The sequence below is a fragment of the Martelella lutilitoris genome, from assembly GCF_005924265.1.
Lineage (GTDB): Bacteria > Pseudomonadota > Alphaproteobacteria > Rhizobiales > Rhizobiaceae > Martelella > Martelella lutilitoris.
Map to the genome: position 1 here is coordinate 1 of NZ_VCLB01000010.1, position 227,887 is coordinate 227,887.

Consider the following 227,887-nt stretch of genomic DNA (forward strand, 5'->3'; position numbering starts at 1 on the left):
CCGCAGGTTCAAATCCTGCCCCCGCAACCAACTTTACTTGCGAAAGCCCCGCCACACCGGCGGGGTTTTTGCTTTGCACCGAAAGCGTAAGGATTCCAGCGAGATCGCCGCGCACGTCGATCCCCATCTCGCCGTCCGCCGGCGTCAGTGCGATGTCCTCCACCAGCGTCCTGATGATATCCGCCGCCTCGACGCGCTTTTCCTCGTCCTCGCCCTGCAGTGCGTCGTAGAGGCTCTGGACGCGCGAGCGGTAGCGCTGCGCCATCGAGGGATGCAGAAGCGGCGGAGGTTCGTCAGCCTCTCCGAGGAAGGCTTCGACTTCCTTTTCCGCTGCTCCAGGCCAACCGTCTTCGTATTGATCCTGTCGGCCACGCCCCCTTTGAGGATCAGGTCGAGCAGGGTTTCCAACTCCTGATCAATCTTCTTTATGTCGGCCTCTGCCGCCGCCACGTTGGCGCGACCCTCCATGCGCAAGCGATTGACCTCCTGCGTGAAGACCTCGCAGAACCTCGCGAATAGCGCAGGGTCGACAAGCCGGCTTGCATCATCAGCGATAATGGGACGGCGTTCACCAGCCGGGCCATTTTGCAGTGGGCCGACAAGCCCTCCATCCCGTGACACTATATCGACCCGGGAAAGCCACAGCAGAACGCCTTTATCGAAAGCTTTTATGGCAGCTTGCGCGATGAGCTGTTGAATGAAGAGGTGTTCGATACGCTGGAAAAAGCCCGGCGAAAACTGGCCCTGTGGCAATACGACTACAACAATGTCAGGCCGCACTCATCGCTGGGCAACAAAACGCCGAACGAAATGCGCAGAGAAATGGAAGAGCTTGATGCGGACGTCACCCAGCCACTTGCTCAGGAAAACCACCAAACTACCAATCACTAACCCGCGGACTCTCGAATTAAACGAGGGACGCAAGAGGGGCAGGTCAGTCCGGAAAAGACGCTTGCCGAAATCGGGCCCCGCGGCGATATTCCCGTAAGCTCCGTGAAAAGCCTGCCGCGAATGGGTCTCGTCTGAAGACGGGCGCGGAGGACCTCTATCGATCTTGCCCGCCGCCCGAAACTTCGGACGGCCCCGCCATCCTGTTCCAGCGCTGGTTCATGATGCGGTCGAGCCAGCCGAGACCGGCAAGCGCCAGTCCAAGCCCAATGAGGGAGACGACCCGCAACAGCCCCTCCAGGCCGGAAATATCCACAAGGAAGACCTTCGCGATCGTCAGCCCGGTCGCGGCCATCGCAACCTTGCGCAATGCGTTTGAACGCCGGGAGAAGCTCACAGCAAGCAGGGTTGCACAGACGATTAGCAGCGCGATCGTGTAGCTATAAAGTTCCGGCTGGGTGACGCCGGGCGCTGAAAGATCGGGCCCGTGCCAGAACCGGCGGATTTCGCAAGCGACATAAAAGCCGGCCAGCAGGCTTGCGACGCCGACAAACCCAATCCGCAGCCACCGCTTCAGAGTGCCGATCTTTAACGCGCCGATTGCCAGAACCGCAGCGAGCGGCAGATAGCTGAGCGCAAGGCTATCGAAAATCGGCGGACCCCATACCAGGTTGTTGCGATAAAGCACCGGGTTGGAGATCGTCAGCGGCACGGCAATCAGTATGGCGGCGATGAAGCCGAAAAGCACGGTCAGCGCCAACCTGAACAGCCGCAGCCATCTGCCGGTGATGGGTAGCCGGTTGATCTGGGCCAGCATGGCGACGGCCATGACGGCGGCCAGAAGCCCCGGCTCATCCGGCACCAACCGCTGCAGCACGGCGCAGGCGAAGACGGCGGCGACCGTCCATGTGGTGGTCCCGATGGCCACCTGAACTGACTGACGCGCGCGCGAGACCGTCAGGTGCCATCCGGCATAAAGCAGCACCAGCGTGCCGCCATAGGCTTCAAGCAGCGCCAGCCACGCGGTGTTGCCACGCACCGCCCAGAAAAAGCCGGGATTGGCCACCAGCCGAAAGGCGATGATCGCGAGCGCCACCTTGGTGAAGATGCCGATCAGCGCGAGGTCGAACCGCCGATCGATTGCGATCGTGAGCACGACGACGACGCCGAGCGCCAGTGTGAGCGCCACCTCCGTGAGCACCACGAACAGCGCCAGTGCGAGCATCGAGAGCGCGGCGATGGCGAAAAGGGCTGCGCGCATCTGGCGCCGGTTGCGATCCTCGGCGCGCAAGGTCCGCTCCGTCAGCAGCGCCATGACGACCGATATCGCCAGAAGATGGATGCTCCAGAGATAATCCCCGAAGGCCGCAGCCGGCGACCACAGAAATTCGAAGATGAAAGCGGCCGCCGGGGCAAATGTCGCCGCGCCGAGCGCGAATCCGAAGGCCGCGCGGTCGTCATCCTTGCAGCGGTTCATCCGCCAGAAGGCCATCAGAGATGCCACTGTCGACAGGATCAGCGTCAGGGTGACGAAAGAGAAAGAGCCGGCTGTCGCATCTGCCGGAGGTTGCAGCGCGGCAAGGAAGGTCTCGAACAGCGGGCCGCGCTCGACGACCTGCAGGACGGGCACGGTCAGAAACGCAGCGGCCGGCAGGAAAGGCATGTCCTTCAGCGCTTCCGCACGCCGCATCCATAAAAGCGTCGCCGCGAGGACGAGGGCGATGAGCAGAAAGGCAATATTGGCCTCTGCGGCGGATGGCGCATCGAGGGACAGGAGAAGGCCTGCGACGCTGACGAAGACCGTCATGGCGGCGGCGGCCCGTGCGGGAAAATCGGCGCGCGGCTTGAGACCGGCAATCGTTGCCAGAACCGTCTGGCCCGCATGTGATGGCGTAAAGCTCTGCACTGGCAGGATCACGGCGGCCAGCCAGGAGAGCGCAAGAAAAGCCGTATAGTGGATCAGGCCGCCGGTCGCGAGGTAAAGCCCGGTCGCTGCCGTTGCCGTTGCGATCAGAACGAGTGCGGAGACCCACGCCCAGCGTTTCACGCTGTCGACGGCAAGGCCTGCAATGGCGATGAAGGCGAAATAATAAAAGAACAGCCAGCCGCCGTCGGACTCGCCGCCGACGAGGAAAGGTGCTGCGGTGGCGCCGATAATTCCGACGGCGCTCAGAACCGAGCCGTAAAGCCAGCCGAGCGCGACTGCGAGAATGCTGACGAGAACCAGCCCGGCAAGCGTCGCCTCGGCGGAAACCAATCCATAGAGAAGACGGGCGGCCAGCACGGCGGCAAACAGCGTCACCACCCCCGCGCCCGCAAAGACGGAGGGCAGGTAGCGCGTCGATGGCGTCTGCTCATCGCCAAAGCGGCGGCGGAGCCCTTCGCCGGCACCCACAAGCACCACGCCCAGCAGGAGCGCCCCGACAACCCGCCAGACCGGCGTCAGAAGACCGTTCTCAACACCATACTGCACCATGAAGATACCGCCGAGCGCCAGCGAAAGCGCCGCGAGCGCGATTGTCCAGTTCTGGCGCAGCCATTCACCGAACCGCTGCAGCATTTCTCCGGTAAAGACGAAGGCCCGCGGCGGGCCGCTAGGCGCGGGGGACGCCTTACCGGCGTCAGCCGATCCTTTGTGCTTCGGGGGCGGAGCCGCCGCCTTTTTGCCCGGTCCCGGTACGGCTTCTTCCGGTTCTGCCGTCGCTCTTTCCGGCTCACCGGTTGGGGCGGCAATGCTGGGCTCCTGCCGGTGTTCCAACTGTTCCAGCCGGCTCCGAAGGGCCCGGTGCATGTCCTCTAGCCTCTTCATCCGCTTCCGCATCCCGGCGTTGGACGCGATCAGCGCCAGAACAAGGATGAGAACCAGAAACTCGAAGAACGATGTCATATCAAGGCTTTCCACTTTCACGACGCAATACGGGAGGTCTAGCGCGTCGGCCCGAAAATCGGAATCGATTTTCGGGCCGACGCGTCGATTCAATAGGTTAGAGCGTTCTTTCGTACATCGCCGCTGCATCATGCCTGAGCAGCCGGAGTCAATCGTCTGACTAAAATCTCGGCCGCTCACGGTTGCGCATCGGGGCCTGGCAAACTAATCGGGTGCTCTCAAACAGAAAAAGACTGACAGGCAAAAGGACGCACTTCATGGAAAACGAGAAAAAGCGCAGGCACACCTTCGGACGAACCCTGCTCTGGTCGGTCGCTGGGATTGCCGTGATTGCGGCGGCGGGCGTGTTCGGCGGCAAGGTCGTCCTGGAGAAGACGGTCAGGACCAGTCTCGAAAAGAGCGGAACGCAGGCGGCCTCGATCAATATCGACTTCACGGGGCATGTCCATCTGAACGACGTGACCGTTCCCCTGGAAGAGGGCCAGAGCCTGCGTCTCGCCTCCATGGAGACACGGCCGGAATTCCTGTTTCTCTCCGGCATGATAGACGCAAGGGACATTACCTTTGACGCCGGTCCGATGCATGTATCTGTCCCGAGCATTCTGGTTGAGGATGCCGGCATCAACCGCGCCTTTCTCGCCGCGGCGTCCGGTGAGGCCGATCTGACGCCGGCCGAGCGCGTTCGGCGCTTTTCGGCAGGCCGCGTGACGATGCCGACCATCAATGTCACGCAGAGCCAGTCGGGTGTCGACCAGACCACGACCTATTCGGATGTCGTGCTTGAGGACATCGTCGACGGGCATGTCGGAAGCTATTCCGCAAGCGGCATGACCAGCGACACGGAACTCGCTGCCATTCCGAACGAAGACGGGGATGCGGGGCGGGGAACCGTCAAGCTTTCGGTCGGCGCGATCGAGGGGCAGGACATCGACGGCCCGTTCCTGACGCGGATCTACACCGAAGCGAAGCCGGCCGATGGCGCAAACCCGGCGCAGCAGGTCTACGGTCCGGTCACGGCGAAGGATTTCGTCATGGAGACCGCAGATGGCCGCGTGACCTATGCGGAGATGAAGAGCGATGGCTTTTCCATGCGTCTCGCCGAGGAACCGTTCCTGACCACGCTGGAAAATCTGGAGGCGTTGTCGGCCAATGCGGCGCTGTCGCCGGACGACGAAGAGCGGCTGGGCCTTGAGGCCTTTCTGCTCCTCGAAACGATCGCCAAAGGCGATCTTCAGATTTCCGGCATCGGCCTGACATCGGATGCCGAGCCGGATATGACCTTTGCGATCGGCAGCCTGGCGGTTACCTTCGACGATCTGGTTCTCGGGTTTTCGATGGACGGTCTTGATGTGCGCGGCGGAGACAACGCGTTGGCCGTGAAAAGCGCCTCGTGGACGGACTTCTCGCTAGCCCCCACGCTCGCCGGGATCCGCGAATACCTGAAATCCGGCCCCGGCGAACCGGAAATGGCGTGGAAGACCGCCTTCCTGCCCGCCTTCGGCACCCTGCAGGTGACGGACTATGCGGTCAATCTGAAGCCGGGAACGGACAACGGTTTTGATGTCGAGGAACCGGTCAATGTGGCGGTCAAGGATTTCAGCCTCGCACTCAAAGACCCTGTCAACGGCATTCCGAGCGAAGTGCGCATGATGATCAACGAGCTCAAGCTGAATCTGGCGGAGAACGACGACAATGAGGCGCTCGCCCTGCTGAGGCAACTCGGCTATGAGGAGGTGACTATCTCCGAAAACTTCGCGCTTCGCTGGGACAAGACGAACAATGAGCTGATCGTCGAGGACATCAGCCTCAGCGGGGAAGACATGGGAAGCATCTCGCTTTCCGGCGTGGTCGGCGGTTTCGGGGAAGCGTTCTTCTCCGGCGACACGTCACTGATGCAGGCCGCGCTTTTCGGACTGACGGGCCGTGAGCTGACGCTGAAGCTTGAAAATGAGGGCCTTTTTGCCCGGGGTCTGAAGCTCTACGCCGATCGGAACGGGATGAGCGAGGAACAGGCTGCGCTCACCCTGTCAATGTTGCCCTCGATTGCCGCGCAGACCGTCGGCGAGGGCGATCCCGGCGTTCAGGCCCTGATCGACGCGGTTTCGGCCTTCATCGCCGACCCGAATACGCTGGAAATCGCCATTGCGGCGAAATCCGACCAGGGCATCGGCGCGCCGGCCTTCATGGCCGCGACAATGGATCCGGCAAGCCTTCTGCAACAGGTGGATATCACGGCGCAGGCAGACTGAGCCTTGTGTGGGCAGTCCCCTCTGGGGGCTGTCCAAAAGGCGGCGTTGGGCGCATCGAACGCGGCCTTCGGCACCGGTCCGATGACGCTTGGCCAGCGCCCGCAATCTTCAGGGCTTTTGGCATTATTCCTTGAAATAGCCGCTGTTGTTACGGGCGATGACGGGAAGGTCACGCAGGACGTCCCGCAAATGCGCGCGCATCTCCATTTCCGCCCGTTCGGGATTATGGGCGGAAATGGCTTCGACAATGGCAAAGTGCTGCGCCGGTATGCCCTTGGACGGTTCCTTGCTCAAGGCGAGGAAACGGACGCGGTCGAGTTGCGCCTTCTGAGTTTCGATAACATTCCAGGCAAAGGGCAGTTGTGCACCTTGCGCCAGTGTTTTGTGAAACAGATCGTCCAGCTCCATGAAATCTGAGGCGGCGCGTGCCCGCTCGTCGTCTTGATGTTCGAGTTGGCGATAGAGCGCGTCGATCTGCGGCTTGGTCATCAGCCGCGCGGCCGCGCGCGCGACGTCAGCCTCTATGGCTTCGCGAATGGCCTGAATTTGAAGCACCTTCGAAATTGAAATCTGCGGAACGCTGCTGCCGCTCTTGGGACGGATGTCGAGCATGCCCTGCTCGGCAAGCAGGATGAAGGTCTCGCGCACGGGCTGACGGGATACGTTCAGCGCTTCGGCGACGCCTGCTTCAGAAACCCGGCGCCCGGGGACAAGAAAGTTGCGGATAATGGCGTTGCGCAGCTTTCTATGCACCTGCGGGGCAATGGCCTTGGAAAAATCGACCGGCCCCAGAAAATCAAGACTCGCTTCCGTCATTCTCATCTCCAGCCGCCGTACGACAAAAGGTCGCGGCAATTGTCAACCATACCATTTCTGATTTGAGAAATACCATACCAAAATGTCGATAATGGCTGAAAATCAGCGCAATAATCGCGCATATCCTTCCATACTGCATCAATAATCACGAATGCGTTGCCAATCTTTTCGTTGGGATGAGGGGGCATTCGGCAGAGACTCTCGCGCTTCTCGTGCGGCGGCGCAATGGATCAGGGCAATCGGATCGAACGAAAGTCCTCCAAAATACCATTGATTTTTATGACTTTATTGACATTGCCAATACGCCGGCGCCCGGATACGACCTTTGAGGCTTTTAACATAAGCAGAAGAAAATTCTCGCCCCGGGTAAAAAACGTACTGATAGGCTTTCCCGTGCGGCAGCAGATGTGTTGACACATCATAATGGTATGGTAGTTTCGCCGTGCCGATTGGCTTTGACGTTCTATTCCATTCCGGGAGGTTTGACATGAATTGCCTTACAAGACGTTTCGCTGCGCTGACACTGACAGCAGCGGCCATCTCGCTAACGGGCGGCGCCCAAGCGCAGGAAATCACGGTTCAGGCGCTGGATCAGTATCTCCAGCCCGTTATCGACGCTTTCGAAGCGGAAAATCCGGGAACCAAGGTTAATCTTGAAGTGGTCAGCTATCAGTCGATCGCCGAGAGCCTGCCTGTGCAGCTTGCGTCGGGTGGAGGGCCCGACATTTCGGTGGTAACGGACCTCGGTGGCCTGTCCAAATATTACCTCGATCTCACGCCCTATGTGGACCAGGCCTATTTTGAAGAGCAATTTGGTATGGTACTTGATTGGATGCGCGGCAAAGGCGCCGACCCGAACGGCATCTATGGCCTGCCGGATTCGATCACCGTCACCGGCGGCTTCGTCAACAAGACGCTGTTCGAACAGGCCGGTATCGACCTGCCCGCCGATGATGCGACATGGACGGAGTGGGGCGCGGCCGCCCACGCGGTCGCCGAAGCGACCAATACCGACTTCCCCTTCGAGATGGACCGTTCCGGCCACCGCTTCGCGGCCATGGCCATTTCCTATGGCGCCGAGCTTGTCGACGACGAGGGCATGCCGGTGATCGACGAAGGGCTGCGCAACGCCATCGAGCAGTTTGTCGAATGGCACCGGGACGGCACGATGCCGCTCGACCTCTGGGGTGCGGTCGGCGGTGCGACCATGCGCGACAACTTCACCGATTTCGTCAACGCGACCACGGTTCTCTATTACGGCGGCTCCTGGCAGCTTCGCCGCCTGGATGAAGAGGTCGGCGATTTCTTCGACTGGAAGGTTATCGATTCGCCCTGCGGCGTTGCCGCATGCTCGGCCATGCCCGGCGGCGGCGCGCTGGCCGGCTTCAAGCATACGGACGAGCCTGAGCTGGTCGGCAAGTTCCTGAATTTCGCCGCACGCGACGAGAACCTGCGGACGATGATCTCGTCGGCCGTCAATATTCCGACGGCGCAGTCGATGATCGAATCCGGTATCGAATATCGCGGCGTCTCCGACAAGGTGCAGAGCGCGCTCGATACATTCATCAACCAAATTCCGAAAATGGCGCCGGCGGCCTACCGCTTCCAGGGCTGGCCGTTCCAGCGGGCGATGATGAATTCGCTGACCACGCGCATCAGCCAGGTCATTAACAACGAGATGGATATCGACACGGCGCTCGAGCGCGTCGACCAGGATGTCCGGCTGGCGATCTCCGCGGCTCAGAACTGATACCCATCACGGTCCAGAGGCTGTGGCGGCCGTGCGCCGCCGCAGCCGAAGACGACAACTCCTGAAGGTGACATCGTGGCGAGTGGTACGATCTCAACCATGCTGGGAACGGTGGCTTCGCTGCCGGCCCGTGCAGTCAACCCCTTGTGGAAGTGGCTTCAAAAGACGATCGGCGTCAGACGGCTTCCATGGGCGTTTCTGGCGCCGAATATGGCCAGCGTCCTGTTCTTTTCCCTGCTTCCGGTCTTCATCAATATCTATTATTCGGTAACCGGCAGCGACAATCTGTTTCTGGATGAGCGCCCGTTTGTCGGCGCCTCGAACTATTCCACGCTGCTGGCCTGCCAGAATTATCTCGATCCCGCCACCTGCTCGCGCGATCTGTTCTGGCGCGCGCTCGGCAATCTCATCATGTTCGTTCCGCTACAGGTGATGTTCATGATGGGCGTGGCGCTGATCACGGCGGTTGCGCTCAACGGCAAGATCAGGGCGCGCGGCTTTTTCCGCGGCGTGTTCTTCTTTCCGGTCATGCTGTCGCCGGTGGTGGTGGCGCTCACCTGGCAGTGGATCCTGCAGCGAAACGGTATCCTGAACGGCATTCTCGGGGTCTTCGGCCTGGAGCGCTTCACCTGGCTTGCCGATCCGCACTGGGCGTTTTTCTGGACGATCTTTGTCACCGTCTGGGCGCATTCCGGCTTCTTCATGATCATCCTGCTCGCCGGCCTGCAGTCTATCCCGCAGGACGTCTACGAGGCGGCCAAAATGGACAGGGCATCGCCCTGGCGGGTTTTCACCCGTATCACCGTTCCCATGCTCAGGCCGGTGTTGCTGGTGGTCTTCATTCTCGCCGTCATCCGCTCGGTCCAGACCTTCGATGAGATTTACGTTCTGACCGGCGGCGGCCCCGGCTCGGCCACCATGCTTCTGGTTCAGTATATCTATGAAACGGGCTTTGCCGCGCAGCCGCGCAATTACGGCCTTGCCGCCGCCGCTTCTCTGCTTCTCGGCGCAGCGCTCCTCGTCTTCACGCTCGTTCAGATGAAGCTTTCGGGAGACAGGAAATGACCATGCACGCTTCTTCGCAACCCCGGCGCGGTATCATTCCGTTTCTGACGCGCAAACAGGGGGGCATCAAGGCCACCTGGGGCGACTATGTCACCTATGGCTATCTTCTGCTCGGCGTCGTGGTCATGCTGCTGCCCGTGCTCTGGGTGCTGATCTCGTCGTTCAAGGCGCCGGCCAACCTGTCCGAATATCCGCCGACGGTTCTGCCGCAGACGATCCAGGCAATGCAGGTCAAAGGCTATGACGAGCCCTTGCCGCTGTTCGAGGTCACCCAGGAAGACGGGTCGGTCAAGCAGATGGCGCAGATCCGCCGTCTCGGCATCAAGGCCCAGATGGTGGATCCGGAAAATCCGGAAGCCGGTCGGGTGACCGTCGATGTCAATGACGCGGCGCCGGTCCGACAGTTTCACCTGGCCTTCGAGAACTACCGCGAACTGCTGGAAACCTCCGGCGGCAATATCTGGCTGAACATCTACAACTCTGCCTTCATCACCGTGGTTGCCACGATCATCACCCTGGTGATGAACTCCATGGCCGCCTTCGCGCTGTCGAAGTACAAGTTCACCGGCTCGACCGTGGCGCTTGTCGCCATCATCGCGACGCTGATGGTGCCGCCGACCGTCATTCTCGTTCCGACCTATCTGATCGTCTCCGAACTCGGGCTGGTCAACAATCTGTGGGGCGTCATCCTGCCGACGGTGGCCACGCCGACAGGCGTGTTCCTGCTGCGCCAGTATATGCTCACCATTCCCGACGAGCTTCTCGAGGCGGCGCGCATGGACCACGCGTCCGAATGGCAGATCTACTGGCGGATCGTGTTGCCGCTCTCGACACCGGCACTGGCCGTCGTGGCCGTGTTCTCGGTGATGAGCCGCTGGAACGACTTCCTGCTGCCCCTGATCGTGCTCAACCGTCCCGAAGTTCACACATTGCAGCTCGCCCTTGCGGGTTTCCAGACCGAAAATGGCATTGTCTGGCACCTGCTGCTGGCAATGACGACCCTGACCGCGCTTCCGCTGGCCTGCGCCTTCCTGTTCCTGCAGCGCTATATCACCGCCGGCATCGCGTCCTCGGGCGTCAAGTAAAAGGCTACCACCGATGGCTAATCTCAAACTCAAGAACCTCAACAAGACCTTCGGCGCCGTCAAGGTCATTCCGAATGTCGATCTCGAGATCGAGGACGGCGAGTTCGTCGTCTTCGTCGGCCCTTCGGGCTGCGGAAAATCGACACTTCTGCGCATGATCGCCGGCCTTGAAACCGCGACCTCCGGCGACATTCTGATCGATGAAAAAAGCGTCGTGCGCACGCCGGCGGCCGATCGCGGCGTTTCCATGGTGTTCCAGTCCTATGCGCTCTATCCGCACATGACGGTGCGGCAGAACCTCAGCTTCGGGCTCGAAAATATCGGCATGCCGAAAGCGGAAATCGAACAGCGTATCCAGTCGGCGTCGAAGCTGCTGCAGATCGACGAGCTTTTGAACCGGCGGCCCACACAGCTTTCCGGCGGGCAGCGGCAGCGCGTGGCCATCGGCCGCTCGATCGTGCGCGAGCCGAAAATCTTCCTGTTCGACGAACCGCTGTCGAACCTCGACGCCGAACTGCGCGTCGTCATGCGTTTCGAGATCAATGCGCTCCACGAGCGGCTTGGCAACACCATGATCTACGTGACCCACGACCAGATCGAAGCCATGACCATGGCCGACAAGATCGTGGTTCTGCGCAAGGGCAATATCGAGCAGGTCGGGGCCCCGCTGGACCTCTACAATCACCCGAACAACAAGTTCGTGGCCGGTTTCATCGGCTCGCCGCGGATGAATTTCCTCGAGGGCCGCATCGTTCACGTCGGCGACGGCGAACTCACCTTCGGGTCCTCGAAACTCGGCAACATCACCTTTGCGGCCTCGCAATTGCCGGTCAGCGAAGGCCAGGACGTCAGTTTCGGTATTCGTCCTGAAGATCTGGAGGTCGTCGGTGACGACAGCACCGGCTGGCGGTTCGCCGTCTCCATTGCCGAACAGCACGGCCGCGATACTTACCTTCATGGTAAGCTGGAAGACGGCACTGAGATCCTGGTGCACAAGCCCGGCCAGTTCGTAACGCGGCGCGGTGACGTGCTCGTCGTCCGGCCGCGCGAGGGCGCATGGCACCTCTTCGATAAAAACGAGCAGGCGATCCGATGACAGACAGCATGATCACCAATCCCATTCTGCCCGGGTTCAATCCGGACCCTTCGATCTGCCGTGTCGGCGATGACTACTATATCGCCACCTCGACCTTCGAATGGTATCCCGGCGTGCAGATCCACCATTCACGCGACCTGGCCAACTGGACGCTTGTCAGCCGCCCGCTGGCGCGCGCCGATCTGCTCGACATGCGCGGCAACCCCGACAGCTGCGGCATCTGGGCGCCATGTCTGACCCATGCCGATGGCCTGTTCTGGCTGATCTACACGGATGTCAAACGGCTTTCCGGCAGCTTCAAGGATGCGCCGAACTATCTGACGACCGCGCCCTCGATCACCGGCCCGTGGTCGCAGCGCGTCTATCTGAATTCCAGCGGCTTCGATCCATCGCTGTTTCACGCGCCGGACGGCAGGAAATATCTCGTCAACATGCTGTGGGACCATCGCCAGACCGGTCATGGCGACCAGTTTGCCGGCATCGTCCTGCAGGAATACAGCACCGCCGAGAAAAAGCTGGTCGGTCCGGTTCACAACATCTTCAAGGGCACCGACCGGAAGCTCACCGAAGCGCCGCATCTCTATTTCCGCGACGGCTGGTATTACCTGATGACGGCCGAAGGCGGAACCGGCTACGACCACGCCGTGACGCTGGCCCGCTCCCGCGATCTGCTCGGCCCTTACGAAGTGCATCCGAACAAGCATGTGCTGACCACGGCCTTTGCGCCGGACGCGCCTTTGCAGCGCTGCGGCCATGCCGATATCGTCGAGACGGCCGCAGGCGAGACCTATATGGTTCACCTCTGCTCCCGTCCGATTACCGTCGACAGTGCGGCGGGTCGCGCCGAGGCACGACGCGACCTGCCGGGGTCCAATGCAATCGAACGGCGTTCGCCGCTTGGTCGCGAGACCGCGATCCAGAAGGTGGAATGGCGGGACGACGGGTGGCTTTATCTTTCGGAAGGCGGTCTGCATCCGACCTCCATTCACACGCCGCGGCCTCAGGGCATTATGACGGCCGCGCCCGTGCAGGAAGCGGTGCGCACGACCTTCGCTCCCGGCCCCCTGCCACCGGCGTTCCAGTGGCTGCGCAGCCCCGAGCCGGAGCGGCTGTTCTCGCTCGACGCCAATCCGGGTCACCTTCGCATCTACGGTCGCCAGTCGCCCGGCACCATGTTCGAGCAGGCGCTTCTCGCACGGCGTCAGACGGCCCATCGCTATCGCGCCGCCACGCGCATCGATTATGAGCCGCGCGACTTCCAGAGTTTTGCCGGGCTGATGTGCTGGTACAATCAGTGCCAGTATCATTTCCTCAGCATTACCCGTGAAGACGACGGCAGCCGGGCGCTCCGGATCATGTCCGCGCTCGGCGACTTTCCCTTCGGCAAGGCCGTCTTCTCCGGTGAGCCCGTGCGGCTGCCGGAAGGACCGGTCGAGCTGCAGGCCACGGTCGATATGACGGATCTGCAGTTTAGCTGGCGGGTTCCCGATGGCGACTGGCAGGCGGTCGGTCCCGTACTGGATGCGACCATCCTGTCGGATGAGGCCGGTGTCGGCGAGGGCAACAACTTCACCGGCGCTTTCGTCGGCATGGCCGCCTACGACATCAGCGGCCAGGGCCATGCCGCCGATTTTGAATGGTTTGACTACGAAATGCCGGGCTAGGCGCTCCTCCCTGACGCCTTCCTGAAAACCGCAGACAGACCCGACTTTGGCGCCAAGCGCCGAAGACGGGCGAGGCTTGCTCCCTGAAATACGGATGACGCTGAAAGCGGCCCATCACCGGCCCGCGTCACCCGGTCCCGACGGTAATAAATCGATGAACATCCTGCTATCGCATCTGCTCACGCTGGAAGCGGCCAAATCCGGCCAAAACTGCGCCGCATCGGCTGTCGACGAAGATGGTTATGATCTCTGGCTGCGCTACCGCCCGCTCGCTGAGCCCCGCCGGAGTGCGGTGGAAAAGGCCGTCCGTGCCTTCGTTCTCGGCGCTGCAAGTCCGACGATGACGGCTGCCCGGGAAGAACTGGAGCGCGCCTTCTTCGCGATGCTGGTCAAATGCGTTCCGGTTCTCGACGACGGCGCGATCTGCGACGGCGCCGTCCTTGCCGGAACGCCTGAAAACCTGCCCTTGATCTCCGCTCTGGACCTGCCGCTTTCTGATCTTGGCAAGGAAGGCTATTGCGTTTCCAGCCTGACCCATGACGGCAAGCGCGTCACGGCCATCGCCGCCAACACCGATATTGGCGTGCTCTATGGCTGCTTCGCCTTCCTGCGTCACATCCAGACGGGCGGCGATCCGGCAAAGGTCGACCTTGCCGCCGCGCCGAAACTCGACCTCAGGCTTCTCAATCACTGGGACAATCTCGATGGCTCGGTCGAGCGCGGCTATGCCGGCTATTCCATCTGGGACTGGTGGACGCTGCCCGATTACGTCAACAAGCGCTATATCGATTATGCCCGCGTCAACGCCTCTATCGGCCTCAACGGCACGGTGCTGAACAATGTGAATGCCGCACCGGACATTTTAAGCGACTTCTATCTCGAGAAGGCCGCGAAGCTTGCGGATGTGTTCCGGCCTTACGGGCTGAAGGTGTTCCTTTCGGTCAATTTCGCCTCCCCTTCGGCCCTGGGCGAACTGGCAACATCGGACCCCGCCGATCCCGCCGTTAAGCAATGGTGGAAGGACAAGACGCGCGACGTCTATCGCTGGATACCCGATTTCGGCGGCTTTCTGGTCAAGGCCAATTCGGAAGGCCAGCCCGGTCCCGGCGATTATGGCCGCAGCCATGCCGAAGGCGCCAACATGCTGGCGGATGCGCTTGCGCCGCATGGCGGCATCCTGATCTGGCGTTCTTTCGTCTATGCGTCGGATCCCGGCACGGACCGCGCCACCGAAGCGCTGAGCGAGTTCAAGCCGCTTGACGGCACATTCCGCAACAATGTCCTGCTGCAGGTCAAGAACGGGCCGATCGACTTTCAGCCACGGGAGCCGGTCTCGCCCTCCTTCGGTCAGATCACCGAAACGCCGCTGGTCATGGAATTCCAGATCACCAAGGAATATCTCGGCCAGACCGCGCATCTGGCCTATCTGGGGCCGGCCTTCGAGGAGGTGCTGAAATTCGACACCCATGCGCGCGGACCGGGTTCAACCGTCAGCAGAATTCTCAAGGGCGAGATCTTCCCGCAAAAGGTAACGGGGATTGCCGCGGTGGCCAATATCGGAACCGACCGCGACTGGACCGGCGGCACGTTCAACCAGGCCAACTGGTACGTCTTCGGACGCATGGCATGGGACCCCGACGAAACGGCCGCCGCCATTGCCGAGGACTGGGTGAAGATGACCTTTACCGACGAGGCGGGTTTCGTCCGCACCGTCGTCGACATGATGATCGGCTCTCACGAGACGCTGGTGAACTACATGATGCCCTATGGCCTGCACCATCAGGTGGCAACCAGCCACCATTACGGCCCGGGACCGTGGGTGAGCGAGCTGGACCGGCCGGAGTGGAACCCGACCTATTATAACCGCGCGGATGAAAATGGCATCGGCTTCAACCGGCTTGCGAACGGAAGCAACGCCGTTGCCCAGTACAGCCCCGAGGTTGCGGCCAAGTTTGCCGACCCGCATGCCTTCGGAGAGCGCTATCTGCTCTGGTTCCACCATGTCCCGTGGGACTTTCCGCTCACCTGCGGAAAGACGCTTTGGGAAGGTCTTGCAGCGCGCTACGACAAGGGCGTGGAAGGCGTTGCCCAGATGATCGCTTCCTGGGAAAGCCTGCGCCCGCAGGTGGACAGCCAGCGTTTCGAGCAGGTGCGCGCCTTTCTAAAGATCCAGCATCGCGAGGCGCAATGGTGGCGGGACGCCTGCCTCGCCTATTTTTCCGCCACGTCCGGTCGTCCCCTGCCGGAGGGCCATGCCGAGCCGGCGCATACGCTCGAATATTATCGCAGTATTCACTTCCGCTTTGCGCCGGGTGATCCGGCATAAGCGCGAAGCGGACGGAAACCTGTATTTTTCCCACGCGAAGACACCGGTGACGCCCTGTCACCGGTGTCTTTTCGTGTTTAGGCCGTTTGTCCGGCAACAGTCCGGAATATCGTCAGCGGGATCGAAGCTGTCGTCCCTTGCCGTTGGGATGAAATAGACAAGACGTTAAATGTGCTTCGTTTGTGGACCTTTCTCGGATACATGACCTGCAAACCGGATACTCGTGCTCGCGTTGTGACCGCTACCGCACTGGAGGCATCGCTTTACCGGTCGTGCTTCCGCTGGACTGACTGAACGACATGGATTGACGATGATGTTTCGCGCCTTTTGCCTTGCCGCCCTCGCCATGCTCTGCATCGGCTTTTGCCCGCCTGATACGACGGCCGCGCCATACCATGCCGGCCTTGTGCGGATCGCGGTCGAAGACCATGCCGGAAAAGCACATGCTGTCATCTGGTATCCGACCGAAGCTCTTGAGGCCTCGTGGCAGGCCGGGCCGTTCGAGATCAATGCCAGCCAGGGCGTGGCGGTGGCGACGGGGCGGTTTCCCGTCCTGCTCCTGTCGCATGGTCATCTCGGCGGGCCGCTCAGCCATCGCGATTTCGCCGCCAATCTTGCCCGGCATGGCTATATCGTGGTTGCGCCGACGCATCTGGGCGATGCTGAAGGCCACCCGATTGCAAGCCAGGACCAGAGACTGGCACGCCGGCCGCAACAGGCCATCGCGGCGCTGGATGCGGTTTTCGAGGATGACCGCTTCGCCTCCCATGCCGACCGCGCTCGTATCGGCGCGATTGGCTATTCCGCCGGGGGCTATACCGCCCTCATTCTGGCGGGGGGGAAAGCCGATTTCGCGCTTGCTTCGGCCTATTGTCAGGCGCATGGCCGCAGTGACATCGGCTCCTGCGGACCGGAGCAAGGTGCCTGGACCGGGATATCGAGCACACTTGCCGACTGGGTGCCGCCGTCCAATCCCTATCCCATAAAGGCGCTCGTGCTGCTCGATCCGCTCGCGACGATGTTCGACGCCGCAGGTCTCGCCGCCGTCAAAATCCCTTTGCTGCTCGTTCGCCCGGAAGATGACGCCGACATGAAGGCCGGTGCCAACGCGCTGGCGCTTGCCGCCAATCTGCCTCGTCCGCTGCAAGCCGTCGTCGTGCCGGGACGCCATTTCGTTTTCATCGATCCATGCCCTGAACAAATCGCGACCGAAGCCAGCCTGATTTGCGGCGACGACCCCGGTGTCGACCGGGCGTCCGTCCATCGTGAACTGGAGAGCGAGATCACGGACTTCCTGAAGCAGAATTTGTGACGGACTGACAGCAAAACGGGTGAAACAAGCGTTTTTGACGATGTCCCCGGCACCAAAACCACGCACCGGCGCGGAATCCTGTCCTCTTTTACAACAGATCTCTTCACCTGCCGGGCGTGCCGGCGCTATACCGGGCCCATGCAAAGCAACCGTTATCATCATCTTGAGTGGCTCCATGGCATCGATTTTTTCGAGGCCGCCTTCAGCACGCAGACCTTTACCCGGCACGCGCATGAGGGCTTTGCGATCGGCGCGATTGCAGAGGGCGCGGGCGGCTATCACTGCCGCGGCGAAAGCATGGTGCTGCCGGCCGGCTCGCTCTCGCTGATGAACCCGGAAGAGCCGCATACGGGCCACGCCGCCGCAGAACGCGTGCGCTACAACATGCTCTACGCGTCCGAGACGGCGGTGCGCGCGGTTCTGGGCGTGCGCAGCCTTCGCGGCTTTGCCGAGGTCGCGCCGCGCGATCGCGGGTTCCGGCTGTCGCAGGCTTTGGCCCGGCTTGCCGCTTGCCTCAACAGTGCCCCAACGGCCGATCATCGACTGGCGGTGGAGGAAGCGGTCCATGCGGTTCTGGCCGAAGCCTTCGCGCATTACGGTCGTGCGGACCTGCGCCGGGCGGGAAACGAGCCCGCCGCGATCCGCGCGATGCTCGGCTTGATCGCGGAGGGCGTCGCCGCCGGTGAACCGCTGAACCTCACCGACATGGCGGCCGCGGTCGGCCTGAACCCGTCCTATCTGATCCGCAGCACCGTCCGCGCCACCGGTCTGACGCCGCACGGCCATGTGTTGCGGGCCCGCCTGGGCCATGCCCGCCGCCTGCTGCTCGACGGCGCGCCCGCGGTCGAGGCGGCGATTGGCGCGGGGTTTTGCGACCAGGCGCATCTGATCCGCCAATTCCGCCGCCATTACGGCGTGACGCCCGGCGCGCTCATCCGGCATTGAAAGTCAATATTATCCAAGACCGGGCAGCTTTCGGCATGACATGGCGTGGCGCGAAAGGAGACCGCCATGTCACTCAAACCCGTGATCATTCTGGATGAAGCGCTGCCGACCGGCCTCAAGGCGAATTTCTCGGCCGTTATGGCCATGAGCCTCGGGAAACTGCGTCCCGATCTCGTCGGCGCGGATACGCCCACCGGGGACGAGGTTTCGCTTGCCGGAATCACAACCGTCGCCTTGCCGGTTCTTGGCGCGCCGGGGGAGGACCTGCCGGTTCTGTTTGAAAAGGCGGCCGATCTGCCGATACGGCTGGCCTATATGCGGGCTGCGTTCGAGGCGCGCGATTATGACGACTATACCGCCCGGATCGCTGCCGAACCGCTGGCCGGACACGCCCCGCAGGCGCTCCTGATCGCCGGATCGCGCAAGGCCGTGGACCGGATCTGCGGCCGCCTGCCGCTGCTGCGCTGAGGCGACTGCCGGAACGCGGCGCTTCTGGCGGCGCGTCTGCGGTCTGCGAAAACGGACGATCTTTGAGAAAATGCGATCTCCGAGCCGCGTTTTGCCACAAACCGGGCCTACCGGCCCTGAGCCGCATTCCTCGCGCCGTTCGAAATCAAATCAAGGAAAACCGCATGCGATCCAGTGTTCTGCCCACCCTCTTTTTGTCCCTCCTTCTTCCCGTCGGTGCACATGCTTCCTGCATCACCCCGGATGGCGCCGGCTTTGATCTGCAGGGCGACGAGGCGACGAGCCGGGAGCACGGGCTGACCTGGAAAAGATGCGCGATCGGCATGCAGTGGGACGCCGGCGTGCAGTCCTGTTCCGGCGCGGCGCGCGATCTCGGGCTGAACGAGGCGATTGATTTCGCGAAGACGCAAGGCGACGGCTGGCGCGTTCCGACCGGGCAGGAACTGGAAACCCTTATCCTCGACACCTGCGAAGGTCCGAAGATCGACGGGGTTGCCTTTCCCAATATCGCCGCCACCGACTTCGGCGACGGCGCGTTGTTTTGGACATCCACGGAAGCGATGCCCGACATGTTCTATTTCTTCGACTTCACCAACGGCTTTTTCGACATGCACAGCCAGGGTTTTCACCTGTCGGTCTTGCTGGTGAAAGACAGTGCGCGGCGATGACGATCGGAGACAAGCCCGGGCCGCGAAGCGTCCGGACTTGTCACGAGACCTATCGTCTGTCCCAGCCTCGACCCTTACCCGAAGCGCCGCGAGATCCAGTCGAATGCGGCGGCCTGCCAGAGTGCGGCGGCACCCACCTGGCAATGCTCTCCGCCGCCCGATTCCTCGCTGAAGACGACGCTTTCGACTGACCGGGCGTTGACGAGGCTCTTTTCGAAATCGTCAACCTGCGAGACGGGAACGAAGTGGTCGATGGCACCGGCGAGGATCAGGACATCGCCCTTGATCTGCTGCGCGACACCTTCAAGCGTGAAGGGATGGGTGGCGTCGATGAAAGCCTCCGGGCTTTCCTTGCCGAACACCCATTGCCCGTTTTCCAGTGCCCAGGCCACGCCCGGCAGTTTCGAATAGACCGGATGATGGATCATCGGCCGGAATTTCTCGACGACCGCGCCGAAATCATACATCACATCGAAGGCAATCACGCCGTCAATCCGGTCGTCGAATGCCGCCGCCCGTGGCGCAAGATAGCCGCCGAGGCTGATGCCCGTCAGGATGACCCGGTCGAACTCCGGATGCTTCGCCAGAATGTCGTGGAGGATCGCACTGGTTGGCTTTTCCCATTCGTGGGTGAAATACATCTGCTGCTCGCGCACCGGACCCGCCTGTCCGGGACCTTCATAAAGAAGCGTGCTGTAGCCCCGTTCATTGGCCGCCTTGCCCATCATGAAATAAAGCTCTTCGAGCGTGCCGTCGAAACCGCCGACGATCACGATCAAGGGGCGTTTTTCGCCGCCTTCGACCGGGAAAAAGATGCTTTTGAGCGCACCGTTTTCATAAGGCGTCTCATAGCGCTGATAGGCGATGGAATGGTCGGCAAGCCCGTGATCGAAACTTTCGATCTGGGCTTTCCAGGCAATGGCGCGCCGCGGATCGTCGCCGGGGAGAAAGAACTCCGACGTCCGCCAGTAGGTGTGCGCGCGAAAGCGGGCAAGGCCGCGGCTCATGCGGTCGCTGCAATCGTTTGCCAGCGTCTCGTTGACGCGCGCGATGCGCGAGAACGCGTCATACCATGCATCGGCGTCGCCTGCGGGTACGGTCGATATCGCCTGCAGCACTTCGGCGATATCGGCGCCGCCGGCGCCGGCGTCGCTCAGCACACGCAAGGCCTGGAAGTGATAGGTCTGGTCTTCGAAAAGATGACGAATGCCGACGGGCCCTGAAGACGTTTTGTTGAAATCTGACATTGTCATGCCTCCTGATCGGTTTGAACGATCTCCGGTATCGCGCAGGTCAGAGGATATTTTTTGATATTTCCCGCCAATTTTTTGATATTTTCCGCCACTTCGCGTAATCTGGCACCCCCGTCCCGTTGAAGGCTGCCGCCATGCGCACATTCGAGGCCAAGACATCCATCGATCTGTTCGACCTGCTGATCGACCTTGCCCGGCAGCATGACCTGATATCGAAGCCGGAGACCGCAGGATTTCGAAAGGCTTCGGCTGTGTTGAAGCATGGACAGTCCGCCGGTTCTCACATGGGGGAAGAGGCTGTTCTTGAACTCGGCATGCTTCTGGTCGATCGCTGGGGCGGGCCCGAGGTGGGCGCGGTTCTGGCGCTGCAGACGGACCTCACCCGGCTCGGCATTCTCGGCGAACTGATCCTGCAAAGCGAGACGCCGCATGCCGTTTTCTATCAGATAGCCCGCTTCAATCGCCTCTTGAATCAGCGTTCTGCCTTTGAACTCACCAGTACACCCCATCAACTGACGATGACGCACACGCACGCCAGGATCGAACCGCAGTTCGTGGCGGCCGCGCAATTCGGCACGATCTGGGCCCTGGCCAATGTGGCGCTCATTCCCGAACATGTTTTCGGGGTGACGGTGTCCCCGGTCTCGGCACATTTCGATTTTGCAGCGCCTTCCAACCTTGAGCCGCTTCATCGGGTGTTCGGTTCTCGCCTGCTTTTCGAACAGCCCAAAGCCGCGGTGACGTTTGACCGCGCACGCCTCAAGGATGTGCGCAAGGACACCTCGCTTCCCGTCTGGAAGGCGCTGGAAGACGCCGCCGAAAGGGGGCTGGATGACGTTCCGGCTCTGGACGGTGTCGCAGGCCGTGTGCGTCATCATCTCGGTGAGCATATGGCGGGTTCGATTTCATCGGAGAGCAGTGTGGCGTCTTTTCTGGGCATGTCGGTGCGCACCCTGCAGAGACGGCTTTCAGGCGAGGGAACGTCCTTCAGGCAGGAAGTCGATGCGGTGCGCGCCGAAACCGCGCGCCGGCTTCTCGGCGATCGCAGGATTTCGCTTTCGGAAATCGCCTTTCGGCTCGGCTACGGCGAACTTTCGGCCTTCAACCACGCGGCGCTACGCTGGTTTGGAACCTCTCCGGGGGCCTTGCGGCGCAAAAAGAACGCGGTTCCGGAAAGCGAGACGTGAGCCTTCGCGGCTTTTCGGGGCGGGGACGCCATCCGGCACCCCCGCCCCGAACTGTTTTAACCACGGGACGCGGTCGATAAATCAGCGATTGCCGTCAAGATTGCGCACCTCGCCGCCCGTCGCCTTCAGACGCGTCATATAGTCTTGCGCGTTCAGAAGCTGCGAGGGGAAATAAAGCCCGGCGGAAACCGGTTCGCCGGTCAGTCCGGTCAGCCGTTCGAGAAGCATGGCGACGCCCATGCCGGTGAGCGGCATCTGGCCACCGGGATGCACCACCGCCTGGGTGGATTTCAGCGGCGCGCCATCGCGGGATTTTCCGGTCAGTTCGACGATGATTTCCGTGGACAGCGGTTCGCCGCGCCGCCGAGAGGACGATTCGCCGATACCCAGACGAAACGTGACATTTGGGGCCCGCGTCGCCTCGGCGAGGATGAGGACATCATTGGGCGAAAGCAGCTCGCCGGGCATTGCCGTGCCGTCAACCGCGGTCACCTCGGTCTGCACCTCTTCCCCGCTGCGCCAGACCTGAGCGCCGTTTTCAATCGACAGGGCGGCGGGCATCATCTTGGTCAGGCGCTCCATATCGGCATATGTTGCCGGACCGCCGATGTCGTTCTCGTCGATGATCGCGCTGATGCGCACATCGTCGATCGTGGCGAAGGCCTTTGCCGCCTCCAGGGCCGGGATCGTCGTGGCCCCTACGAGCCATTCGGCGCCGAGCACCACCGGCGCGGCGGATGCATTCAGCATATAGGCCGCGACTTCCGGCGCGACTTCGTGAATACCGGACGAAATGCTGAGATAGGGAACCCCCCGCGATTGTGCGAAGCGCAGGCTGCCAAGGCTATCCTCCTTGAAGAACAGCGCCAGCGCAGAGATTGGCTGATCCCCCAGACCGAGATCCGGTTTCGCCAGGTCGACGGCGACGCCGCGGGCATTGCCGATTTCTGCCGCCGCTTCCTCGGCGCGGGCAAGGTTGCGTCCGCCGATCAGCAGCGGGACGTCCGGGAAGTGCTTGCGCAGATGCTGCGCGGTCTGGCGGCCGACAAAGCCGGCGCCGCCAACGAGAAGAATGGGGTCGTGTCGCATGGGATCTCCTGTGTATCGTGCTACGATATTTTGCTATATCCCGGCATCGGCCCCGCCGACATTCGGTCGCGTCGAGCGGGGATGGCCTTTATCGGGATCGCGTGTTACAATCAGTAATATACTATTAGTAAGTTACTAAAGGTAATATAAGCGGAATCTTGCTGCTTTCAACCTCACGGGCGTGACATGTCGAAAAAAATGCCGAAAGCGGAGCGGCGCGCGCAATTGCTGGAGACGGCGCGCGAAATGGTGCGCGAAAGCGGCACGGATGCCCTGTCGCTTGGAAGCCTTGCCGAGCGGGCGGGCGTCAGCAAGCCGATCACCTACAACCATTTCGGTACGCGTTCGGGCCTGATGATCGCCCTTTATCGGGAGATCAACGAGCAGCAGGTCCGCGCAACGCAGGAAGCGCTGGCCAATGCGCCGGCGGAACTTGCAGAGGTCGCTCGGCTGCTGGCTGAGGCCTATATGGATTGCCACGAAAGCGTCGGCCCCGAGTTCCATGCGATTGGGAGTGCGCTAAAGGGCGATCCTGAAATGGAGGCCTATGAGCGCGAGATGCTGGATGAGCATATCGCCCATTATGCCAATGTTCTGAAGCCGTTTTCCAACCTGTCCGGACCTGCGCTTCAGCGCCGCGCAATCGCGATCCTCGGCGCGGCCAACGCGCTTTCAGACGCGATGACCCGCGGCCGAATCAGCAAGACCGATGCCGTCGCCGATCTCGCGACGCTGATCGTGACCGCGATTGGCCGGGACTGATTCCGCTTCGATCCGGCGATGGCAAGGTTGTTCGGCGCACGGCTATCAACCCGTTCCATCGTCGCGCGACCATGCGGTGTCGTCGGCGTTGACCTTTTCCATATCGCTGCAGAGCCAGGCCATGCGGTCGAGAAACCAGAGTTTGAGCAGCATGGTCAGCGCCATGCCGGCCGGCGATGCCACGGTCGAGCCAGTGCAGCATGACCCGGCGGACATAGTCCTCGACCTCAGGATTTTCGCCGTTGAGCGCCACGAGACCATGGTGCCCCTCGAAGGTGGCAAGTTCGCCCTCCGGGGTGTAGCGAAACCATGACGCTCTCGGTGATGATCCGCCGTGCTCCAGCGCGTCGCGGACAAAGGGGTGGCTGCGCCCGACAAGATTGAACACGCCGTCGAGAACGACCCGCAGCCCGCGTGCCTGCGCCTCAGCCACCAGCCTGTCGAAATCGCCGTCATCGCCAAGGCGCGGGTCGTTACGGAAATGGTCGGTGGTGACGCGCTCGCTGATAAGTGAGGATTCCAGCTCAGCCATGGCGCCAATGATGGTGAACATCGCGCGTCCCATCGGACTTGCGGCGTCGATCTGGTCTTGAGCCTTCTGCGAGAGGTCCGTGTGCAATTTCGTGATTAACTGATCGAAATGTGGTTGCGCCGCGTGCGCAAGACGCAGGCCGCCGCCAGGGAAAAATTCAAGATTCTCCGGGACCAGCACAGAGACATCGAGGAGAAACTGGTCGCCGTCTTGGGGCAGGTACTGGAAACCGCAAAAAACGGCGAAAGCGACACCGATGCCGGGCCACGCATCCGCGTCCTGCTGGGCGAGCAGGGCGGCGGCGAGGCGCTGTCGGAACCATGCGAAACCGTCAGCGCCTGGCACAACAACCGTTTGCCGTTGCCGTGGCCGAATCACGCCAAAACCCGCCCCCTTCTGCTCCGGTTGCTCGAACTGATGCAGATCCACGCCCGCATGCGCGAGCGCCCTCTGCTCGATATTCTCAGGGACGGGCATCCTGGACCAGCTTCAGCGCTGGAAGCCGTCCGCGCGCAATCGCTGATGGAGCCCATGCGCCGCTGCGTGAAAGCAATCTGCCGGGTGCTCAACACATCCGCTACGGTGCTTATGGCGGCATCGCCTGTCACCATATCGCCTGCAATTATATTGCGCTGTTCATCACCTTCATTCCCTGCGGCGTCTGGGAAGCCGTCCATATCCTCGACGGTCTCATAAAGAACCGTTTCACGATCCAGCCGGTCACGCTCAATGCCGATTGTAGTTCTCGCTCGGCCTTTCAAGCGCGGCCAGCGCGTCGTAACGGGCAACAAGATCGTCAAGCCCGGCCTTTTCGTCCTCGGTCAGATCAACCCGTTTCGGGTAGCGCCGCCCGAACCTGTCAAAGACCGACCAGTCAACATCAATGGCGGTCTCTACCCATCTCCAGCATCCGCAAGAATCGACGCGGCAAGCGCCCTGATCCGTCGCTGCTGAAGGTCTTGCTAACGGTCAAAGGTCTGCCTCAAGCCTGTTCAGCGCGACCGTGATGATTCTCTCCGACATTTCTGTTTCCCGTTTTCCCTTGTTCCCCACGAAACGGTCCTGCTCTTGCCCGTTCGGGAAGGAGCCCTGTTCCTGCTCCCGAGCTCGTGCGGAACAGCGGGAGGTTGGGGGAAAGGCAGAAATTGGGAGGGGTATCGCCCACGCCGGAGGCGCCGGCGAGAATCCGCGCGAGCGCGGTTGCTCGCCAGGCTCTGCACAAGGGAGCGCAGCGAGCGCGGAAGGATAGGGAGACCCGATTTTTTCCTTGAGGGGGAGGGGGCAGCGCCACCCTGATCCCCCGTTTTTTCAGGCAAAAACCTGGGGCCGTGTCAGACGCAAAGCGGATGCTCGCCTTCGTCGCGTCTCATTCACGACGCGACTTGAAAAGGTTGGCGGCTGCAGCTTAAACTATTGATTTCACGTATTATTTTTTGTCTAAGCTCATCTCTTTAACGCATAGCCCGAGCCACACCCACCATGACCGACGATACGTTCCTGCCGTTTGGTTTTCCAGCTGTTTGCGCCAAGAAGACCACAGCCGCGTTCGATGGCGATCGCATCACATCGGACGGCGGCCGCATGCTTCTGGCCGCCGTTGAGCGGCGCCTACATGTAACGAGCTGCAAACATCCGCGATTTCCGGACCGCATTCAATTCAAGCGCGAAGGGAAGTTTCTCGGTTGACCGTCCCGTCCGGCCCCGACAGGACATCGGAACCGGGCGATCGGACCGGATGGCGAGATGTCGTCCGCCTCAAAACTTCACCTTGAGGCCGAGATTGCCGCCATAGCTGTAGGAGCCGGTGGAAAAGCCGGTTGTGGCGGTGATCTCGGCGAAGGCGGCGTATTGCAGCTTGCCGGCCTGCCAGTCGATCGCCCCGCCGATGGCGACCTCGCCCGCCCAGTCATCCGGCTCGGAGGAGAAGGCATAGATGTCGGAGACGGTCGCCGTGGTCTTGCCGAGGAATTCATGGCCGATATTGGCCGCGCCATAGAGCCGCGCCATAGAGCCGCGCCTTGCGGGAAACCCCGGCCGCATCCTGCCAGGCGGCGGTCTTTTCCAGCTTCGCGCCCAGCCGGGCAAACAGAGACTGCCCGTCATCGAAATCGACCTTGTCGGAATAGGCGCCGGTAAAGCCGTCAATGTGCACGGATGTGAAGGCAAGCTGGGCCTGCGGCGTCAGCGACAGACCGTCGGAGAGCGCGAAGGCCTGGCCGATCTCGGCGGAAAAGGCATAGGCGAAGGCATCGCTGTCCTCGGGGGCAAGCGGCAGGTCTTCCGCCTTCAACTCGCTCGAATACCAGGTGGCAAGCGCCTGGCCGTCGGCATAAAAGCCGTTTTCGCCGAACCATGTGAGCGTCGCCCCGAGGCCCCAGCCATCGGGATGGATCTTGCTGGCGCCATAGGGCGAGGAAATCTTCGCCTCGCCATTGCGGTAGTGCCCGGTGAGCCCGCCGATAAGCGCACCCTCGGCGCTGTCGAGCAACAGGCCGTCGAGGCCGGCCTCGAACTGAACGGCGGAGAGGTCGTAATCATAGCCGGTTGTGGCGCTTTTCGGGTCGAAATGGCTGAAATCGCCGGCCGTGCGGCCCCAAAGGGCAGCCGGCGCCGGCCCCGCCGTCAGCGCCGCCCCGCCGTCATAGCGCGCGCCCGCGCGCCGATCGAGCGAGGAGGGCCGGCTCATCTGAAGCAGCACGGAAGGATAGGCCTCGTAGAGCGGCACATAGGGCTGGAAGGTGGTGCCGGCGGCCGCCAGACGGACGGTATCCGTGGTAATCTCGCCGTTCTCCTCCAACAGGTCGGCAAAACTCTCCGGCGGCGCGCTGGCGAGATAGACGCCCGCCTGCTGGCCATAGCTCGTGGCGGTTTCCGTAAAATAGAGGTTGTAGGCGAAGGCGCCAGCCGTAACAGGCCCGTCCTTAAGATAGAAGACATTGTTGGACAGCGGTGTGCCGTAATTGGTCATGATCAGGTTTACAGCACCCGGTTTCGCACCGCTCGAAAGGAGGTTAATTCCGATCGCGCTTCGGGTTCCGAGCAGGATATCTCCATTCAGAGGAGTGAGCTCGATCTGGTCGGCGGCAAGCTGTCCGAGATCCGCCTCCAAGAGGATGGATGAGCCAGGCCCGCCGAAATAGGTGCCGTCAAGGACCAGTCCTGTGGATACGCTGCCGTCGAGCATGGAGATCGTACCATTGCTGTTGATGGCGCTGTTGATCATGGTGAACCCGCTCTTAAGGACAAGCTGGCTGGTCGGGTCGATGAAAATTGTATCGGCAATGATGGCCGGAAAGGTCGGCGACGTTACTATCAGCGTACTTTTGGACGCGATTGTGAGCGTTCCAGCGCTACCGAGATCGAGCGTGCCGGCTGAGATCGTCACCGTCGCCACATCGAGGTCGAAAAGCTCCCAGCCGACGAAACGGGAGGCATCCAAGCCCGATACGACGGTTTGATACGGATAGTTTACAGTATTTTTGAAGTAAAGTCTGTCGCCGTTGGGGCCATTGTCGCCGCCGTCGAATGTGGCGGTGGCGATGAGGCTGGTGCCGCCGTCATTATACTGGAACTGGACGGTGTCATCGCCAAACTGACCAAGGAATGCCCCTTCGAAACGGCCGCCTTCAAGTGAGAGAAGGTCGGTCGCCGAAGGCGATGATGCCGGTGCCGGGCCCCGGGACGGATCATAGTCGCCGAAGATCGTGCCCGAATAAAGGGAACCGTCCGAGAGAGAGACCTTGGAAGCACCATTTCCGAGCATGGCATCTCCGAAAACGGTTCCATGGTTCTCGATGAGAGCGAAGGAGGCCGTGTCGAAGGGAGGGCCGTCTACGTCGTTGAAATAGAAATACTCTGCATCCTGCGCATTGACAGTCGTCGTGGAGTCCACAATGACCCACGAAGTTGCGGACTGAGCCTCGCTGTTGGTGAAACGGACTGCGCTGAACGTGCCGGGCGACATTGTAAGGGTCAGGCCACCCAGCAAGACTTGTGTGTTCTTGTTCGCGGGTGTGGTGACGGCGCTTGCACCGGCTTCAGTGATATTCAGCGTGTTTCCAAGCCAGGTCGTGTAAAGGTATGCGTCAGCGGAGCCGGGGTAGGAAATCAGAATAGGGCTGTTTAGCGTATTTCCGGAAAATACCAGATTAGATTGTATGAAACCGCTTTGATCTCCATTCAAAACGACGGAAATAGGTCCTTTAATGATTTTATATTTGTTCGCTGCAATGGTTACATTGTTACTGGACGCCGTGATGCTGATGCCTTTGTCAACCACGGTATCGGGGTTCGTGAAATTCAGCGTGAGCGGCTCCGTGGCAGTGTAGGCGATACCGTTAGGGTAAATTGCGTCATTGCAATTGACGGCTCCGTTGCTGTCGGTTGGTCCGCACGTACCGTTGTCGGTGGCGTGGGCCGTGGTGCAGGTGGCGGCAAGGGCCCATAGCGCCAGAGCAATGCCTGACGCCGAGGAGCGCCATCGCTCCCGCTCCCTGTGCATCGCTTTTGCAAATGCATATGTTTTTCCAGTCTGCACATCACTCTCCCTGATCGCTAATAGTTGCGACGCAGCCAAGACCGGCTAAACAAAAATCGCAATCTTACATTGTTTTTATTTAGTTGTCTCTCTATGGGTGTTTCCGTTGTGCAACACATCAACGTTTTGGCAGCCGTCTGAAGGCCCCCACCTACCCCCCCCCCGAAACTCCCCGTCGCCGTTGGCACATGCACGAAGTTGCGGTCGAAATAGAGGAGGGCGTGGCCGTCGGCGCGGATGCCGACGCGATCGTGCTCTCGATCGCCGATGGCGGGTTGCGCTCCGCCCATGATGCCTTCGCCGTGATGCCGGAGCGGGCCGTATTCGTTGCGGGCGATGCAAGGCAGCTCGCCTTCGCGCATCTGGCATCGCTCTGCCGGATCATTCTGGAGGAATACCGGGTGGGCGACCGGGAGAGCATTTCGGTGATGACGGGGCTGGCGCATGCCATTCTCGCCCATGTGCGCAGGCTTGAGCGCGCCCTTCCGGCACGCGTTTCTCCTGCTGCCGCGCTCGGTCTGGCGCTGCGCCGCGAGATCGAGGCGCATTTTCGCGAGAACCGTCCGGTCGACCGCTATGTGGCGTCACTGGCGACGACCCGGCATCTCCTCGACAAGGCGGCGCATGACACATTCGGCACGTCGGTGAAGACGCTGATCCTTGAACGACGCCTGACCGAGGCCAAGCGGCTTCTGTTGTTTACCATCCGCCCCGTGGAGGATATCGCCCGCGAGATCGGCTTTGACGATCCGGCCTATTTTTCGCGCTTTTTCCGACGGATGGCGGGAGAGGCGCCGGCAGCCTGGCGTCAGCGTCAGCTTGCCGCGCGGCAGAACGGTCACGGCTGACGGGTGATTTCGCCGGCTGCTGCCGGAGCCCACCTTTTTTGTGCAACTGCGATGCGCCTGTCAGGCGGCTGGAGGAGAGCCATGCGCTGAGGCATAACGCGTCAATCAAGCTTTGGCGGCGCCGCCTGAAGAGCGGCGGGCCGTTCTCGTTTCACGTCCTGGTTCTCAAAGCGCGTCGAGCGCCGCCGTCAGCCGATCCACTTCGTCGAGCGTGTTGTAATGCACCATGGACACGCGCAGCATGCCGCCGTCTTCGGTCTGGTCGAGATATTCGGCGAGGCGCCGGGAGTGAAAGTCACCGTGACGGATGGCGATGCGGTGTTTGTCGATCACGTTGCACACCTCCGCCGAATTCCGGTTGTCGAGACGGAAGGCAATCGTCGGCACCCGGTTCGGGTTAAGTCCGGATGGATCGCCGATGATCTCGCAGTCATTGCGGGCCCTAAGATAGGACAGGAGCCGCTCGGAAAGCGCTATTTCCTGGGCGGTGATCGCCCTGTACCCCGCTTCGATCTTCGCGCGCGCCGTGCCGGTTTCGCCGGCCTGCTCGCCGAGTTCGCAGAGATAGTCGACAATGCCGCACGTGGCATAGGCGAGTTCGTAATTCGGGTTGCCGGGTTCGAGTTTTCCGGGGATTTTGTCCTTGCCGTAGAAATAGTGGTAGAGCGTGTCGAGTTCGGTAAGAAGCGCATATTTGCCGTACATCAGCGCGTAATGCGGGCCGAACACCTTGTAGAGGCTGAAGACGTAGAAATCGGCGTCAAAGGCCTGCACGTCGACGGCGCGGTGGGGCGCATAGGCCACCGCATCGACACAGATTAGAGCGCCGCGTTCGTGCACGAAATCGGCGATTGCGCGCACGTCATTCACCGATCCCAGAATATTGGAGACATGGTTGAAACAGACGAGCTTTGTCCGCTCGTTCATCAGCGGCGCGAGGTCATCCAGTTTCAGCGTCATCGTCAGTTTGTCGAGCGGCCAGAACCTGACCACGACGCCCATCGCCTGGAGACGGTCCCAGGGGCCGATATTCGACTCGTGATCGGCGACGGTGACGATGATTTCGTCGCCCGGTGCGAACTGGCTCTGCATGGCGCGCGCAAGGTTTTGAAGCAGCACGGTCGATGACGGGCCGAAGACGATCTCTTCGGGACGGGCGGCGTTGACGAGGTGCGAAGCGGCGGTGCGCGCCTCGTAAAGGGCTGCTGCGGCCTTTTGCGAAACATCATACGATCCGCCGATCTGCACGTTCTTCTCATAGAGGAATTCGTTGATGCGCTCGACCGCGCCCTTCAGGATCTGCGATCCGCCGGCATTGTCGAAGAAGGCCCAATCCTGCTTCAGGCCCGGAAACTGGCTGCGGACGAAATCAAGGTCGAGAGTGGATGATCCGGACACGGGTGTTACCTCTTGTTGTTGTCTAGTGATTGAGCACGGCGCGGAGAAAATCGCGGGTGCGCGCCTCTTGCGGCGTATCGAAGATTTCCGTCGGCGCGCCCGCCTCGACGACGCGCCCGCCGTCCATGAAGATGACCCGATCGGCGACCTGCCGGGCAAAGCCCATTTCGTGGGTGACGATAATCATGGTGACGCCGGTGCCGGCAAGATCGCGCATCACGTCGAGAACCTCGCCGACCATTTCCGGATCAAGCGCGGAGGTCGGTTCGTCAAACAGCATCACGCGCGGCTCCATCGCCAGCGCCCGGGCGATGGCCACGCGTTGCTGCTGGCCGCCGGAAAGCTGTGCGGGGTATTTTTCCGCCTGCTCGCTGATGCCGACGCGCTTCAGCAGGGCAAGCGCGTGTCTGCGGGCCTTGTCCGCCGATGTGCCGCGCACGCGCATCGGCGCGAGCATCACATTGCGCACCACGCTCATATGCGGGAACAGGTTGAAATTCTGGAACACCATGCCGACCTCGGCGCGCACCTGCGCCAGTTCCGGACCGCGCCTGACGGGGAGGCCGTCGATCTCGATGCTGCTTTCTTCCGAAAAGCCCTCGAGCCGGTTGATGCAGCGGATCAGCGTCGACTTGCCGGAGCCCGAAGGGCCGACGACGCAGACCACCTCGCCCTCGGCAATGTCGAGATCGATGCCGTGCAGAACGGTGAAGTCGCCATAGGCCTTCTTCAGGTTGCGGATGGAAATCTGCGTGCGCGCTTTCTCGGCCATCAGCGCCTCCCTTTGCTGAAATGCTGCTCAAGCCGCGTGACGATGGCCACCATCGGCCAGAGAAGAATGATGTAGATCAGCGCCGCGCCGATCAAAGGCGTCGGATTGGCGGCAAGCGCCTGCGCCTGGGTCGCCTGTTTGAGAAGATCCGGCATGGCGACGACCGAGGCAAGGGCCGTATCCTTCAGCACGTTGATGCAATTGTTGGTGAGCGGCGGAATGACGATGCGGATCGCCTGCGGCAGTACGACATCGACCATGGTGTGGCGTTCGGAAAGCCCCAAGGCGGCGGATGCCTCGAACTGGCCGCGCGGAATGGCCTCGATGCCGGCGCGAAAGATTTCGGCAGTATAGGCGGCGGAGACCAGAGACAGGGCGGTGACCGCGGAGAGGAAAGCCGACAGCCGGATGCCGACGAAGGGCAGTGCGTAATAGACGACGATCAGCAGCACCAGCAGCGGGATTGATCGGAAGATGTCGATATAGAAGCGGATGAGAATGCCAAGAATGCGGGGCGCATAAAGCCGCGTGACCGCGAGCAGAAGACCGCCGGCAAGCCCGACGAGAATGCTGAGGATGCCGATCTCCAGCGTCACAAGCAGGCCGCGCATCAGCTGCGGCAGGCTGTCGACGAAGACATCGACATTCAGGAATGTATTGATCAGATCCATGGCGGGAGAAGGCTCCGGGTTGGGCCGGCCACTTGTGGCAGTGGCCGGCCCGAGTACGGAAAAAAGGCGCTTACTTCGCCATCGGCATGTCGAGGACCTCAACCGTGGAGGTGCCGGCCTCGGGCGCGGCGCCGAACCAGCTCTCGTAGATTGCGGCCAGCGTGCCGTCTTCCTTCAGCGCGGTGATCACGCCGTTAACCTCTTCGGCAAGCGGGGCGTCCTTGGCGAACATGATCGAGTATTTCTCGCCGGTGGGGATGCGTTCGACCACCTTCAGCTCCGGCTTGTCCTTGACGTAGTAGAGCACGGCGGGAATGTCGGAGATATAGCCGTCGATGCGGCCTGCCGTCATGTCGAGCATGGCCGGCGCCAGGCCTTCATAGCGGCGAATGTCGGAAAAGCCGTATTCGTCCTTGTGGGCTTCGGCCCACATGTCGCCGGTCGAGCCGGTGTCGACGCCAACAACCTTGCCGTCCATGTCGGCAAGGCCGGACACGCCGGAAGAGGCGCTGGTCGAGAGCGACTGGTCGCTGTCGTAATAGGGCTGGGCGAACGAGACCGATTCGAGGCGCTTTTCGGTAATCGTGATCGAGGAGACGGCCATGTCGATGCGGCCCGACTGGACGGCCGGGAACAAGCCGTTGAACGGCGTGTTGACGAATTCGACGGTCTTGCCCATGCGATCCGCGATCTCTTCGACGAGGTCGACCTCGAAGCCGACGGTCTTGCCGCCGGCATCCTCGAATTCCCACGGAACATTGCCGATATTGGCGCCGACGGTCCAGTCGGCGGCGTTTGCGCCGGCGGCGGCCAGTGCCGCGACGGCGGAAAGAAGCGTGATTTTCAGAGTGCGTTTCATTGTGGTTCCCCTTGTGCTTTGGTTTGGTCTTCGCCTAAATTGGCCAAACTGGTTAAACCGGTCTGACCAGTTAGACCAATCATGCACGGCTTTTTCCGCTTTGCAAGACGGGGCCCGAAAAAATAGACTGGCCGGATCAATCGGGGAGGCGGGGACCGCATGCTCAACAAGACACTTCTGCCGCAATCGGTCGCGCGCCAGTTACAGACCATGATCCAGTCGGGCGAACTGAAGGACGGCGAGAAGATCCCGTCCCAGCGCGAACTCTCGCTGAAATTCGGCGTCAGCCGGCCTTCGTTGAGAGAAGCGCTGCTGACGCTCGAGACGCTGGGGCTGGTCAAAACCGAACCCGGCCGGGGGACATTCGTGACCAAGAGCGGGAGCCCGCAGGCGCGCGATACCGGCAATTGGCGCTATGCCGACAGCTATTCCGTATTTGACGTGTTCCAGACCCGGGTGATGCTGGAAGGCGAGATCGCAAGGCTTTCGGCGGGAAGGCTCACCCACTACCAGTTCGACCTGATGGAGCAGGCAACGGCGGCGATGGAGGAGAGCTGGGCGCGCCAGGATCTGATCGCCAATGTCGAGGCCGATCTGGCGTTCCACGGCATCATCGTCTCGGCCTGTTCCAACGCCATGCTGCGCGACCTCTATGAAGCCGTGCGCGACAAGCTGACGGAGACCCAGCGCCAGCCGATCCCGCGTACGGATCCGGAACGGATGAAGGCCTCCGTCGGCGAGCACCGAACCATCGTCGCCGCCCTTCGTGCGGGCGACAGCGAGGCCGCAGGCGCGGCCATGCAGGCCCATATCCGTAACACGGCCCAATGCGCGGGCCTTGCCCCCTGAGACGGTGAGGAGTGTCGGCCGCCCCCAAGCAAGGAAAAAAGGGACTCAATCGTCCTGCGCGCGCCCCTTGAAGGACTTTGCGAGCAGGAACATCTCGACCGATTCCGAGCGGGAGGCCGCCGGCTTGACGTGGACCACCTGCCTGAAATTTTGCTTCAGCATCGTCAGGAGGTCGTGTTCCGCGCCGCCCTGAAAGGTCTTGGCGAGAAAATGTCCGCCCTCGGCCAGCGTCTCGATGGCGAAATGGGCCGCCACCTCGCACAGATACATGGTGCGCAGATGGTCGGTGCGCTTGTGGCCCGTGGTCGGCGCGGCCATGTCGGAGATCACCAGGTCCGGCGGGCCGTCGAGCGCCTCGCGCAGAAGCCGCGGCGCCTCGTCGTCGAGAAAGTCCATCTCGAAGAACCTGACGCCGGGAACCGGCGCCATTTCGAGGAAATCGATCGCGGCGACGCGGACGTCGGTATCCGTCGAGCCGGTCACCTTGGCGGCGATCTGCGACCAGCTTCCGGGAGCGGCACCCAGATCGATGATCCGGCGCGCGCCCTTGAGAAACTGGTGCTTCTCGTCGATCTCGAGCAGCTTGTAGGCGGCCCGCGCCCTGAAGCCTTCGGTCTTCGCGCGCTGCACATAGGGATCGTTGATGTGCCGTTCGATCCAGCGCCGCGATGAAGCCTTCAGCTTGGTCTTCTTGACCTTCTGGCCGATCTTGCGGCCCGTGCGGACCGGTTTTTGCGTTTGCTTGGCCATGGTCAATCCCTGTTGTCGTGGCGGGGCGGACGGTTGAAGCCGCCCCGGCGCCTTTTCGAGCGCCAAACGCCGTCGCGCATCATCATGTCGGTCAGAATGCCCTCGCGCAGGCCCCGGTCGGCAACCCGCATGCGCTGCGCCGGCCAGCGACGGCGGATCGCCTCCAGAATGGCGCAGCCCGCGAGCACAAGATCGGCCCGGTCCGGCCCGATGCAGGGATTGGCCGCCCGCCCGGCGAAATCCCAGGAGAGCAGCTTGTCCTGCATGGCCGAAACCTCGTCATTGGACAGCCAGATGCCGTCAACCTTGCGCCGGTCATAGCGCGGCAGATCAAGGTGGACGCCGGCGAGCGTCGTCACGGTCCCTGAGGTGCCGATCAGATGGAACCCATCATCATCCGCGCCGCCTTCGACCTCCGGACAGTGGAAATCGCCGAGCAGCGCGGTGACTTCAGCCACCATGTCCTCGAAGATCGCCGGCGTGACGTTATGCCCGCCATAGCGTTCCGAAAGGGTGACGACGCCGACAGGCAGTGACGTCCAGTGCGATATATGGTTGGCGATGCGCTGCGAACGGTTCTCGCCGAGCCGGATGACGGCGATTTCCGAAGAGCCGCCGCCGATATCGAAGAGCACTGCCGAGCGCGTCTCCCGGCCGATCAGCGAGGCGCAGCTGGAAACGGCAAGGCGCGCCTCGGTCTCGCGGTTGATGATCTCGAGCTCGAGCCCTGTTTCATGCCGCACCCGCTTGAGGAAGGCGTCGCCATTGTCCGCCGCGCGGCAGGCCTCGGTCGCAATCAGCCGCATGCGGCGCACCGACCGGCCCTTCAGCTTGGCCGCGCAGAGCGACAGCGCCTCGACCGCGCGGTCCATGGCCTCGGGTGAAAGACTGCCCGTTGCCGCCAGCCCCTCGCCAAGCCTGACGATGCGCGAAAAGCCGTCAACGACGCGAAACTGGTGGTGACGCGTCGGCTGGGCGATCAAAAGCCGGCAATTATTGGTGCCGAGGTCGAGCGCGGCATAAAGCGTGTTGCCGGCATGGTGCTGTCCGCTGCCGGACCTTGTTCCGCGCTCCGCCGGACGTGCATTGTGCTGCGAAGCGGGTTGAGCTGCTGAACCATTGTGCGCCGCCGGTTTGCCGACCGTGCCTTGCGAGGCGGCGACCGCCTGCTGCGTCCCGCCTTCCGGCGCTTCAGCGGGCTGGGTTGCGGCGTGCTGGTGCTTGCATCCGTCAGAGCCGAGGGGCCCGCGCGTATGGGCCTTGCGCCGGCGTCTGCGCTTCTTGTGGCCTGCGCCGGCGGCCTTTTGGCTTGCGTCCGCGGCATCGCCTTTCCGGCGGGAATCAGGCGCAGCGGTTTCGGCGCTCTGCCGGGCATCGCCGGCGACAGAAACGTCATCACCCCCGCCGCGTCGTTTGCCGCGACGGCGCTTGCGTTTTCGGGGGGCGGCTTCAGCCTGGGGCTGGGCCGGCTCTGTCGGCGCTTTGGCGCCGCTCTTCAGTGCGGGCACACCGGCGGCGGCATTGCTGCTGCCTTTCCGGGATCGGCGACGGCGGGCTCGCTTGCCCTCGCCGCCTTTTGTCAAGCGCGCCCCGCCATCAGACAGCCTGTCGCTGTTTTGGGGGTCTTCCACTTTTTCAGTTCCATCGCGCCGCGCAAGCCGTCGCCGCAGGGGCCGCTCGCAACATGGCGCTCAATCGATTTTCAGTTGCCGCCATCATAGCAGCGGGGACAGGTAAGGCCAATGCCTTTTCTTTTGCCAATCGAGGCGCTTCCGGAAAACGCCCTTCCGGCGGATGTCGAAACCGCGTCAGCCAATGTCACGCGCAGGGGGCGTCGGCACAAGAAAACAGCGGAATTTTTCCGCAGACCCCCTTGGCAAGCCGGGACAATTCTGTTTATAAGCGCCCCACACCGACGGCGCTCTTCGCCGCCTGTTGGGGAATAGGTTAACGGTAGACCCACGGACTCTGACTCCGTTAGTCCTGGTTCGAATCCAGGTTCCCCAGCCAAATCAATCTTCAAGCTATTGCAATAAAAGGCAGTTTAATCTGTTTCTCCGCGGTTCCACGCCGCAGTGTCACCCATGACTGTGGCGCAAACGGGCATCAGGCTGCTTCAGATGAGGCGCCGTTTACACTGGGCGCCGCCGTGTTGCTCTGCCTGCTCCGCCCCCGGAAAAATCCAACGTCCGGCGGTCCAACACGTGGGCGCACTGCAGTCGTTCCACCTGACTGTGAAACGCCTTAATCCGGCAGCACCTTGAAACCTCCGGACGGCGCGGTGGTTTTTCGTTCGATCAGTTCAACGCCCAGCGTAATGCGGCGGGCAGAATTGAAGCGGGCCAGTGACTGTTCGAGGAGCAGGTCTATCGCCAGCCGGCCCATCTCGGCGCGATCCATATGCATTGTGGTCAGCGGCGGCGAGGCATGCGCGGCGAGCGAAAGATCGTCAAAGCCGATGATGGACAGATCATCCGGTACGCAAAGCCCCAGCGAGGCTGCGGCCTGCATCACGCCCAAGGCAACCAGATCGCTGGCGCAGAAGATTGCGGTTGGCCTTGGTGTGCGTTCACGGAGGATCTCTGTGATCTTGTCGCGGCAGGAAAGCGTCAGGAGATCGGGATCACCGACGTCGATCACATGATGATCCATCGAGAAGGCGATGCCCGCCTCTTCCATGGCGTCGCGAAAGCCGAGCATGCGGCGTTTCAGCGATTCCCGGTAGAGATGGGTCACATGGACGATCTCACGATGGCCGAGCTCCAGCAGATGCTGGGTGGCCGCCCAGCCACCGAAATTATAGTCCGGCGAGACGCTGGAAAGCTGCATCTTGCGATCCATGCCATTGACCAGCACCGCCGGGCGACCGGTGGAGCGCACGGCATCGATGACCGGAGCCTCGTCGAGCCCGACGAGGATTGCGGCATCGGCGCGGATGTTGCGCAGGGTGTCGTAGTCGGCACTCGTCGGATCGTTCGATGTGACCAGTGCCAGATTGATGTCGATGCCTTCTTCGCGGGCGCTTTTCAGCAGGCTGTCGATGATCTGACCGTAGAACACGTCATTGGTGACGTATTTGTCCAGGGTGACAACGAGCGCGGAGGATATCCGTGTGGCAATGGTGGCGCGGCCGCTACGACCGCGATAGCCGATTTCCTCGGCGATGCGCGTCACCAGGGCGCGATTGGCGGCGCTGACACCTTCGCGGTTGTTGAACACCTTGGAGACGGCTGCAACGGATAGTCCCGCTGCATCTGCAACATCCTTCAGCGTTGGGGCGGGCAATTGCTTCGTCATGATCGGTCCGGCGCATGGTCTCTCTCAGTCGCCTTATACGAAACTTCGCGAAACTTTCCTATTGCTGTCACGCCCACACGGTTCTTTTACCAGAAAAACTGGGTATGCCCCACGGAGCGCATCAGTGCTTCCATGAAGTAATAGTCACCATAAGGCAGCATCGTGTCGCAGCGACCGGCGGGAACATGCGCGGCGCCGTGAGCAAGAAGCCCCTGGGCGCCTTCGCTCTTCGTCAGGTCACAGGTCGAAAGCAACCCGTCGATCAGGCGATCGGCAAAAGCGCGCCATCGCTGGGCTTCCTCCGCGGGGATATCCTGATCTGCCAGCAGGTAAAGCCCCGCTGCCATGACTGCACCTGCCGAGGAATCGATGTAAGGCGTTTCGGTGTCTGGCAGGTTGAAATCCCAGACCGGAACGGCAGCGGACCCGACCAGCGCCTCGGCTTTTGCTGAGAGCCTGCGGGCGACCTCGAGATGAGCGGGGTCTTCGGTTGCGGCATAGCACTGTGCAAATCCATGCATCAGCCAGGCCTGTCCACGGGCCCAGCAGGATGAATTGGCATATCCTTGGTGGGTTTCACCGCGAATGGGTTCGCCGGTTGAAGGGTCGAATACGAAGGTGTGGAAACTCGTGTCATCATCCCGGACAAGGCAGGATGCGGCAGTGGCAGCATGGATCTGCGCGACATCGCGGTAGTCTTCAATGGCCGTCTCGCGATGTGCCCAAAAAAGAAGCGCCAGGTTCTGCATCGTATCGGCAATCATCCGGCCATTGGCGAAGGCGGCCTTCTCCCGGTCATGCGTGCCCTGTGCGCTCCAGGCCTGGATATAGCCGCCTTCGGGTCTGAACCGCGCCAGCAGGGCGTCGGCGGCTGCAAGGCCCATCGAACGAGCCGATTTGTCCCCCGTCAGGAGCCATTCGGCAACGGAAGAAAGCGAGAACTGAAAACCCAGATCATGGTCCCGAAGCCTGCGATCGCGGAGAACCTGTTCAAACTCAGGCCTTCTTGCCTTGGCTGCATTCTTGAAGGCGCTGCTGCCGGTCATCTGATAGGCAAGCCAGAGCTGCCCTGTCTGGAAACCCATCACCCAGTCTGGGCCGTTGCAGTAGATCCAACGGTTGGCGGCGTTGCCGATCTTGGGGTTGCGCAGCCCGACGGTCGGCATCTGCCGATCGAGGCGCTCGATGCAGCGTATCAAGGCTGCCTGATGCGCTTCGTTCGTAGGCACATCGGATTCCTTTGCGAAATACGAGTCCGCAACACGGTTCATGGGAAGGCTCCTGTCGAAATTTGTTTCTTTAATTTCGTAAACTTTCGTATTTTCGTCAATAGAGAAAATTTATGTTGACCTTTCGTGCTCCTTGGCGTTACCAGTGTGCTCGTTGGCGCTGTTCACGATCGTCAGTGCAGCGTGAGCGCGGAGGACGAAATGCGTTTTCAATTGATTCTGGAGTGAGGCCGATAGGTTCCCTCAAGCGGGAGCGAAAAACCCACCCGAATGGGTGGTCTGGTCAGGAGGTCCCCGGTCTTTGCAATGACGATCAGCTCAGGGAAGGAAAAAATGAAGATTTCTCGCAAAATTCTGGGGCTGGCCTGCGTTCTCGCGGCTATGGCGACAAACGCCGAGGCCAAGACCTACAAACTTGCACACAATGTTCAGCCCGACAGCACGGCGGGGCATATGCTCTCCGAATTTGTCGAGCGGGTCGAGGAAGGAACCGACGGCCGGGTCAAGATCAAGATCTTTGCCAATGGCGTTCTCGGCGACCAGCTCGACTATTTTTCACAGATTCAGAAGGGCGTTATCGATCTCGGCCTGGTGAACAGCGCAGCGCTCGAAAATGTCATTCCGGCCTATGGGGTCGTCAATCTTCCCTATATCTTCCGGACGTCGGAGGAGTATGGCGCGGTCATGGCAGATCCTGGCGTGCGCGCAGCGCTTTTCGATGAGGCCGGAAAGCATAATTTTGTGCCGCTCGGCTTTCTGTCATCGGGTTTCCGGTCGATCTACACGACCTCACCGGTTGCAAATATCGACGACCTTCATGGCAAGAAGCTCCGTACGATGAGCTCCGAGACCTACATCGAAATGCTGGATCGCTTCGGCGCAGTTCCTACGCCGCTCTCCTTCGGTGAGCTTTATTCCGGTCTGCAGCAGGGGGTTGTCGACGGTGCGGAAGGCGGGCTTGCGGGTCTGTGGTCGGCGAAGTTCGGCGAAGTCGCAAAATATGCGCTCGAAACCGATCAGACGCGCCTTACCGACTTTGTCGTCGCAAGCCAGAAGTTTCAGGATAGCCTGTCTCCCGAAGACCTCGAAGTGGTGAATTCCGTCTTCGCCGACATTTCGGCTCGCTCCATTGAGATCGCGGACCGCAGCGAGGCGGAGGACTTGCAGAAGGCTGTCGATCAGCTTGGCGTCGAGGTCATCCAGATCGACAAGGAGCCGCTGATGAAATCGGTCGAGCCGATGTATACGGAAGCGGCCAAGGATCCCGGCAAGGCTGCCTTGCTGGAAGCCATCTTCGCGATCGAAGGACGGCAACTCGACTAGGCAATTGCGGGCGGCTCCACCGGAGCCGCCCGTTGACAATTTTTCAGGGTGCCGACCGGGCGCAATCTGCTGAGCCGCCCCATCCGGGACGAGATCCATGACCAAGCAATCAGAACCTATATTTGATGAGATCCTGCGCGAAGAGGGCCTGTTCTCGCGCGCCTATAATTGGCTGACACACGCACTCGGCATCGTTCTCGCCCTGCTTTTGGCAATGATGTCCGTGCTGATTTCCTATCAGGTGATCTCCCGTTACTTTTTCAATGCTCCGAGCAGCCTGACGGTGGAGCTGTTGCGTTACTCGCTGATATGGCTCGGTATTCTTGGCTCAGCATACTGCTTCATGCTGAACAAGCATCTCAATCTGCCGCTTTTGATCGATGCCCTGAACCCACGCTGGGCGGGCAGGCTCAATGCCTTTAATGCAGCGCTGACATTCCTGTTCGGAGCGCTTCTGGCATGGGGCGGCTATCACGCGATGATCGGCAATGCGCTGACCCTCACGCCAATGCTTCATGTCGCAGTGGGGACACTGCAAAGCGTGCTGCTGTTCGCCGGTCTGCTCATTTGTCTCTCACAGATTGTTGTGCTGGCAATGCTGGTCCGCTCAGGTCGGGCGCGGATAATCGATGTTGTTTCGGTCATGGCCCTGATCTTGGCCTTCATCCTGGTTGCAAGCCTTTTTCGGGGAACCGAAACCTATGTGAGCTGGGTCGATAATCATCTCGAACTGTTCTCGATCGTCATTTTGTTCGGCACGCTGTTTGCGCTTCTGGTTCTGGGCACATCGATCGCCGTCGGCCTGGCCTTTTCAGGGATCCTCACGCTCAGCTTGCAGGTCGACACCGCGCAACTTTTTTCGACCATGGGCGAGAAACTGTTCAATGGGCTCGACAGTTTCGGATTTCTGGCGCTCCCCTTCTTCGTGTTGGCCGGAAATATCATGAACCAGGCCGGCATCGCCCGCCGTCTCATCGATTTCGCCATGCTGCTTGGCCGGCGCATTCCCGGCAGCCTGTGGCAGACCAATGCGCTGGCCAACATGTTGTTCGGCTCGCTCTCCGGCTCAGGCATTGCCGCTGCGACCGCGATTGGCGGAATCGTGACGCCGATCGCACGCGAGGAAAAATACGATATGCCGATCACCACGGCGGTGAATGCGGCATCAGCCCCGTGCGGCATGCTGATCCCGCCATCGGGCGCGCTGATCGTCTATTCGCTGATCACCGGCGGCAGCGCTTCCATCGTTGCCCTGTTTCTGGCGGGCTATGTGCCTGGCATCATCATGGGCGCCGCGGTTATGACAGTGGCCTATATCTACGCCAAGAAGCGCAAATATGCGACCGACAAGAGCCCCTACCGCATGAGCGAGGTGACCCGCAATTTCCTCAGGGCCGCACCGAGCCTCATGCTTGTGGTCGTGGTTATCGGCGGCATCGTCATGGGCGTCTTCACCGCCACGGAAGGCTCTGGCATTGCGGTTCTCTACAGCTTCATCCTGGCGCTGTTCTATCGCAGCCTGACGCCGAAAACCCTGCTCAAGGTTCTGATCGAAACGGCCGCCGCGACCGGTATCATTCTGTTCCTGATCGCCTGCTCGAACCTGATGAGCTGGAGCATGACCTTTGCCTCGATCCCCGACACGATCGGCGAGATGCTGACCAGTCTCAGCGACAACAAATACATCATCCTGCTTCTGATCAATGTCGCGCTTCTGATTGTCGGCGTGTTCATGGACATGGCGCCGGCGCAACTGATCTTTACGCCGATCTTCTATCCCGTCGTGACAGCAATGGGCGTCGATCCCGTCCATTTCGGCGTGCTGATGGTCTACAACCTTTCGATGGGCGTGGTCACGCCGCCGGTCGGAACCGTATTGTTTGTCTCCTGCAGCGTATCGGGCGAGAAGATCACCAAGGTCATCGGGCCGCTTCTGCCGATCTTTGCGGTTCAAATCCTTGGTCTCCTGCTGATCACCTTTGTGCCGGCGCTGTCGCTGACCTTGCCGCGCCTCTTCGGTGTGTGATCCGTCAGCTCTCTTTTGCACAAGGGCTTTTCCGACAATGCGATGGCCTCTCGCTCGGGATTTCCAGCGCTGCCGAATCTCTCGTCAACCTGAGCGTCTCAAATCGAAGCCGTCCGGGTCTCGTAGGCTGTCAACAGTTCGGCAACCAGAGGGTTTGGAAAGCGGCGATGCAGGGTTATGGCGAAGAATTCTTCCCTGAGATCCTCCAGCCTGCCAAGCTCGATGAGGCGGCCCGAGGCGAGTTCGTCTCTGACGACGATCGGCGGGATGACCGCAAGGCCTGCATCGGCGCGCGCCAGCAGGCGGAGCATCGCCATGTCATCCGCCTCGGCTGCAATCCGCGTGGAAATGCCGAGTTGCACCACCATCGCATCGAAGGAGGCCCGGAGCGCTGATTCCGGTGTCGGCAGGATCAGGGGATAGGCGGACAGGAGCGCGCGCAGCGGCCGCCCGGCGAGTTCACGCGCGCTCGCAGACCCGATCAGGCTGACCGGTTGCTCCGACAATGCGTGCACCAGATAGGGGCTCGATGCATCGCGCGCCGGCACGAGATTTGTCAGAACCACATCGACCGAAAGCGCTTCGAGAGCTCTCAGCAGCTCGGGCTGGGCGCCGGAGCGCAGCACCACTTCGACATCGGAGCGCCCGATCAGGGGCTCGATGAACCCGATCTGGAAATTGCGGGAAAGCGTCGCCAGCGCGCCAACGCGCAAGGCGCGGCGCACCTTGCCTGCATTCTTCAGCGTTGCCGTCAAATCTTCCGCTGCCTTGAAGATCGCCTCGGCATGATCGAGCGCGATCCGCCCGGCCTCGGTCAGCACCAGCCCACGGCCCCGCCGCTCGAACAGGTCATGCCCGAGAGACGCTTCGAGCGCCCTGATCTGCGACGAGAGCGCCGATTGAGAGAGGTTCAGGGCGCGGGCGGCTCCCGTCAGGGTGCCGTCCCGTGCAACGGCCCGGAACAGGCGAAGATGGTGAAGGTTCAACAGTTCATTCTTCCATAAAACAGAACGGTTTTGAATAATATATGTAATTTTTTCAATGAAAGCGAGCCGCTATATCGGCGGCAGGTTCCATCATCCGTGAGGTCTCCATGCCGCATCTTGTTCCTTTGCCGATGCTCATCCCTGTCCTGCTGCTCGCGGCCGCCGCCGTCTCGATCGCGCGCCCGGGCCGTCGCCCGGGCAAATATCCTGTCATCGCAGAGGTCAGCGCGTTTGTCGCCATCCCGTTGGCCCTGGCGGGTCTGATGCAGCTCCTGGTTTCCGGGCCATCGACGGAAAGCCTCTTCGCAGGTCCTTTCATGCTTGCCCTCCGGCTTGATGCCGTAAGCGTGACGATGACCCTGCTCGTAGCGTTCATCGGCTGGGTGGTCATGCGCTATGCCCGCTCCTATCTCGACGGCGAAGCGCGGGAAGGCAGGTTTCACGGGCTGATGCTGGCCGCTCTGGCCGTGGTCCAGATTGTCGTCCAGTCGGGAAGCCTGCCGGTGCTTTTCCTCGGTTTCGTCGCGATCGGCATCTGCCTGCGTCAACTCCTTCTGTTCTATCCGGAGCGTGCGGCGGCAAGGCGGGCCGCAACGAAGTTCGCGCTGGTCTGGCATGCCGGCGACAGCGCCCTTTTCCTCGCCACGGCTCTGTTCTTCATCAGCACCGGAACGGTCGAGCTCGGTGCGTTGTTTGAGGCCGTCGGGCCGCAACTGTCATTCGTCGGGCATCTGGCGATCGGTCTCCTGGTGCTGGCGGCAGCCCTGAAGGCCGCGACCTTCCCGTTGCATGGCTGGCTCACGGAGGTGATGGAGGCGCCGACGCCGGTCTCGGCATTGCTTCACGCCGGCATCATCAATGCGGGCGGGTTCCTGCTGATCCGTACGGCCGATCTTGTACAGTCGAGCCCCGGCGCGATGGGCGCGCTCGTTGCCCTTGGCGGGCTGACCGCGCTCTTCGGAGCGGTGGTGATGCTCACGCAAAGCGCGGTGAAGACGGCGCTTGCCTGGTCCACGATCGCGCAGATGGGCTTCATGCTGCTGCAATGCGGCCTCGGCCTTTGGCCGCTTGCGCTTCTCCATATCGTTGCCCATTCGCTTTACAAGGCGCATGCGTTTCTGTCGTCGGGCGGCGCGGTTACGGCCGTTGCCAACCTGCGGCGTCCCGGCCCGATTGCCATTCCGAGCGTGGCCAATGTCCTGCGCTCCTTCGCCGTCGCACTTGTTCTTTACGCGGTCGTGTCCGTTGTCTTCTCGCTGGTGGCCGGCCCGAAGTCGCCGCAGGCGCTCGCCATCGGCGCGATGCTGATCTTCGGTGTCGCCTATCTGGTTGCGCAGGGACTGGCCGATGCCGCACCGGTCGAACTCACCTGGCGCACGTCGCTGTCGTCGCTTCTTGTCGCGCTTGCCTATTTCACCTTCCAGCAGGTGGCAAAGCTGATGTGGGGTTCCGCCCTGCCGCACCCCCCTGCCGCCGGGCCGCTTGAATGGGCGCTGATCGTGCTGGCCGTCGCCTCCTTCGGACTCGTCGCCTTTGCGCAGGCGGTGTTCCCGCTCTGGGCGCATCACCCGTCAACGGCGGGGCTCAGGGTCCATATCGCCAACGGTCTTTATCTCAACGCGCTGCTCGACCGCGCCATCGGCGGGTACCGGCTTGCAAAGTTCAAATGAGGAGAGGATTTGAGATGTTCATCGATCAGGGACAATCCACCGCGCTTGAGGCGTCCGTTATCCGCAAGGCCTGCGCGCAGGCGGTGAGGGCCATTCCGCCGGCCTTTCCGCTCGATGCCACGGTCGCCGTCAACCCTTTCCTAGGTCAGACGGGCCAGGATTTCACGTCGGCTTCCGCGCATCTTTCAAGGTGCGCGGGCGTGAGCCTTGTTCAACCGCGGCATCATTTCCAGGAGGCCATCACCGACGGGCGTATTGCCGATGCAGACCTTCTCGCCGCTCTGGAAGCGAGCGGGGCCGCGGAGAAGCCCGAGAGCCTCGCCGCGCTGAAGGACATGGCGATGGATGAGCTGCCCTTGCCGGAGCCCGTTCCGACGGTCGCGGAGATCGCAGCCGACCTTTCCGGCATCGATTGGCCGTCGATCATCGAAAAGACCGTCGGACTGTGGGCCGCCGGTCATTTCGATCGCGGGCAGGCGTTGTGGTCGCCGGCGCCGGATCAGCCAGCGTTTGCTGCCTGGCGGTCCTGGGCAAGCCGCGACCTGACGCCGGAAATCGCGGGATTGTCCGGCTTCTGCTCGCATGTCTCCGAAGCGCCGGACAGCGCTGAAAGAGCGATCCGCAGGGCGAGCGAGCGGCTGAATATCACCGCGCATGCGGCTGAAACCGTGTTCCACAGACTTCTCATCGATCTCGGCGGCTGGGCGCAGCATGCCCGCTGGCTGCTCTGGCGTGCCGAACAGGATGGGAACTCAGACGGAACCCTTGAAGACTTGCTCGCAATCAGGTTGGTCTGGGAGGAGGCGCTGATGCGCCGATATCCGGGCGTGGCGGATCAGTGGCAGACGGTGCTTTCGCTCCATGCCGTGCGGCTTGCCCCAGCCCGCAAACATGTGGTCGACGAGATTTTGCAGGATGCTTCGGAGCGGGCTTACCTGCGTGCTCTCTCCCAAAGACTTTTCGTCTCGAAACCGGAAGTTCAAAGCCGGCCGGTCCTGCAGGCCGCGTTCTGCATCGACGTGCGCTCGGAAGTGTTCCGGCGCGCGCTGGAAAATCAGGACCCCGGCATCGAAACGCTCGGCTTTGCGGGCTTTTTCGGCCTGCCGGTTTCGCATCGGGAACACGGTTCGGATATCGAGGAAAGCCATCTGCCGGTCTTGCTGAAACCCACTCTCGGCTCCACTGGTCACGGCACCGCCAAAAGCGAAAAGACGGCCCGCATCAAGGCGCGGTCGATCCGGGCGCTCGGGCGTTTCCGGCAGGCGGCTGTTTCGTCCTTTGCCTATGTGGAGGCGGCAGGCCTTCTTTATGCGGGCAAACTGATGAAGGACACGCTCGGCCTTGGCGGCACGCGATGTCATTCGGCGCCGAGGCTCGATCCTGCGCTTGGCGCGGATGCAAAGGCCGCGACAGCGGCCGCGGTCCTGAAAGCCATGAGCCTGACGAGCGGCCATGCCAAAACGATCCTGCTGGTCGGCCACGGCGCCCATGTCACCAATAATCCGCATCAAAGCGCCTATCACTGTGGGGCCTGCGGAGGCTATTCGGGGGAGGTCTCGGCACGGCTGCTCGCAAGCCTGCTCAACGATGCAGAGACCCGCGCCGGTCTGCCCGGTCACGGCATCCATCTTCCGGACGACACCCTTTTTGTCGCCGCCCTGCACGATACGACGACGGATGAGGTCACGGTGTTTGACGGGGATTTTCAGTGTGACAAGGACCAGATGGAGCACCTGAGGACCTGGCTGACGCGTGCGGGTGCGGAAGCACGCGCCGAACGGGCCATTCGCCTCACGGGCGCCAGCGCGCAGTCGATATCGAAGCGGGCGACCAACTGGTCGGAGATCCGGCCCGAATGGGGGCTTGCCGGATGCGCGACATTCATCGCAGCCCCGCGCAAGATGACGGCCGGAGCAAGTCTCAACGGCCGGGCCTTCCTACACAGCTATGACTGGCGTGCGGATGACGGCTTCAAGACGCTCGAGCTGATCCTGACCGCCCCCGTTGTCGTCGCAAGCTGGATCAGCCTGCAATATTACGGCTCGACCGTTGCGCCGGATATTTTCGGCGGCGGCAACAAGCTTATCCATAACGTGGTTGGCGGCATTGGCGTCGTGGAGGGCAATGGCGGAAGGCTGCGCCCTGGTTTGCCTTGGCAGGTGATCAATGACGGTGAAAATCTGGCGCATACACCGCTCAGGCTTTCGGTGCTGATCGAAGCGCCCGAAGAGCCGATCACCCACATCCTCAACGCCCACCCCGAGGTACGTGAATTGTTCGAAAATCGCTGGCTGCATCTGTTTGCCCTGAAGGACGGCCGGATTGCAAAGCGGTATTGCGCGGATGGCGTATGGAAAGACGAACGGTACTCTGACCTGGCGGCATGACACGTGCAGCCAGAATCATCAACGCGCCGGCTGAAACAGGGTTTCGATCCTGTTTCAGCCGTTCTCCTCGCGTTCGTTCTCGGCCTGCTCGGCTGCCCAGGCGCTGGCGGCTTCCACGGCGACCGGCGTTGCCGTCGGCATCACGCCGAGATAGCTTTCGGTGTCGCTAACGGGAATGCCGGGCCGCTGGGTCATCCGGTAGAGCGCATAGAGCGCGATCACGGCGAATGTCGCGCCGAGAACCAGCCAGAAGGTGAAAGGTCCGGCCCACTCCATCGCCCAGCCTGTGACAAGCGGACCCGCGATCGCGCCGAGCCCGAATGTAAAGACCAGCCCGCCCGATGCCGCCGGCATGTCTTCTGGCGGCAGGAAATCATTGGTGTAGGCCAGAAAAAGCGCATAAAGCGGTGTGGTCATGCCGCCGGCGATGAAGGCCGCGGCCATCAGCGGCCACAATCCGCCCCCGGCCAAGAAGCCGCAAAGGCATGATACCGCGCCGACCAGCGAGGCTGCGAAGATCAGCTTGCGCCGGTCCATGCGATCCGAAATCCAGCCGATCGGATATTGGAAGGCGAGCGCGCCGGCAAACAGCATCGCCACGAGCAGCGCGATCTGATCCGCCGTCATGCCGATCAGCGCGCCGAAGACCGCGCCCATGCCCGACTGCGTCGCATAGACGCTTCCAAGAAAGAAGATGCCGACCGTGCCCAGCGGTGACTGGCGATAGAGTTCGCGCAACGGCATCGGCCGCGTGACCTCGGTCCTGGGCGCCTGGCCAACGGTCAACAGAACCGGCGCGAACGAAATCGAGACGAGGATCGATGCGCCGATGAACAGCACCGAGGTCTGTGCATCGCCAAGCGTCAGAAGACCTTGCGCGCCGATGATGCCGAGTGTCTGCGCGATCATGTAGGCGGACAGAACCTTGCCGCGCGTCTCGTTGGTCGAGGCATCATTGAGCCAGCTTTCGGCCGTGACATAGATGCCGGACATGCAGAAACCGATGAGAATGCGCAGCAAGGTCCATGCCCACGGCTCGACGAGCAGCGGAAAGGAAATCAGTGCCGCCGACATGAAGCTGCCAAGTGCCGCGAAGACGCGCACATGCCCGACATTGCGGATCAGGACAGGGGTATAGCGGGCGCCGGACAGGAAGCCGACGAAATAGCCGGACGTCACGATTGCGAGCGCCGCAGCCGAAAACCCCTCCAGTCCGCCGCGCAGGCCAACAAGGGTAAATTGCATGCCGTTGCCCAGCATGATCAGCACGATGCCAACCAAAAGAGCCCATATGCCTGACAAGACCTTGAACATCGGCGCCCCCGGAGTGCTGATCTACAATTGACGACCTGCGCGCATTTTACAAATCGAAATGCCCTTGCGGTGTCTCGTTTGCGTATCGGGGATGACATAAACGCGTCCCTGGCGTATCAGGGCGCCGCCGGATTCGTTGGTCGGGATTTGGTTTTCGGCTCTCTGGCGGGTTTGGAGAACCGGGGCAGCTTGCCCAATGATCGTGCTGGCGCCCTTCCACCTTGCCGTCGGCATCGGGCTTGCTCTCACCAGCCTGGTGATCAAGAACGCTGTCATGCTGGTCGAGGAGATCGACGCGCAGAAGAACGAGGCCGGTCTGCCGCAGCGGGAGGCGCGCCATTTCCCTTGTCTGAAACAGCAGGCGTCAGGCAAGGTCGATTTTGCGCAAGTCCTTTCCAAAAGCTGGTGAATTCAACATAAGCTTGCGGGGCAACGCGGAAACGGAAGCATCGAAACTTGGTGGAGAAGGGCGCAAGCAAGCCGGCGACGATCATCGATTTCTTCATCCGCGAACTCGCCGGCTTCGCGTCCGAAGCCCTGCACGGGCAGAAATGACATTCGGCAGCAGGGGGGCAGAGTGCGCGAAACAGTTGACGACAACGCGGAAGCTTTTCTCGAGGCGATGGTTGCAAGCGAGCACTTTTCCGGCGTCGTTCTGGTCACGTCCCGGGAGCGGACCGTTCACAAGCGCGCCTATGGGCCGTCAGGAAAGGTTCAGCCGAACCGGACGGACCGCCGGTTGCATGTCGGCTCGCTCACGAAACAGTTCACGGCAGCGGCCATCATGCAACTGGCTGATGCCGACGCGATCAAACTCGACGATCCGATCAACGCTCTGCTGCCGGAGACGTACCGCACGCGCATCTGGAGTGAAATTTCCGTCCGTCACCTTCTGACCCACACCAGCGGAATCCCCGATTACGCGGTTATCCGCGACTATTACGATGTGACAGATGGATGGGCGTTTTCCGCGACGATCGACGGCATGATCCGGGAGGCGATGGGACGCCCGCTCAACTTTGCGCCCGGCGCGCGGTTTCAATATTCAAACATCGGCTTCACCTTGCTCGGCAAGATCATCGAGCATCGCAGCGGGCGACGTTACGCGGACTATCTAAAGCAGGAGTTGCTGGCCCCCCTCGGAATGGCGGATTCCGAGATCCATGACGAAGACTCCCGGTCGCGGCCGGACGATGCCCCGGGGCTTCGGTGGGACGATAGCGCCTGCAGTCATGTCGCCGATGATGTCGTGTCTCTGCCCGTCACCCCCGCCGATGGCGGCCTGGTGACCACCGCGGACGATTTTGCGCGATGGGTCGGCGTCTACAGGCGCATGGCGCTGCCCGGGCTTACGAAACCAGCCCTCGAGCGCATGCTTCAGCCGGTCGTGCCCATCGATGCGGCGCGCTGGCCCGGACGCGATCTGCGCGGCCCGGCCTGCTACGCTTTCGGCGTGATGCGAAGCGGCGACCTGATCATGCATGAGGGCAGCATTGTCGGGTTCCGGAGCTATTTCATCTACAGCCTTGATGACGATCTGCTGATCGCGGTCTTTTCCAACAATACGGCGAATGATGTGTTTCGAATAGCCGCGGGGCTTTTCGGCCTATACGATCACGCTTGAGTGCTGTTTGAAGGCAGAAACTCAAAACGCGCCAAGGCTGAACGGGCTTGCGGATGAGGTTTCTCCAGGTGACAACGCGCATCATTAGCCTCGCCCTCCTCTGGTGTCTTCTTCTGCCGCTTTCGCTTGCAGCGGCCCCGTTGTTTCCCTCGCAACCGCAGGCGGATCGGCTGGCGGCCCTGGACCGGTTCTGGGCGGAGTGGAAGCGCTCCTATCTGCGCGACGGCTGCGGCGGCGCTGACAGGCTTCATCATCGGGCCACAGGATCACTGCCATTTCGTCTTGCTGGAGGAGGACAAGTGCTTTCTCGCGGCCTCGCGTGTCACGATGAGCCGCGTCGCAACCCGGATCGGCAATTGTTCCGGGGTGGATATCGATAAATCCGGGACCTTCGATCTGTCCCCCGGGACGGTACGGACGGCAGTGCGCCGCTCCTGACCGACCACATCGCGAACCGCCCTATATCCGCTTAAACCGGGCGGGTCCGTTCTGTACGAAGAGTTCGATCTCCAGCGTTTCGGCCTTGTCCTGGCCGCCGGAGAAGGTGGCGGCGGAGCGGGAACCGGCGGGGGCGTTCTCGGTTTCAATGTCGAAAACCATCATCGCGCCGTCCCATGGCATCAGCGGAAAGGCTTCCGGTTCTGGGCCGGCCAACAGGACCAGGCCGCCGTTGTCAGCCTCGCGCACCTCGACGGTTCCGAAATAGGGGTGGCTGTAGCGGCCGATGCAATAGCTTGCAAGGGGCGGCGCAGCGGCCGCCTTCGGGAACGGCATTCCAGCGGTCTCGCCCAAAGGTATATAATCGCCGGCAAACAGCGCCGCGTAGCCTGAAAACCAGTCGCGGGTCACGCTGCCGGTCTGCACCATGTCTGTAAAGCTCGCGCCGATCGCCTCGACCGCGCCCACCGGCGCGGCGTTGGAGAGGACGATGATCCCGACGTCGAGCGAGGGGATCAGCGCGAAATAGGTGCCAGCGCCCAGGATGAAGGCGCCGGAATGGCTGAGGATAACCCGGCCGCTCTCGGTGGTGCCCACCCCGAAGCCATAGCCATAGAAGCCCGCGCGTTCGTCAGGGCTGTGCGGCCTGCTGGAAAAGCTCTGCGGGCTGATCGCCGGCTGCAGCGCCTCGGGTCTTATGAGGTCGCCGCCATCGGCGAGCACCATCTTCATCCAGTTCGTCATGTCATTGACCGACGAACTGACGCCGCCAGCGGGCGTCTGGGCATCGGGATCGCGCTGATAGAGCGGGGCGAAGCCATCTGCGGTTCTGGCATGCGGTGTCGCCCGGTTTTCACGCGCCATGAAATCCTCGAAACGCGCGCTGGTTACAGTCATGCCGAGCGGCTCGAAGACTGCCTCTTCCGCCAAGTCGCTCCAAGCCACGCCGGAGGCTTCGGCGACGGCTTCCGCGGCCGCCGTCAGGCCGAAATTCGTATAGGCGTAGCTAATGCGGAAAGGCGAAAGCGGCTGGAGCCTCAGCCGTTCGAGAATGGTCTGGCGGTCGAAGCCGAGGTCTTCGAGGTCATCGCCGGCATGGCCGGGCAGGCCGGAGCGATGGCTGTAGAGGTCGCCGATGGTCAGCCGGTCGCTCACCGCCGCGTCGGACAGTGAAAACCACGGCAGAAGATCCTGCATGCGGCTGTCCCAGGAGACCACGTCGCGGCTGACCTGGCGGGCAACGACCGTCGCGCCGACGGATTTGGAGAGCGAGGCGAGCTGGAACACCGTATCGGGCGTGACGGGCAGGGCGCCGTCGCGCGTGCCGAAGCCCTTGGCGTAGACGGTCTTTCCGCCATGCACCACGGCGACCGCAATGCCCGGCACGCCGCTGCGCGCCTTGATGTCTGTGACAATGCCGTCAAGGGCTGCCACAGCCTTGTCGATCTGGCCGGGTGGAACCGGAACAGCCGATGTGCGAGAGGGCGGCAGCATGTCTGCAAGTGCGGGGAGCGGGAGCAAAGTGAGCGAGGCTGAAGCCAGTGCGGCGGAAGCCAAGAAACGGCGGCGCGAAGCCCTGAACTGTGACATGGAAAACCTCTCTCCTTGTTGCAAATTGCCGGCGCGGCCGGAATATCTCATATTCGAATGCTGACGCGGTCAACACCTCGTCAAAGCGGCAGCCCCAGCCTGAAGAATATCCTGAGTCCCTCATCCTCGCCGTTATCGGGACTGTACCACGGGACGGCGGCGATGAGCTGGAAGCTCATCTTTTCCGCAAACATGCCGCTCACGCCGACGCCGACGGACCCGAGCGAATCGCGCGCATAATCGGCGCTTGCCGCCTCGTTCCAGACAACGCCATAATCCGCAAACGTCGTCCAGGTCAGACCCGGAAGCGCCGACCAGCCTGTCTCGACATTATGGCTGAGTTCAAGGGCGGCCGCCGCGCCGCTGGCCCCGGAAAGCGTGCCGCCGTCAAACGCCCAGCCGTAGGGATCGCCGCCGAGCGAGAACTGCGCCGCTGCCGGCAGCGGCGTTGCCGAATACTGCCCGGCACTGCGCAGCCGGATGGCCGTGTCGGCGCCCAGATCATGCGCGATGTCGAAGTTCAGACGCGCGAAGCGATAGTCCTCGGGCACATCCGGCAGGGTGGTTTCCTGCCCGAGCCCCTGGCCGAATTCCGCCGTCGTCAGGAATGCCGTGTCTCCGTTCTGCCGGTCATAGGTCAGAGACATCGCCGCCCAGCGCGTCTGTTCGCGCGCCGCCCGTGCGCCCATCACATAGACGCGGTCATTGCGCAGATTGACCTCGATCCTGCCGAAGAGGCTCTGGTCGATCGTACGGATAAAGGGATAGTCGAGCCGCGCCGTGCCGATCACGGACTCGATATGAATGTCGTCCGCCTTCAGATCGCCGCCCGGCTTTTGGGTGATGTAGGAGAGATCATATCCGGCGGACAGGCCGTTGAAGCCGATCGGGATATCCTGCGAGGCCTGCAAGAAGATCATCTCCTGCGGCGTGTTGGGAACGGTCACGCCGACAAGGCTTGCCGTATCGAAAAGCCCCAGCATGTCGTTGACGGTGACATTGCCGGAAAGCTCCAGCGGGCCGACCTCATCGGTGCCGAGATTGTCGAGACCGACGCCGCCCGAGGCGCGGTCGAAACCGATATCGAGGTGCAGCGTTCCGCCGCCTTGCGGGGTCTCCGGCCGGATCAGCGTGCCTTCTATATCGAGCCCGCCGAGGTCGCTCATCAGCAGCAGAATGCGCTCGGCCTCCTTGATCCGGATCGGCCGCATGGCGATGATCCGGTCGATATAGGGCGCAAGCCGCTCGCGGATACCCGGAATGGTGCTGTTGACTTCCAGCGTCCCGACATAGCTTTCATAGACGCGGAGCGTGATCTTGCCGGAGGAAAAATCCTGGACCGGCACGACGGTCATGGCGAGATAGCCCGCGTTCAGATAGCGGGCGTCGATCTCCGCGGCGATGCGGTAGAGATCGGCAAGCGTGATGACCTTGCCTGTCATGCCCTGCCAGAGATCGGAAAACGCCGTGCCGGGCAGCGTTTCCGCGCCCTCAACGGTCAGCGAATTCAGCGTGAAGCGTACCTGCGCGGCATCCTTTTCGGGGGTGCGTTTGCGCTGATCCTGAACCTTGATATCGACCGTGCCGATACGCTGGGGCGGGGTGAACCGCTCGAGAATGGTCGTCTGGCCGGCAACCGTCTGCTCGATCCGCTCCGCGGTTTGCGCGAGCGCGGTGTCGGTACCCGTGAAAAGGCATAGGGTCGCGAGCGCGCCACAGGCGAGAAACCCCCACCAGGAGGAAGTCGGGCGCGCGGGCGGACCGCTCTTGAGGGATGTCCCCGGAAGGCTGCCCTGCGTTTTTTTATCGTCAGTCAGGGCAAGCAATTGCAGGCGCGTTATCGCCAGAAAAGCGGGTTTCTCTGACAGGGCCGTTTGACGCATGGTTCCCCCCACACTGATCGTTGCATAAGGGACCCACTCTTGCATTCAGCCTGATGACGGCGGCGCGGTGCGCCGGAATTGACGAGACCCTGTTTTGCCAAAGCTTATCGGTCAGCCGTTCCGCGTTTGGAATCCCCTGTTTAGGGGGGTATGGGCTGCCCCAGCCAAAGCGCCATCAATGCCGCGCGGCTCGAAACGCCGTATTTGCGGTAGATCCGCTTGACGTGATCATGGACGGTATGTGGGCTCTGGCCGTTGTTTTCGGCAATATTGCGTTCCGAAAGTCCCTGCAGCAGGTCGCGCAGCACCCTGGCTTCCATGGGCGTCAGGGGGTCGGATGCGACCCCGATCCCTTCCGAGAGCATCTGAAGACGATAGAACCAGCGGATGCCGCGCAGGGCGTGCGCCACGATCCGCCGATCACGCTCCGAAAAGCGAGGCTGCGAGAGCTCGCGGTGAAAGCCGATCTGGATTTCGGCATCGGCATTGATGGGAATGCCCACCCAGATCGAATCCAGCCGGTCCAGCCCGCGATAGAAGGTTTTGTAGGAATAGCTCTCAAACCATTCGGGCGTCGCAAGCTCATCAAGCATGAACACCCGGAATTGTCCGGCAAGCTCGGCGTTGCGGATCGTGGTGATGTCGGGCTCGCCCTTCTCCATCAGGGCGAAGGCTTCCTGGATGGTTCGTGCGGCTTCCGCGTCGGGATAAAGTGCTGACAGGCTTCGTGGCCGCCATCCGAAAAGCGGGTCGCGATGCACGTTGTCGGCAAGCCTGACGGCGCCGATCCAGTCGGCCTGTCGCGCGTCGATCATGTCGCTGACGACCGTCAGCAGATGCACGCGCGCCTCGGGCATGCGCGACGCTTCAAAATCCGAAAGCTCGTCCCAAAGCGCATAAATTCGTTCAGTATCGATTGTTTCGTCCAGCATGAGCCTGTTTGACCGTCGAAAATGGCGTTTCCCACTCTTTAACGTTAGCAACTATCAAAATTAATGGGAGGACGGTCAAGAAAACATGCGAGCCGTGTCGCGTTTGCCGGAGACCGGTTTGCTGTATTGAACCTAACCGGGAAGGCCGTTGAATTTTGGGATGTTGTCCAAACCGGCGTCCCATTCCGCGCGGCTTGCGAGGCAAATATGCGCACGTGGCCTTATATCAATCGCGCTATCAAGGCTCCCGGCCGGGACAACCACCAATGCCCCCTCCAACTGAAGGCTCGGCACTGCCGATCCGCAGCTGGTGCAGAAGCTTTTTTCGTGCCGGGTCCCCGGAACCTTGTAGCTTCGGACGCTCTCAATTCCGGAAATCCAGCTTAATGTCGCTGTCGACGAAAACAAATTGGCCGCATGCGCCGACCCGGTATCTTTTCGACATCGCGTGCAGTGACAAAGAAAGAAGTTCTCAAACGCACCTGAGATTTCAAATTTGACGTCACCACACAGACAGGAGCCAGCTGTAATCGAGGTCATGATGAAACGCTCCTGTTCAATTTCATTCGTGTGATGCGGCGTATCCGCGGCAGCGCTGCAAAGAATCGTCAGCGGCGTATGCCCGATGCGAACCGTTTATGGCTTCCCGCCCTTCAGGTCAAAACCCCTGATCCGGGGATTCCAATCATTGGATTGCTGAACAATAAGCGCCGGCGGAGCTTGATGTCGTAAGCAAGTCAACACGGTTTCCCGATCGTCGAAGGCGCTTCGAAGGCATGGTTCTGCGCAATGATTTCAGGGGAGCAACCATGCGGCAAGGCCAATCAACCAAAAGACCAGTTCATGTATCCGTGCGTTCCCGCAAGCGCCCGAAGGGCGTGGCCAAACATGCGCTCCAAGCTGCTCCCAAATTGGCATTGCTGGCTTCGACCGCGTTTCTCGCGGTTTCGGGACCGGCGCTCGCAGGCCTCTGGATCAATACTGATGTTACCGTCGATGGCATCGACGGCGGGCCGTACGGGACAGCGATTTCGGAGACCGATTTTGTTTCGGTGGGGGTGAAGGATCCCGCCTCGCTGACGATCTCCAGAGGCGGGACGGTAACCGCTCCCATCGCCAATATCGGCACCAATCAATACGGCGCGGCAACGATTACCGGCGTTGGATCGCGTTGGTATGACTTCGTTATTTCGCGCGTGGGCTGGAACGCCGAAGGCGTGCTGACCATCACGGACAGCGGCGCGATGAGCGGAAAGGACATGGTTCTCGGCGCAAACGATATTGCGCAGGGGACAGTAAATCTGTCCGGTTCCGGCTCCAAACTGGCGCTCACCGGTGCATTGACCGTGGGTAGCAAGGGCACCGGTATGCTGATCCTGTCAGGCGGCGGAACGGCAGAGGCGGCAAGCGGCGTCATCGGGGCTGTTGCAGGCGGTTCGGGCTCGGCCATTGTTTCCGGTGCGGGCACGACGTGGACAAGCACCGGCGGCGTGCTGGTCGTCGGCGATCGCGGAAGCGGCGTTCTGACATTGGCTGATAGCGCAACCGTCATCGCAAACGATCGCGTTGAGATCGCTGCGGCAGGCGGTTCTAGCGGCGCCCTCAATATCGGGGCCGCGGCGGGAGAGACAGCCACGGCTGCCGGCGCGCTCCAGACCGGTGCGATCGTCTTCGGCGCGGGTGACGGCAGCATCGTCTTCAACCACACCGACACGGATTACACGTTTTTCCCCGATCTCAAGGGCGCAGGCGGCATCGAAGCCTATTCCGGCACGACCACGCTGTTCGGCAATAACATCTATACCGGCGAAACCAGGGTGGAAGGCGGCATTCTGCGGGCCGGCTCGCTGCTCGCCTTCGCGCAAGGTGGGACCTACACGGTCAATGGCGGCGTGCTCGATCTCAACGACAATGATCTCCTGATGCATCGATTTTCGGGAGCTGGCGGCACAGTCGACCTGGGAACAGCCAGGCTGTCGGTCAACCAGAGCGCCGATACGGTGTTTGGCGGCAGCTTCACCGGCTCCGGTACGCTGGCGATCTACGGACCCGGACGCCTTCGGCTGACAGGGACGACGAGCGCCTATAGCGGCGAGGTGCGCATTGCATCCGGCACGCTTGAGATCAACAACGCATTTTCAAGCGGTTCCGGCTTCATTGGAACCGTTGCCGGCGAGGATGGCCGCGTCGATGTCACCGGTACGGCGGCGCTGTGGACGCTGAATGGTGCTCTCAATATCGGACGCACTGGTTCCGGCGCGCTTGTGATCGGCGAAGGCGGCGGTGTCAACGCGTCGGGCAAGATCGCTGTCGGCAGCGCATCGCTTTCCTTGCCCACGGGCAGCATTACGGTTACCGGAAAAGGATCGCGTCTTTCCACCGGGACCGGCGGGTCGCTGACCATCGGTTCGATTGCGGGCAGCGGGCTTGCGGTCGAAAATGGCGGCGCTGTTACCAGTGGAACGGCCACGCTCGGACCGTCCGCATGGACGAGAGGCACGGCGACGGTCAACGGGACCGGGTCGCTGTGGACCACGGATACGATGAAAATTGGCAGCGCGGGCGCCACCGGCGTGCTGACGGTTGCCGATGGCGGCACGGTTCGTGCCATGAACGCGTTTTCAATAGGGACACGGGGAACGCTGAACATCGGTGCCGCGGCAGGCGAGGCGGCTGTCGCCGCGGGCAATATCGACACAGCGCTGATCGATTTCGGCACGGGCAGCGGCAAGATCGTCTTCAACCATACCAACGCGGATTACACCTTTGCGTCCGCTATCACCGGAGCGGGGGGCGTCGCAGTCTATTCCGGCACGACCATTCTGACGGGTAAGAGCAGCTATACCGGCGGTACCGATGTGTTCGGCGGCAAGCTGGTGGTCAATGGCGCCATAGGCGCGGTCAATGTTTCCGCCGCTGCCATGCTTGTCGGCTCCGGAACGGTCGGGGACACGGTGATTTCGGGTGTGGTCGCGCCGGGCAATTCCATCGGAACAATGAATGTCGCCGGCGATCTGAGGCTTGGCGACGGCGCGGTCTACCAGGTCGAGGTCAATGACGGCGGAGCAGACGCCGGCATCAATAATGACCTGCTGAAGATTGCGGGCGCGGCAACGATAGACAAGGGCGCAAGTCTCGTCGTTCTGGCGGAGCGGTCCGGCGATACCGGCGCCGGCTATGATCCAATCAATGTCTATACCGTGGTGACGGCCGAAGGCGGTATCACGGGTGGTTTCGGCAGCGTGAGCGAAAATTTTGCCTTTCTCGATTCCTATCTCGGCTACGATGCCGCAAATGTCTATCTGACGCTTCAGCGAAACGATGTCGATTTTGTCGACGAGGCAAGAACACCCAACCAGAAGGCTACGGCGCAGGGGCTGGACAGCCTGCCGCCCGACACGGCGCTTTATCGCTCTATCCTAGGGCTCTACGAGAATGAGGCGCCGCAGATTTTCGATGCGCTCTCCGGCGAAATCCATGCATCCGCCAACACTGTTTTGAGGGATGAGCCCAAAGAGATCGAAAAGGCGATCCTCTCCCGGATTAATGCCGCCTTTGCCGCAGACGCGGCGCAGAACGGCGAGACATTTTCGGAGGATCCGGTCTCGGTCTGGTTCAACGCTCTGGGCGGGCTCGGGCGCTATCAGGGCGATGGCAATGCCCACACCGTGGACACATCCAGCGGCGGAGCCCTGTTCGGCGGCGACGCCCGTGTCGGTCAGGACTGGCTGTTCGGCCTTACCGGAGGTTACATGCATTCCTCGATTGACGAGAAGGGCTTTACGGTTTCAGCCGATACCGACAGCTATTATATCGGCGGGTATGGCAGCACGCAGGCAGGTCCGTTCAACCTCAGCTTGGGCGGCTCCTTCGGCCACCATGCAATCTCCACCAAGCGGACCGTGCCCTTTGTCGGGCTGAGCGAGCAGCTGAACGCCGACTATGATGCCCAAACGCTGCAGGCTTTTGCGGAAACGGGCTGGCGGTTCGGAGACGAGGCCGGATATGTGCAGCCGTTCGCGGCGGCGTCCTATGTCAACCTGAAGACCGACGGTTTTTCCGAGACCGGCGGCATGGCGGCGCTCCATGCGGCATCCCAGACGCAGGATCTGTGGACCACGACGCTCGGCCTTCGCGCCGGCCGTGACATCATGCTCGGCGAAACGGCGGCACGTCTTTCCGGACATGCCGGCTGGCAGCATGCCTATGGCGATCTCAACGGGATCTCCGTGATGGCGTTCGATGGCGGCAGCAGTTTCGGGATCTCCGGTGTTCCAACGGCCCGGGACGCGGCTCTGCTCGGGGTCGGCCTGTCTTTCGACCTCTCCAACGAAGCCAACCTTTCCCTTGGTTATGACGGGCAGCTTGCCGAAGGGGTGCAGGATCACAATTTCAACATGCGCTTCGACCTTCGCTTCTAGAGCGTGAAAGCGGCATGGGGCGGGCCTTCTGCCAGAGACAAACCAAAACAGCCTTCGGTGGCTTGCTGGACTGCAATAAACCTCCGCCGGCCTGGCTTGGCCAATCGGCAAAGCGACTGTTTCCGGTGAAGTCAACCGGTTTCGGCATCCGGCAACAGCAGAGGCGGAGACCTAGCCGAAACGGCGTTGCCGCTGGCAGCGCCCTTGAAAGAGGAGGGGGGGTTCTACGACCGTTAAAGGAACGAGGGTTGCGGGAGAGCCGGTTCTCCAAATTGCGGTGACAATTCTTCTGTCATGATATAACTGGAAGTGTCGATTTCCCAGCGCCTCCAAAGCGGTCAAATTTGCCTATAGCTTACCGAATAAAGCGTTTCATCCTAAATTCAGCTTGGGCGGCGCGTTCAGAACAGTTGAGTGTTACATGCAGGAATTCCTTTCTCGAAACAGTCTGATTTCGCCAGAGACGATCGTCGAATCAGGATGGCTCGGACATGCCCCCTTCGCATTTCATCTGATTTCTGAGCTCAATCCCAAGGTTTTTGTCGAACTTGGCACTCATAATGGTTTTTCCTACTTTTGCTTTTGCCAGGCAATCAAGAAACATGACCTGCAAACGGCATCCTTTGCCGTTGATACCTGGGTTGGCGACGAGCATGCCGGGTTCTACGGGGAGGAGGTCTTTGAGAATGTTTCTCGGGTAAATGAAAGCTATTCGGCCTTTTCCCGCCTTGTGCGCTCAACGTTCAGTGACGCAGTGTCACAGTTTCCCGATGGATACATCAACCTGCTGCACATCGACGGACGCCATTTTTACGAAGATGCGAAGAATGATTTTGAGGAATGGCTTCCGAAGCTTTCGCAGAACGCCATTGTTCTGTTCCACGATACCCAGGTCAGAGAGCGCGAATTCGGCGTTTGGAAACTGTTCGGTGAATTGAGCGAAAAATATCCGACTTTCAATTTCCATCACCAGCACGGGCTCGGAGTTCTGGCGCTCGGGGAGGTCCCGGAATGTCTGGCGCCGTTCATGAACGGCGATGACGATACCGCAACCGAGATAAGACAAGCTTACAGTTTGCTGGGGGACAAGGTTGCGCGCGAGTGGAATGCCCTCGTTGCGAAAGCCGATCGAGATGCCTTGCGAGATGAAACGGGGCGACAGAAGGTCGAGATGGATCGGTTGAGGGCCGCGCTGGAAGGAGCCGAGGCGACTGCTGCGAAATATGAAAAGCAATATTTCAAGCTGGCCCACAGTCTCGATCAGGCCGAGAAAAACACGATCAAAGTGCGTGAACTGAGTGATCGTCGCGAACAGCGGATAGACGAGTTGCTCGGCCAGATCGGCATTTTGACCGGGCTCCTCGAGAAAGGCGCCGACGAGATACCGCGATTGGATGCTCGGCAATCCCATGCCGAACCCAAGAAGGTGGCGGCGCCGAATGGCGCTCTGGCGCGTGAGTTGCTTAAGCCAAAGCTGCGTGCACTGAATTGGAAAGCATCGCTCCGGCACCCTTTCTCAAGCCGGAAGCGGAAGAAATACCGGCAGAAACAGCGCGAGAAAATGCTGCGCCGCCTTGATGGCTCGATCTTGATGGATACTGCGCCGGCTTCTCAAACCGTCCGGAAGCTGATTAGTCGCAGAAAGGCAAGGTATACCGCGCTTTATCGACACCCATTCAATGCGAGGAAGCGGAGGGCGTACCGTCGCAATCGTATCGACCAGGCACAGTTATTGCTCCAGGACGCCTTTGTGTCGGAGGCGGATCCCAGGCCCGAGACGATCTGTTCGTCGCGACCGATCTCCATTTCTCCCCGCCTTTGGTTCTATGTCGGCGACACGCTCGATTGGCTTGAAGCGCATCAGAGGCTGACGGGCGTGGGACGGGTATCCGTCGAAATTCTGAACGCTGCGTTGAGCGAAGAGCGAGTTGATTTCATACCGTGCCGCACAGGACGGACCGGCCTTGACCTGATTGGCATGAGCGGCGCTGAGCTGAACGCCGATCTTTTTTCGAAGCTCGGCGGAAGCTATCAGGAGGGCGTCGGAAAATTCGATGCGGTTCGCGCGCCTTCCAAAGGTGACCATGTTTTTTTCACCGGCTTGGTCTGGACGCCCAAGTTCACTGCGCTCTTCCGGCACCTTTTCCAGAAGGGCATCGGCTTTTCCGTTCTGGTTCACGACATTATTCCTCTTGAAGGGGGGGCGGATGTCGACGAGGCGCAGTCAAGACGTTTTGCGGAATGGCTGACCGTTGCCCTTCAGACCGCAGATCGCATCTATGTTTCCACGGAATTCGTGCGTGCGCAGATTTTGCGCTGGGCGATCCTGGAAGGCGTAGAGGTCGGTGCGCAAATCGTCAAAGCGCCCTTTGGAGCGCATCCTCTGAAGCAGATTGCTGCCCCTGAGAAACAGCTTCAGCAGGACAAATTCGCCGATCTCGAGGTCGATGATTTTGTTCTCAGCGTCGGCACGATCGATGCGCGCAAGAACCAGGCTATGCTTTGCCGCCTGTGGCGCTTGTTGCTGGAGAAGGGGCATGATGTGCCTCAGCTGGTTCTCGCCGGGCGCAATGATGCGGGTCTGGGCTCTCGGGATTCGATCTATCGTGATCTTGTCGAGACAGGGAAACTTGTTGTCCTGTCCGGACTGGATGATGAGGAAATCGCGGCGTTGACGCAGGCCTGCCGCTTTACCGCATTTCCCTCGTTGAGCGAAGGATACGGACTTCCGGTCGTCGAGAGCCTTCAGCACGGAAAACTCTGCCTGGCTTCCAATCTTCCGCCTGTCATGGAGCAGGCGAAAGATTTCGCCTGGTATTTCGATCCGAATGACCTTGAAGGTGCTGTCGGGGTATTCTTGAAAGCTCTCAATGACCGCCCGGCCGTCGAGGCAGCGGAAGACAGGATCAAGAGGGAATTTTCTCGTCCGACCTGGTCCGACGCCGTCGACACCTTGCGAAGCGAGGGCCTTGAAGCGGCCGGTTCTGCTCCGGTTCCTGTGATCTCGGGCTGCTACCGTCCCTATTTTCCCGGAGCGGCACGATTTTCGACCGACAAGGTGATGAAACGCGCCGCGCGCTGGTGCACGAGTGTCGATCCGGACGTATCCATTCTGATTGTCAACTGGAACGCTTCTGCGCTCACACTGGAGTGCATCCGTCAGATCTGGCTGAATACGGAAGGTTACACATATGAGATTGTGATCGTCGACAATGGGTCAGGCGAGGAGGATATCGAACGGCTGTCCAAGCCTATCCCGGGCGTTACCTTCATCAAGATCGGTTGCAACCGGTTTTTTGGAGAAGCAAATAACATTGCGGCTGAGGCTGCCAGGGGAAAATATGTCGTATTGTTGAACAACGATGCCTTCCCGCAGTCCGGCTGGCTTTCCGCCATGCGCCGAATGATGGATGAAAACCCTTCGCTCGGCGCGGTGGGACCAATGTTCCTGTGGCCGGACGGTCGCGTTCAGGAAGCGGGCGGGACGATCAACGAAGGCGGATATCCAGTCCGCTATGGGCGCGATCAGGACTTTCCGACACAGGATATCCTGTCGGAGAGGTATGTCGACTATATCTCGGCGGCGGCGCTTTTGATCGATCGTGAAATGTTCATTGCGGCAGCTGGTTTCGATCTCACCTTCGAGCCTGCCTATTACGAAGATTCCGACCTGTGCTTCAAGCTTCGCGCACTCGGCAGGCCTGTCGCCTACTGCCCGGACAGCCGGGTTATTCATATCGAAGGCGCTGCAGCGAACGGCAATACGAAGGCGGAAGCGCGACGCAAGGCTTTGGGCGATGCCAACAGGGACAAGTTTGTCGCGCGCTGGGGCGAGTTCCTGAGAAAACGCGACGATGCAGCATTGTCCGAAGCGCTTGCAGACTTCGTGCCGGACAAGTGGTCCACGCCTCCGCAGGAGACCGCGGAGCTTCCTGTCGCCGTTGTCTATACACCCTACTCGGTCACGCCCGGAGGCGGCGAACGCTACCTGTTCAGCGCTGCCCGTCAACTTGCCCGCACGCACAGGGTCGAAGTGGTTACGCCCAACCGCTATTCTGATCTCCGTTTGCGCCAGATCGGCTCCGCTTTCGACCTCGACCTTGGCATGCTTTGCTTCAAGACGCTCGCAGAGTTCGAGAAGGGCCCCGATCCGGACCTCATGCTGACCATGGGCAATGCCGCGCTGCCGCCTGTCGCGGGCCGCGGTCGGGTGCGGATCTATCACTGCCAGTTCCCGTTTCAGTTGAAGGAGAACGCCAGCAGCGATGGCGACATGCTGCAGACCTACCAGGCGGTGATGGTCAATTCGACCTTCACGGAGGAAAACTACAGGAGCCGTTGTCGCAAGGCCGGGCTTCCGGCCGTGCCGACCAGAATTGTCTATCCGCCTGTTCCCTTGGTCGAGCCTGCGGCCTCAAGGCGTCGGATGATCCTGTCCGTGGGGCGTTTCTTTGTCGGCGGCCACTCGAAGCGGCAGGATCTTCAGATTGAGGCATTCCGGAAGCTCATCGAAAGCGGCGTCAACGACGTGGAATTGCATCTGGCCGGTTCGTCATTCCCGGAGGCCAGCGATATCGATTTCCTCGCCTCCATTCGAGAAGCTGCCGCTGACCTGCCTGTTTTCTTCCATGTCAATTGTCCGATAGCCACGCTCAGGCGGCTTTACGCGGAGAGCCTGATTTACTGGCATGCAACCGGCCTTGGCCGCGATCTTCAAGCGGAACCCGAAAAGGCGGAGCATTTCGGGATCAGTCTCGTTGAAGCGATGTCGGGCGGTGCGATCCCTGTTGCCCTTCGCGCCGGCGGCCCGACCGAGATTGTCACGGATGGTCTCAACGGCTTTTTCTTCGAGGACCTGGATGGCTTGGTTGTCCAGACCAGACGTTTGCTGAACGACACTTCGGACGAAACGTTGGAGATGCTGAGCCTTGCTGCCCATTCGCGCGCTTCCGACTTCGGGTATCAGCGTTTCGAAAGCGCTGTGTCTTCGCTATTCGCGCAGGACGTCGCCGCCGGCGAGTGAGACGTTGCGTGAAAATGAAGAGCCATTCGACGTGCCGGAAAGTCTGACCTGGCACTAGAGCCCTTCAGATTGGATTGGAGTCCGGCCGATCGAGGGCGGACATATGACGAAGCAGGGATTTACGGAAGAGCAGATTACTTTGGTGCTGAAGGAGCAGGGTGAGCCCTTGCGGACGGCGCAAGGGTGGCCGACGTGTGCCGCAAGCACGGGATTTCAGACGCGACCTTTAATAAGTGAAAAGCCAAATACGGCGGCATGGACGTTTCCGGGGCGAAGCGGCTGACGGCGCTGGACGCGCGTTCGGCAAAGCAGCAGCATCAAGGTATGGCAAACAGGCAGCGTTTCAGTGGCAGCGCGCTCAGTCGTGCTTGTCCACCGGCCGAATGCTGTCTCTGGCCTCTATGACAAGTAGGTCAAAGTCACTGCCGGGCTCTTCCAGCATCTCGAAGAGCTGGGTACGCATACGCGGTTCCCAGAACTTGCTGATGTGGTCGGCGACGCCGGCCACTGCCTCCTCATGCGGGCGAGAGCGGAAGAAGGCGGCAATCTGGTTGGCCATATAGGTCAGCTTTTCAGGTGCCATGTCATTTGTCCTCCACCGGACATCCCGGCCGTATTTGCCGGTGATGCGCCATTCTACTCTGCCGCCTCGACGCGTCGCGCCTGTCTCGAAAAGTTCTCATATTCCTCCTGCCAGTCCGTCGGCCCGTTGGATGGCGAGACCTGAACCGCCGTCACCTTGTATTCCGGGCAGTTCGTCGCCCAGTCGGAAAAATCCGTGGTGATGACATTGGCCTGCGTGGCCGGGTGATGGAAGGTGGTGTAGACCACACCCGGCGAGACCCGGTCGGTAATTTTCGCGCGCAGGCTGGTCTCGCCGGAGCGGCTCTGCAGTTTCACCCAATCGCCGTCCTTCACGCCGCGAAGCTCGGCGTCATGCGGATGGATTTCGAGAACATCCTCCTCGTGCCAGACGACATTGTCCGTCCGCCGCGTCTGCGCGCCGACATTATACTGGCTGAGAATGCGGCCCGTGGTCAGAAGCAGCGGGAAGCGCGGTCCGGTCTTCTCGTCGGTCGCCACGTAATCGGTGCGGATGAAGCGTCCCTTGCCGCGCACGAAACCGTCGATATGCATGATCGGCGTGCCGTCCGGCGTCTCGTCATTGCAGGGCCACTGCACCGAGCCTTTCTCGTCCAGCAGGTCATAGGTGACATTGGCAAAGCTCGGCGTCGTCGCGGCAATCTCTGCCATGATCTCGGATGGATGGGCATAGGACCAGTTGCCGCCCATCGCGTTTGCGAGCAACTGTGTCACCTCCCAGTCGGCATAGCCGGCCTTTGGCGACATCACCTTGCGCACCCGGTTGATCCGCCGTTCGGCATTGGTGAAGGTGCCGTCCTTTTCCAGGAAGGTCGAGCCCGGCAGGAAGACATGCGCGTAATTCGCCGTTTCGTTCAAGAAGATATCGTGGACGATGACGCATTCCATCGCCGCCAGCCCGGCCGACACATGCTTGGTATCCGGGTCGGATTGCAGAATATCCTCGCCCTGGCAGTAAAGCCCCTTGAAGGTGCCGTCGACGGCGGCGTCCAGCATGTTGGGAATGCGCAGACCCGGCTCGTCCGAAATCGGCACGCCCCAGGCCTTTTCGAAGATATCGCGGACATCCGCGTTGTTGACATGGCGGTAGCCCGGCAGTTCGTGCGGGAAGGAGCCCATATCGCAGGAGCCCTGAACATTGTTCTGGCCGCGCAACGGGTTCACGCCGACGCCGCGCCTGCCGATATTGCCGGTCATCATCGCAAGGTTGGCAAGACCGATGACGGTGGTCGAGCCCTGCGAATGCTCGGTAACGCCGAGACCGTAATAAATGGCCGCATTGCCGCCCTTGGCATAAAGCCGTGCCGCTTCCCGAACCGTTGCGGCCGGAACGCCGGTCAGCGCCTCGACAGATTCCGGGCTGTTGGCGGGCTCGGCGGCAAAGGCGGCATAATCCTGGAACTCGTCCCAGTCGCAACGCTCGCGGATGAAGGCCTCGTCGTAGAGCCCCTCGGTGACGATCACATGCGCAAGCGCGGTGACGATGGCCACATTGGTGCCCGGGCGCAGCGCCAGATGATGGCTTGCCGCCACATGCGGCGTCCGGACCAGATCGATGCGGCGCGGGTCGATGACGATCAGCTTGGCCCCCTGCCGCAGCCGCTTTTTCAGCCGCGAGGCAAACACCGGATGCCCGTCGGTTGGGTTGGCGCCGATGACGAGCGCGACATCGACGTCTTCGACGCTGTCGAAATCCTGGGTTCCCGCCGACGTGCCGAAGGTCTGGCCGAGCCCGTAGCCGGTCGGCGAGTGGCAGACACGGGCGCAGGTATCGGTATTGTTGTTGCCGAAAACCGCGCGCGCGAGTTTCTGCACCAGATAGGTCTCTTCATTGGTGCAGCGCGACGAGGTGATGACGCCGATCGAATCCCGCCCGTAATTCGCCTGAAGCCGGCGCAGCCTGGACGCGGCAAAGCCGAGCGCCTCCTCCCACGAAACCTCGCGCCAGGGGTCGGTGATATTCTCACGGATCATCGGGTTGAGGACACGGTCCTTGTGGCTGGCATAGCCATAGGCAAAACGGCCCTTGACGCAGGAATGGCCGTGATTGGCCTTGCCATCCTTGTAGGGCACCATGCGCACGAGTTCCTCGCCGCGCATTTCCGCCTTGAAGGAACAGCCGACGCCGCAATAGGCGCAGGTGGTGACGACGGAGTGTTCCGGCTGGCCGATATCGTAAATCGATTTTTCCTGCAGCGTCGCCGTCGGGCAGGCCTGAACGCAGGCCCCGCAGGAGACGCATTCGGAGCCGAGAAAGTCATCGCCGAAACTGCCGGGCGACACGCGGGATTCGAAACCGCGGCCTGCAATCGTCAACGCGAAGGTCCCTTGCACCTCTTCGCAGGCGCGCACGCAGCGCGAACAGACGATGCATTTCGACGGATCATAGGTGAAATAGGGGTTGCTCTCATCCTTCGGCAGATAGCGTGCGTTGACCTCGCCGCCGCCGTCGCGCGTCTTCACATGGTTGCCGCCGTCATAGCCGTAGCGCACATCGCGCAGGCCCACGGCGCCGGCCATGTCCTGAAGCTCGCAGTCGCCATTGGCTGCGCAGGTGAGGCAATCGAGCGGGTGGTCGGAGATATAAAGCTCCATCACCCCGCGGCGCAGCGTCTTCAGCTTGTCGGTCTGGGTCGAGACCACCATGCCATCGGCAACCGGCGTGGTGCAGGAGGCCGGCGTGCCGCGCCGCCCCTCGATTTCCACCAGGCAGAGCCGGCAGGAGCCGAAGGCGTCGACCATGTCGGTCGAGCACAGCTTGGGAATGGCGATCCCGGTTTCCATGGCCGCCCGCATCACCGATGTGCCTTCGGGAACGGTGACCTCGAAGCCGTCGATGGTGAGCGTAACCGTCGCCTCTGATTTCGAAGCCGGTGTGCCGTAATCGATTTCCTTGATCAGGGACATGTCACTACTCCGCTGCTTCTGCCGGTTGGGTCTGTGACTGAGGGCGCGGTCCGAAGTCTTCCGGGAAGTGGGTGAGCGCGCTTGAAACCGGGTAAGGCGTGAAGCCGCCCAGCGCGCAGAGCGAACCTAGCCGCATCGTGTTGCACAGGTCATCCAGAAGCGCCTTTTGCTCGGCGACCCCCGCGCCCGCCGCGATCTTGTCGATCACTTCGGCTCCGCGCACCGCGCCGATGCGACAGGGCGTGCACTTGCCGCAGCTTTCCAGCGCACAGAATTCAAAGGCGAAGCGCGCCTGTTTCATCATGTCGACTGTGTCGTCAAAGACGACGATGCCGGCATGGCCGATCAGGCCGTTATTGGCGGTAAAGGCCTCATAGTCGAAGGGAATATCGAAGTGGCTCGTCGGAAAATAAGCGCCGAGCGGCCCGCCGACCTGCACGGCCTTCACCGGCCGGCCGCTCGCCGTGCCGCCGCCGATATCGTAAATCAGTTCATTGAGCGTGATCCCGAAGGCGGTCTCGAACAGCCCGCCATGTTTGATATTGCCGGCAAGCTGTATCGGCATGGTGCCGCGCGATTTGCCGACGCCGAAATCACGATAGTATTCCGCGCCGCGGTCCAGGATCAGCGGGATGGAGGCCAGCGACAGCACATTGTTGACCACGGTCGGACAGCCGAACAGGCCTTCAAGCGCCGGGACCGGCGGCTTGGCGCGCACGACGCCGCGCTTGCCTTCCAGGCTGTTGAGCATCGAGGTTTCCTCGCCGCAGACATAGGCCCCGGCGCCCACGCGCATTTCCATATCGAAAGCGTGTTCGGAGCCGAGCACCGCCGGGCCCAGAATGCCCTCCCGGCGCGCGATCTCGATCGCCGCTCTCATGGTTTGGATCGCATGGGGATATTCCGAGCGGGTGTAGATATAGCCCTTGGTCGCGCCCGTCGCGATGCCCGCGATCGCCATGCCTTCGATCAGCACGAAGGGGTCGCCCTCCATGATCATCCGGTCGGCAAAGGTGCCGCTGTCGCCTTCGTCGGCGTTGCAGACGACGTATTTCCGTGCACCCGGCGCCTTGCGGACCGTGTCCCATTTGATGCCGGTCGGAAAGCCGGCGCCACCGCGACCGCGCAGGCCACTGTCGGTGACCATCTGAACGATGTCGCCGGGCTGCATCGTTACCGCGTTTTCAAGTCCGCGCAGCCCCTTGTAATGGCGGTAGTCAGAGACGGACAGCGGGTCCGTCACGCCGCAGCGGGCAAAGGTCAGGCGCGTCTGCCGCTTCAGGAACGGCAGTTCACGGGCTTCGCCAAGGAAAAGCGGATGATCTGCGCCCTCCAGAAAACCGGCATCGAACAGGCCTTCGACATCAGATGGTTTTACCGGGCCATAGGCAACGCGGCCATGGCCGGTGCGCACTTCGACCATCGGCTCCAGCCAGTGCAGGCCGCGCGAGCCATTGCGCACGATCTGCGCGTCCAGCCCGCGGGCGGCAAGCGTTTGAGAGATGGCCGATGCCACCTTGTCGGCGCCAACGGCGAGGGCAGCAGCATCGCAAGGAATGAAAATGACGGGTTTCATCGTCCGGCCTCCGCAACGACATCCTTCAGCGTCGCTTCGTCGAGCCGACCATAGATCGCATCATCCAGCATGGCCGCCGGCGCGCAGGAACAAAGGCCCAGACAGTAGACGGGTTCAAGCGTCAACCGGCCATCCGCGGTCGTCTCGTGCCAATCGAGACCAAGCGCCGCGCGCAGACCATCGGCCAGCGCCTCGCCGCCCATGGACTGGCAGGCTTCGGCGCGACAGATCCTCAACACGTGATGACCGGCGGGTTCGCGGCGGAAATCATGATAAAAACTCATGACGCCATGCACTTCGGCGCGGCTGAGGTTCAGCTTGTCCGCGACGAGCCGCAATGCGGCTTCCGGCACATAACCGAATTCTGCCTGTATATCCTGCAATATAGGCAATAGCGGCGCTTCACGCTCAAGATGGTCTTCGACGATCGCGGCCGTCCGTGCGGAAACCGCCTCCCGTTGCACATTCACATCCATCAAGCCGCTCCTCCCGCAGAACCCGACTTGAAAAATGTCATACCCACTGCTGCTTGATCAATGCCGCAGTTCCGTCAGTCAATGGCTTTTTCTTATAGATGACTTTCCTGTTCAAGTTTATCCGCCTGGGCCAGGTGCCGCGCCTGCCGCAACACGGCAGAAATCAACGGGGCATGTGGCTCGCGGTGGGTGGCAACGAGACCGACACGGGCGCCCGCAACCGGATCGACGATCGGTATGGTCTTCAGCGTGCCGATGGCAAACGTCGTTGCCAGACTTTCCGGCATGATGGTCGACCAGAGGCCGGTCTGCACATGGGCAAACAGCGTGACGATCGAATCCGATTCAAGCGTCGGCGCGACATCGGCGGAAGCATCGGCAAGTATCCCGTCAAGAATCCGCCGGTTCTGCATATCCTTGGTCAAAAGGCAGAGCGGAAGGCGGCTGACATCCCGCCAGGTGATCCGCTGGCCGGTCGCCTGCTCTGTATCCGCGCCCGTCACCAGACAATAGGTTTCGCGGTAGAGCGGGATCTGCGTGACCTTCCCCACCGGCTCGTTGTCGAGATAGGTAATGCCGACGTCAATTTCGAGATTTTCCAGAAGCGACAGGATTTCGGAGGACGAACGCGACAACACGGAGACGGTGACACCGGGATTGCCCGCAACAAACGGCGCCGTCAGCGCCGGAACATAGGAAAGCGCGGTGGGTATGGCCGCCACCTTCAGGTGGCCGCTGAGCCCATGACGCATGGTCTCGAGTTCCTGCTGCATGGTCCGGGCATCGCCGACAAGCCGCCGCGCCCATTCCAGCACCCGCTCTCCTTCAGGCGTCAGCCCCTGAAACCTGGAGCCGCGCAACACCAGAAGCACGCCCAGCTGCTCCTCAAGTTGCTTTATGGATGCCGAGAGCGCCGGCTGCGAAACGCCGCAGGCCTGCGCCGCATGCCCAAAATGCTGCTCCCGCGCCAGCGTTATGAACATGTCCAGTTTTTCGATCATGACTATTCCACCCGGGAGCCGCTTGCGGCGGTTTCGGCAGTAATTGGGGCCGCTTGCGTGCATCTGGCCCCGGCAGCGGCAATCACGCCACCGCCGCGGCCGAATTCTCACCGGTTTGCCACCTTGTCAGAGATGGTGCTTCTCACCCACCGGCTTCAGCCGCATATTGGCGGTCAACGCGATAACGAGCAAGTCAGCCATTTGGATGCTTTCTTTGCTTTCGCTGGCATTGATTGCCGAGCCTTCCCCCGACGCCATGCGAAACAAGCTCTACGGCGCGCGATCGTAGGCCGCTCAGGCGCGGGTGAAGATTGACCTTTGGGCCTCGTGAACTCAATTTCGCAGGCAGTTTTGTTCGATGCCCACGAGCCAGACGAATATGTTCGAGACCGCACGAAAGCAGGCCCCGAGGAAAGCCCGATGGTGGGCGATCCACGCGGATGGCCAAGCTCATTGATATTGCGCGCGGGAGTTCGGGAATAGCGGCGACCGGAAGATAAACTTGCGGGAAAGCCTGCCAAAAAAGATGCGGAATTGCTGCCACTCGATGTTGCACGCCGCGCCATCCGATATTGCACGCTGCATGAACGCCGTCTTCAAACCACCAATGTCCATGGAAAGAGCAATGACGCTCTACAACAATAATCCCAGAATTTTGGTAGCGGGAGAGGGACTTGAACCCCCGACACGCGGATTATGATTCCGCTGCTCTAACCACCTGAGCTACCCCGCCAACCCGGGCCTTCATCTAAAGCCTGCCGCTTGCGACAGTGTGAAGGACGCTGTGCCCGGGCGGTGTTGACCGCGCGGGACGGGGCGTTCTTAGGGCCTTCGCCAATGAGTGTCAAGCAGGTTCGGCGCAATTTTCAAGGTGCGGCGAAGGGGGCGATGAAAGCCTGCAAATCAGGGCGCGCCGGCGGCAGGATCACCCGAACCGGCAACGGGGCTCCCGTTGCCCTGCGACGCCCTCAGGGCCCGGGGCTTGCGCTCGTGAGAGGCCGGCGTCAGGGCCTCGCATTCTTTTCTCGAAATACGCGTCAAAAAGGCCTATATGGGCCGGACGAAGGAGCTGAAATGGCGCGTATGAACAAAAGCGAAGACTGGCAGGGGCGTCACGCTCCGAGCCTTGAGGCAATCGAATCCCTGGCAATCGAGGCCTATGCCAAGTTGCCCGAGCCTTTTCGCGCGCTGACCGGCGATCTCGTTGTCGAGATTTCGGATTTTCCGAGCGACGACGTGTTCGAGGACATGGCGCTGGAAACGCCCTTCGACCTGCTCGGCCTGTTCGAGGGGCGCGGCATTTCCGAACGCTTCACCATGGAAACCGGCGAAATGGTCAACCGCATCACGCTCTATCGCCGCCCGATCCTCGATTACTGGGCGGAGAACGAGGAAACGCTGGGCGACATCGTCACCCATGTCCTGATCCACGAGATCGGCCATCACTTCGGTCTTTCGGACGACGACATGGAGCGGATCGAGGAAAGCGCCGAAGAGGACGACGTTCGGCGCTGAGCGGCTCCGTCGCCATGTTCTGACGATGCTCTCATCCCCGGCCTGCTGGCGAGCGCCCTGGTCCACCCGTGAAGGCACTTGCAGGCAAAGCGGCTTGACGCCGGGCGGATCGCTTGGCGCTCACTCAGGCCGTATGAAGTCGCCGGATTTGTTGTCCATCACCCACAATTCGCCGGAGGAAATGTCGAACCACGCGCCGCAGAGCTTCAACTTGCCCTGTTTTTCGGCCGTCGCGACATTGGGGAAGGAGCGCAGGTTGGCAAGCGAGTTGCGGATCGAGATGCGCTCCAGCGCCGTCTGCCGCTCGCCGGCGGTCATGGCCGAGTTGGCATTGATCTGCTCGGCGGCCGGCTTCAGGAGCGTCGTCCACTTGCCGATGAAGTCGCCCGGCGTCAGCGGCTCGGCATCCGGCGCAAGAGCGGCATGAATGCCGCCGCAACGCCCGTGGCCGAGCACGACGATATTCTTCACCTTCAGCCCCTCGACCGCGAATTCAAGCGCCGCCGATGTGCCGTGATACTGGCCGTCCGGCTCATAGGGCGGCACCATGTTGGCGACGTTGCGCACCACGAAGAGTTCGCCGGGCCGGGCGTTGAAGATCATTTCGGGCGCGGCGCGGGAATCGCAACAGGCAATCACCAGCGTCTGCGGCTTCTGTCCTTCCTCGGCCAGTGTCCTGTAGCGCGCGCGCTCTTCGACATAGCGCCCGGACATGAAGCTCCTGTAGCCGTCGAGAAGGGATTTGGGAAACGCATCCATCTGTCTTGATCCTCATGCTGTTGCGCATTGGCGCGCATCATTTTCTTCTACGGTGCCTGGCCGGGTGCATCAACTGACGGATGCCAACCTTTGCAAAAGGGGCTGCCAGACTGGACGCGTTGCGTTCGAGCTGCAGTTCGTCCGCGCCCTCGCGAACGGCCCGCGCCAGAACCTCGTAGACCGTGGCCGTGGATTTCTCCAAGGCTTGCGCAGGAGAAACCGCGGCAAGCCTTGCTGCGAGATAGAGCGCGGAGAACAAGTCCCCCAGCCCGTTGGGCGGGTTTTCCAGGCGACCGTGTTCGGCCAGCACCGCCTGCCGTTCATCCACGTAAAGCGCTGCCACGCCTTCCCGGATAAAGGCATGCGCGGAGGTGACCACCACCTCGCCGGGGCCGAGCGCAAGGGCGGCATCCACGGCCGCGCTGTTGTCAGGGATGGCGCGTCCCGTCAGCCAGGAGAGTTCGAACCGGTTCGGCGTGGCGATATCGGCGAGCGGCAGGAGGTGGTCGCGAATGGCGGCGGCGGTCTCCTCCGGCACGTAGAGCCCGTTCTCGTCGCCGCTCACCGGATCGCAGAGATATTTGATCTCGGGATTGTCCGCCTTCAGGTTCCTGACCAGCGTTGCGATGGTCTCTGCCTGTCGCGGGCCGGCGATATAGCCGCTGATGACAGCGGACACCTCGCTTCGCCAGCGGCTTGCGCCAAGCTCCCCGATCGCCCGGGAAAAGCCGTCCCCATCAAAGGTCAGCCGGGTGGACGGTCCATGGCCCGGATGATAGGGCAGGACGATGGTGGGAATGGACCAAGTCGCAAGCCCAAGCGTTTCAAGAGCGAAGACGATTGCGCGGTTGCCGACGGCGCCGCGCATGACGTGGCTGGAGATGGCGATGACCGCGCCGGTTTGTGCTGTCATTTCAGGTCCTCGGTCGGGATGTGCAACCAATGCGATCAGAAAAGCGGAAATGTTTTGCCATTTGCCTCATTTACGCTCTAAATCGCCTATTGGAGGGCGCTGTCAAGCCAGTGTCATGACGGCGACGTTAAAGGTCGAAGTGATCCGGGACAAGAAGGCATCTGCAAATGCCGCCCCTGGCACCTGACAAACAAGAACACGCTGGAGGAAACATGGAAAACAAAGCCGATCAGATGCGCAAGGGCGTGATGGCCGCGGCAGAAAAGGCCGCGCTTGCGACCGGCGAGCCTTTCATCAACCCCTTTTCCATGTTCGAACGGGCCAGTCCCGAGGACCTGGCGCGCTACGACGCGGCCATGCTCGCCGAAGCGGCGGTGCACGCCGCGCGCGAGGTAGGCGCGTTCGATGGCGGCAGGGCCCGCGTCAGCGTCGGCCCGGTCTCCGGCATAGCTCCGTCGGGCATTGCGACCGACGTGATTGCGGTGACAGACCGGAACATGCCGTTCATCTACGATTCCGTGATCGCCGAGATCGGCGAATTCACCAGCGATATCCTGCTCGCCGTGCACCCGATCCTGATCGCATCCCCCGGCAGCACCGTCACGGCCTTCTCGCCCGAGATCGCGCATACGCCCGAGGACCGCATCAGCCATGTGCAGGTGCATGTCGCAGCGCTTTCGCCTGAAAAGCGCGCGGCGCTGAAGGAGCGCCTCGATTATGTCATGGCCCATGTGCGGCTTGCCGTCAACGACTGGCCGGCCATGCTCGACAAGCTCGAAACGGCGATGAAAGAGATCGAGACGCGCGCGCCCCAGGGCATGAAGGCGTCCGGCGAAGAAACCCGGCACTTCCTGGAGTGGCTGCGCGACGGCAACTTCACCTTTCTCGGCATGCGCGAACTGGTCTATACGAATGAAGACGGCGCAGGTCGGGTGGAGCATGTGTCGGGTTCCAGCATCGGCATTCTCTCCGATCCCAAAATGCGGGTCCTTCGGCGCGGCGCGAACCCGGTTGTCTCCACGCCGGAAATCCTCGCCTTCCTCGAAGGCCCGGAGCTGCTTCTGGTCACCAAGGCCAATACCACATCGATCGTCCACCGCCGCACCTATATGGATTATATCGGCGTCAAGCGCTTCGGCGAGGATGGCCGGGTTGTGGGCGAATTGCGCATTGTCGGCCTCTTCACCTTCACTGCCTATACCCAGTCGGCGGCGCGCATTCCGCTTTTGAGGGCAAAGCTTTCCGAGGTCTCGCGCCATTTCGGCTTCGAGCCGAAGAGCCATGCCGGGCGTATGCTGCAGAACATTCTTGAATCCTATCCGCGCGACGAACTGTTCCAGGTGCCGGTCCCCCAGCTGACAGAATTTGCCGAGCAGATCATGGATGTGGCCGAACGGCCGCGCATCCGCGTGCTGAGCCGGATCGACGGTTTCGACCGCTTCGTCTCGGTCCTCGTCTATATTCCGCGCAATCTCTACGATGCGCGCCTGCGTGAGAAGGTCGGCGAATATCTCGCCGAGGTCTATCAGGGCCATGTCTCGGCCTATTACCCCTCGTTTCCGGAAGGTCGCTCGGCCCGCGTCCAGTTCATCATCGGCCGCCACAGCGAGGAGAAGACGCCCGAGGTGCCGCAGGCCGACCTGGAAGCCGCCGTGCGCAAGCTGGCCGCCGACTGGTCGGAGCATTTCCGCTCGCTCGCCGGCCCCGGCGCCCCTGCGTTTGACGCCAACGAAGCCTATCACGAGGCCTTCTCTCCGGAGGACGCCGTTGCCGACCTGCCGCTGATTTCATCGGCAGCCGAAAGCGGCATTCGCATTGCCTTCTATCGACCCGTCAATGATGACGGCGAGGAGGAGCTGCGGCTGAAGATCTTCCACGCCGGCGGTCATCTCGCCCTGTCGCGGCGCGTGCCGCTTCTGGAAAATCTCGGCTTCACCGTGATCTCCGAGCGCACCTTCGACCTTGCGCTTGAAGACAACGATGCCGAGCCCGTCGAGGTCATCCTCCATGACATGGAGCTTCTGGTTGACGGCTCCGTGGACTTCGACCTGGAGGCTGACGGCGCCCGTCTTGAGGAAGCCTTTGCCGCCGCCTTTTCCGGCAGCGTCGACAATGACAGCTTCAACCGGCTTGTTCTGCTGGCAGGCCTCGACGTTCGCCAGGTCAATGTGTTGCGCGCCTATGCCCACTATCTGCGACAGGCCGGCGTCAATTTCACGGCCGACTATATCGCCCAGTCGCTCTGCCTCTATCCGGTAATCGCGCGCGCGCTGTTCCTGATGTTCCGCACCGCTTTCGATCCGGCATTGTCAGACGAGGAACGGGCCGAGGGGCTGAAGAGCGCGCGCGGCACCATCACCGAAGGGCTGGAGGGCGTGCCGAACCTCGACGACGACAGGATCCTCCGGCTGTTTGTCAAGCTCGTCGACGCGACGCTGCGCACCAATTACTTCCAGACAGACGAAAACGGCGCGCCGCGGCCGAACCTCGCCTTCAAGTTTGCCTCGCGTTCGCTCGCCATCCTGCCCGAGCCGCGGCCCTTCCGCGAGATTTTCCTTTACGGCCCCGAGGTGGAAGGCGTGCATTTGCGCTTCGGCAAGGTCGCGCGCGGGGGCTTGCGCTGGTCGGATCGCGGTCAGGACTACCGCACGGAGGTGCTTGGTCTCGTCAAGGCCCAGCAGGTCAAGAACGCGGTCATTGTGCCCGTCGGCGCGAAGGGCGGCTTCTACCCCAAGAAACTGCCTCCCGGCGGCAGCCGCGAGGAGGTGTTCACCGCCGGGCGCGAGGCCTACAAGAGCTACATCCGCACGCTGCTGTCGATCACCGACAATATCGAGGACGGAAAGGTCGTTCCGCCGTCCGATACGGTGCGCTGCGATGATGACGATCCCTATTTCGTCGTCGCCGCCGACAAGGGTACGGCGACTTTCTCCGACACCGCCAACGCACTCGCGCAGGAGGCCGATTTCTGGCTGGATGATGCCTTCGCCTCGGGCGGCTCGGCAGGTTACGACCACAAGAAGATGGGCATCACCGCGCGCGGCGCGTGGGAGGCTGTGAAGCGTCACTTCCGCGAGATGAATGTCGATATCCAGACGACGCCGTTTACCGTCGTCGGCGTTGGCGACATGTCGGGCGACGTCTTCGGCAACGGCATGCTGCTTTCCGAGAAGATCCGGCTGGTGGCCGCCTTCGACCACCGCGACATCTTCATCGATCCCGAGCCCGATACGGCCGGAAGCTTTGCCGAACGCAAGCGGCTCTTCGACCTGCCGCGCTCGAGCTGGCAGGATTACGATCGTAGCCTCATGTCCGAAGGTGGTATGATCATCTCGCGGCGCGAGAAAGCTGTGAAGCTGACGCCGCAGGCCGCAGCGGCGATCGGCCTTGCAGAAGGCGAGTACACGCCCTTCGACATCATTTCCGCGATCCTGAAGGCCAAGGCCGACCTGCTCTGGTTCGGTGGCATCGGCACCTATATCAAGGCGCGCAGCGAGACCAATGCCGAGGTCGGCGACCGCGCCAATGATCCGATCCGCATCAATGCAGAGGATCTGCGCGTGCAGGTAATCGGCGAGGGCGCCAATCTCGGCGTCACCCAGAAGGGGCGCATTGCCTTCGGGCTGAAAGGCGGTCGCTGCAATTCCGATGCGATCGACAATTCCGCCGGCGTCAACTGCTCCGACGTCGAGGTCAATATCAAGATCGCCCTGGCCTCCGCCATGCGTTCCGGCCGGCTTTCGCGCGCCGATCGCGATGTCCTGCTCGCCGAGATGACCGAGGCGGTCGCCGACATCGTCCTGGAGAACAACTACCTGCAGACGCTTTCGATCTCGCTCTCCAACGAGGCGGGCCTTGCCAGCATGCTGTCCCTGTCGCGGATGATGGAGGTTCTGGAAAAGGACGGTCATCTCGACCGTACGGTCGAGACATTGCCGGATGATGAGGCGCTGCGTTCGCGCCGCCAGTCCGAAAAGGGTCTTACCCGTGCGGAAACCGGCGTGCTGCTTTCCTATGGCAAGATCGTGCTGTTCGACCAGTTGCTGGAAAGCGGCCTGCCGGACGATCCCTATATGGAGCCATTGCTATACGGCTATTTTCCCGAGCGCATGCGCGAGGCCTTTGCAGAGGATATCGGCGGGCATCGCCTCAGGCGGGAGATCATCGCGACCCGGCTTGCCAATGACGTGATCAATCGCGGCGGTCCGGAATTCGTCATCAATGCCTGCGACATGACGGCGGCAACCCCTGCCGAGGTGGTGAAAGCCGCGATCATCGCTCGCGACGGTTTCGGCATGGAGAGCCTGTGGCAGTCCGTCCACGCGCTTGACGGAACCATCGATGGGAAAACGCAGAATGCGATCTACGCGCAACTGCGGTATCTCTTCGGCATCCTGACCCATCTTCTGATCCGCAACGGGCTCGCCGAAGGTGATATCGCCGAGGCGGTCGGACGGCTCAAGGACGGCTTCGACGCGTTCGAGGCCGGGATTGCCGACCTTCTGCCGGATGCACGGGCGGAATGGCTCACCGAACAGGAAGAGGGATGGCGCAAGGCCGGCGTGCCGGACGCGCTTGCCGCAAGTCTCGCCCGTCACCTCGCCATGATGTTCGTGCCGGAGGCCTTGCAGATCGCCAGCCGCAGCGGACGCAGCCTGGAACGGGCGGCGGATGCCTATTTCAGCGTCACCAAGCTCTTCCATGTTTCGCCGCTCTTGAGCGTCGCGGCGCGGATGAAGCCGAGCGATTTCTACGATTCGCTCGCGCTTGCCCGTTCCATGGACCAGATTTCGGCAAGTCGGCGTGATCTCGCCGCCAACGCGCTTCTTGGCCATGGAGACACCGAAAATGCCGTCGTCGCTTGGCGTGAGGCGCATGCCGCGCGGGTTCAGCAGGTCGCCGAGCAACTGGAACGTCTTGCCCGCTCGGGCGATCCGTCGATTGCCAAGACCACGGTGGCCGCGGGGCTTCTCAACGATTTGGCCCGCGACCTGAATTGATGCCCGCCGGGGTTTGACAAAGCGCCGGGAAGCGGCAATCTCAATCCGTTCGAAGGGGATGGATAAGATTGTCGCTTCTTGAGAAAAATGTCTCTGCTTCCGCCGGCGGCGCGAAGGCACCGCGTTCCGGCGTCTTTGGCTGGATGTTGTTCGACTGGGCGGCGCAGCCCTTCTTCACGGTGATCATCACCTTCATTTTCGGCCCCTATTTCGTCTCCGAACTCGGGAGCGATCCCGTTGCCGGGCAGACGGCCTGGGCCCACGCGGCCACGATCGCCGGCATTCTGGTCGCCATTGGCGCGCCCTTTGCCGGGGCGCTTTCGGACTCGGCAGGGCGCAACAAGCGGTTCATCGGGGCGATGGCCGTCGTCCAGGCGGCAAGCCTTGCCCTCTTGTGGTTTGCCGCGCCCGGAACCGGCTATTTCTGGCCGGCGGTTCTGATCATCGCGGCAACAGTGATGGCCGAGCTCTCGGTGGTCTTCAACGATGCCATGCTGCCGCATCTGGTCCGGCCCGCGCGGATGAACCGGGTTTCCAACGAGGCCTGGGGGCTTGGCTATCTCGGCGGCATGATCTTCCTGATTGCCGTGGTGCTGTTTCTTTCCGCCGATCCCGAAAGCGGGCTGACCATGCTCGGCCTGCCGCCGCTCTTCGGGCTTGATCCAGAGACCGGTTCTGCGGCAAGGCTGACAGGTCCGCTCGCAGCCGGCTGGTATTTCCTTTTCCTCGTGCCGTTCTTCATCTTCACGCCCGATCGACCGCCGCTGAAGTCTGCCGGACGTGCCGTTGTCGACGGGGTGAAGGACCTCAACGCATCGCTTGTGGCGTTGAAGGGCCGACCGGTGCTGATCCGCTTTCTCATTGCCCGCATGCTCTACATGGACGGCGTCAACGGCATTCTCATCCTCGGCGGCGCGTTTGCGGCGGGCATGTTCGGGTGGAAGACCATGGAGATCGGCATTTTCGGCATCATCCTCAATGTCGCGGCGATCTTCGGCTGTTTTCTGGCCCCGCGTCTGGGACGCGGCGCCTCCGCGGGCAGCGTGGTGCTCGTGGCGCTGGTGATGCTGGTTGCGGCGACGCTCGGCATCGTCTCGACCACGAAAGACGCGACGCTTTTCGGAATGTTGCATTTCGGGTCGGCGACAGAGAGCGGACTTTTCGCTGCCGGCGCGGAAAAGGCGTTTCTCGCCTACGGCCTGGTGATCGGGCTTGCCTTCGGGCCGGTGCAGGCGGGCTCGCGGGCCTTTCTGGCAACGCGTGTTTCTCCGGAAGAAGCGGGTCGCTTCTTTGGCCTGTTCTCGCTCACCGGACGGATGACGAGTTTCATGGCAACCGGCGCATTTGCGATCCTGACCGGCTGGACCGGCTCGCCCAATCTCGGCATGGCGAGCCTGCTCGTTTTTCTTGTCGCCGGCCTCGTTTTGTTCGTGCCGGCGATGGGAAGCGCCGAGCGGCGGCAATAATCGCCGCCGCATAATCACGCGTTTCTAGCGCATCGGCCCGAAAACCGGAATCGATTTTCGGAGAGCACGATGCGCGGATTCAATAAGTTAGAGCGTCCTTTGTGCGTCCGAATGGACGCACGGCGCTCTAGTGGCGGAAGGTGCGGGTGCCGGTGAACACCATGGCCACGCCGTTCGCATTGGCCGCGTCGATCACTTCCTGGTCGCGGATCGAGCCGCCGGGCTGGATCACGGCGGTGGCCCCTGCGGCAACGGCGGACAGAAGGCCGTCGGCAAAGGGGAAGAAGGCTTCCGAGGCAACCGCCGAACCGCGCGTCATCGGCTCCGGCCAGCCGGCAGCCTGTGCCGCGTCCTCGGCCTTCAGTGCGGCGATGCGGGCACTGTCGATGCGGCTCATCTGACCGGCGCCGATGCCGGCCGTCTGGCCGTCCTTGACGTAGACGATCGCGTTCGACTTCACATGCTTGGCAATGGCGAAGGCCATCTTCAGGTCTTCCAGCTCACGCTCGCTCGGCGCGCGCTCGGTGACGACCTTGAGTTCGATCTCGTCGATCATCGCGGTGTCGCGGCCCTGCACCAGGAAGCCGCCGGCGACGGTCTTGAAGTTCAGACCCTTGGCGCGCGGATCGGGCAGTCCGCCGGTGGTGAGCAAACGCAGGTTCTTCTTGGCGGCGATGATCGCCTTCGCCTCCTCATCGGCATCGGGCGCGATGATGACTTCGGTGAAGAGCTTGACGATTTCGCTCGCCGTCTGGCTGTCCAGCGTCTGGTTCAGCGCGACGATGCCGCCGAAGGCCGACTGGTTATCGCAGGAAAGCGCGCGGCGATAGGCTTCCAGCAGCGTTTCCGCGCGGGCGACGCCGCAGGGATTGGCATGCTTGATGATGGCGCAGGCCGGAGAAATGTCCGGCGAGAATTCCGCGACCAGCTCGAAGGCGGCGTCCGTATCGTTGATATTGTTGTAGGAAAGCTGCTTGCCCTGGTGCTGGACCGCATTGGCAACGCCCGGCCGCTTGTCGCCGGTCACATAGAAGGCGGCGGACTGATGCGGGTTTTCGCCGTAGCGCATCTCCTGGCGCAGCGTGCCGCCGAGCGTCAGGTGGCGCGGGTTTTCGATGGCAAGCGCCTCGGCAAACCAGCCGGAGATCGCCGCATCATAGGCGGCCGTGCGGGCGTAGGCGCGCGCTGCCAGCTGCTGGCGCAGCGCATAGGGCAGGGTGCCGTTGCCGGCCTCGAGCGCCTCGGTGATCGCGCCATAATCTTCCGGATCGGTGGCGACGGCGACATAGGCATGGTTCTTGGCCGCTGCGCGGATCATCGCCGGGCCGCCGATATCGATGTTCTCGACCGTGGTCGGATAGTCGCCGCCGGCCGCGCGGACGTCCTCGAAGGGGTAAAGGTTGATGACGGCGAGATCGATGCTGTCAATGCCGTGCTCGCGCATGGCCGCCTGATGTTCCTCGTCGTCGCGGATGGCGAGAAGCCCGCCGTGAACCTTGGGGTGCAGCGTCTTCACCCGCCCATCCATGATTTCCGGAAAGCCGGTCACCGCCGAGACGTCGGTGACCTGAAGTCCGGCTTCAGTCAGCGCCTTGTGGGTGCCGCCGGTGGAAAGCAGGCGCACGCCACGCGCGGCAAGGGCGCTGGCGAATTCGACGATGCCGCTCTTGTCGGAGACGGAAAGGAGCGCGGTTCTGATTTCGACGAGATCGGGAGCGGGAATTTTCTTCGAGGCGACGGCCATGGCAAGGTCCTTCAGGCAAACGCGTTTTCAGCCGGCAAGAAGCCGCGGCTGCAAGCGCAAGGCAACAACTCATCTGCAAGGTTGGTTGCGGATGGCCCGCTCTAGCACGCCTTCGGTAAATGTGAAACCGTCAGCTGAGCCGGTTGAGCCGCCAGCGGATATCGGGCCGATCGCCGATGGTCCAGGCAATCACGATCTGGCGGGACGCGGTCTTTCCCGCGCTTGCCGCGAAGAACACGCCGTCCTCCAGCACCGGCGCGCAACCGGGTGCTGAAAACAGCCAGCTTTCATTGTCGTGCGCGGTCATGAAGATGGTGTCGTCGTCCTCCTGCATCGTCCAGATAGCAGGGTGAAGATGGAACCGGGCGATGGCGACGGTCTCGTCGCCCTCCGCCGGCAGGGCGCCGTTCTTGCCGCGAAAGCCGTCGCTCCCGGTAATCTCGGTTCCGTCCGGCGAAAGCGTGAGCGTGCGCTCCAGCATGAGGCCGTATCGCGCAAGATAGCCGTCATGGCGCATGATCAGGCGATCATGGCCGTTCTCGTCCATATCGCGCTCATGGGTCACCTGTCGGATGCCGCCGGCGGCGACCGGACCGAGGAAGGCCGAGCGGGAAAAGCGCATGGCCGAGCTGTCGTCAATGGAAACGGCGGAATGGGCGGCGGTTGTCCGCGCCAAGCGGATCGTCGCCTCATCGGCCGCGAGCGGCACGCCGGTATTGACGATGAACCGGTTCTGCCCGGCCGACATCTCGAACGAAAGAGCGCCGGCATGGGCGGTCTTCGACAGATGGACGGAAAGCGGCCTGCCGGTATCGGCGATCAGCGTCGTCCGGCCCGCTTGCAACCGGTCGAAGCCCGAATGCGGCAGGGCCCTGAACACGGATCCGCCGGTCTCGTCATAGCGCAGCAGCGCGGAAAGCGCCGTGCCCGGCACCAGGCCGGTGCCGTTGAACAGGGCAAGGTCGCCGTCGCGGTGGCGGAAGAAATTGACTGCGGCATAGGCGCGGTCAATGCTGGCGACGAGCCGCTTCGGCAGGGTCTGGTCGAGGTTGATATAGGTCTGGCGCAGCGGCAGAAGGCGGAGCAGCAGGCTCACCAGCGCGTCCGGACTGCGGGAGATATGACCGCCATCGGGAAGGATCTGCTTTTCCAGCTCGTCATCGAGCCGGCGCGCGGCCTCACGCTTGCGATGGTCGGACATGTCGAGGCTGATGGCCGCCATGGCAAGGGCGGTCGCGGTCTGCAGGCGCACCGCGTCGCGCGGAAGCGTCGCGTAACGGCGCCTGAGAATGCGCTCGTGCCGGGCGATCTGGTCGACGAAGCGGCGATAGAAGCCGGTGTCAGCCCCCTTGAGGATCACGGTCGAGTGGCAAAGCCAGGCGTTAAGCCGCCGCACCGCGATCTCGGTCTCCCAGCTTGTGCCTTTTGCAGAGCGGTGGCGGCGCATGAAACTCAACACGGCAGCGCGCGCGAAGATATTGGCCTCCTCGCCGCGCCGCGTACGCAGGTGGCGGAGCCATGAAAAGCCGGCCAGCTCCCGCTCGAAGGCGAGGCTTGGCATTTCGAAGGAAAAGGGCGGACGACCGTTGGTCTCGAGCACCGCGCCGGCGAGCGCGAAACGGCCCGCCAGCAGGTCTTCGCCTTCAAGCGGGTCGGCGATCCTGAGATCGGTGGGGGCGACGAGAAGCCTCGAAGCGCGGCGGCCGGACAGGAAGCCCGGCAATGGCGGCGTCGCCGAGCGCACCAGACGAGAGGAGCGGACAAACGCTTCCCGACAGTATAGGGACGCAAAACGCCCGATTTCCGGAACCGGAAGGCCCAAAGGTGCACCCTGCCTGTTGTTCGTTACGCGTCGATGCATTTCCAGCCAAATTTCCGGTCTAGCCGGATAGGTTGAATGCTTTGTTAACGCGCGAAGACATTGTTTTTGTTGACAGCCGGAATGCACGATTACGCTGCCTATTTCAAGAACTTGGCATGAAATAGGTGTCAGAGCCGCCTGATCGCCGCCGCGTAGAAACCGTCAAGGCCGGTGGCGCCGTCAAGGCTGTCGGCGGGCGTGGTGCGCATGGCGCCTTTGCCGTCGAGGAGGTGGGCAAGCGGACGGACAGCCTCTGGCGTGAACGCCGCCAGCGCCGCATATGGGCGTTCGGCAAGCAGCCGGGCGACATTCGCCTCGCCCTCCAGAGGGTCGAGCGAGCAGTTGGAAAAGATCACGAGCCCGCCCGGGCGCACCATGGCAAGGGCGCGTTCCAGCATCGCATACTGCACTTCCGCCAGCTTCTCGATGTCGGAGAAATCCTTGGTCCACAAGACGTCCGGGTGTCGCCGCACCGTGCCGGTGGAAGAACAGGGCGCATCGAGAAGGGCCGCGTCGAACAGGCTTTCGGGGTCGAATTCCATCATGTCGGCGCAGATGGTCTCGGCTGAAAGCTTCAGCCGCGCTAGGTTCTGTTCGAGCCGTTTCAGCCGGCTTTTCGAGCGTTCCAGTGCCGTCACCTCGGCGCCTTGGCAAACGAGTTGCGCCGTCTTGCCACCGGGCGCGGCGCAAAGGTCGATCACGCGCTTTCCCGAAAGATCGCCGAAGAGGCGTGCCGGAATGGCGGCGGCGGCATCCTGCACCCACCATTCGCCGTCATCGAAACCATCCATCGCCGTCACCGCGCCGGAGGGCTTGTCGAGGCGGATCGTTCCGGTTGACAGCACCGTGCCGCCAAGCTTCTCGGCCCAGCCCTTCGGGTCCGATTTAACCGAGATGTCGATGCTCGGCGGCGAAAGCTGCGCGCGACCGATGGCGAAGGCTCTCTCCGCTCCATAGATTTCGACCAGTCGATCCCGGAACCAGTCGGGGATTGGCGAGACGGTTTCCAGTTCGCCGAGCGTCTTGTCCTTGCGCCGCGAAAGCCGTCTCAAAACCGCGTTGACGAGGCCGGCGAAGCGCCTGTTGCGCGGATCGGCATTGGCCTGTTCGACGGCGATATCGACGGCGGAGTGATCGGGAATGTCGAGATAGAGGATCTGGGCCGCGGCGATCGTCAGCACATGGGCGAGCGCGCGGGCGCCGGATGGCAACGGACGCTCGAGAAGTCGCGTGATCGCGGCATCGAGCATCGGCTTGTGGCGCAGCGACGTCAGCACGAGCGCCCGGCAAAGCGACTGATCGGCGGCAGAAAGGCTGCGATAGGCGCCGTTGCCGTGCTCATTGTCGAGCATGCCGTCCAGCGGCGTCTTCCGGTCGACAACGGCGGCGAGGATTTTCGTGGCTGCCGCGCGCGGGGCGTAGCCCGGCTTCTTTTCCGGCGCGGGGGAGGCGGCGTCTTTCGGACGGGCCTTGTTCCGGCCCGCCCGTTTCATGTCATCATTCAATTCCAGGGACCTTTTTGGGGCGGCTCGCCGCCATTGTTGCGGCCGGTTTCGGGCACCGAGCGCGATCTGCGGGTCGCCTTAGCAGGCTCGGGCGCTGCCGTCGAGGTCCGGCCCATGCGGGCGGCCTGTTCGCGAAGCGCGGCGATGCGGTTTTCCGTGTTCGGGTGGGTGGAGAACAGATTGTCCATGTTCTGGCCCGAGAGCGGATTGATGATGAACATATGCGCGGTTGCCGGATTGCGCTCGGCCCGTTCATTGTGGATCACCTCGTTGCCGTGGGCAATTTTCTTGAGCGCCGAGGCGAGCCAAAGCGGATTGCCGCAGACCTCGCCGCCACGCTTGTCGGCGGAATATTCCCGCGTGCGGCTGACGGCCATCTGCACCAGCGCCGCGGCCAGGGGGGCCACGATCATGGCGACCAGCACGCCGACGAACCCGAAGGGGTTGTTGTTGTCGCGCGAACCGCCGAAGAAGAAGGCGAAGTTGCCGAGCATGGAGATTGCGCCGGCGAGCGTCGCCGTGATCGTCATGGTCAGCGTGTCGCGATGCTGCACGTGGGCGAGCTCATGGGCCATGACGCCGGCCAGTTCCTCGCGCGAGAGCATCTTGAGGATGCCGGTCGAGGCGGCGACGGCGGCGTTTTGCGGGTTGCGGCCTGTGGCGAAGGCGTTGGGCTGCGGATTGTCGTAGAGATAGACCTTGGGCATGGGCAGGCCGGCGCGCTCAGAGAGTTCGCGCACGAGATTGTAATATTCCGGCGCGGTCGAAGCGTCGACTTCCCGCGCGCCATACATGCGCAGCACCATCTTGTCTGAATTCCAGTAGGAAAACATATTCATGCCGGCAGCAATCATCAGGGCGATCATCATGCCGCCGCGGCCGCCGATCATGAAGCCGATCGCCATGAACAGCGCCGTCATGAAGGCAATCAGCATGGCAGTGCGAACGAGGTTCATTTCTCTGTCTCCGGGAGCGAAGGGACCTTAAACTTTCCGCAAAGTCCGCTTATATGCAGGACTGGACAATAAATGGGGCGGGGTTGATTGCATATCAATATTGCGCCGCTTCCGTTTGCAGGCATGGCAGGAAGAATGTGACATGAACGACGACGAGACCGGCAAGACGCAAGCCAAAGCAGAAACCCGCAGCGAGGCAGCGCCCTCTGCGGCGGAACTGGCGGCGCTCACGGCGGGTTCTGAGTTGCCGGCGGTCGATCCCGAGGAAGAGCGCCGCGCCAACCTGCCGGAAGCGGCGAAGCGGGCGCTGGCCGAGGCGGAGGAGCGCCGCCGCGCGGCCGCCGCCGAAGCGCGTCCGGCAAAGGAACATGGCGGGCGCGGCGGGCTCGACCCGGCCCGCTATGGCGACTGGGAAATCAAGGGTCGCGCGATCGACTTCTGATATAGGTGATAATTCCTATTGATATCCTCTGTTTTGAGGAATAAATTCCTTTTTATGAATCATTCTGTCCGCACACTCCTGACGGCGGTCCTTGTCGCCTGCCTGATCGCGCCTGCCGCTGGCCGCGCAGAGGATATCTATGCCGGTCCGGTACGCGCCGAGATCGTGCGCGTGATCGACGGGGACACGATCGTCGTCGAGGCGCGACCCTGGCCGGGGCAGATCGTGGAAACCTCGGTGAGGATCCGCGGCGTGGACACGCCGGAGCTCAGATCGTCCTGCGAGGCGGAACGTCAGGCGGCCTCGATCGCCAAGGATTATGTCATTTCGCTTCTTCGTGCAGGCGAAACCGTCCAGCTCAGGCGGATCGCCGGCGACAAGTATTTCGGTCGCGTGGTCGCCGATGTGGCGCTGCCGGATGATCGCGACCTTTCCAGCCTGCTTCTCGAAGGCGGTTTTGCCGTTTCCTATGACGGCGGGCGCAAACCGGACTTCATCTGCCCCTCGTCCTGAGGACGATACTGTCGTAAAACCGGGTTTTCAAACGTCCCCGGAGTTTACATGACCCAATCCTTTGCCCCTGTCGTCACCGAGCAGGCTCACGCCGTTTCGGTGGCCGGCTTTACCGTCGAACTGCCGCTCGTCGCGATCAAGCCGGATCTCGCCATCTCGTTGATGATGGTGATCGATCTGGGCGTCCGCTTCGGCGAACATTGCGGCAAGGCCCTTGCGGACCGGCTGTCGCCGATGGAGCCCGATATCGTCGTCGGCGCGGCAACGCTCGGCATTCCGGTTGCCATCGAGGTGACCCGCGCGCTCGGCCTCGACCGGTATGTCATCCTGCAGAAATCGCCCAAGGTGCATCTGGGCTCGGCGCTCGAGCAGAAGATCACCTCGATCACGTCAAAGGGCGAGCAGCGCCTGCTTCTCGATGACCGCGCCGTGCCGCTGCTCAAGGGCAGGCGGGTCGTGGTTGTCGATGATGTCGTCGCCTCCGGCTCGAGCCTGAGGGGATCGGTCGATCTGGTGCGAAAGGCCGGCGGCAATGTCGTCGGGCTCGGCGTGATCCTGACGGAGGGCCGGGAATGGGAGAGTGCGCTGGGGTCCGATGCCGCTCTGGTGCAAAGCCTTGCCCACATTCCGCAGTTCGGACCGGGCGAAAACGGCCGCTGGGTCGCACGGCCTGAAGGGCTTTAGGCCAAAAAAAGGCCGCACCGTTTCCGGCGCGGCCAGCAGGTCTCTCACGGGCGGATAAGACTATCCGCCATACATGAGGTTCGGGAGGAACAGGACGATGCCCGGCACGAACAACAGCAGGCAGATGAGCGCGAAGACGGCGGCGATGAAGGGGAGCGATTCCTTCACATATTCCTCCACCTTGGTGTCGAGCAGGCTGCAGACGGTGAACATCGCCACGCCAACAGGGGGCGTCATCGAGCCGAAGGTGACGATGGTCATCATCAGGATGCCGAAATGGACCGGATCGACGCCCGCCTTGACGACAACGGGCACGAGGATCGGCGTCAGCAGCAGCACCAGGATCGTGCTTTCGAAGAACAGCCCGGCAATGAACAGGCCGATCAGGATGACGGCGACGATCAACACCGGATTGGCGAGGCTTTCCAGCATGAAGCCGGCAACCGACTGCGGCACCTGCAGGAAGATGATGGCAAAGCCGACCATGCCCGACATCAGGATGATCAGCATGATCAGGCCGATATCCGAGATGGCGTGGCCGAAGGCGCGCCTGATCGCCTCGAAGCTCATGACGCGGTGGGCGAAAACGCCGATCAGGATGGCATAGACGACGGCAAAGGCGCCGACTTCCGACGGGGTGAAAAGCCCGCCGCGGATCGAGCCGATCAGAAGGACGGGAAAGAGCAGCGCCCACTTCGCGCCCCAGGCGGCAGAGCCCAGTTCGCGCGCCGTCGGCTTCCGCATTTCCTTCATGACATAACCGCGCTTGCGGGCAACCAGCCAGGCGGCGACCATCAGGAAGGTCATCATCAGGATGCCGGGGATGATGCCGGCCATGAACAGGCGGCCGATCGAAACCTGGCCGACATAGCCATAGAGAATGAGACCGATCGATGGCGGAATGGTCGAGGTGATCAGCGAGGAAATCGCGATAACGGCGGAGGAATAGCCCTTGGAATAGCCGTTGGAGATCATTTGCGGCCCGAGAACGCGGGCCTCCATCGCCGCATCGGCAACAGCCGAGCCGGACACGCCGCCCATGAGGGTCGACAGGATGATCGAAACCTGGGCAAGGCCGCCCGCCATCCAGCCGACCGCCACCTTGGAGAAGGTGAACAAGCGGTCGGTGATGCCGCTTTCGTTCATCAGGTGGCCGGCCAGCACGAAGAAGGGCACCGCCAGAAGCGGAAAGCTCTGGGAAACGGTGGCGATCTTCTGCACGCCGATCGACACCGGCATGATGTCGGAGGTGAGGAAGAAGGTGAAGCCCGAAATGCCGATGGCGAAGGCAATGGGCGCGCCAAGCAGCATCAGCGCAAAGAAGACAATACCGATAAGGGCCATGGTGGTTACTCCGCCGCGCCGGTTTCGATGACCGCTTCTTCCTCGGCGGCGGTCCGGGTGAAGACGAGCATTCGCTCACCCTTCGCGCTTCGCCATGCCTGGACCAGATTGCCGATGATCGAGATCGTGAGCATGACGCAGCCGGCGGGAACGGCAATCGTGACCCAGGCATAGGAAAGACCCGAATCGCCGAACTGGCGTTCCTTGTTGAGCATGGTCAGATCATAGCCCTCGACCGCTAGAAGCAGCAGAAAGGAGACAAAAAGGACTGAAAGGGCAGTTTCAAGCGCGAGCCGGTAGCGATAGGGGAAGGGGCGGACGAGATAGTCCACGCCGAGATGCCCGCGTTCGCGCATGGCGCGGGTTGCGCCGATGAAGCACAGCCAGATGAACAGAAGCTGCGCCAGGTCGACCGACCAGATCAGCGGATGGCCGAAGAAGCGCATGGTCGCGGCGATGAACACCAGAAATGTGATCACGGCGAGCAGGATCGCGCCGGCGACGAATTCGATTTTTGCGAGGAAACCGGGCATGGTGGCCCCTCCAGTCAGGGTTGGGAGCATTGAGGCCTTGGTCCGCCCTGAAATGCTCGCGCGCGGTTATTTTTCTATTTTGCGAGCGCTGCCGTCTTCGCGGCGCGCGCCGGCGTTTTCCGGACGGGCGGACCGCGGGCGTGCCGCGATCCGTCAGAGGCGATGTGGGCCTTGAGGCCTTTTTACTGTGCCGCGATCGCCTGAAGCTGGTCGCGCAGGTCGCCATAGCCAAGGTTGTCATAGACGACGGCGGTGGCTTCCTTGAACGGGGTGATGTCGATTTCCTCGACGTCCACGCCGTTGTCGATCAGCTGCTGTTGCAGGCTCGCCAGCGCGTCCTGCGTGCCGTAGGAGGCGATGTCGCCGGCCTTCAGCGCTTCCTCATGCAGGATCGTCTGCAGGTTTTCCGGCAGCGAATCGACCCAGGCGGCGGACGTAATCAGACCGGTGATCAGGTTGATATGGCCGGTGAGCGTGATGTTCGTGATCACCTCGTCGAGCTTGGCGCCGACAACGGCGGGAAGCTGAGCTTCTGCGCCGTCGATGACGTTGGAGGAGATCGCCGAATAGACCTCGCCCCAGGGCATTGGGGTCGGTGTCGCGCCCATGGCCTCGATCGTGCCGGTCCACACCGGCGCGCCGGGGGTGCGCATGCGCACGCCGGAGAGGTCATCCGGTCCGCCAATGGGCTTCTTGGTCAGGAGGTGCCGTTCGCCCTGCCACCAGTTGAAGCTCAGGACATCGAGGCCGGCATCATCGTGCAGCTTCTGGGCCCACTCGTCGAACATGTCGGAGGTAACGACCTTGCGGATGCCGTCATAGCCGTTTGCCAGATAAGGTGCGCCAAGGACGCCGAACTCGTTGACGAAGACCGCGAGGCGGCCGCCATCGACGACGACGGCGACGGGCGCGCCGGCGCGGGCCTGTTCGAGCACGTCCTCATCGGGACCGAGCTGCGAGTTCGGGAACAGGCGGACTTCGAGCGCGCCGTCGGAGGCTTCGGCAACATTGTCGCGGAAGGCTTCAAGGCCCTTGTAGAGCGGGTCATTGGTGGCCAGCGCCGTGTTGACGTTCAGCGTGTAGTCGGCGGCGAGGGCAGAGCCAGCGAGGAGGCTGGCGGCGAGACCCGCAAGCGCGATGCTGCCCAGTTTGGTGAAATGCGTCATGTCGTCCTCCCAATCAGACGTTCAATGGTTTGGAGCCTAGCGCCCCGGTGGATCGAAAAACTCAGGCTTTTCTTCGAAGATTTCGGGAAGATCGCTCAGGATCTCCCGCAGGTGACCGCGAACTGCATGTTCGGCGGCCTTAGGATCGCCGGCGCCGATGGCGTCGACAATGGCGGTGTGCTGGGCAGTCAGCTTGACCATGGGGAAGCGCAGAAGGCTCAGGTAACGAACCCGGTCCATCTGCACTTTCAGCCCCTCGATAAGCGCCCAGGCCCTTGCCTTGCCGGCGGCATCGGCAAGGGTCTTGTGAAACAACTCGTCAAGCGCGATGAAACGGTCGGCATCCGTGGTTGCCGCCTCTCTCTGCTCCTGAAGTTGCAATCTCAGTTCCTCGACCAGCCCGGCATCGGGCTTCTCGGCGAGAAGCTTGACGATGTCCGCCTCGATCGCCTCGCGGACGAAACGGGCATCCATGACGGCTGCCTGCGAAATGCGCCGCACGAAAGTGCCGCGCTGCGGGCGCACCTCCAGGAGGCCTTCCTCGGAAAGCTTGATGAACGCCTCGCGCACCGGCTGGCGGCTGACAGCAAAGCGGGCCGCCAGTTCCGATTCCGAAAGGCGCGAGCCCGGAGGCAACTCATTGTGGATGATCAGCTCACGCAAAATGCCGTGCAGTTGCGACCCGACTGGTGCGCCCGGTGCAATCTTTGTGGCGATTGTTTCTGGCAGCATGGCTTGCCCTCCCGATGTTTTTATCGTGCACCATACTTCCATACTAGTCAACACCTTGTTTTGGTGCTAGTGATCTCTTTCAGACGGACGGGCCTTTTCGTTTAGGTTCGTTCCAGGTAACGAATTCGCTCAGGGAGAGAACAATGAGGCAGACGTGGCGCTGGTTCGGGCCTTTGGACCGCGTGTCGATCGATGACATGCTGCAGGCGGGTGTCGAGGGCGTCGTGACCGCGCTCCATCATGTGGCCACCGGCGCGGTCTGGACGCCGGAAGAGATTGCCGGACGTCAGCGCGAATTGTCCGTCATGACCGACGGAAGCCCCTCCGGCCTGAAGTGGGACGTGGTCGAAAGCCTGCCGGTTTCCGAGGACATCAAGAAGCAGAAGGGCGACTGGCGCGCCCATATCGAAAACTACAAGGTCAGCCTGGAGAACCTGAGCAAGGCCGGGATCGAGACGATCTGCTACAATTTCATGCCGGTGCTCGACTGGACCCGCACGGATCTCGCCTACCGTCTGCCGACGGGCGCGACCTGCATGCGCTTCGACTATGCCGATTTCGCCGCCTTCGACATCCATGTCCTCAAGCGTGCCGGCGCGGCGGAAGACTTTCCCGAAGACCTCCGCGAAGAGGCCGCCCGCCGCTTTGGCGAGATGGATGAAGAGCGCCAGCAGGCGCTTGCGAAGAACATCGTCTTCGGTCTGCCGGGGGCTGCCGAGAGTTTTACGCTGGAAGATGTCCGCCATCATCTCGCAGAATATGCCGCGATGTCGCCGGACGGGCTGCGCAGCAACTTCATCGCCTTCCTCGAGGAGGTCGCGCCCGTTGCCGAGAAACTCGGTCTCAGGCTTTGCTGCCATCCGGATGATCCGCCCTTCGGCCTGCTCGGCCTGCCGCGCGTGATGTCGACGGAAGCCGACTACAAGGCGATGATGGATGCGGTCGATATCCCGGCAAACGGGATCACGCTGTGTTCCGGTTCGCTTGGCGCGCGGCCTGACAACGACCTGCCAGGCATGATGGAGCGGCTGGGGGACAGGGTGCATTTCCTGCATCTGCGCAATGTTCACCGCGAGACCGGCGACATCAAGGGATCGTTCTACGAATCGGAACATTTGGGCGGCGACACCGACATGGTGGCGCTTGTGGCCGCGGCGCTTGCCGAGGAGAAGCGGCGGCGTGCGGCGGGGCGTGCCGACTGGAACATTCCCTTCCGTCCCGATCACGGCCTCGACATCCTGGATGACCTGAACCGGAAGGCCCAGCCGGGCTATCCGGCGATCGGCCGTCTGAAAGGGCTTGCCGAACTGCGCGGCATCGTCGCGGCGCTCAGCCGTTGATGTCCTCCTCCTGCGGCAGCGCGAAGGTCAGCGCCAGCAGGTTTTCGCGCAGTCGCGGCAGGTCGTCGGCCACCACCGCGTCAAGCCGGTCATGCGTCTCGCGCCAGACCGGCACGGCGCGTTCCAGGAGATCGAGACCCTCATCCGTCAGCTTCAGCCGCCGGACGCGCTTGTCGTCCGGGTCCTGAAAGCTTGTCAGAAGGCCACGCCGTTCCAGCGGCTTGATGCTCGCCGTCAGCGTCGTGCGGTCCATGGCCAGCACCATCGCCACCTCGGCGATGCGCGGCGGTTCCGGCCGGTTCAACGACATCAGCAGCGAATATTGTCCGTTGGTCAGGCCGAGCGGCCGCAGGACTTCATCGAAATGTCGCCCGACCGCCCGGGCCGCCCGCTGCAGATAGAGGCAGAGGCAGCGGTCACGAACCTCGAGCGTGACGGACAGGGGTAGACTCTCGCGCATCAATATGCCTTTATGTTGATATCAACGTAAAATCCGCAGACTTGAAAGTCAAGACACGGGAGACATGCGCATGACCTATGTGGACGGATTCCTGGCCCCGGTGCCGGCAAAGAACCGCGAAGCCTACCACGCCTTGTGCCAGAAGGCGGCGGCGAAATTCAAGGCGCATGGCGCGCTTTCCTATGTGGAGTGCTGGGAGGATGACGTGCCGGATGGCAAGGTGACCTCGTTCAACATGGCGGTGAAGAAGGAAGAGGGGGGGGCGGTGGTCTTCAGCTGGGTCGTCTGGCCATCGAAGGATATCCGCAATGCCGCCTGGGGCGCGTTGATGAACGACCCGGAGATGAACGAAATGCCGTTTGATGGGTCCCGGATGATCTATGGCGGGTTCGATCTCTTCTTCTCCGAAAACGGGCCCGTCGCCATGACTGGCGAGACCGGGTGACAGACTGTCGGCGAAATTGGCGCTTGTCATTTCCAGATCGCTTGCCTAAATTCATCGCGTCGATCGGAGGTCCGGTCGGCGACGTTCTCAGGGCGGGGTGGAATTCCCCACCGGCGGTAATTGCCTTTGTGCATCAGCCCGCGAGCGCCTTGGTCAGGGCTAATCTGATCGAGGGTCAGCAGATCCGGTGTAACTCCGGAGCCGACGGTTAGAGTCCGGATGGAAGAGAACAGCGCATGGCGACGTGTGTCCTGTGTCCCGCATTGCGGGCGCATTCCGCGTGTCGTTTTCCGCTTTTTTGCCCTGCATGGCGTCTTGTTCGAATGATGAGGCGAAGGCATGGGCATTCACCCCGCCACAGACAGTTTGAGCGCGGCCGTTCTTGCGGCGGCGATGACGCGCGCGCTGGATGGGGCGCAACGCTTTGCCGGAGCGACGACGCCGAACCCGCCGGTCGGCTGCGTCCTTCTCGACAAAGCCGGTCAAGTGATCGCCGAAGGGGTTCACCGCAAGGCCGGCCTGGCGCATGCGGAGGCCGAGGCGATTGCCAGCGCCCGCGCGGCAGGTGTCGCCGACCGTATCCACACAGTCATCGTGACGCTTGAGCCCTGCAATCATCACGGCCGCACGCCGCCTTGCGCCGATGCGATCCTGGCAACGCCTGCCAGCCGCGTCATCATCGGCGCGCCCGATCCGAACCCTGGCGTGTCGGGCGGCGGGGCGGCCCGGCTCGCCGCTGCCGGGCTTTCGGTCGTCTTCGCCGCCGATATGGCGGACGAACGCGCCGGAACGCTTGCGCGCCGCGCGGCCCGGCTGATCGCGCCCTTCGCCAAGCGGGTTCTCACGGGGCTGCCCTGGGTCACGGTCAAGCAGGCGCTCGACGAGAGGGGCGGCATGGCGCCGCCGGCAGGCGCAAAGACCTTTACCTCGCCGGTCTCTCTCTCGCTCGCCCATCGCCTGCGGCGGCGCGCCGACGCGATCCTGACCGGTTCCGGCACTATCCTTGCCGACGATCCCGAATTCACAGTCCGGCGGGTGCGCGATTTTGCCGGAAAACAGCGCGCGCTTGCCATCCTCGACCGGCGTGGCCGTGTGCCGGAGGCCTATTTCTCAGCCGCCGAGGCGCGCGGTTTTGCCGTGATCCGGCCCGAAACGCCGGAGGCCGCGCTTGCCGCGCTTGGCCGTCGCGGCGTCATGGAGGTGCTGGTGGAAGCCGGGCCGTCGTTGACCGCGTCCATGCTCGACGGCGGGTTATGGGACGAAAATGTGCGCATCGAAAAGGGCGATCCGGATCGCGTGAGCGTGTTTTACCGCGATCCTGAATTTCACGAACTGAACGAGGCGGACGTCCTGCCCGGAGAAGAAGAATGACCAGAATGGAACGCAATCTGAAAGCCTCTTCCGTCGAAAAGGCGCTGGAAACCCTGAAAGCCGGCGGCATGGTGCTGCTGGTGGACGATGAAACCCGCGAAAACGAGGGCGATGTCGTCGTGGCCGCAGATTTCGCCACGCCTGCGGCCGTCAATTTCATGGCCAAACATGCCCGCGGCCTGATCTGCCTGACGCTGACCGGCGAACAGGTCGACCGGCTGGGCCTGCCGCCGATGGTCTCGAACAACCGCGCCCGGCATTCCACCGCCTTCACCGTCTCCATCGAGGCGGCCAGGGGGATTACCACCGGCATTTCGGCCGCCGAGCGTGCCTTGACCATTGCCGCTGCTGCCAATCCGCGAGCGACGCCCGCCGACATCGTCTCGCCCGGCCACATGTTTCCCCTGCGTGCGGCGGACGGCGGCGTGCTTGCCCGCGACGGCCACACCGAAGGCGCGGTCGACCTGGCCCGCCTTGCCGGCCTCAATCCGGCGGCCGTGATCTGTGAGGTGATGCGCGATGACGGCGAGATGGCCCGCCGGCCGGATCTCGAAATCTTCGCCAGAACCCATGACATGCCGCTTCTGACGATCCGGGAGCTTGCCGAATACCGGCTGCGCACCGAAATCCTGGTTGAGGAGGTTGCCCGGGCGTCGCTGCCGACCGCTGCTGCCGGTTTCAAGGCGCATGTCTTCAGGAGTGTGATTGACGGAACCGAGCATCTGGCGCTGGTCAAGGCACCGCTCGGGTCTTCGCCGCTGGTGCGCGTCCACTCCGAATGCCTGACGGGCGACGTTTTCGGGTCGCTGCGCTGTGATTGCGGCGAACAACTCCACCAGGCGATGGCCATGATCGGCGCGGAGGGCGGTGTGATCGTCTATCTGAAGGGGCAGGAAGGGCGTGGCATCGGCCTTGCCAACAAGATCCGCGCCTATGAGCTTCAGGAAAAGGGGCTCGACACCCATGCCGCCAATCTGGCGCTCGGCCTGCCGGCGGATGCCCGGGATTATCATGCCGCGGCCCATATCCTGAAAAGCCTGGGCATCGCGCGCCTCAGGCTTCTCAGCAACAATCCGGAAAAACCCGAGGCGCTCGAAAAGGCAGGCCTGCATGTCGAAAAGCGCGTGCCGCTGATTACCGCCTCGAACCCTTTCAACGAGACCTATCTTTCGGCAAAGCGCGAGAAATTCGGCCATCTTCTGCCGTGAGCGCCGCGCCGGTCCTTCCCATTGCACCCATGATCCTGAAAGGAAATACGCCCGTGTCCCACCGTATCGCCATCGTCATCTCCCGTTTCAACGAGAAGGTCACCAGCGGCCTTCTGAACGGCGCAAAGGCCGAGCTTGCCGAGCGCGACGTAACGCTCTCCGAGACCGATATTTATGACGTGCCGGGCGCTTTCGAGGCACCACTGGTTGCCAGAAAGCTTGCCAAAAGCGGAAACTATGACGGCATCGTCTGCATCGGTGCGGTGATCAAGGGGGAGACGGCCCATTTTGAATATATTTCGGAGGCCGCAGCCCACGGGCTGATGCAGGTCCAGCTGGAGACCGGCATGCCCGTCTCCTTCGGCATCCTGACCACCTATACCGCGATTCAGGCTTTCGAGCGCTCCGCCGATGACGAGCATAACAAGGGCCGTGAGGCCGCTGCGGCCTGCGTTGAGGCGCTGGAGGCTCTGGCAAGGGTCTGAACTGTCGTCGGCTCGGACGAACGAATCTGGGCCGTCAGGCCTGCGTGCCGGTCCCGCGCTCGTCTTCGCTCAACGCGCCGCGGACCGTCGCATCGCGCTGAATGCCGAGCAGCATGTCGATATCCTTGAGCGGCATCGGCCTGGCATAGAGGAAGCCCTGAAGGTCGTCGCAACCCATGGAGATCAGGGCTTCATCCTGCGCAGGCGTTTCCACGCCCTCGGCTGTGGTTTCCAGATGCCGTGCATGGGCAAGATCGATGATCGCGCGGATAATGGCCTCGTCATCGGCCCGGCCCGTGACCTTGCTCCCGTCCTTCAGGCCATCGACGAAACATCTGTCGATCTTGATCCGGTCGACATTCAGCGATTTCAGGCGACCGAGCGATGAGAAGCCGGTGCCGAAATCGTCGATCGCGATCCGCACGCCGCGTTCGCGCAGGGCACGCAGGTTTTCCGCCACAACGCCGCTTTCATCGGCGGCGGCGGATTCGGTGATCTCGAGTTCGAGCCTCGACGGCGCAAGGCCGCTTGAAAGCAGAACCTGCCCGACCTTTGCGGCATAGGCGGGATTGGAGAGTTCGACGCCGGACACATTGACGGCGATCGAAAGGCCTGGCCACTTCGCGGCGGCCGCGCAGGCCTTTCTCAGCGCGAATTGTCCGAGATCCTCGATCAGCCCGGCTTCCTCGGCGATCGGGATGAACAGTTCCGGCGATATCCAGCCGCTCTCCGGATGGTGCCAGCGCAGCAGCGCCTCGCAGCCGACGATCTGACGCGTGCGCGCGGACTGGACCGGTTGGTAATAGACCGAGAGCTGGTTCTGGCCGAGAAGCGCGGTTCTCAGATCCATTTCCGTTTTCCGCCGCAGCCCCAGCGTTTCATCCATGGAATCGGAGAAAAATGAATAACGTCCCCGGCCGGCGGCCTTTGAGTAGTAGAGTGCCACATCCGCCTTGCGCAGCAGGTTGATCCGGTCAATCCCATCTTGCGGGTATAGGGCGGCGCCGATGCTCACGCCGACGAAAATCGTATTGCCCTCGATCTGGAACGGTTCGCCGGCAGCCTCAACCATGCGTCGACAGAGCGCGTCGATCTCCTTCTCGCCGCCCCGGCCGTTCAGCATCACGGTGAACTCGTCTCCGCCGATGCGGGCGACAAAATCGTCGCTGCGGACAATTTTCGTCAGACGCTGGGCGAATTCTCTGATCAAAGCGTCACCTGCCGGATGGCCGAGCGTGTCGTTGACCTGCTTGAACCGGTCGAGATCGAGATAAAGAAGGCCCAGCGGCCCAGTCGGCCTTTCGGCCAGGCGTTGGTCGACATTCTCGTTGAAGAACATGCGGTTGGGCAGGTCGGTCAACGGATCATGAAGCGCCAGATAGCGGATGCGATCCTCGCTTTCCTCGAGTTTTTTCGAGCGCTTGTCATGGAGCACCAGGAATAGCGCAATCGCGGCGAGCGCCAGGACGATGACGACGATCAGCACCGGTATGACGCTTCCCATCACCGCAGAACCGGGCCGGTAGGGTTGCCAGACGAAATAGCCGATAGTTCTGCCTTCGCTGGTTGTGAGCGGCTGGTTGGAGCCGTCGGGCGTCCAGGAAAAGTGGAGGGCCTCGAACATGTAGTCGTTCTGAAGTTCCTCGATCAGGCTGCCGTCGAGAAACCGGATGGCGACATGCAGATATTCCTGACCCGGTTCCTGTTGCACGAATTCGGAATGGGGAACGATCGGCTTGATGCTGACCACGGCGGGATGCTCTCTGATCACGGCCAGATCGGAGACGCCCGATGTCAGGACCTGCTCGTTGATCTGGCTGTCGTCGCCGGCGATCAGCTTGGCCCGAAGTTCTTCGGCTAGAGGCGCAATCTCGCTTTGGATGGCGTCATAGGCGTACTGGCTCGCCATGGCGCCATCGGTGAAGGCGTAAAGCGCCCGGTCGGAAGGGTCGAGGATGTAGACGCCGTCAAAGCCGAAATAGTCGTGCATCCAGGTGCCGAGATTTTCGTCGATCCAGGTGAAATTGCCGGCACGGACCTCGATGACCGCATCGTCCCAGACCGTCGCGCTTTCCTGGTGATGGGCCAGTTCGGACTGCAACTGGGAGATCACGAGCCGGACGAGCCGCGCCTGCCGCTCATGGGACGCCTCGTCGGTTTCCTTGCTGGCCCAGACCAGCAGGGCAAGGACGCCGAGGCCGATCAGCAGCGTGAGCGCCAGAGCGGGCACTGCGCGCGTGAGGTAAAAGCGAGAGCGGCCTTTGACCTGTCTTTTCTTGTTCATTATCGAAGCCGATCATCGAATTCGGGACAGAGACTATGGGCAAACGTGCACTTCGGCGCAAGGCGAACATGGGCTGTTGTCTGAACTTAAGTGTCTTTACGTCTTCGGAAGTGTTTTGGATGGCACATTTGCTGACTCCGGATCGTGCTCGTTCCGGCGTCTTGTGAGGTAGGGCCCTGGCCCTTCGTCCGGCAGACGGCAATGTCTCAGTGAAAATCCCGGCTTGGAAACAGCTTCTTCGCCTGTTCGCGCGGGTGGTGGGCGCGGGGCTGGAGTTTCGGGCGGCGGGGCGTGTCGTCGGCCTTGGGCTCGGTGATGCCGATGACGTCGTCCATTGGGTGGCCGAGTTCGGAGAGGCGCCAGGAGCAGTCCTCGATGGTTTCGGCGATCACATGGACGACGATGCCCTCACGCTGGAGGGGACCGGTGACCTTCAGCAGGCGGCCGCCCATCACCGTGCGGCGGAAGCGCTCATAGACCTTGTTCCAGACGACCACGTTGGAAACGCCGGTCTCATCCTCCAGCGTCAGGAAGATGACGCCCGAGGCCGTGCCGGGGCGCTGGCGGGTGATGACGAGGCCTGAGACGCTGACGCGCCTTTGCGGCGTTGTCGCAAGGGAAGAATGCAGCGTGAGGCCGGGCATTTTTGGGCGTAAAAGCTCCATCGGGTGGGCCCTAAGGCTCATGCGGGTGGCGACGTAATCCTCCACCACCTGTTCGCCGAGATTCATCGTCGGCAGGATGACGTCCGGTTCGCTGATATGCTCGCCGTCGATCGGGTCGTTGAAGAGCGGCAGCGGTTTCGGCGCGCGGATGGCCTTGACCCGCCACAGCGCATCGCGGCGCGACAGGCCGGCATCGGCGAAGGCATCGGCCTCGGCGAGGCGTTCCAGCACCGCCGGCATCAGCCCGGCCCTGAGCCACACATCCTCCGGCGTCTGGTAGCCATTGCCGCGCGCCGTCACCAACCAGTCCGCATCCTCCTTCTTCAGCCCCTTGATCTGGCGAAAGCCGAGGCGCAGCGCATAGGCGCCGTCGGCGCGGCGTTCCAGCGTGCAGTCCCAGGCGCTGTGATTGACCGAGATCGGCCGCACCTCCACCTGATGCTCGCGGGCATCGCGGACGATCTGGGCGGGCGCGTAAAAGCCCATCGGCTGGGAGTTCAAAAGCGCGCAGGCAAACGCCGCCGGATAATGGCATTTCAGCCAGGCCGAGACATAGGTGAGCATGGCAAAAGCCGCCGCATGGCTTTCGGGAAAGCCGTAGTCTGCAAAGCCCCTGATCTGGGCGAAGCAGCGTTCGGCAAAGTCGCGCTCATAGCCGTTGTCGAGCATGCCATTGACGAACTGCGCCTCGAATTCGCCGATCGTGCCCATCTGTCGGAAGCTTGCCAGCGACCTTCGCAGCCGGTCGGCATCCTCCGGTGAAAAGCCGGCGGCGACCACGGCGATCAGCATCGCCTGTTCCTGAAACAGCGGCACGCCGAGCGTCTTTTTCAAAACGCCCTCAAGTTCCGGCGAAGGGTATTCGACCTTCGCCTTCTTCTGCCGCCGCTGGATATAAGGCTGCACCATGCCGCCCTGGATCGGGCCGGGGCGGACAATCGCCACTTCGATGACGAGGTCATAGAATTCGCGGGGGCGCATGCGCGGCAGAAAATTCATCTGCGCCCGGCTTTCCACCTGGAACACGCCGACGGCATCGGCCTTGCAGAGCATGTCATAGGTCGCCGTGTCCGCCTGCGGCACGGCGGCGATGGTGAGCGGGCGGGCGTAATGACGCCCCAGAAGTTCGAAACTCTTGCGGATGCAGGTCAGCATGCCGAGGCTCAGCACATCGACCTTGAGGATGTTGAGCGCGTCGATATCGTCCTTGTCCCACTCGATGACGGTGCGGTCTTCCATCGCCGCGTTCTCGATCGGACAGAGCTCGTCCAGCCGGTCGCGGGTGATGATGAATCCGCCGACATGCTGCGACAGATGCCGGGGAAAGCCGATGATTTCCCCGATGATGCGCACCGTCTGAGTGAGCCTCCGGTCGGAAAGATCAAGGCCGATCTCCCTCAGCCGTTCAGGGTCCGCGCCCTTGCTGGATATGCCCCAGATCTGTCCGGAAAGGGCGGCGGTGACATCGTTGGAAAGGCCCATCACCTTGCCGACCTCGCGGATCGCCGCGCGCGAGCGGAAATGGATGACGGTGGCGCACAGTCCGGCATGCTCGCGGCCATATTTGTCGTAGATGTGCTGGATCACCTCCTCGCGCCGCTCATGCTCGAAATCGACGTCGATATCCGGCGGTTCGCCGCGATGGCGGGAAACGAAGCGCTCGAACACCATGCCGATCATGTCCGGGCTGACATCGGTGATGCCGAGCGCGTAGCAGAGGATGGAATTGGCCGCCGAGCCGCGCCCCTGACACAGGATACCCTTGCTGCGGGCATAAGTTATGATGTCGTGGACGGTGAGGAAGTAGGCGGCGAAACCGAGCTCATCGACCAGCGCCAGCTCCTTTTCGGCAAGTTCGCGGTGGCGCGCTGGAAGGCCTTCGGGATTGCGGCGCTTCAGCCCTTCCCAGGTGAGGCGGGCAAGACGGGCCTGCGGCGCCTCGCCATGGGCGACTTCGGCCGGGTAGTTGTAGGAAAGCTCGGTGAGATCGAAGGTGAGGCGCGCGGCGATTTCCAGTGTGCGGCGGATGGCGGCGGGGTGGTCGCGGAAGATATGCGCCATTTCTTCAGCCGGCTTCAGCCGTCGCTCGGCATTCGGCAGCGCGAGGTGGCCAATCGCGTCAATGGTGATGTGATGGCGCATGCAGGTCAGCACGTCGGCGAGCTGGCGGCGGCTGGCGTGATGCATCAGCGCGTCGCCGACGGCGACCATCGGCGCGCCGGTCGCGTGCGAAAGCGCCGTCAGGGTTTTGAACCATGCCGCATCTGACCCGTCATAGCGGGGGGCGGCGCCGGTGAAGACGTGGCCGGGAAAGCGGCGGTGCGCCTGGGTGATATGGTCTGTCGCCTCCGCCTTCTTCTCCATGTCCTGCGGCAATGCGATGAGGATGGAGCCATCGGCCCATTCCAGCATGTCGCGAAGGTAAAGCTGGCATTCGCCCTTTTGCGTGCGCCGTTTGCCGAGGCTCAGGAGCCGCACGAGTTTCTGGTAGGCGGGCTTGTCCTTCGGCAACGCCACGAAATCGACGGAGCTGTCGGTCAGCACCAGCCGGCAGCCGACGATCAGGCGCGGCAGGCGGCGGATTGGCGGCAGGGCAATGGCTTTGGCATCGCCGGCCGGCTGGCGCGAGGAGGGATCGATATGGGTCGAAAGCCGGATCGATTGCTCCTCGGCCTGCTTCTCGATCTTGCGCCTCGTTTCCTTCAGCGCCCGGAAGGCGCGCACCACGCCTGCGAGCGAATTACGGTCGGTGATGGCGATCGCGGCAAGATCCAGCTCGGCGGCGCGGATCACCATCTCCTCCGGGTGCGAGGCGCCGGTGAGGAAGGTGAAATTGGTGGTGACGCACAACTCGGCATAATCCATCGGACGAACTCACGAAAACAGGCCATGCACGAACCAGCCGGGGGCCTGGGGCGTGTGGAACATCCACAGCCTCAGCCCCTGCCGGGTTTCCACCCGCCAGTAATCGCGCAGCCCCGAGCGCCAGGCCTCGTCCGGCCGCCACCATTCCGGCGCGATCCGCTCCGGCCCGCTGCTTGTGGCTGTCTCCAGCCGCATGCGCCGCCAGGAAAAGCGCGTGGGCGGGCGGCGGGCGGCATCGCTCGTCACCGGCTCGGGCGGGAATATGCGCAAGGGGCGGGGATGGTCCAAGCGCCATTCTGCCTCCACCCGGCCATAGGCGGCGGGAATATGGGTGAAGCTGCGCTCGGGAATATGGCTTGCGACCGGCTGGAAGCGGATGATGTTGTCGAGCCCGATGCGCGCGCCGAGCCTTGTCACGAGATCGTCCAGCGCCTCACCCTCCACCAGCCCGCCTTCGCCGATCTGCTCGGCCGGCAGGTTTTCGACATCGCGCGCCTCAAGCCTGATCCGCTCGATGCCGAAACCGGCGTCGATCTCGCCCACGGGGCGCTCGAACAGCCTGAGAATACGGGGCGCATCGCGCATCGGCCGGGCGAGGCGCAGCGTCACGTTCTGGCGGGTCTGGTCGACGCGTTCGACGGACAGCAGAATGGCGCGCGCGCCCGCTTCGCGTGTCTTCAACCGCAGACACAGCGTGTCCAGCAGGCGGGAAAGGGCGGCCATCACGTCATCGACAAGGCCGATCGGCTCGGGAAATGTCATCCGCACGCCATAATGTGGTGGCTCGGAAAGCGGCGACACGGCCTCGCCCCGTTCGCCGGTGGCCTGTTCCAGCCGCTCGATCAGCGCCATGTCGAAGCGGCGGGCGAGCGTGGCGCGGGGCAGGGCCGTCATGTCGGCAATGGTGTTGAGGCCAAGGCGTTTCAGCGCCGTCGCGGTCTTGTCGTCGATGCGCAGCGCCGACACGGAAAGTGGACCGAGTGTGGCGGATGTCTTGTCGGCAGGCGCAATGCCGGGGGCGAAATGGGCCAGCGCCCAGGCCGCCCCCCGCGTATCGGCGATGCCGATCTTCGCGGAAAGCCGGGCGCGGGCAAGCCGCTCCTGCATGTCCGCAAGCATCGTGTCCTCGCCTCCGAAAAGGTGGGATGCGCCGGTGATGTCGAGCACCAGCCCGTCCTCGCCATCGAGCCCGGCATGGGGCGTGTAGCGCGTCGCCCAGCGGGCGAGCATCACGAGAAACCGCCGGTCCGCGTCGATATCGGCGGGTCGGGTGACGAGATCCGGCACATAGGCGCGGGCATCGGCAAGCCCCATGCCGCGCTCCAGTCCTTGGCCCTCGGCCTCCCGGTTCAGACAGTAAAGCCGGTCGTGATTGCCTTCGCTCAGCGTGACGGCGAACGGGCCATCAACCGGGCGGGCCCTGAGAATCCGCTCGCTCGGCAGTCTCTGAAACCATATGGATACGACGCGCCGCTTCATCCCACCGCACTGCCCAACTGTTATTTGTTCCTGTTTTGTTCTTTATAATGGACCAGCTTTGCAGAGTCGAGTCGGAAGCGGAAAACAGCGGTCTGCAAAGCCAGCGCGTGGTCGCCGCCTGATTGCCGGCGCCTTCGGGATGCAGCGAAAGCCCGATGCTGCGGCCGGTCTCGGCGGCAAGCTGCAGCCGGCGGCCGGGGGTGAGCTCGATCGGCCTGTCCACCTCCATGATGACGAGGCCGACCGCGCTGGAGCGCAGGCCCTCTTCAGCGGCGGCCAGCGTCTCCGTCTGGTCTGCGGTGCGCGCGAGAATGATGTCGCGCGGATCAAAAAAGGTCGAGAGCGCCACCGGATTGATCTCCTCCAAAAACCACGCCGGCTTGATCCACAGCACCGTGCCGCCGGTGACGCCGGAAAGCGCTGTGGCAAAGAACGGCGCGCCGGGACCGGAAGCATCATGCACCCGGCCGCGCTGAAGCGGAAATATGGTCGAAAATTCATCCTGCATGGGCGGATGATATAGCGGATCGGATGAGAATGAAAAGGGAACAAATCTGTGAGGATTGGTGATGCTGCAATATGGCTCAAACAGGGGGAGGATGCCTCCCGCGGGCATGTCACCGGCCGTTTTCGGACCTCATAATCGCTTGCCGCTCGCCTCTCCGCCCAACCACTGCTAAAATCGGGCCATGTTGGATTTTGACACATGCGAGAAGGCGCGGCAGGCGCGCGATCCGGCTTATGACGGCAGGTTCTTTACCGCTGTTCGCACGACGATGATCTATTGCCGGCCGGTCTGCCCGGTGAAACAGCCGCTGACGAAAAATGTCCGCTATTACCCGACGGCGGCCGCCTGCGAGCGGGCGGGCTACCGGCCGTGCCTGCGCTGCCGGCCGGAGACCGCGCCATTTTCACCGGCCTGGAACGGGACGCGCACCACGGTGGAACGGGCGCTGAAGCTCATTAATGAAGGCGCGCTCGACACCGGTTCCGTCGATGAACTGGCCGAACGGCTTGGCGTCGGCGCGCGGCATCTGGCGCGGCTTTTTGCCGTCCATGTCGGGGCCTCGCCATTGCAGACGGCGCAGACGTTGAGGATCGGTCGGGCGAAGCGATTGCTTGACGAGACAGCGCTGCCGGTCACGGAGGTGGCGGTGCGCGCCGGCTTCGGCAGCGTCCGGCGTTTCAATGCCGCGTTTTCAAGGCTTTACGGCAGGCCGCCGTCCGCGATCCGCAGGCCCTCGCCATGACCGGGCTGTTCTACACCACTGTCGAAAGTCCGGTCGGCGACCTGCTCGTGGCGGGCGATGGCAACCGGTTGCATTTCATCTCGTTTCCGACCGGCCACAAGGCTTTCGGGCCACGTCCGGACTGGCAGCGTTATGATGCGCCGTTTTCGGAAGCGCGGCGCCAGCTCGATGCCTATTTCGCCGGTGAACTGAAGCAGTTCGATCTGGCCTACCACCTGTCCGGCAGCGGTTTCCAGAACCGCGTCTGGGCGTATCTGGCGACGATCCCCTATGGCGAGACCACGACCTACGGCACGATCGCGAAGGCGCTGGGCGATCCGAATGCGAGCCGGGCGGTGGGCACGGCCAACGGCAACAATCCGCTGCCGATCCTCCTGCCCTGCCACCGCGTCATTGGCGCCAATGGCGCGCTCACCGGTTTCGGCGGCGGGTTGCCGACCAAGAAATTCCTGCTGAAGCTCGAGAATGCGTGGGAGGAGCCGCCGCAGGCGGATCTGTTCTTTGAACGGCTCTGAAGGGCCCCCGTCAGGTCTGCCCGTCAAGCCAAGCGGTCGGGCTCTTGCCGGTTAGGCGGGTGAATTCGCGGTTAAAGTTCGATTTGGTGTTGAAGCCGCTTGAGAGCATGGCCGTGGTGACGGTGTCGCCGGCTTTCAGACGCTTGCAGGCGTGCTCGATGCGGAAGCGGTTGATATGGCGGGAGACGTTTTCGCCGGTCACGCGGTTGATCGCTGTCGACAGCGTCTTGGCGGGCAGCTTGAGCCTGCGGGCAAGCCGGGAAAGCGTCAGGGCCGGATCGAGATAGAGCGGTTCCGCGCGCATCAGCGCGTCAAGCCGGGCAACAATGGCCGTATCGGCTTCGCTTGCTTCCGGCGGGAAAGGGCGGGCTGCCTCCTTCGGGTCCCCCTCACCGAAGGCATTCGGCGAAAGGCTGAGAAGGCCGGCTGCGAGAAGCGCCGCCGAGGTGAAAATGCTGACGATCAGCGGCTTGAGCGCCGGCGCGCCGGCGGCAATGACATAGGCAATCAGTGTATCGCTGACGGCCGAGAGGAGAAGGCTTGCGGCAATCCCGGTCCACAGCCATTGCGGCTGGCGTCCGGCCTCCAGCCGCGCCAGCGGCAGCGCATCGCCGCCAGTCTTCAGCGTCAACAGGATCCGTGCGCCATAGGCAAGAAACACCAGCGGAATGATCGCATCCACCGTTACCGGCGCGAACAGCACGCAAAACAGGGTGAAGGTGGGGGCGACCAGATGGATGAAATCGCGCCCCGGGCGTATCGGTTCGATGAAGGAGGAACGGAATGCGAGCCAGGCACAGACGGGCACGACGCTGGCTGTTACCGGCTGCACTGGCTGAAGAAAGGCGACGCCGTAATATTGCACCAGCGCGACGATGAGCCCCTGAAGCGCGCATGCCGAAAGAAAAACGGCGATCGCGAGCGGCCGCCTTTCGCCTGCAAGCATACGCAAAACCATAAAGCCCAGCACCAGTGCGGTGACCATCGGAACCGGTAGAACCAGCATCGCATATCCCTCATCTGTCGGCCCCGAATAGTGCAAAAACCGGTTTCCGGCGACCTAAAACCGGAAACAGGACGCTGTTTATGCCGGAAAACGAAAGAAGGAGACGTCTCAAACACATCGAAAGGTTTCTCCAATGAAACGTCTCCTTCTCTCTTGTCTGTCTGTCCTGACATTCGCACTTCCCGCACTTTCTGCCGAGCCCCTGCTGCCGGCCTATGAACGGCTGACGGTCGAAAGCAGCGCCCGCGCCGCGCCGCTGGCGGCAACGCTCTGGTATCCTGCAAAGACCAGAAGCTATCGCGGCATTGTCGGCGGCAATGCCGTCTTTGAGGGCACGTCCGGCCAGATGGGGGCACGGATCGCTGATGGCACATTTCCGCTGTTTCTCTTCTCCCATGGCTCCGGCGGCAATATGGATAACAGCGCCTGGCTGATGGCTGCACTTGCCGAACGCGGCGCCATGGTGCTGGCGGTCAATCATCCCGGCAGTACGACGGGTGATTCCTCTCCGCGTGCCTCGGCCTTTCTGGACCGGCGTGCCGGTGACCTTTCAGCCGCGCTCGACATGCTTCTTGATGATCCGGTCCTGGGGCCGCATGTCGATCGCTCAACCATTACCGCGATCGGGTTTTCGCTTGGGGGCGGCACGGCGCTCAATCTTGCCGGCCTGCGCTTCGACGGCGCGGATTTTGCCGACTATTGCCTGGCAGACCCGGAACAACTCGACTGCATCTTCCTATCCAAGGGCAATCTCAACCTTGACCGTCTGCCTGAAGGGTTTTCGGCCGACGCCAGCGATGACCGGGTCAGCCGCGCCATCGCCATCGATCCCGGTTTCACCTATGCGGCAACGCAGGACAGTATCGATGCTGCCGAGCTTCCGGTTCTGGTGATCAATCTCGGCAAGGAAAACCTCATGCGGGCCGCGGATGTCTCCGAAGCCGGCAGCAATCTTGTCGCGCGCCTGCCGGACGCCGAGCGCGTCGTCGTGGCGCCGGCGCATCACTTCACCTTTCTGGCCGAATGCACGCCTGTCGGCGCCGCCCTCCTGGCCGAGGAGCAGGACGACCCGGTCTGCGATGATCCTGAGGGGGTCGAAAGGGCGGATGTGCACGCCCGGATTGTCGACATCGTCGCGGCGTTTGCCGGATTGTGACGGGTGCGGGCCGCTTCGGCGGCCCGCCATTACATTCCCCGCGTCGGGATCCTGTTTTCAAAGTGACGGAAGATCGTCACCAGAATGCCGGTGAGGCAGAGATAGAGGAAAGCGAGGAAAAGCAGCGGCTCATAGGTGAGGTAGGTCGACTGGCGGATATCGCCGACGACGGCGTAAAGATCGATCACCGTGATCGTCGCCACCAGCGGCGTCGATTTCAGCTGCACGACGGTTTCGCCGGCAAGCGTGGGAAGCGCGCGATGCACCGCGCGCGGCAGCCAGATGCGGGTCAGCACCTTCCAGCGGCCCATGCCATAGGCGCGGGCGGCTTCGAGCTCGCCATGCGGCACGCCGGCAAAGGCGCCGCGCATCACTTCGCCCTCATAGCCCGCATAAGACAGTGTCAGCGCCAGCAGCCCGTAGGGCCAGGCCTCGCGCAGATAGGGCCAGAGAAAGGAATGGCGGATTTCCGGGATGCCGGGAAACAGCGAGCCGAGGCCGTAATAAAGCAGCCAGAGCTGCAGAAGCAGCGGCGTGCCGCGAATGATGGTGCAGAAGACGCGGGCCGGCCAGGCGAGGATCTTCGGCCCGGTGACCTGGACGAGGCCGAGGGGAACGGCGAGCAGGAAGCCGAGAATGGTCGAGGCGACCAGGAGCAGGATCGTGATCCAGAGGCCTGCCAGCAGCATGCCCGCATAATCCGGCAGCCAGCTCCACTGCATCTTCACGATCATCAGGATCAGAAGTGATGCCGCCACCGCCATGATGGCAAGCCTGTGGGGGCGCAACAGCGCGGAAAGTTTCGGCAGCGGCGGCGGGGTTTCGATATCCTCCGGCATGTGCTGATCGGTCATGTCCGCCTCCTCACCATGCCGCGGCTGGCGCGGCGCTCAAGGATCTGCAGCAGAACGTTGGAGACCAGTGTGACAGCGAGATAGAGCACGCCGGCGGCCGAGAAGAACAGGAAATACTCATGCGTCACGCCGGCGGCCTGCCGTGTGGCGAGCGTCAGTTCGGTAAAGCCGACGACGGCGAGAAGGGCGGTGTCCTTGGTGGTGACCAGCCAGAGATTGGCAAGGCCGGGAATGGCATGCGGCAGCATGGCCGGCAGCGTGATCCGCCGCATCACCATGGCCGGCGGCATGCCGTATGCCCGCGCCGCCTCGATCTGGCCCGGCGGAATGGCAAGGATCGCGCCGCGCAGCACTTCGGTGGAATAGGCGCCCTGGACAAGACCGATGACGAGGATGCCCGCCAGCATGCCGGAAATATCAACGGAGGAAAAACCGATCGCGCCCATCAGATTGTTGAGCGCTGCGGTGCCGGCATAATAAAGCAGCACGATCAGCACGAGTTCGGGGATGGCGCGCACCACCGTGGTGTAGATCTCCATGAGATCCTTGATCACCGGGCCGCCATAGAGCTTGCCGGCAGAACCGAGAATGCCGATCAACTGCCCGAGCGCGAAGCCGCCGGCGGCCACCTGCAGCGAGGTGACGAGACCGCGAAGCAGCGCGCCGCCCCATCCGGGCGGTGACAAGGCGAGCAATTCCCAGTTCATTTTCTTTCCCTGTCTGGCCCGTTCAATGCGCCATCCTGCTTGGTAATGCGATAGCCTCGCGGCCAATCTCTCCCTTGAGGGGGAGATGCCCGGCAGGGCAGAGGGGGTTAAGTATCAGCCTGACGCTCTCAGTCCGTTGTGAGGGTTCACCCCTTCTCTGTCGCTTCGCGACATCTCTCCCTCAAGGGGAGAGATGGACTGTGCAGTGGGCTCAGACATCGAAGGAGCGCCGGCGCCTGTCGCGGCGCTCTTTCATGCCTTGATTAATCGCCGTAGATGTCGAAGTCGAAATACGTCTTCGTAATCTCTTCATAGGTGCCGTCCGCGCGGACGGCGGCGATTGCGGCGTTGAACTTTTCGCGCAGTTCGGTGTCGTCCTTGCGCAGTCCGACGCCGATCCCAGGACCGTAGATTTCAACATCCTGCGCGACCGTGCCGACCATCTCGCAGCACATCTTGCCATTGTCGCTTTCCAGGAAGGGCTGCAGGGTCACGAGATCGGCAATCTCGGCGTCGATGCGACCGGCATAGAGGTCCTGGTTGACTTCGTCCTGGGTCTGGTAGGTCTTGATCTTGGCGTCAGGGAAATGCTTTTCGGCATAGGCCTGGTTGGTGGTCGAGACCTGTACGCCGAGCACCTTGCCCGACAGGCTTTCATTGGTCGGCTTAATGTCGGAACCGACCTCGGCAACGATGGCACCGGGCGTGCTGTAATACTTGTCGGAGAAGGCGATCTGCTCCTCGCGCTCGGGCGTGATTGACATCGAGGCCATGATGGCGTCGATCTTGCCGGCGGTTAGCGCCGGGATGATGCCGTCCCAGGCGATCGGGGTGATGACGCAGTCAAGCTCTGCCTGGTTGCAAAGGGCGTCCATCAGGTCGATTTCCCAGCCGGTCCAGTTGCCGGCGGCGTCCGGCACGGTGAAGGGCGGATAGGGTTCGGCGGCAACGCCGACCTTCACGGTTTCGGCAGACGCGGCGCCCGCCATCAGCGTGGCGCAGGCAACGGCGCCGAGAAGTGCGGATGTCAGTTTCTTCATGGTGTCGGTTCCCTCTTTTTTGGGTTGGGTCATTTGCGTGAGCGTCCGGGGGACGCATCCCGCAATAGGCTATTGCACGGAGCTGATGAATTTCTTCAGTCGCTCGGATTCAGGATTGTCGAAGACGGTTTGCGGCGCGCCCTGTTCTTCCACCCGGCCGTCATGCAGGAAGACGATTTCGCTGGCGACCTCGCGGGCAAAGCCCATCTCGTGCGTGACCAGCAGCATGGTGCGGCCCTCCTCGGCCAAGTCGCGGATGACCGTCAGCACCTCGCCGACAAGCTCGGGATCGAGCGCGGATGTCGGTTCGTCGAACAGCATGGCTTCCGGCTGGATGGCAAGCGCGCGGGCAATCGCCGCCCGCTGCTGCTGGCCGCCGGACAGGAAAGCCGGATAGGTGTCGCGTTTTTCATAGAGCCCGACGCGGCGCAGAAGCGTTTCCGCCTCGGCGATCGCCGCATCGCGTTTGACGCCGAGCACATGAACCGGCACTTCGATGACATTCTGTATCAGCGTCATGTGCTGCCAGAGATTGAAGCTCTGGAACACCATGGCAAGGCGTGTGCGGATGCGCTGAATCTGCTTGCGGTTGGCCGGCATCAGCCCGCCATGGCCGTCGGCCTTCATGGCGATTTCCTCGCCATGCACGCAGATACGGCCGCGCGTCGGCCACTCCAGCATATTGATGCACCGCAAAAGCGTGGATTTGCCCGAGCCGGAGCCGCCGATAATGGCGATGACATCGCCCTGCCGGGCCCTGAGCGAAACGCCCTTGAGCACTTCGAAATCCCCGAAGGATTTATGGAGATCGTCGACGGTGACCGCTTCTGCGGGGTCGCCATCCTGCGGATTGTTTTCAGCCTTCATTAAAACGCTTTGCCGTTCCCGGTGAGCCGGCGGTCAGACACGTCTTGCGGTGCGATCACGCCGGCGATCAAAAATCGTTCCTTGCGTTCATTAGTACACTTGCGAGCTTATTATGCAAGTGTATAACTAGCGAAGATGTCGCAGAAGCGTGGAGATGAATGGAATGAGTTTCGGAGCGCAAACCATGGCGCAGCCCATCGGGCGGGTAATCATGCGTCGGCCCGGCGAAAGCCTTAAGAAGGCCGAGCCCGCCGTCTGGCATTACGGCAAGACCTTCGATGCCGAGCGCGCGATCAAGCAATATGCGGTATTTGCCGATCTGGTCGCGGCTTCGGGCGCGGAGGTCCTCTGGTATGAGGACAAGGGCGACGGGTTCGCCGACGCCATGTTCACCCATGATCCCTCGCTTGTCGCCGATAGCGGCGCGATCCTGCTCAACATGGGCAAGCCCTTGCGCAAGGGCGAGGTCGACGGTCATGAGGCGATCTATCGCACTGCCGGCATTCCGGTCCTCGGGCGACTGACCGGGTCCGGCACAGTGGAAGGCGGGGATTGCGTCTGGGTTGACGAACGCACGCTCTGCATTGGCCGCGGCGTGCGGTCCAATGCCGAAGGTATCGATCAGGTGCGCAAGCTTCTGGCGCCGCACGGCATTTCTGTCCTGAGTTTCGACCTGCCGCTCTGGCAGGGCGAAGAGGCCTGCCTGCATCTGATGAGCGTGATCTCGCCGCTCGCCGACAAGCTGGCGCTGGTCTATGCGCCGCTTCTGCCAGCGCCGTTCTATCAGCTGTTGAAGGAAAAGGGCTATACGCTGGTGGAGGCGCCGGAAGACGAGTTCATGGCGTCCAACGGCCTCAACCTCAACGTCTTGCCGACAAAACCGCTTGACGTGATCGCCGTTGCCGGTTTCGACAAGACGAAGGCGGCGATGGAGAAGGCCGGCTGTACCGTCGCGACATTCGAGGCCGATGCGCTCTGCATTGCCTGCGAGGGCGGACCGACCTGCCTGACGCGGCCGATCCTTCGAGGCTGAGATGAGCCGAAAGCCCTTCCGCCGTGCCTCTGACGCAGAACGGCGTGCCGACCTGATCGAGGCGATGCTGGACTGTATCGCCGAGGGCGGCATCCAGAACGCAACGGTCAGGGAAGTGGCGGAGCGGGCGGGCGTCTCCGGCGGGCTGATCCGCCATTATTTCGAGACCAAGGAACAGCTGCTTCACGCAGCCTATCGCCAGACCATGGCGGCGATGACCGAGATCTCGGCCGAAGCCGGCATGGCGGACGGCAAGAGCGCGCGGGACAAGCTGGCGGGCTTCGTCGCCGCCTGCCTGATGCCGCCGATGATCGACGCAAGGCGGCTTTCGCTTTGGGCGGCCTTCATCGCCATGGCCCGGATTGATCCGGCCATGGGGGCGATCCACCGGGAAAGCTATCTCGAATACCGGGCGCTGATCGAACGCCTTCTGACCGGCGCCTTTCATGAAGTGGGCCGGAACGTCGATGGCGTAGAAATCCGGCGGCTGGCGATCGAGATCAACGCCGTTCTCGACGGGCTCTGGCTTGAGGGATCGCTTGCCGGCGACATTTTCGAAGACAGGGAATTGCTGAAAGCGGGGCTGCATTCGGTGGGATCGATCACCGGCCTTCGGCTTGACGACTTTGAAGGATGACAGACATGCATTACGCCAGGATTTCCAACCGCCTCGGCGGACTCGGCTCCGATAAATGGGCCGTGCACCTGAAGGCGCGCGCGATGAAGGAAGCCGGAACGCCGATCCTGGAACTGACGATCGGCGAGCCCGATGTCGATCCGGACCCGGTGCTCGCCGAAACCGTGGCCAAGGCTCTGTCTGCAGGCCGGATCGGCTATTCCAACGGGCGCGGCGAGCCGCCGCTTCTGAAGGCGCTCTCCAGACGCTACAGCGCGCGCACGGGGCGGGCGATCGGAGCGGAGAATATCGTCTGCTTTCCGGGCACCCAGACCGCGCTTTTCGCTGTGATGCTGACGCTTGTCGAAGAAGGCGATGCCGTGCTCGTCGGAGATCCGCTCTATGCCACCTATGAAGGCGTGATCCGCTCCACAGGCGCCGACATGGTGCCGGTGCCGCTGAAGCCGGAGGACGGCTTTCACATGCGTGCCGATATTCTCGAACAGGCGATCACGGAGAATGCGCGCGTCCTCCTGCTCAACACGCCGCATAACCCGACGGGCGCGGTGCTGACGGCCGACGAGCTTGCCGAAATCGGCGATGTCTGCCGCCGGCACGATCTCTGGATCATTGCCGACGAAGTCTACGAGGAACTGATCTTCGGTGGCGGTTTTGCCTCGCCGCTCGACAACGCCGATCTGGCTGGGCGCACCATCGCCGTCTCCTCGATCTCCAAATCCCATGCGGCGCCGGGCTTCCGCAGCGGCTGGGCAATCGGTCCGGCGGCGTTCTGCGCGCGACTTCTGCCGGTGGCGGAAACCATGCTGTTCGGCAACCAGCCCTTCATTGCCGATGCGACGGCGGCAGCCATTGAAAGGCCGAGCGGCGTTTCCGCCGCCCTGCGCGCTTCTCTGAAAAGGCGGGCCGCCCTTCTGGTGGACGCGCTTGCAGCCGCGCCCGGCATCATCTGCACCATGCCCGAAGCCGGCATGTTCGCCTTTGTCGATGTCTCGGCTACTGGGCTTTCGGGTGAGGCCTTTGCATTGAGGCTTCTGGATGCCGAGCATCTGGCGGTCATGCCCGGCTCATCTTTCGGGGCCGAGGCCGACGGCTTCATTCGTATCAGCCTGACGGTGCCGGATGAGGATATCGCCGAGGCGGCGCATCGCATCAGCCGTTTTGCCGCGGGCCTTACGGTCGGGAAGAAGGCGGCGCGCGCATGAGCGAGATCATTACGGTCGGCGAGGCGCTTGTGCGCCTCCTGGAAGCACATGGCGTCGAGGTGGTCTTCGGTATTCCCGGCGTGCATACGGCCGAGCTCTATCGCGGTCTTGCCGCCTCGAGGATCCGTCACGTCACGCCGCGCCACGAGCAGGGGGCGGGCTTTATGGCCGATGGCTATGCCCGCGTCACCGGCAAGCCGGGCGTCGCCTTCGTGATTACCGGTCCGGGCCTCACCAACACGATCACGGCCATGGCGCAGGCGCGCGCCGACAGCGTGCCGATGCTGGTGATCTCCGGCGTCAACGCCCGCAAGACGCTCGGCAAGGGGGAGGGGTGCCTGCACGAGTTGCCGAACCAGCAGGCACTGATGAAGAGCTTCGCCAAGACCTCCGTCACGCTGATGAACGGGGCGGACCTTGCCGGTGAGCTCGCCCGTTGCCTCGCGCTGACGACATCCGGCAGGCCTGGGCCTGTGCATCTGGAGATCCCGACAGATGTGATGGTCGAGACGATTGCGCCGCCTGAGACAGTGGTCTTTGATGACGCTGCTGCGGGCGCTGACGAGACGAGGCTGGAGGAGGCTGCGGCTTTGATCAATGGCGCGAAGGCCCCTGTCATTCTGGCAGGCGGCGGCTGCTGCAGGGCGGATGCGGCACTGACGGCCTTCGCCGAGCAAGTCGATGCGCCTGTCGTGCTGACGGCCAATGCCCGCGGGCTGATGGCGGGACATGCGCTGCAGGTGCCGGCCAGCGCCAGCCTTGAGCCGGTGCGCGCGCTGATTGCCGCAAGCGATCTCGTGATCGCGGTGGGGACGGAACTTGGCCAGACCGACTATGACGTCTATGTCGATGGCGGTTTCCCGGCGCTGAAGCAACTCATCCGTATTGACGTGGATCTGGAGCGCATCGCGGCAGGTCCGCAAACCGCTGCGGCGATCGTCGGCGACAGCGCCGCAATGCTTGAGGCGCTTCTTGCGCGCGTCGTGGGGCGACAGGGAAAGGGCGCGGAACGAGCCGATGAGACGCGGAACGCGGCCTGGGGTCTGCTTACGGACAAGATCAGGGGCGAAGTCACCCTTCTGCACCGCCTGCGCGACGCCGTTCCCGGCGCGCGCTTCATCGGCGATTCCACCCAACTCGTCTACGCGGCCAATCTCTATTTCGACGCCGCCGCGCCACAACGCTGGTTCAATTCCGCGACCGGATATGGCGCCCTCGGCTATGTTCCTCCGGGCGCTATCGGCGCGGCGATCGGGGAGCCGGACCGGCCCGTCATCGCGATTGTCGGCGATGGAGGCCTGCAGTTTTCGCTTTCCGAGCTGGGCGCGGCGAAAGACGAAAATGCCGGCATTGTCTTCCTCGTCTGGAACAATCGCGGCTACCGCGAGATCGAGACCTATATGGAAGACGCCGGCATCGTGCCGGAGGGCGTGAAGCCCTCGCCGCCCGACATGGACAAGATCGCCGCGGCCTATGGGCTCGGCTTTTCAACAACGGCGGACGAAGATGCGCTCGTTGCGGCGATCGCGGAGGCGGCAGAGCGCGGCGGACCCCATCTGGTCGAGTTCCGCGCCGACTGAAGCCATCAGGCACAAAAAGCCCGGGATCCGGCGATGAGCAGCATTCCGGGCGAAGAAAAAGAGGCCCGTTTCGGGGCCTCTTCTCGGGTAACTTGGATTAGAAGTCGCGCTGCAGGCGGAACCAGCCAGCCCAGTAGTCGTCGTCCGAGTAGGTATCGGGCAGGTCGGTGTAGCCGACATTGAGCTTGGCGCTCAGGCCGTCAACGATCGTGTAGTCGAACAGAACGCCTGCGGACCAGAAGTCCTCGTTGTCGGCGCCCGGAACCTTTGCGGAGGTCCACTGGTAGGCCGGCGTGATCGAGAACTTGTTGGTGACGTCGAGCTGGTAGCCGGCGGCCAGCGCCCACTCGGCATAAACGCCCGGCAGAGCCGTCGGGGTTGCCAGCGAGTAGTCGTAGAACTCATCGTCGAAGGTGTTGGCGTATGCGTTCCAGCCGCTGGAATAGTTCGCGCCGAGGTCCAACTGGCCCGGGCCGATTGCGAACGAGGTCATCAGACGCAGCGAAGCTTCTTCGTTGTACGTGTCGTAGCCGACGTCGAACTTGGCGCCAACGCCACCGGCCTGGAAGCCGATACGACCGGAAACGCCGAGCTTCGGCATGTCGTCATTGGGGCTGCCAACCATGTCTGCTTCGAGCGCGTCGAGCGAGAGGCCTGCCACGAAGCCGTCGCCGGCGAAGACGTAGCGCATGGAGTTGAAGCGGGTGTTGCCGGCGAGGTCATCGATTTCGCCGATAAGCCCCTCATCCCAATAGCTCAGGAAACGACCGGCCTGGAAGCCGCCGAGGCCGAGATAGGCTTCGTCGATATAGGTCGTCGTCGAGCCGTTGTTGGAATAGGCTTCGCTGCGGAGCGCGATCATGCCGTTGACCGTGCCGAGCTCGGAATCGGTCTTGGAAGAGATTTCAAGCTGACCGCGGGTGAAGACGTTCCATGCGTCGGGAACATTGCCGCCGTTCGAGGCGTCAACCTGGAAACGGATGTAACCGCCGACGTTCAGGCAGGTCTCGGTACCGGGAATGTAGAAGTAGCCGGCCCCGAAAGCGTCACAAACTTCGACATAGTTGTTCTGGACCGGTTCGATGACGACGACCGGGTCGGCAGCTTGCGCGCCGGTTGTGGCTGCAAGCGCAGCAGCAGAGCCAAGAAAGAGGCTTTTGAGGTTCATGAAGATAACTCCTCGTTGAATTAAACGGGGGCAGAAGGTCTTGCCCTGGGCTGGAAGCAGTTCGTTGCGTTGCATCCATCCGCATCAAACCCGCAGAGGCCGTTTCGAACAATAAACCTTCGGTGGAATGCTAAATCAATCGAATGATTAAGAATGCTGTGTTGCCGTTCTGCAACGATAATCCCATGAGAAACAACGAGAAAAACGCAGTCAACTGATGGATCCTGAGCGCGCTTCGCCATCCTTTTTGGCGAAAGGCGAACGGTATAGCGTAATAGAATCAATCGTTTGATTAATTTATTTTTTGCGATTCTGTGTCTTCGCGGGAGCGAAATCCGGCGTCGGCGATGTCATGGTTCCGCTGGCCCTGTTTTTGTCGGATCGCCGTCGCAAACGCCAAAAACAAAAGGCGCAGCCGAATACCCGGCTGCGCCTTTATCTACCAATAGTTGCATAATCCCGTTTGAGGGAAAACCGTCAGGTTTCCGGGTCGCCCCTGCGCATCATTTCCGGGATCGGCATGGAGAGAATATTGTAGCCGTTGTCGACGAAATGAATTTCGCCGGTGACGCCGGAGGCGAGGTCGGACAGAAGGTAAAGCGCCGAGCCGCCGACATCCTCGATCGTCGTGGATCGGCGAAGCGGTGCGTTGCGCTGCTGCCAGGCATAGACGAGGCGCGCATCGCCGACGCCAGAGCCGGCAAGCGTGCGCACGGGACCGGCGGAGATGGCGTTGACGCGAATGCCGCGTGGGCCGTAGTCGCCCGCGAGATAACGCATCGAGGCCTCAAGTCCGGCCTTGGCCACGCCCATGACATTGTAGTTCGGCACCACGGCCGTGGAGCCGCCATAGGTGAGCGTCAGCATCGAGCCGCCGTCAGGCATCAGCTCTGCCGCGCGCTTGGCCACTTCGGTAAAGGAGAAGCACGAAATCACCATGGTGCGGACGAAATTTTCCCGCGTGGTGTTCGCATAGAGCCCCTTCAGCTCGCTCTTGTCGGAAAAGCCGACGGCGTGCACGATGAAGTCGAGCTTGCCCCAGCGCTCCCTGATCGCGTCGAAAACAGCGTCTACACTTCCGATATCCTCGACATCACAGGGAACGACGAAATCAGAGCCGACTTCGGCCGCCAGCGGATGAACCCGCCGTCCGAGCGCTTCGCCCTGATAGGTGAAAGCCAGTTCCGCGCCTTCGGCATGAACCGCCTTGGCGATGCCCCAGGCAATCGAGTGATTGTTGGCAACGCCCATGATCAGGCCGCGTTTGCCCTGCATAAGTCCGGTCATCTGCACATTATCCATTGTAACGCCGGAAGACCAGCGTGGCGTTCGTGCCGCCGAAGCCGAACGAGTTTGAAAGAACGGTGTCGATCTTGGCGTTGTCAATGCGCTCACGCACGATCGGCACGCCCTCGAATTCGGGATCGAGGAGGTCGATATGGGCGCTCTCGCCGATAAAGCCCTCCTGCATCATCAACAGCGAATAGATCGATTCCTGTACGCCGGCAGCCCCCAGCGAATGGCCGGTGAGCGACTTGGTCGACTGGATGTGCGGGATCTTGTCGCCGAACACTTCCCGGATCGCGCCGATCTCGCGGCTGTCGCCGACGGGCGTCGAGGTGCCGTGGGTGTTGATGTAGTCAATGTCGCCTTCGATATCGGCAAGCGCCTGGCGCATGCAGCGCACCGCGCCCTCGCCGGACGGGGCGACCATGTCGTAGCCGTCGGAGGTCGCGCCGTAGCCAATGATCTCGCCATAGATCTTTGCGCCGCGGGCCTTGGCATGTTCCAGTTCTTCCAGAATGACGACGCCGGCGCCGCCGGCGATGACGAAGCCGTCGCGGGCCGCGTCATAGGCGCGCGAGGCGCGCGGCGCATCCTCGTTGAAATCGCTGGTCATCGCGCCCATGGCGTCGAAGAGGTTCGACATGGTCCAGTCGAGGTCTTCGTGGCCGCCGGCAAACATGACGTCCTGTTTGCCCCACTGGATGAGTTCCGCGGCATTGCCGATGCAGTGCGCCGAGGTCGAGCAGGCCGACGAGATCGAATAGTTGACGCCGTGGATCTTGAACCAGGTGGCAAGCGTGGCGGAAGCCGTTGACGACATTGCCTTGGGCACGGCGAAGGGGCCGATCCGCTTCGGCGAACCGTTCTTTTCCGTCGTCAGCGCGGCCTCGACGATCGTGCGGGTCGAGGGGCCGCCGGAGCCCATGACGATGCCGGTGCGCTCATTGGTGATATCGCCCTCTTCGAGGCCCGAATCGGCAATGGCCTGCTTCATGGCCACATGGTTCCACGCGCCGCCCTGCGACAGGAAGCGCATGGCACGGCGGTCGACCTGGTCGCTCGGGTCCAGCGTCGGCTTGCCCCAGACCTGGCACTTGAAGCCATGCTCGGCGAAATCCGGCGAGAAAGAGATGCCTGATTTTGCCTCGCGCAGCGAAGCGGTGACTTCGGCGGCATCGTTCCCGATCGAGGACACGATTCCCAATCCCGTAACGACAACACGTCTCATGTTCGATCCTTCTCTTTCTCCTCCGCGTCCCGCCGGGCAAGCCGGCGCAACGGCGCCTTACTGTTCCTTGAACAGGCCGACTCTCAGATCGGAGGCCTTGTAGATTTCCTCGCCGTCGGCCTTTACCCAGCCATCGGCGATGCCGAGAACCAGGCGCCCGCGCATGACGCGCTTGAAGTCGACGCCGTATTCCACGAGCTTGTTCTTCGGCGTGATCATGCCGGAAAACTTCACCTCGCCGGTGGAGATGGCGCGGCCCTTTCCGGGCTCGCCGAGCCAGCCGAGATAAAATCCGGTAAGCTGCCAGAGCGCATCAAGGCCCAGGCAGCCCGGCATGACGGGGTCGCCCTTGAAGTGGCAATCGAAAAACCAGAGGTCGGGCGTGATGTCAAATTCAGCGCGGGCATGGCCCTTGCCATTGGCCCCGCCATCCTCCGATATCTCGGTGATGCGGTTGAACATCAGCATGGGGGGCATCGGAAGCTGCGCATTGCCGGGGCCGAAAAGCTCGCCCTCGGCGCACTTGATGATGTCCTCGTAATCGAAATGCGATGGTCTTGTGCTCATTAAAACTCTGCTTCCCTTCGTTCAGCGAGGGGTTTCCGGTATCCGGCCCAAGATAAGGGCGTATGTCGCTCGCAGCAATGCGCCCTTGTGTCAGTTGGGCCGGAAAACCCGAAAATCAATTGTCATTCCGTTCACCGAGGCCATACAGGAAGCCGTCTTCCGCGACCAGAGCGAAACGCATTCGTGAGGGCTATTTGCAGTTTAATTTCAATCCTCGCAAGCCCTCGTCCTATTGAAAGCGATTCTCAATGTGGTTATACGGTGCTATATTTGTATTTTGTTAGATGACGCCCTGAAAGTGGATATGACAGCGGGAAATCGCATTTCGGAAGAAAAGCTTCGTGCAAGCGGCCTGAGGCCGACGCGTCAGCGCGTGGCGCTGGCCGATCTTCTGTTTGCCAAGGGCGACCGCCATGTCACCGTCGAGGAGCTGCACGGCGAGGCGCAGGATGCCGGCGTTCCGGTGTCGCTCGCGACCGTCTACAACACGCTTCACCAGTTCACCAATGCCGGCATGATCCGTGTTCTCGCCGTCGAGGGCGCCAAGACCTATTTCGACACCAACACCTCGGACCATCACCATTTCTTTATCGAGGGCGAAAACGAGGTGCTCGACATGCCCGCCGACGGCATTTCGCTGAACGGCCTGCCGACGCCGCCCGAAGGCATGGAAATTTCCCATATCGACGTGGTCGTCCGCCTGCGCCAGAAAAAGTCCTGATCTTCAGTCCTCTTGTCGGGGCGAAAGTCTTGCCGTGTGGCCGCGCAGGCGCGCCGTGACAAGCCCCGCCCATTCGCGCAGCGCTGTGGTGAGCATCGCCGCATTGGTCATGGGCCGGTCGAGGCTTGCCGAAAGGCGCGGTCGGCCATCCGTTCGGTAGTCCGCCGGCCACGGCAGGGTATCGACCCCGGCCTTCTCGAACAATGCGGCGGAACGCGGCATGTGGTAGGCGGATGTCACCAGCAGGCACGGCCCTTTGAACGCGTGATCCTTCAGCATCTTCGCCGTATTGGCGGCGTTTTCCGCCGTGTTGCGGGCGTCCGGTTCATAGAGCAGGCGCTCCGGCGCGATGCCGTGATCGGCAAAGAAGCGGGCGGCGGGTTCGGCCTCGCCGTTCTTCGCGCCCGTCAAGGCATTGTCGCCGCCGGTGACAAGAATGACCATCTCCGGATAAAGCCGCGCCAGGCGAAGCGCCTCGATATAGCGATCAGCCGCCCGGGTGAAGACATAGGTGCCGCGCCGTGCGGAAGCGCCGGTGTTGATGCCGCCACCGAGCACGATGGCGCAGCCCGGCGGCTCGGCAAGAACCGGCCGCCGAAAGCGGGCCTCGAGATCGGCCAGAAGCACGGCGCCCAGATTGGTAAAACTCGTTACCCCGAGCGTCAGCGCGGCGAGCATGGCAAAGACGGCTGCCGCGCCGGTTTTAGAAAAGGCGAGACACGCCAGTGCGGCGAGCATTGACAGGAAGGCGAAGGCCAGCGGCTGGACTATGAGCCAGAACAGCTTGGAGAGAACGAACAACGCGCCTTCCTTCCGGGATTATGCCTGTCAGCCCTTGCGGAAGACGTATTCGGTCTCCTGACGCAAGGTCTCGCCGGGGCGGAGGATGGCGTTGGGGAAGCCTTGCTGATTGATGGCGTCCGGCCAGACCTGGGTTTCGAGGCAGAAGCCTGCGAACGGGCCATAGGGAAAGCCGTTGAGGCCTTCCGGCGTCTCGTCCAGCTTGAAGGCAGTATAGAGTTGCACGCCCGGCTCCGTCGTCAGCACATCCATGGTCACCTTCGAGGACGGCGCATAGGCGCTGATGACCGGGCGCTTTTCCGTCCTTCCGGGCGAGAGACAGAAATTGTGGTCGAAAAGTACCTGCCGGCCATTCTCGTCCTCGCGCTTCAAGGGATGCGGTTTGCGGAAGTCGAAGGGCGTGCCGGCCACCGACCTGATCTCGCCGGTCGGGATCTGCCGCTCATCGGTCGGCAGATAGTGATCGGCGGCAATCATCAGCGTGTGTTCCAGCGTATCCGTGCCGTTGCCGAGGTTGAAATAGGAATGATTGCACATATTGGCGACCGTCGGCTTGTCGGTCGTCGCCTCGTAGACGATCGAAAACACGCCGCGCGGCTTCAGCCGGAAATGCGCGCGGATCTCGCAATTGCCGGGAAAGCCGCCGCGCCCGTCCTTGTCGACGATCTTCAGCGTCACCCGGTCTTCGGCAATCTCTTCGAATTCCCAAAGGCTGACGCCGATGCCGTCGCTGCCGCCGTGAAGATTGGTGACGCCGTTTTCATTGCAGTCGACCTGGTATTCCGTGCCGTCGATCGAAAAACGGCCATTGGCGATGCGGTTGGAGGAGCGGCCCGGCGTCGCGCCGAAATAGGGGGAGTGGTCCGGATAGGGTTCGAAACTGTCGAAGCCGAGGACCAGAGCATGGTCGTGGCCCTCAAGGCGCAGATCCTGCACGACCGCCCCCCAGTTGATGATCTTCGCGGTCAGGCCGCCGCCTGTGATCGTGACCCGGCTGACGGTCTTGCCGTCCTTCGTCTGGCCGAAGGCTTCCGGTTGTGGCGCACCCATTAGTGTTATCCTTCGCATCTAGAATGTTACATTGCGGGCCGGATATTGCGCCGGAATGGCGGGCGCTTCAAGCGCCCGTCCGTTCTTCGCCGATTTCTTCCAGGTGATAGGGTGTCGTCTGGTAGACCTCGTTGATCCAGTTGCCGAACAGAAGATGGGCATGCGAGCGCCAGCGGTTGAGCGGCGTGCGGCCGGGATCATCGGCCGGGAAATAGTTGAACGGCAGGTCAACGGGCACATTGGCGTCGACATCGCGCCGGTATTCGTCGCCGAGCGAGCCGGAATCATATTCGATATGGTTGAACATATAGAGCCGGTTGGCGAAGCTTTCCTGCGCCAGACAGGGGCCGACCTCGTCGGAATCCATCAGCAGCTCCATGCCCGGCACCCGTTCCAGATCCTCGCGGCGCACCTCGGTCCAGCGCGACACCGGGATCTGGAAATCGTCGGAAAAGCCGTTGAGATAGACGGAGGCCGGCTTCAGGTTGCGATGGCGATAGACCCCGAAAGCCTTCTTGTTGAGAAGGTGCTTCTCCACGCCGTGGAAATGATAGGCTGCCGCCATCGCACCCCAGCAGATGTTCATCGTCGAGTGACAGTTCGTCGTGGTCCAGTCGAGGATGTCCTTCAACTCGTCCCAATAGGTGACTTCCTCGAAATCGAGCGTCTCCACCGGCGCGCCGGTGATGATGAAGCCGTCGAACTTCCGCTCCGCCACCTCGTCCCAGGTCTGGTAGAAGGAGAGCAGATGGTCGATCGGCGTGTTCTTTGCCTTATGGCCGCCGACGCGCACCAGCGAAAGCTCGATCTGCAGCGGCGAGGCGCCCAGAAGCCGGGCGAACTGCAACTCGGTCTTGATCTTGTTCGGCATGAGATTGAGAAGGGCAAACTGCAGCGGGCGGATATCCTGCCGCTCGGCAACCGTTTCCGTCTTGACCCGCACGCCCTCTGCAAGAAGCGTTTCATAGGCGGGCAGCGTATCAGGAATCTTGATAGGCATGTCTCATTCCAATCCCGAACAGAAACCGACCGTCGTCAACGCGCAGCCGGTCCGAATGGGCAGGAATTTTCCGCTCGCTTCGGCCCTTTAGCGAGTTGTTTTACGTGGCTGCAAGCCGGCCGGCCAAATCACCACGAGGAAAAGCTAGATAACGCCGCAATTGCCGGACGTCAATCTTGGCGCGAAAGACAATCCGTTGCCGGGCTGTCGCTTCAGGTGAAAAATGCTGTCAAGGCAGGCCACGAAAGCGGCATTTCCATGCCAAGTCCAATGTTTCCGGCCGCTTCTTTCCAATCAAGGAAAAACAGCCGGAAGCGTATAGGCCCTCCGCCGTCAGAGGCGTGTTCTTCTGTGTGGAACCAGTTTTCGGGCGCATCCTCCGGTATGGGCACAGTGAATATATGGCGCCGGTGGCACAGTAGCGCGCCGTTTTTTCTGAAGCTGTAGTCAATGCTGCCAAGTGCCGACCAGCCTTCGTTCAGGTGAAGTCCGGTCTCCTCGTGAAATTCCCGTTTTGCCGCCTCAATCGGAATTTCCGCATGCTCCAGCGTCCCGCCGGGAACCTGAAGCGGAACTTCCGGAAAGTCCGGCTCATCGAAGACGAGCACCCTGCTGCCCCGTCGTGCATAGATGAGCACTTTTTCCGCGTCCGGTATCATCACGCTTCCCTGTTTTCAGGACGTTGTCCGTTTCAGCGCGGCCGTTGCAAGCCCCATCGCAATCAGCGCACTGCCGCCCAGCCGGGGCAGGAACGCGGTGACCGTGGACGAACTTAGCTTTGTCCGCAACCGGTCTGCCAACAGGGCATAGGCCAGTGCATTGACGGCGGCCAGCCCGACAAATGTGACAACAAGCGTTGAAAACTGAGGGACAAGCGGCGCTTGCGGCACAATGAACTGCGGTACGAAGGCGATGAAGAAGGCAATCGATTTCGGATTCAGCGCCGTCACGGTCATGGAATGAAAGAAAATCTTGCGCGCGGCAAGCGGGGCCGGCGTGGTGGATGCGATGTTTTCGCTGGACTCGGCGCTTCTGAAAAGCCGGATACCGAGATAGACGAGATAGGCCGCGCCGACCCATTTGAGGATGACAAACAGTTTGGCCGACGTCAGCACAAGCGCGCCGAGACCGGCAAGCGAGGCGCTCATGGCGATGAGATCGCCGAGCGCGACGCCGGCGACGGTGGCAAGCGCCACGCGCCGCCCCTGGCTCAGCGCGTAGCTCAGCACGAGAAGAACAGTTGGGCCGGGAATGAGGAGCAGTGCCGTCGATGCCGCCACGAAGGCGAGCCAGAGATGGAAATCCATGTTTATGTCCTTGGATGCCTCGCGTTTTCATCAGCAAAGACAGGTTCTGCAGCCTTCGGCAAGGGGACCGTAGATCAAAAATGCGAAAACCGCTTGACCTTCCAGTGACTGGAAACCCTATCTCCTCCGTCAGCATCAAAGCCAATGCAACAAGGAGCATGACGATGGGCGAGAAAATGACGCTGAAGATCGAAGGCATGGGCTGCAGCAAATGCAGCGACAAGGTGACGAAGGCGCTTGGCAGCATTGACGGGATTTCCGATGTCGCGGTCAGCCTGGACGACAACGCCGCCTCGTTTGAGCTTGCCGCGCCTGCTACCCGCGATCAGGCGGTCGAGGCTGTCGAGGACGCCGGTTACGACGTCGTGGCCTGAGGCTGCCGAGAGGCATTCAATTTCCGGAAGGCGTTATCCATGGAACAGACGATCTCTACCAGCCGCAAGTCGCAAACCCTCTCGGTGCCGGTGACGGGCATGACCTGCGCATCCTGCGTGCGCAGCGTCGAGCGGATCGTCGGCAAGGTTGAAGGCGTTGAGGCGGTTGCCGTCAATCTGGCGACCGAAACCGCCGAGGTGACGCTTTCCGACCGGAAAGCGACGGGCGCCGTGGTGGCGGCGATCGAGAAGGGCGGTTACGGCGTACCGCTTTCAACCGTCGAGCTCGGCGTTGGCGGCATGCATTGCGCGTCCTGTGTCGCAAGCGTCGAGCGATCGCTGTCCCGCGTGCCCGGCGTCGTCTCGGCCCATGTCAATCTGGCGAATGAACGGGCAACGCTTTCGGTTCTGCCATCCGTGGACCTTGCGGTGCTGGAATCCGCGATCGGAAAGGCCGGTTTTGAGGCGCGCCGCTTGGAGGATCAACGCGCCGAAAGCGAAAGCCATGAGGACCGCCGGGCGAAGGAGCAGGCGGCGCTTAAGCGTGACTTGATCACTGCCTTCGCCTTCACCCTGCCGCTTTTCGTGCTGGAAATGGGGTCGCACGTCATCCCCGCTTTCGGCCGTCAGGTGATGGCGACGGTTGGGATGTTTCCGCTGCATGTCGTCTATTTCGTTCTGGCGACGATCGTGCAGTTCGGCCCCGGACGGCGGTTCTACAGCCACGGCATCGCGTCCTTCAAACGGCTTTCGCCGGACATGAACGCGCTGGTGATGTTGGGGTCCTCGGCGGCCTGGGCCTATTCCACGGTCGCGACCTTCCTGCCGCAGGTCTTCCCGGCGGGCGCCGCGCAGGTCTATTTCGAAAGCTCCGCCGTCATTATCACGCTGATCCTGCTCGGCCGTTTTCTCGAAGCCAAGGCCAAGGGGCGGACGTCTGCCGCCATTACTCATCTGATGGGCCTGCAGCCGAAGACCGCCCGCGTCGAGCGCGATGGTGCGGCGGTCGACATCCCGATCGAAGAGGTCCGGCGCGGCGATCTGGTGATCGTGCGCCCCGGCGAGAAGATCGCCGTCGATGGAACGGTGGTTTCCGGCTCCTCGCATGTGGATGAAGCGATGATTTCGGGCGAGCCGCTTCCGGTGAAGAAAGGCGCGGGCGACGCCGTCACCGGCGGCACCATCAACAAGACCGGTTCCTTCACCTTCCGGGCCACGGCGATCGGCGCGGATACGGTGCTGGCGCGCATCGTCAAGATGGTCGAGACCGCGCAAGGGGCGAAGCTTCCCGTGCAGGCCATGGTCGACAAGGTGACGGCATGGTTCGTGCCGGCCGTGCTGACGGCTGCCGCGATCACCTTCCTGACCTGGCTCTTCATCGGGCCGACGCCTGCCTTCTCCTTCGCCCTGGTCAATGCGGTCGCTGTGCTGATCATCGCCTGCCCCTGCGCCATGGGGCTCGCCACGCCCACCTCGATCATGGTCGGCACGGGCAGGGCGGCCGAAACCGGCGTGCTGTTCAGGAATGGCGAGGCGCTGCAGACGCTGCGCGATATCGCCATTGTCGCCTTCGACAAGACCGGCACGCTGACCGAAGGCCGCCCCGAGGTCACCGACATCATTGCCGCAGAGGGGTTCGACGAAGAGAGGCTGATCGCCCTTGCCGCCGCGGTGGAGGCCGGTTCGGAGCACCCGCTTGCCGAGGCGCTGACGGGATATGCGGCGGCGAACACGATCACCGTGAGCAAGGCGGACGTCTTCGAGGCCGTCCCCGGCTTCGGCGTGACGGCACATGTCGATGGCAAGACGGTCGCCGTTGGTGCGCAACGGTTCATGGAGGCGCTCGGCGCGGATACCGCGATGCTGGATGAAGCCGCCGAAGCGCTTTCCGCAAAGGCGCGTTCGCTGCTGTTCATCGCCGTCGATGGCAGGCCTGCAGGCATCATCGGCGTTTCCGATCCGGTCAAGCCGTCGGCGAAGGCGGCGGTCACGGCGCTTCATGCGGCGGGACTCAAGACCGCGATGATTTCCGGCGACAACCGCAAGACCGCCGAGGCGATTGCAGCGGAGGTCGGGATCGATATGGTGGTCGCCGATGTCCTGCCGGACGGCAAGGTTGAAGCGCTTGAGGCGCTCAGAAAGCAGCACGGCGCCATCGCCTTTGCCGGCGACGGCATCAACGACGCCCCGGCGCTGGCGGCTGCTGATACCGGCATCGCCATCGGCACGGGCGCCGATATCGCCATCGAGACGGCGGATGTGGTGCTGATGTCGGGTGCGCTGTCGGGCGTCGTCAACGCCATCGCGCTGTCGCGCGCGGTGATGCGCAATATCGCGCAGAACCTGTTCTGGGCCTTTGCCTATAATGCGGTGCTCATCCCGGTTGCCGCCGGCATTCTCTATCCTGTCAACGGCACGCTTCTGTCGCCCATGCTGGCGGCTGCCGCCATGGGGCTTTCGAGCGTTTTCGTGCTTTCGAATGCGCTCAGGCTGAAGCGGTTCCGGCCGCTTGTCTGATCAAAAAAGGAAACCTCTCGCCGGTCGACGCAAATCAAAAGCGCCGACCGGCTTTCCATTCCGCGCCGATCGTCCTATTCTTCCTTTCAGCCGCTCGCATTTGGCGCCAAAGGAATTCCGAGATTCCCCGGCCCTTTGATCACGATCAATACAAAACGATTTAAAGCGGCCTAAATCTGCCCCCGGTGAGATTGGACGGTCTTCTTCCGGATAGTTTTCTAAGCCCCGACCGGGTGTCATACCGGTAACGAAATGTGGCGCGAAACTTTCCCGCATGACCGCCGGGCCGCCCCCAAGACCGGCCCATCCCGTCCGCCAACCACAGCAACCGCCGGACATTCCGGCGAATAGCGCAGGAGTAGTCCCATGCCGGCCATCAGCACGACCGAACTTGACCAGCTTGTTGCCCGGACGAAGGCAGCGCAGCAGAAGTTTGCGACCTACACGCAAGAGCAGGTCGACTTCATTTTCCGTTCCGCCGCCCTTGCCGCGGCAGATGCCCGTATTCCCCTTGCCCGTATGGCGCATGAGGAGACCGGAATGGGCGTCATGGAAGACAAGGTGGTCAAGAACCACTTCGCCTCGGAATACATCTACAACAAATACAAGGACGACAAGACCTGCGGCATCCTCTCGGAGGAACCGGAATACGGCATCTTCACGGTTGCCGAGCCTGTCGGCCTGATTTGCGCCATCGTCCCCACCACCAACCCGACCTCGACCGCCATCTTCAAGGCGCTGATCAGCCTGAAGACCCGCAACGGGGTCATCTTCTCGCCGCATCCGCGCGCCAAGCGCTCGACCTGCGAGGCTGCTCGCGTGGTGCTTGAAGCCGCCGTCAAGGCCGGCGCGCCGAAGGACATCATCGGCTGGATCGATGAACCCTCGGTCGAGCTTTCGAACGCGCTGATGCACCATGAGGATATCAACCTGATCCTCGCCACCGGCGGTCCCGGCATGGTGAAGGCCGCCTATTCGTCGGGCAAGCCGGCGATCGGCGTCGGCGCCGGCAACACGCCTGCCGTGATCGACGAATATGCCGATATCAAGCGTGCCGTTGCCTCGATCCTGATGTCGAAGACCTTCGACAACGGCGTCATCTGCGCCTCGGAACAGTCGGTGATTGCCGTCGACAAGGTTTATGACAAGGTGCGCGAGCGCTTCATCAGCCATGGCGGTTATGTTCTGTCGGGCAATGAGGCCGGCGCCGTCCGCGACATCATCATGAACAAGAAGGGTACGCTGAATGCCGAGATCGTCGGCCAGTCGGCCGTCAAGATCGCGGCCATGGCCGGCATCGAGGTGCCGCCGCGCACCAAGGTTCTGATTGCCGAGGTCGAGAGCACGGGCGAGGAAGAAGTCTTTGCCCACGAAAAGCTGTCGCCGACGCTTGCCATGTACAAGGCGAAGAATTTCGATCACGCCAGCCGTATCGCGTCGGAACTGGTGGCGCTTGGCGGTATCGGCCACACCTCGGTGCTCTACACCGACCAGGACCTGCAGCCCGAACGCGTCACCGCCTTCGGCGAAAAGATGAAGACGGCTCGCGTCCTGATCAACACGCCGGCCTCGCAGGGCGGTATCGGCGACCTTTACAACTTCCGTCTGGCGCCGTCGCTGACGCTTGGTTGCGGTTCGTGGGGCGGCAACTCGATCTCGGAAAACGTTGGGCCGCAGCACCTCATCAATAAGAAGACCGTGGCCAAGAGGGCAGAAAACATGCTGTGGCACAAGCTTCCCCCGTCGATCTATTTCCGTCGCGGTTCGCTTCCCTTCGCTCTGGAAGAACTGAAGGGCCACAAGCGTTGCCTGATCGTGACTGACCGTTTCCTGTTCGAAAACGGTTATGTCAACGACACGGTCCGCGTGCTGAAGGGCCTCGGCATGGAGGTCGAAACCTTCTTCGACGTTCAGGCTGACCCGACGCTCGCCGTTGTCCGCAAGGGCTGGGAACTGGCCCGTTCGTTCGAGCCGGATATCATCCTGGCGCAGGGTGGCGGTTCGCCGATGGATGCGGCCAAGATCATGTGGGTGATGTACGAGCATCCGGAAGTCGAGTTTGCCGATCTGGCGCTGCGCTTCATGGATATCCGCAAGCGCATCTATCACTTCCCCAAGCTCGGCATCAAAGCCAAGTTCGTTGCCGTACCGACCACCTCGGGTACTGGCTCGGAAGTCACTCCGTTTGCCGTCGTCACCGACGAGAAGACCGGCGTGAAGTACCCGATCGCCGACTACGAACTGACGCCGACCATGGCCATTGTCGACGCCGACCTCGTCATGAACATGCCGAAGTCGCTGACGGCCCATGGCGGGATCGACGCGGTGACCCATGCGCTCGAAGCCTATGTCTCGATCATGGCGAACGAGTATTCGGACGGTCAGGCGCTTCAGGCCCTGAAGCTTCTGAAGGAATATCTGCCTTCGGCCTACAAGAACGGCGCTGCCGATCCCAAGGCCCGCGAGCAGGTTCACAACGCCGCAACGATTGCCGGCATGGCCTTTGCCAACGCCTTCCTCGGTGTTTGCCACTCGATGGCGCACAAGATCGGCGCGCAGTTCCATCTGCCGCACGGCCTGTCGAACGCCCTGCTTCTGGCCAATGTGGTTCGCTACAACGCGGTCGACAATCCGACCAAGCAGGCCACCTTCAGCCAGTATGACCGGCCGAAGGCGCTGTGCCGCTATGCCGAAATCGCCCGCCATCTCGAACTTGGCGGAAAGACGGACGAACAGTCGGTCGAAAACCTGGTCAAGTGGATCGAAAGCCTCAACAAGGCCTGCGATATCCCCGAATCGATCCAGGCGGCCGGCGTCGGCGAAGCCGACTTCCTCGACCATCTCGACGAGGTTGCCGAAAAGGCCTTCGATGACCAGTGCACCGGCGCCAACCCGCGCTACCCACTGATTTCGGAAATCCGCCAGGTCCTGCTCGACACCTATTATGGCCGCGCCTACGAAGAAGGCGTCGTCAACGAGCCGGCAGCAGCCGAAGACAAGGGTTCGGTCGTGCCGCTCAGCGCCCGCAAGTAGTTGCAGGCATTGAACAGCATGAAAGAAAACGCCGCCTCCGGGCGGCGTTTTACGTTTCGTGCTATCCCGCGCGCTGCGGCCTCAGATAGGAGGTCGGGTTGCCATAGGCGGGTGCGATGCGGGTGATCGCGTGGTCGAGGTTTTCGCGGGCAACCCGCATGGTTGCGCCATTGGCATGGATGAGGACCTTGGCATCTTCCATGATGCCGACATGGCCTTTCCAGAAGACGAGGTCGCCGCGTTTCAGCGCCCGGCGCGTCACCGGCTCGCCCTCCATCAACTCCTGCATGTCGGAATCGCGCGGCACGGCGATCCCTGCCATCATCATCGCCATCTGTATCAGCGCCGAGCAGTCGAGGCCGAAGCCCGATCGTCCGCCCCACAGATAGGGCGTCTCCAGAAAGCGCAGCGCCGTCTTGACCGGATCGCGCTCAAAGGGGCGGCCGAGCGGAAAGCAGTGATCGGCGAAAACCGCCGTGCCGTCCGAGCAGAGATAATAGCGGCTGCCGCGCGTCTCCGCCTCGTCGACAAAGGTCAGCCGACAGCCCATGGAGAGCGCGCAGACCGGCCCGGCCTTGAGTTCGGCCTCGGGATAAAGGAAGGTCCGGGGTACCGAGATGACATGGGAGGCCTGGCGCTCGCCTTCGGCCACCATCGCCTCCGGCAGGTAGCCGACATAGCCGTCGAAGCGCGACTGCACCCAGGCCCAGCCGGATCTGCGTTCGAAGATGTCGACGGTTTCGCCAAAAAGAAGCTGGCTGTCGATGAAAGCGGCTTCCGACGGCTTTGGCCGCAAGGGCGCGACGGGAGCGATGATCTGGGCTGGCGTCGGTACGGCGAAGCGATCAGCATGGACGATGCCGGAAAGCCGGGCGTCGGCGAGATCGGGCCGGAAGGCATGCAGCCTTCGATCGAGTTCCATCACCATCAGCTCGTCCGGATCGTTTCGAAGAGGGCGCGGATCGCCTGCGCCTCGCCGCCGGCGGGGCCGAAATCGCGATCGGTCGGGGCGTGGCCATAGATGTCAAAATGCGCCCACGTTCGCGCCCGCCCGACAAAGCGCTTCAGGAAGAGCGCCGCGGTTATCGCCCCGGCCATGCCGCCGGCCGGCGCGTTGGTCAGGTCGGCGATCGCGGTTTTCAGCCTGGCGTCATAGCCGGCAAAGAGCGGCATGCGCCAGAGCGGATCGGAGAGCGTCTCGCCGCTCTTTTGAAGCTTGTCGGCAAAGGCGTCGCTGTCGGTGAAGAATGGCGCGATGTCCGGGCCGAGCGCCACGCGGGCAGCCCCCGTCAGCGTCGCCATGTCGATCAGAAGGTCGGGAAGTTCCTCGTCCGCATAGGTCAGCGCATCGGCAAGGATGAGCCGTCCTTCGGCATCAGTGTTGTCGATCTGTACGGTGAGCCCCTTGCGGGAGCGGTAGATGTCGCCCGGGCGGAAGGCATTGCCGGCAATGGAATTCTCGACGCTCGGGACGATGACGCGCAGGTCGACGTCGAGGCCGGCATCCATGATCATCAGCGCCAGCCCCATCACATTGGCGGCCCCGCCCATGTCCTTTTTCATCAGGCCCATGCCGGCCGCCGACTTGATGTCGAGGCCGCCGGTATCGAAGCAGACGCCCTTGCCAACCAGTGTGATGCTCCTCGCGCCCTTGCGGCCCCAGCGCAACTCCATCAGGCGCGGCGCCTTTTCACCCGCCCGGCCGACCGCATGGATCAGCGGAAAGCCGGCCTTCAGCAGGTCGTCGCCGCGGATGGCGCTGAATTCCGCGCCATAATGGCGGGCCAGGCTCTCGAAGGCCTGTTCCAGATGGTCCGGCTGCATGTCGTTTGCAGGCGTGTTGATCAGGTCTCGGGCGAGGAAGATCGCGGCAACCGTTCGTTCGATCGCGGCCCTGTCGCAGTCCTCCGGCACGGCGAGGCGAACCTTCCCGGCCGTGGAAGGCTTGAGGTAACGCTCGAACCGGTAGCAGCCTGCAGCAAAGCCGATCAGTGCCTGGCACGGATCGCCCTCAAAGCCCGCAAGCTGCCAGTCACCGGGCGGCAGAAGCCTGGAAAGGCGACCAGTGGCGAAGGGAGAGGCTTCTCGGCCGAGGCCGAAGAGCGCGCCGGAAACACTGCCATCGTCGCCGGGAACCAGCAAAAGTTCGCCCTCGCGGGCGGAAAACCCGGCCGCGCGGCCAAACCGATGGATATTGTCCGGGAGGATGTCCGGCCTTTCGAGATCAGCAGGCGTCACCGCGAAGAGCGGTTTTGTCTCTGAACCGGCTGGGCAAAAGGGCGAAGGGTGTTCGAAAAACTGGAAACTGGGCATTTGTGTTCGCTTGTCAGTGTTGCCCCGCCTACTTTCGCGGGAAAAAACTTTCTGTAAAGTGTCTGAAAGCCTCGGGATTGATTCCTTACGCTGATCGGGGCGCTGAGAACAGACGGAGATTGCCTTAAAATGACCAATCCGACCGGGCTTTCGAGAAAGGCGGCGCTGGCGCTCGTTGCGGCGGCCATCATTGTTTCAGGTTGCGCCAGCGTGCGCAGGCCGATGACCACGGCACAATACATGTCCGCCGAGGAGATTGCCGGCCTCTCGCCCTCGCAGCGCCAGATGGCGAGCTATCGGCTTGAAACGGCATATCTTTCCAGGCCCGGAAATGTCAAATCGGGTATCGCCTGGTCTGAGTATCTGAAGGCCGAGGGGCGCTACAGCGAGGCCAACCAGGTGATGCGCGAGGTCGCCGCGCGCAATCCCGATTCCGGCGATGCATTGCTTCACTATGCCGAAACGCAGGCTGCGCTTGGCTACTATCCCGATGCGCTGCGCACGATCCGCAATGCGGAAGCCGCTTCACCGCGTGACTGGCGGACCTTCTCGCAGGAGGGGTTGATTCTCGACCAGATGGGCAAGCCGGTTGAAGCGCGCATGCGCTACCGCCAGGCGCTCACATTGTCGCCCAAGAACCCCGAAGTCCTGTCCAACATGGCGGTCTCCTATGTGCTGACCCATGATCTGGCGACGGCGGAGAATTATCTGCGCGAGGCAATCGCCCAGCGCGATGCCAGCCCGGAAGTCCGGGTCAACCTGGCGCTGGTGCTTGCGCTTCAGGGCAAGCAGCAGGAAGCCGAGCGGGTGGCAACGACCGGCGTCTCGGCTGAAGAGGCCCAGGCCAACCTCGCGGCGCTACAGGCCGCTACCGCACCCGGCGGCGCCTGGGAACGATACGCCGTGGGCGCGGGCGGACAACAGTCGTCCATGTGATCACGGCGTGACGCGCGCGGAATATTTCTTGGTCAGGCGGCTACATCTGACGTCCGCTAAAATGCGTCAAAACATACAGATAAATCGTTTCGTCGTTTCGATGAAAGGCGAAAACGATCTGGTCTCAGGACACAGTGCGCAGGATGAGGCCTGCCAGCGCATAGACGCCGGCAAGGCTTGCCGCAAAGAAGGCGAGGCTGCCGACAATCGTCAGCCACAGGGCCCAGTTTGTGCCCTTTCCGCGCGCGTGCTTTGAAAGATAGATGATCCTGGCATCGTCCGCGTCCCGGCTGGCCATCGCGCGCAGGCGGTGTGCGAAGACGAACTCCGGCTCCTCGAACGCATCGGCCGTCGCTGTTGTCACTGCGGAATTCCGGCGGCTGGAGATGTATCGTCTCACTGCCTTGCTCCCTTGTATGTCCCGTTTCCGCCCGAAGGGCGAAAACCTCCCAGCCAACAAGTATAGAGCAGTTCGTTCAAAAAACGATTATAAATTGCAATCTCAGGTGCAGAAAAACGGCGAAATCCACCGGAAAACGCAGAATTTCCAAGGTTGCGCTACCAAAAGTTGTTTCTATTGTTCCTCGCCGCCCGGCTTCGACTCATCCTCTGCAACAGGAATGGCGTAGGAGCCTGTCAGCCAACGGGAAAGGTCGATCTGTCGGCAACGGTCGCTGCAGAAGGGGTAGTTCTCGCGCGTCGAGGGGCGCCCGCATTCGGGGCACTTGCGGGGTTTTCTCAAAGGCTCAACGCGGGTGTCGCTGTCATTGCCCATCTTTGCTCCATTCTTGGCAAATGTCATAGCCGCGGCCGGAAAGTAGCGTCTGTGTTTCGTAGAGCGGCAGGCCGACCACGGCGGAGTAAGAGCCGATAAGGCGCGCGATGAAGGCGGCTGCGCGGCCCTGGACGGCATAGGCGCCCGCCTTGCCGTGCCATTCGCCGGACGCGAGATAAGCCTCGATCTCTTTCTTGGAGAGATGTTTGAAGGTAACGCGCGTCTCGACAACGCGCAGGCTTTCCTCAGCCTCCCCGGCAATCCTGACGCAAAGGCCGGTGAAAACCCGATGATTGCGACCGGAAAGGAGCGAAAGGCAGGACATGGCCTCGTCTTCGCTTGAAGCCTTGGGCAGGATGCGCCTGCCGACGGCGACCACCGTATCGGCGGCCAGAATGGCCGCGCCGCGCCAGGCCGCATCGTCGTCGAGCATCCCGGCCACCACGCCGGCCTTGCCGCAGGCAAGCCGTCCGGTCAGAAGCCGCGGCGTCTCTTTTGCCAGCGGGGTTTCGTCGATATCGGCGGGCAGGATGCGGTCGGGCTTAACGCCGATCTGGGCCAGAAGGTCCACACGGCGCGGCGAGGCCGATGCCAGGACAAGTTTTGTCTTTGCCACGGTCAAACCCGTTCCCGAACGCTTGAGAGAAGGCAAGCGCGTCTACTTGAAGCGATAGGTGATCCGGCCCTTGGTCAGGTCGTAAGGGGTCATTTCCACAAGCACCTTGTCGCCGGCGAGAACGCGGATACGGTTCTTGCGCATGCGGCCGGCGGTGTGGGCGATGATCTCGTGGTCGTTTTCAAGCTTCACCCGGAATGTCGCATTCGGCAGAAGCTCGACGACGACGCCCGGAAATTCCAGTACTTCTTCTTTAGCCATTTATGTCGTTTCTTTTCTTTCCTGCATCCGGGACCTGCCCGAACGCTTCAATCCCCGCCCGGCCGATTGCCGGCATGACAGACGGGGACACTGTTGCTTCAATGATCTGCAGCGTATCGGCTGCGCTTGAAATCAGACGCGCGGCGCTGCTGAATTGCGGCGAAACCTACACAATAGTTCAACGTTTGTGAACCATGTTTGCTCCCGCCGTCGTTTTTTGTTCACGCGAGGTCGAAGCCCCTCAGCGAGAGTGTCTCAGCCGCGCCAGTAGAGCACGCAGAACAGCGTGAACAGACGCCGCGCGGTATCGAAATCGAGCTCGATCTTGCCTTTGAGGCGGTCCTGAAGGGTCTGCGAGCCTTCATTGTGTATCCCGCGCCGGCCCATGTCGATCGCTTCGATCTTGCTCGGGCTCGCCGTCTTGATCGCCTCGTAATAGCTCTCGCAGATCATGAAATAGTCCTTCACGATCCGTCTGAACGGGGTCAGCGACAGGATGTGAGTCGCGACCTTTTCGCCGTTTTCGAGTGTGATGTCGAAGATCAACCGTTTCTCGATGATCGAGAGCGTCAGCTTGTAGGGTCCGCCGTCATGTCCGACCGGGTGGAAATAGTTCTCCTCGAGCAGGTCGAAGATGGCGACGGCGCGCTCATGCTCGACATCGGGCGAAGCGCGGCCGATGCTCTCGTCGAGAACAACGTCACTCAGCCTGTATTCGCCCGTCGTCATGTCTATTCCTTGCGATTGAGGCGGATGGCAACCGATCGTGCATGCGCGCCCAGACCCTCGCATTCTGCAAGCTCAATGGCCGCCGGCGCAAGCCTATTCAGCTGTTCGGGCCCCAGACGAAGGATGGATGTGCGTTTCATGAAATCGAGAACGCCGAGGCCCGAGGAAAACCGGGCCGAACGGGCGGTCGGCAGAACGTGGTTGGAGCCACCCACATAGTCGCCGATTGCCTCGGGCGTATAGTGCCCGGCAAAGATCGCGCCGGCATTGCGTACTTTCGGGATCAGCGCTTCGGGATCACCGACCGCAAGCTCCAGGTGTTCCGGCGCCACGCGGTTGGCGAGCGAAAGCGCGGTATCGAGATCAGAAACACAGATGATCGCGCCATAATCGCGCCAGCTTGCGCCGGCGATCTCGCCGCGCGGCAGGGTCTTCAACTGCCGCTCGACCGCCTGCTCGACAGCCTCGCCGAGCGCCTTGTCGGTGGTGATCAGGATCGACTGGGCGGCCGTGTCATGTTCGGCCTGGGCCAGAAGGTCGGCGGCGATCCAGTCCGGATTGTTGTCGCCGTCGGCGATCACCAGCACTTCCGAGGGGCCGGCGATCATGTCGATGCCGACCGTGCCGAAGACGGCGCGCTTGGCGGCCGCGACCCAGGCATTACCGGGGCCGACGATCTTGGAGACCGGGGCGATCGTTTCCGTACCGTAGGCGAGGGCGGCCACCGCCTGGGCACCGCCGATCCGGTAGATCTCGGTGATGCCGGCGATCTTCGCCGCGGCGAGGACCGCCGGATTGATCTTGCCCTTCATCGCCGGCACGACCATGACAACGCGTTCGACGCCGGCGACCTTGGCCGGCACGGCATTCATCAGCACCGAGCTCGGATAGCTCGCCGTGCCGCCTGGCACGTAGAGCCCGACCGCCTCGACGGCCGTCCAGCGATGGCCGAGCGTGACGCCGATCTCGTCCTCATAGGAATCATCCGGTGGGAGCTGGCGGGCATGGTGCTTGCGGATCCGCTCCTCGGCCAGCGTCAGCGCGTCGATGACCTTCGGGTCGACTGCGGCGATTGCGGCCTCCAGCTCTTTCGCGCCAACCTTCATCGGCGTTGCGGGATCGGAAAAGTCGACGCCGTCGAACCGCGCAGAATAGGCGGCAAGCGCGGCATCGCCGTTTGCCCGCACTTCGGCGAGAATTTCATCGACGGTATCGCCGACATCCTTGGAAACCTCGCGCTTCATCGACAAGAGCGCCGCAAAGGCGGTTTCAAAATCGTCGGCGGCTGTATCGAGCCAGATGGCCATGCTTGCCTCACTCAATCAGATAGGAATTCATTCCAGACAAAAAACAGACATTGTCTCAGCGCGGATGATGCGGCTTGCCGCGCGCTTCCCAGCTTGCCGAAAGATCGGCCAGCAGCACTTCGATGCATTCCACATCCGCAACGATCTCGCCGCCGCCCGAAAGGGTGATGACCAGAGAGCCTTCCGGCCCTTCGCCGGTTTTTTCGAATGTCATCGAAAGCAGGTTGGAGACTTCGTCCTCGGCCTTGCGGTCAAGCCCGATGCTGCGTACGGCGGTGACCCGCTTGAACACGAGCGCCGCGCGCCGCCGTTCCGGCTTCGTGAAGAAGCCGCGCTTCTTCTCCCAGACGAAACGGTTGCACAGAAGCTGAAACTGGCCCGCAACCCTGGAGAAGGTCACGTCCTTCGACAAAAACACGGCATCCTGGACATGCGCCGAGATGATGGCGAGGTCTTCTTCATCCAGCGCCATGAGTTTCAGCTGATCGGTGGACATGACAAATTTCCCGGCGGGTTCGAGGTTTTTTACCGAGATAAGGCGATAGAAGCCGTTGCGCAACCATTGGCCCGCCGGGAATGCCCGTGTCGACAGGAAAATGATGCCGCGAACGGCCTCAGTCGCTGATCCGATCGACGACCGCGCCGCAGCGCGTGAGCTTTTCTTCCAGCCGCTCGAAGCCGCGATCAAGGTGATAGACGCGCGACACGGTCGTCTCGCCCCTGGCCGCAAGGCCGGCGATGACAAGCGAGACCGAGGCGCGCAGGTCGGTCGCCATCACAGGCGCGCCGTGCAGCTCCTTCACGCCCCTGATGGTCGCCGTCTGGCCGGATAGCGAGATGTCGGCGCCAAGACGGGCAAGCTCCTGCACATGCATGAAGCGGTTCTCGAAGATCGTCTCGACGATGCGCGACGTGCCCTTGGCCCGCGTCATCAGGCCCATGAACTGCGCCTGCAAATCGGTCGGGAAGCCCGGATAGGGTTTGGTGGTGATATCGACCGGGCGTATATCGTCGCCATGGCCGATGACGTGGATGCCGGTTTCCGTCGGAGTGATCTCGGCGCCGGCGGCCCGGATCGCCTCGATGGCGGAGCTCAAAAGCGCGGCATCGGTGTTTTCCAGCGTGACCTCGCCGCCGGCCATGGCGACGGCCATGGCATAGGTTCCGGTCTCGATCCGGTCCGGAAGCACGGTGTGGCGTGCGCCGGAAAGCGAGGTGACACCGTCAATGGTGATTGTCGGCGTGCCGGCGCCTTCGATCCTCGCGCCCATCGCCTTCAGGCAATTGGCGAGATCGACAACTTCCGGCTCGCGCGCGGCGTTCTCCAGCACGGTCGTGCCATTGGCAAGCGTTGCCGCCATCATCAGCGTGTGGGTGGCGCCGACGGAGACCTTCGGGAATACATAATGGCGGCCGACGAGACCGCCCTTCGGCGCCTTGGCCTCGACATAGCCCTGCTCGATCTCGATTTCCGCGCCGAGCGCCTTCAACCCGTCGATGAAGAGGTCAACGGGGCGGGTGCCGATGGCGCAGCCGCCCGGCAGAGAGACCCGGGCAATGCCCTCGCGCGCCAGAAGCGGACCGATGACCCAGAAGGACGCGCGCATCTTGCGCACGAGGTCATAGGAGGCCGTGGTGTCGGTGATCGTCGGGCAGTTGAAATGGATGGTGCGCGCATAGCCGTCCTGCTGGCGCTCACGCCGACCATTGACGGAAATATCGACGCCGTGATTGCCGAGAATGCGCATCAAAAGCTCGACATCGGCCAGATGCGGCACGTTCTCGAGCGTCAGCGTGTCGCTGGTCAGAAGCGAGGCGATGATCAGGGGAAGCGCCGCATTCTTCGCGCCGGAAATGGGAATGACGCCCTTCAGGGGATTGCCGCCGACGACTCTGATTTGATCCATTCCACATTTTCCGGGAAAACCCGGCCTCTTCTTGAAAGCTTAGGCGCGTCTAAACGAAACGTCGGCCATGATCAATCGCAATGGTTGACAAGTCGTTGAACCGCTCCGGTCAAAGCAGCGAAAAATGGCATGTCTATGTTCCGGGACGCTAAAATACCGGCAGTCCAGCGGTCGCTGTTGTCAGCCCTCGTCCTTCTGACGGGAGGCGGGGAGGCCATCAGTCTCGTCGGCGGCGCCCTTGCGCCGTGCGCGCGACTGCTGTTTGCGCCGCATCAGGTTCTCGCGCAGTTTCTCGGCCGCGCGCTCCCGGCGCTGCGCCGCGGCGTCCGGTTTTTTCTTCTGTGGATCGGCATTGTCCATCTCGCCACCTTCTCGCAAAGCCTGGTTTCCGCCGAAATGCGGATAAGAGAAAAGAAATGTGTTTCCCGTCTTGCACTTGAAGCGGAGCTATGGCAATAGGCCGCTTGCCTGCACCAAACAGTGCCGGGCACGCTTCGCAAGGCCGAAGTCGGGCTGCTATAGCTCAGGGGTAGAGCACTCCCTTGGTAAGGGAGAGGCCGAGAGTTCAAATCTCTCTAGCAGCACCACTTATCTCACTGAAAAAAAACAGTTTTATCGGCACCCCATTCCCTGCTTCCCGGCAGGTAAAAGCAGAACAAACCATGATTTCCCGTCTAGATCCGGGGAAAATCCGGGAAGTTCGTTCTCGTGCCGTTCTGGTGCAGAAAAGCAAATCGCCGCCCCGATAGCCCTCGGAAGCGGCGACAATTGCATAGCAAAGCACACCAGTTTTGCTGATTCACAGTACCAGACTGCGAATCCCTACACAATCGAAAATGCCGCAAAGTGCGCGCCTGCCTTCATTTTTGGAGGGGTATAATGTCGCAAAGCTTTGCCCCTTCGGCTGCGCTCTTGCGCAGCACCCTTGTCGCGCGCCCATGGCACGGTGATGCTGAACTGGCACGCGCCTACGAGACCGGCCTTGCGCATACGCAGAAGGCCGACACCAAGCCTCGCCAGACCATCGCCAACAAGTATTCCCGGTTCATCCAGTACGCCCGAAAGAAGGTCATTTCGCCGGATCGTGCCGCCTCACGCGCCCGTAAGCGCTCTTGGGCTGGCGCAAGCAGGCTTCCGAAAGAACTGCGTTCGGAGTTCACGGAAGGCGAACGCGCGGCGCTCAGTGTCGTGGCGGAAGAGGTTCTGAAGCATGGCCGCTGTGACCTGCCCCTCGACAAGATCGCTGCCCTTGCCGGTGTATCCCGCACAACATGCCAGAACGCCTTCAGGAAGGCCAAGGGCGGCCCGTCGCCTTGCATCGCCGTGGAAGAGCGTCCCCAGCGCGGGCGCAAGAGCCTGACCAACATCATTCGCATTGTCTCGCAGGAATGGAAGCGTTGGCTGAAGAACCTTATAGGGTTCAAAAGGCTGAACCCCACGAAGAACAAAGATAATAAACCTACTCAGACTGCCCGTGCTGAAGGGCCTAGAAGGGCTTTTGAAGGGGAGAGGAGGCAAAGCCGGAGCGAAGCCGAAACGCCACCCACGGGGCAACGTCGGGCTGAAGGACGGGATTTAGCCGACAATGGCGCAAACCATGGCGAACCGCCCGCGAAAAGTCCGGGCCGGGGGGTGGTCTAGAACTTTTGGGCAAAATCGGGGACCGGCGCGGGGAGATTTGCGCGAGATTTTTCCTAATTAGGAAGAAAAATCATTACGGAACAAAAGGTTAGGCGGAAATTGCCTGTCCGAAGTTGTCCAATTCTCAAAAAATGAAAGCTGGGGCATATGCTAAATATGCTTCAGTTCTTCAAAAAATCCGGGCGCGTGCGCGCCGATCAGAAGTCGCTAGGCGATCCCACGGAAGCGGAATATTCGCTGTTTACCGGAGGCGCTTTGCCCGGCTCGACGGTCTCGCTTGCGGTGGCGTTGACAGTGCCAGCGGTTCAATCGGCCATCCGGCTTGTTTCCGAAGCCTGCGCCACGCTCGATATTATCGTTGAACGGCGCGATGGTGAGAACTGGAAGGCTGATCCCAATCACCCGATTGCGGCTTTGCTGGAAAGCGGGCCGAATGATTGGACCTCGACTTTCGAGTTGGTCCGCGATCTTGTCGCCACGGCGCTGACACATGATCGCGGCGGGGTAGCTTGGGTCAACCGGATTGACGGGGAAGCCCGCGAAATCATCCGTTACGAACCGGCTCACGCGACGGTCGATTTCTCGACCGATGGACGACAGGAACCCAGCTTCAAAATCAATAACCGCGCCGAAGATGCCCGCAATATCGTGCATCTTCGCGGGCCGTTCGGGCGGTCCTGTCTGGCCCTTGCCGCCGACGCCATCGGCGCGGCGAAGGACATGGAAAGCCACGCCGGAAAGCTCTTCAAGAACGGCGCGCGGCCTGCCGGTGTCATTGAAATGGTCAAGGGCATTGGCGACGACGGCCTGAAGAAGATGGCTGCCGCTTGGCGCAAGGCCCACGAAGGGCCGGACAATGCCGGGCGCACCGCCATTCTTTGGGATGGCGCGACCTTCCGCCCGATCACGCTGACCTCGACCGATGCGCAGTTTCTCGAAAACCGAAAATTCCAGATTGTCGAGATTGCGCGCGCTTTCCGCGTGCCGCCGTCGATGATCTACGACCTCGACCGGGCCACTTGGTCAAATTCCGAACAGATGGGCAAAGAGTTCCTGTCCTATACGCTGGAACCATGGCTGCGGGCGCTGGAAGGCGCGCTGCGGCGTTCGCTTTTTCTGCCGGAGGAACGCGGCCAGTACCGCATCCGCTTTGATCGCGATGACCTCACCCGCGCCGACCTGACAGACCGCGCGACCGCGATTAACGGTCTTATTGCTTCCCGCGTTCTCAATCCCAATGAGGGCCGCGCATGGCTCGACTTGCCGCCGCGCGAGGGCGGCGAGGAATACGCCAATCCGAACACTGGCAGCAATCAACCCGGCCTTGGCCACAATGGCGGGCCTGCGCTCGATGATCAGACAGAGGACCGCGCCAATGGACCTGAATGACGTGCTTTCCAACGTGGCCGATCAGGATAAGGGCCGGATGCTGGAGATAGCCGACCCGTGGACGGGAAAGCCAACCGGGATGCGGTTCTGGATGGCAGGCCCGGACAGCGATACGCAGCGCCGGGCGCGCATTGCGATGATGGACGAACTTGCCGAAGCCGCCGACGAACAGGGCAGGGTATCGGCTGAGGCCCGCGAAAAGGCCCGCCTGAATATGCTGGCCCGTTGCGTTCTGCGCTGGGAAATCACCGAAGACGGCAAGTCCGTCGCGATGACGCACAAGGCGATTGTCCGCGTCTTCCGCGCCGGAACATGGATACAGGCACAGGCCGACGCCTTTGCCGGTGACCGTGCCAATTTCCGACCGGAGGCGTGACCATGGATCGCCTGTTCTTCGAAACCAAACTGGCCGCGCTCGATAACGGTATGATCGAAGGGACGGCATGGGCCTTCGGCTCGCCGGATCGTGTCGGCGACGTGATCCGCAAAGGCGCGTTTTCCGAAGCCTCGCTGCCCCTGCCGATGCTGTTTGCGCACGACTTCAACGATCCTATCGGCTCATGGAGTGAAGCGACGGAAGACGAACAAGGCCTGAAGGTCAAGGGCGCGCTTCTGGTCGATGAAGTCGCGCGCGCCCGCGAGGTCTATGCGCTTGTCAAATCCGGGGCCGTCAAAGGGCTTTCGGTGGGCTTTGTTTCCCGCAAAGCCGTGCCGCGCCGTGGCGGCGGTCGCATGATCTCGCAACTCGAACTTCTCGAAATCTCTCTGGTCACGGTCGCGATGCATCCCGGTGCGCGCGTCACCAGCGCGAAATCCGCAATCAAGGCCCTGTCGCTGGCAGAGGCCCTTAACCGCGCCTCGGCGCAATTGAAGAGGTCAGCATGAAACATCTTTCGAAACAGGCGCTCGCCGGAGCCTCACTTGTGTTCAAGGGCGAGGAAAACGATCCCGACAACATCGTGACGAAGGCGATTGCCGATCTTACCGCGACCGTCGAAGAGCGTTTTCAGAAGATGGAGACCAAGGCCGACACCTCGAAACTTGAGGATCGCCTGAAGGCGCTTGAGACGAAGGCCAATCGCCCTGGCGGTGACGACGGCGAGATTGAACCGACCGAAGAGCGCAAGGCTTTTGCCGTTTATCTGATGCGCGGCGATGCACTGCCCGCCGAAGAGCGCAAGGCCCTTACGGTTTCATCCGATCCGTCCGGCGGCTATTTCGCGCCCGCCGAAATGTCGAGTGAGTTCATTCGCGATCTGGTTGAGTTCTCGCCCGTTCGCTCGGTCGCCTCGGTGCGCTCGACCGGCTCGCCGTCCGTGGTCTATCCCAAGCGCACAGGCATCACCAATGCCAAATGGAAGGGAGAGACCCAAAAGCAGGAAGAGTCCGGCGCGAGCTTTGGACAGGCCGAAGTAGCGGTTCACGAGATCAACACCTTTGTCGATATCTCGAACCAGCTTCTTGCCGACAGTGCCGGACAGGCAGAAGCGGAAGTTCGCGCCGCCCTTTCCGAAGACTTCGGCCAGAAAGAGGGCGTCGCCTTCGTCAACGGTTCCGGCGCGGGCATGCCCGAAGGTTTTATGACCAACCCGGACATTGCTTCTTTCGCCAACGGCCATGCGGCGAACCTCTCGCCAGATGCCCTGATCAAGCTTCTTTATTCGCTGCCCGCGACCTACCGCAATCGCGGCTCGTGGTCGATGAACGGCACGACGCTTGGCATTGTCCGTACGCTCAAAGACGGCAACGGAAACTATCTTTGGCAGCCGTCCTATCAGGCCGGACAGCCGGAAACGGTTTTGGGCCGTCCAGTCATTGAAATGGTCGATATGCCCGATCTTGCGGCCAATGCCTGCCCGGTGATGTACGGCGACTTTTCGGCCTACCGCGTGCTCGACCGGCAAGGGCTTTCCATTCTGGTCAATCCCTACCTTCTCGCCACGTCGGGCCTCACCCGCATCCACGCCACGCGCCGCGTCGGCGGTCGCGTGCTTCAGGCGGCACGCTTCAAAAAGCTCAAAATGGCAACCAACTAAGGAGCAATCCCTTGCGCGATCTTGCAAACAATATCGGCGTGGCGGCAGCGCTTGAACCCGCCGTTCTGGCAGCAACCACGAACGGCGCGGCCATCGACCTTATCGGCTTCGGCAGTGCCGTTCTCGTCCTCAATACCGGAGCGATTGCCGGAGCGGGCAATTTCACGGCCAAGCTTCAGGAAAGCGACGACGGCGAGAACTTCAACGATGTCGATCCCTATCACCTTGTCGGGGCCTTTCCCGACAAGCTTGCAGCGTCGGCCATCGTCAAAGTCGGCTATCGCGGCTTTCGCCGTCATGTGCGCATTGCCGTCACGAAGAACGGCGGAACGTCGATTGCGATCAGCGCCGTTGTCATCAAGGGCAGCGCTGCCCAGCGTCCGGTGATCTGACATGGCGCAGATCGACCCTCTCGCCGGTTATGCCATGGCGTCCTATGCGATGGGCGAGCACCACCTTGCCCTTGTGCCCAGCGATACCGAAGACCTGCCTGTTCGCCCGCGCGCGATCTATTGCGCCGAAGACGGCACGGCGGTCATCCGCGATGAAGACGGCGTTGATCTGGCCTATCCGATGACAGCCGGAACGGTGCTCGCCTTTCGCGGGGTTCGCCTCTTGGCGACCGGCACCACGGGCACCTTTTACGGATGGTGGTGAAGGCATGCCGACGAAATCGCCGCGTGTATGCGGCTATTGCGGCCTTACGCACCTGAGCGGCGAACAATGCAGTCTCGTTGCCGCGCGAAGCAAGGCCCGGAAGGCCCGATTTGACCGGAAACGGCCAAGCGCCCGGCAGCGGGGCTACACCCGCCAATGGGAAAGAGAAAGCAAAGCCTTCCTTGCTGACTATCCCGTTTGCGTCCGCTGCGGCGAGCCTTCCGAACTGGTCGATCACATCAAGGCCCACAAGGGCAATCAGCAGCTCTTTTGGGACCGCACCAACTGGCAACCCCTTTGCCACCATTGCCACAACAGCGCCAAGCAGTCCGAAGAGCGGCGCAAATCCTGAGAGGAAACCATGGGCCTTTATGCAACGGCAGGTGCCAAACTCTATATCGGCAGCACCAAGAACCAGAAGAACGACGATTTCGTCGAGGCCGATTTCGATGCGGAGAACTGGACGGAGATCGCCAACCTCGAAAACCTCGGTTCGCTTGGCGATACCGCCGAAGCCGTGAACTTCAATCCTATCGGATCGAAGCGCCAGAAGACGCTGAAGGGCACCCGATCAGCCGGGACGATGGAAGTTGTTTGCGGCATCGACAACGATGATGCGGGACAGGTGGCGGCCATTGCCGCCGAGAAGAGCGATCACGATTTTGCTTTCCGCCTCGTGCTCAACGACGCCCCGGCGACCGGCATCAAGCCGACCCCCTCCGAACGTATTTTCATCGCCAAGGTCATGAGCGCTTCGGAAGCCTTCGATGAAGCGAACAGCGTCATGAAGTTGAACATCTCTCTTGGCGTCAATTCCAATGTCGTACGCATTGCGGCCGCAACCGGAGACTGATTTTTCAACCACCGCGTAAATATTCGCTTACGCAGTTGATACTAGTCAAAGGAATCCCGTGATGTGCGCACAAAGAGACGCTGCAAAGACCAAGATCGAACGGCTCATTGACGCGATGAATCGTCTTTCTGCGGTTTTGGAAAGCTCGCTCACCCAAGGCCAGAAAAGCACGGCTGACAGTTGCCCAACCAAGAAGGACTGATGCGATGACAGTCGTGACGCTCGATCAGATGAAGGCGCATCTGAATGTGACTTATGGTCGCGACGACGATCTGATTTCGAAGAAGATCGCCGCTGCTCAGAACCATATCGAGCGACTTCTCGGGTACCGGCTCGAAGAGAGCTATGGCGGCGAGGGACAGGAGCCGGTTCCGCCCGTGCTTGCTGAAGCAGTGATGCAGCTTGCCGCCCATTGGTACGAAAACCGCGAAGCCGTCCTGATCGGCGTCACGGCGATGCCCATGCCTTTGGGCCTGCGCGAGATCATCCGCGAATACCGGGAATGGAGTTTCTGACATGGCTGACGACGGCGGCATTTCCCGACTGAAAAAGCGCCTTAACGCGATCCCGAAAGACGTGCGCGAAGCAGTTGCTCCCGATCTTCTCAAATCCGGCAACGAACTGGCGGCGACGATGAAACAGCTTGCGCCGGAAGACAGCGGCGACCTGAAGGACAGCATTGCCGTCACGGGACCGGGCGAACAGACCCCGGCTTATTCCCAGCCGGGCGGTTCAAAGACCCTGCCGGAAAACGCCGTTGCCGTGACAGTCGGCAATGAAGAGGTGCGCTATCCGCACCTTGTCGAATACGGCACGTCGAAGACTGAAGCCCAGCCGTATTTCTGGCCTTCGGTCCGGCTTCTCAAAAAGCGCATCACGAACCGCACAAAGCGCGCCGTTTCGAAAGCCGTGCGCAAACATTGGGGGAAGTGATGAGCGCTGAACTTGCCCTTCAAAAAGCAATCAGGGACCGACTGACCACAAGCGGATCGGTGACCGCGCTCGTGCCGGAGGAAAACATCCTCGACCGTAATCAGCGCCCAGCGCCCGACCCTTCAATCATCATTGGCGAAGGCCAGACCTTCGATAATGGCGGCATCGCTCGCAACCGCCTGAGCATCTTTACCAATCTCCATGTCTGGAAGCGCGATGAGGCGCTGACCGGCGTCAAGCTGATTGCATCCGTCATTCGAACGGCATGCGCCATTCGTCGCCTTGTGCTGGAGTCGGGTTATCACTGTGTCGATTGCCGGGTGGCATCAACGCATTTCGTGCGCGATCCCGATGGCGAATTTTGCCACGGCATTGTCACGCTTGAAGCCCTTGTCGAGGTCGCGCCATGAAAGCCGGACGCCTCGACCGTGAAATCAGACTTGAGCGCTATACCGAAACGCTGGACGAGTACGGTGCGCCGCGCTTCGCCTGGACCGAAATTGACACGGTTGCGGCGGAGCGGATTGAGGGCAGCACGACCGCGATGCTGAAGGACTTCGGCGCGAGCGACGAAACCGTCATCGTGTTTCGCCTGCGTTTTCTCGACGGGCTGACAAATGCCGACCGGCTCATTCATGACGGCCTGATCTTCAAAATCAACCAAATCAAGGAAATTGGACGCCGCAAGGGCCTCGAACTGCGCTGCATTTCGACCGGAAACGGGGTGACCGCATGAGCACGCGCGGGCGGAAGGCTGAACCCCGTGAACTGGATGACGCCCTGACGGTCGCGCCAGCCATGCCGGAGAGCCTGCCGGAAGATATGCGCGATGAATGGTCCGCGATTACTGACGATCTGGTCGAACGCCAGATTTTGAGCAAGGCCATGTTGGGCACGGTCGAAACCTACATTCTTGCTCGCTGGATGCAGCGCGAAGCGAAGAATGCAATCGCCCAGCACGGCGTTCTGATCGCGACGAAAGACGGCTTCTTCAAGCAAAACCCGGCGAGCACGGTTCTTGGACGCGCGCAACAGCAGATCACCCGCCTTTCGGCGGAACTTGGGCTGACACCCGCCTCACGGGCACGCGACGGCATGGGGCCGGGAAAGGACGAAGATGATGGGCAGTCATCGCTTTTCAACATCTGACACTTACCCGAACTGGATTTATGACGGTTCCGACATTCCCGACCCCTTCGGCTATGGAGAACGCGCTGTTCAGTTTTTGCGCGCGCTTCGGCACCCGAAATCTCGCCTTCCGGGCGGCGCTTTCGACCTGACGCCTTGGCAAGAAAGGATTGTCCGGCGCATCTATGGGCCTTGCCACGAAAACGGACGGCGCATCGTGCGCAATGTCGCGATGCTTCTGCCGCGCGGCAATCGCAAAACCTCTCTTGGCGCGGCGCTCGGGCTTCTGCATACGATGGGACCTGAAGCCGTACCGGGCGGCGAGGCGATTTTTGCCGCGTCCGACCGCAAGCAGGCCCGCATTGCCTATGACGAATCCATCGGCATTGTCCGGGCCATCCCGCACGTCGAAAAGCGCCTGCGCCTGATCGACTCGAAGAACCGCCTGACGGTCTCCAAAACAGCAGCCTTCCTTGAGGCGATTTCCGCCGATGCCGGAACCCAGCACGGACGCACGCCCCTGTTTGCGCTCGTGGACGAACTGCACGCATGGAAGAAACGCGATCTTTGGGACGTGGTGCGCACGGGCCTGACGAAGGTGCCGGGTTCGCTTCTTATGGTGATTTCCACTGCCGGGCGCGGGCAGGAAAACGTTGCCTATGATTTTTACGACTATGCCCGCAAGGTTGCGCGCGGCGAGGTCGATGATCCCGGCACCTTGCCGATCCTGTTTGAAACGCCGCGCGAGGCCGACTGGACAGACGAAAATGTCTGGTACGCGGCCAATCCCGGCCTTGAGGACGGCTTTCCCGATATCGAAGGGCTGCGCCAGATGGCGCGCGAGGCGAAAGAGCGCCCCGGCGAGCGCGAAGCCTTCCGCCAGCTTCATCTGAATGTCTGGCTCGACCATTCATCGGATCCGTTCGTGGACATGCTTGTCTACGATCAGGGCGCGTTCCCCGTCGAGATCGATGATCTTGAAGAGTATCCTTGCTGGCTTGGCGTTGACCTATCTTCCAACAATGACCTGACCGCGATTGTCGCCGCATGGCAGCAGAGCGACGGGTATATCGTCCATCCGTGGTTCTTCTGCCCGGAAGACAATTTGCGCGGTCGGGCGGATCGGGACGGTGTTCCCTATCCCGAATGGTCCGAAGCCGGGCACATAACGGCAACGCCGGGAAACGTGGTCGATTACCGCGTTGTCGAAGATCAGATCAGAGAGCTTTGCGCCCGCTTCAATGTGCAGGAAGTCGCATTCGATCCGCACATGGCCCGCAACATCATGAACAACCTGCAGGAAGACGGCTTTCCCGCCGTCGAGATGCGGCAGGGCTGGGTGACCATGGCCCCGGCGGTGAAAGAGCTTGAGCGCGCCATTTTGGGCCGACGGCTGATCCATGGCGGTCACCCGGTCCTGCGCTGGAACTTTGAAAACATCGTGGTTCACGTCGATGCGGCAGGCAACAAGGCCTTTCACAAGGGCAAGAGCAAAGACCGGATCGACGGCGCGGTTGCCTGTGCCATGGCTGTTGGCCGGGCAGCGGCAGGGGAAAGCACCATGTCGATTTACGACAGCGACACCTTCGAAGAAGAAATGGGGTGGTTCTGATGGCGAGCGACGAAGAGCGCCTGCTTGTTTTGGTCGAAGCGCGAATTCGCGACCTTGAAAAGAACATGGCGAAGGCCAGCCGGACGGCTGACAGGCACTATGACCGCATGCGCCGTTCGTCCCGGACGGCAACCCGGAACATGCAGCACGATATGAACCGCTCGACCACGGCGATGAACAAGGCGCTGGCAAGCACGACGGCGCAGATCGGCACATTCGGCAAAGCCTTTGCGGGCGGCATTATCGGCGGCCTGACAATCGGCGGGCTGACCGCCATTGTCTCGAAAGTTCGCGACGTTGCGGGCAGCGTTGCCGAAGTCGGCTATCAGGCGAAGATTGCCGGTGTCGATGTTCGCTCGTTTCAGGAACTGCAATTTGTTGCCGAGCGCAACCGTATCAGCGTCAGCGCCCTTACGGACGGGCTGAAGGAGATGAACCTTCGCGCCGATGAATTCATCTTCACGAAGGGCAAGAGCGGATCGGCAGCGGAAGCCTTCAGGCGGCTTGGCTATGATGCCGACACCTTGGCTCAAAAGCTGCAAAACCCGTCCGCGCTGTTTGCCGAGATTATCGGGCGGCTTCAGCAACTCGACAGTGCGGCGCAAATCCGCGTTGCCGATGAAATCTTCGGCGGCACGGGCGGCGAGGAATTCGTGAAACTGATCGATGAAGGCGAAGAGGGCATTCGCCGGATGATCGGGACCGCCAACGACCTTGGCGTGATCATGGACGAAGAGTTGATCGACAAGGCAGCGGAGCTTGATCGTCAATTCGGGATCGTCGCGGATACCGTCGAAACCGCGCTCAAGTCCGCCATCGTCAACGCGGCATCGGCCCTTGCCTCTTTCCTCGATACCTTCCGGGACTTTGAGAACCGGAGCACGAAGAACCTCGAAATCAAGCAGTCCGAATTGGCGCGGGAACGGGTCTCGCTGGAAAATCAAATCCTTGAGACCGAAAACAACCCGAACATGACCGATCAGTCGCGTCGGCGGACCCTGAACAACCTCAAACGGCAGCTTAACGAGAAGAACCGGCAGGATGCCGAAATCACGCAGGTTCTCAATGACCGGTTTTACCCGTCCGGGTACGATAGCGACACGACGGTTCTTCCTCCTGTCAATGTCACGACGTCCGGCAGCGGAAGCGGCGGCGGCGGTGGCGGCGGCGGCCGCTCTGCCGATCAGGACAGGCGGGCCGTGGAACGCCTGATACAGGCGCTGAAGGATGAACAGGCAACGCTTGGGATGGCGGAGCGCGACAAGGAAATCTTCAACAACCTTCGCCGTGCCGGAGCCGCTGCGACCAAAGATGAACAGGTCGCAATCACCGAACTGACCGGCGCGATTTACGATCAGAAAGAGGCCCAGCAACAAGCTTCGGAAACAGCCGATTTTTTCCGGCAGACCGCTTCTGATGCGTTCCTGGCCTTCATCCCGGTTATCGAAACCGGCAATGCCGCCCTCGACAACATGATCAACAAACTTGCTGAAGCCGCAGCGCAAGCCGCGCTCTTCGGGGATGGACCGCTGGCCGGACTGTTCGGCGGCGGCTTGCTGACAAGCCTGCTTCCCGCCCACGCGACGGGCACGAACTTTGCGCCCGGTGGCGTTTCTCTGGTCGGGGAGCGCGGGCCGGAACTGGTCAACCTTCCCCGCGGCTCGCAGGTCATCCCCAATCACCAGCTTGGCGGCATGCGGCAGGCGAGCGGCGGTGTGGTGAACAATATCCGCTTCGGCAACATCAATGTCAGTGTGCCGGAAGGAACAGACCCCACGGATGCGGCAGCGATCGGCAAGGCTGTTCGCCGGGAGCTTGAAGGGATCGTTGACAAGCGTTTGCAGGAAAATCGCCGCGCGCGCGGCATGCTGGCAGGAGGGCCGTTTTAATGGCCGACAAGTTCGAACCGCCCGTTATCCCTTCCATCGAAAGCGCCGTTTCGACTGAGGCCGTCACCTTGGAGTCGAATTTCGGAGACGGATATTCTCAACGCTCTGGAGCAGGGCTTAACGGCATCCGCCCGAAATGGCAGGCGGTTTGGTCGGCCCTGACAGTTTCTCAGGCCGATCAGATTGAGACCTTCTTTGTGTCCCGTCGCGGCTTCCATGCCTTCGAATGGCAATCTCCCCGCGACCGGGAACCTCAGCTTTACCGCTGTAAGAAGTGGGACCGTGGCTTTGTCAGTCATGGCGTGGACAGCCTGCGCGCTGAAATCGAGAAGGTGTTTGACCTATGAGCATGCTTCAGCAGCAGCTTTGCACCTTTCTTCGGCAGTCCTTGGAGGGCGGGCCGAAAGGGCCGTTCCCTGAAGCCGGTCAACTGATCTGGCAGTGGTTTGCGGATTTGAGCCGTAGCCGAACATGGCACATGGCCGGGCCGAACCCGATCAGCCATTCGGAAATCGAAGCCTATGCGCGCCTGTCCGGGTGGGTGATCCGCGCCGATCACGTCGGTATTATCGCGGCTATGGATCAGGTGTTTTTGGCTTGTAGTTCATCTGGTGCCAATGCTTCGGCCCGAAACAAAGGGATGCAACCGGCGCGCAGCACCCGGCCGATGACGGCCACACTCTTCGACGCGATATTCGAGTGAAGACAATGAAGAGATTGACGCATCCCTCCGAAATTGGGTTATTCCAGCTGAAGGAATGGCTTGCATTTAGGTTCAAATATACAGGGCGAGCGCGCGCGGGGTACGCCGGGGAAGAACCTAAGAGAAGGCTCGTTGAAAAGAAGCGAAAGAGGCTCCTGAGCCACGACAAGCGGAAAGCCGCCGTTGGCAGATTGGCAACGATCTTGGACGGCTACTATCTATCTAAGTTCCAGTATGAAGCGTCATGCCGCCATGGTGTTCGCTCTGCCTTGTGTCTTCAAGGCCATGGCTGGGCTGACGCGGATGCAGAGGCGGCTTTGCTTGTCGAAGAGGCCCTAAAAACACTTGGCGCAAAGCGGCCTCTGTGGGAGGAGGGCCAGAAGTACTACTCTGTCAGCAAGGACTATTGCGCGCGTTGTGGCGGTTCGATGGACGGAGCGCACGGAAGGTTTTGTTCCGTCGAGTGCGCACGGGCGACTTTGAATGATAGAGCAGGTTCAGACAAACGCCACCAAGACCGTGTTATTGTCGCGGCACAACGCATGATCACGAGGCACAATCACGCGCCTATTGAGTGCGCGCAATGCGGCAAGACCTTTCATCCGCTGCATGCGAAGGTGAGGTTTTGTTCGGCGGCTTGCCTCGGGGCCTCAGTCAGAATTCACCACGAAAAGCCTTGCGCTGTATGCGGTTCTGTTTTCCAACCCCGCTATCAAGGCCATAGATGCTGCTCAATGGAGTGCAGCGGAAAACTGAGTTCAATGGTGCGAGCGGAAAAGCTCGCTGATTTGAACCGACACTGCAAAGAATGCGGAACAGAGTTCACGCCGAAAGTCGAAACGGCGATCTACTGTTCTGAGGTATGCCGAAAAAAGGCGGGTATCAAACGTGACGCTGAGAAAAGGCAGGCTTCGGCGAAGGAGCCGTTCTTTCAGGTTCGTACGTGCCAGATGTGCAACATCGAATTCACGGCAACAAACCCGAGAGCCATACATTGTTCCAGCACTTGCAAGACCCGTGCCTACAAGATGCGGCAGAGAGCGAGGAAGAAGGCGCTGGCCGATCCGAATATTGTCAGACTGCCGGCTCCCGAGTTGGGTTCAATGACGAAAGAAGTATTCGATAGCTTGTTTATGTTATCTTGATATACGTTAAAATAGTAATATTAGAATTTAGGGTTCTTCTTCATTATTTTCCAAGCTATAGGATGTATTTGATAAGGCCAGTCTAGCACGGAGTGCTGTCCGTAAGCTTTAATAATTATTCCCCTTTCTACAAGAGGGGCAATTTTCTCATCTATAACTCTGGCTGTGAAGGCTCGCTCGTTTCGCTCTAGGAAATACTTAAGGATATATCTTTCGTCATCCGATAAATCTGAAATCTCTTGAGAGAAAAATGATTTTAGGCGCCGATTTGCTATAGCGTTTCTAACCAACATAAACACAAAAACAAATAACTGCGCAATCACTATAGAAAAGGAAAATGCGGAGATTACGAAGAGTATGTTATTGACCCAAGTTGGTAAAACTGGGGCGAAGGGTATACCGATTTCGGGCGCGACTAAGACCAACGATGATCCTATTAGGGCCGCAAGTGCAATAGGCCACCCGACGCTCATTGCGGTAACAAAGTCTTTAAGGGATGGCATCTCTATTATCCTTAGCGCGCTATTCGTGTATTAAGGATTTCTATTCAATTATCTTATTCATGTCATCGAATAGGTAGGGTGCGATAGATACATTGCGCTGCCTCTTGGCAGTGTTCCTGAAATGCTCAATGTCGCTACACATCTCCATGAGACCTTGAACGCGCCCAATCTGATGAATGAGCATATTTCTGCCGTCTTCGCTGAGCCATTGGTGAAATCTAGCGCGGCGCCGCCCCTCGTCAGTGATATTGAGCTTATCCAGCTCCCGCTTTACATACCCATTTTCAATGGGATCATAGACATACTTATTAATGAATGTTCCATAATATTGAGGGCGCTTTCCGTGGCTTGTATCGTTGTTATACAGGCGGTCGAGTTCAGCGAAAAACGCATCGGGAAATGTCTTGAGCCATTTTTGCAGGCCCTGCGCGATGTACTTGGAAAGCAGAAGGCGCAAAGCGTCGTGCGAGCGATCACGTTGATAGCCTGTAGCCTCATCGATTAATGCGATGATGCCGACTTTCGCGAAAGCCTCCATCAACACTTCAGCTTGGATTGCCAAATGCTCCTGGGAGAAGTGCAATTCGCCTGAGCGCCTTGCCGACAAGAAGACGCCGCAGATTTCCGGCAGGAGCTCCGCTTTTATTCCATGAGCAGGCGTAGCGCCGGGGTTTACCCGGTACAAGACCGGCTCCTTTAGCGCCACCCTCAAGTTATTGGAAATAAAGGGGGAATAGTTCTTTGCAGACAAAAAAGACGGCAGATTGGCGCCGTCCTCGGTTTCACGCATTCGCTTCCAATGCGAGCCGCCCCGCTTGCTGCCAAAAGCGCGGTGAACAGCGCGCTCAGACAAGACGCGCACGCCTCCATCAAGAACAGCACAGTCAAGCTCGATTTCGCCAATCGGCAGTTGACCGCTGTAAACAGCATCTAGCACTTTTTCTCCTGTGTCAGCGGTACCAGCAAGATTAACACTCGGTTCCCCGAAGCTCTGGCTTTCCGCCGCCTGCGATTTGTCGCCTTCGTCTGCCATTCACTCGCCTTCCTATATCAATAAAGCCCTATTTGTTGGCCATTGATTCCAGATCATGAGCAACTTTGAGAGTATTGGCAACAAGGACTCGTCCCATGGCGGTGACTTCTGGCGAGAGTTCCCCTGCTTCTTGTTTTACTGCGCTGATGAAAGCTTCAATCGTTGTTCCGATAGAAGCGACAGAACGTGACTGAAGTGAAAGATGGCGCCGGGTCGCCGCTTCTAGTCTCTCTGATGCGGCGGTAAGAGAAGCCAAAAGGCGTTCGTTTGCTTCAGCGCCGCGCGCTATCGCCAAGGCGTGCTCAACGTCTTCCTTCGTGATCTTGCTGACTTCGTCCTGCTCCAAAGAGCCTTCGAGGCGGGCGATCATTTCGGCATTCATTGAACGCCCATTCTCTTCCGCGACGCGCTTGATGCGATCTCGCAAGCCGTCGGGCATACGGAGGACGTACTTGTCCAATTCGCGGCTAGGGAAGTAGTCCGCTTGATTTGACTGACGTTGCTTATCGTTTGTTTTAGGTGCCATTTGGAATCCATAGCGGCCATTAGCCATTAAAGAAATGATAGCCAATGGCCATATCGTCATTGACATGGACCGATCACTGACTATTAGCTATATAGTAGCCAGTGGCCATCTTCACGCGGAAGAGCGACTTCTGGCTAACAGGAAGTTAACAGCCGCGAGGTCTTGATATGGAACGAAAATCCGAACGCCTGCAATTGATGGTGGATGCCACTGTGCTCGAAAAGATCGATGATATCCGCTTTACGCGCCGAATGCCGTCACGGTCCGATACGGTGCGCCAGCTTATCTATAAGGGGCTGGAAGCAACCGAAAATCAGGTGGTGCGCTGATGAGCCGGGAACAAATGGCGATTGAGGCCGATGGTGCGTCGATTTTGCTTTCGGCCATTCTCGATACGGCAAAATCAATTGGCGAAGCGGCGGAAGGCGATCTGGCGATCCGGGTCGCATTGCTGGCGGGATCGATCCGCGTTGCCCAATCCTATGTCGAAAAGATCAAGATTGAGTTGGAGGGGGAGAATGCGGAAAACTGACCGCCCGTTGGGGATCAACGAAATCGCGTGTGAATTGGGCTGCTCGGAAAAGACAGTCCGTCGCATGTATGCCAAGGGCACGATTGATGCCTATAAGGTCGGAGGCCGCACTTCCCCAATACGGATGGACCGGATAGCGCTTCGCAGGCTAAAGAAAAGGCGGGGCGCGGTGTGATGGGCCTGCCCAAAACATATACGATGGATGAAGTTGCCTGCGCCCTGCATGTTTCGAGGCGTACACTTCAGGAACACCTGAAGGCGCATCCCTTCTATCGTCAGATCGGGCGTCGGAAGATTTTCACCGACACCGATGTGTCCGCACTCTTGGAGGCGTTGCCATGTCACCCCTCAAAACCTGCAAACGCAACGGAAGCAAAAACTGGTACCTGCGCGGCACCATCCGTGGCGTCACAGTGGACGAAACTACGGGAACTGACGTCTGGGAAAGGGCGGAAGAAATCCGGATACGGCGCGAGGCGGAAATCCTCGACCGTAGTATCCATGGAAAGCGCAAGACGGCGACTTTCCTAGAAGCGGCAGTCAAATACATGGAAGCGGGAGGGGAAACCCGCTTCACCGGCCCTGTCGCAAACCATTTCGGCACGACGCCTCTTAGCAAGATCGATCAAGACGCGGTTGATCGGGCCGCGATTAAGCTTCATCCGAAGGGAAGCCCGGCAACGCGCAATCGGCAGGTTTACACGCCGGTTTCTGCCGTGATGACTTTCGCGGCGAAGAGGGGGCTTTGCGAGCGTGTGCTTTTCGAGAGGCCCAAACAAGCGCCCGGTCGGGTGCGGTGGCTTGCGCCGGAAGAGGCCGAAAGGCTGATTGCGGCTTGCTCTTCACACCTGAAGCCGCTCGTTATCTTCCTTCTATATACCGGCGCGCGCTGTTCTGAAGCGCTGTATCTGGACTGGCGCAATATCGATCTGGCGAGGGCGCATGTTTCTTTTGAGGACACGAAGAACGGCGAGGATAGAGGCGTACCGCTTCATCCTCGTGTTTTGTCGGCGCTCGCCAATCTTGAATATCGGGACGGCCCGGTCTTTCGTCGCCCGGACGGAAGGCCCTACGAGGTCAAGGAAGAAAGCGGCGGGCAAATCAAAACGGCGTTCAAAGGTGCCTGCCGCCGCGCCGGGATTTCCGATTTTACGCCGCACGACTGCCGCCATACCTGGGCCACTTGGCACTATGCCGCGAATCGCGATCTGATCGCTCTTCAGAAGCTCGGAGGGTGGAAATCGGAACGTATGGTTTTGCGTTACGCGCACGTCAATGTAGCCAATTATTCGGCCTCAATTAATGCCCTTCCATGGGAGAAATCCGGGGACTTGGAAGGTGGAAATGAAAATACCAAAAGGAAAACAAAGTGATAGGATATGACGCCCGCAACCTTGGTAAGGGAGAGGCCGAGAGTTCAAATCTCTCTAGCAGCACCATTTCACTCGATTTTTCTCTTTTGAGAACAGCGAACGCTTTCGATCTGTGGCGTTTTGGGCTCATTCTCGATTTTCATCGATCGATGCGATGCGTGGTGCTATTGCGTCAGAGAGCAAAAGACAAAGGCCGTTCCGGTATAACACCGAAACGGCCTCTTCTTCCAAGACTGCTATTGTCCGAAAATTCTATCGGAGTTCCGCAACCATCTTCCGGGCGCCGATCTTGCCGAGGCCTTCGAGGTTTTCGGCGAGGCTTTCCTTGAAGCCGACGCTTTCCCTGAGCGCGGCTGGAAAAATGCCGGAGCCTGAGAGGATGCGCTCGACCTTCTCGCGCGATGACCCGCCATTGGCGAGCGTCTTCAGCCTGTCCGCCATCGGGTCGCGCACATCGATCGGCGCCCCCTTGTCATCCGTGCCGGCGACATAGCGGATCCAGCCTGCGACCAGCAGGGTAAGGCGGGGGCACGGGGTTCCGTTCTTCAGATGATGGGCGATTGATTCCAGCGCGCGCTGCGGCAGTTTCTGGCTGCCATCCATGGCGATCTGCCAGGTGCGGTGGCGAATTGCGGGGTTTTCGAAGCGCGTGATCAGAGCGTCGGCGTATGCGTCGAGGTCGATTCCGTCAGGTGCTTTGAGCGTCGGGATCTGCTCCTTGCCCATCAGGTCGCGGGCGGCCTTTCGATAGGCCGGGTCCTGCATGCATTCGGCAATGGTTTCATAGCCGCCGAGATAGCCGAGATAGGCGAGGAAGGAATGCGAGCCGTTCAGCATGCGGAGCTTCATGTTCTCGTAAGGGGCGACATCATCGGTGAAGGTCGCGCCGGCGCGGTCCCAGTCCGGGCGGCCGGAAACGAAATCATCCTCGATCACCCATTGGCGGAAGGGCTCGCAGACGATGCCTGCGGGATCCTCGGTGCCGATCCGTTCGGCAAGGAGCCGATAGCTTTCCTCGGTCATCGCCGGAACAATGCGGTCGACCATGGTCGAAGGGAAGCGGCCATGCTCCTCGATCCAGTCGGCGAGATCCCTGTCGCGGGCGCGGGCAAAGTCGATCACCGCGCGGCGGGCAAGCTTGCCGTTGGAAGGCAGGTTGTCGCAGGAAAGCACGGTGAAGGGCTTCTGCCCGGCCTGTTTGCGGGCGGCAAGGGCCGCCACCAGCGTACCGACGACCGAGCGCGGTTGATCGGGGTTTTCGAGATCGGCCTTGATCGCAGGATTGTCGAAATCAAGGCCCCCATCAGCGCCGAGCGTATAGCCCTTTTCCGTGACGGTGATGGAAACAAGCGCGATCTTGTCGTCGGCAATGGCGGCGATGATGCCCTCGGGGCCGCAGTCTTCCATGTGGCGATGATCCACGACCGCGCCGGAGATACGCGCCTTCTGCCCGTCGGCGGCATTTTCGACGACGCTGTAAAGATAGTTGCGCTCGGCGAGCGCCTTTAGCGGCGCGGACGGACCTCTCAGTTCGATCTCGCGATAGCCCCAGGTGCCGCCGGCGCGCAGAACGTCATCGGTATAGACGGCCTGATGGGCGCGGTGAAAGGCGCCGAAACCGATATGGCACATGCGGGCTTCGACCTTTGAGCGGTCGTAGTCCGGACGGAGGACATCGGGTTTTGCGTGATCAAGGAGCGGATTGGAGGACATGGCGGTTCCTTCCGTAAAACGGCGCATTTGGGCTGGCGCCGACGGCAATGGGGTGTGTGAATAAAAAGCGGGAGAGCCTGAGCTCTCCCGAAGTGCCGGTCAGCGGCCGACAGTCTTGCCGTTGGCGTCGGCCATGCCGTTTGCGGCAATCTTGCGTCCTTCGCCTTCGGGCAGGAGTATCCGGACAGTCTCGTAGGGCGGCTTGTAGTCGCCTTCGCGCTGCCAGGTGAGGGTGAGGCCGGCGTCATCGCCGGCAAGGGCGTAATGCGTCAGGCTGTGGCCTGCGGTTTCGCGCCAGTTGACGGTGTCGCCGTCATCTTCATACTCGATCGTCTCGGCGGAAAACGCGCCCGGAACAGGGAAAACGGCGAGCGTGCGCGCCCTGTCGACCTTGGCATTGGCGCGGCTTGCGCCGTCCGAGAGCGGGATCACCGCACCGGCGCGGACAAAAAGCGGCATGCTGGCAAGGTTAACCGGCAGCGTCACCTCCGTTCCGGGCGCATGATATTCGCCCGACCAGAAGTCCCACCATCCGGTTTCATTCTTCGGCAGGTAGACCGTTCGCTCGGCAGCACCCTCGTCGACCACATTGGCAACCAGAAGGTCACGCCCGAGCATGAAGTCGTCGGTTTCCTCGAAGGTGCGCGCATCATGCGGATGGTCGAGGAAGGTCGGTCGCAGCATCGGCTCGTCTTTTGTGCTGGCAAGCCAGGTCAGCGTGTAGAGATAAGGCGTCAACCGGTAGCGGAAGGCAAGCGCCTCGCGGATCAGCGGCAGAACCTCCGGATACATCCAGGCTTCATTGGCCGTGCCGTCATCATTCCACGAATGGATGGTGAAGCGCGGGTGGAAAATGCCGTTCTGCACCCAGCGGACGAAGAGTTCCGGCTCCGGCTTCGGGCCGGAAAAACCGCCGACATCGTGGCCGACATTGTAGATGCCGGAGAGCGACATGGAGAGACCCATGCGGATATTGTAGCGCACCGTTTCCCAGCGGGTGTAGTTGTCGCCGGACCAGGTCTGGGCATAGCGCTGGATGCCGGGGCAGCCCGCGCGCGAGATCAGATATTGCCGGTGATCGGGATCGAAGGCTTCCTGCGCTTCCTTCGACGCGCGGCTCATCAGCAGCGAATGCAGCGGCCGGATGAGCGCGACCGGGATTTCCTTGCCGAAGCCGTTGCAACGGGCCTCGTCATCCCAGATCTCATACTCGTTGTTGTCGTTCCAGGTGCAGGCAATGCCCTTCTTCAGCAGTTGTTCCGTCACGCCCTTCTGCCACCAGGCGACGGAGGCCGGATTGGTGAAATCGAGATGGGCGCCCGAATCATCCCAGTAGACGGCATCCGCATAGGAATTGGTCTCGCTGTCGGTGATGAACAGGCCGGCATCGAGCGCCTCGTTGAAGCGGGGATGGTCCTGCAGCAGCGCCGGCTTGATATTGGCAATCAGCGTCAGTTCGGCATCGGCGAACTTTTTCGTCATGCCTTCGACGTCCGGGAATTTTTCATAATTCCAGTTGAAGACATAGCGCTTCGGGCCGATCGAGGTGTAGCCGGACGACATCTGGAAACTGTCGCAGGGAATGTCGTGTTCGGAGAGCCTGGTGAGGAAGCCTTCCAGCTCCTCCTGCGCATTGGGCCGGTCGGTATAGGCCATGGTCGAGCCGGAATAGCCGAGCGCCCAGCGCGGCATGAAGGCCGTGCCGCCGGTCAGCCGCGTATGGCCCTTCACCAGATCCAGCATCTCCGGCGCAAAGGCGAAGTAGTAATCGAGATCGCCATCGAGCGCGCGATAGGCGCGGAAGGGCTTGTGGTAATTGTCGAACTCGTTGCCGAGATCGAACCAGCAGGAAGCGAGATTGTCGTAGAACACCGAGAAACAGCCGGCGTCCGGCGTCACGGTGAAGGTGACGGGCAGGTGCTTGTAGAGCGGATCGGTGGTCTTGGCGTTATAGCCCATGGCGTCAAGATTGCGCATCTCGTAGCGGCGGCCGGAGCGTTCGAGATCGCCCGCCTTCTCGCCGAGGCCGTAGACCTTCTCGCCGGGTTTCCTGAGGAGGAAATGGCTGTTGCGATGGTCGCGAATGCCGAGCATGTAGGCGCCGGTCGGGCGCTCCTCGGCAACCAGCTTCCATGTGCCGTCGGCCTGTTTCGCTTCCCAGCGCATGGTCAGCGGGTTTTCGACGGTGAGTCTGAGGGCGGCGGTCTCGAGGGTGAGCGCTTCGCCTTCGGTGCAGGAAAATTCAGGCAGGGAGAAGCCGGAAAGGTCATCGCGGGAACGGCCTTCGAAGGGCACGTCCTCTTCCGGCGCGATCGACCAGGTGCGGTCGAGCCGCCAGTCGCCGGACTTTTTCAGCGAGACGCGGAAGAGGGTTTCTTCGAGAACGGTGATTTTCAGGGTGTGGGAGCCGTCGACGGTGAGCGTGACGCCATTGGCGTCACGCGCGTCAAGCGCCCAGTTCTTGAGGGTACGCATTTCAGTATTCCCGTTTCGTTAGCCGCCGTAACCCAGAAGCAGGCGCGGCAGGCCGAGGCTGATTGCGGGGACATAGGTGACGAGCATCAGGACCGCGATCAGGGTGAGGAAGAAGGGGATCAAAGGCTTGATCACCTTCGGGATCGTGGTGCCGCCGACCGAGCAGCCGATGAAGAGGGCTGATCCGACAGGCGGCGTGCAGATGCCGACGCAGAGGTTGAGCGTCATCATCACGCCGAACTGGACCGGATCCATGCCAAGCTGCTGAACCACCGGCATCAGGATCGGGGTGAAGATCAGAAGCGCCGGTGTCATGTCCATGAAGGTGCCGACGACAAGAAGGACGACGTTCAGGATCAAAAGAATCAGGATCGGGTTGTCCGACAGGCCGAGCATGAAATCGGAGATCATGTTCGGAATGTTGCCGAAGGCCATGGCGCGCGACATCGCGATCGAGCAGCCGATCATCAGCAGGACCACGGCGGTGGTGATCGCCGATTCGAGGATGATCGAGGGAAGCTGCTTGATCGAGGTTTCACGATACCAGACGAAAGCCAGAAGCAGGGTATAGACGACGGCAATCGCCGAGGCTTCGGTGGCGGTGAAGATGCCGCCGATGATGCCGCCCATGACGACGACGATCAGACCGAGCGGCAGGAGCGCGTCGAGGCCCTTCCTGACGAATTCGCCGGCGGTCGGGCGGGGCTGGGTCGGGTAGCCGCGCTTCTTGGCGATGATACCGGCGACGATCATGATGCCGAGGCCCATCAGGATGCCGGGCACATAGCCGGCCACGAAGAGGGCCGCGACCGAGGTGCCGCCTGAAATCAGCGAAAAGACGATGAAGGTCGAGCTCGGCGGGATCAGGAGGCCGGTCGTGCAGGACGAGATGTTGACGGCGGCCGAATAGGCCGGGTCATACCCTTCCTTCTTCTGCAGCGGCGCCATGACGCCGCCGACGGCAGCCGCGGAGGCTACGGCCGAACCCGAAAGCGCGCCGAACATCATGTTGGCCAGCACGTTCACATGGGCGAGCGAGCCGGGAAGGGCGAAGCCGAGCACCTTGGCGAAATCGATGAGCCGGCGGGCAATGCCGCCGCGGTTCATGATATTGCCGGCCAGGATGAAGAAGGGGATCGCCAGGAGGGTGAATGAGTCGAGGCCAGAGGACATCTGCTGGGCGACGATGAAGAAGGACTGGTCGATGCCGACGAAGAGCGCGAAGGTGACGGCAGCCGAAACGCCGATGGCGAAGGCGATCGGAACGCCGAGAACCATCAGCAGGATGAAACTGCCGAACAGGACCAGCGGGGCGTAGGACATAAGCATGAAAGGAACTCCCCTTAGTTCAGAGGTCCGCCGGCTTCGGCGGGCGGGGCTTCAACGGGCGTCTTGCCGGCGAAAAGGCGGATGGCCATCTGCAGGCAGTAGAAGAGAATGACGGCGCCGGAGACCGGAATGGCGATGTAGATGTAGCCCATCGGCATCTGCAGGGCGGGTGAGACCTGGCCGTTTGCAAGCGTGCGGCCAACGAGCGCGCCGCCGCCATTGATCATGACCGCGATGGCAAAGAAGGCGATGACGGCGACGACCAGAAGCTGGGCAAGCTGCTTGCGCCAGCCCGAAAGCGCCGGCGCCAGGATCTCGATGGCGAGGTGGCGACCTTTGCCGAAGGTGTAGGCGCCGCCGATCAGCGCCATCCAGATGAACAGGAAACGGGCGATTTCGTCGGTATAGATGGACGGCGCGCGCAGGATGTAGCGGCTCATGACCTGCCACACCACGCAGACGACCATGCCGGAGAAGCCGGCGACGATAATGACGCGCAGGACGGCGTCGATCATATTGGCAAGGCCGTCGACGAGACGGCTGATCGTGTCGGGTTTTCCTTGTTCGGACATCCGACCCTCCCTTGAGCGAGTTCTTTGTGCGGCCTTTTGGTTGATACCTTTGGCCGATGGTTGAAGCATGAACCAAAATAAAAAATTGGTCAACCAATTTATCTATTTTGGTTGACACCTAAAATAATTTGGTCAACCATAAGCCCATCCGCTGCAATAAGGCACTCTGTGGCGGTCTGACAATCACTCCTCAAACGAACGGGTGCCGGGAGGAAGATATGAACGTCTTTTCCAAAGTCGCTTTGATGACGGGCGTCGCTGCTGTCGCCTTTGCCGCAACCGCCGAAGCGCGCACGCTTCGCCTCAATCACAACAACCCGCCGGACCATCCGCTGCATATCTCCATGGAATTCATGGGCGATCGCCTGTCCGAACTGACCGACGGCGCCTGGGATATCCAGGTTTTCCCGAACGGCCAGCTCGGCAATCAGCGCGAATCGATGGAACTGGTCCAGAGCTGCGTGCTCGACATGGCCAAGAGCAATGCCAGCGAGCTGGAAGCCTTCGAGCCGACCTATTCGGCCTTGAACCTGCCCTATCTCTTCCTCAGCGAAGATCATCAGTTCGATGTTCTGACCGGTGAAATCGGCCAGGAAATCCTCGACGCCTCCCACGACAAGGGGTTCCAGGGCGTCGCCTTCCTGATCGAGGGCGCGCGTTCCTTCTACGGCAACAAGCCGATCAATACCCCGGCAGACCTCCAGGGCATGAAGATCCGCGTTCAGCCGAGCCCGTCTGCGATCCGCATGGTCGAGCTTCTGGGCGGCAGCCCGACGCCGCTTGCCTATGGCGAGCTTTACAGCGCCCTGCAGCAGGGCGTCGTTGACGGCGCGGAAAACAATCCGACCGCGCTCACCACCGTGCGTCACGGCGAAGTGGCGGACTATTTCTCGCTCGACGAGCACACCATGATCCCCTCTGTCGTGGTGATCTCGAACTGCGCATGGGATGCCATGTCCGATGACGACAAGGCCGCCTTCCGTCAGGCCGCCCAGGAAGCCATGCAGTTCCATCGCGAACAGTGGGACGCAATCGTGTCCACGACGATGGGCGAGATCGAGGAAATGGGCGTGACGGTCAACACCGTCGACAAGGCGCCTTTCATCGAGGCCGTTCAGCCGATGTATGACGAAGTCAAGGGCAACTCGCCGGCTGTCGCCGACCTGGTCGACCGCATCCAGGCCGAAGGCGCGAACTACAGCGACAACTAAGTCGCGCGAAAAATTTGGTCGGCCACTTCATGTGGCCGGCCGGCTCATACACATTGACAGGTTCCGGTGGAGGTTCACCATGCTCGAGCGATCAGAAATGGCGGAAAATGCGCTTCAGGCGCTGCATGACGAGGATTATGATCGTCCTTTCAATCCGCAGAACCTCAACCACACCACCATGATCTTCATGGGTGACCGCGAGCAGGTCTCGCTCAATGGCGAATGGAATTTCTGCGTCGATCTGCTTGATACGGGCCTTCGCCAGAAATGGTTCGCCATGGAACCGGCCGCGCCCCGTGACCGCGAGGAGCCCTGGGACTACGACCCCTATATGGGCGAGACCGTGTCGGTGCCCTCCTGCTGGCAGATGCTGAAGGAGAAATGGTATTTCTTCGAGGGCAGCGCCTGGTATACGCGCCCTGTCGATTTTTCACCGAAGCCCGGCAAGCGCACCTTCCTGCGCGTCGGGGCCGCACAATATGACTGCAAGGTTTTCCTGAACGGCGCATTCATCGGCAATCACTATGGCGGCTCGACGCCTTTCTTTGCCGAACTGACCGATCGCCTGAAGGATGGCCGCAACTGGCTGATGCTCTGCGTCAACAATGTCCGCACCACCGATCGCGTGCCGATGCGCAATACCGACTGGTTCAACTATGGCGGCGTCTATCGCGAGGTCTCGCTGATCGAGACGCCTCAAAGCCTGATCCGCGATTTCTTCATCCATATGACGCCGAGCGCCGAGCGCGCCGGACTGGTCGCGAGCATTGTTGCCGAAGGTGTGGACACAGCCGAAATCGCGATCCCCGAACTCGGGATCAGCGAGACCGTGAAACTTGTCGACGGCCGTGGAACCATCACGATCGACGCCGCGCCCTTGCTCTGGTCGCCGGAGCGGCCGAAACTTTATGACGTGCATGTCACCGCCGGCGACGACCGCGTTTCCGATCGCATCGGCTTCCGCACGATCGAGCGGAAGGGCCGCGAGCTTTTCCTCAACGGTCGCCCGCTGTGGCTTCGCGGCATCTCGGTGCATGAGGATGACGCGAAGCTCGGCAAGGTCATCACCGAGGACGACTTGCGCCGGCGCTATGCCGATGCCAAGGAGATGGGCTGCAATTTCGTGCGGCTTGCGCACTATCCCCACCACGAGCGTGCGGTGGAACTGGCAGATGAGGCCGGGCTGCTCGTCTGGGCGGAGATCCCGGTCTACTGGGCCATCGATTTCGCCAATCCGGCGACCGAGCGCGATGCACAGAACCAGTTGATCGAACTCATCCGCCGCGACCGCAACCGCGCCAGCGTCGCGATCTGGTCCGTGGGCAACGAAAACGCCGATACCGATGCGCGGCTGGCCTTTATGAAAGGCCTTGCGGAGACTGCGCGTGCCGAAGATCCGACGCGGCTGATTGCCGCCGCCTGCCTCGTCAACCACGCCAAGCTCAAGATCGAGGACCGGCTTGCCACCTATCTCGATATTATCGGCATCAACGAATATTACGGCTGGTATGACGAGGATTTTTCCGAACTGCCGAAAATCCTGGCCAACTCCCAGCCCGACCGCCCCGTCGTCATCTCCGAGACCGGCGCCGATGCGGATATCACCGAGCACGGACCCAAGGCTGGTCTGTTCTCCGAAGATTATCAGGCGGAAGTCTACGAAAAGCAGATCGCCACCTTGCGGGACCTCGATTTCGTCAAGGGGATGTCGCCCTGGATTCTCTACGATTTCAGGACCGAGCGCCGCCAGGGCATTTTCCAGCGCGGCTTCAACAGAAAAGGTCTGATTGCCGCAGACAAGGTAACCAGGAAAAAATCCTTCGCTATACTGCAGGAATTTTATCACGCGGTTGCCGCAAGGGAGGCTGACGAATGGGAGAAACTGTAAAACGCCGTTATCAGGAAGTTGCGGCCGAAATTCGCGATCTCATCGCGGGTTCGAACTACAAGCCGGGCGATCGTCTGAAGACAGAGCGGCAGATGGCCGAGGAGCTGGGTGTCAGCCGTTCGCTGGTGCGCGAGGCGGTGATCACGCTGGAACTTGAAGGCCTGGTCGACGTGCGCAAGGGCTCCGGCATCTACCTCGCCACCCCGCCGGAACAGGCCGCGCAGGATGAGCCGGCGGCTGACGACCTGCCGGATGATTTCGGTCCGTTCGAACTGCTGCAGGCCCGCCAGCTTCTGGAATCAACCATTGCCGCCTTCGCCGCCGAAATGGTCTCCATGGCCGATATCCGCCGAATGCGCGAGGCCCTCGACATGGAGCGCGAGGCGATCGAGAAGGGGAGCGATGACGGCTATGAGGCCGACGAGCTGTTTCACCGGCTGATCGCCGTTGCCACGCAGAACGCCGTGCTCGTCGATCTTCTCGATGAACTCTGGGGCAAGCGCAAGAAGAGCCGCATGTGGGCGCAACTCCATACCCGCGTTTTTGATACGGACTATCGCCGCCGCTGGCTGCAGGACCATCAGGAAATACTCCAGGCGCTACAGATGAAGGATCCGGCGCGCGCGCGACAGGCGATGTGGACGCATCTTCAGAACGTGCGCGAGACGCTGATGGAACTCTCGGATGTCGATGATCCGGCTTTCGACGGCTATCTGTTCGGCTCCCGCGAACTGGGCCGGATCGTGGGCTAGTCCTTCCCACCGCCGAGACACGCCCGAAATGACAGTTTTGACAGTCTGTCGCGCGCATTTCCCAGGCGAGCGCCGTCCCCGGACTGCCTTTTGAAAATGACAGGAGAATACGATGAAGGAAAGCTGGCGCTGGTTCGGACCCAATGATCCGATTTCACTTGCCGAGGTGCGTCAGACGGGCGCGACCGATATCGTTACCGCGCTGCACGAACTGCCAAACGGCGTGTTGTGGGAGCGCGAGACGATCGCAGCCCGCCGCGACATGATTGCCAAGGCCGGTCTCACCTGGTCCGTCGTCGAGAGCATTCCTGTTCACGAGAAGATCAAGACGGCGGAGCCCGGTTGGGAAAAACTTGCCGAAACCTGGGGCCGCTCCGCCCAGAACCTCGCGCGCGAAGGCGTGAAGACGATCTGCTACAATTTCATGCCCGTGCTCGACTGGACGCGCACGGACCTGACCTATCCGCTTGAGGACGGCGCGCTGGCGCTCCGGTTCGACTATCTTTTGTATGTGGCCTTCGACGTCTTCATTCTTCAGCGCAAGGGCGCGGAGGCCGACTATCCGGCAGATGTGGTCGCAAGGGCCGAGGCGCGCTTCAAGGCGCTGAGCGCGGATGCGATTGCCAAGCTCACGGGCACCGTGCTGGCCGGCCTTCCGGGCGCGGAGGAAAGCTACACACTGGAAGATTTCCGCGCGCAGCTTGCCCGTTATGATGCGATCGACGCGGCAGCGCTGGCCGAACAGCTTTCGCGTTTTCTCGAGATCGTGGTGCCGATGGTGGAAGAGGCGGGCGCCGTAATGGCGATCCATCCCGATGATCCGCCGCGTCCGCTTTTCGGCCTGCCGCGCGTCGTTTCCACCGTCGAGGACATGGACCGGATTGCCGCCCGCGTGCCGAGCCTTGCCAATGGCTTCACCTTCTGCACCGGCTCCTACGGCGTGCGCGCCGATAATGACCTGCCGGCAATGCTGAAGAAGCATGGCGACCGGGTGCATTTCCTGCACCTGCGGGCCACCAAGCGCGAGGAGGACGGTCTCAGCTTCCACGAGGCGCCGCACCTGGACGGCGATGTCGACATGGTGGCCGTCGTCAGGGCGGCGCTTGAGGTGGAGAAGGCGCGCGGTGTGCAGATCCCGTTCCGTCCCGATCACGGCCACGCCATCCTTGACGACCAATCGCGCAAGACCAATCCCGGCTATCCGCTGATCGGCCGCCTGCGCGGGTTGTCGGAAGTGCGCGGCATCGCCCGGGCGCTGGCGGCGCTGTAATAGACGAACCGGCGCTCTCGGCATGGCGGGGCCGCCTGTCGGCCTCGCTTGCCTTCCACGTGGTGGCATTCAGGCCCGTCGCTGTGGCCGCCGGGCCGGCCTGAAGGCGCCCTTTCACGGAGCTCTGCGTTTTTTGCATAGGGGCATTGCTGAAAAGGGTCTGCCTCGATTGGAATGAAACGATTATATCCGGTTCAACAGCAAATGATGAGCGTTCCTCAAAATGACGCTCCAGCGAAGAGACAGAAAAATGAACGTCACGCGCAGCTTCAACAACTGGATGAAATATCGTCGCACTGTCAGCGAGCTCGATCGCATGTCGACCCGCGAACTGTCCGACCTCGGCATCAACCGCGAAGATATTCGCCGGATCGCACGCCGGGCCGCATTCTAAGCGACGCATAAGAATTACAGGAATTCGTAGGGCATTCTCCTCCTCCTCCCAAAATGCCCTTCGATAGGTCGGTGATACTCCTCCTCCTCCCAATCACCGGCCACATCAAATGGCGCTCACCGGATCCTCCTCCCCCGGTGAGCGCTATTTTTTTGCGCTGTTGCCAGTCGATGAGCGCTGCCGGGCTGCAGTGCCGGTTTTCTGGTCAAATGTGAGGCAGCCTCTCCGAGCCTTGCATAGACTGCATAGGACTGTTGACGCAAACCCTCTGCCTCAACGCCGGGCAAGCCTCTATATTTCGAATTGTCAGGAACAGAGATGCGTCGCAAGGATGCGGCGCCGAAACCTTCAAACGAAGGGAGAAATGATATGAGCATGGCACATAGCTTCAACAACTGGGTGAAGTATCGTCAGACGGTCAGCGAACTGAACCGCATGAACAACCGCGAACTGGCCGATCTTGGCATCAATCGCGAAGACATCCGCCGGGTTGCCCGCAAGGCTGCGAAGTAACCAGCCTCTCGCGGGGCCGCCGCTTCCTCTGCTGAAGCGGCCTGCAGCTCCCGGCAAAAGTCGGTGACGCGAGGGCGAAACGGCCCCGCATCAACGCAAAAATCCGTGTCGCCCTCTGTCCTTCCTCCCGGACAGAGGGCGTTTTTCGTTCGGAACAAAGGCATGCATGCAAGGGGTTTCGGCCGGACAGCAGGTTGCAACCGTACTCAAAAATAAAAATTTAGCGTCTTGCTCCAGTCATAATTGTCGCGTAACAAAAGGCGCATCGAATTGGTTTGCTAAGTTACGTCTGCGCGAAAGTGCTGGAAACGGTCTTCCTATCAAAATCGAACGACACTGCATGATGGATATCATGTGATCTTGGAACGCACGATTTGAAAGGAAATCGTTATGAGCGTCGGCACTGTAAAATTCTTCAACACCACCAAGGGCTATGGCTTCATCGAACCGGAAGACGGCGGCAAGGACGTTTTCGTTCACATCTCCGCTGTTGAGCGCTCCGGCATGACCACGCTGGCCGAAGGCCAGAAGGTCAACTTCGAAGTTGTTGCTGATCGCCGCACGGGCAAGAGCGCCGCTGAAAACCTCAGCGCTGCCTAATTCCGAGCGCGGCCGGCCCTGAAGGCCGGACACGAAAAAAGACCCTCCGGAGCGTGCGTTCCGGAGGGTTTTTTCATGTCTGGAGACTGTCCGATCGGCTTTGGAACACCGTGCGTCCCTTCGGACGCACGACGCTCTAACCTATCGAATCGCCGCATCGTGCTTTCCGAAAATCGGTTCCGATTTTCGGGCCGATGCGCTAGCGCACCAGGAAAACCGGGATCTTGCAGGCACGCAGCACCGCTGTCGTGGTCGAGCCAATGACAAGGGCGCGGATGCGCGAATGTCCGTAGGCGCCCATCACCAGAAGGTCGGCGCCGGTCTCTGCCGCCACGTCTTCGATGACCTTTTCGGCATGGCCCTGGCGCAGGACGAGCTTTGCCGTCACGCCGGCGTCCTGCAGGCGTTTCAGCGCGGTCTCGGCCTTGCCGGCCATCGGGTCGCCTTCCTTGCAGACGGTCAGGAGCGTCGCGTCCGTTTCCTGCAGAATGTGGCTCGAGATCACGCGATCCACGGCCTTCTCGGCGCTCGGGCCACCGTCATAGGCGACCAGAACCCTGTGGATCGGCTTGAAGGCGCGGGCGGCAACGAAAACCGGCTGCTTTGCGGTTCTGACCGCGCGCTCCAGATTGGAGCCGAGGTGACCGGAGGCGAAATCTGCCCCTTCGCCGCGCTTGCCGATGACGATGACGCGGGAATCCGCGCTGACGTCCTCGATGGCTTCAACGAAATCGCCGTTGCGCAGCCGGGTCTTCACATCGGTAACGCCCTCGGCCGCAAGTCGCTCAAGCGCGCCTTCAAGCAGCAGGCGGCCGCGTTTCTGCGCCACCTTGGCGTTCTGCGCATCGAGTTCGGCCAGTTCCTCCAGAAGCGCGGTGCGTGCGCCGAGGCCGATGGAACCGGACAGATCGGCCGGCGCATGGTGGCCCTGCTGGCGCTCCAGCACATGGACGAGCTCGACCGAAAGGCCGAGCTGCCCAGCGATCCAGGCGGCATGGTCGCACACGCTTTCGGCGTAGTTCGAGCTGTCGATAAAGGCAGTCAGCTTATCCATGATCTAGTGCCCCTCTTTCATGAAGTCTTCGAGCGCGTCGGGCTTGTCGTGGATGGCGAGCCGGTCGACGATCGTCGCGCTCGCCTCGTTGAGGCCGACGATCTCGACGTCGGCGCCCTCACGCCTGAATTTCATCACTACCATATCGAGCGCCCCGACACTTGATATATCCCAAATATGGGCGCGCGAGACGTCGATGACGACCTTCTCCAACGCTTCGCGGAAGTCGAAGGCGGCGTTGAAATCCTCCACCGAGGCGAAGAACAACTGGCCCTCGACATGATAGGTCCGCTGCGTTCCATCCTCGGAAAGCTCCGAGCGGACGCCGAAGAGCTGGGCAATCTTCCAGGCGAAGAAAATGCCGGAGAGAAGAACGCCGACCAGCACGCCGATGGCGAGGTTATGCGTGGCGACCACGACCGCGACCACCGACAGCATGACGACGGACGACGAACGCGGATGATCCTTCAGGTTCTTGATCGAGGACCAGGAGAAGGTGCCGATCGAGACCATGATCATCACGGCGACAAGCGCCGGCATCGGGATCTGGCGGACCCACTGGTCCAGCACGACGACAAGGATCAGCAGGACGATGCCGGCGATGAAGGTCGACAGCCTTCCGCGACCGCCGGATTTCACGTTGATCATTGACTGGCCGATCATGGCGCAACCGGCCATGCCGCCGATGAAACCGGTGAAGAAGTTGGCAATGCCTTGGCCTGCACATTCCTGGTTTCGGTTGGAGCGCGTGTCGGTGAGGTCGTCGATCAGCTGCGCGGTCATCAGGCTTTCCAGGAGGCCGACGACGGCGACCGCCAGCGAATAGGGCAGGATGATCATCAGCGTTTCAAGCGTGAGCGGCACCATCGGCAGGTGGAAAACCGGGAAGGCGTCCGGCAGTTCGCCCATGTCGCCGACATTACGCACGTCGAACTGGAAGATCATGGTCAAGACGGTAATGACCACGATGGCGACGAGCGGGGAGGGCACCGCATTGGTGAGGCGCGGCAGGAGGTAGATGATCGCCAAAGCGCCGGCGACCAGCACATAGGTCATAAAGGTCACATCCGTCAGTTCCGGCAGCTGCGCCATGAAGATCAGGATCGCCAGCGCATTGACGAAGCCGGTCATCACCGAGCGCGAGACGAAGCGCATCAGTGCGCCCAGCTTCAGCAGGCCGAAGACAACCTGGATGACGCCGGCAAGCACCGTTGCCGCCAGCAGATATTCCAGCCCGTGGCCGGCGACCAGAGGCGTCATCAAGACGGCGGTGGCGGCGGTGGCGGCGGAAATCATGCCGGGCCTGCCGCCGACAAAGGCGATGATCACCGCGATCGAGAAGGAGGCGAACAGGCCGACCTTGGGGTCGACGCCGGCGATGATCGAAAAGGCGATGGCCTCGGGAATGAGCGCCATGGCCACGACAAGGCCGGAAAGCGTATCGGCGCGCACATTGCCGAACCACTCCTGCCGGTACTGGGCGAGCGAAAAATGTCTGGTGTTCATCAATGGTCCCTGAAAATCTGTTTGCGGCCGGCAGGCAAAGTGCGGGCCGGGAGGTCATGAAAACAGTTTCAACGGTTGTCCGGCGGATCGGCGGCCGGAAGAGCCACCCGGAGTTTCACCGGGTCCGGGGTTCATTGACGACAGTCAATACGGATTTGGGCGCTGAAGGGCAAGGTTTGCAGCGCAAAATAGGCGGAAAGGGGCCGGTGATCTGCGCCTGGACGTGAATTTCCGAAGGGATACTTGCCATCACACACCGCCGCAATCACCGCGGTTGCGCGATCGAGCTCCCGTCCAGAGCCTTCAGATAGGCATCGCACATCAGGCACAACTGTCCTTGGAGCTTCTCGGCATCTTGGCTATCGAGGCCTCGTTCGAAGACGTTTCGCACCGTCCCGAAGATGACCGTGACAAGGGTCAGGTTCACGCTGGCAAGGTCGGCGAAATCGGCATCGCAGGCGCTTGCGAACATGGCGGTGGTCGCAGTATCGACCCGGCTGGCGAATGCCTCGATGAGAGCTGAGTTGTCGAGGTCGGCGACCGAGCGATAGAGCGCGCGCGTTACCTCGGGCCTTTCGGTTTTTGCGCGCCAGTAGGCGTCAATCAGGGCTTTGAGCATGGTGCTCGCAGGCTGACCGTTCTGGGCGGTGCAGGTCGCCTCGATTTTCGCCGCCAGTGTCTCGAGATAGCGCTCGTTCAGGGCATAGATCAGCGCCTGCTTGTTCGGGAAGTACTGATAGAGGGTGCCGACGGAAACGCCGGCTCGTTCGGCCACGCGCGTGGTGGTGAGGCTGTCCGCGCCGGAGCGGATCAAGAGCTGAATGGTCGCCTCGAAAATGGCATCCACGGTCACGGCCGCGCGTGCCTGACGCGGCCGTTTCCGGGGTGTCAGAGAGGGGCGGGCGGGATTGGGCAAATGCGAATCCAAAAGGTGAATAATGCTTCATATATTAGGTCCGCAACGCATGGATTGAAAAGGGCTTGATGTATGACTGGTCAAAAAACGATACTCGTTACCGGCGCCAACAAGGGGATTGGACTGGAGATTGCCCGCAAACTCGCCGCTGCCGGCCTGCAGGTGATCATCGGCGCGCGGGATGATGCCCGCGCTCAACAGGCGGTTGATGATCTTGCCGGGGACGGGCTTGCGGCAGAAGCGGTTCATCTCGACGTCAACGACGCGGAGACGATCGCCGCGGCGGCCGCCTGGACCGGGGAACGCCACGGCAGGCTGGACGTGCTCGTCAACAATGCCGGCATCTTCGACTTTGCCGATGGTCCGCCCGACACGGCCTCAATCAGTGCTGTCCGGCGCGTCATGGAGACGAACTTCATCGGCACGCTGGCGGTGACGCAGGCAATGCTCCCCCTGCTACGCAAGGCTGACAAGGGGCGGATTGTCAACATTTCGAGCTCGCTCGGCTCCTTGGCGCTCAATGGCGACCCGACGTCGCCCTACTACGCTTCGCAATTCATCGGCTACAACGCCTCCAAGGCCGCGCTCAATATGCTGACCGTGCAGCTTCGCGAGGTCTTGCGCGGAAGCGAGATTGTGGTCAATTCGGTCAGCCCAGGCTTCGTGAAGACGGATTTGACCGGCTTCGGAATAATGACGCCGGAAGAAGGCGCGCGGCTTCCCGCCCGCTTTGCTCTTGAGGGGGAGGAAAATGGCGGCTTCTTCGAGCCGGATGGCGAGACGCCGTGGTAAGGAGGCAAAGGCTTTTTCGACAGGACATGCGCGCTGGCGTGCTTTGGGGGGACGTCGGAACATTGCTGCGGCCTGCCCGTTGAAGCGGCAAAAATGGGTGCGCTCCAGGCCCCTGGCTCGGGCAGAGCGAGGACAAGGAGGCGGATGAGGTGAAGCAAGAGGAAGGGGTAAGCCAGGCAAGACCTGAAGCGGAGAATGACGACGGCAATGTGGTTGAAGGCATCGCCATTACCCACCCGGATCGCGAACTCTTCCCGGGGGATGGGGTGAGGAAAATCGACATTGCCCGGCATTACGGCCTTGTCGGCGATCGCATGATCAAAGTGTCGGCAGAACGTCCCGTCTCGCTTCTGCGCTGCCCTGCCGGCATTGATGGCGAGTGCTTCTTCCAGAAACATGCGGGCAAGAGCTTTCCCGACGAACTCACCCGGATCGCCATTGAAGAAAAGGACGGCGAGACCGGGGAATATCTCTACGCCCCGGACGCCAAGGCCTATATCGCCGCGGCCCAGATGGGCACGATCGAGTTTCACGGCTGGGCGGCGCGGGCCGACCGGCTGGAGCGGCCCGACCGGATGGTCTTCGACCTCGATCCCGACGAGAAGCTCGGCTTTGCCGAAACGAAGCAGGCGGCTTTCGACCTGAAGTCGCTGCTTTCGGATACCGGCCTTGAGGCCTATGCGATGGTGACCGGCGGCAAGGGCATCCACGTTGTCGTGCCGCTTCGGCGCACGGTTAGCTGGGAGACGCTCAAATCCTTCGCCAAGACGCTCGCCCATCTGATGGCGGACAGGGAGCCGGATCGGTTTACCGCCGCCATGGCGAAGGACAGGCGCAAGGGGAAGATCTTCATCGACTGGCTGCGCAACGAGCGCGGCGCGACGGCGATCCTGCCCTATTCCGTGCGCGCCCGGCTGGGCGCCCCCGTCGCCACTCCTGTCACCTGGGACGAACTGAAGAGCCTGAACTCGGCTGCCGCCTTCGGCCTGGGACATATGGCCGACCGCCTGAAACACGACGATCCGGCGCTTGCGGTCAAACCGCAAACGCTTGGCAAGGCGGTGATCGACAAGCTCGAAAAACGGGTCGGGTGAACGGCGCTTTGCCGGTCCTGACAGGCCCACCGAACGCTTCGCGCCAGAGGCGGTTCGTCGATTGCGGCTTGTGATCCGGCGCCTTTTTCACTAAACCACCCCCACTTTTCCGCTTTATGACGGTTTTATGAATGCTTTCCCGTATCTGGAATAATTATCTCGCTCCGCTGCTGGGCCGGCCCGCCCGCGTGCAGATCGCAGCCCTTTGCCACCGCGAGGGGGCAGACGGCCCGGAGGTTCTGCTCATCACATCGCGCACGACGAAGCGCTGGATCATCCCCAAGGGCTGGCCGGTTGCCGGAACCGACGGTGCGGGAACCGCTCTGCAGGAGGCCTGGGAAGAGGCCGGGGTAAAACCCGCTGACGCCGATCACATCCGGGTCGGGCGCTACCGCTACAAGAAGATCGTTGGCGGCCAACTGCCGGTGACGACCGATGTCTATGTCTATGCCGTCCGGGTCGAGACGCTGCTCGACAGCTTTCCGGAGATGGACGAGCGCAAGCGCGCCTGGATGACGCCGGAGGACGCGGCGCGCGCCGTGCAGGAACCCGAGCTCAAGGCGATCCTGAAGGACTTCCCGAAACGTATCGACGAAGCGCGGCGCGGCTAGGCTGCGCGCGACAGGCCGCGAGGGCCTTTTGACTGCAAGGACATGCACAGTGACCGAAGATGCCACGCCGCAATGGAAGACGCTCGACAAGGACCTCAATCGTCTGACGCGTCTGGAAGAGGCCACCATGTACACCGCCCGTCCGCTGGTGGGCGTCGGCGTCAGCCTCGTTTTCGTGACGCTGACCGTGGTGGCGGCGGCGATCTTTACCGGCGGCGAGCCGCAGAGCCTGGCGGTGATCGTGGCGGCCGCCTTCGGCGCCTATATGGCGCTCAATATCGGCGCCAATGACGTCGCCAACAATATGGGCCCGGCGGTTGGCGCAAAAGCGCTCTCGCTGCTGGGCGCGATTGCGATTGCGGCGGTGTGCGAAAGCGCCGGCGCGTTGCTCGCCGGCGGCGATGTGGTTTCCACCATCTCCAAGGGCATTATCGATCCGTCGGCGCTTGCCAGCACTGCCGTGTTCGTGCGGGCGATGATGGCGGCCCTGCTTGCGGCCTCCGTCTGGGTCAATGTCGCCACCTGGATCGGCGCGCCGGTCTCGACCACCCATTCCATGGTCGGCGGCGTGATGGGCGCGGGCATCATGGCGGCCGGGCTTGCGACCGTGAACTGGCCGACCATGGGGGCGATCGCGGCAAGCTGGGTGATCTCGCCGCTTCTGGGCGGCGTCATCGCGGCGGCGATGCTCGCCTTCATCAAGTGGCGGGTGATCTATGTCGAGGACAAGATCGCCGCCGCGCGCGTCTGGGTGCCGGTGCTGATCGGGGTGATGAGCGCCGCCTTTGCCGCCTATCTGGCAATGAAAGGCCTTAAGAAAGTCATTTCCATCGATCTGGGCACGGCGCTTCTGATCGGTCTCGTCGCAGGGGTTGCCATGTGGCTCCTGTCCATGCCCTTCATCCGGCGTCAGTCGGAGGGGCTGGAAAACCGCAACCGCTCGCTGAAATCCCTGTTCCGCCTGCCGCTGGTGGTCTCGGCAGCGCTTCTGTCCTTTGCCCATGGCGCCAACGACGTGGCCAATGCCGTCGGCCCGTTGGCGGCGATCGCCTATGTGCAGAAGTCTTCCGCCGTTGCCGGCCAGGTCGCCATCCCGCTCTGGGTGATGATGATCGGCGCGCTCGGCATTTCCTTCGGCCTTGTGCTGTTCGGGCCGAAGCTGATCGGCATGGTCGGCAGCCAGATCACCAAGCTCAACCCGATGCGCGCCTATTGCGTCGCGCTGTCCGCCGCCGTGACGGTGATCGCCGCCTCATGGCTCGGCCTGCCGGTGAGCTCCACCCATATCGCCGTCGGCGGCGTCTTCGGCGTCGGCTTTTTCCGCGAATGGTATATGGAAAGGCGTGCCCGCCGCGTCGAGATGGAACGGCCGGTGGCCCGCCGCATTCCGGGCCAGGAGCGCGCCCGCCGCAAGCTCGTGCGCCGCTCGCATTTCATGACGATTATCGCCGCCTGGGTGATTACCGTTCCGGCGGCGGCGCTTCTGTCCGCCGGCTGTTTCCTGCTGCTGCAGGCGATCGGGTTTTGAGGGGATAGTCGGACGTTTCTTCCGAAACGCCCGGGTCACTATCCTCAGAACTTGAACGAGAATCGGGCCATTGCGGCTGAGTCCGCGACGCCGGAGCCGAACTGGCCGTCATAGGAGAGCGACAGGCTTGCATCCTTGAGGCCGCTTTCCGCCAGAGCACCGAGATCGAATTCGACGCCGGCGCTGACAAGCGCCACATCCTCGCCGACCGGAACGCCCGCCACGGTGAACGGCGCGCCGCCGGCAAAGGCGTTGACCGAATTCGGGGCAAGCGAACCATAGGCGTGGCGCCAGCCGAGCATGCCGGTGACCCTGGCCGCCTCGTCAAAGGCCACAGCGCCGCGCACGCCGAGCGTGGAATAGGTCATGTCCGTGGTGTCGGAGGCAATGGCAAGGGCTGCCGCGCCGCCGCTCTCGCTATAGGCATCGGTATGGACAGAGACATAGGCCAGGTCCGCAAACGGCTCGATCGTGGCCATGCCCAGATCGAATTCATAGCCCACCTCGCCGAAGACCTGGGCAACGCCGCCATTGGTGGAACCGGTCAGATAGTCGGAGAAGCCCGGGAAGGCCGCCGTGCGCTTGGTGTCGATGTCGGACCAGGCATAGGCCGCGCCGCCGGAGATGTTGAAACCCTCAAACGACGTGCCGCCATAGATGCCGATCTGGTAGCTGGTGGCGTCCGCCGACGAGGCGCGCGCATCGACATCATAGGCGGATGACTGGTAGCCGGCCATGACGCCGAGAACGCCGGCGTCGCCAAAGCCGGCATCGCCGCCGATGATGAAGCCGCCGGTATTGCTGTCGAGCTTGGCGGCATTGCCGTCGCCGTCGATATGGCCCATGCCGCCAAAGGCCTGCATCCAGGCGCCGTAGGCAGGGGCGGAAAGATCGTCAACGCAGCCATTGGCATTACGCTCGGCCGTCTGCGCCGCCGTCAGCGGCACGGAACCCGAAGGTTCTGCGCAGGCCGAGCCGGTGGCCGCTCGCACACGGCCAAGGGCCGCATCGCGGATGAAGCGGCTGTCCTCGATCATGCCGGTCTTCAGGCTGGCATGGATCTCGCCGGAAACCGCATCGAAGGCCGCGGGGACATCCGTCGTGCTGAGGCCGAGGATCGCATCATAGACCGCATTGCCGGCGCCGAGACTTTCGACGCCATAGGCGGCTGCCCGCTGGTTCGGCGTCTGGGCATAGCGTTCGAAGGCGGAACCATTGCGGATCAGGCGCAGCAGCACCGAATTGGAGGTGTAATCGAGGAACGGATCGAGATAGGCAAGCGTCGTGGTCACGCCGTCAAACGTGCCGGAAACGCCGCCGTCTGCCGTCAGGATCGTGTATTCCGATTGTGCTGCATAGGCCCCGTCAAAGCCGATATGGGCGACATCGCCGCCGGAAAGCGTCGCAGTTCCCGTCGCCGCGATCAGGTCGGCGGACGTGCCGCCCGGTTCGGTCTCGACCTCATAGGTCGATCCGGGGCCGAAGGAGACGTTTCCTGCGACATTGATCGTGCCGATCGAATTGCCGGGCGAAACCGTGCCGCCATTGCCGACGGAGGTGGAGCCGACCGCGCCGTTGCCGGTGAGGCGACCGGATCCGGTGAGCGAGACCGTGCCGCCGACCGTGCCGTCGAGATGGAGCGTAAAGTCGGTGACGGTGCTGTCGCCGGTATAGCCCGAAGAATTGCCCGTCAGCGTCACAAGACCGCCGCCGGTGAAGAGAATGTCGCCGGAACCGGAGATCGTGCCGGCATAGGTGCCGTCAAAACCCTGGTCGAAGGTCATCGAGGCGCTTTCGGCGACATCGAGATTGCCGAAGAACAGGTTGGTGTCGGATATCAGCCCGCCTTGTTCGATCGACCAGTCGAGAGTGCTGGCGCCGGTCAGCCGCAGATTGCCCGTTCCGGACTTCACCATCTGACCGTTGACGCCGTTATAGCCGTTGATCGCGCCGGCAAAGGTGCCGTCCGTGCCCTGCGCAAACTCGACCACGCCCTGGTTGGCGATATCGCCGCGGATCGAAGAGGCATTGCCGATGAGGCGACCGGCCATGACGCGGGTGCCGCCGGTATAGGTGTTGGCGCCGGAAAGCGTCAGCGTGCCCTTGCCGGCCTTGATCAGCAGGGTCTTCGTGCCGTCGACGATCGCCGAGGACACCGTGGTCGAGACGCCGTCATCAATGTTGAACGTGCCGCCGTCGCCGTTTGTCGGCGAAAGCGCCAGCGCGCCGCTCTGAATGAGATAGCCGTCGGTCTTGAACTGCAGCGTGTCGAATTCCTGCGTGTCCTCGACGGTGACCGTGCCGGCCGCGGCCGTGAAAATGCCGACCTGGCTTCCCCAGATGTCGTTCTTGCTCCCATCAGACGTCGTCCAGTTGGTGTTTGCCGCGTTCCAGATGCCATCGCCGCCATCGACAGTCTTGTCCGCCTTGAGATCGCCGCCATCCCAGAACTGCATGGTCTGCGGCTCGCCGCCGCCGGTGGTCACGGCAAGGTTCACCTCGCCGGTAACGTCCGTGTCGATCGCGCTTTCCGCATCGGCGACGCCGGAAACGGTGACCGTGCCGAAGGACCCGGAAAGGTTGCCGCCATAGTCGAACAGGTAATAATAGCCGGCCGCCGCAACGGTCGCATCCAGCGTGCCGCCAAGGGTCAGGTCGCCCCCAACCGAGATGAAGTCATTGGTGCCGCCGCCGGCAACGTCCGGCGTGTTGAGCTGGAAGACGGTGGTCGAGCCGGTGTTGAGCGAGAGGTCGCCCTCGACCCTCAGCGTGCCAGCGCTGTCGGCGGCGCCGGGGGAGAGGACGCCGGTGTCCATAACATAGACCTTGCCGCCCAGCGAGCCGCTGCCGGAGAGCGTGCCGGAACTACCGACATAGACCGGCGAGCCGCTGTCGCCGAGCTTGCTGTCAACCTGCAGCGTGCCGCCGAGAACGCTCGTCTTGCCGGAGAAGGTGGAACCATCGCCGGTCAGGATGGTGGTGCCGGCGTAGCTGACGATCGCCGCGTCCTGATAGCCGCCGTCATCAAGTAGATCTGCGGAGAAGGTATAGTCGTCGCTGGTGTGGTTGAAGATCAACCTGGCTTCGTTGCCGGCGAAGGTCACGCTGTCCGTCGCGACTGTGCCTGGTGCGGCAGCGATGGCCGGAACGCCGACCTCCTCCTCGCCGTAGCCGATGGCAAGATAGCCGCCGGGGCTGGTCCCTTCGTTCGGACGAGCCAGCAAAATCGTATCGGCAAACACCGTCGCGCCGTCGTAAACCGACAGGTTGCCCGTTTCCCAGTCGCCGACGACCAGCGAGCCGGCGCTGATCGAAGATCCGCTGTCGCTCAGCATCACGGAGGCGTCGCCAAATGCGCCGATGGCCATCTCGCCGGTCACAGCGATCTTGCCGCCCTTGGAAACCTCGATGCTTGACCATCCGGCGCTGCTACTGATGCCGACAGTAAGTTTGTTGCCAACACTGAGCTTCGACCCGCTTCCTGTGGCGGTCAGGATGGTTGCGCTCTTCGTTTCGCTATAGGGCAGGCCGAACGAAGCTGAACCAACGACGTCGACCTCGCCGCCCTTCTCGATCATAAGGCTTCCGCGTCCGCTGCTGCCGACATTGAGCGTGCCATTGAGCTTCCACAAGGAATCTGTGCCGGACACTCTAGCCGATCCTGACGCGCCCTGCTTGTAGCCGACATAGGAATTGTTGGCAGTGACTTCGCCGCCTTTATCGATGATAAGCATGCCATAGCCGAGATCGCCGACGATGAGCAACTCGTTTGCCGTGAGCATCGATCCGTTGCCAGTGACTCTGATCCCGCCAAAAACACCCGCTCCGCTTGCGATGGAGATATTGCCGCTTGTGATCTCGCCTCCGTCAAGGATCGTCAAAGTACCCGTCGCCGTTTTACCGATCTCGAACCAGGTATTGGAACCGAAGTTACAGTTCCCGCTAAAGGTGGTTTCTTCGATGTTGAGCGGATTTGGCGGGCAGGTGGGCCCAGGAATGGCCGCCGCCGGGCCGGCGCCGATGAAGCCTGCGACGATGCCGGCGAAGGCGGCCTGTGCGAGGAGCAGCGAACGCCGGCTCCGCAAAAGCCGACCGGCCTCCAAACGCGGCCGGTGCGCTTCCTTGTTCCCGTCGATCGCGACAAATCGGCTGTTCATGTCCTGTCCCCCTTTGATCGATCCGCCAACGCCTTGGCCTGTTGTCCCCGGGCCGGGTTGACGGACATGTTAACGCAACCAGAATTTGAGGTAACAGAAAGTCCGCACGCATGGCAACGCGTGGCTAACGTTTTATCCTTCGTTAACAGGTGAAATCAGAGATGGGTGTCGCCCGATTGCAACAACCAGGTTTTTGCTACCTCAGGGCGCTTTCGGTTCCTCTTGCGATCGCCGGAAAAGGCGTCGCTACATTCAACTCAACATATTGAATATATTTTGTTTTTTATGTGCGAATCTGACCGGGACAGCGCGGGACAGTTGGCGGCTCGGGTTTCGGGAGAACGAACAATGACGGTCGCAACGGGCGGCTGCTGCGGAGGCAGGCTTTAGCGCCCGATCGCAGCCCCCACCAGCGCCTTGGCATCGTCGCTTGCCCATTCGGCCGGGCCGTTCATGGAGCCGAGCAGGCAGCCGTTTTCGTCGATCAGGATGGTCGAGGGCAGGCCGAAGGCAAGCCCGTCCTTCTTCAGCGTGTTGAACACGCCCATGGTTCCGTCGCGGTAGAAGGCCAGTGACGAGATGCCGATCTCGTCAAGAAATTTCTTCGGCTTCTCATCGGAGCCCGTGTCGATATTGACGGCGACGACCTCGAAATCATCGCCGCCCATTTCGGCCTCGAGTTCATCGAGCGCCGGCATTTCCTCGCGGCAGGGCACGCACCAGGTGGCCCAGAGGTTCATCAGCACTGTCTTGCCCTTGAAGGCGGAAAGCGATGTTTCGCCGGCATCGGAATTGAAGGCGAGGTTCTGCATCGGGCGCGGCGTTTCGGCCGGAATGAAGGCCGCGACCTCGCCATGGGCCAGCGGTTTCAGCGCGGCAGCGGTTTCGACCGCCATTTCACACTGGTCGGCCGCGGCCAGTTCGCTCGCGCCATTGCCAGTGAACGTATTTTTCACGTATACCGCCACAGCGCCGGCGATGAGCCCGGCAACAAGCGCGATAAGAACAAGTCTGGCGGAGATGGGGCTCTTGCGGCTCTTCTTCGTCATGTCACTCTCCAGATAGGCACGTCATGGCTTCCGACAACAGCACCTCGAACACAATGTGGGGCGGGCGTTTCGCCTCCGGCCCCGACGCGATCATGGAGGAGATAAATGCCTCCATCGATTTCGACAAGGCTCTCTATAACGAGGATATCGACGGCTCGATTGCGCATGCCACCATGCTTGCCGAAAAGGGCATCATTTCGGAAGAGGACAAGGCCTCAATTCTGGAGGGGCTTTCAACAATTCGTCGTGAGATCGAGGAGGGACGTTTCACCTTCTCGCGCCAGCTCGAAGATATTCACATGAATATCGAATCGCGCCTGCGCGAGTTGATCGGCGCCGCCGCCGGACGACTGCACACGGCGCGCTCGCGCAATGATCAGGTGGCGCTCGATTTCCGCCTCTGGGTGAAAAAGGAACTGATCAAGACCGAAGCGGCCTTGACGCGGCTTATCGGCGTTTTTCTCGCCCGCGCCGAAGAACATGCCGATACGGTGATGCCGGGCTTCACCCATTTGCAGACCGCCCAGCCCGTCACCTTCGGCCATCATTGCATGGCCTATGTCGAAATGTTTGGCCGCGACCGCAAGCGCGTGCGCCACGCCATCGAACATCTGGACGAAAGCCCGATCGGCGCTGCGGCGCTGGCCGGCACGGGCTTTGCCATCGATCGCCACATGACGGCGGAAGCGCTCGGCTTTTCCGGCGGACCGACGCGCAACTCCATCGACACGGTGTCGGATCGCGACTTCGCGCTGGAATTTCTGTCTGTTGCCGCCATCTGCGGTACGCACCTGTCGCGTCTTGCCGAGGAGATCGTGATCTGGTCGACGCCGCAGTTCAATTTCGTCCGGCTTTCCGACAGTTTCTCCACCGGTTCCTCGATCATGCCGCAGAAGAAGAACCCGGATGCCGCCGAACTGGTGCGCGCCAAGACGGGCCGCGTCAACGGCGCGCTGGTGGCGCTGCTGACGGTGATGAAGGGCCTGCCGCTCGCCTATTCCAAGGACATGCAGGAAGACAAGGAACAGGTTTTCGACGCCGCGAAAAGCCTTGATCTGGCGATTGCCGCCATGACAGGGATGATCGGCGACCTGACGGTCAATACGGCCTCGATGAAGGCCGCGGCCGGCTCCGGCTTTTCCACCGCGACGGACCTTGCCGACTGGCTGGTGCGCGAGGCGGGCCTTCCCTTCCGTGACGCCCATCACGCGACCGGTCATGCGGTGGCGCTCGCCGAGAAGAAGGGCTGCGACCTTGCAGAACTGTCTCTCGAAGAACTTCAGGCCATCAATCCGGCGATCACGGCCGGCATTTTCGATGTCCTGACGGTCGAGGCCTCGGTGGCGAGCCGCAAGAGCTTCGGCGGAACGGCGCCGGACGAGGTGAGAAAACAGATCGCCTGGTGGCGCGAGCGCGTTTGAATTCGCGCGTTTGAGGGTGCACAAGCCTTTCCTGATCGGCTATCAGGAAAGGCATCGGGTTTGTTCAGGCTTGCGGTGGGAAGTGCCATGAGAAAAGACAGGATCGCCGTTGCGGCATTGTTGGCGAGCGCACTGGTGCTGACGGCCTGCGGGCGGCGCGGGCCGCTGGAAGTGCCGCCGGCAACGCCCAAACAGGCCGAGCGCGAGGCGAAGAACGCCGATACGCCCGCCATCCGCATTGCGCCGAACGACAAGCCGGTCATCTTCGACGGCTCCGGCGACAATGTCGTCAATGCCGGGCCGGATGCCGCCGTCGACGGCGAGCCCTTCATTCTCGATTCCCTTCTCAACTAGGCCAGGTCTTTTTCGTGAACCATTTCGAATATCGCGACGGCGTGCTCTTTGCCGAGGGTGTTTCCATTCCGGCCATCGCCGAGGCTGTCGGCACGCCCTTTTATTGTTATTCCACGGCCACCTTCACGCGCCATTACAAGGTCTTCGCCGAAGCCTTTGCCGGCTCGGATGCGCTCGTCTGCTATGCGGTCAAGGCCAATTCCAATCAGGCAATCCTGAAAATGCTGGCCGGGCTGGGCGCCGGTATGGACGTGGTCTCGGAGGGCGAACTCCGCCGTGCGCTTGCCGCCGGCGTTGCTCCGGAAAAAATCGTGTTTTCCGGCGTTGGCAAGACCGTGCGCGAGATCGATTTCGCGCTGGAGACCGGCATCTACTGCTTTAATGTCGAATCCGAGCCTGAACTTGAGGTCTTGAGCGCCCGCGCTTCGGCCAAGGGCCTGGAGGCGCCGGTTTCCTTCCGCATCAATCCGGATGTGGATGCGAAGACCCATGCGAAGATCTCGACGGGCAAGAAGGAAAACAAGTTCGGCATTGCCTTTTCGCGCGCTGCGGCCGTTTATGCCCGCGCGGCGGAACTGCCCGGCATCCGCGTGACCGGGATCGACATGCATATCGGCAGCCAGATCACCGAGCTTTCGCCCTTCCGCGACGCCTTCCGGCTCATGAGGACGCTGGTTTCCGAACTGCGGGCGCAAGGCCATGCGATCGATCATGTCGATGTCGGTGGCGGGCTTGGCATTCCCTATCAGTTCGACAACAACCCGCCGCCGGAACCGACGGCCTATGCCGCCGTCATCCGCGAGGAACTGGCCGGCCTTGATTGCCGGATCGTTGCCGAGCCGGGGCGGATGATTGCCGGGAATGCCGGGATTTTCGTTACCGAAGTGATCTATGTGAAGGATGCGGAGGCGAAAAGCTTCGTTATCGTCGACGGCGCGATGAACGACCTGATCCGCCCGACGCTCTACGAGGCCTATCACGCGATCCGCCCTGTGGTGCTGAACTCGAAGGCTAAGCGGATGACGGCCGATGTCGTTGGTCCGGTCTGCGAGACGGGCGACTATCTGGCGCTTTCGCGCGAGATGGGAAGGCCCGAGCCGGGCGATCTTCTGGCGGTCTCGACGGCCGGCGCCTACGGCGCGGTGCAGGCCGGCACTTACAATACCCGCCTTCTCGTGCCGGAAGTGCTGGTCGACGGCGACCGCTATCATGTCATCCGCCCGCGCGGCAGCTATGAGGATCTGATCGGGCGTGATTCCGTGCCGGACTGGATGTGACCCTGCTCGCAAAGTCTTGAAGACGGATTTCTCCAAATTCGTCTTCGTCTCCTCGCTATCGTCATAAACCGTGCTATGGTTTTCGTATCGTTCACGCCGCCGCCGAAAGGCGCGACAAACGGGACCCATGACCGCGCGACAGCAAGACACCGGCACGCAAGACCCGGACAAGGGCAGACAAGGCAAGGCGCTGATGCGGCGCATTGCCCGCGGTCGCGCCTTTGCCCGCTTCAACCTTGTTGTTGAACGCCTGGCTCCGGGCCTCGTCTGGCCTGCCTGCGCTCTTGCGCTCTATCTTTCCTGTTCCTGGCTCGGCCTGTTTCACGCCGTGCCGTTTGCGCTGAGGATCGTTCTCCTTCTGCTGCTTGTCGGCGGCTTTTTTGCGGGGTTCTGGCCGCTGCGGCGGTTCAAAATACCAACCCGGGCAGAAGCCGAGCGGCGGCTGGAACGGGAGAACGGGCTTGCCCATCAGGCCGTTTCCGTTGCCGGAGACAGGCCCGCCCGCGAAACCCCGGAAGCCCTTGCCCTGTGGCATGCCCACCAGCGCCGCATGGCGGAAAAGCTCGGCAGCCTCGACCCCGGCCATGCCCGGGCGGACTTTTCTGCCGTTGATCCATACGGCCTGCGCGCCGTTCCCGCGCTTTTGCTCTTTGTGGCATTTCTTTATTCGGGGGCGACAGGCTCGGGCCGGCTCGCCGACGCCTTCCTGCCGCCGGCGGAAGAAAGCGAGACGGCGCTGGCTCTGCGTTTCGATGCCTGGATCTCCCCGCCGCCCTATACCCGTCAGGCGCCGGTCTATCTTCAGGCCGACGGCGTCGATCAGGTCGAGAACATTCCCGAAGGCTCGGTGCTGACCGTGCGCCTTTCCGGTGAGGGGGCCGATGCTCCGATCTCCTTCCAGCCGGATAACGCAGACGCCCCGCAGGCGCCCAACGAGGCCGAAGAGAGCGCGATGATGCGCGGCGCACGTTTTACGCTGTCGTCAAGCGGTCTGCTGGAAGCGGCCGGGCGGCAATGGATGATCGGCGTCGTGCCGGATGAACTGCCGGTCATCGCCTTCAAGGGCAGGCCGAGGGCGGCGGCAAACGGCGCGCTGGAACTGGAATACACGCTCACCGATGATTACGGCGTGACGGCGGCGCGCGCCGAGATAGCCCCGTCCGGCGGTGTCGACGCGGATGCGACGCCGCTCTATCCGCCGCCGGAATTTCCGCTCAACATGCCCTCTCGCTCAAGCGCGGATCATTCGGCGTTCACCAGCCGCAATCTCACAGAACATCCGCTTTCGGGCAAACCGGTCACGATCACGCTGGTCGCCGAGGATGCCGCCGGTCATGTTGCCCGCAGCGCGCCGCTGGACATGGTGCTGCCGGCGCGCAACTTCTACAATCTGCTGGCAGGCTCCGTCGCCGAACAGCGGCAGATCTTCGCGCTCGATACCCGGGCCATGCCCGAGGCGCTGCAATATAGCGCCGCCATCACCCTGCGCCCGGAGGAGACGATCCCCGATCTCACGCAGTTCCTGCTGATCAAGTCGGCCCAGACACGGATGCTGCTCGCCCATGACGAGGAGAGCTATCTTGATACGGCAGAGTATCTCTGGGAGATCGCGACAGGGATCGAGGACGGCGCCTTGTCGGATGCCGAACGCCGCCTGAGGGAAGCGCAGGACGCGCTGAGCGAGGCGCTGCGCGACGGGGCATCCGATGCCGAAATCGCCCGGCTGATGGAAGAACTGCGCCAGGCGATGCAGGAATATCTTTCCGAAATGGCAGAGCGCATGCAGCCGTCGGAGATGCAGCCCGGCGATCAGCAGGCGCTGCGCCAGCGCGATCTCGACAACCTCCTGAACCAGTTGGAGAACCTCGCCCGCTCCGGCGATCGCGCCGCCGCCCAGCAGCTATTATCGGAACTGCAGCGGATGATGAACAATATCCAGCCGCCGTCTTCCATGGCCCAGCAGGGCGGGCAGCAGAACTCGGAGATGCGCGAACAGATCGACAAGCTCGGCGAACTGATCCAGGAACAGCAGCGGTTGATGAACGAGACTTTCGAACTTGACCAGCAATTGCGCGATCGCGAGCAGTGGGGCGACCCGCCACCGCGCCAGGACGGTGAGCAAAGCCAGGGCGGCGAACGGCAGCGTTCCCCGCAGGAAATGACGGCTGAGGAACTCCGGGAGGCGTTGCGCCAGTTGCAGGAGCAGCAACAGGCGCTTTCCGAACAACTTGGCGAGATGCAGGAAAAACTTTCCGAGCTTGGCATGCCGCCGGCCGAAGGCTTCGGTCGGGCCGGCGAGGCCATGGACGGCGCGGCAGAATCGCTCGGCGAAGGTGAAGGACAGGGCGCGCTTGAAGGGCAGGGCAATGCACTGGAAGCCCTGCGTCAGGGTGCCCAGCAGATGATGAACTCGATGATGGCGCAGGGACAAGGTCAGCAAGGCCAGCAGGGACCGAACGGCCAGACCGGCTGGGGCTCGCAGGCCGGCCGCGATCCGCTCGGCCGCAATCAGGGGACGGACGGGCTTGATTTCGGCGATGACGTTCAGGTGCCGGACGAGTTCACCGTCGAGCGCGCCCGCGAGATTCTCGACGCCATCCGCGAACGGTTGAACGAGGATGCCCCGCTGCCCTCAGAGCCGCCTTATCTGGAGCGATTGCTGGAACCGGATGCGGGGAATTGACCCGGCTGACCTTTCATAACGGCGTACCTATGCGCTGCCTGTTAAAGCTCATCGCGACATGATCGGTTGATGCCTACGCCGCGAGCGCCCGCGCCACGGCCTTGCGGATATCCGGCAGGGCGAAGGGTTTGGGTACCACGTCGACGATCTTTTCCATCAGGTCGTCGGCGCGTTCGCGCTGTTCGGCAAAGCCGGTCATCAGCAGGATCTTCATGCCCGGATGGGTGCTGGCCGCCTGATGGGCAAGCGCGATGCCGTCCATGATCGGCATGCGGACATCGGAGAGAAGCAGATCGTAATTGCTCTCCGACAGGAGCTCAAGTCCTTCGGCGCCATCGCAGGCCTCGACCGTCTCGTGGCCGTCCAGCCTGAGCGCGCGCGCAACGAATGCCCTCAAAGATGCCTCGTCTTCCGTGATCAAAATCCTCGCCATGGCGCTGTCCAGTTCTTTCTGTCTTGTCAAAACCCTTGAGGTTGACCCGTTGTTCCGGGCCTTGTTGCCCTAGAGATCACCAGAACTTTCCTAGCGAGAGGTAAACATCGAAAAATGGCAATTTATGTAGTTAACAAGCTCTGTTACCGCGATTTAACCTTGGTTAAGCATCACCGGTAATCACGCCCACAAAGGGAAGCTCGCGGAAGGCGTAGGCAACGTCCATGCCGTAGCCGACGACGAAGCGGTCCGGGCAGTGGAAACCGGCATAGTCGGCTTCCAGAGCCTCTTCGCGCTTGTTCTGCTTGTCGAGGAGGACGGCGATCGAGACATTGGCCGCGCCGCGCTCCAGCATCAGGTTGCGGGCAAAGCGCAGGGTCCGGCCGGATTCGAGAATGTCGTCGACGAGCAGTACGTCGCGGCCTTCCACGACGCTGTCGATATCCTTGACCAGGCGCACGCCGCGGCTGACGGTTCCGGTGCCGTAGCTCGACAGCGTCATGAACTCGACCTCCGGCGCCAGCCCGACCTTGTGGAGCGCGCGGATCAGGTCCGCGGCAAAGACGAAGGATCCCTTCAGAATGGCGATGACGAGCAGATCCTTCGAGGGACCGCTCGCGATCTCGTTGGCAAGCTCCTCATTGCGCCTGGCAATGTCCTCGGTGGAAAACAGCACTTCGATAGTCTTGCCGCGAACGACGTGCATGGGCGCGCTCCTCATCTTTTGCGGTGCGCCGGGGCGCCGCGTTCATTGCCAATCGGTAATGACCGGTTTTAGTGGCTTTGCAACCGGGCGGCAATCAAAACGCCGGAAAGGCCGGGCGACGGGCGGCATTTCCCCGTGGATAATGCCGCAATCCTGTCGCCTTTGCGCTTTGTTCACCACCTGTTATGCATAATGGGCGATGATGGCGCTGATCTGAAAACGAAGGCTGCCTGCTGACCATGGCATTGATCCAGTTTGAAAATGTGGGACTGCGATACGGAATGGGGCCGGAAGTCCTGCGGGACATGACGTTCGACATTCCGAAGCATTCCTTTCAGTTTCTGACCGGCCCTTCCGGCGCGGGCAAGACGACGCTTCTTCGGCTGATGCTGATGGCGCTGCAGCCGACCCGCGGCCTCATCCGCCTTTTTGACCGCGATGTCGCCGTCATCCCCCACAAGGAATTGCCGATGCTGCGCCGGCGGGTCGGCATCGTTTTCCAGGATTTCCGCCTGCTCGACCATATGACGACCTATGAAAATGTCGCCCTGCCGTTGCGGGTGCGCGGCAAGGAAGAAGTCGCCTTCCGCAATGACGTGATCGAACTGCTGAAATGGGTCGGGCTCGGCGAGCGACTCAATGTGCGCCCGCCTGTGCTTTCCGGCGGGGAAAAACAGCGCGCGGCGATCGCGCGCGCCTTGATCGACCAGCCGGAAGTGCTGCTTGCCGACGAGCCGACCGGCAATGTTGACCCGCCGATGGCGCGGCGCATTCTGAGCCTGCTTGTCGAACTGAACCGGATGGGAACCGCAGTGGTGATCGCCACCCACGATATCGCGCTGATGGATCGCTATGACGCCAGGCGGATGATCCTGTCGGAGGGAAGGCTCGATATCTATGACTAGGCCGCCCCGTTCGATCCGCGATCCCCGCCTGGAGGAGGAGCGTCTTCGGCGTGAGCGCGAGGAAGAGCGCCGCCGTGCGGAAGCGCGCGCCCGCGAGGAGCGCCTGCTTGAGGAGCGGATTCTCGAGGAGCGCCGTCGCGAGGAGATCCGCGTGCACGAGGCGGAAGCCGCGCGCAAACGACAGATGCAGCAGGAGGCCGCAGCGCGCGAGGCTGAACTCAGGCGCGGCGAGCAGGAAAAGGCGGAACGACAAAGGGTGGCGCAGGCCGAACGTCAGAGGGTTGCGGCAGGACGCGGCGAAGGCGAACGCCAGGCGCGAGCGCAACGGGCGCTTGCCGGAGATGACCGTTCGCCGCTGCCGCAGGCCAGAAGCCGCGCGACCCCGAAGCCCGAGCGCCCTGCGTCGCGCGCCGATGCCGGGTCGCCTCCGGGGCCGGCTCGCAAGGCGGAACAGGGCGGCTCGGCAGATGGTCGCAGTGTGCGAAGGCCGCCTGCGGCCAGCCGGAACCGCGGCAAGCCGACGCCGATCGTTCCGCCTGCAAATGTTCAGTCACGGGCGCTGATGGCGGTGATCGCGATCATGGCCTTTCTCGCCTGCCTGACGCTCGGCGGCGTCTCCATGGTACGGGCCACGGCGGCAAGCTGGCAGGGCGGTATCTCCCGCGAGGTCACCATCCAGATCAAGCCCGCCGAAGGGCGCGACATGAACCAGGCGCTCCTGACCGCGCGGGACGTAGCGCTGCAATTCGTCGGCACGATCGACGGTCAGGTGGTTGATGAGGCGGCAACCGAGCGGCTGCTCGAACCCTGGCTCGGGACCGGGCTGGATTTCGACGAACTGCCGGTGCCGCGCCTGGTGATCGTGACGATCGACGAGAATAACCCCCCTGATTTCGCGGCCATGGCCGCCGCCCTTCAGCGCGCCGTGCCGGGCGCCTATCTCGATGACCATCGCGCCTGGGTGAACCGGCTCTCGGCCATGGCCGACGCAACGACGACGATCGGCGTCTCGATCATGGCGCTGGTGTTCTCCGCCATGGTGCTGACGGTGGTGTTTGCCACGCGCGGCGCGCTTTCCGGCAGTCGCGACATTGTCGAGGTGCTGCATTTCGTCGGCGCGGAGGGCGGTTTTGTTGCCCGTCAGTTCCAGAACCATTTTCTCAACGTGGCGCTCAAGGGCGCGTTTCTGGGCGGCGGGCTTGCCTGCCTGTTTTTCGTGATCGCGCGTTTCTGGCAGGCGCGCTTCCTTGCGACCCCCGGTTCCGATCAGGCGACGGCGCTGTTCGGCAAGATCTCGATTGGCTGGGGCGCCTATGGTGGGATCCTGCTGACCATCGTTATCATCGCGGCGCTCACCACGCTGACGGCCCGGCTGACGGTGATGCGCACGATCAGGGAGATCGATCGCATCCGCTCCGATCCGGCACGCACCGATACGCTTTAGTCCATTTGGATATTCAACTTATCCGTCGTCGTCGTCCGGCCCGAATTTCAGCTATATCGTCTGTACTGTATGAAGGGCGGCGGAATGATTCGGCCGGCTGCTGATTCGGAGTGCGCGAAGTTTGCGGTCGTCAGCGATCCGGAATGGAAGGATGATGAAAAACGAACTCGGGAAGCCGCCGGAAAAGAGCGGCAACGGGGATGGTGCGCGAGGACGGAGCGTCACGCGTCGCGGCTTCGTGCTGCGCGCCGTTCTGGTCGCAGCCCTTGCCGCGCTGACGGCTTTTGGCGTCGGCTTCGCCTGGTTTACCGTCCGCGTTCTCAGCGAACGGCCGCCATCGATCTACGAGACAGATGCGATCGTGGTGCTCACCGGCGGCGCACGCCGCATCGACGAGGCGCTTCTCCTTCTGGCCGAGGGCGCAGGGGAGCGGCTTCTGATATCCGGGGTCAATCCCTCGACAACCCCGGAAAGCATCCGCAAGACCACGGGCGGCGACAGCCAGTTGTTCGAATGCTGCGTCGATTTCGGCTACGAGGCGCTCGACACCTATGGCAATGCGGTGGAGACCCGCAAATGGATCGAGGAGCACGGCTACCGGCGCGTCCTGGTCGTCACCAGCGCCTATCACCTGCCGCGCGGCCTGTTTGAATTGCGCCATATCGATCCGGAAACGGTGTTCGTCGGCTATCCGGTGCCGCTGGGCGAGGGGGCCGGCCCCTGGTATGACAATCTGCGTTATGTGAAGGTGCTGGGCTCGGAATATCTCAAATTCCTGGGCGCGCATGTGCGCGCGGTGACCGGACTTCGGGTCCTTCGCCCGGCGAAGCAGGAAACGTGAAAACCATGGGTGTCCTCCGTTCCCTCGCCTTCAATACGGCCTTTTACGTCGGCACGGCGCTGAGGATGATCGTGCAGTCTCCCTATTATTTCTCGGCCTCGCGCGAGAACGCCTATCGCGTCGTGGTTCAGGGCTGGGGCCGGTTCGTCAACCGGCAGATGCGTTTCTGGGTCGGCACGACCTTCGAGATCGAGGGGCTGGAGAATATTCCGGACGGACCCTGCATCATCACGCCGAAGCACCAGTCGGCATGGGACACGATCATGTTGCTCCCGTGGATCCCGGATTCCGTCTTCATGCTGAAGCGCGAACTGATCCAGATGCCGCTCTTCGGCTGGTACCTGAAGAAGCAACGGCAGATCGCCGTCGATCGCGCGGCAAGCGGCCGGGCGATGGCCGATGCGATCAAGCGGACGAAGGCCGAGGTTGAAACTGGTCGGCAGTTAATCATTTTTCCCGAAGGCACGCGACGGCCTCCGGGCGCCGAACCGGACTACAAGCGCGGCATTCAGTTGATCTATAGCGGGCTTGCCGTGCCGGTCGTGCCGGTGGTCATGCATCCGGGCCTGTTCTGGCCGCGCGGCAATTTTCGCCGCCAGAAAGGCCATTTCAAGGTGAAGATCCTGCCGGCGATCCCGCCGGGCAAGCCGCCGAAAGCCTTCTTTGCCGAACTCGTCGAGACCATGGAGCGGGAAAGCGACCGGCTGCTTCTCAAGACCGTCGCCGAAAACCCGCATCTCAACCTTCCCGAGGTGACGCGAAAGCGCGTCGCGGAACTGAATGCAGCAGAAGGGCTTTGATGTCGCTCAGCCGTGCCTGGGGCGCGGTTGCTCGTTGAGCAGAAGCTTGGCGACCGATTCCAGCGCCGCATCGCCGATGCGCATCTGTCTCAGGTGGTCGACCGTGTTCAGCACATAATCGCGGTTCGGGCCGGACTGGCCGTGGCCGCGTCGCACGATGTCGGCCGCCCTGTCTATATCGACCTTTCCCGCATATTGCTTGTGGGAGTGATCGACCACATAGGTGACGGCGGGAACGGTATCGCCACTCTCGAGCCGGATCGGCAGGACGAGTTCTCGGTAGACCCTCGTCACCAGTTCGCGCGCGCGCAGATAGGCCATCACCGCCTCCTCGTCATCATTCCTTGCGGCGAAGGCGACGCCTTCGCAAAAGCCGCCCCTGTCAAGGCCGAGAACGAGGCCAGGGGTTTCCGCCGTGCCGCGGTGGACGTATGAATAGACGCACAGGCTGCGGTGATAGCCCGAAAGGCGGGCGTGGGCGCGTTTGTGGCTCGGGAAACCCGGATTCCACATCAACGAGCCGTAGCCAAAGACCCAGAATTCGTCCATATGCTATGCCAGACTCCGATTGCAATGAAGGACAGAATGGGAAGCCACCATGGCAGGTTCAACCCGCACGCGCAAATATCTAAAATGGTCGCTGATCGTGCTGGTCATCATCCTCATAGCCTATGCACTCGGCTGGTTCTTCATCGCCCGCACGGTCAAGGCCCGCATCTTCGAACTTCTGGAAGGCCAGGATGGCAATGATACGGTCGTCAGCTGCGAGGACATCGGCTATCAGGGCTTTCCGACAAGCTTCGGTTTCTTCTGCGACAGCCTGCATGTGCGGGACCGCAACACCGATGCCGTTTTCGACACGCCGCGACTGCTCGCCGAGGCGCCCGTCTATTCGCCCTGGTCGGTGATGGCAACGGTCACGGGCCCCGCGACGCTCGACAATGATGCCGGCATGATCCTGCGTTCCGAGTGGGAACATCTCGGCGGCAAGTTGATCTATGGTCGCGCGGCGCCGAGGCTGATTTCCTTCGATGTTGAAGGGTTGACGGCGCGCTTTGCCGTTCCCGCAGGACGGCAGGGGACATTGACGGCTGAATATGCGCAAGGCCTTGTCCGCAATGATGACGGCGATCTCGATCTTGCCCTTACCGTGACCAACGGCGTCCTGCGCCCGCAGAACAATGCCGAGGCGCTGCCCTCCGTCTCCGTCAACCTTCTCGCGACCGTCGATGACGGGGGCGAGCTTCTGGCGACCAAGCAGATTCGCTCCAACAGGCTTCGCGGCAAGAGCGGGATCCTCAACCAGGCAACGCTTGCGATTGGCGAACGGGCCTCGCATATCGCCGTTTCCGGCCGTTTTGCCTTTGACAAGGAGGGTTACCTGGACGGGCGGTTCAGCGTCGAGCTGACCGGGATCGACGGCATTTCGCAGGTCCTGCAACTTGCCTTCCCTGAGGTCGCGCAACCGGTCGATACGGTGACCGGGCTGATCAAGTCCTTTACCGGCGGCCAGCGCACCATGGCGCTTGATGTGCGGGTAAACCAGGGCCGTGCGATGCTGGGCTTCATCCCGCTCGGCCGGATCCCGCCGGTCTGACGGGATCGCCGTCAGGCCTCAGCCCTTCTTGTCGAGGGCGTGACGGCCGAAGTCGGGCGCTTCGACATCCTGTCCGGCCTCGACGATCGAGCGGCGGACATCGCGCGTGCGCGAGAAGAGTTCGAACAGCTTGTCTCCCTCGCCCCAGCGGATCGCCCGCTGCAGATAGGCGAGATCTTCGGAAAAACGCGCCAGCATTTCCAGTATGGCATCGCGATTGTGCAGGCAGACATCGCGCCACATGGTGGGGTCGGAAGCGGCAAGGCGCGTGAAGTCGCGGAAGCCCGAGGCCGAATACTGGATGACTTCCGACTGGGTCACCGCTTCCAGGTCATCTGCTGTGCCGACAATGTTGTAGGCGATGATGTGCGGGAGGTGCGAGACGATGGCCAGCACCTTGTCGTGGTGTTCCGGCACCATCCGGTCCACCGTCGAGCCGAGCGCCTGCCAGAAGCTCGTCAGCTTGCCGATTGCAGCCGCGTCCACGCCGTCAAGCGGAGTCAGGATGCACCAGCGCCCGGCGAAGAGGCCTTCAAACCCGGCGTCCGGACCGGAATGTTCGGTGCCCGCGATCGGGTGGCCGGGAATGAAATGCACTCCCTCCGGCACGAAAGGCGACATCTGGGCGATGACCGAGGCCTTGGTGGAGCCGACATCGGTGAGGATCGCGCCGGGCTTCAGATTGGGCGCGATCTTTTCCGCAACCGCGCCGGAGGCGCCGACGGGAACGGAGACGATTACCAGATCGGCGCCCCGGACGGCATCTTCGGCCGCTGCCGTATAGCGGTCGCCCAGCCCCAGCTCTTCCGCGCGTCGCAACGTTTCCGGCGAGCGGGTGGAGACCACGATTTCGCCGGCAAGGCCCCGGGCGCGGATATCGCGGGCGATCGAGGAGCCGATCAGGCCGATGCCGATCAGGGCGATCCGTTCAAACATAAAGCTGCTCATGCCGCATCCGTCTTGGCTTTGTTGGCCATGAAGTCCTTCAGCGCCGCGATTACGCCGCGGTTGGCTTCGTCCGTGCCGACGCTCATGCGCAGCGCATTGGGGAAGCCATAGCCGGCGACCGCGCGCAACACATAACCGCGCGACGACAGGAAGCGGTCGGCGTCGGGCGCGCGCAGGCCGTCTTCGTCGGGGAAGTGGATCAGGATGAAATTGGTGACCGAGGGCGTGACGGTCAGGCCGAGCGCGGTCAGTTCCCGCGTCAGCGTCTCGATCCATTCGGCATTGAACGCGGCGGCGTGCTGGGTGAAGCCGTCATCCTTGATCGCGGCCGTTGCCGCGGCAATGGCCGGTGCATTGAGGTTGAAGGGGCCGCGCACGCGGTCCATCGCGCCAACGATCTCGAGCGGTCCGTAAAGCCAGCCGACGCGCAATGCCGCCAGACCGTAGATCTTCGAGAAGGTCCGGGTCATCACCACATTGGCGTTTTCGGCGACCAGTTCGAGGCCTGCCTCGTAATCATTGCGGCGGACATATTCGGCATAGGCCGCGTCCAGCACAAGAATGACATTCTTCGGCAGACCCGCATGCAGGCGGCGGATCTCGGAGAAGGGCACATAGGTGCCGGTTGGGTTGCCCGGATTGGCGACGAAGACGATGCGCGTCTTGTCGGTGACGGCGGCAAGGATCGCGTCAACATCGACGGTCGCGTCCTTTTCCTTCACGGTGACCGGCGTCGCGCCATTCGCCATGATCTGGATCTTGTAGACGAGGAAGCCGTGCTCGGTGATGATCGCCTCGTCGCCCTCGCCGAGATAGACATGGGCCAGCAGCCCGAGCAGTTCGTCCGAACCGTTGCCGCAAATGATGTTCTTCGTGTTGAGGCCATATTTGGCGGCAATCGCCTCGCGCAACTGGGTTGCCTGACCATCAGGATAGAGCGCGAGCGTCTCGGCGAGGTTCCGCATCGCCTCGATCGCCTTCGGGCTCGGGCCCAGCGGGGTCTCGTTCGACGAAAGCTTGTACACCTTGGCAACGCCCTCAACATGGTCCTTGCCGGGGACATAGGCGGCAATATCCATGACACCGGGGCGGGGTGTCGGCTTCATCGACTGATCAGGCATAGGAAACCTCGAAAACAACATGTGGCCTCAAGGGCCGTTTTTGAACGGAGAAGGAATAATCAGGATTGGACGCTTTGTCGAGGGCGCGCGGCCCTTGGCGACAAGGGCCTCAGGGTCGATCGCGCGTTGTCGGCACGCCCTGGGGGGCAAGGGCCGGCACCAGAACCTTGCGCCGGGCGCGCGCGGCAACCGGCAGGCCCTGATAGAGCCGCTTCTGCGCCTCGACGATATTGACCCCGGAAAAGGCCGGCCAGAAGGTGCGGCCGGAGCGTTCGAAACTGGAGCGGAATTTCAGCACTGCCCGGCTCTTCGACGGCGGGAAGAACAGCGCCTCGGCAAAGGCGCCGGGGGTAAAATTGGTCTCCCGCAGCAGTTCGGTGACCTGGCTCTTGGAATAGGGGCGGCCATTGCCAAAAGGTGTATGTTCCAGCCGTGCCCAGACACCGCGCCGATTGGGCGCGACGATGACGAGGCGGCCGCCGGGGGCGAGAATGCGCCAGAGCTCGCGCAGGGTCTCGCGCGGGCTTTCGGTAAACTCCAGCGCGTGCACCATCAGCACGCGGTCAATCGAGGCGTCGGGCAGCGGTAGCTCGTCATCCATCACCAGCGCGGTGGCCGATGCCGCATGCGCCGGCCAGTTGATCGCGCCCTGCGAGGCGGGCATGAAGGCCATCACCCGTTCCGCATCCGCGCCGAGCCGGTCCAGATAGGGCAGGCAGTAGCCAAGCCCCACCAAGCGTTCGTCCGGCAGTTTCGGCCAGACGGGAACGAGCGCCATGGCGATCGAGTGGGCGGCAAGCCGTCCAAGCCGTGTGTGATAGAAGGAACGAAGGTCAACGATATCGGCGTTCATGAGCGAAGTTCAGGCGGCCCCGGTTGGACTTGAGACCGCACAGTACTACATTGAAGCCGACTGGGTAAGCAATCGCGAGGCTTGAGATGACTTCACTGGAAATTGCCGTTTTCATGTGCCGATCCGACAATTACGGGGCGCTGGTTCATGACCCAGAGACGGAAAAGACGGTCAGCATCGATGCGCCCGATGGCGAAAAGGTCATAGCGGAAGCGGAAAAACGCGGTTGGACCATCACCGACGTCTTCACCACCCATCACCACAAGGACCATGTCGAGGGCAATCTTCTTTTGAAGGAACGCTATGATTGTCGCATCGTCGGGCCGGTCGAGGAGGCGGTGGTGATCCCCGGTCTCGAACTTGCCGTGGGCGAGGGCGACGAGCTGGATTTTGCCGGCCACAAGGTGAACGTCATCGAAACGCCCGGCCACACGGCAGGTCATGTCTGCTATCACTTCGTCGATGACGGCCTGCTGTTTGCCGCCGACACGCTGTTTGCCATGGGCTGCGGCCGCCTGTCCGAGCGCCCGGCCTCCGACATGTGGCCGTCGCTGCAAAAACTACTGGCGCTGCCGGACGAAACGGAAGTCTATTTCGGCCATGAATATACGCTGGCCAATGCCAAGTTCGCGCTCTCGGTCGATCCGGACAATCAGGTGCTGAAGGAGCGCGCCGAGGCGGTGGCCGCGTTGCGCGATGCCGGTGACTTCACCACTCCGACGACGATCGGACTGGAAAAGAAGACCAACCCGTTCCTTCGGGTCGCCGATCCGGCGATCCGGGCGAAGCTCGACATGGCCGATGCGAGCGACGCCGAGGTTCTCGGCGAGATCCGCCGGCTGAAGGACAATTTCTGATGACCGGCGCCCCGACAGCCGAGGCCATAATTGATGCGCTGGGCATGCAGCCGCATCCGGAAGGCGGTTGGTATGCGGAAACGTTTCGCGATACGGCCGGCGAGCCGGGACGCGGCGCTTCGACGCTGATCTATTTCCTGCTGAAGGCGGGAGAACGCTCGCACTGGCACCGGCTTCTGACGACGGTCGAGGTCTGGCATTACTATGCCGGAGCGCCGTTGAAGCTGATGGTCTCGCCAGACGGGAGGATGAGCGAGACGATGACCCTCGGACCGGACATCATCGCCGGCGAACGCCCGCAGGGCGTGATCTACGCCGGCCACTGGCAGGCGGCGGAAAGCACGGGCGACTTCACGCTGGTGGGCTGCACCGTCGCTCCCGGCTTTGTCTTCGATGATTTTGAGCTCGCCGCTCCGGGCTGGGCGCCTGCCGGCTGAAAAGCGCCTCAGGTCTTTTTCCGGATGATCATGTCGCGAGCCGCGAGAGCAGCGCCGCCGGTGATCAGCAGGCAGGCGACGATCACGCGCCACCCCGGCTCGCCGAAGCGGGCGACAAGGAGCACGATGGTCGAAAACAGCGGGGCGGCATAGCTTGCCGCTCCCAACACCTGGATATTGCCCCTCTTTACCCCGTAGTCCCAGGCATAAAAGGCAATGCCCACCGGAAACAGGCCGAGGCCCGCCACCGCCAGCCACTGGCTCGCCGTTTGCGGCCAGACGGTTGTTTCAAGCAGCAGGTGGCAGAGAAGCGAGAGCACCGAGGTCGCGAGGCAAAAGCCGGTGACGACGTCGGTCGAGACCTTGGAAAAGGATCGCGAGATCAGCGAATAGCCCGACCATGTGAAGGCGCAGAGAAAGGCGGCGATATAGCCGAGCGTGTATTCGCCGCTGATCGTCAGACCGCCGCCGCGCGTGATCAGGAGCGCCGTTCCGGCAAAACCGGCGATCGCGCCTGCGATATGATGGGCCTTCAGCTTTTCGCCCGGCAGAAGCGCCGAGCCGACGACGATCAGGAGCGGCCAGAGATAGGCGATCAGTCCGGCATCGACGGCGGGCGCGTTGCGCAACGCGGTGAAATAGAGGAAGTGGTAGCCGAAGAGGCCGGCAATGCCCGCGATCCACACCTTTGCCGGCTGGCGCAGCGCATGACGGCGCTCGGGCCGCGCGACCAGCACCACGATGCCGGGGAGGCTGGCGATGGCAAAGGCGATGGCCGAAAGCTGAAATGGCGGCACATTGCCGGAGGCCGCCGTGAACAGGGCCAGAAACGACCACATGATGACGGCCGAGAAGCCGATCAGGGTTGCGCGCATGATGGGACTTGCCTTGCGTATCAGACGCCGAATTTCGAGGCGTAAATCGTCAGCTTGCCGATCTTCAGCGGGATCTGCGCGGTGACCGGGGCATAGACATTGAGCTCTTCGTTGAAGGCGAACCAGACGACAAGCTCGCGCGTATTGGCGAGATATTCGATGTCGTCATCCATGCGTTCATAGCCGGCAATCGGGCGGAAGCGGATGGCGCAGCCGACGGCGCGGCCGGAGAAGCCCTTTGTGGAGAAAGGCTTGGTGCCGGCGGACGCCAGTTCCAGGTTCAGCCGCGTCTCTCCGTCGAAGATCGCGATCTTGCCCTGGCAGGGATTTTGGGACGGCGGCAGCAGCAGGGCGGAGACGGGGTCGATCACGCCGCGCAGGTGTTTCGCCGTAACCTCGACCCAGTCATCGCCGCGTGGACCGGGGTCCGGCTCGATCGTGGAAGACACAACGCGCTTGCGGGAGAACTCCGCGCCGTAGTCGCGGGCATAGTCGCCGTCGCGGTAGCTCAGATCGAATTCGCGGGTCTCGGGGCGGCCGTCCTTCCAGTCGCCTTTGGCATCGACCTTGACCGCGATCGAGGTGAAGAGATTGCCGATTCCAGCCGCCTTGATGTCGGCGGCAATCCGGTAGTCGCCATCATTGACCGTGGTGTTGAACACGGCATCGGCAATCTTGATGCCGGAGAAGGCGATAGTATAGACGGTCTGCTGGGTGATGTCCTCGGCCCGGCCCGTGGCCGCTGAGAAAAGAAAAACCATAGCTATTACAGTCTGATAAATGACGGTTTTTCTCATGTCGCTCTCTCGCACCTGTGATATGGTCGTTCCTGCTCACCTGTTTATGTCTCAGGCGGGCTGAAAAAAACAGCGGTAAATTTTCGCGTCCCCGTGAAAATCCGGCTTCCCGCCTTGACCTTTGCGTGTCGCCCGATTATAGAACCGCAACTTTCCAATTAGCCGCCAATTGGATCGCGGGACTAGGCCGTCCCGTTGTAAGCCGTTGGCTGAAGACGAGTATAGGTGAAATCATGTCCCGCACGTGTGAATTGACTGGCAAGGGCGTGCTGTCCGGCAACAATGTCAGCCACGCCAACAACAAGACCCGCCGCAAGTTCCTGCCGAACCTGTGCCGCGTGACGCTGATGTCCGAAGCCACCGGCCAGAGCTATCGCCTGCGCGTTTCCGCTGCAGCGCTTCGCTCGGTTGAACATCGCGGGGGCCTCGACGCATTCCTGATCAAGTCCGGCGAGGGCGAGCTGTCGCCGCGCGCCCGCCTGATCCGCAAGGAAATCATCAAGAAGACGGCTGAACAGGCCGCCGCCTGATCGTCAGGCAGCTTTGAAACTGGAAAGCCTTGCTGCCTGGCAGTAAGGCTTTCTTTATTTGTCCTCCAACTGGTGGCATCACCCAGGATAAAAAAATGCGACAGTCGCAATCCGTCATTATCTACAGCCTGCTCATGGCAGGCGTCGTTCTCGCCTCCAACATTCTGGTCCAGTATCCCGTTCAGGGCATGGTTTACGGCATTTCGCTTGCCGACCTTCTGACCTGGGGCGCCTTCACCTATCCGCTCGCCTTTCTCGTCAACGACCTGACCAACCGTCAGTTCGGTCCGACGGCCGCGCGCAAGGTCGTCATCGCCGGCTTCGTCGTCGGCGTCGCCTTTTCCTTCTACGCCTCGGTGCCGCGGATCGCGATCGCTTCGGGCACTGCGTTCCTGGTGGGCCAGTTCCTCGATATTACGCTCTTCAATCGCCTGCGCCGCCAGAGTTGGTGGAAGGCGCCGCTTGTCGGCTCGCTTTTCGGCTCGATCCTCGATACGGTGCTGTTCTTCTCGATCAGCTTCGCTGCAATCTTCGCCTTCATCGGCGCCAATGACGAATTCGCTCTCGGTGTTGCCCCGCTCTTCGGCGTCTTCCCGTTCTTGGACGTGCCGCGCTGGGTTTCCTGGGCGCTCGGCGACCTTTCGGTCAAGCTGATCTTCAGCCTCGTCATGCTGCTGCCCTATGGCGCGCTGATGACCTGGCTGAGACCGATGCGGCCGGTGAATGGGTAAGGATTTGGTTCTGCGTTCGCGCGTCTTGCTACATAGCCTGCCGCACACTCTGCCGTCATCCCGGCCATGAGCCGGGATGCAGAGCCATACGACTGGCCTTTTGGTGTGCCGTGAACGGATATGTTTGCGAGAACCGCCCTGGATGCCGGCTCAAGGCCGGCATGACGGAAGAAACGAGCGTTCGGACGAGGGCTCACGATGCCAAGACGGGAAAATCTCCCGCCTTTATCAAGCCTTCAGCACGGCCTCGACCGCCGCGCGCGGGCCCTTTTCCACGATATAGCGATAGGCGCCGGTAATGGCCGAGCGGAAGGCGGGTTCGCGGCGCAGGTCCTCTTCGAAGATCGATTCGTTTGAGAGAATGCGATCGACAAGCTGGTCGCCGTCATAGGCTTTTGCTTCCGCGAGAAGCTCTTCGGAAAGCGGATCGGTGAGCTTGCCGCCTTTTTCCGACGTCACCTTTACAAACCGGATCCAGCCGGCAACGGCGAGCGCCAGAAGCGGCCATGGGTGGTTGTTCCGGATGTTGATCTCGATGCCGTGGAGAAGGCGCTGCGGCAGTTTCTGGCTGGTGTCCCAGGCAATCTGCGCGGTCCGGTGCTTCAGCTTCGGATTGGCGAAGCGCTCGATCAGCGCGTCGGCATATTCCTCGAAACTGACACCCTCGATCTCCGGCAGCGTCGGGCGCTGCTCGTCCATCATGATCTGGCGCGCGGCCCGGCGGAACACGTCGTCCTCCATGCAGGCGGAGACGGTTTCGAGACCGGCAAGGCTGCCGAGCATGGCAAGGAAGGTATGCGCGCCGTTGAGCATTCTGAGTTTCATCATCTCGAAGGGGCGCACGTCATCGGTCATCATCGCCCCGCCTTCTTCAAACGGCGGCCGGGCGGTGGCGAAATCATCCTCGATCACCCACTGGCGAAAGGGCTCGCAGACAATGCCGTTCTCATCATCCTTGCCGTCATTGAGCGAGCGCAGCACGCCGCGACCGTAATCGTCGAGCGCGGGAACCACGCGGTCGACCATGGTGGAGGGGAAGGAGACATTGGCGTCGATCCAGTCGGCCAGCTTTCCGTCGCGCTGGTGGGCGTAGGAGAGCACGGCGGCACGGGCAAGCTTGCCATTGTCGGGCTGGTTGTCGCAGGACAGCACGGTCAGCCCGTCGCGGCCTGCGTTACGGCGGCGGTTCAGGCCTTCCACGATGACGCCGATCGCCGTGCCGGGTTCTTCCGGGGTGGCGAGATCGGCGATGATGCCCTTGTTTTCCAGGTCGAGATGGCCGTTGCGGACGCAATAGCCTTTCTCGGTGATGGTCAGGCTGATCACGGCCATGGCTTCGGACGCAATCAGGTCGAGAAGCGTATCGATGCCGTCGCGCTTGGGGTGGCAGGTGCCGGTGACCACGCCGATCTTGCGCGCGGTCACTGTTTCGGCGTCCATCTCGGCGATCAGGTAGTCATGGCCGGCCTCGTCCAGCGCGGTCAGTTCCTCCATGCCGGAATTCAAGCGCACGGCGACAACGCCGAAATCGCCGCCCGCCTTGTTCATGCCTTCCTGCAGGTAGACCATCGGATGGGCACGGGCGAAACCGCCGAAGCCGATATGCAAGATGCGCGGACGAAGCTCGTCCTTGGCAAATTCCGGATTGGCGCGGATGATGGTCTCTTGCATGGGGTGTTCCTTCTGGTCGCCGTCTTGGGGAGGATATCGGCGCGACGGGTGACAGCCGTCAAGTCTTGTTTGCATAATTCGGCGGCAGGCGCAAAGATCACCTCCGTCCTGAAACCGCTCGGCGCGGAACTTTCACCATCACCGCCCGTTTAAGGTCGGCTCACCCAAACCGCGAGGACAGCATGGCCGGACGCGTATTGCTTCAGTTTTTTCACTGGTACTATCCATCAGGCGGGACGCTCTGGGATGAGGTGGCGCAAAAGGCGGAGGAACTGGCCGGCATGGGCATCACCGATGTCTGGTTGCCGCCGGCCTCGAAGGGGGCCGCGGGCGGCTATTCCGTCGGCTACGACACTTATGATCTCTTCGACCTCGGCGAATTTGACCAGAAGGGAACGGTTGCCACCAAATACGGCGACCGCGGCGCTCTTGAAAATGCCTGCCACACGCTTGCCGGCCACGGCATCGGCGTCATCCACGATGTCGTCTTCAACCACAAGCTCGGCGCGGACGAAAAGGAACGGGTGAAGGTGCGCCGCGCCGACCCGGAGGATCGCACCGAGATCGAGGACGAGGCCTTCGAGGCGTTGGCCTATACCCGCTTCACCTTCCCGGGCCGCAACGGAGCCTATTCCGAATTTGTCTGGACGCACAAATGCTTCACCGGCGTCGATTATATCGAGGATCCGGACGAGACCGGCGTCTTCCGCCTGGTCAACGAATATGGCGATGGCGAATGGAATGACGAGGTTGATCAGGAGCTGGGCAATTATGACTATCTGATCGGCGCGGATGTCGAATTCCGCAACCGTGCCGTGGCGGAAGAGTTGAAATACTGGGGCCGCTGGTTCTCGGAGCAGGTGCCGGTCGCCGGTTTCAGGCTCGATGCCGCCAAGCACATTCCGGCCTGGTTCTTCCGTGACTGGATCGCCCATATGCGCGAGGCCGTGAAGGAGGACATGTTCGTCGTCGCCGAATACTGGCATCCCGAGATCGATGCGCTGAAGACCTATCTCGACCTGGTCGACCGGCAATTGATGCTCTTTGATGTCGGCCTGCATTACCGTTTCCACGATGCCTCGGCTGCTGGCGGCGACTACGACATGCGCACCATCTTTGACGGCACGCTGGTTGCCGAAGTGCCGGACCATGCCGTCACGCTGGTCGAAAACCACGACACCCAGCCGCTGCAATCGCTCGAGGCTGCCGTTGAACCCTGGTTCAAGCCGCTTGCCTATGCGCTGATCCTGATGCGCGAACAGGGTGTGCCGAGTGTCTTCTATGCTGACCTCTATGGCGCTCAGTATCGCGACAAGGGCTCGGACGGAGAGGAATACGATATCGACATGCCGAGAATCGAATGCCTGCCGAAGCTGATCGAGGCGCGAAAGCGCTTTGCCAATGGCGCGGAGACGCTTTACTTCGACGATTCGAATTGTCTGGCGGTTGTGCGCGAGGGGACCGGCGAGGCACCCGGTTCCGTGACGGTGCTGACCAATGGCGAGGAGACGGCAAAGGACGTGGACCTCGGCGAAGCGCACGCCAATGCGACTTTCCGCGATTTCCTCGGTCACCGGGAAGATGCGGTGGAAACGGATGAAGAAGGCCGGGCAGCCTTTCCCGTCAATGCTGGCAGCGTCAGCGTCTGGGTGCGCGAGGACAGTCTTTAGGCAATTGAGCGCCGTGCGTCCATTCGGGCGCACAAAGGACGCTCTAACCAATTGAATCTACGCATCATGCTTTCCGACTATCGGGCCGATGCGCTAGAGCAATTCCAGGTGAAGTGGACACAGGTTCACCGTCCGGAATTGCGTAAAAACAAAGAGATAGAGCCTTTTCGCGTTTCCGTGAAACGCGGAATTGCTCTAGCCGCGCGGCAGTGTGCGGAAGGCCTTCCTTGCAGGCGAGCCGTCCCACTCGGGATGCTGCATTTCCGCGTCTTTCCAGGCGCGGCTGCTGCGCAGATAGGCGGCGGGCGAGGCGATCTTGGGAATATGCGCAAGCTCCCAGTGGATGCCGTTGATCGGGTCGTCGAAGAAGACGCCGTAATAGCCGGGCGCATAGACCGGATATTCGGCCGGCGTCTCGGTGACGGGAACCGAACTTCCGACGAGAAACTCCTTGTGGAAGCGGTCGACCTCGCGCCGGCTTTTCGCCCAGAGCGCGATGTGGTGGATGCCCGTGGCGCGTGCTTCGTGGTCGAGCTTGCCGCCGGTCCTTGCCGGCTGGATGCCGATATAGCTGTGGGGGAAGGGGAAGCGCGCCATGTAATAGGTCGATCGATAACCGATATCCATGGTCCAGAAGCTCTTGTAGCCGAGCCAGCCGAACATCTTGTCGTAGAAGGCGACCGAGTTCTCGTAGTCGATCACCGAGAATTCCACATGATTGACACCGCGCCAGCGCATCGGTCATCTCCTTTTTCTCGTTTCAGCGGTGGAAGGCCCGCTGAAAAATGGTTACAGTGCCTATTAGACCAGTGGTCTAATTGCGTCAATGGAAGTGTGGAAATGGCATCCAGCAACAACGGGAAGCCGATGGCGGAGGGAAAATCAGCGTTGGAGCGGCTGGAGACGCTGACGCCTGAACGCCGCGAGGCATTGCTTGCGGCAGCGACGGCGGCCTTCGCCGAACGCGGGTTCTCCGGTGCTTCGCTGAATGCAATCCTGAAGGCATCGGACATGAGCAAGGGTCAGGCCTATTACTATATCCACGACAAGGCCGACCTCTATTGCGCGGCGATCGAGCGTGCGCTTGCCCGTCTTGCCGGTCAGCTTGATGTCAAGCGGGTCGTTGAGGCAGGGGATCGGGCTGGATTTTGGAACGCGCTCAACGCTGCCTTCGGGCAATTGGGCGCGCTTCTGATCGCCGAGCCCACGACAGCCTCACTCGGGAGAACCATGCATGAAGGCCCGGAGGCCGAAAGGGCTCTAGAAGCGCCGCTCGGTCAGCTCAAGGCTGGCGCCGCTCTGCTCGTCGCGCACGGTCAGAGGCTTGGCGCAATCCGCTCCGACGTGCCGCAGGGGCTGATTGTCGACATGCTGTTTGCCAGCGCGCGCGCGCTTGATCGCTGGTTTGCGGAAAACTGGGACGATCTTGTTCCGGAAGAAGCGCAGCGGATCAATCTGCAGGGCCTTGTCATGCTTCAGGCCATGGTCGCGCCTGACGGAGATCTTAATCGACCAGCCTGAACTCCAGCATCAGCGTGTTCTGCAGCGGCGAATCATTGTCGTCGGAAACGAGGATGACATGGAGCGAACCGTCATCGGCGCGGATGACATCCATGCCTTCCATATTGTCGATCCGGTGGGTGCCGCCATAGGCCTGCATGATCACCGGCCCGTCAACCACTGCGCCGGGGCGGATGGCGCTGCCGGGAAGGCGGCGGATGCGCATGGCAACGCCGGAAAGCAGGGAGAACCGCCGCTCCAGCACAAGCAGGTCGCCATCCGGCAGAAAAGCCGCGTCGGTGACGTCATATCCTTCGCGCTTGACGACCTTGAAGACGCCCTTGTCTGCGCCGCGAATGATTGCGGCGAAGAGATTGCCGTTCTTGTCGATGCTCTTTTCAGCAATGACCACAATACGGCCGGCATCGTCGGCCGCGAGCGCCTCGAAACTGCCATTGCGCCGGAGCTCAAAGGGCGGGATCAGGAAATCGGGGCCCGGGGCGGCATTGGCCCGGTCATGGCCCTTCAGGGGGTAGCTGTCGATCCGGTGGCGTCCTTCGAAGCCGACATAGATCTTGTTGCCGATGATTGCGAGGCTCTCGGCATCCATGCCACTCTTGCCCGCATGCACGCCTTTCGCATTCTTCATCGGCGTGACGGTGACATCGGCAAGGCCGGAAAGCCGACCGGACGCATCGCGCGTCACCCGCCCGTCAACCCATTCGCCGGTATCGGCGACGGCGATGAAGCGCTTGCCGTCGGGCCGGAAGCGAATGGCGGAAAGGGACTGGAAATCGGGGTTGGGCGAGCTCAGCGTCAGCCCGCCGACGAATTCGAGGCGGCCAAAACGATCCGTGTCCTTTTCTGGCGCGAATGTCTCGATCGGGACGGCATCAACCGGGGCGACGGCAGCGGCTGCCGGCGCTGCGACAAGCGCAAGCGCCAGAAAAGCAGAGGCGGCTTTCATCAGCGACGTTTTCTGCCCCTGGTGATGCCGGCGGCCTGCTCCTCGAACAGCCCGGCAAGCTGGTCGGTCATGGCGCCGGCCAGTTCGTCGGCGTCGACGATGGTGACGGCGCGGCGATAATAGCGCGTCACGTCATGGCCGATGCCGATCGCCAGAAGCTCAACCGGCGAACGGGTCTCGATATGCTCGATCACAGCGCGCAGGTGCTTTTCGAGGAAATTGCCGGGATTCACCGAGAGCGTGGAATCATCCACCGGCGCGCCGTCGGAAATCATCATCAGGATGCGGCGCTGTTCGGGACGCGCCATCAGCCGGTCATGGGCCCAGATCAGCGCCTCGCCGTCGATGTTTTCCTTGAGCAGGCCCTCGCGCATCATCAGGCCGAGATTGGCGCGCGAGCGGCGCCAGGGGGTGTCGGCGGATTTGTAGATGATATGGCGCAGATCGTTGAGGCGGCCCGGGGTCGTCGGTTTGCCTTCCTCAAGCCATTTCTCGCGGCTCTGCCCGCCCTTCCAGGCCTTGGTGGTGAAGCCGAGGATCTCGACCTTCACGCCGCAGCGTTCCAGCGTGCGCGCCAGAATGTCGCCGCAGGTGGCGGCAACCGTGATCGGGCGGCCGCGCATCGAGCCGGAATTGTCGATCAGCAGCGAAACCACCGTGTCGCGGAACTGCGTGTCGCGCTCCATCTTGAAGGAGAGCGGCTGCATCGGATCGATGACCATGCGCGGCAGGCGGGCGGTATCGAGATAGCCTTCCTCGAGATCGAAATCCCAGGACCGGTTCTGCTTGGCCATCAGCCGGCGCTGCATGCGGTTGGCGAGCCTTCCGACAGCACCCTGCAGATGGGCAAGCTGCTTGTCGAGATAGCCGCGCAGGCGCTGCAGCTCTTCCTGGTCGCACAGTTCCTCGGCCCGGATTTCCTCGTCGAATTCCTCGGTGAAGACCTTGTAGTCGACCTTCTCGTTCAGGTCGTCGAAGGGGGTATTCGGGCGCTTGGTCTCGCCGGCGACCTCGCTGTCGGGATCGGCATCCTCGTCGAGCTCGGTATCAGCCACTTCCGCGCCGTCAAGCTCGCCCTGGTCCATCTCCTCGTCGCTGTCGTCGCTTTCATCGGCGGGCGCCGAGTCATTGCCGGCATCCTCGTCGAACTGCTCGTCATTCTGGCGTTCGGAACGGGGCTGCTCCTCGTCGGAGATGTTTTCTTCCTCGTTCTCGCTTTCCATGTCTTCGTCCGAATAGTCATCGGCGAGTTCCATGGAGGAGAGAATGGAGCGGATCGTGCGGGCGAAGGCGTGCTGGTCATCAATGCTCTCGGCCAGCCGGTCGAGGTCGACGGAGGCCTTCTGCTCAATGAAATCGCGCCAGAAATCGAGAACCTGGCCGGCCGATTCCGGCGGCTTTTCGCCGGAAAGCTTCTCGCGCACCAGCATCGCCACGGCCTCGGAGACCGGGGCGTCCTCCTTGCGGTCGATCGCGGCGAAATTGGCCTTGTCGTATTTCTCAGCATGCATGGCGGCAAGGTTCCGCGCCATACCGGGCATGCGCTTGGCCCCGATTGAATCGACGCGGGCCTGTTCGACCGCGTCGAAAATCGCCTGCGCATCGCTGCCGCTCGGCGCCATCTGCGCATGGGTGACCGGATTGTGGCAGGCCATGCGGAGCGCCATGGAATCGCCAAGGCCGCGGACCACGGCAAGCTCGCTTGCCGTCGGCCGCTTGGAGAATTCCGGCAGGCGGATCTGGCTGCCGCTCATGCCCGGCCGGTCGCGCGAGAAGACGACCTCCGCTTCCTTGTCGCCGGAGACCGCGCGCACGCAGCCGGACACGGCGCGGTGCAGCGGTTCCAGGTCCACGGGCGCGTGCGGATTGGTCTTTCTGTTGTCGCCGGGGCCGGCCATGGGTTTTTCCTCAGGCGCTGATGACGACGTTGGCGGCGCTTTCCTTCAGCTCCTCGCCGAAGGCGCGCTGATACTGCTCGGCCACCAGCGTGCGCTCGAGCTCGTCGCACTTGTTGAGGAAGGTGACACGGAAGGCAAAGCCGACATCGCCGAAGATCTCCGCGTTTTCGGCCCAGTTGATGACCGTGCGCGGGCTCATGACGGTGGAAAGGTCGCCGTTGACGAAGGCCGAACGGGTAAGATCGGCAACGCGCACCATGTTGGAGATGGTTTCACGGCCCTCTTCGCTCGCAGCAAAGCTCTTCACCTTGGCGAGGATGATCGCGACTTCCTGCTCATGCGGCAGATAGTTGAGCGTGGTCACCAGCGACCAGCGGTCCATCTGCGCCTGGTTGATCTGCTGCGTGCCGTGATAGAGCCCGGTCGTGTCGCCGAGGCCGACCGTGTTCGCCGTGGCAAACAGGCGGAAGGCCGGGTGGGGGCTGATGACGCGGCTTTGGTCGAGCAGGGTCAGGCGACCGGAGCTTTCAAGCACGCGCTGGATCACGAACATCACATCCGGACGGCCGGCGTCATACTCGTCGAAGACGAGCGCGACATTGTGCTGATAGGCCCAGGGCAGGATGCCGTCCTTAAACTCGGTGACCTGCAGGCCGTCGCGCACGACGATCGCATCCTTGCCGACAAGGTCGATACGGCTGACATGGCTGTCGAGATTGACGCGCACGCACGGCCATTTGAGGCGTGCGGCGACCTGTTCGATATGGGTGGACTTGCCGGTGCCGTGATAGCCGGAGACCATCACGCGGCGGTTATGGGCAAAGCCTGCGAGAATGGCGAGCGTGGTATCGCGATCGAAAAGGTAGTCGGGGTCGATATCCGGCACGTAGGGGTCGTCGGTCGAATAGGCGGGAACCTGAAGGTCGACATCGATACCAAATGTTTCGCGAACCGAAACCGTCGTATCCGGTGCGTTGGAATAGTCCAGTTCAATCTTGCTCATCATGTCTCCAGCGCGGCCTTTTTCGAAAAGCGCCGCTCAAACGTCTGTGCTGCTCTTTCGGTCAAAAACGGTCTAGCAGAAGCCGGACTGCTTTAACAATTGGTATGCCTGCACCACGGCACGAAAAGTTTCCTCGGAGCCCCGGTCGCCGCCATTGGCGTCGGGATGGTGCTTCTTGACCAGAGCCTTGTACTGTTTCTTGATATCGTCGGGCGTTGCCTCTGCGGTCAGGCCCAGCGTGTCGAAGGCTTTGGATTCGAGCGTCTTCAGCTTGCGCTGGTGGCGCGGTCGCCTGGGCGCGCCCTCCTTGCCGTCATCGACAAAGCCGAAGGGGTCGCGCATGCGCGAAAATGACGCGGTGTTGCCGGCCTTTTTCGAGCCGTTGAGCGGCGTCTTGCGGGCCGCGCCGTTGACGCCGACGGTCCAGGTGGGACGATGGCCGGTCAGCGCCTCCTTCTGGTAGCGGGCGATCTCGCTGTCTGACAGGCCGTCGAAATAATTGTAGCCCTTGTTATAGGCCTTCACGTGCTCGAAGCAGAACATGAAGAATTGCCCCTCGGCATTGCGGCCGACGGGTGCGCGGTGTTTCGCGGGCTTGTTGCAGCCGTCCCATTGGCAGACGGCGGCAGCGGCTTCGGACTCGGCCTTGGCCGATGCCGGGCGTTTGCGCTTGGTGCGCAGACGGTCGAAATATTTGGAGTCAAGATTCATGGCGCTCGATTATGACCTTGTGATCCCGCCACAACAAGAATTGACAACGGGATTTCTTACTGGCTTCCTGAACCGTTAACGCGCTGACGCGCGAAGCAGGGACAAATCAGGAGCAGACAGTGTCGTCAACCGCCGAAATCGAAAACAGGCTGAAAAGCCTCTTCAACCCCGAACGGTTGGTGCTGATGGATGAAAGTGCCCAGCATGCCGGGCACTATGATGAGCCGGACGCCCCCGAAATCACCCATTTAAGGATTCGGATCGTCTCCGACAAGTTTCAGGGGATGAATCGTCTCGCACGTCATCGTGCCGTCAATGAGGCGCTTGCCGGCGAAATCGAGAACGGATTGCATGCACTCGCCATCGAGGCGGCCGCCCCGGGCGAGAAGACGCGGTGGTAAGGGGGGGCAGCCGGCGCCGTGTTATTAAGGACAAAACCTACTCCACTTTCTTCCGTCATGCTCGGGCTTGTCCCGAAGATGACGCGGAGAGGGGCTAGAGGTTCGCCAAGACGCTGACTGTGTTCAGCCATCCCCCGGCCTCACTCCGCCGGCGGGGTTGCCGCCGCAGCGCCACCGAGCGGACGGATCCGGAGCTTGGTAATGCGGTTCTTCTCGCGTTTCATCACGATGAAGCGCTTGCCATAGAAGGTGAAGGACTGGCGCTCCTCGGGTATGGTCTGGCTCTCGTGGATGACGAGGCCGGCAATCGTGGTCGCCTCTTCGTCCGGCAGCGTCCAGTCCAGCGCGCGGTTGAGGTCGCGGATCGGGACCGTGCCGTCGACGACGATCGAGCCATCGGCTTCCTGCTGCACGCCGGAGATTTCCAGGTCGTGCTCGTCGGAAATGTCGCCGACGATTTCCTCCAGAATGTCTTCCAGCGTGACGATACCCTGCACCTCGCCGTATTCGTCGACGACGACGGCGATATGCACCTTGCGGCGCAGGAAGGCGTTGAGCTGGTCCTTCAGATTGGTACTGTCGGGCACGAACCACGGCTTCTGCGCCACTTTGACGATGTCGATCGTCGACGGTGCGGCATGCGGTTCGGCGAGCGCACGCGACAGGTCCTTGGAGTGGACCACGCCGATGATGTTGTCGATCGAGCCGCGCCAGACGGGAAGGCGCGTATAGGGGCTTTCCAGTACTGTCCTGACGGCGGCTTCGGGCGGATCGTCGGCATTGACGGCGCGCATGGCCGTGCGGTGGATCATCACGTCGGAGACCTCAAGCTCGCCGAGGTCGAGCACGCCGCCGAGCCGGTCGCGGTCGGCCTTGATCACCGACCCCTCGCGATGGAGCAGGTCGACGGCGCCGCGGATTTCGTCATGGGCGGTCAGCATTTCGCTGCCCTTGGTCAGCGTCACGCCGAAAAGCCCCAGAATGAAGCGCACGATCATGTTGACGAGGCTTGAGAGCGGACCGATGACGAAAAACAGCACGCGCACGAGCGGAGACACGGCGAGCGCGAACCGGTCGGTCGCGGAAATTGCCCAACTCTTCGGCAAGACCTCGGCGAAGACCACCAGAAGCGCCGTCATGATCAGCGTCGCATAGGCCACGCCATTAGCGCCGAAAATGCTCAGGAACAGCGTTGTCGTCAGTGACGAGGCGAGGATGTTGACCAGGTTGTTGCCAATCAGAAGCGCGCCGATCAGGCGGTCGCGGCGGTTGATCATCACATTGACGAAACCGGCGCGCTTGTCGCCCTGCTGCTCCAGCGTGTGCATGCGGGCCCGGGATACGGCCGTCAGTGCCGTTTCCGAGCCCGAGAAGAATGCCGAAACGACGATCAGGCCGACGATCGTGGCCATCAGCGTCCAGTGTTCGGCGAAGAAGTGCGATAGATCGCTCAGCGTCATTGCGATTGTTTTTCCGTCAGGAAAGCCAGCACCTCAGACGGCGGAACGTCGTCGGCGATGAAGGCCTCGCCGATGCCGCGCGTCAGAATGAAGGTCAGCTTCCCGCCCTTTACCTTTTTGTCCTGCCCGATTGCATCCATCAATATATCGGGCGGCGGCAGGTCGCCGTCAATATCGCCGAGCGTGGTCGGTAGCCCGGCCTCCTTCAGATGTGCGGCGACCCGTTTTGCATCGTCGGGGCTTGCAAGGTTCATGCGCGCGGAAAACTCGTGCGCCAGCACCATGCCGATCGCAACGCCCTCGCCGTGGACGAGGCGGGCGCCGTCATAGCCGGTCGCCCGCTCCAGCGCATGGCCGAAAGTGTGGCCGAGGTTCAAAAGCGCGCGCACGCCGTTCTCGTGCTCGTCGGCGGCAACGACGGCGGCTTTCGCCGCACAGGACCGCGCGATTGCCTCCACCCGCTCCGCGCCGCCGGAAAAGACGGCCTTGCGGTTCTTCTCCAGCCAGTGGAAGAAATCGGGTTGGTCGATCAGTCCGTATTTCACCACCTCGGCGTAACCGGCGGCGAATTCGCGCGAGGTAAGTGTGTCGAGCGTGTCGGTATCGGCAAGCACCAGATGCGGCTGGTGAAAGGCGCCGACGAGGTTCTTGCCCTGCCGGGTGTTGATCCCGGTCTTGCCGCCGACGGAGGAATCCACCTGGGCGAGCAGCGATGTCGGCACCTGGATGAAGTTCACGCCCCGGCGCACGATCGCTGCTGCAAAGCCCGCCAGATCGCCGATCACGCCGCCGCCGAGCGCGATCACGGCATCGGAGCGCTCGATACGGGCATCGAGAACGAAATCGACGGCGGTATGAAGATTTTCGAAGCTCTTGGTCTTCTCGCCTGCCGCCAGCGTCAGCGAGAAGGTCTCGATGCCATCGGTCTGCAGGCTTTCGGTCAGCATGTCGAGATAGCGCGGCGCGACATGGGTGTCGGTGATGATCGCCGCCTTGCGGCACGCAAGCCGGGCGAGCGTCTCGCCGCCTGCGCTCTGCAGCAGGCCGGATCCGATCAGGATATCATAGGAGCGATTGCCGAGGTCGACACGAACGATCCGCTTGTCGGCTGTCTCTTTACTCTTCACGCGTATTTCCTCCGTCAAGGGCCGCAAGGGCCTTCAGTACGTCGCGCATCACCGTCTCCTTGCGGACATTGCGCGAAAGAACGGTCACATCCGCTTGCGCATAGACCGGATAGCGCTTGTCCATAAGATCCTTCAGCGTCTGTTTCGGGTTTTCGGTCTTCAGAAGCGGTCTCGTCTGGCGGCGGCGGACCCTGTCCCACAGCGTGTCGAGGTCCGCCTTCAGCCACATGGAAAGGCCGGAACTTGAAATCAGCTCGCGGTTGGCCGGATTGATGAAGGCGCCGCCGCCGGTCGAGACGATTGCCGGGCCTTCTGACAGGATCCGTTCGATCACCCTGGTTTCCAGCGCGCGGAATTCCGGCTCGCCATATTGGGCGAAGAGATCGGCAATCGTCATCCGCGCGGCGTCCTCGATCTCGTGATCGGTATCGACATAGGGCAGGTCGAGCGCATTGGCGACAAGCTTGCCGATGGCACTCTTGCCCGCGCCCATGAGGCCGACGAGGATCAGGTTGCGGCCGGCAAGCCCGGCAAGCGCCTTTTCCCTCAGTCCCGTTTTGCCCGTATCTTGCTTTGCGTTCATATTGCGCCCATTGTTTTCAGCCACGTATCGGCAAATGCTATAAGTGCGTCAAGCCGGGCGTTGAAGAATTAGGGTTTCAACACGGATATCATCATTGGATCTCTCGGGCGCCCATATCGAAGCCTTCATCGAAATGCTGAGCGCCGAGCGCGGCGCGGCCAACAACACGCTTGCCGCGTATCAGCGCGATCTCGATGACTTCCGCGACTTTCTGATTGATCGCGGCGTCGCCGCCGATGCTGCCGCGAGCGCCGACATCACCGCCTATCTCTCGGCCCTCGGCAAACGCGGCTTTGCCGCCAGTTCCCAGTCGCGCAGGTTGTCCGCGCTCCGCCAGTTTTACCAGTTTCTCTATGGCGAAGGCCTGCGCGAGGACGACCCGACGGGCGTGATCGATGCGCCGAAGAAGGCGCAGGCCCTGCCAAAGACGCTTTCGGTTGCCGATGTCGACAAGCTTCTCGAGCAGGCTCAGCGCGAGGCCCGCGAGCCGGGGCCGGGCCAGTTCGAGCGCATGCGCATGGCCGCCCTTTTGGAAACGCTCTATGCCAGCGGCATGCGTGTCTCCGAACTGGTGACGCTGCCGGCCGGCGCGCTGAAGCCCAAACAGCGGTTTCTGACCATTCGCGGCAAGGGCAACAAGGAGCGCGCGGTGCCGCTCTCCGTGCGCGCTCACGCGGCGCTGATGGCCTTCGACGCCGAGCGCAAGGCGCGCGCGCACGAAACGGGCGATGACAATCCCCATCTTTTCGCTTCCAGGAGCGCGAGCGGTCACCTGCCGCGTCAGGTCTTTGCCCGCGACCTGAAGGGGCTTGCGGCAAGGGCCGGTCTGAAGACCACGACAATCTCGCCGCATGTGCTGCGCCACGCCTTTGCCAGCCATCTTCTGCAAAACGGCGCCGACCTGCGGGCGGTGCAGGAAATGCTTGGTCATTCCGACATTTCGACCACGCAGATCTACACCCATGTGCTGGAAGAACGGTTGCGAGAACTGGTGGAAATGCATCACCCCCTTGCAAAACATGCTAAAAAACGGGAATAAGCGGCACTAAATTGAAAGAGGAAGCCTTCAGGGCTGCTGCCCGGGCGCGTCAGTTAACCCACGGAAAGTTCGAAAATGTACAGCTATCTCGATTTCGAAAGGCCTATTTCCGATCTGGAAGCCAAGATTATCGAGTTGAAGAAACTTGCCTCCGAAGGCGAGGAAAGCATCGACACCTCCGAGGAGATCGCGCGTCTGGAGACCCGCGTCAGCGAGGCGATGAACGATATCTACGCCAAACTGTCGCCCTGGCAGAAGGCGCAGGTTGCCCGCCATCCGCAGCGCCCGCACTTCGTCGATTACGCCAAGCGCCTGTTCACCGATTTCACCACGCTGGCAGGCGACCGCAATTTCGGCGAGGACGCTGCCATCCAGGCTGGTCTCGCGCGTTTTCGCGGCCGCCCCGTCGCCGTCATCGGCGAGGAAAAGGGCCATGACACCAAGAGCCGGCTGAAGCATAATTTCGGCATGCCGCGTCCGGAAGGCTATCGCAAGGCGATCCGGCTGATGGAACTTGCCGACCGGTTCAACCTGCCGGTGATTTCCGTGGTCGATACTCAGGGCGCCTATCCCGGCGTCGGCGCGGAAGAGCGCGGCCAGGCCGAGGCGATTGCCCGTTCGACACAGATGTGTCTGAGGATCGGCGTGCCGATGGTGACGCTCGTCATCGGCGAGGGCATGTCCGGCGGCGCAATCGCCATTGCGGCGGCAAACCGCGTCTACATGTTGGAGCATGCGATTTATTCCGTGATTTCCCCCGAGGGAGCAGCCTCGATCCTGTGGCGCGATTCCGCCCGCGCCAAGGAAGCGGCGACAAACATGAAGATCACCGCCCACGACCTGAAGGAATTCGGCGTGGTCGACGAGATCATTGCCGAACCGGTCGGCGGCGCGCACCGCAATGCCGAGCACGTGATCGATGCCTCCGGTGACCAGATCGCCGAGGGGCTTGCCCAGTTCGACGGCATGTCGGCGGATGAGGTTCGCAACGAGCGGCGGCAGAAATTCCTCGCGATCGGGCGCAATCTCTAGACCCTTGCGGCAATGCCGGAAAGGTGAGGAGACGCCCGGTTGCGCGGGGCCTTTGAAACGGTTAACGCTTTCTTGAAGTTTGGCTGTGCATTATGATCATTGATTGCGCAACGGCCGAGACGTTGCGTTTTGAGGCAAAATCCGGCAGGTTCTATCCATGCGTTTGAACGTCCTGGCCCCCATGGTTTTCGCCACACTGGCGCTGACGGGCTGCAACAGCTTTTTCGACAGTACCGACTTCTCCACCGTGCAGGAGAAGATGAACTACGCGTTGCCGTCTTCCATGGTCGCCAAGATGCGCGCCCAGGACATGGACAAGCTCGCGCCGATCACCATCCGGATCTTCAAGGAAGAAGGCATCCTCGAGATTTGGAAACAGAAGCGTGACGGCACCTATGGCGAACTCGAGACCTACGAGATCTGCGCCTGGTCCGGCAAACTCGGCCCGAAGAAGAAAGAAGGCGACCGACAGGCGCCGGAGGGCTTCTATCCGCTGTCCAAGGGTCTTTTGAACCCTTATTCGCAGTACTTCCTCGCCATCAATACCGGTTATCCGAACCGCTATGACCGCGCCAACAGGCTGACCGGCTCCGATCTGATGATCCACGGCGCCTGCTCCTCGCGCGGCTGCTACTCGATGACCGACGAGCAGATCCTCGAGATCTTCGCCTTTGCCCGCGACGCCTTTTCCGGCGGCCAGCAGGCCATCATGCTGCAGGCCTATCCCTTCCGCATGACCGCGGAAAACATGGTGCGCCACCGCTATAACGAGAATTATCCCTTCTGGCAGATGCTGAAGGAGGGCTATGACTATTTCGAGGTCACCAAACAGGTGCCCGATGTCGACGTCTGCGGCGGCAAATACGTCTTCAACAAGGACCCTGCCCAGGGCGGGGCGCTTGCCTCCGACCAAGCCTGCCCGGCGCTTGCCTCCAATATTCCCTCGCAATACATGATGGCGCTCGCCGATTACCGGACCGACTATCAGGACGCCTTCGAAAAGGCGCTGGCGAAGAATGACGACAAGGTCTGGCTCGATCCGAGCGAGGCCGAGCGCAAGGCGCTTGTCGCCGATCTGCGCAAGGACCCGACCGATCCGCTCTACCAGCCGACGGGCTCTTCGCTCGAGGCCGGGCGCTACGTCACGATCGAACAGTACCGCCTGACGAAATACGGCCCGCTGGAAACACCGGAAGTCGACACAACGACCCAGACGGCTGCCATTCCGGATATCCCCGCCGACATGCCGGCTGTCTCCGATGTGCCGATCCCGCAGAGAAGCCCGATGGCCGCCTATGCCGAGGAGCCGCCGAAGAAGGACAAGCCCTTCTGGAAGTTCTGGTGACGCAGGACGGGCAGGCGACCGATCATTACGACCTTCGCGGGCTAAAATGCCCGCTTCCTGCACTGAAGACGGAAAAGCGACTGGCACAGCTTCCGCCCGGTGCGGTTCTGGCGATCGAGACCAGCGATCCGCTGGCCGTGATCGATATTCCGCATTTGTGCAACGAGAAAGGCCATCGTCTGGTCGCGTCCGAAAAGACCGAGATCGGCCACCGTTTCGTGATTGAACGCGGAAAAAATCCTAATACCTGAAGCCAAAGGTCGAAAGCGGGTTGTCGTCGAGCGCTGCCCGGTCGGGCCGGTCGATGCCGGGGCGGTCGAGATAGGTTTCGAAGAGCTCCCGCACAACGGCTTCCGCGAGATCGCTGGTGATCACGACGAGACGCGTTGCCGGCTCCCCCTCCCATGCCTCAAGCCGGGTTGCGGGATAGATAGTGTCGCGCACGCCGTGGACCACAAGCGGCCGGTCATCGCCCGCAAGCGCCACCACGCCCTTCAGCCGCAGCAGCTTGTCGCCGTGTTCAGCGGCAAGCCGATGCTGAAAGGCCTGGATGATCGCAGGCGACGCCAGCCGGCCGGCTGTGAGCGCAAAAGCGCGGATATGGGCGTCATGGCGATTGACGTCGTGGTGGTGATGATGGCCGCCGGCCTGTTTTTCCGCAGTGAGCCATTCGCCGACGGACGCGTTCTTGCGGGCGGCATCGAAAAGTCCGGTAACGAGCAGCGCGGGTGTGGACGCGGCCGGGTCGGCGACATCGACGATCTCGGCCAGCGGGTTCAGTCCCTCGAGGCTCTTCAGCAGTTCATCGCGCGCTTCAGGCTTTGCCAGGTCTGTCTTGGTGATGACCAGCCGGTCGGCGACGGCTGCCTGGCGCGCGGCCTCCTCATGGCGGGAAAGCGTTTCGCGGCCTGCCAGGGCATCGACCAGCGTCACCACGCCGTCGATACGGAAAGAGGCGGCGATCGCCGGATGGGCCATGATGGCGAGCAGCACCGGCACGGGATCCGCGAGGCCCGTGGTCTCGATGATCACCCGGCTTACCGGCTTTATTTTCTCCGTCTGGATCCGGTCGAGGAGATCGGCCAGCGTGTCGATCAGCTCGCCGCGCACGGTGCAGCACAGGCATCCGTTGGAAAGCTCGATGATCGAATCGCCGGAAGACTGCACGAGGAGGTGGTCGATGCCGACCTCGCCGAACTCGTTGATGATGACGGCGGCATCGTTGAGTGCCGGGTCCTTCAGCAGACGGTTGAGCAGCGTGGACTTGCCGGCGCCGAGAAAGCCGGTGACGATCGAGACGGGGATGGGCGCAGGCGGATTATACATGGGATGCGGCTACTGGACGGGACGGGTATAGGGCAGGGGAACGGAGGTGAGGTTCTCGAGGGTCGACGCGGCCATTTCCGTATCATTGGGAAGGCGATAGGCGTCGACCGTCGGATAGTCCTTCGCCAGCGGCTTCAGATAGGGCGAGGAAAACATCAGATTGCCGTCATCATCGCGCAGCACCACGCGGTTCTGGGCCGCTTCGGCGCTGCAGATCTGGCTGGTGACATCGGCGACCGGACGGTCGGGGGCGGGCGGCGGCAGGTAGCTGTCAAGCCGCGGTCCGTCGCGGTCGCCTGTCGTCAGTCCGGTCTGCAGCAGCTCGGCGGCCTTCTCGGCGCGGGCCGGCACGCTCGGCGCGCCGAAGGCGACGGCGACCACTTCCCGGCCGTTGCGCCTGGCGAACGAAACCTGGTTGTAGCCGGAGGCGCAGACGAAGCCGGTCTTCATGCCGATCGCGCCATCGAAATTGCCGATCAGGAGATTGGTGTTGCGGTATTTGCCGCTGTCGCTGGCAATGCCCGGAATGGTGAAATAATAGAGATATTCCGGAAATGTCTTCTCGATGGCGATGGCGAGCACCGCCATGTCGCGCGCGGTCGTGTACTGGCCGGGTTGCGGGTTGCTCATCGAGTTCATGCCGTTGGCGTTGACGAAATGCGTATCCGTCATGCCGAGCGCCTTTGCCGTTTCGTTCATCCGCTTGACGAAGGCCTCGCGCCCGCCGATCGCATGTTCGGCCACGGCGCGCGCGGCGTCATTGGCCGAATGCACCAGCATCATCTTCAGCGCGGTGTCGACGGTCACCCGCGTGCCGGGCGCGAAATACATCTTCGAGGCGGGTTCGCCCGCCGCGGCGGCGGAGAAGGTGATCGCGGCCTGCGGGTCAAGACGGCCGGCCTTCATGTCCTCGAACACCAGATAGGCCGTCATCAGCTTTGCAAGCGAGGCCGGATACCAGCGCTTGAACGGCTCTTCCGCGGCCAGCACACGGTTCGTGTTCGCGTCAACGACGATATAGGGACTGGCAAGCGCGGGGCTTGCCGTTGCCGCAAGGACAAGTGCCAACGCCACCAGCCACGAGGCCATCAGTGCTTTGAGCCGGCGATGTGCGGGTCTTGTCGTCTGCAACACGAAACTGTCTCCACTTGCCTGATGCGCGGTATCGATATACGCCTTGAAGGATGAAATCCTTGTGTGCGGTCCTATGCGGTCCCACATGTATTACCGTCTTTTACAACGAATTTTAGAAAATTGCAGGGGTATGCTTAATGCCGGTGTTGAACAGTGCCGCCCAGATCCAGGACGAGGCCACGACATGGCGGCGGTTTCTTCATCAGCATCCCGAACTCCTCTATGATGTCGAAAATACGGCCGCCTTCGTTGCCGGGCAATTGCGATCCTTCGGCGTTGACGAGGTCGTCGAGGGGATTGGCCGGACGGGCGTCGTCGGCGTCATCCGCGGCAACCGCGAAGGCGAGCGCACGATCGGGCTGAGGGCCGATATGGACGCTTTGCCGATCGGCGAGAAGAGCGGCAAGGAATGGGCGTCCAGGGTCGACGGCAAGATGCATGCCTGCGGCCATGACGGCCATATGGCCATGCTCCTGGGGGCTGCCAAGCTTCTTGCCGGAACCCGCAATTTCGCCGGCCGCATCGCGCTGATCTTCCAGCCTGCCGAAGAAGGCGGCGGCGGCGGCAAGGCGATGATTGACGACGGGCTGATGGAGCGTTTCGCGATCGCGGAAGTTTACGGCATGCACAACTATCCCGGCATGCCCGTCGGCCAGTTTGCCTCCCGCGTCGGCCCCATCATGGCGGCGACGGACGAGTTCAGGATCATCATCAGGGGGGATGGCGGCCATGCGGCCCAGCCGCAGAAATCGGTCGATCCGATCATCATCGGCAGCCAGATCGTCAATGCAATGCAGACGATCGTTTCGCGCAGCGCCGATCCGGTGAGTCCGCTTGTCGTTTCGGTCACGGAATTTCATGCGGGCTTTGCCCATAACGTCATTCCGGGCGAGGCCGAGCTCGGCGGAACCGTCCGCTCCTTCACGCCGGAAAACCGCGATCTTGCCGAGCGCCGGATCAGGGAGATTGCCGAGTTGACGGCGCGCGCCCACGGCGGCGTCGCGGAGGTGCGCTACACCCGCAACTATCCGCCGACGGTCAACCATCCGGAAGAAACGCTTCACGCGCTCGCCGCCGCCCGGAGCATCGCCGGCGAGGGCAAGGTGTCCGACGACTTTGCCCCGTGGACGGCGGCGGAGGATTTTTCCTACATGCTCGAGGCGCGACCCGGCGCCTTCATCCTCATGGGCAATGGCGATACGGCCGAACTTCACAACGCCGAATATGATTTCAACGACGAAGCGCTTTCCTACGGCATCTCCTATTGGGTCCGGCTTGCCGAAACGCGCCTGGCCGGCTAAGAGACGGTGCCGCATTCATGCAATTGAGGGCTTTTCACATGGCTCTTGCTTTTGTATTGAGAGGCGAGTGGTCCCGTAGCTCAGCAGGATAGAGCATCAGATTCCTAATCTGAGGGTCACGCGTTCGAATCGCGTCGGGATCACCATTTTTTCTTATTTATTTCAATCATTTACGAATGCCGCACTTCTCGCGCCTTCTCCGAAAAATTTCCGGGTAAGCGCGGGGTAAGCAGCAGGATCGGTTTCGACGCAGTTCCGTGGCGGCTTGCATCGCCAAACCCTAAAACCCTTTGATTCAGTAAAATTGGCGCTGTCATCGCCGTCATCACTGTCATTTCGTAGCGTATTCAATAGGTTGAACTTGACAGCCTCGCTCAGATCGCCGTCATGCCCCTGTCAGCCACTAGGCGGCGGCCTTCGAGGCTGTCTGGGCTGTGGCTTTTCTCCCATGGACGACACAACGCTGCCGGGCCAGTGTGGTGCTGATCCGGTCCCCGTGGTGCAGGCATAACGTGTGGAAAGAGCTGGAGTTTAGCCGAAACGGCCCCGAGCGTTGAGACTTTAGGCTTTTGTATCCGGTCTCAGGCTGGCCCGACCGCGCGGTGCCAAATACCCGCATGGCAGAGTGACACAGGAAGGACCCACGCCCCTTCTGACAGCCGCTGTCTGGTGCGGACGATCAAAAAAGGGGACGCGGGGGAAGGCCGCCTGCGGGCGGCTATGAGCGAAGCTGCAAAGCTGGCTTCAGACCCCGGTCTCTTCGTTTGGGTGCGCAGACGAAAGTGGCCGGATGATGATCATGCGGCCTTCTGCCGTCCGGCTGTCAGTGACGGCATAGCCTTCGCTCCGGAGCAGCGGCGCGGCCCGACGGACGAGCGTGCCGAGCGTTGCCGCTGTCGATGGCCATACCCGCATGTTCTTGATCGCCGGCGCTGCATGCTCGTTGAGAACTTCCAGGAGATGCGTGGCTGTCCCGCTGAAGCCGGTCGCACGATGCCGCTTGATGATGCGGATCAGCTCGCTGCCGAAAGGATCGTTCTCAAGCGCGACCTTGGCGGCATCGGTCCTGCTTAGACGATAGGCTTCCAGGAACTGGCCTGGCTCCCAGCCAAAAGCCGGAGAGCAAGCCTCGATCCACTCGGCGAAGTCGGCCATGCGTGGCGGGTTTGCGAGCTTGACCGATGCCCGGCGACTCAGTCCCTCCGAGACGGCATCGAGCAGCGCGCCCAAGAGGTATGGTCGCATCCGCTCCAGCTCTTCCTTCAGGTGCCGTTCTGTTTGCCGCTCTTCTTCCGGGATGCGGGGCAGATGAATGGCAATGGCACGGTCGGAAAGGTCGGCACGTCCTGTCAGGTCCGGAATGCCGTTCAGAATGACCGGGCGCTGCGCTTCAAGCACGATCTGCTCGTTGTCGGTATGCAGTGCACGGGTCGCAAAGCCACCACCTGTCGAAAGCCTGCAGAGCGAATCCGAGAACCAGTTGGCGACGCTCGACATGTTGTCGAAGGCAAGCACATGGCCGTTCTTGGCGGCAATGACCAGGTCGCGCTCGTCCTTCGAGACGGTGCGCTTTTTGCCGATCTCGGCATCGATCAGGTTGGCAAGCAGGTCGGTGACCGAACTCTTGCCGCTGCCCTGCTCGCCGCTGACGCAGAGAAGCGGGTAGGGACCTTCCGGGCGAAGCGCTGCAACCAGCCAAGCGGTGACCAGCATTAGATCCTGCTCGCTACCAACATTGATGAACGGCTTCAGGTCTCTGTAGCCGGCGCCCCTCTGTGGTTCGGGCAGCGCGCGCGCGGAAGCCGAGCGCAGGAACTTCACATGCGGAAATTGGCCGACCGTCCAGCGCCCCTTCGTTACCCGTACTGCCCGCCAGTCCTGATCGCAGAGATCGAGGAAGTAATCTCCATCATGGGAGCCGACACGCCTGAAGGTCGGGTAGCATGCTCCGCTCTGAGCTTTTGCCTCCATGATCCTGATCGTGTCATCAAGCGCCGAGCTTCCAAGGGCTTCGCCGGTCTTCTCGTAGTAGACGCCGGCGACATAGGATTTGAAGAAGCGATGCCTGACAGGCCAGTGCTCGAAGTGATCGCCGGTCGGATAAGTCACGTGACTTTCGCGATCCGGATCATGCCAGAACTCGATCTCGCCCGGCAGGAAATCAAAGGCAGAGGGCTTCTTCTTGCGTTGCTTCTTTAGTTCAGCCGCGCCCTCCGCTTCACCATCGTCAGCATCGCTGACAGCGGCCGACACGCCCGCTTCGCCGGACGCCGGAATCAGCGCCTGCAACTGGACATCTGTCCAGCCTTCGGCGAAGGCATCGGCGGCATCGAAGCCAGCAGGCAATCCCTGCGACAGACGTATGACCGAGACCGACGCGGCACCTGCCTGCGTCAGGCATTGCACAACGGCCTCTGCATAGGCTGCACCGGGTTCATCTGCATCGGGCCAGATGATGACGCGGCGGCCGGAGAGCGGAGACCAGTCAGCCTTGCGGGCGCTCTTCGAGCCATTCGGTGAAGTCGTGACAAAGAAGCCGGGAAGCATTGCCGCTGCCGCATCTGCGGCCTTCTCACCCTCGGTAATGATGACAGCGACATCAGGGTCCGCCTCAAGCCTGTCGAGTCGGTAGAGCGGCCGCGGTTCGGGAAGGCCCTTCCAGCGCCACCCATTGGCACTGGTCTGCTCGTCCCTGCCATAGCTCAGCGGCAGGAACTGCTTTCCCTCGTTCGTATCGAAACGGCAGGCGATGAACAGCAGCTTTCCAGAAGCGTTCCGGTAGCACCAGCGTTGCGACGGCGTACCGAGCCGTGAGTGCCGGACTGGCGGCGGTTCTGCATTATCTGGAACCGGAGCGACTGCCGTCCAGCCAGAGGCGGGAGTAGTAACTGCCGAATTAGCGTTATGCTCAACGGGCGCGAAGGGATCATTCCGCATAGAGCGACACCTCCAGGGCTTCGGCAAGCCGACGTGCGGCTTCGCCCTGATCGTCATTGGTGAACAGATAGGCTGCAAGCGAGATCAGATCGCGCCCGCGGTCACCGGTGGCAAAATCGGCCCAGCGCCCTGAGAGGACGTTGACGCGGAAACTACCCGGCCTGCGATCGGCCCTCCTCGGATTACGTGCCGTCCATTCATGCCCAAGCCGCCGGCCGTCCGGCAGCCAGCGGGAAAGAAGAAGCGGCGCATTTGAGAGCGCCGCACGGTTGATATGATCGAAAGCGATTTTCCTCATGGCCGTTAACCCCTCTGGCTTGTCGAGGTGAGGGTGTTGGCGCTGAGCCAGGCTGTGATGTCGCGGCGCTTGTAGCGCACCGACTTGCCGATCTTGACGAAGGGAGGGCCACCGCCACGCAGGCGCCAGGCCTGCAGGGTGCGGGCTAGCAGTTCGCATGTCAGCGTTTCCGTCATCAGGAAGTCGGGATCGAGGGAGAGGGGGGATTGCTGCATCTTGCGGCTCCTTGTGATTGGGAGCCGCCAAAATGACGATGGAGCCGAATTGAATCCGCCAGCCAATAGCAGTTCGGTTTTCCAGATTAGCTGCTAAAGTTTAGCCGGACTGACAAGGCCTAAAGTCGTTCACCGGTATTGCGCGAACAGCTGGGCTTCGACATGGGCACAAAGCGCCGCAAAGGCATCGTGCAGGCCGCGCCCCGCAAACGGGATGTCTTGCGGAATTCGGACCTCCCAGCTGGCAAAGTTGGCTGCAACCGTGTTCGCCCGGTTACGGACATCGGTACCGGGCTCTTCATTCCAGAACACGCTCTCGCAGCCATCGAGGAAATCCATGAAAGTGGCGTTGCTCTGTGTCGGCGCTGCCC

General features: G+C 61.8%; 202 protein-coding genes, 4 tRNA genes, 5 pseudogenes, 2 riboswitches and 1 other annotated feature (1 of these 214 cut by a window edge). Of the genes and pseudogenes, 106 read left to right on the plus strand and 105 right to left on the minus strand.

Annotated features, from left to right (window positions below; translation table 11 throughout):
- Positions 1-265 (minus strand): annotated as a pseudogene (locus FF124_RS20630) (recombinase family protein); the annotation flags it as partial.
- A gap of 266 nt (positions 266-531) precedes the next feature.
- Here FF124_RS20630 and FF124_RS17485 point away from each other — a divergent pair.
- Positions 532-891 (plus strand): annotated as a pseudogene (locus FF124_RS17485) (integrase core domain-containing protein); the annotation flags it as partial.
- A gap of 154 nt (positions 892-1,045) precedes the next feature.
- Here FF124_RS17485 and FF124_RS17490 read toward each other — a convergent pair.
- Positions 1,046-3,448, minus strand: a complete 2,403-nt coding sequence (locus FF124_RS17490) for a DUF2339 domain-containing protein (protein WP_187326989.1) — start codon at positions 3,446-3,448, stop codon at positions 1,046-1,048.
- A gap of 584 nt (positions 3,449-4,032) precedes the next feature.
- Between FF124_RS17490 and FF124_RS17495 the strand changes: the two genes are divergently transcribed.
- On the plus strand, positions 4,033-6,024 hold the full coding sequence (locus FF124_RS17495; RefSeq protein WP_138749778.1) for a hypothetical protein: 1,992 nt from the start codon (positions 4,033-4,035) through the stop codon (positions 6,022-6,024).
- A gap of 123 nt (positions 6,025-6,147) precedes the next feature.
- Here the strand turns inward: FF124_RS17495 and FF124_RS17500 are convergent, their stop codons facing one another.
- The gene (locus FF124_RS17500; protein WP_187326990.1) at positions 6,148-6,840 is read right to left on the minus strand and encodes a GntR family transcriptional regulator; all 693 of its coding nucleotides are present in this window, start codon (positions 6,838-6,840) and stop codon (positions 6,148-6,150) included.
- Positions 6,841-7,327: 487 nt separating this feature from the next.
- Between FF124_RS17500 and FF124_RS17505 the strand changes: the two genes are divergently transcribed.
- From FF124_RS17505 to FF124_RS17550, 10 genes are all read left to right on the plus strand, one after another.
- On the plus strand, positions 7,328-8,590 hold the full coding sequence (locus FF124_RS17505; RefSeq protein ID WP_138749780.1) for an ABC transporter substrate-binding protein: 1,263 nt from the start codon (positions 7,328-7,330) through the stop codon (positions 8,588-8,590).
- Between the two features lie 99 nt (positions 8,591-8,689).
- On the plus strand, positions 8,690-9,655 hold the full coding sequence (locus tag FF124_RS17510; RefSeq protein WP_138749961.1) for a carbohydrate ABC transporter permease: 966 nt from the start codon (positions 8,690-8,692) through the stop codon (positions 9,653-9,655).
- A 2-nt stretch (positions 9,656-9,657) separates the two neighbouring features.
- Positions 9,658-10,740 (plus strand): carbohydrate ABC transporter permease, encoded by a 1,083-nt coding sequence (locus FF124_RS17515; RefSeq protein ID WP_210237502.1) that lies wholly within the window; start codon positions 9,658-9,660, stop codon positions 10,738-10,740.
- A 13-nt stretch (positions 10,741-10,753) separates the two neighbouring features.
- A complete protein-coding gene (locus tag FF124_RS17520; RefSeq protein WP_138749782.1) occupies positions 10,754-11,836 on the plus strand; it encodes an ABC transporter ATP-binding protein in 1,083 nt (360 codons plus the stop codon).
- Complete coding sequence (locus FF124_RS17525) at positions 11,833-13,500, plus strand: glycoside hydrolase family 43 protein (RefSeq protein ID WP_138749783.1); 1,668 nt, start codon at positions 11,833-11,835, stop codon at positions 13,498-13,500. Before FF124_RS17520 ends, FF124_RS17525 begins: the two co-directional genes overlap by 4 nt.
- 154 nt (positions 13,501-13,654) lie before the next feature.
- Complete coding sequence (locus FF124_RS17530; protein ID WP_138749784.1) at positions 13,655-15,826, plus strand: alpha-glucuronidase family glycosyl hydrolase; 2,172 nt, start codon at positions 13,655-13,657, stop codon at positions 15,824-15,826.
- Between the two features lie 310 nt (positions 15,827-16,136).
- On the plus strand, positions 16,137-17,138 hold the full coding sequence (locus FF124_RS17535; RefSeq protein ID WP_138749962.1) for an alpha/beta hydrolase family protein: 1,002 nt from the start codon (positions 16,137-16,139) through the stop codon (positions 17,136-17,138).
- Between the two features lie 138 nt (positions 17,139-17,276).
- Positions 17,277-18,083, plus strand: a complete 807-nt coding sequence (locus tag FF124_RS17540) for an AraC family transcriptional regulator (RefSeq protein ID WP_138749785.1) — start codon at positions 17,277-17,279, stop codon at positions 18,081-18,083.
- 66 nt (positions 18,084-18,149) lie between these two features.
- On the plus strand, positions 18,150-18,551 hold the full coding sequence (locus FF124_RS17545) for a DUF2000 domain-containing protein (RefSeq protein ID WP_138749786.1): 402 nt from the start codon (positions 18,150-18,152) through the stop codon (positions 18,549-18,551).
- 62 nt (positions 18,552-18,613) lie between these two features.
- A complete protein-coding gene (locus tag FF124_RS17550) occupies positions 18,614-19,219 on the plus strand; it encodes an Lcl C-terminal domain-containing protein (protein ID WP_210237494.1) in 606 nt (201 codons plus the stop codon).
- A 74-nt stretch (positions 19,220-19,293) separates the two neighbouring features.
- Here the strand turns inward: FF124_RS17550 and FF124_RS17555 are convergent, their stop codons facing one another.
- Positions 19,294-20,466: an alpha/beta hydrolase family protein gene (locus FF124_RS17555; RefSeq protein WP_138749787.1), complete on the minus strand. Its 1,173-nt coding sequence runs from the start codon at positions 20,464-20,466 to the stop codon at positions 19,294-19,296.
- 140 nt (positions 20,467-20,606) lie between these two features.
- On the opposite strand from FF124_RS17555, the gene FF124_RS17560 reads away from it, so the two are divergent.
- Positions 20,607-21,659, plus strand: coding sequence for a helix-turn-helix transcriptional regulator (locus FF124_RS17560; protein ID WP_138749788.1), 1,053 nt, complete (start codon positions 20,607-20,609; stop codon positions 21,657-21,659).
- Positions 21,660-21,740: 81 nt separating this feature from the next.
- On the opposite strand, the gene FF124_RS17565 is transcribed toward FF124_RS17560, so the two are convergent.
- Complete coding sequence (locus FF124_RS17565; protein ID WP_138749789.1) at positions 21,741-22,748, minus strand: NAD(P)-dependent oxidoreductase; 1,008 nt, start codon at positions 22,746-22,748, stop codon at positions 21,741-21,743.
- 186 nt (positions 22,749-22,934) lie between these two features.
- Here FF124_RS17565 and FF124_RS17570 point away from each other — a divergent pair, with 186 nt between their 5' ends.
- Positions 22,935-23,510 carry a TetR/AcrR family transcriptional regulator gene (locus FF124_RS17570; RefSeq protein ID WP_138749790.1) on the plus strand — a complete coding sequence of 192 codons (576 nt, stop codon included), beginning with the start codon at positions 22,935-22,937 and terminating at the stop codon, positions 23,508-23,510.
- Here FF124_RS17570 and FF124_RS20850 read toward each other — a convergent pair.
- Positions 23,446-24,519, minus strand: coding sequence for an alpha-amylase family glycosyl hydrolase (locus tag FF124_RS20850; RefSeq protein ID WP_246072525.1), 1,074 nt, complete (start codon positions 24,517-24,519; stop codon positions 23,446-23,448). The genes FF124_RS17570 and FF124_RS20850 overlap by 65 nt on opposite strands.
- On the opposite strand from FF124_RS20850, the gene FF124_RS21070 reads away from it, so the two are divergent.
- Both FF124_RS21070 and FF124_RS20930 read left to right on the plus strand, forming a co-directional pair.
- On the plus strand, positions 24,408-25,049 hold the full coding sequence (locus FF124_RS21070) for a Tn3 family transposase (RefSeq protein ID WP_425462549.1): 642 nt from the start codon (positions 24,408-24,410) through the stop codon (positions 25,047-25,049). The two genes, FF124_RS20850 and FF124_RS21070, sit on opposite strands and share 112 nt — an antisense overlap.
- 472 nt (positions 25,050-25,521) lie before the next feature.
- A pseudogene (locus FF124_RS20930) lies at positions 25,522-25,692 on the plus strand (IS1380 family transposase); the annotation flags it as partial.
- 105 nt (positions 25,693-25,797) lie between these two features.
- On the opposite strand, the gene FF124_RS17590 reads toward FF124_RS20930, so the two are convergent.
- The 3 genes and pseudogenes from FF124_RS17590 to FF124_RS20980 form a co-directional block, all read right to left on the minus strand.
- Complete coding sequence (locus FF124_RS17590) at positions 25,798-26,049, minus strand: autotransporter outer membrane beta-barrel domain-containing protein (protein WP_187326991.1); 252 nt, start codon at positions 26,047-26,049, stop codon at positions 25,798-25,800.
- A complete protein-coding gene (locus tag FF124_RS17595) occupies positions 26,012-27,805 on the minus strand; it encodes an autotransporter outer membrane beta-barrel domain-containing protein (protein WP_187326992.1) in 1,794 nt (597 codons plus the stop codon). The genes FF124_RS17590 and FF124_RS17595 overlap by 38 nt, the downstream gene beginning before the upstream one ends.
- Positions 27,806-28,737: 932 nt before the next feature.
- Positions 28,738-28,815, minus strand: a pseudogene (locus tag FF124_RS20980) (flavin reductase); the annotation flags it as partial.
- A 192-nt stretch (positions 28,816-29,007) separates the two neighbouring features.
- Between FF124_RS20980 and FF124_RS20985 the strand changes: the two are divergent.
- Positions 29,008-29,427 carry a helix-turn-helix domain-containing protein gene (locus tag FF124_RS20985; protein WP_342777076.1) on the plus strand — a complete coding sequence of 140 codons (420 nt, stop codon included), beginning with the start codon at positions 29,008-29,010 and terminating at the stop codon, positions 29,425-29,427.
- 165 nt (positions 29,428-29,592) lie between these two features.
- Here the strand turns inward: FF124_RS20985 and FF124_RS17610 are convergent, their stop codons facing one another.
- From FF124_RS17610 to FF124_RS17625, 4 genes are all read right to left on the minus strand, one after another.
- The gene (locus tag FF124_RS17610; RefSeq protein ID WP_138749795.1) at positions 29,593-30,825 is read right to left on the minus strand and encodes a cysteine desulfurase-like protein; all 1,233 of its coding nucleotides are present in this window, start codon (positions 30,823-30,825) and stop codon (positions 29,593-29,595) included.
- Between the two features lie 22 nt (positions 30,826-30,847).
- On the minus strand, positions 30,848-31,597 hold the full coding sequence (locus tag FF124_RS17615) for an amino acid ABC transporter ATP-binding protein (protein WP_138749796.1): 750 nt from the start codon (positions 31,595-31,597) through the stop codon (positions 30,848-30,850).
- Positions 31,597-32,268, minus strand: coding sequence for an amino acid ABC transporter permease (locus FF124_RS17620; protein WP_138749797.1), 672 nt, complete (start codon positions 32,266-32,268; stop codon positions 31,597-31,599). The genes FF124_RS17615 and FF124_RS17620 overlap by 1 nt, the downstream gene beginning before the upstream one ends.
- 70 nt (positions 32,269-32,338) lie before the next feature.
- A complete protein-coding gene (locus FF124_RS17625; protein ID WP_138749798.1) occupies positions 32,339-33,127 on the minus strand; it encodes a transporter substrate-binding domain-containing protein in 789 nt (262 codons plus the stop codon).
- A 159-nt stretch (positions 33,128-33,286) separates the two neighbouring features.
- Between FF124_RS17625 and FF124_RS17630 the strand changes: the two genes are divergently transcribed.
- A complete protein-coding gene (locus FF124_RS17630) occupies positions 33,287-33,976 on the plus strand; it encodes a FadR/GntR family transcriptional regulator (RefSeq protein ID WP_138749799.1) in 690 nt (229 codons plus the stop codon).
- A gap of 45 nt (positions 33,977-34,021) precedes the next feature.
- Here FF124_RS17630 and FF124_RS17635 read toward each other — a convergent pair whose 3' ends face one another.
- On the minus strand, positions 34,022-34,726 hold the full coding sequence (locus FF124_RS17635) for an RlmE family RNA methyltransferase (RefSeq protein ID WP_138749800.1): 705 nt from the start codon (positions 34,724-34,726) through the stop codon (positions 34,022-34,024).
- Positions 34,727-34,728: 2 nt separating this feature from the next.
- Positions 34,729-36,357 (minus strand): Ppx/GppA phosphatase family protein, encoded by a 1,629-nt coding sequence (locus tag FF124_RS17640; protein ID WP_138749801.1) that lies wholly within the window; start codon positions 36,355-36,357, stop codon positions 34,729-34,731.
- 305 nt (positions 36,358-36,662) lie between these two features.
- On the opposite strand from FF124_RS17640, the gene FF124_RS17645 reads away from it, so the two are divergent.
- Positions 36,663-36,736, plus strand: a tRNA-Gln gene (locus FF124_RS17645).
- Between the two features lie 234 nt (positions 36,737-36,970).
- On the opposite strand, the gene FF124_RS17650 is transcribed toward FF124_RS17645, so the two are convergent.
- Both FF124_RS17650 and FF124_RS17655 read right to left on the minus strand, forming a co-directional pair.
- Positions 36,971-38,023, minus strand: coding sequence for a LacI family DNA-binding transcriptional regulator (locus FF124_RS17650; RefSeq protein WP_138749802.1), 1,053 nt, complete (start codon positions 38,021-38,023; stop codon positions 36,971-36,973).
- Positions 38,024-38,109: 86 nt separating this feature from the next.
- Positions 38,110-39,294: a glycoside hydrolase family 88 protein gene (locus FF124_RS17655; protein ID WP_138749803.1), complete on the minus strand. Its 1,185-nt coding sequence runs from the start codon at positions 39,292-39,294 to the stop codon at positions 38,110-38,112.
- Between the two features lie 291 nt (positions 39,295-39,585).
- Between FF124_RS17655 and dctP the strand changes: the two genes are divergently transcribed.
- Positions 39,586-40,575, plus strand: a complete 990-nt coding sequence (dctP, locus tag FF124_RS17660) for a TRAP transporter substrate-binding protein DctP (RefSeq protein ID WP_187326993.1) — start codon at positions 39,586-39,588, stop codon at positions 40,573-40,575.
- Positions 40,576-40,672: 97 nt separating this feature from the next.
- Positions 40,673-42,601, plus strand: coding sequence for a TRAP transporter large permease (locus FF124_RS17665; RefSeq protein ID WP_210237496.1), 1,929 nt, complete (start codon positions 40,673-40,675; stop codon positions 42,599-42,601).
- A 98-nt stretch (positions 42,602-42,699) separates the two neighbouring features.
- On the opposite strand, the gene FF124_RS17670 is transcribed toward FF124_RS17665, so the two are convergent.
- Positions 42,700-43,590: a LysR family transcriptional regulator gene (locus FF124_RS17670; RefSeq protein WP_138749805.1), complete on the minus strand. Its 891-nt coding sequence runs from the start codon at positions 43,588-43,590 to the stop codon at positions 42,700-42,702.
- 104 nt (positions 43,591-43,694) lie between these two features.
- Between FF124_RS17670 and FF124_RS17675 the strand changes: the two genes are divergently transcribed.
- Positions 43,695-45,257 carry a proton-conducting transporter transmembrane domain-containing protein gene (locus FF124_RS17675; protein WP_138749806.1) on the plus strand — a complete coding sequence of 521 codons (1,563 nt, stop codon included), beginning with the start codon at positions 43,695-43,697 and terminating at the stop codon, positions 45,255-45,257.
- 14 nt (positions 45,258-45,271) lie between these two features.
- Complete coding sequence (locus tag FF124_RS17680; protein ID WP_138749807.1) at positions 45,272-47,644, plus strand: YbcC family protein; 2,373 nt, start codon at positions 45,272-45,274, stop codon at positions 47,642-47,644.
- Positions 47,645-47,698: 54 nt separating this feature from the next.
- Here the strand turns inward: FF124_RS17680 and FF124_RS17685 are convergent, their stop codons facing one another.
- Complete coding sequence (locus FF124_RS17685; RefSeq protein ID WP_138749808.1) at positions 47,699-48,958, minus strand: MFS transporter; 1,260 nt, start codon at positions 48,956-48,958, stop codon at positions 47,699-47,701.
- A 196-nt stretch (positions 48,959-49,154) separates the two neighbouring features.
- Here FF124_RS17685 and FF124_RS17690 point away from each other — a divergent pair, with 196 nt between their 5' ends.
- Complete coding sequence (locus FF124_RS17690) at positions 49,155-49,367, plus strand: hypothetical protein (protein ID WP_138749809.1); 213 nt, start codon at positions 49,155-49,157, stop codon at positions 49,365-49,367.
- A 168-nt stretch (positions 49,368-49,535) separates the two neighbouring features.
- Positions 49,536-50,582, plus strand: coding sequence for a serine hydrolase domain-containing protein (locus tag FF124_RS17695; RefSeq protein WP_138749810.1), 1,047 nt, complete (start codon positions 49,536-49,538; stop codon positions 50,580-50,582).
- Positions 50,583-51,041: 459 nt separating this feature from the next.
- Here FF124_RS17695 and FF124_RS17705 read toward each other — a convergent pair whose 3' ends face one another.
- The 4 genes from FF124_RS17705 to FF124_RS17720 all read right to left on the minus strand — a co-directional run bounded on the left by FF124_RS17705 (position 51,042) and on the right by FF124_RS17720 (position 55,965).
- Complete coding sequence (locus tag FF124_RS17705; protein ID WP_246072526.1) at positions 51,042-52,610, minus strand: serine hydrolase domain-containing protein; 1,569 nt, start codon at positions 52,608-52,610, stop codon at positions 51,042-51,044.
- Between the two features lie 80 nt (positions 52,611-52,690).
- Positions 52,691-54,493 (minus strand): ShlB/FhaC/HecB family hemolysin secretion/activation protein, encoded by a 1,803-nt coding sequence (locus FF124_RS17710; RefSeq protein ID WP_187326994.1) that lies wholly within the window; start codon positions 54,491-54,493, stop codon positions 52,691-52,693.
- 140 nt (positions 54,494-54,633) lie between these two features.
- Positions 54,634-55,425 carry a response regulator transcription factor gene (locus tag FF124_RS17715; RefSeq protein ID WP_138749813.1) on the minus strand — a complete coding sequence of 264 codons (792 nt, stop codon included), beginning with the start codon at positions 55,423-55,425 and terminating at the stop codon, positions 54,634-54,636.
- Positions 55,426-55,557: 132 nt separating this feature from the next.
- The gene (locus FF124_RS17720; protein ID WP_138749814.1) at positions 55,558-55,965 is read right to left on the minus strand and encodes a GFA family protein; all 408 of its coding nucleotides are present in this window, start codon (positions 55,963-55,965) and stop codon (positions 55,558-55,560) included.
- Positions 55,966-56,336: 371 nt separating this feature from the next.
- Between FF124_RS17720 and FF124_RS17725 the strand changes: the two genes are divergently transcribed.
- The 3 genes and pseudogenes from FF124_RS17725 to FF124_RS20865 form a co-directional block, all read left to right on the plus strand.
- Positions 56,337-59,846, plus strand: coding sequence for an autotransporter domain-containing protein (locus tag FF124_RS17725; RefSeq protein ID WP_187326995.1), 3,510 nt, complete (start codon positions 56,337-56,339; stop codon positions 59,844-59,846).
- 421 nt (positions 59,847-60,267) lie between these two features.
- Positions 60,268-64,869: a glycosyltransferase gene (locus FF124_RS17730; RefSeq protein ID WP_138749816.1), complete on the plus strand. Its 4,602-nt coding sequence runs from the start codon at positions 60,268-60,270 to the stop codon at positions 64,867-64,869.
- Between the two features lie 103 nt (positions 64,870-64,972).
- Positions 64,973-65,178: pseudogene (locus FF124_RS20865) on the plus strand (transposase); the annotation flags it as partial.
- A 49-nt stretch (positions 65,179-65,227) separates the two neighbouring features.
- Here the strand turns inward: FF124_RS20865 and FF124_RS17740 are convergent.
- The 6 genes from FF124_RS17740 to FF124_RS17765 form a co-directional block, all read right to left on the minus strand.
- Positions 65,228-65,452, minus strand: a complete 225-nt coding sequence (locus tag FF124_RS17740; RefSeq protein ID WP_138749817.1) for a formate dehydrogenase subunit delta — start codon at positions 65,450-65,452, stop codon at positions 65,228-65,230.
- Between the two features lie 53 nt (positions 65,453-65,505).
- Positions 65,506-68,379: a formate dehydrogenase subunit alpha gene (gene fdhF / locus FF124_RS17745; protein WP_138749818.1), complete on the minus strand. Its 2,874-nt coding sequence runs from the start codon at positions 68,377-68,379 to the stop codon at positions 65,506-65,508.
- A 4-nt stretch (positions 68,380-68,383) separates the two neighbouring features.
- A complete protein-coding gene (locus FF124_RS17750; protein ID WP_138749819.1) occupies positions 68,384-69,955 on the minus strand; it encodes a formate dehydrogenase beta subunit in 1,572 nt (523 codons plus the stop codon).
- Positions 69,952-70,431 (minus strand): formate dehydrogenase subunit gamma, encoded by a 480-nt coding sequence (locus FF124_RS17755; protein WP_138749820.1) that lies wholly within the window; start codon positions 70,429-70,431, stop codon positions 69,952-69,954. Before FF124_RS17755 ends, FF124_RS17750 begins: the two co-directional genes overlap by 4 nt.
- Before the next feature lie 92 nt (positions 70,432-70,523).
- A complete protein-coding gene (locus FF124_RS17760; RefSeq protein ID WP_138749821.1) occupies positions 70,524-71,432 on the minus strand; it encodes a LysR family transcriptional regulator in 909 nt (302 codons plus the stop codon).
- Positions 71,433-72,088: 656 nt separating this feature from the next.
- Positions 72,089-72,165: transfer RNA gene (locus FF124_RS17765), tRNA-Met, on the minus strand.
- Between the two features lie 341 nt (positions 72,166-72,506).
- On the opposite strand from FF124_RS17765, the gene FF124_RS17770 reads away from it, so the two are divergent.
- Positions 72,507-72,947 carry a metallopeptidase family protein gene (locus FF124_RS17770; protein ID WP_138749822.1) on the plus strand — a complete coding sequence of 147 codons (441 nt, stop codon included), beginning with the start codon at positions 72,507-72,509 and terminating at the stop codon, positions 72,945-72,947.
- 120 nt (positions 72,948-73,067) lie between these two features.
- On the opposite strand, the gene FF124_RS17775 is transcribed toward FF124_RS17770, so the two are convergent.
- On the minus strand, positions 73,068-73,706 hold the full coding sequence (locus FF124_RS17775; RefSeq protein WP_138749823.1) for a carbonic anhydrase: 639 nt from the start codon (positions 73,704-73,706) through the stop codon (positions 73,068-73,070).
- Positions 73,707-73,743: 37 nt separating this feature from the next.
- The gene (gene pdxY, locus FF124_RS17780; RefSeq protein ID WP_138749824.1) at positions 73,744-74,619 is read right to left on the minus strand and encodes a pyridoxal kinase; all 876 of its coding nucleotides are present in this window, start codon (positions 74,617-74,619) and stop codon (positions 73,744-73,746) included.
- Between the two features lie 212 nt (positions 74,620-74,831).
- On the opposite strand from pdxY, the gene FF124_RS17785 reads away from it, so the two are divergent.
- Together FF124_RS17785 and FF124_RS17790 are read left to right on the plus strand one after the other, a co-directional pair.
- Positions 74,832-79,619 carry an NAD-glutamate dehydrogenase gene (locus tag FF124_RS17785; RefSeq protein WP_138749825.1) on the plus strand — a complete coding sequence of 1,596 codons (4,788 nt, stop codon included), beginning with the start codon at positions 74,832-74,834 and terminating at the stop codon, positions 79,617-79,619.
- Between the two features lie 143 nt (positions 79,620-79,762).
- The gene (locus FF124_RS17790; protein WP_138749966.1) at positions 79,763-81,085 is read left to right on the plus strand and encodes an MFS transporter; all 1,323 of its coding nucleotides are present in this window, start codon (positions 79,763-79,765) and stop codon (positions 81,083-81,085) included.
- A 127-nt stretch (positions 81,086-81,212) separates the two neighbouring features.
- On the opposite strand, the gene purH is transcribed toward FF124_RS17790, so the two are convergent.
- The 4 genes from purH to htpX all read right to left on the minus strand — a co-directional run bounded on the left by purH (position 81,213) and on the right by htpX (position 87,151).
- Positions 81,213-82,829, minus strand: a complete 1,617-nt coding sequence (gene purH, locus FF124_RS17795) for a bifunctional phosphoribosylaminoimidazolecarboxamide formyltransferase/IMP cyclohydrolase (protein ID WP_138749826.1) — start codon at positions 82,827-82,829, stop codon at positions 81,213-81,215.
- A 130-nt stretch (positions 82,830-82,959) separates the two neighbouring features.
- Positions 82,960-84,552 carry a heparinase II/III family protein gene (locus FF124_RS17800; RefSeq protein ID WP_187326996.1) on the minus strand — a complete coding sequence of 531 codons (1,593 nt, stop codon included), beginning with the start codon at positions 84,550-84,552 and terminating at the stop codon, positions 82,960-82,962.
- 266 nt (positions 84,553-84,818) lie between these two features.
- Complete coding sequence (locus tag FF124_RS17805) at positions 84,819-86,183, minus strand: RsmB/NOP family class I SAM-dependent RNA methyltransferase (protein ID WP_138749828.1); 1,365 nt, start codon at positions 86,181-86,183, stop codon at positions 84,819-84,821.
- 8 nt (positions 86,184-86,191) lie between these two features.
- Positions 86,192-87,151 (minus strand): zinc metalloprotease HtpX, encoded by a 960-nt coding sequence (htpX, locus tag FF124_RS17810; RefSeq protein WP_138749829.1) that lies wholly within the window; start codon positions 87,149-87,151, stop codon positions 86,192-86,194.
- Between the two features lie 244 nt (positions 87,152-87,395).
- Here htpX and FF124_RS17815 point away from each other — a divergent pair, with 244 nt between their 5' ends.
- The 3 genes from FF124_RS17815 to FF124_RS17825 are packed head-to-tail and all read left to right on the plus strand — an operon-like array spanning position 87,396 to position 88,790.
- Positions 87,396-87,593 carry a DUF1674 domain-containing protein gene (locus FF124_RS17815; protein WP_246072537.1) on the plus strand — a complete coding sequence of 66 codons (198 nt, stop codon included), beginning with the start codon at positions 87,396-87,398 and terminating at the stop codon, positions 87,591-87,593.
- A gap of 54 nt (positions 87,594-87,647) precedes the next feature.
- Complete coding sequence (locus FF124_RS17820; protein ID WP_138749831.1) at positions 87,648-88,106, plus strand: thermonuclease family protein; 459 nt, start codon at positions 87,648-87,650, stop codon at positions 88,104-88,106.
- Positions 88,107-88,154: 48 nt separating this feature from the next.
- Positions 88,155-88,790 (plus strand): phosphoribosyltransferase family protein, encoded by a 636-nt coding sequence (locus FF124_RS17825; protein ID WP_138749832.1) that lies wholly within the window; start codon positions 88,155-88,157, stop codon positions 88,788-88,790.
- Between the two features lie 60 nt (positions 88,791-88,850).
- Here FF124_RS17825 and FF124_RS17830 read toward each other — a convergent pair whose 3' ends face one another.
- From FF124_RS17830 to FF124_RS17845, 4 genes are all read right to left on the minus strand, one after another.
- On the minus strand, positions 88,851-90,134 hold the full coding sequence (locus FF124_RS17830; protein ID WP_138749833.1) for a TRAP transporter large permease: 1,284 nt from the start codon (positions 90,132-90,134) through the stop codon (positions 88,851-88,853).
- A 5-nt stretch (positions 90,135-90,139) separates the two neighbouring features.
- Positions 90,140-90,667 (minus strand): TRAP transporter small permease, encoded by a 528-nt coding sequence (locus FF124_RS17835; protein ID WP_138749834.1) that lies wholly within the window; start codon positions 90,665-90,667, stop codon positions 90,140-90,142.
- Between the two features lie 182 nt (positions 90,668-90,849).
- A complete protein-coding gene (locus tag FF124_RS17840) occupies positions 90,850-91,833 on the minus strand; it encodes a C4-dicarboxylate TRAP transporter substrate-binding protein (RefSeq protein ID WP_138749835.1) in 984 nt (327 codons plus the stop codon).
- A gap of 36 nt (positions 91,834-91,869) precedes the next feature.
- Entirely contained in the window at positions 91,870-92,565 is a 696-nt protein-coding gene (locus FF124_RS17845; protein ID WP_138749836.1) for a GntR family transcriptional regulator, read from the minus strand.
- Positions 92,566-92,708: 143 nt separating this feature from the next.
- Between FF124_RS17845 and uxuA (FF124_RS17850) the strand changes: the two genes are divergently transcribed.
- Positions 92,709-93,905, plus strand: a complete 1,197-nt coding sequence (gene uxuA, locus FF124_RS17850; RefSeq protein WP_138749837.1) for a mannonate dehydratase — start codon at positions 92,709-92,711, stop codon at positions 93,903-93,905.
- Here uxuA (FF124_RS17850) and FF124_RS17855 read toward each other — a convergent pair.
- The gene (locus FF124_RS17855; RefSeq protein ID WP_138749838.1) at positions 93,895-94,365 is read right to left on the minus strand and encodes a MarR family winged helix-turn-helix transcriptional regulator; all 471 of its coding nucleotides are present in this window, start codon (positions 94,363-94,365) and stop codon (positions 93,895-93,897) included. The genes uxuA (FF124_RS17850) and FF124_RS17855 overlap by 11 nt on opposite strands.
- A gap of 70 nt (positions 94,366-94,435) precedes the next feature.
- On the opposite strand from FF124_RS17855, the gene FF124_RS17860 reads away from it, so the two are divergent.
- The 4 genes from FF124_RS17860 to ribH all read left to right on the plus strand — a co-directional run bounded on the left by FF124_RS17860 (position 94,436) and on the right by ribH (position 97,874).
- Positions 94,436-94,810: a DUF1428 domain-containing protein gene (locus FF124_RS17860; RefSeq protein ID WP_138749839.1), complete on the plus strand. Its 375-nt coding sequence runs from the start codon at positions 94,436-94,438 to the stop codon at positions 94,808-94,810.
- Positions 94,811-94,889: 79 nt separating this feature from the next.
- A riboswitch (FMN riboswitch) is annotated at positions 94,890-95,045 on the plus strand.
- A 104-nt stretch (positions 95,046-95,149) separates the two neighbouring features.
- Entirely contained in the window at positions 95,150-96,181 is a 1,032-nt protein-coding gene (ribD, locus tag FF124_RS17865; RefSeq protein WP_138749840.1) for a bifunctional diaminohydroxyphosphoribosylaminopyrimidine deaminase/5-amino-6-(5-phosphoribosylamino)uracil reductase RibD, read from the plus strand.
- Entirely contained in the window at positions 96,178-97,389 is a 1,212-nt protein-coding gene (gene ribB / locus FF124_RS17870; protein WP_246072527.1) for a 3,4-dihydroxy-2-butanone-4-phosphate synthase, read from the plus strand. Before ribD ends, ribB begins: the two co-directional genes overlap by 4 nt.
- Before the next feature lie 53 nt (positions 97,390-97,442).
- Positions 97,443-97,874 carry a 6,7-dimethyl-8-ribityllumazine synthase gene (ribH, locus tag FF124_RS17875; protein WP_210237497.1) on the plus strand — a complete coding sequence of 144 codons (432 nt, stop codon included), beginning with the start codon at positions 97,443-97,445 and terminating at the stop codon, positions 97,872-97,874.
- A 34-nt stretch (positions 97,875-97,908) separates the two neighbouring features.
- On the opposite strand, the gene FF124_RS17880 is transcribed toward ribH, so the two are convergent.
- The 4 genes from FF124_RS17880 to FF124_RS17895 all read right to left on the minus strand — a co-directional run bounded on the left by FF124_RS17880 (position 97,909) and on the right by FF124_RS17895 (position 105,675).
- Positions 97,909-100,158, minus strand: a complete 2,250-nt coding sequence (locus tag FF124_RS17880) for a putative bifunctional diguanylate cyclase/phosphodiesterase (protein WP_138749842.1) — start codon at positions 100,156-100,158, stop codon at positions 97,909-97,911.
- A gap of 206 nt (positions 100,159-100,364) precedes the next feature.
- The gene (locus FF124_RS17885; protein ID WP_138749843.1) at positions 100,365-103,688 is read right to left on the minus strand and encodes an error-prone DNA polymerase; all 3,324 of its coding nucleotides are present in this window, start codon (positions 103,686-103,688) and stop codon (positions 100,365-100,367) included.
- A 9-nt stretch (positions 103,689-103,697) separates the two neighbouring features.
- Positions 103,698-105,167 (minus strand): Y-family DNA polymerase, encoded by a 1,470-nt coding sequence (locus tag FF124_RS17890; protein ID WP_138749844.1) that lies wholly within the window; start codon positions 105,165-105,167, stop codon positions 103,698-103,700.
- Positions 105,094-105,675 (minus strand): ImuA family protein, encoded by a 582-nt coding sequence (locus FF124_RS17895; protein ID WP_138749845.1) that lies wholly within the window; start codon positions 105,673-105,675, stop codon positions 105,094-105,096. Before FF124_RS17895 ends, FF124_RS17890 begins: the two co-directional genes overlap by 74 nt.
- 181 nt (positions 105,676-105,856) lie before the next feature.
- Here FF124_RS17895 and FF124_RS17900 point away from each other — a divergent pair, with 181 nt between their 5' ends.
- Positions 105,857-106,417 (plus strand): bifunctional transcriptional activator/DNA repair enzyme AdaA, encoded by a 561-nt coding sequence (locus tag FF124_RS17900; protein WP_138749846.1) that lies wholly within the window; start codon positions 105,857-105,859, stop codon positions 106,415-106,417.
- Positions 106,414-106,932 carry a methylated-DNA--[protein]-cysteine S-methyltransferase gene (locus FF124_RS17905; protein ID WP_138749847.1) on the plus strand — a complete coding sequence of 173 codons (519 nt, stop codon included), beginning with the start codon at positions 106,414-106,416 and terminating at the stop codon, positions 106,930-106,932. The genes FF124_RS17900 and FF124_RS17905 overlap by 4 nt, the downstream gene beginning before the upstream one ends.
- A 10-nt stretch (positions 106,933-106,942) precedes the next feature.
- Here the strand turns inward: FF124_RS17905 and FF124_RS17910 are convergent, their stop codons facing one another.
- Complete coding sequence (locus FF124_RS17910) at positions 106,943-107,938, minus strand: helix-turn-helix domain-containing protein (protein ID WP_138749848.1); 996 nt, start codon at positions 107,936-107,938, stop codon at positions 106,943-106,945.
- A gap of 133 nt (positions 107,939-108,071) precedes the next feature.
- Here FF124_RS17910 and FF124_RS17915 point away from each other — a divergent pair, with 133 nt between their 5' ends.
- Entirely contained in the window at positions 108,072-109,094 is a 1,023-nt protein-coding gene (locus tag FF124_RS17915; RefSeq protein WP_138749849.1) for an alpha/beta hydrolase family protein, read from the plus strand.
- Between the two features lie 29 nt (positions 109,095-109,123).
- On the opposite strand, the gene FF124_RS17920 is transcribed toward FF124_RS17915, so the two are convergent.
- The 4 genes from FF124_RS17920 to FF124_RS17935 all read right to left on the minus strand — a co-directional run bounded on the left by FF124_RS17920 (position 109,124) and on the right by FF124_RS17935 (position 112,562).
- Complete coding sequence (locus tag FF124_RS17920; RefSeq protein WP_138749850.1) at positions 109,124-109,948, minus strand: ABC transporter permease; 825 nt, start codon at positions 109,946-109,948, stop codon at positions 109,124-109,126.
- The gene (locus tag FF124_RS17925; protein ID WP_138749851.1) at positions 109,945-110,655 is read right to left on the minus strand and encodes an ABC transporter permease; all 711 of its coding nucleotides are present in this window, start codon (positions 110,653-110,655) and stop codon (positions 109,945-109,947) included. The genes FF124_RS17920 and FF124_RS17925 overlap by 4 nt, the downstream gene beginning before the upstream one ends.
- A 263-nt stretch (positions 110,656-110,918) precedes the next feature.
- Positions 110,919-111,695, minus strand: a complete 777-nt coding sequence (locus tag FF124_RS17930) for a transporter substrate-binding domain-containing protein (protein ID WP_138749852.1) — start codon at positions 111,693-111,695, stop codon at positions 110,919-110,921.
- Between the two features lie 69 nt (positions 111,696-111,764).
- On the minus strand, positions 111,765-112,562 hold the full coding sequence (locus FF124_RS17935; protein ID WP_138749853.1) for an ABC transporter ATP-binding protein: 798 nt from the start codon (positions 112,560-112,562) through the stop codon (positions 111,765-111,767).
- A gap of 184 nt (positions 112,563-112,746) precedes the next feature.
- Here FF124_RS17935 and FF124_RS17940 point away from each other — a divergent pair, with 184 nt between their 5' ends.
- From FF124_RS17940 to FF124_RS17955, 4 genes are read left to right on the plus strand one after another with little or no spacing between them, the layout of a single operon-like run.
- Positions 112,747-113,595 carry a dimethylarginine dimethylaminohydrolase family protein gene (locus FF124_RS17940; protein WP_246072528.1) on the plus strand — a complete coding sequence of 283 codons (849 nt, stop codon included), beginning with the start codon at positions 112,747-112,749 and terminating at the stop codon, positions 113,593-113,595.
- Position 113,596: 1 nt separating this feature from the next.
- Positions 113,597-114,232 (plus strand): TetR/AcrR family transcriptional regulator, encoded by a 636-nt coding sequence (locus tag FF124_RS17945; RefSeq protein ID WP_138749855.1) that lies wholly within the window; start codon positions 113,597-113,599, stop codon positions 114,230-114,232.
- Positions 114,233-114,237: 5 nt separating this feature from the next.
- Positions 114,238-115,434, plus strand: a complete 1,197-nt coding sequence (locus FF124_RS17950) for a pyridoxal phosphate-dependent aminotransferase (protein WP_138749856.1) — start codon at positions 114,238-114,240, stop codon at positions 115,432-115,434.
- The gene (locus tag FF124_RS17955) at positions 115,431-117,014 is read left to right on the plus strand and encodes a 5-guanidino-2-oxopentanoate decarboxylase (protein WP_138749857.1); all 1,584 of its coding nucleotides are present in this window, start codon (positions 115,431-115,433) and stop codon (positions 117,012-117,014) included. Before FF124_RS17950 ends, FF124_RS17955 begins: the two co-directional genes overlap by 4 nt.
- A gap of 97 nt (positions 117,015-117,111) precedes the next feature.
- Here FF124_RS17955 and FF124_RS17960 read toward each other — a convergent pair whose 3' ends face one another.
- The 4 genes from FF124_RS17960 to fabA form a co-directional block, all read right to left on the minus strand.
- The gene (locus tag FF124_RS17960) at positions 117,112-118,182 is read right to left on the minus strand and encodes a porin (RefSeq protein WP_138749858.1); all 1,071 of its coding nucleotides are present in this window, start codon (positions 118,180-118,182) and stop codon (positions 117,112-117,114) included.
- A gap of 477 nt (positions 118,183-118,659) precedes the next feature.
- A complete protein-coding gene (fabI, locus tag FF124_RS17965; protein ID WP_138749859.1) occupies positions 118,660-119,469 on the minus strand; it encodes an enoyl-ACP reductase FabI in 810 nt (269 codons plus the stop codon).
- 7 nt (positions 119,470-119,476) lie between these two features.
- Complete coding sequence (gene fabB, locus FF124_RS17970) at positions 119,477-120,697, minus strand: beta-ketoacyl-ACP synthase I (RefSeq protein ID WP_138749860.1); 1,221 nt, start codon at positions 120,695-120,697, stop codon at positions 119,477-119,479.
- Positions 120,698-120,754: 57 nt separating this feature from the next.
- Positions 120,755-121,264, minus strand: coding sequence for a 3-hydroxyacyl-[acyl-carrier-protein] dehydratase FabA (gene fabA / locus FF124_RS17975; protein WP_138749861.1), 510 nt, complete (start codon positions 121,262-121,264; stop codon positions 120,755-120,757).
- 304 nt (positions 121,265-121,568) lie between these two features.
- Here fabA and irrA point away from each other — a divergent pair, with 304 nt between their 5' ends.
- Positions 121,569-121,985 (plus strand): iron response transcriptional regulator IrrA, encoded by a 417-nt coding sequence (gene irrA, locus FF124_RS17980; protein WP_138749862.1) that lies wholly within the window; start codon positions 121,569-121,571, stop codon positions 121,983-121,985.
- Positions 121,986-121,988: 3 nt separating this feature from the next.
- Here irrA and FF124_RS17985 read toward each other — a convergent pair whose 3' ends face one another.
- The 5 genes from FF124_RS17985 to FF124_RS18005 form a co-directional block, all read right to left on the minus strand.
- The gene (locus FF124_RS17985; protein ID WP_138749863.1) at positions 121,989-122,786 is read right to left on the minus strand and encodes a YdcF family protein; all 798 of its coding nucleotides are present in this window, start codon (positions 122,784-122,786) and stop codon (positions 121,989-121,991) included.
- 27 nt (positions 122,787-122,813) lie between these two features.
- Complete coding sequence (locus FF124_RS17990) at positions 122,814-123,836, minus strand: aldose epimerase family protein (protein WP_138749864.1); 1,023 nt, start codon at positions 123,834-123,836, stop codon at positions 122,814-122,816.
- A gap of 67 nt (positions 123,837-123,903) precedes the next feature.
- A complete protein-coding gene (locus tag FF124_RS17995) occupies positions 123,904-124,836 on the minus strand; it encodes a homoserine O-succinyltransferase (RefSeq protein WP_138749865.1) in 933 nt (310 codons plus the stop codon).
- Positions 124,837-124,903: 67 nt separating this feature from the next.
- Positions 124,904-124,981: riboswitch (SAM riboswitch) on the minus strand.
- Between the two features lie 67 nt (positions 124,982-125,048).
- Positions 125,049-125,495, minus strand: a complete 447-nt coding sequence (locus FF124_RS18000; protein WP_138749866.1) for an NUDIX domain-containing protein — start codon at positions 125,493-125,495, stop codon at positions 125,049-125,051.
- A 15-nt stretch (positions 125,496-125,510) separates the two neighbouring features.
- Entirely contained in the window at positions 125,511-126,143 is a 633-nt protein-coding gene (locus FF124_RS18005; protein WP_138749867.1) for a LysE family translocator, read from the minus strand.
- Between the two features lie 164 nt (positions 126,144-126,307).
- On the opposite strand from FF124_RS18005, the gene FF124_RS18010 reads away from it, so the two are divergent.
- The 3 genes from FF124_RS18010 to adhE all read left to right on the plus strand — a co-directional run bounded on the left by FF124_RS18010 (position 126,308) and on the right by adhE (position 132,067).
- Complete coding sequence (locus FF124_RS18010) at positions 126,308-126,517, plus strand: heavy-metal-associated domain-containing protein (protein WP_138749868.1); 210 nt, start codon at positions 126,308-126,310, stop codon at positions 126,515-126,517.
- Between the two features lie 39 nt (positions 126,518-126,556).
- The gene (locus tag FF124_RS18015) at positions 126,557-129,034 is read left to right on the plus strand and encodes a heavy metal translocating P-type ATPase (protein ID WP_138749869.1); all 2,478 of its coding nucleotides are present in this window, start codon (positions 126,557-126,559) and stop codon (positions 129,032-129,034) included.
- A 366-nt stretch (positions 129,035-129,400) separates the two neighbouring features.
- The gene (adhE, locus tag FF124_RS18020) at positions 129,401-132,067 is read left to right on the plus strand and encodes a bifunctional acetaldehyde-CoA/alcohol dehydrogenase (RefSeq protein WP_138749870.1); all 2,667 of its coding nucleotides are present in this window, start codon (positions 129,401-129,403) and stop codon (positions 132,065-132,067) included.
- A 61-nt stretch (positions 132,068-132,128) separates the two neighbouring features.
- On the opposite strand, the gene FF124_RS18025 is transcribed toward adhE, so the two are convergent.
- Both FF124_RS18025 and FF124_RS18030 read right to left on the minus strand, forming a co-directional pair.
- Positions 132,129-132,989, minus strand: coding sequence for a C40 family peptidase (locus FF124_RS18025; protein ID WP_138749968.1), 861 nt, complete (start codon positions 132,987-132,989; stop codon positions 132,129-132,131).
- Positions 132,990-132,994: 5 nt separating this feature from the next.
- Positions 132,995-134,380 (minus strand): leucyl aminopeptidase family protein, encoded by a 1,386-nt coding sequence (locus FF124_RS18030; protein ID WP_138749871.1) that lies wholly within the window; start codon positions 134,378-134,380, stop codon positions 132,995-132,997.
- Between the two features lie 129 nt (positions 134,381-134,509).
- Here FF124_RS18030 and FF124_RS18035 point away from each other — a divergent pair, with 129 nt between their 5' ends.
- Entirely contained in the window at positions 134,510-135,316 is an 807-nt protein-coding gene (locus FF124_RS18035; protein WP_138749872.1) for a tetratricopeptide repeat protein, read from the plus strand.
- A gap of 124 nt (positions 135,317-135,440) precedes the next feature.
- Here the strand turns inward: FF124_RS18035 and FF124_RS18040 are convergent, their stop codons facing one another.
- From FF124_RS18040 to FF124_RS18080, 9 genes are all read right to left on the minus strand, one after another.
- Positions 135,441-135,680 (minus strand): hypothetical protein, encoded by a 240-nt coding sequence (locus FF124_RS18040; protein WP_138749873.1) that lies wholly within the window; start codon positions 135,678-135,680, stop codon positions 135,441-135,443.
- A 210-nt stretch (positions 135,681-135,890) separates the two neighbouring features.
- Positions 135,891-136,091 carry a DNA gyrase inhibitor YacG gene (yacG, locus tag FF124_RS18045; RefSeq protein ID WP_138749874.1) on the minus strand — a complete coding sequence of 67 codons (201 nt, stop codon included), beginning with the start codon at positions 136,089-136,091 and terminating at the stop codon, positions 135,891-135,893.
- Positions 136,081-136,713, minus strand: coding sequence for a Maf family nucleotide pyrophosphatase (locus tag FF124_RS18050; RefSeq protein WP_138749875.1), 633 nt, complete (start codon positions 136,711-136,713; stop codon positions 136,081-136,083). The genes yacG and FF124_RS18050 overlap by 11 nt, the downstream gene beginning before the upstream one ends.
- Positions 136,714-136,749: 36 nt before the next feature.
- Complete coding sequence (gene infA / locus FF124_RS18055) at positions 136,750-136,968, minus strand: translation initiation factor IF-1 (RefSeq protein WP_024708546.1); 219 nt, start codon at positions 136,966-136,968, stop codon at positions 136,750-136,752.
- 255 nt (positions 136,969-137,223) lie between these two features.
- Complete coding sequence (locus FF124_RS18060) at positions 137,224-137,697, minus strand: UPF0262 family protein (RefSeq protein ID WP_138749876.1); 474 nt, start codon at positions 137,695-137,697, stop codon at positions 137,224-137,226.
- 2 nt (positions 137,698-137,699) lie between these two features.
- Positions 137,700-139,004, minus strand: a complete 1,305-nt coding sequence (hisD, locus tag FF124_RS18065; RefSeq protein ID WP_138749877.1) for a histidinol dehydrogenase — start codon at positions 139,002-139,004, stop codon at positions 137,700-137,702.
- 55 nt (positions 139,005-139,059) lie between these two features.
- Positions 139,060-139,500 (minus strand): DUF2948 family protein, encoded by a 441-nt coding sequence (locus FF124_RS18070; RefSeq protein ID WP_138749878.1) that lies wholly within the window; start codon positions 139,498-139,500, stop codon positions 139,060-139,062.
- Between the two features lie 118 nt (positions 139,501-139,618).
- A complete protein-coding gene (gene murA / locus FF124_RS18075) occupies positions 139,619-140,911 on the minus strand; it encodes a UDP-N-acetylglucosamine 1-carboxyvinyltransferase (RefSeq protein WP_138749879.1) in 1,293 nt (430 codons plus the stop codon).
- 180 nt (positions 140,912-141,091) lie between these two features.
- Positions 141,092-141,271, minus strand: coding sequence for a hypothetical protein (locus FF124_RS18080; RefSeq protein WP_138749880.1), 180 nt, complete (start codon positions 141,269-141,271; stop codon positions 141,092-141,094).
- A gap of 152 nt (positions 141,272-141,423) precedes the next feature.
- Here FF124_RS18080 and FF124_RS18085 point away from each other — a divergent pair.
- The 16 genes from FF124_RS18085 (at position 141,424) to FF124_RS18160 (ending at position 151,160) form a co-directional block, all read left to right on the plus strand.
- Positions 141,424-141,498: transfer RNA gene (locus FF124_RS18085), tRNA-Thr, on the plus strand.
- A gap of 292 nt (positions 141,499-141,790) precedes the next feature.
- Entirely contained in the window at positions 141,791-142,552 is a 762-nt protein-coding gene (locus tag FF124_RS18090) for a hypothetical protein (RefSeq protein ID WP_138749881.1), read from the plus strand.
- Positions 142,553-142,699: 147 nt separating this feature from the next.
- The gene (locus tag FF124_RS18095; RefSeq protein WP_342777074.1) at positions 142,700-143,941 is read left to right on the plus strand and encodes a phage portal protein; all 1,242 of its coding nucleotides are present in this window, start codon (positions 142,700-142,702) and stop codon (positions 143,939-143,941) included.
- Positions 143,928-144,317, plus strand: coding sequence for a hypothetical protein (locus tag FF124_RS18100; RefSeq protein ID WP_024708554.1), 390 nt, complete (start codon positions 143,928-143,930; stop codon positions 144,315-144,317). The genes FF124_RS18095 and FF124_RS18100 overlap by 14 nt, the downstream gene beginning before the upstream one ends.
- A 2-nt stretch (positions 144,318-144,319) precedes the next feature.
- Entirely contained in the window at positions 144,320-144,826 is a 507-nt protein-coding gene (locus FF124_RS18105; protein WP_138749882.1) for an HK97 family phage prohead protease, read from the plus strand.
- Positions 144,823-145,977, plus strand: a complete 1,155-nt coding sequence (locus FF124_RS18110) for a phage major capsid protein (RefSeq protein ID WP_138749883.1) — start codon at positions 144,823-144,825, stop codon at positions 145,975-145,977. Before FF124_RS18105 ends, FF124_RS18110 begins: the two co-directional genes overlap by 4 nt.
- An 11-nt stretch (positions 145,978-145,988) precedes the next feature.
- A complete protein-coding gene (locus FF124_RS18115) occupies positions 145,989-146,369 on the plus strand; it encodes a hypothetical protein (RefSeq protein ID WP_138749884.1) in 381 nt (126 codons plus the stop codon).
- Between the two features lies 1 nt (position 146,370).
- Positions 146,371-146,634, plus strand: coding sequence for a spike base protein, RCAP_Rcc01079 family (locus FF124_RS18120; RefSeq protein WP_246072530.1), 264 nt, complete (start codon positions 146,371-146,373; stop codon positions 146,632-146,634).
- A gap of 4 nt (positions 146,635-146,638) precedes the next feature.
- Complete coding sequence (locus tag FF124_RS18125) at positions 146,639-146,986, plus strand: HNH endonuclease signature motif containing protein (RefSeq protein ID WP_187326997.1); 348 nt, start codon at positions 146,639-146,641, stop codon at positions 146,984-146,986.
- 9 nt (positions 146,987-146,995) lie between these two features.
- Positions 146,996-147,487 (plus strand): hypothetical protein, encoded by a 492-nt coding sequence (locus FF124_RS18130; RefSeq protein WP_024708560.1) that lies wholly within the window; start codon positions 146,996-146,998, stop codon positions 147,485-147,487.
- Between the two features lie 206 nt (positions 147,488-147,693).
- Positions 147,694-148,002 (plus strand): head-tail connector protein, encoded by a 309-nt coding sequence (locus FF124_RS18135; protein WP_138749885.1) that lies wholly within the window; start codon positions 147,694-147,696, stop codon positions 148,000-148,002.
- Position 148,003: 1 nt separating this feature from the next.
- Entirely contained in the window at positions 148,004-148,420 is a 417-nt protein-coding gene (locus FF124_RS18140) for an HK97-gp10 family putative phage morphogenesis protein (protein ID WP_024706305.1), read from the plus strand.
- Positions 148,420-148,830: a DUF3168 domain-containing protein gene (locus FF124_RS18145; RefSeq protein ID WP_138749886.1), complete on the plus strand. Its 411-nt coding sequence runs from the start codon at positions 148,420-148,422 to the stop codon at positions 148,828-148,830. The genes FF124_RS18140 and FF124_RS18145 overlap by 1 nt, the downstream gene beginning before the upstream one ends.
- Complete coding sequence (locus tag FF124_RS18150) at positions 148,827-149,156, plus strand: head-tail adaptor protein (protein WP_138749887.1); 330 nt, start codon at positions 148,827-148,829, stop codon at positions 149,154-149,156. Before FF124_RS18145 ends, FF124_RS18150 begins: the two co-directional genes overlap by 4 nt.
- Entirely contained in the window at positions 149,153-149,569 is a 417-nt protein-coding gene (locus FF124_RS18155; RefSeq protein WP_138749888.1) for a phage terminase small subunit P27 family, read from the plus strand. The genes FF124_RS18150 and FF124_RS18155 overlap by 4 nt, the downstream gene beginning before the upstream one ends.
- Entirely contained in the window at positions 149,541-151,160 is a 1,620-nt protein-coding gene (locus tag FF124_RS18160) for a terminase large subunit (protein ID WP_138749972.1), read from the plus strand. Before FF124_RS18155 ends, FF124_RS18160 begins: the two co-directional genes overlap by 29 nt.
- Here the strand turns inward: FF124_RS18160 and FF124_RS18165 are convergent.
- Positions 151,118-151,930, minus strand: a complete 813-nt coding sequence (locus FF124_RS18165) for a hypothetical protein (RefSeq protein ID WP_138749889.1) — start codon at positions 151,928-151,930, stop codon at positions 151,118-151,120. The genes FF124_RS18160 and FF124_RS18165 overlap by 43 nt on opposite strands.
- On the opposite strand from FF124_RS18165, the gene FF124_RS18170 reads away from it, so the two are divergent.
- From FF124_RS18170 to FF124_RS18180, 3 genes are read left to right on the plus strand one after another with little or no spacing between them, the layout of a single operon-like run.
- Entirely contained in the window at positions 151,886-153,049 is a 1,164-nt protein-coding gene (locus FF124_RS18170) for a hypothetical protein (RefSeq protein ID WP_138749890.1), read from the plus strand. The two genes, FF124_RS18165 and FF124_RS18170, sit on opposite strands and share 45 nt — an antisense overlap.
- Positions 153,049-153,396 (plus strand): phage tail protein, encoded by a 348-nt coding sequence (locus FF124_RS18175; RefSeq protein ID WP_138749891.1) that lies wholly within the window; start codon positions 153,049-153,051, stop codon positions 153,394-153,396. The genes FF124_RS18170 and FF124_RS18175 overlap by 1 nt, the downstream gene beginning before the upstream one ends.
- Positions 153,393-153,752, plus strand: coding sequence for a phage tail assembly chaperone (locus tag FF124_RS18180; protein ID WP_138749892.1), 360 nt, complete (start codon positions 153,393-153,395; stop codon positions 153,750-153,752). The genes FF124_RS18175 and FF124_RS18180 overlap by 4 nt, the downstream gene beginning before the upstream one ends.
- Positions 153,753-154,917: 1,165 nt before the next feature.
- Here FF124_RS18180 and FF124_RS21075 read toward each other — a convergent pair.
- Genes FF124_RS21075 through FF124_RS18195 form a run of 3 tightly spaced genes read right to left on the minus strand, consistent with a single transcriptional unit; the run spans position 154,918 to position 157,004 of the window.
- Complete coding sequence (locus tag FF124_RS21075) at positions 154,918-155,400, minus strand: super-infection exclusion protein B (RefSeq protein ID WP_138749893.1); 483 nt, start codon at positions 155,398-155,400, stop codon at positions 154,918-154,920.
- 40 nt (positions 155,401-155,440) lie between these two features.
- Entirely contained in the window at positions 155,441-156,433 is a 993-nt protein-coding gene (locus tag FF124_RS18190; protein WP_138749894.1) for a P63C domain-containing protein, read from the minus strand.
- Positions 156,434-156,461: 28 nt separating this feature from the next.
- A complete protein-coding gene (locus FF124_RS18195) occupies positions 156,462-157,004 on the minus strand; it encodes an Arc family DNA-binding protein (RefSeq protein ID WP_210237498.1) in 543 nt (180 codons plus the stop codon).
- A 122-nt stretch (positions 157,005-157,126) separates the two neighbouring features.
- On the opposite strand from FF124_RS18195, the gene FF124_RS20635 reads away from it, so the two are divergent.
- The 3 genes from FF124_RS20635 (at position 157,127) to FF124_RS18205 (ending at position 158,864) form a co-directional block, all read left to right on the plus strand.
- Positions 157,127-157,288, plus strand: a complete 162-nt coding sequence (locus FF124_RS20635; RefSeq protein ID WP_187326998.1) for a hypothetical protein — start codon at positions 157,127-157,129, stop codon at positions 157,286-157,288.
- A gap of 14 nt (positions 157,289-157,302) precedes the next feature.
- The gene (locus FF124_RS20640; protein ID WP_024707758.1) at positions 157,303-157,491 is read left to right on the plus strand and encodes a hypothetical protein; all 189 of its coding nucleotides are present in this window, start codon (positions 157,303-157,305) and stop codon (positions 157,489-157,491) included.
- A gap of 338 nt (positions 157,492-157,829) precedes the next feature.
- The gene (locus tag FF124_RS18205; protein WP_138749896.1) at positions 157,830-158,864 is read left to right on the plus strand and encodes a tyrosine-type recombinase/integrase; all 1,035 of its coding nucleotides are present in this window, start codon (positions 157,830-157,832) and stop codon (positions 158,862-158,864) included.
- A gap of 252 nt (positions 158,865-159,116) precedes the next feature.
- On the opposite strand, the gene FF124_RS18210 is transcribed toward FF124_RS18205, so the two are convergent.
- From FF124_RS18210 to FF124_RS18225, 4 genes are all read right to left on the minus strand, one after another.
- The gene (locus tag FF124_RS18210; protein ID WP_138749897.1) at positions 159,117-160,577 is read right to left on the minus strand and encodes a mannitol dehydrogenase family protein; all 1,461 of its coding nucleotides are present in this window, start codon (positions 160,575-160,577) and stop codon (positions 159,117-159,119) included.
- 99 nt (positions 160,578-160,676) lie between these two features.
- Positions 160,677-163,052: a glycoside hydrolase family 31 protein gene (locus FF124_RS18215; protein ID WP_138749898.1), complete on the minus strand. Its 2,376-nt coding sequence runs from the start codon at positions 163,050-163,052 to the stop codon at positions 160,677-160,679.
- Positions 163,053-163,070: 18 nt separating this feature from the next.
- Positions 163,071-164,381 carry a TRAP transporter large permease gene (locus FF124_RS18220; protein ID WP_210237499.1) on the minus strand — a complete coding sequence of 437 codons (1,311 nt, stop codon included), beginning with the start codon at positions 164,379-164,381 and terminating at the stop codon, positions 163,071-163,073.
- A gap of 14 nt (positions 164,382-164,395) precedes the next feature.
- Positions 164,396-164,953 (minus strand): TRAP transporter small permease, encoded by a 558-nt coding sequence (locus tag FF124_RS18225; protein ID WP_210237500.1) that lies wholly within the window; start codon positions 164,951-164,953, stop codon positions 164,396-164,398.
- Between the two features lie 218 nt (positions 164,954-165,171).
- On the opposite strand from FF124_RS18225, the gene FF124_RS18230 reads away from it, so the two are divergent.
- The 7 genes from FF124_RS18230 (at position 165,172) to FF124_RS18260 (ending at position 171,581) form a co-directional block, all read left to right on the plus strand.
- A complete protein-coding gene (locus FF124_RS18230; RefSeq protein WP_138749899.1) occupies positions 165,172-166,164 on the plus strand; it encodes a TRAP transporter substrate-binding protein in 993 nt (330 codons plus the stop codon).
- 79 nt (positions 166,165-166,243) lie between these two features.
- The gene (locus FF124_RS18235; protein ID WP_138749900.1) at positions 166,244-168,052 is read left to right on the plus strand and encodes a glycoside hydrolase family 2 protein; all 1,809 of its coding nucleotides are present in this window, start codon (positions 166,244-166,246) and stop codon (positions 168,050-168,052) included.
- Positions 168,037-168,804: an FCD domain-containing protein gene (locus FF124_RS18240; protein ID WP_138749901.1), complete on the plus strand. Its 768-nt coding sequence runs from the start codon at positions 168,037-168,039 to the stop codon at positions 168,802-168,804. Before FF124_RS18235 ends, FF124_RS18240 begins: the two co-directional genes overlap by 16 nt.
- A 112-nt stretch (positions 168,805-168,916) precedes the next feature.
- A complete protein-coding gene (uxuA, locus tag FF124_RS18245; protein ID WP_138749902.1) occupies positions 168,917-170,074 on the plus strand; it encodes a mannonate dehydratase in 1,158 nt (385 codons plus the stop codon).
- A 250-nt stretch (positions 170,075-170,324) separates the two neighbouring features.
- Positions 170,325-170,468 carry a DUF1127 domain-containing protein gene (locus tag FF124_RS18250; RefSeq protein ID WP_081725756.1) on the plus strand — a complete coding sequence of 48 codons (144 nt, stop codon included), beginning with the start codon at positions 170,325-170,327 and terminating at the stop codon, positions 170,466-170,468.
- A 369-nt stretch (positions 170,469-170,837) separates the two neighbouring features.
- Entirely contained in the window at positions 170,838-170,981 is a 144-nt protein-coding gene (locus FF124_RS18255; RefSeq protein ID WP_138749903.1) for a DUF1127 domain-containing protein, read from the plus strand.
- A 390-nt stretch (positions 170,982-171,371) separates the two neighbouring features.
- Positions 171,372-171,581 (plus strand): cold-shock protein, encoded by a 210-nt coding sequence (locus tag FF124_RS18260; protein WP_138749904.1) that lies wholly within the window; start codon positions 171,372-171,374, stop codon positions 171,579-171,581.
- Between the two features lie 199 nt (positions 171,582-171,780).
- On the opposite strand, the gene FF124_RS18265 is transcribed toward FF124_RS18260, so the two are convergent.
- From FF124_RS18265 to FF124_RS18275, 3 genes are all read right to left on the minus strand, one after another.
- On the minus strand, positions 171,781-172,635 hold the full coding sequence (locus FF124_RS18265) for a universal stress protein (protein ID WP_138749905.1): 855 nt from the start codon (positions 172,633-172,635) through the stop codon (positions 171,781-171,783).
- Between the two features lie 3 nt (positions 172,636-172,638).
- On the minus strand, positions 172,639-174,141 hold the full coding sequence (locus tag FF124_RS18270) for a SulP family inorganic anion transporter (protein WP_138749906.1): 1,503 nt from the start codon (positions 174,139-174,141) through the stop codon (positions 172,639-172,641).
- Between the two features lie 73 nt (positions 174,142-174,214).
- Positions 174,215-174,270: a sequence feature (sul1 is cis-regulatory element that is thought to sense ions involved in sulfur or methionine metabolism; They are found in Alphaproteobacteria), on the minus strand.
- Positions 174,271-174,406: 136 nt separating this feature from the next.
- Positions 174,407-174,994: a TetR/AcrR family transcriptional regulator gene (locus FF124_RS18275; RefSeq protein WP_246072531.1), complete on the minus strand. Its 588-nt coding sequence runs from the start codon at positions 174,992-174,994 to the stop codon at positions 174,407-174,409.
- Between the two features lie 135 nt (positions 174,995-175,129).
- Between FF124_RS18275 and FF124_RS18280 the strand changes: the two genes are divergently transcribed.
- From FF124_RS18280 to FF124_RS18295, 4 genes are all read left to right on the plus strand, one after another.
- Entirely contained in the window at positions 175,130-175,849 is a 720-nt protein-coding gene (locus FF124_RS18280) for an SDR family oxidoreductase (protein WP_138749908.1), read from the plus strand.
- Positions 175,850-175,998: 149 nt separating this feature from the next.
- The gene (gene ligD / locus FF124_RS18285) at positions 175,999-176,943 is read left to right on the plus strand and encodes a non-homologous end-joining DNA ligase (RefSeq protein WP_138749909.1); all 945 of its coding nucleotides are present in this window, start codon (positions 175,999-176,001) and stop codon (positions 176,941-176,943) included.
- Positions 176,944-177,074: 131 nt separating this feature from the next.
- Entirely contained in the window at positions 177,075-177,554 is a 480-nt protein-coding gene (locus tag FF124_RS18290; protein WP_138749910.1) for an NUDIX hydrolase, read from the plus strand.
- A 49-nt stretch (positions 177,555-177,603) separates the two neighbouring features.
- Positions 177,604-179,082, plus strand: coding sequence for an inorganic phosphate transporter (locus FF124_RS18295; protein ID WP_138749911.1), 1,479 nt, complete (start codon positions 177,604-177,606; stop codon positions 179,080-179,082).
- A 44-nt stretch (positions 179,083-179,126) separates the two neighbouring features.
- Here FF124_RS18295 and FF124_RS18300 read toward each other — a convergent pair whose 3' ends face one another.
- A complete protein-coding gene (locus tag FF124_RS18300) occupies positions 179,127-183,239 on the minus strand; it encodes an autotransporter outer membrane beta-barrel domain-containing protein (protein WP_138749912.1) in 4,113 nt (1,370 codons plus the stop codon).
- A gap of 386 nt (positions 183,240-183,625) precedes the next feature.
- Positions 183,626-184,288, minus strand: coding sequence for a thiol:disulfide interchange protein TlpA (gene tlpA / locus FF124_RS18305; protein ID WP_138749913.1), 663 nt, complete (start codon positions 184,286-184,288; stop codon positions 183,626-183,628).
- A gap of 23 nt (positions 184,289-184,311) precedes the next feature.
- On the opposite strand from tlpA, the gene argH reads away from it, so the two are divergent.
- From argH to FF124_RS18325, 4 genes are all read left to right on the plus strand, one after another.
- Positions 184,312-185,709 carry an argininosuccinate lyase gene (gene argH, locus FF124_RS18310; protein WP_138749914.1) on the plus strand — a complete coding sequence of 466 codons (1,398 nt, stop codon included), beginning with the start codon at positions 184,312-184,314 and terminating at the stop codon, positions 185,707-185,709.
- Between the two features lie 87 nt (positions 185,710-185,796).
- On the plus strand, positions 185,797-186,063 hold the full coding sequence (lptM, locus tag FF124_RS18315) for an LPS translocon maturation chaperone LptM (protein ID WP_138749915.1): 267 nt from the start codon (positions 185,797-185,799) through the stop codon (positions 186,061-186,063).
- A gap of 14 nt (positions 186,064-186,077) precedes the next feature.
- Positions 186,078-187,340 (plus strand): diaminopimelate decarboxylase, encoded by a 1,263-nt coding sequence (gene lysA / locus FF124_RS18320; RefSeq protein WP_138749916.1) that lies wholly within the window; start codon positions 186,078-186,080, stop codon positions 187,338-187,340.
- 127 nt (positions 187,341-187,467) lie between these two features.
- Positions 187,468-190,023, plus strand: coding sequence for a TIGR02302 family protein (locus FF124_RS18325; protein WP_138749917.1), 2,556 nt, complete (start codon positions 187,468-187,470; stop codon positions 190,021-190,023).
- 73 nt (positions 190,024-190,096) lie between these two features.
- Here the strand turns inward: FF124_RS18325 and FF124_RS18330 are convergent, their stop codons facing one another.
- Positions 190,097-190,456, minus strand: coding sequence for a response regulator (locus FF124_RS18330; RefSeq protein ID WP_138749918.1), 360 nt, complete (start codon positions 190,454-190,456; stop codon positions 190,097-190,099).
- Between the two features lie 163 nt (positions 190,457-190,619).
- Positions 190,620-191,162: a hypoxanthine phosphoribosyltransferase gene (hpt, locus tag FF124_RS18335; protein ID WP_138749919.1), complete on the minus strand. Its 543-nt coding sequence runs from the start codon at positions 191,160-191,162 to the stop codon at positions 190,620-190,622.
- Between the two features lie 245 nt (positions 191,163-191,407).
- Here hpt and ftsE point away from each other — a divergent pair, with 245 nt between their 5' ends.
- The 4 genes from ftsE to FF124_RS18355 all read left to right on the plus strand — a co-directional run bounded on the left by ftsE (position 191,408) and on the right by FF124_RS18355 (position 195,152).
- Positions 191,408-192,067 (plus strand): cell division ATP-binding protein FtsE, encoded by a 660-nt coding sequence (ftsE, locus tag FF124_RS18340; protein ID WP_138749976.1) that lies wholly within the window; start codon positions 191,408-191,410, stop codon positions 192,065-192,067.
- 562 nt (positions 192,068-192,629) lie between these two features.
- Positions 192,630-193,511 (plus strand): cell division protein FtsX, encoded by an 882-nt coding sequence (locus FF124_RS18345; RefSeq protein WP_138749977.1) that lies wholly within the window; start codon positions 192,630-192,632, stop codon positions 193,509-193,511.
- 154 nt (positions 193,512-193,665) lie between these two features.
- Positions 193,666-194,352, plus strand: coding sequence for a YdcF family protein (locus tag FF124_RS18350; RefSeq protein WP_187326999.1), 687 nt, complete (start codon positions 193,666-193,668; stop codon positions 194,350-194,352).
- A 5-nt stretch (positions 194,353-194,357) separates the two neighbouring features.
- Positions 194,358-195,152, plus strand: a complete 795-nt coding sequence (locus FF124_RS18355; RefSeq protein WP_138749921.1) for a lysophospholipid acyltransferase family protein — start codon at positions 194,358-194,360, stop codon at positions 195,150-195,152.
- Positions 195,153-195,158: 6 nt separating this feature from the next.
- Here the strand turns inward: FF124_RS18355 and FF124_RS18360 are convergent, their stop codons facing one another.
- The gene (locus FF124_RS18360; protein WP_138749922.1) at positions 195,159-195,701 is read right to left on the minus strand and encodes a gamma-glutamylcyclotransferase; all 543 of its coding nucleotides are present in this window, start codon (positions 195,699-195,701) and stop codon (positions 195,159-195,161) included.
- 49 nt (positions 195,702-195,750) lie between these two features.
- On the opposite strand from FF124_RS18360, the gene FF124_RS18365 reads away from it, so the two are divergent.
- Positions 195,751-196,749: a DUF2125 domain-containing protein gene (locus FF124_RS18365; protein ID WP_138749923.1), complete on the plus strand. Its 999-nt coding sequence runs from the start codon at positions 195,751-195,753 to the stop codon at positions 196,747-196,749.
- A gap of 18 nt (positions 196,750-196,767) precedes the next feature.
- On the opposite strand, the gene FF124_RS18370 is transcribed toward FF124_RS18365, so the two are convergent.
- The 3 genes from FF124_RS18370 to FF124_RS18380 form a co-directional block, all read right to left on the minus strand.
- Complete coding sequence (locus tag FF124_RS18370; protein WP_138749924.1) at positions 196,768-197,697, minus strand: prephenate/arogenate dehydrogenase family protein; 930 nt, start codon at positions 197,695-197,697, stop codon at positions 196,768-196,770.
- Complete coding sequence (hisC, locus tag FF124_RS18375) at positions 197,694-198,803, minus strand: histidinol-phosphate transaminase (protein WP_246072532.1); 1,110 nt, start codon at positions 198,801-198,803, stop codon at positions 197,694-197,696. The genes FF124_RS18370 and hisC overlap by 4 nt, the downstream gene beginning before the upstream one ends.
- 124 nt (positions 198,804-198,927) lie before the next feature.
- Positions 198,928-199,671 (minus strand): class I SAM-dependent methyltransferase, encoded by a 744-nt coding sequence (locus FF124_RS18380; protein ID WP_138749926.1) that lies wholly within the window; start codon positions 199,669-199,671, stop codon positions 198,928-198,930.
- Positions 199,672-199,757: 86 nt separating this feature from the next.
- Between FF124_RS18380 and gloB the strand changes: the two genes are divergently transcribed.
- Entirely contained in the window at positions 199,758-200,528 is a 771-nt protein-coding gene (gene gloB, locus FF124_RS18385) for a hydroxyacylglutathione hydrolase (protein ID WP_138749927.1), read from the plus strand.
- Positions 200,528-200,965, plus strand: coding sequence for a cupin domain-containing protein (locus FF124_RS18390; RefSeq protein WP_138749928.1), 438 nt, complete (start codon positions 200,528-200,530; stop codon positions 200,963-200,965). Before gloB ends, FF124_RS18390 begins: the two co-directional genes overlap by 1 nt.
- Before the next feature lie 8 nt (positions 200,966-200,973).
- Here the strand turns inward: FF124_RS18390 and yddG are convergent, their stop codons facing one another.
- Together yddG and FF124_RS18400 are read right to left on the minus strand one after the other, a co-directional pair.
- Positions 200,974-201,840, minus strand: a complete 867-nt coding sequence (yddG, locus tag FF124_RS18395) for an aromatic amino acid exporter YddG (protein WP_138749929.1) — start codon at positions 201,838-201,840, stop codon at positions 200,974-200,976.
- A gap of 20 nt (positions 201,841-201,860) precedes the next feature.
- Positions 201,861-202,601: a DUF3108 domain-containing protein gene (locus FF124_RS18400; protein WP_187327000.1), complete on the minus strand. Its 741-nt coding sequence runs from the start codon at positions 202,599-202,601 to the stop codon at positions 201,861-201,863.
- A 269-nt stretch (positions 202,602-202,870) separates the two neighbouring features.
- Between FF124_RS18400 and rpmB the strand changes: the two genes are divergently transcribed.
- On the plus strand, positions 202,871-203,167 hold the full coding sequence (gene rpmB / locus FF124_RS18405; RefSeq protein WP_138749931.1) for a 50S ribosomal protein L28: 297 nt from the start codon (positions 202,871-202,873) through the stop codon (positions 203,165-203,167).
- Positions 203,168-203,262: 95 nt separating this feature from the next.
- A complete protein-coding gene (locus tag FF124_RS18410) occupies positions 203,263-203,898 on the plus strand; it encodes a VUT family protein (protein WP_138749932.1) in 636 nt (211 codons plus the stop codon).
- 228 nt (positions 203,899-204,126) lie between these two features.
- Here the strand turns inward: FF124_RS18410 and FF124_RS18415 are convergent, their stop codons facing one another.
- On the minus strand, positions 204,127-205,569 hold the full coding sequence (locus FF124_RS18415) for a mannitol dehydrogenase family protein (protein ID WP_138749933.1): 1,443 nt from the start codon (positions 205,567-205,569) through the stop codon (positions 204,127-204,129).
- 182 nt (positions 205,570-205,751) lie between these two features.
- On the opposite strand from FF124_RS18415, the gene amyA reads away from it, so the two are divergent.
- Positions 205,752-207,239, plus strand: coding sequence for an alpha-amylase (gene amyA / locus FF124_RS18420; protein ID WP_138749934.1), 1,488 nt, complete (start codon positions 205,752-205,754; stop codon positions 207,237-207,239).
- Positions 207,240-207,434: 195 nt separating this feature from the next.
- Here the strand turns inward: amyA and FF124_RS18425 are convergent, their stop codons facing one another.
- Entirely contained in the window at positions 207,435-207,977 is a 543-nt protein-coding gene (locus tag FF124_RS18425) for a VOC family protein (protein WP_138749935.1), read from the minus strand.
- Positions 207,978-208,079: 102 nt separating this feature from the next.
- On the opposite strand from FF124_RS18425, the gene FF124_RS18430 reads away from it, so the two are divergent.
- Positions 208,080-208,760: a TetR/AcrR family transcriptional regulator gene (locus FF124_RS18430; protein ID WP_187327001.1), complete on the plus strand. Its 681-nt coding sequence runs from the start codon at positions 208,080-208,082 to the stop codon at positions 208,758-208,760.
- On the opposite strand, the gene FF124_RS18435 is transcribed toward FF124_RS18430, so the two are convergent.
- From FF124_RS18435 to FF124_RS18450, 4 genes are all read right to left on the minus strand, one after another.
- Positions 208,744-209,706: an esterase-like activity of phytase family protein gene (locus tag FF124_RS18435; protein ID WP_138749937.1), complete on the minus strand. Its 963-nt coding sequence runs from the start codon at positions 209,704-209,706 to the stop codon at positions 208,744-208,746. The genes FF124_RS18430 and FF124_RS18435 overlap by 17 nt on opposite strands.
- Complete coding sequence (gene cobT / locus FF124_RS18440) at positions 209,706-211,604, minus strand: cobaltochelatase subunit CobT (protein WP_138749938.1); 1,899 nt, start codon at positions 211,602-211,604, stop codon at positions 209,706-209,708. The genes FF124_RS18435 and cobT overlap by 1 nt, the downstream gene beginning before the upstream one ends.
- A 10-nt stretch (positions 211,605-211,614) precedes the next feature.
- Positions 211,615-212,607, minus strand: a complete 993-nt coding sequence (cobS, locus tag FF124_RS18445) for a cobaltochelatase subunit CobS (protein ID WP_138749939.1) — start codon at positions 212,605-212,607, stop codon at positions 211,615-211,617.
- A gap of 72 nt (positions 212,608-212,679) precedes the next feature.
- Positions 212,680-213,318, minus strand: coding sequence for a J domain-containing protein (locus tag FF124_RS18450; RefSeq protein WP_138749940.1), 639 nt, complete (start codon positions 213,316-213,318; stop codon positions 212,680-212,682).
- Positions 213,319-213,437: 119 nt separating this feature from the next.
- Here FF124_RS18450 and FF124_RS18455 point away from each other — a divergent pair, with 119 nt between their 5' ends.
- Positions 213,438-213,719 carry a BolA family protein gene (locus FF124_RS18455; RefSeq protein ID WP_138749941.1) on the plus strand — a complete coding sequence of 94 codons (282 nt, stop codon included), beginning with the start codon at positions 213,438-213,440 and terminating at the stop codon, positions 213,717-213,719.
- A 140-nt stretch (positions 213,720-213,859) separates the two neighbouring features.
- Here FF124_RS18455 and FF124_RS18460 read toward each other — a convergent pair whose 3' ends face one another.
- From FF124_RS18460 to FF124_RS18470, 3 genes are read right to left on the minus strand one after another with little or no spacing between them, the layout of a single operon-like run.
- Positions 213,860-215,131, minus strand: coding sequence for an HlyC/CorC family transporter (locus FF124_RS18460; RefSeq protein WP_425462550.1), 1,272 nt, complete (start codon positions 215,129-215,131; stop codon positions 213,860-213,862).
- 44 nt (positions 215,132-215,175) lie between these two features.
- Entirely contained in the window at positions 215,176-216,306 is a 1,131-nt protein-coding gene (gene aroB, locus FF124_RS18465) for a 3-dehydroquinate synthase (protein WP_138749942.1), read from the minus strand.
- The gene (locus tag FF124_RS18470) at positions 216,296-216,889 is read right to left on the minus strand and encodes a shikimate kinase (protein ID WP_138749943.1); all 594 of its coding nucleotides are present in this window, start codon (positions 216,887-216,889) and stop codon (positions 216,296-216,298) included. Before FF124_RS18470 ends, aroB begins: the two co-directional genes overlap by 11 nt.
- Before the next feature lie 94 nt (positions 216,890-216,983).
- On the opposite strand from FF124_RS18470, the gene xerD reads away from it, so the two are divergent.
- From xerD to FF124_RS18490, 4 genes are all read left to right on the plus strand, one after another.
- Positions 216,984-217,928: a site-specific tyrosine recombinase XerD gene (xerD, locus tag FF124_RS18475; RefSeq protein WP_138749944.1), complete on the plus strand. Its 945-nt coding sequence runs from the start codon at positions 216,984-216,986 to the stop codon at positions 217,926-217,928.
- Positions 217,929-218,003: 75 nt separating this feature from the next.
- On the plus strand, positions 218,004-218,960 hold the full coding sequence (locus tag FF124_RS18480) for an acetyl-CoA carboxylase carboxyltransferase subunit alpha (protein WP_138749945.1): 957 nt from the start codon (positions 218,004-218,006) through the stop codon (positions 218,958-218,960).
- Between the two features lie 157 nt (positions 218,961-219,117).
- A complete protein-coding gene (locus FF124_RS18485) occupies positions 219,118-220,305 on the plus strand; it encodes a L,D-transpeptidase family protein (RefSeq protein ID WP_138749946.1) in 1,188 nt (395 codons plus the stop codon).
- The gene (locus FF124_RS18490; protein WP_138749947.1) at positions 220,302-220,556 is read left to right on the plus strand and encodes a sulfurtransferase TusA family protein; all 255 of its coding nucleotides are present in this window, start codon (positions 220,302-220,304) and stop codon (positions 220,554-220,556) included. Before FF124_RS18485 ends, FF124_RS18490 begins: the two co-directional genes overlap by 4 nt.
- Here the strand turns inward: FF124_RS18490 and FF124_RS18495 are convergent.
- Together FF124_RS18495 and FF124_RS18500 are read right to left on the minus strand one after the other, a co-directional pair.
- Positions 220,546-221,631, minus strand: a complete 1,086-nt coding sequence (locus FF124_RS18495) for a CobW family GTP-binding protein (protein ID WP_138749948.1) — start codon at positions 221,629-221,631, stop codon at positions 220,546-220,548. The genes FF124_RS18490 and FF124_RS18495 overlap by 11 nt on opposite strands.
- Positions 221,632-221,640: 9 nt before the next feature.
- On the minus strand, positions 221,641-222,765 hold the full coding sequence (locus FF124_RS18500; protein ID WP_187327003.1) for a D-alanyl-D-alanine carboxypeptidase family protein: 1,125 nt from the start codon (positions 222,763-222,765) through the stop codon (positions 221,641-221,643).
- 137 nt (positions 222,766-222,902) lie between these two features.
- On the opposite strand from FF124_RS18500, the gene FF124_RS18505 reads away from it, so the two are divergent.
- Both FF124_RS18505 and FF124_RS18510 read left to right on the plus strand, forming a co-directional pair.
- Positions 222,903-224,066, plus strand: a complete 1,164-nt coding sequence (locus FF124_RS18505) for a M20 aminoacylase family protein (RefSeq protein ID WP_138749950.1) — start codon at positions 222,903-222,905, stop codon at positions 224,064-224,066.
- 69 nt (positions 224,067-224,135) lie between these two features.
- A tRNA-Arg gene (locus tag FF124_RS18510) sits at positions 224,136-224,212 on the plus strand.
- Between the two features lie 598 nt (positions 224,213-224,810).
- On the opposite strand, the gene FF124_RS18515 is transcribed toward FF124_RS18510, so the two are convergent.
- From FF124_RS18515 to FF124_RS18530, 4 genes are all read right to left on the minus strand, one after another.
- The gene (locus FF124_RS18515; RefSeq protein ID WP_138749951.1) at positions 224,811-227,003 is read right to left on the minus strand and encodes an ATP-binding protein; all 2,193 of its coding nucleotides are present in this window, start codon (positions 227,001-227,003) and stop codon (positions 224,811-224,813) included.
- The gene (locus FF124_RS18520) at positions 226,993-227,301 is read right to left on the minus strand and encodes a hypothetical protein (RefSeq protein ID WP_138749952.1); all 309 of its coding nucleotides are present in this window, start codon (positions 227,299-227,301) and stop codon (positions 226,993-226,995) included. The genes FF124_RS18515 and FF124_RS18520 overlap by 11 nt, the downstream gene beginning before the upstream one ends.
- Positions 227,302-227,306: 5 nt before the next feature.
- A complete protein-coding gene (locus FF124_RS18525) occupies positions 227,307-227,516 on the minus strand; it encodes a helix-turn-helix transcriptional regulator (protein ID WP_210237501.1) in 210 nt (69 codons plus the stop codon).
- A gap of 129 nt (positions 227,517-227,645) precedes the next feature.
- Positions 227,646-227,887, minus strand: the end of a protein-coding gene (locus tag FF124_RS18530; RefSeq protein WP_138749953.1) for a hypothetical protein. It continues 745 nt past the right edge of the window; only the last 242 of its 987 coding nucleotides appear in the window; the start codon falls outside the window, past its right edge; it ends in the stop codon at positions 227,646-227,648.

Bases quoted from the DNA above. Each gene is read 5' to 3' on its own strand.
- FF124_RS17490 (WP_187326989.1), bottom strand. From the start codon at position 3,448: ATGCTGCAGCGGTTCGGTGAATGGCTGCGCCAGAACTGGACAATCGCG.
- FF124_RS17495 (WP_138749778.1), top strand. From the start codon at position 4,033: ATGGAAAACGAGAAAAAGCGCAGGCACACCTTCGGACGAACCCTGCTC.
- FF124_RS17500 (WP_187326990.1), bottom strand. From the start codon at position 6,840: ATGACGGAAGCGAGTCTTGATTTTCTGGGGCCGGTCGATTTTTCCAAG.
- FF124_RS17505 (WP_138749780.1), top strand. From the start codon at position 7,328: ATGAATTGCCTTACAAGACGTTTCGCTGCGCTGACACTGACAGCAGCG.
- FF124_RS17510 (WP_138749961.1), top strand. From the start codon at position 8,690: ATGCTGGGAACGGTGGCTTCGCTGCCGGCCCGTGCAGTCAACCCCTTG.
- FF124_RS17515 (WP_210237502.1), top strand. From the start codon at position 9,658: ATGCACGCTTCTTCGCAACCCCGGCGCGGTATCATTCCGTTTCTGACG.
- FF124_RS17520 (WP_138749782.1), top strand. From the start codon at position 10,754: ATGGCTAATCTCAAACTCAAGAACCTCAACAAGACCTTCGGCGCCGTC.
- FF124_RS17525 (WP_138749783.1), top strand. From the start codon at position 11,833: ATGACAGACAGCATGATCACCAATCCCATTCTGCCCGGGTTCAATCCG.
- FF124_RS17530 (WP_138749784.1), top strand. From the start codon at position 13,655: ATGAACATCCTGCTATCGCATCTGCTCACGCTGGAAGCGGCCAAATCC.
- FF124_RS17535 (WP_138749962.1), top strand. From the start codon at position 16,137: ATGATGTTTCGCGCCTTTTGCCTTGCCGCCCTCGCCATGCTCTGCATC.
- FF124_RS17540 (WP_138749785.1), top strand. From the start codon at position 17,277: ATGCAAAGCAACCGTTATCATCATCTTGAGTGGCTCCATGGCATCGAT.
- FF124_RS17545 (WP_138749786.1), top strand. From the start codon at position 18,150: ATGTCACTCAAACCCGTGATCATTCTGGATGAAGCGCTGCCGACCGGC.
- FF124_RS17555 (WP_138749787.1), bottom strand. From the start codon at position 20,466: ATGTCAGATTTCAACAAAACGTCTTCAGGGCCCGTCGGCATTCGTCAT.
- FF124_RS17560 (WP_138749788.1), top strand. From the start codon at position 20,607: ATGCGCACATTCGAGGCCAAGACATCCATCGATCTGTTCGACCTGCTG.
- FF124_RS17565 (WP_138749789.1), bottom strand. From the start codon at position 22,748: ATGCGACACGACCCCATTCTTCTCGTTGGCGGCGCCGGCTTTGTCGGC.
- FF124_RS17570 (WP_138749790.1), top strand. From the start codon at position 22,935: ATGTCGAAAAAAATGCCGAAAGCGGAGCGGCGCGCGCAATTGCTGGAG.
- FF124_RS20850 (WP_246072525.1), bottom strand. From the start codon at position 24,519: ATGCCCGTCCCTGAGAATATCGAGCAGAGGGCGCTCGCGCATGCGGGC.
- FF124_RS17590 (WP_187326991.1), bottom strand. From the start codon at position 26,049: ATGGCGCGGCTCTATGGCGCGGCCAATATCGGCCATGAATTCCTCGGC.
- FF124_RS17595 (WP_187326992.1), bottom strand. From the start codon at position 27,805: ATGCTCGGAAATGGTGCTTCCAAGGTCTCTCTCTCGGACGGTTCCCTT.
- FF124_RS20985 (WP_342777076.1), top strand. From the start codon at position 29,008: ATGACGGGGCTGGCGCATGCCATTCTCGCCCATGTGCGCAGGCTTGAG.
- FF124_RS17615 (WP_138749796.1), bottom strand. From the start codon at position 31,597: ATGGCCGAGAAAGCGCGCACGCAGATTTCCATCCGCAACCTGAAGAAG.
- FF124_RS17620 (WP_138749797.1), bottom strand. From the start codon at position 32,268: ATGGATCTGATCAATACATTCCTGAATGTCGATGTCTTCGTCGACAGC.
- FF124_RS17625 (WP_138749798.1), bottom strand. From the start codon at position 33,127: ATGAAACGCACTCTGAAAATCACGCTTCTTTCCGCCGTCGCGGCACTG.
- FF124_RS17630 (WP_138749799.1), top strand. From the start codon at position 33,287: ATGCTCAACAAGACACTTCTGCCGCAATCGGTCGCGCGCCAGTTACAG.
- FF124_RS17635 (WP_138749800.1), bottom strand. From the start codon at position 34,726: ATGGCCAAGCAAACGCAAAAACCGGTCCGCACGGGCCGCAAGATCGGC.
- FF124_RS17650 (WP_138749802.1), bottom strand. From the start codon at position 38,023: ATGACGAAGCAATTGCCCGCCCCAACGCTGAAGGATGTTGCAGATGCA.
- FF124_RS17655 (WP_138749803.1), bottom strand. From the start codon at position 39,294: ATGAACCGTGTTGCGGACTCGTATTTCGCAAAGGAATCCGATGTGCCT.
- dctP (WP_187326993.1), top strand. From the start codon at position 39,586: ATGAAGATTTCTCGCAAAATTCTGGGGCTGGCCTGCGTTCTCGCGGCT.
- FF124_RS17665 (WP_210237496.1), top strand. From the start codon at position 40,673: ATGACCAAGCAATCAGAACCTATATTTGATGAGATCCTGCGCGAAGAG.
- FF124_RS17675 (WP_138749806.1), top strand. From the start codon at position 43,695: ATGCCGCATCTTGTTCCTTTGCCGATGCTCATCCCTGTCCTGCTGCTC.
- FF124_RS17680 (WP_138749807.1), top strand. From the start codon at position 45,272: ATGTTCATCGATCAGGGACAATCCACCGCGCTTGAGGCGTCCGTTATC.
- FF124_RS17685 (WP_138749808.1), bottom strand. From the start codon at position 48,958: ATGTTCAAGGTCTTGTCAGGCATATGGGCTCTTTTGGTTGGCATCGTG.
- FF124_RS17690 (WP_138749809.1), top strand. From the start codon at position 49,155: ATGATCGTGCTGGCGCCCTTCCACCTTGCCGTCGGCATCGGGCTTGCT.
- FF124_RS17705 (WP_246072526.1), bottom strand. From the start codon at position 52,610: ATGTCACAGTTCAGGGCTTCGCGCCGCCGTTTCTTGGCTTCCGCCGCA.
- FF124_RS17710 (WP_187326994.1), bottom strand. From the start codon at position 54,493: ATGCGTCAAACGGCCCTGTCAGAGAAACCCGCTTTTCTGGCGATAACG.
- FF124_RS17715 (WP_138749813.1), bottom strand. From the start codon at position 55,425: ATGCTGGACGAAACAATCGATACTGAACGAATTTATGCGCTTTGGGAC.
- FF124_RS17720 (WP_138749814.1), bottom strand. From the start codon at position 55,965: ATGACCTCGATTACAGCTGGCTCCTGTCTGTGTGGTGACGTCAAATTT.
- FF124_RS17730 (WP_138749816.1), top strand. From the start codon at position 60,268: ATGCAGGAATTCCTTTCTCGAAACAGTCTGATTTCGCCAGAGACGATC.
- FF124_RS17740 (WP_138749817.1), bottom strand. From the start codon at position 65,452: ATGGCACCTGAAAAGCTGACCTATATGGCCAACCAGATTGCCGCCTTC.
- fdhF (WP_138749818.1), bottom strand. From the start codon at position 68,379: ATGTCCCTGATCAAGGAAATCGATTACGGCACACCGGCTTCGAAATCA.
- FF124_RS17750 (WP_138749819.1), bottom strand. From the start codon at position 69,955: ATGAAACCCGTCATTTTCATTCCTTGCGATGCTGCTGCCCTCGCCGTT.
- FF124_RS17755 (WP_138749820.1), bottom strand. From the start codon at position 70,431: ATGGATGTGAATGTGCAACGGGAGGCGGTTTCCGCACGGACGGCCGCG.
- FF124_RS17760 (WP_138749821.1), bottom strand. From the start codon at position 71,432: ATGATCGAAAAACTGGACATGTTCATAACGCTGGCGCGGGAGCAGCAT.
- FF124_RS17770 (WP_138749822.1), top strand. From the start codon at position 72,507: ATGGCGCGTATGAACAAAAGCGAAGACTGGCAGGGGCGTCACGCTCCG.
- FF124_RS17775 (WP_138749823.1), bottom strand. From the start codon at position 73,706: ATGGATGCGTTTCCCAAATCCCTTCTCGACGGCTACAGGAGCTTCATG.
- pdxY (WP_138749824.1), bottom strand. From the start codon at position 74,619: ATGACAGCACAAACCGGCGCGGTCATCGCCATCTCCAGCCACGTCATG.
- FF124_RS17785 (WP_138749825.1), top strand. From the start codon at position 74,832: ATGGAAAACAAAGCCGATCAGATGCGCAAGGGCGTGATGGCCGCGGCA.
- FF124_RS17790 (WP_138749966.1), top strand. From the start codon at position 79,763: ATGTTGTTCGACTGGGCGGCGCAGCCCTTCTTCACGGTGATCATCACC.
- purH (WP_138749826.1), bottom strand. From the start codon at position 82,829: ATGGCCGTCGCCTCGAAGAAAATTCCCGCTCCCGATCTCGTCGAAATC.
- FF124_RS17805 (WP_138749828.1), bottom strand. From the start codon at position 86,183: ATGAAACGGGCGGGCCGGAACAAGGCCCGTCCGAAAGACGCCGCCTCC.
- htpX (WP_138749829.1), bottom strand. From the start codon at position 87,151: ATGAACCTCGTTCGCACTGCCATGCTGATTGCCTTCATGACGGCGCTG.
- FF124_RS17820 (WP_138749831.1), top strand. From the start codon at position 87,648: ATGAATCATTCTGTCCGCACACTCCTGACGGCGGTCCTTGTCGCCTGC.
- FF124_RS17825 (WP_138749832.1), top strand. From the start codon at position 88,155: ATGACCCAATCCTTTGCCCCTGTCGTCACCGAGCAGGCTCACGCCGTT.
- FF124_RS17830 (WP_138749833.1), bottom strand. From the start codon at position 90,134: ATGGCCCTTATCGGTATTGTCTTCTTTGCGCTGATGCTGCTTGGCGCG.
- FF124_RS17835 (WP_138749834.1), bottom strand. From the start codon at position 90,667: ATGCCCGGTTTCCTCGCAAAAATCGAATTCGTCGCCGGCGCGATCCTG.
- FF124_RS17840 (WP_138749835.1), bottom strand. From the start codon at position 91,833: ATGACGCATTTCACCAAACTGGGCAGCATCGCGCTTGCGGGTCTCGCC.
- FF124_RS17845 (WP_138749836.1), bottom strand. From the start codon at position 92,565: ATGCTGCCAGAAACAATCGCCACAAAGATTGCACCGGGCGCACCAGTC.
- uxuA (WP_138749837.1), top strand. From the start codon at position 92,709: ATGAGGCAGACGTGGCGCTGGTTCGGGCCTTTGGACCGCGTGTCGATC.
- FF124_RS17855 (WP_138749838.1), bottom strand. From the start codon at position 94,365: ATGCGCGAGAGTCTACCCCTGTCCGTCACGCTCGAGGTTCGTGACCGC.
- FF124_RS17860 (WP_138749839.1), top strand. From the start codon at position 94,436: ATGACCTATGTGGACGGATTCCTGGCCCCGGTGCCGGCAAAGAACCGC.
- ribD (WP_138749840.1), top strand. From the start codon at position 95,150: ATGGGCATTCACCCCGCCACAGACAGTTTGAGCGCGGCCGTTCTTGCG.
- ribB (WP_246072527.1), top strand. From the start codon at position 96,178: ATGACCAGAATGGAACGCAATCTGAAAGCCTCTTCCGTCGAAAAGGCG.
- FF124_RS17880 (WP_138749842.1), bottom strand. From the start codon at position 100,158: ATGAACAAGAAAAGACAGGTCAAAGGCCGCTCTCGCTTTTACCTCACG.
- FF124_RS17885 (WP_138749843.1), bottom strand. From the start codon at position 103,688: ATGGATTATGCCGAGTTGTGCGTCACCACCAATTTCACCTTCCTCACC.
- FF124_RS17890 (WP_138749844.1), bottom strand. From the start codon at position 105,167: ATGAAGCGGCGCGTCGTATCCATATGGTTTCAGAGACTGCCGAGCGAG.
- FF124_RS17895 (WP_138749845.1), bottom strand. From the start codon at position 105,675: ATGCAGGATGAATTTTCGACCATATTTCCGCTTCAGCGCGGCCGGGTG.
- FF124_RS17900 (WP_138749846.1), top strand. From the start codon at position 105,857: ATGTTGGATTTTGACACATGCGAGAAGGCGCGGCAGGCGCGCGATCCG.
- FF124_RS17905 (WP_138749847.1), top strand. From the start codon at position 106,414: ATGACCGGGCTGTTCTACACCACTGTCGAAAGTCCGGTCGGCGACCTG.
- FF124_RS17910 (WP_138749848.1), bottom strand. From the start codon at position 107,938: ATGCTGGTTCTACCGGTTCCGATGGTCACCGCACTGGTGCTGGGCTTT.
- FF124_RS17915 (WP_138749849.1), top strand. From the start codon at position 108,072: ATGAAACGTCTCCTTCTCTCTTGTCTGTCTGTCCTGACATTCGCACTT.
- FF124_RS17920 (WP_138749850.1), bottom strand. From the start codon at position 109,948: ATGACCGATCAGCACATGCCGGAGGATATCGAAACCCCGCCGCCGCTG.
- FF124_RS17925 (WP_138749851.1), bottom strand. From the start codon at position 110,655: ATGAACTGGGAATTGCTCGCCTTGTCACCGCCCGGATGGGGCGGCGCG.
- FF124_RS17930 (WP_138749852.1), bottom strand. From the start codon at position 111,695: ATGAAGAAACTGACATCCGCACTTCTCGGCGCCGTTGCCTGCGCCACG.
- FF124_RS17935 (WP_138749853.1), bottom strand. From the start codon at position 112,562: ATGAAGGCTGAAAACAATCCGCAGGATGGCGACCCCGCAGAAGCGGTC.
- FF124_RS17940 (WP_246072528.1), top strand. From the start codon at position 112,747: ATGGCGCAGCCCATCGGGCGGGTAATCATGCGTCGGCCCGGCGAAAGC.
- FF124_RS17945 (WP_138749855.1), top strand. From the start codon at position 113,597: ATGAGCCGAAAGCCCTTCCGCCGTGCCTCTGACGCAGAACGGCGTGCC.
- FF124_RS17950 (WP_138749856.1), top strand. From the start codon at position 114,238: ATGCATTACGCCAGGATTTCCAACCGCCTCGGCGGACTCGGCTCCGAT.
- FF124_RS17955 (WP_138749857.1), top strand. From the start codon at position 115,431: ATGAGCGAGATCATTACGGTCGGCGAGGCGCTTGTGCGCCTCCTGGAA.
- FF124_RS17960 (WP_138749858.1), bottom strand. From the start codon at position 118,182: ATGAACCTCAAAAGCCTCTTTCTTGGCTCTGCTGCTGCGCTTGCAGCC.
- fabI (WP_138749859.1), bottom strand. From the start codon at position 119,469: ATGACCGGACTTATGCAGGGCAAACGCGGCCTGATCATGGGCGTTGCC.
- fabB (WP_138749860.1), bottom strand. From the start codon at position 120,697: ATGAGACGTGTTGTCGTTACGGGATTGGGAATCGTGTCCTCGATCGGG.
- fabA (WP_138749861.1), bottom strand. From the start codon at position 121,264: ATGAGCACAAGACCATCGCATTTCGATTACGAGGACATCATCAAGTGC.
- irrA (WP_138749862.1), top strand. From the start codon at position 121,569: ATGACAGCGGGAAATCGCATTTCGGAAGAAAAGCTTCGTGCAAGCGGC.
- FF124_RS17990 (WP_138749864.1), bottom strand. From the start codon at position 123,836: ATGGGTGCGCCACAACCGGAAGCCTTCGGCCAGACGAAGGACGGCAAG.
- FF124_RS17995 (WP_138749865.1), bottom strand. From the start codon at position 124,836: ATGCCTATCAAGATTCCTGATACGCTGCCCGCCTATGAAACGCTTCTT.
- FF124_RS18000 (WP_138749866.1), bottom strand. From the start codon at position 125,495: ATGATACCGGACGCGGAAAAAGTGCTCATCTATGCACGACGGGGCAGC.
- FF124_RS18005 (WP_138749867.1), bottom strand. From the start codon at position 126,143: ATGGATTTCCATCTCTGGCTCGCCTTCGTGGCGGCATCGACGGCACTG.
- FF124_RS18010 (WP_138749868.1), top strand. From the start codon at position 126,308: ATGGGCGAGAAAATGACGCTGAAGATCGAAGGCATGGGCTGCAGCAAA.
- FF124_RS18015 (WP_138749869.1), top strand. From the start codon at position 126,557: ATGGAACAGACGATCTCTACCAGCCGCAAGTCGCAAACCCTCTCGGTG.
- adhE (WP_138749870.1), top strand. From the start codon at position 129,401: ATGCCGGCCATCAGCACGACCGAACTTGACCAGCTTGTTGCCCGGACG.
- FF124_RS18025 (WP_138749968.1), bottom strand. From the start codon at position 132,989: ATGGAACTCGATCGAAGGCTGCATGCCTTCCGGCCCGATCTCGCCGAC.
- FF124_RS18030 (WP_138749871.1), bottom strand. From the start codon at position 134,380: ATGCCCAGTTTCCAGTTTTTCGAACACCCTTCGCCCTTTTGCCCAGCC.
- FF124_RS18035 (WP_138749872.1), top strand. From the start codon at position 134,510: ATGACCAATCCGACCGGGCTTTCGAGAAAGGCGGCGCTGGCGCTCGTT.
- yacG (WP_138749874.1), bottom strand. From the start codon at position 136,091: ATGGGCAATGACAGCGACACCCGCGTTGAGCCTTTGAGAAAACCCCGC.
- infA (WP_024708546.1), bottom strand. From the start codon at position 136,968: ATGGCTAAAGAAGAAGTACTGGAATTTCCGGGCGTCGTCGTCGAGCTT.
- FF124_RS18060 (WP_138749876.1), bottom strand. From the start codon at position 137,697: ATGACGACGGGCGAATACAGGCTGAGTGACGTTGTTCTCGACGAGAGC.
- hisD (WP_138749877.1), bottom strand. From the start codon at position 139,004: ATGGCCATCTGGCTCGATACAGCCGCCGACGATTTTGAAACCGCCTTT.
- FF124_RS18070 (WP_138749878.1), bottom strand. From the start codon at position 139,500: ATGTCCACCGATCAGCTGAAACTCATGGCGCTGGATGAAGAAGACCTC.
- murA (WP_138749879.1), bottom strand. From the start codon at position 140,911: ATGGATCAAATCAGAGTCGTCGGCGGCAATCCCCTGAAGGGCGTCATT.
- FF124_RS18080 (WP_138749880.1), bottom strand. From the start codon at position 141,271: ATGGACAATGCCGATCCACAGAAGAAAAAACCGGACGCCGCGGCGCAG.
- FF124_RS18090 (WP_138749881.1), top strand. From the start codon at position 141,791: ATGTCGCAAAGCTTTGCCCCTTCGGCTGCGCTCTTGCGCAGCACCCTT.
- FF124_RS18095 (WP_342777074.1), top strand. From the start codon at position 142,700: ATGCTAAATATGCTTCAGTTCTTCAAAAAATCCGGGCGCGTGCGCGCC.
- FF124_RS18100 (WP_024708554.1), top strand. From the start codon at position 143,928: ATGGACCTGAATGACGTGCTTTCCAACGTGGCCGATCAGGATAAGGGC.
- FF124_RS18105 (WP_138749882.1), top strand. From the start codon at position 144,320: ATGGATCGCCTGTTCTTCGAAACCAAACTGGCCGCGCTCGATAACGGT.
- FF124_RS18110 (WP_138749883.1), top strand. From the start codon at position 144,823: ATGAAACATCTTTCGAAACAGGCGCTCGCCGGAGCCTCACTTGTGTTC.
- FF124_RS18120 (WP_246072530.1), top strand. From the start codon at position 146,371: ATGGCGCAGATCGACCCTCTCGCCGGTTATGCCATGGCGTCCTATGCG.
- FF124_RS18125 (WP_187326997.1), top strand. From the start codon at position 146,639: ATGCCGACGAAATCGCCGCGTGTATGCGGCTATTGCGGCCTTACGCAC.
- FF124_RS18130 (WP_024708560.1), top strand. From the start codon at position 146,996: ATGGGCCTTTATGCAACGGCAGGTGCCAAACTCTATATCGGCAGCACC.
- FF124_RS18135 (WP_138749885.1), top strand. From the start codon at position 147,694: ATGACAGTCGTGACGCTCGATCAGATGAAGGCGCATCTGAATGTGACT.
- FF124_RS18140 (WP_024706305.1), top strand. From the start codon at position 148,004: ATGGCTGACGACGGCGGCATTTCCCGACTGAAAAAGCGCCTTAACGCG.
- FF124_RS18145 (WP_138749886.1), top strand. From the start codon at position 148,420: ATGAGCGCTGAACTTGCCCTTCAAAAAGCAATCAGGGACCGACTGACC.
- FF124_RS18150 (WP_138749887.1), top strand. From the start codon at position 148,827: ATGAAAGCCGGACGCCTCGACCGTGAAATCAGACTTGAGCGCTATACC.
- FF124_RS18155 (WP_138749888.1), top strand. From the start codon at position 149,153: ATGAGCACGCGCGGGCGGAAGGCTGAACCCCGTGAACTGGATGACGCC.
- FF124_RS18160 (WP_138749972.1), top strand. From the start codon at position 149,541: ATGGGCAGTCATCGCTTTTCAACATCTGACACTTACCCGAACTGGATT.
- FF124_RS18170 (WP_138749890.1), top strand. From the start codon at position 151,886: ATGGACGAAGAGTTGATCGACAAGGCAGCGGAGCTTGATCGTCAATTC.
- FF124_RS18175 (WP_138749891.1), top strand. From the start codon at position 153,049: ATGGCCGACAAGTTCGAACCGCCCGTTATCCCTTCCATCGAAAGCGCC.
- FF124_RS18180 (WP_138749892.1), top strand. From the start codon at position 153,393: ATGAGCATGCTTCAGCAGCAGCTTTGCACCTTTCTTCGGCAGTCCTTG.
- FF124_RS21075 (WP_138749893.1), bottom strand. From the start codon at position 155,400: ATGCCATCCCTTAAAGACTTTGTTACCGCAATGAGCGTCGGGTGGCCT.
- FF124_RS18190 (WP_138749894.1), bottom strand. From the start codon at position 156,433: ATGGCAGACGAAGGCGACAAATCGCAGGCGGCGGAAAGCCAGAGCTTC.
- FF124_RS20635 (WP_187326998.1), top strand. From the start codon at position 157,127: ATGGAACGAAAATCCGAACGCCTGCAATTGATGGTGGATGCCACTGTG.
- FF124_RS20640 (WP_024707758.1), top strand. From the start codon at position 157,303: ATGGCGATTGAGGCCGATGGTGCGTCGATTTTGCTTTCGGCCATTCTC.
- FF124_RS18205 (WP_138749896.1), top strand. From the start codon at position 157,830: ATGTCACCCCTCAAAACCTGCAAACGCAACGGAAGCAAAAACTGGTAC.
- FF124_RS18210 (WP_138749897.1), bottom strand. From the start codon at position 160,577: ATGTCCTCCAATCCGCTCCTTGATCACGCAAAACCCGATGTCCTCCGT.
- FF124_RS18215 (WP_138749898.1), bottom strand. From the start codon at position 163,052: ATGCGTACCCTCAAGAACTGGGCGCTTGACGCGCGTGACGCCAATGGC.
- FF124_RS18220 (WP_210237499.1), bottom strand. From the start codon at position 164,381: ATGCTTATGTCCTACGCCCCGCTGGTCCTGTTCGGCAGTTTCATCCTG.
- FF124_RS18225 (WP_210237500.1), bottom strand. From the start codon at position 164,953: ATGTCCGAACAAGGAAAACCCGACACGATCAGCCGTCTCGTCGACGGC.
- FF124_RS18230 (WP_138749899.1), top strand. From the start codon at position 165,172: ATGAACGTCTTTTCCAAAGTCGCTTTGATGACGGGCGTCGCTGCTGTC.
- FF124_RS18235 (WP_138749900.1), top strand. From the start codon at position 166,244: ATGCTCGAGCGATCAGAAATGGCGGAAAATGCGCTTCAGGCGCTGCAT.
- FF124_RS18240 (WP_138749901.1), top strand. From the start codon at position 168,037: ATGGGAGAAACTGTAAAACGCCGTTATCAGGAAGTTGCGGCCGAAATT.
- uxuA (WP_138749902.1), top strand. From the start codon at position 168,917: ATGAAGGAAAGCTGGCGCTGGTTCGGACCCAATGATCCGATTTCACTT.
- FF124_RS18250 (WP_081725756.1), top strand. From the start codon at position 170,325: ATGAACGTCACGCGCAGCTTCAACAACTGGATGAAATATCGTCGCACT.
- FF124_RS18255 (WP_138749903.1), top strand. From the start codon at position 170,838: ATGAGCATGGCACATAGCTTCAACAACTGGGTGAAGTATCGTCAGACG.
- FF124_RS18260 (WP_138749904.1), top strand. From the start codon at position 171,372: ATGAGCGTCGGCACTGTAAAATTCTTCAACACCACCAAGGGCTATGGC.
- FF124_RS18265 (WP_138749905.1), bottom strand. From the start codon at position 172,635: ATGGATAAGCTGACTGCCTTTATCGACAGCTCGAACTACGCCGAAAGC.
- FF124_RS18270 (WP_138749906.1), bottom strand. From the start codon at position 174,141: ATGAACACCAGACATTTTTCGCTCGCCCAGTACCGGCAGGAGTGGTTC.
- FF124_RS18280 (WP_138749908.1), top strand. From the start codon at position 175,130: ATGACTGGTCAAAAAACGATACTCGTTACCGGCGCCAACAAGGGGATT.
- FF124_RS18290 (WP_138749910.1), top strand. From the start codon at position 177,075: ATGCTTTCCCGTATCTGGAATAATTATCTCGCTCCGCTGCTGGGCCGG.
- FF124_RS18300 (WP_138749912.1), bottom strand. From the start codon at position 183,239: ATGAACAGCCGATTTGTCGCGATCGACGGGAACAAGGAAGCGCACCGG.
- tlpA (WP_138749913.1), bottom strand. From the start codon at position 184,288: ATGACGAAGAAGAGCCGCAAGAGCCCCATCTCCGCCAGACTTGTTCTT.
- argH (WP_138749914.1), top strand. From the start codon at position 184,312: ATGGCTTCCGACAACAGCACCTCGAACACAATGTGGGGCGGGCGTTTC.
- lptM (WP_138749915.1), top strand. From the start codon at position 185,797: ATGAGAAAAGACAGGATCGCCGTTGCGGCATTGTTGGCGAGCGCACTG.
- FF124_RS18325 (WP_138749917.1), top strand. From the start codon at position 187,468: ATGACCGCGCGACAGCAAGACACCGGCACGCAAGACCCGGACAAGGGC.
- FF124_RS18330 (WP_138749918.1), bottom strand. From the start codon at position 190,456: ATGGCGAGGATTTTGATCACGGAAGACGAGGCATCTTTGAGGGCATTC.
- hpt (WP_138749919.1), bottom strand. From the start codon at position 191,162: ATGCACGTCGTTCGCGGCAAGACTATCGAAGTGCTGTTTTCCACCGAG.
- FF124_RS18345 (WP_138749977.1), top strand. From the start codon at position 192,630: ATGGCGGTGATCGCGATCATGGCCTTTCTCGCCTGCCTGACGCTCGGC.
- FF124_RS18350 (WP_187326999.1), top strand. From the start codon at position 193,666: ATGAAAAACGAACTCGGGAAGCCGCCGGAAAAGAGCGGCAACGGGGAT.
- FF124_RS18355 (WP_138749921.1), top strand. From the start codon at position 194,358: ATGGGTGTCCTCCGTTCCCTCGCCTTCAATACGGCCTTTTACGTCGGC.
- FF124_RS18360 (WP_138749922.1), bottom strand. From the start codon at position 195,701: ATGGACGAATTCTGGGTCTTTGGCTACGGCTCGTTGATGTGGAATCCG.
- FF124_RS18365 (WP_138749923.1), top strand. From the start codon at position 195,751: ATGGCAGGTTCAACCCGCACGCGCAAATATCTAAAATGGTCGCTGATC.
- FF124_RS18370 (WP_138749924.1), bottom strand. From the start codon at position 197,697: ATGAGCAGCTTTATGTTTGAACGGATCGCCCTGATCGGCATCGGCCTG.
- hisC (WP_246072532.1), bottom strand. From the start codon at position 198,803: ATGAAGCCGACACCCCGCCCCGGTGTCATGGATATTGCCGCCTATGTC.
- FF124_RS18380 (WP_138749926.1), bottom strand. From the start codon at position 199,671: ATGAACGCCGATATCGTTGACCTTCGTTCCTTCTATCACACACGGCTT.
- gloB (WP_138749927.1), top strand. From the start codon at position 199,758: ATGACTTCACTGGAAATTGCCGTTTTCATGTGCCGATCCGACAATTAC.
- FF124_RS18390 (WP_138749928.1), top strand. From the start codon at position 200,528: ATGACCGGCGCCCCGACAGCCGAGGCCATAATTGATGCGCTGGGCATG.
- yddG (WP_138749929.1), bottom strand. From the start codon at position 201,840: ATGCGCGCAACCCTGATCGGCTTCTCGGCCGTCATCATGTGGTCGTTT.
- FF124_RS18400 (WP_187327000.1), bottom strand. From the start codon at position 202,601: ATGGTTTTTCTTTTCTCAGCGGCCACGGGCCGGGCCGAGGACATCACC.
- rpmB (WP_138749931.1), top strand. From the start codon at position 202,871: ATGTCCCGCACGTGTGAATTGACTGGCAAGGGCGTGCTGTCCGGCAAC.
- FF124_RS18410 (WP_138749932.1), top strand. From the start codon at position 203,263: ATGCGACAGTCGCAATCCGTCATTATCTACAGCCTGCTCATGGCAGGC.
- FF124_RS18415 (WP_138749933.1), bottom strand. From the start codon at position 205,569: ATGCAAGAGACCATCATCCGCGCCAATCCGGAATTTGCCAAGGACGAG.
- amyA (WP_138749934.1), top strand. From the start codon at position 205,752: ATGGCCGGACGCGTATTGCTTCAGTTTTTTCACTGGTACTATCCATCA.
- FF124_RS18425 (WP_138749935.1), bottom strand. From the start codon at position 207,977: ATGCGCTGGCGCGGTGTCAATCATGTGGAATTCTCGGTGATCGACTAC.
- FF124_RS18430 (WP_187327001.1), top strand. From the start codon at position 208,080: ATGGCATCCAGCAACAACGGGAAGCCGATGGCGGAGGGAAAATCAGCG.
- FF124_RS18435 (WP_138749937.1), bottom strand. From the start codon at position 209,706: ATGAAAGCCGCCTCTGCTTTTCTGGCGCTTGCGCTTGTCGCAGCGCCG.
- cobT (WP_138749938.1), bottom strand. From the start codon at position 211,604: ATGGCCGGCCCCGGCGACAACAGAAAGACCAATCCGCACGCGCCCGTG.
- cobS (WP_138749939.1), bottom strand. From the start codon at position 212,607: ATGAGCAAGATTGAACTGGACTATTCCAACGCACCGGATACGACGGTT.
- FF124_RS18450 (WP_138749940.1), bottom strand. From the start codon at position 213,318: ATGAATCTTGACTCCAAATATTTCGACCGTCTGCGCACCAAGCGCAAA.
- FF124_RS18460 (WP_425462550.1), bottom strand. From the start codon at position 215,131: ATGGCCACGATCGTCGGCCTGATCGTCGTTTCGGCATTCTTCTCGGGC.
- FF124_RS18470 (WP_138749943.1), bottom strand. From the start codon at position 216,889: ATGAACGCAAAGCAAGATACGGGCAAAACGGGACTGAGGGAAAAGGCG.
- FF124_RS18480 (WP_138749945.1), top strand. From the start codon at position 218,004: ATGTACAGCTATCTCGATTTCGAAAGGCCTATTTCCGATCTGGAAGCC.
- FF124_RS18485 (WP_138749946.1), top strand. From the start codon at position 219,118: ATGCGTTTGAACGTCCTGGCCCCCATGGTTTTCGCCACACTGGCGCTG.
- FF124_RS18495 (WP_138749948.1), bottom strand. From the start codon at position 221,631: ATGTATAATCCGCCTGCGCCCATCCCCGTCTCGATCGTCACCGGCTTT.
- FF124_RS18505 (WP_138749950.1), top strand. From the start codon at position 222,903: ATGCCGGTGTTGAACAGTGCCGCCCAGATCCAGGACGAGGCCACGACA.
- FF124_RS18515 (WP_138749951.1), bottom strand. From the start codon at position 227,003: ATGCGGAATGATCCCTTCGCGCCCGTTGAGCATAACGCTAATTCGGCA.
- FF124_RS18520 (WP_138749952.1), bottom strand. From the start codon at position 227,301: ATGAGGAAAATCGCTTTCGATCATATCAACCGTGCGGCGCTCTCAAAT.
- FF124_RS18525 (WP_210237501.1), bottom strand. From the start codon at position 227,516: ATGCAGCAATCCCCCCTCTCCCTCGATCCCGACTTCCTGATGACGGAA.